The sequence below is a fragment of the Microbacterium sp. Y355 genome (assembly GCF_059445345.1).
Genome location: NZ_JCAIUD010000001.1, coordinates 3,347,923 through 3,541,118, shown reverse-complemented (window position 1 = coordinate 3,541,118; position 193,196 = coordinate 3,347,923). Strand labels below are relative to the sequence as shown.

Sequence of the window (193,196 nt, the reverse complement as noted above, 5' to 3'; positions counted from 1 at the left end):
CAAGTGCACGCTGTTGAGTTCTCAAGGATCGGATGCTCCCACGACCCAGTCATCACAACCAGGCCCGCAGGGCAACTTCTCAATCTTACCTGAGCCACACAGCATGTCAAACCGACACGCCGCAAGACCCAAATTCGAGTAATTGTTCGAAGCTCAGAAAGCTTCAGGACAACTTCTCTAGTTTATCCCTTTCGCAGAGGCTGTCAAATCGGCGCTTCCGGATCTAAGATCCGATGTGTAGCCGATGACTGCTATCCACGAGCTGGGATCCTCATCCTAGTCGCAAGCGACCAGGTCTCTCAAGTGAGAGATTCGAGGTGGTTCTCCGCTTGAGGGGGGATGAGGCTTTTCGGCCTTTCCGCTTCCCTGTGGGGCGAACAAGTAATAACTTACGCGGGATCCAGGGGTCGGGCAAATCGGGCCGGTATCCCTGGCGTGTCGCACCCTCTGGGCCGGCCCTCCTGGCACGCAGAAGGGCCCCTGCCATATCGGCAGAGGCCCTTCTCGAGTCATACTCAGATGGCGTTGACGTCCAGCGGGATGCCGGGGCCGAACGTGGTCGACACTGCACCCTTCTGGATGTAGCGACCCTTTGCACTCGACGGCTTGAGGCGAACGATCTCCTCGAGAGCAGCGCTGATGTTCTCATCAAGCTGCTCAGCGGTGAAGGAAGCCTTGCCGACGACGAAGTGCACGTTGGAGTGCTTGTCGACGCGGAACTCGATCTTTCCGCCCTTGATCTCCTCGACGGCCTTAGCCGTGTTCGGAGTCACGGTACCGGTCTTCGGGTTCGGCATGAGGCCACGAGGACCAAGAACCTTACCCAGTCGACCGACCTGTCCCATGAGCTCCGGTGTGGAGACGGCGGAATCGAAGTCGGTCCAACCTGCGGCGACCTTCTCGATGAGCTCGGCGCCGCCGACCTCATCTGCACCTGCGGCGATGGCTGCCTCGGCCGCGGGGCCGGTGGCGAACACGATGACGCGGGCGGTCTTGCCGGTGCCGTGCGGGAGGATGACGGTGCCGCGCACCATCTGGTCCGCCTTGCGCGGGTCAACAGCGAGCTTCAGCGCGACCTCAACGGTCGAGTTGAACTTCGCCGAGCCGGTCTCCTTCGCGAGAGCAACAGCTTCGCTCGGAGTGTAGAAACGGTCTGCCTCGATCTTCTCGGCGGCAGCCTTGTAAGCCTTGGACTTTGCCATGATTATTCCCCTTAGCCCTCGACCGTGATGCCCATGGAGCGAGCTGTGCCGGAAATAATCAAGATTGCAGCCTCGATGTCATTCGCGTTCAGGTCAGCCTGCTTGGTCTCGGCGATCTGACGGACCTGGTCCTTCGTGATCTTCGCGACCTTGACCGTGTGCGGCGTGGCCGAGCCCTTGGCGACGCCAGCCGCCTTCTTGATGAGCTCTGCAGCCGGCGGGGTCTTCAGGATGAACGTGAAGCTGCGGTCCTCGTAGACGGTGATCTCGACGGGGACGACGTTTCCGCGCTGCGACTCGGTCGCGGCGTTGTACGCCTTGCAGAACTCCATGATGTTCACGCCGTGCTGACCGAGCGCGGGGCCGATCGGCGGCGCTGGGTTGGCTGCACCGGCGTTGATCTGAAGCTTGATCAGGCCGGTCACCTTCTTCTTAGGTGCCATTTCCTCTTCCTCTCATCGAATCGGATGCCGAGGCATCCGTTTCTCCCGCGAATCCGGCGGTTCCGGACTGCGGTGTGTTTCGCGCACGCCGAAACGGCGCACAAACCAGGTCAGTCTACCTCATCCGACAGCTACTCGATCGCAGGCCCGTCGTCTGCATAGGTAGCAGCCATCGCTGCTCCCAGCTCGCGCAGCGCCCGGCGGACCTCAGCCGGCTCGATGACTTCGGCGACATTCGACCATCCGGCCAATTGCTCGGCGAGTGCGCCGACGCTCTGTGCGCGCACTTCAAGTCGAATGCTTCCACGCCCCGCTTCGCTGACGTCGCTGTCGCTGTCGCTGTCGATCACCCTGGCCAGAGTGCCGAACCTATCCTGCATCGCGTTCGCCGCCGGCCGCGCCACTCGCACGACAGCCCGCGCGGCCCCGCGTATCTCCTCCACATGGGACACCATCTCGATCCACGCCCGAGTGCGGTCGAACTCGTCCGGCGCGATTCCTCGGGTACGAAGCACCTGCACGGAGAGGATGCGATCGGCGCGATAGGTACGCATCCGGACTGAATCTGCCACGTCCTGTCCGTCGCGCGTCGGCGCGGCGATCAAGTACCACCGATCCCCTTTGCTCCCGATGATCAATGGCACGACCTCGGCAGTGCGGTCGCCGCGCCGCCCGGAGTATGTGACGGCGACCCGACGGTCTTCCGCAATCGCCCTTTGCAGCACCTCAACGGCATCCGGAGCCTCTCTTGAACCGACAGTCCCCCACGCCGCACCCCGAATCGTGGCTGACACTATCCGTTGCGCGCCCTCTCGGAACGGCTGCGGCATCGCGCGCAGCACCTTGCGCATGGCGGCCTCGCGCTCTGGCGATATTCCGCCGCTCTGCGTGAGACCCGCCAGTAGTGCTGTGACTTCGGATGCGTTGAGCCCGGTGAGATCCGTGCGCGACCCTCCGATCAGGCTCCAGCCGCCGCCCTTTCCACGAGACGGATACACCGGAACACCCGCCATCGACAGTGCCTCGAGGTCTCGGCGCGCGGTCGGAACAGAGACTTCGAGCGCGGCAGCGAGTTCCGCGGCCGTGACCCGAGGTCGTCCCTGGAGCAGCAGCAGTGCCTGGATGAGTCGATCTGCGCGGATTTCCGAACTCTTTTCTGAAGTGATCAATAGGTGATCACTTCACGCAGGAGCATAGAGGAAAAGCTGTTCAACAGGAGAGGATCCACATGTTCCGCGGAATCGCCAACCTCAATCTCGTCGCAGACGACATGCCGGCAGCCATCGACTGGTACTCAACGGTCATGGGGACGCCGCCGTACTTCACCCGGCCGGAAGGCGGGCCAGCCCAATACGCAGAGTGGCGCTTCGGGGATGACGAGGACGAGCTGGCCCTCATGGATGCCCAGTTCCGCCCTGCGCTCGCGCAACCGGGCGGCGCATTGGTCAATCTGCACGTGGACGACGTCGAAAAGTCCTTCGCCCGCCTGATCGAGCTCGGCGCCACCGCCTTCGACCCTGTAACTCAGCGCGGTGAAGGCTGGTGGTCAGCCTCCGTGAGCGACCCATTCGGGAACCTGATCGGTCTGATTCAGAGCCCGCACTGGGCGAGCAAGCACTGAGACCCAAGCACTGAGTCCCAGATCACTGAGCCCAAAGACAAAGACGCCCCGCCGGCCGGAGCCGAGCGGGGCGTCTTTTGACGAGTATGTCTATCAGAGCATCTTCGTGACCTGGTCGAACGACAGCTCAACCGGCGTCTCACGCTCGAACAGGGAGACGAGCACGGTGAGCTTGCCGCTCTCCGGCTTGATCTCGCTGATCGTACCGGGCAGACCCGCGAACGAGCCTTCCTTGATCGTGATGGTCTCGTTGACCTCGAAGTCGACCTCGGCGGGAAGCGGGCGGGCCACAGCCAGGCCACCCTTGGACTGAACGTTCTTCGCGGTCGGAACGTCCTTGACCTCGACGAGTGCCTTCAGCATGTTGAAGGCCTCTTCGAAACGCAGCGGGGTCGGGTTATGCGCGTTGCCCACGAAACCGGTGACGCCAGGCGTGTGACGCACGACTGACCACGTGTCTTCGTTGAGCTCCATGCGCACGAGCACGTAGCCGGGGATCCGGACGCGCGTGACCATCTTGCGCTGGCCGTTCTTGATCTCGACGACGTCCTCCATCGGGACCTCGATCTGGTAGATGTCGTCCTCGACCTCGAGCGTCGACTTGCGCTGCTCGATGTTGGCCTTCACCTTGCGCTCGAAACCGGCGTAGGAGTGGAGGACGTACCACTTGCCCGGCAGCATCCGCAGATCCATGCGGAATGCCTCGTACGGGTCTTCTTCAGCGTCGGCCTCTTCGGAGTCAGCCTCTTCTTCGGCGTCCTCGTCGGTCACGGCATCCTCGTCGCCGTTCACGTCTGGGCCGTCGTAGGGAGTCACTTCGTCAGCGGCTGCGGCCTCGATGTCGGCGGTGTCTTCTGCCACTGCGTCGTTGAGGACCTCAGCGGCAGCTTCAGTTTCTGCAGCCTCGTCCAGGTTGAGAGCGTCGTTCACGATCGCGTCTGCCTCCGGGTCGTTGATGTCGATGTCTTCCGCGCCTTCCACGTCCGTGTCATCCGCGTCGCCCTCGATGTGCAGCGCGGCGTGCTCGGCCGGCTCGACCGATCGCTCCTCTTCGGCGAGCATGTTGCCCTCCTGAGCTTCGTCGTCCTCGCTGGACTGCTCGGCGGCGGTCGCCATGTCGGCGTCGTCGGAATATCGTTCAGCCACGTTATTTCTTTCCATTCATTGCGGTGCAACCGCGGGAGTGACGCTTACTGCGGCACTCCGAAGACCTGGGCCGTCAACCACGAGAAGGCGGCATCCAGGCCGTAGACCAAAGCCATCATGATGGCCACGAAGACCAGCACGACCCCGGTGAACTTGAACAGTTCCTTACGCGTGGGAGTGACGACCTTGCGAAGCTCGCCGATGACCTGACGGAAGAACAGCGCGATACGGCCGAAGAAGCCAAGCTTCTTCACACCGGCGGCGCCGCCTGACGCGACGATATCGCCGCGCGTTTCGTCGTGATCCATCCTGAATGTACCTTTCGTGTGTCAGCGTTGCGCTGACGCGCAGGGCGGACAGGAATCGAACCTGCAACCTGCGGTTTTGGAGACCGCTGCTCTGCCAATTGAGCTACCGCCCTAGAGACCGGGGCCTCTGAATCTGCATCCTTCCCACACCCAAAGGCACGGAAAAAGAATGCAGATAACTGCTCCTCCAGTGTAGGGCATGCCGCGCACCCCGGCGAACAGAGCCCGCTTCACGCGCTGCGGACGTGCCCCGCGTGAGAAGCCCCGCGGCTCAGAACAGCTGCCGCCAGTTGGCCTTGGCAAGATCGACAAGTTCATCGCCGCGGCCAGACATCACCGTGCGAATGGCGAACAGCGCGAAGCCCTTGACCTGTTCGGCCGTGATCGCCGGCGGCATCGAGAGCTCCTGTCGTTCAGTGACGACATCGAGCAGCGCTGGGCCATCGTGAGCGAGCACCTCGCGCACGGCATCCGGCAGATCTTCGCTGCGCTCCACCCTCCTGGCGAAGATGCCGAGCGCCTCAGCCACGGCGGCGAAGTTGGGGTTCTCGAGGTCGGTCGCGTAGGTGACGAACCCGGCCGCCTTCATCTCGAGCTCGACAAAGTTGAGTGAGGAGTTGTTCACCACGATCGTCTTCACCGGCAGCTTGTTCTGCGTCAGCGTGATGAGCTCGCCCAGCATCATCGACAGACCGCCATCCCCCGCCAATGCGACCACCTGACGGTCAGGCTGTGCCGTCTGCGCGCCGATCCCGTGCATGAGCGCGTTCGCCATCGATCCGTGCACGAAGGAGCCGATCAAACGGCGCCGACCGTTCATGGTGAGATATCGCGCCGCCCATACTGTCGGCGAGCCGACATCCGCGGTGAAGATCGCGTCATCGCTCGCTGCTTCATCGAGCAGCCGCGCGAGATACTGCGGATGGATCGGGTTCTTGCCCTTGGAAGGCACAGCCAGCTCATCCAGCTTGGTGCGCGTCTTCCGGTAGTGCGCCACGGAGTCATCGAGGTGTGCGCGATCGCTCTTCTCCGCGATACGCGGGAGCAGAGCCTCCGCGGTCGCCTTCACGTCGCCGACCAGGCCGAGATCGAGCGGATGCCGCCTGCCGAGCTGCGAGCCGCGAATGTCGACCTGAATGGTGGTGGCGTCCTCGGGATAGAACTGCGCATACGGGAAGTCGGTGCCCAGCAGCAGCACGGTGTCGGCGGCCTCCATCGCGCGATAGCCGGAGGCGAAGCCCAAAAGCCCGGTCATCCCGACGTCGAAGGGGTTGTCGTGCTCGATGAACTCCTTCCCACGCAGGGAATGCACGATCGGCGCGCCGAGCCGGTCGGCCAGAGCGATTACCTCGTCGTGCGCGTCTTCGACGCCTGCTCCCGCGAGAATAGTGATCTTCTTCGCCGCGTTCAGCAGCTGAGCGGCCTTCTCGAGCTCTGCGCCGTTGGGCACGATGATGGGATGCGCCCGTTCGATGACGCTGGCACGGTCGACCGGCACCTCAGCGAGGGCCACTTCGCCTGGGATCACGATCACGGCGACGCCACGCTGCTCGATTGCTGCACGCATCGCGATCTCCAGGATGCGCGGCATCTGGATCGGGTCAGATACGAATTCGACGTACACGCTGCATTCGCGGAAGAGTTCCTGCGGGTGGGTCTCCTGGAAGTATCCGGTGCCGATCTCCTGCGTCGGGATGTGCGCGGCGATTGCCAGCACGGGAACGCGGGAGCGATTCGCGTCGAACAGCCCGTTGATCAGATGCAGGTTTCCGGGGCCGCAGGAGCCTGCCACCACGGCAAGCTCGCCGGTGATCGCCGCATCCGCCGCCGCCGCGAATGCGGCTGATTCTTCATGCCGCACGTGCAACCACCGGATGGTGCCATCCCTGCGGAGCGCGTCGGTGAACCCGTTCAGGGAATCACCGGGGATGCCGTAAACCCGATCGATGTGGTTGGCGCGAAGGGTGTGGACGATGTTCTCGGCGACAGTGACCATGCTCCGAGGCTACCGCTCGCCACATCGGCACGGGCCGTCTCAGCGATGTCCCGCATGCTCCGCCGTGAAATAGAGCGAGAGGTCCCGGCATCCGTCTGGGGCGGATGCCGGGACCTCTCGGGTCGGGGTGTCGTCAGCTCATCGGAATGGCCGCGTACAGAATCCAGGTGATGAGGAATCCTGCGACACCGAGCACGGTGGTCAGCGGTGTCCAGGTGCGGAGGCCGTCCTTGACCGACAGGCCGAGGTAGCGGGTGACCACCCAGAAGCCAGAGTCGTTCACGTGGCTGAGGCCGAGCGCGCCATAACCGATGGCGATCGCGACGAGCGCGATGTGGATCGTGTCGAGACCGAGCACCGCAACGGCCGGCAGCAACAGGCCCGCCGTGGTCGTGATGGCCACGGTCGCAGAGCCCTGAGCTGCGCGCATGATGAGCGAGATGAGGAACGCGGCGAGCAGCAGCGGCATCCCACTACCTGCGAGCAGTTCAGCGACAGCGCCGCCGATACCGGTCTCGGTGAGGATCTTGCCGAAGGCGCCACCGGCACCCGTGACGAGGATGATGACGGCAGCTGCGGGCAGCGCCGACTCCATGACCTCGCCGAGCTTCGCAGGCGACCAGCCGCGACGCACACCAAGGAAGAACATCGCCGCGGCGATGGCAACCATGAGAGCGAAGATCGGCTGACCGATCATCGACAGGAAGCTGTTCCAGAAGGTGCCCGACTCGAACGCCGGGGCGACGGCGGTGCCGAGCATGATCAGCACGAGCGGCAGCAGGATGAGCCCGAGCACCGTGAAGGCGCTCGGTGCCTTCTCACCGTCGCGAAGGCCGGCGTTGATGGACGCCTTCTCGGTGCCGAAGTTGTCGAACATCTCCTTCGTCGCCTCGATCATCGCGAACTCTTGGCGGTTGATGAGCTTGCCTGCCCAGAACGCCAGCGCGGCGAGCGGGATCGAGATGAGGAGCGAGAAGATCGTGATCCAGCCGACGTCTGCGCCGAGGATCGTTGCGCCTCCGACGATGCCGGGGTGCGGCGGAACGGCGACGTGCACCGCGAGCATGATGCCGGCGACGGGGAGGCCAAACTTGATCGGGTTGAGGCCGGCGACCTTCGAGAAGGCGAAGATGATCGGCACGAGGATGATGAATCCCGCATCGAAGAAGACCGGGATCGCCAGAATCGCGGCGGCGACAACGAGAGCGATTCCGACCCGCTTCGGGCCCAGCCACTTCGTGAACTTGCCGGCGAGCGAATCCGCACCGCCAGAGAGTTCGATGATCTTGCCGAGCATCGAACCGAGTGCGACGAGCACGGCCACCGAGCCGAGCGTTCCGCCTACACCGGCGATGATCGCCTGGATGATGCCCAGCTGTTCGGGCGTACTTTCCGTCGCGGCGATCGTCGTCATCGGCAGGCCGGCCGCGAGGCCGACCACGATCGAGACGAGGATCAGGGCGTAGAAAGCCTGCATCTTGAAGCGGATGATCAGCAGGAGCAGCAGGGCGAGGCCTGCGATTCCGATCGCGATCAGCGCGGGAAGAGGGAGCGTCACTGGATCTCTTCTTTCAGTTCTCTGGGCGCGAGTGCGCCGAGGGGGTTCGCGGCGCGGTTGCGCCGGGGTCAGTCTGTGGCGCGGTCGCGCCGTGTCCGTCCGTGGCGCGGTCGCGCCAGGGTCAGTTCAGGTTAGGAAAGGCGTGCGGGGGCGATCACGCGGATCACAGCGGAGTCGTCGTGCGCGCCGAGACCCTGTGCCTCACCGAGCAGGAACAGCTGCTCGGCAGCATTCGCAACGGGGGTCGACAGGTGCGCGGCACGTGCCGCGTTGCCAACGATGCCCATGTCCTTGACGAAGATGTCCAGGCGGCTGAGCACCTCGGCACCTTCTTCGTCGTAGGCCTGAAGCGAGCGCGGGCCACGATTGCCGAGCATGAACGAGTTCGCTGCCCCTGCGGTGAGAGCCTCGAGAGTCTTCTCCCGGTCAAGACCGAGAGCATCTGCGAGAGCGAGCGCTTCGGCGGCGGCAGCGATGTGCACACCGCACAGCAGCTGGTTGACGGTCTTCAGCGCCTGGCCGTCGCCCGGCTTCTCGCCGACGATCGACAGTGTCGAGGCGAGCTGGTCGAGCACGGGGCGCGCAATCTGGAGGGCTGCCGGTGTCGCGCCGACGACGATCAGCAGATCGCCTACGCCTGCGCGCACAGGGCCACCGGAAAGCGGAGCATCCACCAGCTGGGCGCCGTGCTCGGCGAGACGGTCTGCGATTTCGACGATGCCGTCGGTGCCGACCGTGCTGGTGAGGATGACGACTGCGCCGTCGGCGAGGTGCGAGGCGAGTGCCGTCTCGCCGAAGAGCAGGTCGTTCAGCTGGGACCCGTTGCGCACAGCGACGAGCACTGCCTGAGCATCCGCGACGGCTTCCGCCGCAGATGCCGCCGGCTTCACGCCTTTCTCAGCGGCGAGAGTGATGCGCTCGGCGGCGATGTCAAAACCGCGCACCTCGAAACGCTCAGCAAGACGGGTGGCCATCGGCAGGCCCATGGCTCCGAGACCGATGACGGCGACAGTGGATGTCATTTCAGTACCTTTCAATTCTCAGTTCGCGATTTCAGTTCGCAGTCTCAGTTCGCATCGGCGAGCGTCGCGACGACGCGGGCCAACGAGTCGGGATCGCCGACGTTTCCGGCGAAAACGATGTACGGGATGCCGACGGCAGGCCCGGTCTGGGGCTGCCAGAGCGAGACGAGGCCGGGGAGCATGGGGCCGAGCACGGTGGCACGGCGAATCTCGAGCGCCTCGCTGGCGACATCGCTCGAGGTGATACCGCCCTTGGCGATTACGAACCGCGGTGGCGCGATCGCCAGCACACGGCGGACCAGTTCGACGACGCCGCTGGAGACCTTGCGGGCGATCTCGAGGCTCTCGTCTCCATTGGCGCCGGTGACGAGTTCGCGCGTGGTGTGCACGATGACCGATCCGTTCGCGAGGGCTGTGGCGACGGCATCCGCCTGGGCATCGAGGTGCGCCTCGCGACGGTCGTCGATGAGGCTGCGCACATCGAGCTCGATGGTCACGGTGTCAGGACGCTGCCTGCGCAGCTCGTCGAGCTGCTGGGTGGTGAGAGGCACGTGGCTGCCGACAACGACAAGTCCGCCGCGCTCGTAGGCGAACGGGATGTCCTCTGCGCGCACCGGTTCGGCGATGTCCTGCCCGATGTGGGCGCGCACATACGGCGGGCCGACGCGCAGCAGTACTTCGCGATCCTGCATCCGGTGCAGCGCGAGGGCGACCACACGCATGTCGGATTCCGCCACGACATCGACCGCGACGACAGAGCCGGAAGGCAGTTCGCGCAGGAAGGATGCCACGGCGTCGACGCCGGAGCGGATGATGTCGATCGTGAGGGCGGCGACCTGGTCGGCGGGCATCCGCCCCTCGGTCTTCTCCTCGACCCAGTCGCGGAGGTTGGACGATGCGAATCCGAAGGTCGCATCCTTGGCGAAGGGCGTCTCCCCTACCGGGGTCGCCTCACCGTCCACGACCCAGTAGTGCACGGAGTTGACCGTGATGCGGCCAGCGTCAGGGAAGGCAGGGACGAGGAGCGTCAACTCGGGGGCGACGCCGCCGTGCGCGACGATCTCGGCGGAGAGCACGTCGGTCTCGAGCGGGAAGTGCCCACGCAGAGTCGAGTCACTGCGCGAGACGAACGTTACGTGCAAGCCTGCTTCGGATGCCGCGGCCAGCGCGACGGCGACGACCTCTCGGTTGCGCTCGATGGCCGTGGACTCATCGAGAGAGCGGGTATTGGTGAGTACGTAAACGGCTGCGGCGCCGGTGGCGAACGCTCCGGCGAGGTCTTCGTGCTCCCAGCGAGTGAGCACCGGAAGGTTCGCGACCGACTGCGTGCCGGTGGGGTCATCGTCCAGGACGACGAGCACACCCTGCGGATCGAGAGAGGCACGCACTTCTGCGGCGTCGATCTCGACGGGTGCCGGCAGCGAGGCGAGAAGCGCATCGACGTGCACAGGAACTCCTTCGTTCAGAGGTGATTCTGATGATTCGGCGGGGCTATCCGATATCAGATAACGAGGTTACGCCTAAATCTGCACTTCGGCAACCGCGTCATCCGTGCCTATCCGCCGAGGACTCGGCTACTCGCCGAGCACGTAGTGCAGCAGGTCGTCCCTGGTCTGGCGCATATGGCTGACCATCGCTTCCCGAGCAGCATCCGCAGAGCCGGTGCGCATCGCATCCAAAACCGACGCATGCTCAGCGATCGCATGCTCGCGGATCTCGAGCACCGAGCTGGTCTCGCTGCGCGAATCCTGCAGCATGGTGGTGAGCGGACGAACGGATGCCACGAGAATGCGGTTGTCAGCGGCAGCGAAGATCACATCGTGGAAGGCAAGGTCCGCGTCGACGAAGCCAGGGACATCGCCGTGCGAATGCGCCGAGCGCATGTTGTCCAGGTGGGTCTCCAACTGCTCGATGTGCGCGGGAGTGCACTTGGGTGCGGCGAGTTCGGCCGCTCCGGTCTCGAACATCACTCGCATGTCGATCAGGTCGAGTGAGGAACGACGGCGCGCTCCCCCGCTGCGCGAGTACCGCACGACGGCTTCGAGCCCCGTCCATTCATCCACCGGAGCCACTCGGTGCCTGCTACCGGGCACCGGCACGATGACGCCCTGCGCCTGCAGCAGCCGCACGCCTTCGCGGAGTGTCAGCCGCGAGACCCCGAGCAGCGTGGCGAGGTCTGCCTCGGCGGGCAGTGTTTCACCCGCTGCAAGGCGTCCGGCGATGATCGCATCGAGCAGGCCGTCCACGACGGACTGCGTGCGGGAGACGCGTTCGGGCTTCATGCATCCAAGGTAGCGCGGCGTCGGGGCCCGGTGCGCCGCACACGGCGAGTCACGGCGACGGGAGGGCGGGCGGGCGGGGAGGGCGGGCGCGGGAGGGGTCGCAGATGGTCGCCTCCCCCGCTCGCAAGCGGCCAAGTGCGACACCCGCCGCTGGCAGCCCGCGCAAGAGGGGTCGCGGATGGCCGCCAACCCCGTCCTCAAGCGGCCATGTGCGACCCCTGCCATTGCTCCCCAGCGCGGGGGTCGCAGATGGCCGCCAACCCCGTCCTCAAGCGGCCAAGTGCGACACCCGCCGCTGGGAGCCCGCGCGGGAGGGGTCGCACATGGCCGCCAAACCTGGTTCCATGCGACCATCTGCGACCCCCAGGCCGGGCCGGCCGGGCTTACGCCGTGCGGATGAGCTTCTTGTTGACGAACTCATCGGCCGCCAGCATCCCCAGCTCGCGCGAAGTGCCGCTGCGCTTGACGCCACCGAAGGGCAACTCAGGGCTGTCTGCGAGCACGAGGTTCACGTAGACCATGCCAGCCTCGATGCGGTCAGCCACGCGCTCGGCCTGTGCCGCATCGATCGTGAAGACGTACGAGCCGAGCCCGAAGGGCGTGTCATTCGCAATCACGACGGCCGCATCCTCATCGGCCGCGCGATATACGACCGCGGCCGGGCCGAACAGTTCTTCGCGATACACATCCATCTCGGGCATCACATCAGCGAGCACCGTTGGGGCGAAGAATGCGCCGTCGTGGGTGCCTCCGGTGAGCAGCGTCGCACCCTGTGCCACAGCATCGTCGATCTGCGCCTGCAGCCGCTCGGCCGCCGCGAGTGAAGACAGCGGACCGAGCACGGTCTCCTCCTGCGTCGGATCTTCGGCGCTGACCGCGGCGAGCGCGGCGACGAACTTCTCCACGAAGGAGTCATACAGCCCATCGATGATGATGAAGCGCTTGGCACCGTTGCAGGACTGACCATTGTTGTCGAGGCGCGCATCCACGGCGGCCTGCACGACGGCATCCATATCGTCGGTGGAGAGCAGGATGAAAGGGTCTGACCCGCCGAGCTCGAGCGCGACCTTCTTCAGGTGGCGCCCTGCGACCTCGGCGACCGCGGCGCCGGCGCGCTCGGATCCGGTGATTGACACCCCTCGCACGCGCTGGTCGGCGATGATCGTCGCCGCCTGCTCGTTGCTCGCGTAGACGTTGATGTATGCGCCGTCGGGCAGACCGGCATCCCGGTAGATCGCCTCGAGCGCGGCGGAAGATTCCGGACACTGCGACGCGTGCTTGAGAATGATCGTGTTGCCGATGGCGAGGTTCGGAGCCGCGAAGCGCGCGACCTGGTAGGCCGGAAAGTTCCACGGCATGATGCCAAGCAGCGCACCCAACGGCGAGCGCCGAATGATCGCCGTGCCGTCGCCAAGGATCTTCAGCGGCTGGTCGGCCGTGATCTGCTCGATGTTGTCGGCGTAGTACTCGATGATGTCGGCGGCGAAGTCAACCTCGCCCTCGGCCGCGGCGATGGGCTTACCCATCTCACGCACGATGATCGCGGAGAGTTCCGCACTGCGTTCGCGGTGCAGCGCGGCGATCCGACGGATCACAGTGGCGCGCTCTTCGGGCGCGGTGGCGCCCCAAACGGATGCCGCGACATGCGCCCGAGCGACGGCATCATCGATCTGGGCATCCGTGAACGTGTCGTATTCGGCGAGGGTCTCCCCCGTTGCGGGGTTGATCACGGCGTAGTCGGTCATGGTGTTCTCCCTCAGCTGTTCGGGACGAGCGTGTATTTCGTGGACAGGTACTCGTGGATGCCCTCGGCACCGCCCTCGCGCCCGACACCCGACTGCTTGACTCCGCCGAAGGGAGCGGCCGCGTTCGAGACGACTCCGATGTTGAGGCCCATCATGCCGGTCTCGAGTGCGTCGATCATGCGGTGCCCGCGGGCGAGATCCTCGGTGAAGACATACGACACCAGGCCGTACTCGGTGTCGTTCGCGAGGCGCACGCCCTCCTCCTCGGTCTCGAAGGTGGCGATCGCGAGCACCGGGCCGAAGATCTCCTCGCGGAGGATGTCGCTGCCCGCCGCGACATCGGTGATCACGGTCGGCTGGAAGAAGCTGCCCTCTCCCTCGATGGCATATCCGCCGGCAAGCAGGCGGGCGCCGCGTCCGACCGCGTCATCGACAAGAGCGGATGCCTTGGCCACAGCATCCGCGTCGATCAGCGGGCCGATCGTGACGCCGTCTTCGGTACCGCGTCCGATCGTCATCGCTTTGACCCGCTCGGAGACTCGATCGGCGAACTCCGAGGCGACGGATGCGTGCACGATGAAGCGGTTCGCAGCTGTGCACGCCTGGCCGATGTTGCGGAACTTCGCTGCCATCGCGCCGTCAACCGCCTTGTCGAGATCGGCGTCTTCGAAGACGACGAACGGGGCGTTGCCGCCGAGTTCCATCGAGACCCGCAGCACGCCCTCCGCTGCCTGCGCGATGAGTTTGCGGCCGACCTCGGTCGATCCGGTGAAGGAGAGTTTGCGCAGCCGTGGGTCGGCGATGATCGGCGCCGATACCTTCGATGACGACGAGGTCTGCACGACGTTGACGACGCCCTTAGGGAGCCCCGCCTCTTCGAGCAGCTTCGTGAAGAAGATCGTCGTCAGTGGCGTGAGCGCCGGGGGCTTGATCACCACGGTGCAGCCGGCGGCGAGCGCGGGGGCGATCTTGCGTGTGGCCATCGCGAACGGGAAGTTCCATGGCGTGATGAAGAACGACGGCCCAACCGGACGCTGCGAGACGATCATCTGCCCCGTGCCCTCAGGGTTGCTGCCGTAGCGGCCGGAGATGCGCACTGCTTCTTCGCTGAACCAGCGCAGGAACTCGCCGCCGTAGACGACCTCTCCGCGTGCCTCGGCGAGCGGCTTGCCCATCTCGAGTGTCATCAGCAGGGCGAGATCTTCCTTGTGCTCCTGCACGAGGTCGAAAGCGCGGCGCAGGATGTTACTACGCTCGCGCGGTGCGGTCGCGGCCCACCCTTCTTGCGCGGCGACGGCAGCGTCAAGTGCACGGATGCCGTCGGCCGGGGTCGCGTCGGCGATCGAGCGGATCACAGCGTTGGTCGCCGGATCGTGCACGTCGAAGGTGCGCCCGCCTTCGGCCTCGACCCACTCCCCGCCGATGAAGAGGCCTGTCGGAATACTGTCGAGCAGTGCGTGCTCGTTCGGTGCGATGGTGCTCATGGTCACTCCTCGGGTGGGTGGTGTGTCTTCAATTTGCAGCGAGGACGCCTTCGAGGACGTCGAGGCCCTCGTTCAGCAGATCGTCACTGATGGCGAGTGGAGGAAGGAAGCGGATGACGTTGCCGAAAGTCCCACAGGTGAGGACGATCACGCCCTCGGCAATGCACGCCTTCGCGATATCGGCGGTGAGTGCGGCATCCGGAGCCTTTGTGGCGGGATCGACAAATTCGATCGCCGTCATCGCCCCGCGTCCGCGGACGTCGCCGATACGCGAGTCCGCTCCCTGAAGCGCGTTCAGACGCAGATGCAGCAGTGTGCCGATCTGCTGTGCGCGCTGCAGCATCCCGTCGTTCTCGAAGACGTCGATCGCGGCGAGCGCGGCCGCGCAGGCGATCGGGTTGCCACCGTAAGTGCCGCCGAGTCCGCCGGCGTGGGCGGCATCCATGATCTCGGCACGCCCGGTGACGGCGGCGAGGGGGAGTCCACCCGCGATGCCCTTCGCAGTGGCGATGAGGTCTGGTTCGATGCCGAACTGCTCGCTGGCGAACATCGTGCCGGTGCGAGCGAAGCCGGTCTGCACCTCGTCGGCGATGAAGACGACGCCGTTCGCTCGACACCATTCGACGATGGCGGGAAGGAACCCGTCTGCGGGGACGATGAATCCCCCCTCCCCCTGGATCGGCTCGATCACTACGGCAGCAGTGCTGTCGGCGCCCACCTGCTTCTCTATCTGCGTGATCGCACGGGCTGCGGCTTCGGTGCCAGAGAGTCCGTCGCGGAACGGGTACGACAGGGGCGCACGGTAGACCTCGGGCGCAAACGGTCCGAAGCCGCTCTTGTACGGCATAGCCTTCGCCGTGAGCGCCATCGTCAGGTTGGTGCGGCCGTGGTATCCGTGCTCGAAGGCGATGACGGCGGGGCGGCCGGTGTTCTTGCGGGCGATCTTGACGGCGTTCTCGACGGCTTCGGCGCCGGAGTTGAACAGCGCGGTCTTCTTCGCGAAGCTTCCCGGCGTGAGGCGATTGAGCGCCTCGGCCACGGCGATGTACTCCTCATACGGGGAGATCATGAAACACGTATGAGTGAAGCGCGCGGCCTGAGCGGCGATCGCCGCTGCAACCTTCGGATGCGCGTTGCCTATCGTCGTGACGGCGATGCCACTACCCAGGTCGATGAGGGAGTTTCCGTCGGCATCGACCACGACTCCCCCGCCTGCTGCGACGGCGGCGATCGGCACGGTGTGTGCGACACCCGTGGGCACCGCTTCAGCCTTGCGCGCGAGGATCTCTGCGGAGCGCGGCCCTGGTAGCGCCGTGATGAGGCGTCGTTCCTGGGCGAGCTCGGGGCCGCCGAGAGGAAGAGCTGTCGTCGCTGCGTCGTGGAGTGCCATATTGCGAGCGTATGCCTGGTCTCATCACGGCGCACTCGCCGCCCTGTACAATCTCGGCTAAGAGATCGCCCGAACGTACAATCTCGGAAACTCGGGAAACTCGGGAATCTCGGGAAATGAAGGATGCCAATGGATCAGCCGACGCTGCGCGGGCTGCTGCGCGATCCAGAGCTCGGGTTGCGATTGGTCTCAGGAGCGCCGGATGCCTTGGACCGCCCGCTGCGCTGGGTGCACTCCACCGACCTCGCCGATCCGACGCCCTTCCTCGCCGACGATCTGGCACTGCTGACGACCGGAAGCCAGCTCGACGGATCGGTCACGGCATCCGCGTATGTCGCGCAGCTGACTGCGCGGGGTGTCATCGGTCTCGGGTTCGGCACTGGTGTTCGGCATCCTGAGCTTCCGTCCGATCTGGTCGCGGCGTGCGACGAGTCGGGGCTGCCGCTGTTCGAGGTGCCATATCGCACACCGTTCATCGCCGTTGCCCGTGCGCACGCCGAAGCGATTGCTGCTCAGGCATACGCCAGGCGCAGTTGGGCGCTGGACACGCAGCGGGCGTTGGCCGTGGCGGCTCTTCGCAGGCACGGGCTGGCTGCGATCATCAGCGAACTCGGTCGCCGGCTCGACGCCTGGGTGGCGATGTTCGATGCGTCCGGCACGCTCACGATCGAGCATCCGCCTGGCGGGATCCCCGCCCCGACGCGAGAGATCCTTGCGGGGCACGTCGCAGAAGTGCTGACGCGAGGAGCGGAGACCGGTCGCTCGATCGTGGTCGACGAGCAGACGATGCAACTGTTCACACTCGGTCGCCCGCGAGGTCTGCGCGGCGTGATCGCGATCGCTACCGCGTCGCTGGATGCCGAGGCACGCGCCGTCGTCACGTCGGTCATCGCGATGGCGGGGCTGGCCCTCGAGCAGACCGATCAGTTCGTCAGCGAACGCCGCCGCCTGCACACGCAGCTACTTCAGTCACTCTTGCTCGACAATGAGACGCTGGCTCGGCGCGTGCTCTCGTCGCTGCCGACAGGGCACGTCATCGTGGCGGTGGCAGTGGGCGCCCTCCCCGAAGCGCTGGAGGAGTGGTGGGAGCGACGCCGAGCGGAGCGCGGATCACGATCGTTCCTCGCGGTGTCGGATGACGGCTCGGGCTCTAACTCGGCTCATGGCTCTGGGAACGGCATCGTGATCTGCCTGCCGGAGGCGGATGCTGTGCTGCTCGACGAGGCCGCGGAGCGCTTCGGCATCCGCATCGGCGTCTCGGAAGCGACCCCGTACTCGGCGTTCTCCCGCGCGCATGCGCAGGCGCTCAGTGCGCTGCGGCGGGGCGGCAGCGGTGGCACGAATCCAGGGGCGACCCGCTTCGCCGAGACGGCGGCATCCGGCATCCTGTCTGCCCTCGCCACCGATGATGCACGCCTGATCGCAGAGTCGCGGCTCGCACCGCTGCGCGAGAATGACGCGGACCTTGAGCAGTCACTGCGGGTCTGGCTCGAGCACGACGCCCGGTTCGAATCCGCCGCCTCAGCTCTCGGCATCCATCGCCACACGCTGCGCTCGCGCGTGGCGAAGGCATCCAAGCTCCTGGATGTGGACCTCGCAACGTTCCCCGCCCGTGCGGAGCTATGGTCGCTACTCCTCGCATCCCATTGACCGTCGGTGCCCCGGGGTGTCGCCGACGCCCCGGGGCACCGACGCTGGCAGCATGGGGCGCGGGCGACAACCAGGGGCGTCGGCAGCGGGCCCGCCCGCTCAGCCCAGGTTGTCGGACACAATCTCCATCGCGTGCGTGCGGGCCTCGCGCGCGTCGGCACCGCGCTCAGCAGCCACAGCAGCCGCGAAGACCTCGGTGAACACCAAATAGGCGACGCGCGAGGTGTGCTCCAACTCATCGCGGAAGCTCACACCGCTCGGTGTGATCACCAGCGACAGCGTTGCAAGCTCGGTCAGCGCCGACGAAGCGAACGACGTCACCGCGATGACCTTCGCCCCGCCGCGAGCTGCCGCCGCAGCAACGCGCAGCGTCGCCTCGTTCGCGCCGGACCCGCTGATGATCAGGCAGACATCGACGGCGGTGAGGTGCCGCGCGGCGATCTGCTGTGCGATCGCGTCGGCAATGAACTCCGCCGGACGCCCCGATGCCGTCAGCCGCATCGCCAGATCACTCGCGATCGGCGACGACAGCCCGTTGGCGAGCACGAGCAATCGCCCCGAGGATGCCGCGAGGCGCACGGCTTCGGCCACATCATCCGGATCCAGCAGACTCGCCAGCGCCGGCAGGGATGCCGCGACCCGATCGATCTCGCTGCGCATCCGCCCGAGCACGCCGGGGCCATGATCTGCGACCGTATCGCCCGCCTGACCAAGTTCGGCGGCGAGCGCCACCCGCAACTGCGGATAGCCCCGATAGCCGAAACTCTGGCACGCGCGCACGACGGTCGCCCGCCCCACGCCTGCGCGGTCGGCGAGCTCCTGCGCGGTCCATTCCACGACGGCATCCGGCTGCTCAGAGATCAGCTCCGCGACGCGACGTTCGCTGGGTCCGAGCGTGTTTCCCACGCTGGCGATGCGCACCGACGGCGGCGTACTAGACGAGAACACGGGCACGGGCTCCCTCCATGATGCGGCGGCGGATCGCGCCGGATGCCCAGTCGATCAGCATCGTGACGATGATGACGACGATGAGCAGAACGCCCACCGTTGACCACTCACGGTACTGCGTGTACGAGGTGAGCATGTCACCGATTCCGCCGACGCCGATCAGGCCGAGCACCGCGGAGGAGCGCACGTTGATCTCGAAGCGGTAGAGCCAGAACGACCAGAAGGTGGGAGCGGCCTGCGGCCACACTCCCCAGCGCAGCACCTGCGAGGTGCTGCCTCCGGCCGCACGGGCGGCTTCGATCGGGCCAGGTGCGACACCTTCGACGGCCTCATAACCCCATTTGCCGAGCGTGCCGATGCCATTGATCGCGAGCGCCAGTGCGCCGGTGAAGGGTGTGAGACCGGTGACCGAGAGAATCACGATCGCGATGATGATCTCTGGTACCGCCCGGATCAGCGAGAAGAAGCCGCGCAGCAGCGCACGCAACCACGCCGGACCGAATCCACGCGCGGCAAACAGGCTCAAAGGAGTGGCGAGCAGGATGCCGAGGACAGTGCCGACCCACGCCATTTCGACACTTCGCCAGGTCTGCCACAGCGCCTCTGGGAGCTTCTCCCAGTTCGGCGAGCCGAACATAAGGAACAGATACCGGATGATCTCGGCCGGCAGATCGGCAAGCCGCACCCAGTTGATGTCGATCGACCAGAACGCGAGCACGACGATACCGGTGACGACGACCCAGCCCGCGACGAGCCAAGGCCTGCGCGGCTTGCGGGGCACGGCGATCTTGTGGGGCACGGTGATAGCGGCGCTCATACCAGCCTCCGTCGAATGGCGGAGCTGACAACGTCGATCACGACGACGACCACGAGTATCTCCAGGATGATCAACGACAGCTGGTCGTAGCGGTAGAAGGTGCGCACTGCGTCGATGAGCAGTCCCATGCCGCCCGCGCCGACGAGGCCGAGAACGGTGGATGCGCGGACGTTGAGTTCGAACACGTACAGCGTCTGGTTCGCGAACGCGGGCCAGGCATCGGGCAGCGCGAGAGTGCGGTTGATCTTCGCCTGGGTGGCCCCGACTGCGCGGCCGGCCTCAAGGGGACCCGCGTCGTTCGTGTCGATTGCCTCGGAAACGAGCTTGACGAGGATGCCGACGTTGAACAGCAGCAGCGCCAGGATGCCCGGCAGCGCCCCGACTCCGACCATCGCGACGAGGACCGCCGCGTAGAGCAGATCCGGCACGCTGCGGACAATGTTCAGGATGCCGCGGACGATGATTCGCGCCGGCGCATTCGGGTTGGTGCTGCGCGCGGCCCAGAAACTCAGCGGCAGCGACACCAGGGCACCGATCGCGGTGGCGATGACTGCCATCTGCAGCGTCTCGATGAGAGGTGCGACCGTGCGTGGGAAGAAGCTCCAGTCCGGCACGAGCAGCTGCAGGATCTTGCCCGCGCCATTTTGCCAGTTACGCGCGATCGCGCCGAAGTCCACATCGATGCCGATGCCGGGCAGACACATCACGACAGTGATCGCCACGATCACGAGAGCGATCGCTGGCGCCTTCCACCGGCCACCCGGCCGCTCGGGCAGCTCGAGCGGCTTCTGCTCGAGCTGGCTCCGATCCACCCCGTTCCGTTCTGGCCCGTTTCGTTCTAGTGGCGTCGCGCTGCTCACGACAGTCGATCTTCCGGGCTGATCGAGCGCCCGTAAATCGCCTCGAAGTCCGCATCCGTGGCGCTTGCGGCAGGTCCGTCGTAGACGACCTCGCCTGCGCGCATCCCGATCATCCGCACGCCGTATTCGCGGGCGAGGTCGAGCAGGTGCAGGTTGACGACCACCGTGATGCCGAGGTCGCGGTTGATGCGGCGAAGGTCTGCCATCACGCCGTGCGCCGTGGGCGGATCAAGGCTCGCGACCGGCTCATCGGCGAGCACGATGCGCGGTTCCTGCGCGAGGGCACGGGCGATCGCGACGCGCTGCTGCTGACCGCCGGACAGGTTCGAGGCACGCTGGTAGAGCTTGGACAGGATGCCGACGCTGTCGAGCGCACGGTAGGCGAGCTGCTTGTCGCTCTCGGAGTACGTGCCGAGCAGGGTGCGCCACAGCGGGGTGTGCGCGAGACGTCCGACCAGGACGTTTTGCAGCACGTTCGCGCGCCCGGCGAGGTTGAAGCCCTGGAACACCATGCCGATATCGCCGCGCAGTCGGCGGAGCGCCCGGGGCTTTGCGCCGCTGACACGATGCTCCCCCACATCCAGCGTTCCGCCGGTGACGGGCACGAGGCCGTTGATCGTGCGGATGAGCGTCGACTTGCCAGAACCGGAGAGTCCGACAACGGCAATCATTGACCCGGCGGGAATGTCGAGCGAAACGTTCTTCAGCCCGACGGTGCCGTTCGGATAGCGCACGGTGACGTCGTCGAGCCGGATGGACCACGGCGTGGACGCCGCAGCCGAAGCTGCGACGTCCACGGTGTGAATCAGGTCGGGCATTTACTGCAGTCCCAGAGCCTGCGCCGCACGAGCGACGACGTCGAGGGAATCCGGGTTGGCCGGTGCGAGCTTGGTGATCGAGTAGACGCTCTCCAGGATCGCGGAGCCCTCTTCGGTGTCAGAGAACTCGGCGAGCGCGGTGGTGATGCGCTCCTGCAGTTCAGGCGAGAGGTCCGCTGACAGCGCGACGCCGTCGTTCGGGATCTCCTCGGTCAGAGCGAAGACGACGACCTTCTCGCCGACATCCGGGGTGTCCTTGACGACAATGGTGCGGGCATCCCAGAAGCTGAAGCCAACCTCGGCGTCGCCGTTGTAGACCGCGAGAACGGATGCGTCGTTCGCCGTCACCGGGATCTGCTGGATGTCGTTGTCGGTGTCGAGGCCCGCCTCCTGCAGCGCGAGGATCGGGTAGATGTAGCCGGCCGGAGAGCCGGGGCCGAGGACGGCGACGTTTGCACCCTCAACCTTGTCGATGCTGTCAAGGCCCGCGGGGCCACTCATCGCGTCGGCGCCGTTGCAGAACAGCATCCCATCGCGCTCGACCGGGGTGTCATCGCAGTACTTGTCGGGGTTGATCGTCATGAACTGCGCGGGGTAGGTGATGTTGCCGTTGCGCTCGGTCTGCAACACAACGGATGCGTCATACATGTCGTTTGCCTGCCACAACTGCAGCGACGGGAGGAAGCCGATCTGCGCCTGGCCCGCGCCCATGGCTTCGACAGCAGCCTGGTAGTCCTTCGAGACCACACCGGTGACCTCGATGCCGAGCTCCTCGGAGAGGTACTCGGTCAGCGGAGCGGCGGTGTCGACGAGGCCGTCCTGGTCCTGCGAGGGGACCAGTGCAAGCACGAGCGATTCGGGGTCAGCGGCCGGAGTGACGGCTTCGCCCTCAGCCGGGCTTGCGGAACAGCCGGCGAGCGCGACAGTCAGCAGTACGCCGACAGCGGCAAGACCGGTTGCAGAGCGACGAAGAGTAGAAGTTCGCATGATCATCCTTCGGTATGGGTATGGGTGTGAGTGGCGGAGTCGGTGAGATCGTGGGTGGCGCCCAGCCATTCCTGCAGCGCAGGCAGCAGCGCGGTGAGGGTCGGGGCGCGAAAGGTGGGTACGGCATCGGGGTCGGCGAAGTCGCCAACAAGGGCGGTCGCCTGGCCGCGACGATGAACGGGCGCGAGATCGTTGTGCCAGATGTCGCCGATGCTGAGCACCCTGGCATCCGTGGGCAAATCCTCAAGAACAGCGTCGAGGCCTGCGGGCTTGCCTGCGCCCGTCACGATGCGGTCGAAGAGGCCGTTCAGACCAAGCGCTTCGAGCGCTTCGGTGAGGCGGATGTCGGGGGCATTGGTGACAAGGATGCGGTCGGCACCGGCGCCGGCGTCTGCGAGGAACTCGGCGAGGCCATCGGGTGCGGTGATCGGCGCGAGCTCGGTGGCGAGTTGACCGCGGCTGGCGAGATAGGCACGGCTGAGCTGTGCGGCATCCGCACCTGCAGCCTCGGCCGCACGACGCACGGTGTCGTAGCCGTCGAGTGAGCCTTCGTCGCCGGCGGCGAGGGCTTCGCGGATGCCGTCGATGAATCCGATCGGATTGCCGAGCTCTGCGGCCACCTGCTGTGCGTAGGCGAACACTGGGCCGTCGCCGAGGGCGATTGTGCCGTCGAAGTCGAAGATGATGGTGGTGCGGTTGTTCACAGGGTGCTTTCTCTCGCGTTCTCTCGTACAGCGTGGACGCTTCGTCCAGTATGGAATGGCTCTATGGACGATCTGACCACATCTCGTGAACAGCGTGTAAACAGTTCTTACTCTCGGCCGCAGTTCTTTTCTCTCGGTCGCTTAGTGTTGTCGCCGTGACCGAACCCGCCGTTCATTTCCTTGATGCCGCCTCCGCCCGCGCTGCGCGCGACACCGCATCGGATGCCGCAGCCGCCGTAGGCGTGCTCGACTGGTTGACGACGAGCATCGCTCGCGACCGCGCCGAGGGCCGCTTCGACGTCTGGGGGCGATCCACCGTGATCGACGAGAAGGTCGGCAAGCCGGTGCTGAAGCGGGCGGTGTTCGAGCATCTCCACGAGCTCGCCGGCGCCGAGGCAACGTGGCCGGTCGGCAACGCCGGGGTGCTGCACTGCTACGGCTATCTGCTCTCGCGAGTGTCGACGCCCTATGGCCTCAAGCGGGAGCGCTGGCTCGGGCCCGACCTCGCCAGCGCGTACGGTCTGGCAGATGACGCGTTCGTGCCGTGGGCAGGTGATTCGACATTGTTGGAGCGGGCGACGGATGCTTCGGCCGCACTGCTGGCGACGCCCACAGCCTCGCGCACCCTCGTCGTCAACGGCCGCGAGACGGTCGTTGCGCTCAGCGCCACGGCCGGGGCTGGCGCGCTGGCGTATGCCGTGGCATCCGCTGCAGAACCCTTGCTCATCACCACGTTCCCCGTAGCCGATGTCGCCGCGCTGCTAGAGGAGTTCGACGCCGAGCCGCGGCTGCGCTGGAACGCCGTGTGACGCCCCGCGAGAATGGCTTTCTCGCATGAGACAGGACTCCCCTGCGCTTGTCTCGTGCTCTAAACCCATTTTCGCCAGCGCATCAACCGGATGTGAGTCCTGCGCGGAAGCGCTCAACGAGCAGGCCGACCAGCACGGCGGCGCAGCCCCCTGCGGCGAGCGCGAGAGCAAGGAAGAATCCGTCGGCCGTCGGATGCCCGTCCGCCCCGAGATGCGCGGCAAGCACGGCACCGGAGAACGCACTGCCGAACGATCCGCCGACGGTGCGCAGCACCTGGTTGAAGCTCACCGCGCTACCCAGTTCTGCGGCGACGACGCTACGCGCAATGAGAGCGGGCATTGCGGCATAGGTCGTGCCGACGCCCATGCCCACCAGGAGCATCCCAACCAGAATTTCCCAGAGCTCATCGTGCGCAAACAACAGCAGCAGTGAAGCGGTGGTAACCAGTGCAGCGCCGATTGGCAGCAGGGTGGCCATCCGGATCTGCTTCGCCAGATGCCGCACGATCCGGTTGGCGGTGAAACTTCCGACGGAGAACGGAAACATCACGAAACCGGCCCAGAACACCGGCAGTGCAATGCCATACCCGGTCTCGGCCGGGGCCTGTGCGATGAGGCTGCCGATAGACAATGCCATGTACATCACCGTGCCGAGCGTGATCGCGGTCAGGTTCGCGATGAGGGCATCTCGGCTGCGCAGCACGCGCAGATTGATCAGCGGATGCTCGACGCGCAGTTCCAGCAGAACCCAGCCAGTGAGCAGCACGAGTGCCACCGCGAAGCAGCCCAGCGTCGGCAGCGTCACCCAACCCCAGACCGCTCCTTCGCTGACGGCGAGCAGCAGCGCGGCAAGCCCGAAGGCGAGCACAGTTGCCCCTGGTACGTCGAACCGCGCCTGCGGCGCCTGACGGTCAGGCCCGGCCGGGACGGCGACGATCACCACGACCATCGCGGTGATGACGAACAGCGCGGCGAACCAGAACGCCCACTGGTAGTCGAGCGCTCCTGCGATGATTCCGGTCAGCGGGTATCCGATGCCGAGCCCCGTTGCCACCGTCACGGACAGGCTGGCGATACCAGGTGTGCTCTTCTCCGGCGGCAGATAGCGTCGAGCGAGCGCGATCGTCACTGGCACGATGCCGTAGCTCAGCCCCTGCAGCGCGCGCCCGATCAGAAAGATCGTGAAGTTCGTCGCTAGTGCGGCGACGACCGAACCGACGAGGATCACGGCAAGCGCAGTGATCAGCAGTCCTTTCTTGTGCCGACCATCGCTCATCCGCCCCATCACAGGGGTTGCGATGGCGCCGACGAGCAGGTTGATCGTCAGCATCCACTGCGCGGTACTCACCGAGACATGAAGCTCCTGCGAGATCGTGGGCACCAGCAGCATGCCCAGCGAGCTGACGATCGCCGTCGACAGCGCCGCATAGACGAGCGCCGGGAGCAGTCGTTTCCCCTGCGCCCCCTCACTCACCCGTGGGCTCCGCCATGAGCTTGCGCAATACGGGAACAGCGGATGCCAGCACCGCACGCTCCGACTCATCGAGCCGCTCGAGCAGTGCCTCGGCGAGCCAACCCGTGCCCGCTTCGCGTTCGCTCTCCAATGCAGAATGGCCCTGCTCAGTGATCGCGACCATCACCTTGCGGCGGTCGGCTTCGTCACGCACTCGCGCAACGAAGGACAACTCTTCCAACTCGCGCAGCGCCGTCGCGACGGCTTGAGGGGAGATCCGCTCTGACACCGCGAGCTCGGATGCCGTCGCAGGACCCTTTTGGACCAGTCGGTGCAGGATGCCGGCCTTTCCCAGTGAGATCGTCCGCTCTGTGTTGAAGCGACGGATCAATGGCCGCAGTGCGCTGCGGAACTGGGAAGCAAGGCGTGCATCAGGCATCCGACTATTGTACAACCAAATTGATCAATCTAGTTGTCTATCTTCGGCTACCGCCTCAGGCGCGCGAGCGCGCCGAGAGCACTCGCGCGCAGCCCCAGCCCATCGTCAGCACGCCGACGACCACGAAGACCACGCCTAACAACCACATCGCCTGGTCCCAGTAGAAGTACCCGTACGAAAGTGCGTTCATTAGGCGCCCGAGGTCCTCGGGGAATTCCGTGATGGAGCCACCATCACCGAAGGCCCACAGCACGATTCCGAGCGTGGTGATGCTGAGGCCGATGAACACGAAGGCTGTGGTCGAGGTGCGCTTGCCCGACTCGACATGCTGGATGTGCGAGTCTGCCCCGACGACCCCCGGACTGCGCACCGAGAGAACCGGCAGCACGATGATGAGTGCGATCCCCAGTGCGACGCACGCACCGATCGCATAGCCGGCAATCGGCAGCAGGTACAGCTGGCTGACCAGACCTTCGCTCCAGAAGTAGTGGAAGCCGCTGTTCTGGTCGGTCGCCTGAATGATCACGTCGCGCACCCCGGGGAATGCCACCGCGATCGCTTGAATGACGGCGATAGGAACCGCCGCGATCGCCGGAGCAATCAGGCACGCCGAAACGAGCCGGAGCAGCAGCGGCGACACTGAATCGACGCGACGCCAGGTCATCTCGAGCATGCACCATCCGGCATAAACACTCGGGGCTGCGATCGCGAGGTTCCCCCAGAACCGGTCACCACCGGCATCCGTCATCGTTTCGAAGACGCCCCAGACTCCCAGAGCGACCGTCACGATCAACGCCACCAGGTTCGCACCGCTGACCAGCGACCGGATTTCCTCACGCAACTGTCGCCCATCCTCCGTCATATCGTCGCTCTGTTGCGCCATATGCCCTCCCCGTCCCGCAGCCAGGCTAGCGGGAATGCATCCGCCATCGCCGAGAATGGGTTTCCCGCACGGGGCAGGTCCACGCTGCACCTGTTTCGTGCGGCAAAGCCATTCTCGGCGCGCGTGAAGCGCCATCCCGGGCGTTGCGCGACATCCGCTGCGTGAGACACCACGCCCGCGATGGTGTTTCACGCACCGAGGTGACAGCCCCGAATGGCGTGGTGTCTCACCGACGCCGTGGGGCCCGCCGGCCTCCCCCGGCGTCGCCGGGCCAAGCCCTGCCCCACCGGGCGTCGCCGGGCCAAGCCCACATCACCGCGGCGCGTGAGCCTCCAAGAACTCGTACACATCCGTCGTATCCACCCCGGGGAAAGACCCGGTCGGCAGAGTCGCAAGCAGCGTCCGCGGAGTCTTCACATTCGGCCAGGAGTGCTCGCGCCAACGTTCCTCGAGATCGGCTGGAGCCCGGCGGCAGCACACCTCGACCGAGTGCTTCGAGACGCCGCGGTTCTGAGTGTCTCGCCCGACGAACCATTTCGTGTCGTCGAAGCGCACGCCGACGCTCACCGAGTGCAGGCCCTCGCTCGACGCCTCCACCCTGGCCGTGCACCAGTAGGTGCCGTTGCCCGTGTCGGTGTACTGGTAGTACGGGTTGAACCGGTCGTCCTCATCGAACACGACGCGACTGGTCCATCGGCGGCAGCACATCTGCCCTTCGATCGATCCGAGCCGATCGGTCGGGAAGTTCACGTCGTCGTTCTCGTACGCCTTGGTGATCGTGCCCGACTCGTGCACCTTGAGGAAGTGCACCGGAATGTCGAGGTGCCGGGTCGCGAGGTTCGTGAACCGGTGCGCCGCGGTCTCATATGACACCGAGTAGGCGTCGCGAAGGTCTTCGATCGAGATCGCCCGGCGCTCCTTCGCGGCCTTCAGCGCCGGCACGACGTGTGCCTCCGGGATGAGCAGCGCGCCGGTCAGATAGTTCGTCTCCACCCGCTGGCGCAGGAACTCGGCATAGCTGCGCGGCTCGGCGTGCCCGAGCATCCGGCTCGATAGTGCCTGGAGAACGGCGGTGCGCGCATCGCCCTTCGCCGGCACGCTGCTCGACAGATACAGCCGGCCGTTCGCGAGATCGGCGACGCTGCGCGTGGTCTGCGGCAGGTCGGGCGCATAGTGCAGCGTGAACCCCAGATAGGCGGCGATCTCGGATGCCGTGCGCTGAGTCAGCGGACCGCCAGGATGCCCGACGGCAGTCAGAATCTCGGATGCTTTCGCTTCGAGATCAGCGAAGTGATTGTCCTGCCTGCGCATGAGGTGGCGCAGTTCGACGTTTGCGCGGCGCGCTTCTTCCGGCGTCGCGGCACGCTCATCCCTCAGCCGGTCGATCTCACCGTGCAGTGAGAGCAAGGCCTTCAATGCATCCGTCGGCACGCTCTTCGCGATGCGGAATGGCTCGATGCCGAGCGCCCGGAACGTCTGCCCCTTCATCGCCCGCTCCAGCGCGATCTCGACGGCGCTGCGCTCATCGAGCGGTTCGCCCTCCATCAGCGCGTCGATGCCGGTACCGAGCGCCCGCGCGATGGCCTGCAGTTGCGTGAGCTTCGGCTCGCGCTTGCCGGTCTCGATCATCGACAGCTGGCTGGGTGCGCGATCGACCGCAGACGCGAGGTCTTCGAGCGTCATTCCTCGGGCCGTGCGGAGCTGTCGGATGCGCCGCCCGATTGTGAGGGCGTCGGTGTCTTCTGCAACGTCTGCGGTGCTCATGCGGCCGATTCTGTCACGAAAGCAGAATTTTGACGATTCTTCACCCCGCGAATGTGCAGTTGGATGCCAGAACTTCACCCAGAGTGGGTGTCAAGCCACTCAGCTCACACCACCGTCTCCTGGGCCATCAAGCCCATGGCACAGAAGATGCGGGTCACCACCGCCCGCACCCGCACCTTCTGACATCCTCCACCTCCGCGTCACAGAAAGTGCGGCTCCGCTCCAGCCGCACCCGCATCTTCTGGGACGCACCTCATGAAAGGACCTCATCATGCACACGTCAGCTGCACCCACCACCGCTCCAACCCAGACAATCCAGCAGGGGCCGGCCCTCCACGTCACCGGGCCCGTGCGCGAACGGTTCGATGAGATCCTCACCCCCGAGGCGATCGCGTTCCTCACCGAGCTGCACCACCGCTTCGCCTCACGCCGTCACGACCGGCTCGCCGACCGCATGCGTCGCCGCTTCGAGATCGGCAGCGGCCACGACCCCAGCTTCCGCGACGACACTCGTCACATCCGCGACGACGCCAACTGGCGCGTTGCCGGCGCCGGCCCCGGGCTCGAAGATCGCCGCGTCGAGATCACCGGCCCGACCGACCCGAAGATGACCATCAACGCGCTGAACTCCGGTGCGAAGGTCTGGCTTGCTGACCAAGAGGATGCCACGAGCCCCACCTGGCAGAACGTGATCGGCGGCCAGCTGTCGCTGCGCGACGCCATTCGCGGCGAGCTGAGCTTCACTTCTCCCGAGGGCAAGCGCTACGAGGTCACGGCCGAGCAGACCCCGACGATCGTGATGCGTCCGCGCGGCTGGCACCTCGTCGAGAAGCACCTGACCTTCATCGATCGCACGGGCCGCAGCATGGCGGCATCCGCGTCATTGGTGGACTTCGGGCTCTACTTCCTGCACAACGCGAAGGCGCTGATCGATTCTGGTCGCGGCCCGTACTTCTACATCGCCAAGATCGAATCCAGCGAAGAGGCGAAGCTGTGGGATGACGTGTTCACCTTCGCCGAGGACTACATCGGCATCGAGCACGGCACGATCCGCGCGACCGTCCTGATCGAGACGCTGCCCGCGGCGTTCGAGATGGACGAGATCCTGTACGAGCTGCGCGACCACTGCGCAGGGCTGAACGCCGGACGCTGGGACTACATCTTCTCGATCATCAAGAACTACCGCGGCCGCGGCGCACGCTTCGTGCTGCCGGACCGCAGCGAGATCACGATGACCGTCCCATTCATGCGGGCCTACACCGAGTTGCTCGTGAAGACGTGCCACAAGCGCGGCGCCTTCGCGATCGGCGGCATGAGCGCATTCATCCCGAGCCGCCGCGATCCAGAGGTGACAGCAGCCGCCATCGAAAAGGTCTCCGCAGACAAGAAGCGCGAAGCCGGAGACGGATTCGACGGCACCTGGGTGGCGCACCCTGACCTGATCCCCACGGCTCAGGCGGAGTTCGACGCAGTGCTGGGCGACCGCCCGAACCAGATCGATCGCCAGCGCGACGACGTGAACGTGCGGGCAAGCGACCTGCTCGACCTGCGCATCGGGCGCCCGATCACTGCGGCCGGCGTCCGCGGCAACGTGTCGGTTGCGATCCGCTACATCGAGGCCTGGCTGCGCGGGCTCGGGGCGGTGGCGATCGACAACCTGATGGAGGATGCCGCGACCGCCGAGATCTCGCGCTCGCAGGTGTGGCAGTGGATCCACCAGGATCGCGCCACCGAGGACGGCACCCGCATCACGGCCGAGTACATCGAGGGCCTGATCGGCGAAGTGCTGGCGCAGGCAACGCGTTCGGCCGGCGACCGCTTCGATGACGCCGCAGAGGTGTTCCGTGAGGTGTCGCTGGGTAAGGAGTTCCCGGCGTTCCTGACTCTGTCGGCATACTCAAAATTCTTTGTTGAGACCGACTGACCCTGGATGCTCGGAGGGCCGGATGCTGAGGCATCCGGCCCTCCGTCGTGTGTGAGACACCATTCCCGACGTTCCGCGACAGGTTCTGCGTGAGACACCATTCCCGACGTTCTGCGACAGGTTCGGCGTGAGACACCATTCCCGACGTTCTGCGACAGGTTCTGCGTGAGACACCATCAATGCCGTGGTGTCTCACGCGGCCGATGTCGCGCACTGCAGCAGATGGTGTCTCATGCAGCCGATGGCGTCTCGCGTCAGGCGATCTCGCCGGCGGTGACCGTCTCTGCCAGTGCGTGCACGCGGGACAGGTGGTGGGCACCGTAGAAGTCGGCGTCGGTGAGGCGCGCGGCATCCGCTTCTGCAGGAGCAGAGTGTGCGGACACCGCAATCACGGCGAGCGCGTGCATCCAGCCGCCGGCGAGCGTGCCGAGCAGCATGAGGTAGGGAACGCTGACGGCATAGGCATCACGCGCCGAATCAGCGAATCCGAGGATGCTGGCGGTCGCACTGCGCGCCGCGGCGAGCGCACGGGTCAGCCGGTCAGCCGTGCGCGCGGCGACGTCGGAGTCCATGGCACCGAGTGCCACCACGGTCTGCTCGATCTGCGTGAACAGTTCGGCGACCGTCGCGCCCTTATCGCGCAGCACCTTGCGTCCGATGAGGTCGTTCGACTGGATCGCCGTCGTTCCCTCATAGATCGGCACGATGCGGGCATCGCGGTAGTGCTGGGCCGCGCCGGTCTCTTCGATGAAGCCCACACCGCCGTACACCTGGATGCCGTCGCTGGTAACGCGCAGCGCCTCTTCACTCGCCCAGCCCTTGAAGATCGGCACGAACAGCTCGGCCATACGCAGGACGTCTTCGTCGTTCTCGGCGCGGTCGAAGAGGTCACCGACGAACACCGACAGCGCCCGCATCGCGAAGACCTGGCTCGACATGGAGCGAAGGATGCGGCGCACATCCGGGTGCTCTGCGATCGAGGCGCCTGCGGGGCGGTCGAGAACGCGTCCTTGCAGGCGGCCAGCGGCGTAGTCAGCAGCGCCCTGGTAGGCGCGATCCGAGATGCCGGTCGACTGGTGCCCCATGCCCACGCGGGCGGAGTTCATCATGACGAACATGCCGGCGAGTCCGCCGTGCAGTTCACCGACGAGGTAGCCGGTCGCGTCCTCATATGACAGCACGCAGGTCGGGCTGGCGTGGATACCGAGCTTGTGCTCGATCGCGACGGTCTCGATCGGGTTGCGCTCCCCCAGCGAACCGTCGGCGCCGACCATGATGCGTGGCGCGACAAACAGCGACAGCCCCTTGGCCCCATCCGGAGCATCCGGAGTGCGCGCGAGCACGAGATGCACGATGTTCTCCGCGACGTCGTGGTCGCCCCAGGTGATGAAGATCTTCTGCCCGCGGATCGCATACGTGCCGTCTTCGCGCGGGGTCGCCATGGTGCGGATTGCGCCGAGGTCGGTGCCGGCCTCCGGCTCGGTGAGGTTCATGGTGCCGGTCCACACGCCGCTGACAAGTTTGGTCAGGTAGGTCTCGCGCAGGTCATCGGACGCCGCGGCATCGAGCGCGTGGATGGCGCCAGATCCCAGCATCCAGCAGAGCGCGAACGCCGCGTTGGAAGCGTTCCAGATCTCGCCGAGTCCTGCGCCGACGGATTCGGGCAGCCCATCGCCGCCGGCGGATTCTGGGGCAGTCGCGCTCACCCAGCCCGCTTCGACGAGCGCCTGGTATGCCTCGGCGAAGCCCTCGGGAAGGTGGACTGTGCCGTCGACGAGCCGCGCTCCGACGTCGTCACCTACTCGGTCGAGAGGTGCCAGTACGGATGCGGCGAACTCTCCGGCGCCGGCGAGAATCTCGACGGCGTCTTCGGCGCTGAGCGCTCCATCGGATGCCGTGGCGACGATGTCGCGGCCGAAAGCCTCTCCATAGAGGAAGGCGTAGTCCGCGACGGGCGGGATGTAGGGGGTGCTGGCGGTCATCGACGACTCCTGACATTGAGAGACTCCGACCCATATTAGCTGAGACTGAGTCCCACGGCCAGAGCCGACGTGCTCGCGCTGTGGATAACTCTGCGCGCCGGGCAGTGAAGCGGGTACCGTGCTCGTCATGGCTTCCCCATCCGCTCGAGTGACGGCATCCGGTCAGGCATCGGCTCAGGTATCCGCGACGGCATCCGCGCAGGCATCCGTTCGAGGCGCCGTGGCGCTTACGATGCTTGCCACCGCCGGAAGCGCGTCGATTCTCGGCGCGCTGTGCACGGTAGCCCTGTTCGTTCTGGAGGAGATCTTGCCCGCCGAAGGACTGCTCCTTCCCACGCTCATCGTCTACGCATTCGCACTGAGCTGGTGGCTGCTCGCCCTGCTATTCGTCGCCGGCATAGTGCTAGGCATCCGTTCATCTGATCGTCTACCGCAGATCATCTGGGCGATGATCACCATCGCCGCATTCACGACCGCGGCGGTGTTGCTTGCCACCGTGAGGATGTTCCCCTGGCCCTTCACGCCGGCCTTCATGTGAGCGCCGGGCTTGATCTGAGCGCCAGCCTTCATCGGAGCGCCAGCCTTCATCGGAGCGCCAACCGTCATGAGCGCCAACCGTCATGAGCACCTGCCATCATCGGAGCGCCAGCCGTCATGAGCGTCGGCCGTCATCGGACCGGGCGTACCCTGAGGGCATGACCGGAGTCTGGGATGACATCGCCGAGCAGTTCTTGCAGCACTACAAGAAGGGCCGCCGCCTGCTGGCGGTCGCCGGAGTGGATGCCGAACGCTCCCGTCAGGCCGCCGACGCGCTCGCGGCTGCACTGGCGGATGCCGGGGAAACCGTCGAACGCGCACACAGCACCGATGGCGATGAGGACGAACTGCGCAGCGCCATCGTCGCACCGTTCCGGGCGGCCGTGGCATCCGAAGCCGTGCTGGTGGTGTCTGGGCCCGCCGAACTGCTCAGCAAGAGCGCCCGAGGGATGTGGCACTTCACCGTGTGGCAGCTCGCTGGCGAGGAGCCACCGCATGCTGCGGCATCCGCTCTGGTGGACGTCACGGATCCCGCGAACCCCACGCAGCGCTTCGCCGACTACTGCGCATTGCCATCGAGTTACGGAGCGTGACGCATCCGAGTAGCATTTGAGGCGTGACCGAACGCGCCCCTCTCTCTCGCAAGTTGTCCGCCATCGCCGAGTCAGCGACCCTCAAGGTCGACGCCAAGGCCAAGGCCCTGAAGGCCGCGGGCAAGCCCGTCATTTCCTATGCTGCGGGCGAGCCTGATTTCCCCACCCCGCAGTTCATCGTGGATGCCGCGGCCGTCGCACTCGCCGACCCAGCCAACTACCGGTACACGCCGGCGGCAGGGCTCCCCGCGCTACGCGAGGCCGTTGCGGCGAAGACGCTTCGCGACTCCGGCCTTGAGGTCGCGCCGAGCCAGGTCATCGTGACCAACGGCGGCAAGCAGGCCGTGTACCAGGCGTTCCAGACTGTGGTGAATCCCGGCGATGAGGTGCTGTTGCCTGCGCCGTATTGGACCACCTATCCCGAGGCGATTGCTCTTGCCGACGGCATCCCTGTCGAGGTGTTCGCCGACGCCGACCAGGACTACAAGGTCACCGTCGAGCAGCTCGAAGCCGCGCGCACGTCTCGCACGACTGTGCTCGTCTTCGTCTCTCCCTCTAACCCGACCGGCTCGGTGTACACGGCTGCGGAGACCAAGGCCATCGGCGAGTGGGCGCTCGAGCACGGAATCTGGGTCATCTCGGATGAGATCTACCAGAACCTGACCTACGAGGGCGTCAAGGCGACCTCGATCGTCGAGGCCGTTCCGGCACTCGCGGGCCAGACGATTCTCGTCAACGGCGTCGCAAAGACCTACGCCATGACCGGCTGGCGCGTGGGCTGGATGGTCGGCCCCGCCGACGCGATCAAGGTCGCCGGCAACCTGCAGTCGCACCTGTCAAGCAACGTGAACAACGTCGCGCAGTACGCAGCGATCGCCGCGCTCACCGGACCGCAGACCGAGTCGGAGCAGTTCCGCGAGGCCTTCGATCGCCGTCGCCGCCTGATCGTGGCGGAGCTGTCGAAGATCGACGGCGTGCGCGTGCCGAACCCGCTCGGCGCCTTCTACGTGTACCCCGACGTGCAGGGTTTGCTCGGTCGCACCTGGGGCGGCGTCACTCCGACGACGTCGCTCGAGCTCGCCGACCTGATCCTTGACCAGGCCGAGGTCGCCGTGGTTCCGGGCGAGGCCTTCGGCCCCTCTGGCTATCTGCGGCTGTCGTACGCGCTGGGCGATGACCAACTACTCGAGGGCGTGCAGCGACTGCAGCGACTGTTCGCGTAGGCGCGCCTGCCGCCGGCGCCCGGATCTCGCTGGCTAGCGCAGATGCCACCGCCGCCCCCCGTTGCCGCCCGCGCCCCCTGTTGCGCGCGTCGGCAGCCAGGAGCGTCGGCGATGCGAGGGGGCGTCGCGCCGCGGCAGCGAGCTACTCCTGATACCCGATCAGCCAGCGGATGCCGTAGCGGTCAGTGACCTGACCGTCGTAGTCACCCCATGGCCGCTGCTGCAGCGGATCGACGGCCGTGCCGCCGACGGTCAATTTCGCGAACCACTCCCGCAGCACGTCCGGCTCTGCCGTGCCGAGCAGCGAGAAGGTCGCACCGACGATGTGGACGGCATCCTGATCTGGACCGGCATCCGCACCGAAAAGCACCACCTCACCCGCAAGCATGCCGTGTGCGATCGCATCGGCTGGCCCGTCGGTGCGATTGAACTGCTGGTATGAGAACAGCGTCAGATCACCGCCGAAGACGCCCTTGTAGAAGGTCAACGCCTCTGCGGCATTGCCGGGGAAGAACAGGTATGGGACGAGTCCACTCATGCGAGCGAGTGTACCCCCGGCGAGGCCTCCTGAAATCAGGAGGACAGCCCCAGATCAGGACGGATGCCGAGATTCCTCCTGCCCTGGGGACAAGTTCCTGATCTCGGGCAGACGGCACGCCGCCCCGACCCTCCCGCCCTACAGCTCGACGCCGACAAGCACCGGTTCTGGTTGCAACAGTAGGCCGAACTCGGCGTGCACGCGGGCCTGGATGTACCGGGCGAGCTCAGCCAGCTCAGCCGCGGTCGACCCTCCCCTGTTCGTGAGGGCAAGGGCGTGCTTGGTCGAGATTGCGGCACGTGACCGCGGCAGCTTGAATCCCTTGGATATCCCGGCGTTCTCGATGAGCCAGCCCGCGCTGACCTTGACCTCGCTGCGCACGGTGCGCGTCGGCGGCACGTAGCCGTCATATGCCTCGAGCGGAATAATTGTCACCGCGTCGAGGTCGGGCGCTACCGGCCACCGCGGGCATTCCGGAGGCAATTGCTTCGCCACAGATTCCGCCACGATCAGGTTCTGGAAGAACGATCCTGCACTCGCTGTGTCTGGATCTGACGGGTCGAGCAGCATGCCTTTGGATGCGCGGATGCGGAGAATCTGCTCACGCACCCAGCTCATCGGCACAGCGTCCTCCCCCGTGAGTGCCAGAGCGCGACGCAACTGCTCGCCGCGCACCACGCGTCCGGCCTCACCGACCTCGGCAAGATCAAGGGTGACCGACAGAATCACGCCGCGTCGCAGCGGGACACCGTCGTAGTGATGCTTGAGCACAGACGTGCGGAAGCCGAGGCCGAGTTCGGCCGCCGGCACCGTGGTGACCTCGCCGGTGGACTCGTCGATCAGCTCGACCTCGACCAGCGTCTCCTGGATCTCCTGCCCGTACGCACCGACGTTCTGCACCGGGGCCGCGCCGACCGTTCCAGGAATCCCGCTCATCGCCTCTATGCCGGCGAGGCCGTGCTCAACTGTGTAGGCGACCAGGTCGTCCCAGTTGTGTCCGGCCTGCACACGCACGCGCGCACGCCCCGGATGCGGTGAAGGGAGCGGCTCGATCCCCGAGGTCAGCACCCGAATGACCGTGCCTTCGAACGGCTCATCGCCGACGAACAGGTTCGACCCGCCGCCGAGCACGAACCACTCGTCTCCTCGTGCCCAGGTCTCGCGCAGTGCGTCGATGAGCTCAGGGGTGGTCGTGGCATCCAGCATCCGCTCTGGCGCGGCGCCGGTGCGCAGCGTCGTCAGCTGCGCGAGCGGGATCGGGGTGATCTCAGTCATGGGTTTCAGAGCGCCGGGATTCAGATTGCGATGCGCAGCTGCGCCTTGACGAGCACGGTCGCGTCGGCGTGCTTGACGGTGAGGTCGATGCGCACGGTGGTCTCATCAACCGCGCCGACCTTCGCGAACACCGACAGATCCGCGCCAGTCGAGGGGTCGACCACAACCGGGCGCGTGAAGCGCACGCCGTAGTCGGTGATCTTCGCGACATCGCCGAGCGCCGAGACGACGACCGACGAGGCGATTCCCATCGTGAGCATGCCGTGCGCGAGAACGCCAGGAAGACCGACGGATGCCGCGACATCATCGCGGTAGTGGATCGGGTTGAAGTCGCCGGAGGCGCCCGCGTAGCGGACCAGCGATTCGCGGGTGAGGTGGACGGTTCGCTCAGCGATCACGTCTCCAACTGCATAGCTCATGCGTCTCCCTCGCCGTCGTTCTCATCAGAGCCGACCAACAGTACGCTCGTCGCCGTGACGACATGGCCGCCCTCAGCATCCGTGATCTCCGCTTCGCTGGTGATCATCGCGTTGCCTGCCATCATGCGGATGCCGGTGACCTTGAGCCGGCCGGTCAGCTCGTCGCCCGCAACGATCGGACGGGTGTACGCGAAGCGCTGCTCGGCGTGGATGGTACGGGCCAGGACGATGCCAGAGTCCGGCTCGCTGAGCAGCTGTTGCAGCGTGAGGTCTTGGACCACCATCGCGAAAGTGGGGGGAGCTACGACATCGGCATGACCGAGCGCGCGAGCCGCCTCGACATCGGTGTGCAGCGGAGCGGCGGCGAAGACGGCGCGCGCGAACTCGCGCACCTTCTCACGGCCGACCAGGTATGGCGGCGTCGGCGGGAATTCTCGGCCGACCAGTTCGGAGTTCACAGGCACTAGATGAGTCTACCGACCGCGCCGATGAGTCCTCAGCGCTTGCGCGTACGCAGCGCCTTGATCGTCATCTGCACAGCGATCACGACGAGATATGCGGCGAACAGCATATTGCCGAGGAATGGATCGATGAGGGTTGCCAGCCATGCTCCAAGCGCTGTCGTTGTGCAGGCCGAGAGACCGATGATGCCAGCGGCGAGCAGATCGACGTTTCGGTGGCGGAGGTTGCCGATCGTGCCGGAGATCGCGGTCGGAATCATCATCAGCAGCGACGTGCCCTTGGCTATGAGGTCGCTGGTGCCGAAGGCGAGCATCAGCACCGGGACGACGATCACTCCGCCGCCGACTCCGATGAGTCCAGCGATGGTGCCGGTGCCGACGCCGACCAGCGCGAGAGCCGCCCCGTTCAGCCATCCGAGGTCAAGTTCTGCTGTACGCGAGGGGACGACGAGGAAAAGCGAGACGATCACGATAAGGAGGAAACCGACGAAACCCCAGCGCAGCGCGCTCTGCGAGATCTTCGGCAGCAGGCGCGTGCCGATCTGCGCGCCGATCACTGCGCCTGCGGCGAGGATGATCGCGGGGATCCAGGCGACTGATCCGGATGCCGCATACGAGATGACGCCGACGCTCGCTGTCGGCACGATCGCCGCGAGCGAGGTTCCAGCGGAGATGCGCTGGTCAAAGCTGAGCATCAGCACGAGCAGCGGCACGATGACCGTTCCTCCGCCGACGCCGAAGAGTCCGGAGAGGAGTCCGGCGAGCAGCCCGATGAAGATAAAAGAGAGGTAGGCCCGTGGGCCGCGGTGCGGTCGAGCGGAGTCAGTCATATTCAAGGCATCGTCCTACGCACGTGACAACCCTACTCCCAGAAAGCGTGGCTACACGACGAAGCCCGCCACCCCCGAGGGGGCGACGGGCTCGTCAGACGCGTGAGGTTACTTGCCAGCCTCGACGAAGCCTGCTGCTTCAGCGGCCTCGGCGGTGCGGAACCAGACCTCAGCAACGGTCTGCTCGTACCACTGACCATCGGGGCGGTGGAACTTCATCGAGTCCTTGTTGCCCTTGATGTCGAAGCCCTCCGGTGCGGAGCCGTCTTCGAGAGCCTCGGCGGAATCCTCACCGAAACCACCGTCGACGAGTGCAGCAACGGCGGCAGCCTCAGCAGCTGCGCCTTCTTCCTGCGACTCGGCACCGGCGTCGGCGGCCTTGTCAGCCTCGGCGGCCGGAGCAGCCTTCTCAGCCTTCGGGGCAGCCGTGGCGGCCTTCTTGACCTTCGGCGTGACGGGCTCGAGAACGAGCTCGATCACTGCCATCGGGGCGTTGTCGCCCTTGCGGTTGCCGACCTTCGTGATGCGGGTGTAGCCACCCTCACGCTCGGCGACCAGCGGAGCGATCTCGGTGAACAAAGTGTGTACGACACTCTTGTCACCGATGACGGCCAGAACGCGACGACGCGCGTGCAGGTCTCCGCGCTTGGCGAAGGTAACCAGTCGCTCGGCGTAGGGACGCAGGCGCTTGGCCTTGGTCTCCGTCGTCTTGATCGACTTGTGGGTGAAGAGCGCGGCTGCCAGGTTGGCAAGCATCAGACGCTCGTGTGCGGGGCCGCCTCCGAGGCGGGGACCCTTAGTGGGCTTAGGCATATTGATCTAACTCCTGGTCAGAATTTCGGGGAGGTCAGAAGGACTCGTCTTCGCCTGCGCCGTAGAAGTGGGCGCCGTCAAAGCCGGGCACCGAATCCTTGAGCGACAGACCGAGCGAGATGAGCTTGTCGCGCACCTCGTCGACCGACTTCTGGCCGAAGTTACGGATGTTCATGAGCTGGGTCTCCGACAGTGCCACGAGCTCAGACACCGAGTTGATGCCCTCACGCTTGAGGCAGTTGTAGGAACGAACCGACAGGTCGAGGTCTTCGATCGGCATCGACAGTTCGCTGGAGAGCACGGGCTCCACAGGTGCCGGGCCGATCTCGATGCCCTCTGCCTCAACGTTCAGCTCGCGAGCGAGGCCGAACAGCTCGGTCAGGGTCTTCGCAGCCGAAGCGACAGCATCGCGCGGGGCGATGTTGTTCTTCGTCTCGACGTCGAGAATGAGCTTGTCGAAGTCGGTACGCTCACCGGCACGAGTTGCCTCGACGCGGTAGCTGACCTTGAGGACCGGCGAGTAGATCGAGTCGACAGGAATCTGACCGGCCTCGGCGTACTCGTTGCGGTTCTGCGTCGCCGACACGTAGCCACGTCCACGCTCAATGGTGAGCTCGAGCTCGAACTTGGCGGTGTCGTTGAGCGTTGCGATGACGAGCTCGGGGTTGTGAACCTCGACACCGGCCGGAGCCGAGATGTCAGCGGCGGTCACTTCGCCTGCACCGGTCTTACGCAGGTAAGCGGTGATGGGCTCGTCGCGCTCGCTCGAGACGACGAGCTGCTTGATGTTGAGGATGATCTCAGTGACATCTTCCTTCACACCGGGAATGGTGCTGAACTCGTGCAGCACGCCGTCGAGGCGGATGCTGGTGACAGCAGCGCCAGGAATCGACGAGAGCAAGCTGCGACGCAGCGAGTTGCCAATGGTGTAACCGAAACCGGGCTCGAGCGGCTCGACGATGAACCGGCTGCGGTTCTCGGCGATCTTTTCCTCGGTCAGCGTGGGACGCTGTGCAATAAGCACTCTGGGTTCCTTTCGATCACATGTCCGCTATATGACACGTGTGGGGTGAGGTTTTGAGTTTTGAAAGTCAGGTGCCCTGGGATGGGCGGAGCGAGGGATGCCGAAGCATCCCTCGCAACAGCCAAATCAAACGCGGCGGCGCTTCGGCGGGCGGCATCCGTTGTGCGCCTGCGGGGTGACGTCCTGGATCGAGCCAACCTCGAGGCCAGCGGCCGTCAGCGAGCGGATCGCAGTCTCGCGGCCCGAACCCGGACCCTTCACGAAGACGTCAACCTTCTTGACACCGTGCTCCTGAGCCTGGCGGGCGGCCGACTCGGCAGCCATACCAGCGGCGTACGGGGTCGACTTGCGCGAGCCCTTAAAGCCCACTCCACCGGACGATGCCCAGCTGATGACAGCGCCAGACGGGTCGGTGATCGAAACGATCGTGTTGTTGAACGTCGACTTGATGTGGGCCTGGCCCAATGCGATGTTCTTCTTTTCCTTGCGGCGCGGCTTGCGCGCGGCGGCCTTAGGTGCAGCCATGAAATTATTCTCCTATTCCCTGGCCGCTACTTAGCGGGCCTTCTTCTTGCCGGCGACGGTGCGCTTCGGGCCCTTGCGGGTACGGGCGTTGGTTTTGGTGCGCTGTCCGTGAACGGGCAGGCCACGACGGTGGCGGATGCCCTGGTAGGAGCCAATCTCGACCTTGCGGCGGATGTCGGCTGCAACCTCGCGGCGCAGGTCACCCTCCACCTTGTAGGTGCCTTCGATGAAGTCACGAAGGATGATCAGCTGCTCGTCGCTGAGGTCCTTGACGCGGATCGACTCGTCGATCTCGGTCGCCTTGAGGATCTCGACTGAGCGGGTACGGCCAACGCCGTAAATGTAGGTAAGGGCGATCACCACGCGCTTATCGCGCGGGATGTCAACGCCGGCAAGACGTGCCATGCGGTATCTCCTGGGATGAGTAGAGGTGTGGGGCAGGATGTGGACCCGGGCCTCTTTCCCGAGGTGTCCCCCACTTGCGTGGGATCTTGATCCTGCCTAGTTGCGTATTGAGTTGTGAGTCAGACCTGAAGAGAGCCTGTCGGCGGAGCCGACGACCCCCACAAGAGACTTAACCCTGGCGCTGCTTGTGGCGCGGGTTGCTCTTGCAGATCACCATGACGTTGCCGTGGCGACGAATCACCTTGCAGTGATCGCACATGGCCTTGACGCTGGGCTTGACCTTCATTGTGTTTCCTGTTCGCTGTCTTCGTGCACGCCGTTGAGGCGTGCCGTTACTTCTCGACCGATCAGCGGTAGCGGTAGACGATACGGCCGCGAGTCAGGTCGTAGGGGCTGAGCTCCACGACCACGCGGTCTTCGGGGATGATACGGATGTAGTTCTGCCGCATCTTTCCGGAGATCGTTGCCAGGACTTTGTGCCCGTTGCTGAGTTCAACGCGGAACATCGCGTTGGGCAAAGCCTCCGAGATCACGCCCTCGATCTCGATGACACCGTCTTTCTTAGCCATAGCCTCGCTGACGCTTCTGCAGATTGGTCGATCTGCGTTGGATGGATGATTATTGGCGCCAACCCGGACGGACACGCCGAAACCGGGCACAAGGCACCAACGCTCTATCCTATCCGTCTGGATGGAATCCGGCAACTTGAGCGTGAAAGACGGGCCGCACCCGGGGGAACGGCCCGTCTTTTCGACGCTGAAGTGCGAGTGTCTCAGCCGAGGATCTCGGCGAAGCGCGTGCCGATGTCAGCGTTCTCGAGCCGCTCGCCGTCGATCTCGACGGTCGGCGTGCCTGCGATGTCGTGCTGCTTTGTCTGGGAGGTGACGAAGCGCTGGTACGTGCCGTCTGCGATGCAGTCAGCTGCATCGCCGGCGCCGACCTGGTCTGCGAGAGCGGCGAGCTCGTCGTCGGTGAGGCCGGTGCTGTTCTCTGCCGGCTGGTTCTCGAACAGCAGGTTGAAGAAGTCCAGCGCGGAGTCGGGTGCTTCGGCCGCGACGCAGTAGACCGCGCCCGCAGCGCGAGTGGAGAACTCGGTGTTCTGCGAGTAGCGGTCAAGAATCGAGATCGGGTGGAGGTTGAGCGTGATCTCGTCGTTGGCTGCAGCGGTCTGCAGCTGCTCGCCGTAGGTGTCTTCGAAGTCGCCGCAGATCGGGCACATGAAGTCGACGAACGTGTCGACTTCGGTTTCGCCCTCACCGAAGCTGATCGCGCCGGTCTCTTCATTGACGATCGCGCTTGCGGGCGCGGTGCCTGGGGCACTCGCCTGGTTGTTCAGGAAAACGACCAGGCCGCCGAGAGCGACGAGGACGACAACAACCGCGATCGAGATTCCGACGGCGAACCAGTTGGTGTTGCTCTTGGCAGCAGCAGCCATTTCTTTCCGATCTTTCGAGGCTCGCGCCATGCGCAAGTCCGGGAGTATGAGGGGGTGCTGTGCGCACCCGTACTTGATCAATCCTGCCGGTATTATCTATGCGCCCGTTGTGAGACACCCGCGTGCCACTGCGCGACCATCTTCTGCGTGAGACACCACGCTTGCGATGGTGTCTCACGCAGAGCGTGTCGCCGGCTGCCGTGAGTGGTGCTTCATCCCTGCCGCGGACTTGTTCTGCACAGCTAAGCCAAACGTGGATGTTGTCCACGGAACGCGTATACACGGGCGAAGATGCGTGAGGATGCTGGGATGCCGTTGCTCCTCAAAGATCGCGCCGTCACCGTTTCACCCCTCGGCCTCGTCACCACCGCCGAAGCTCGAATGCTCCACGTCGCGCTCACGCCGTCAGTGTGGCTTCGCTTGCGTCGAGGCATCTATGTCAAACGCGCTGCGTACGAGAAGCTGCCGCCGTGGAAGAAGTATGCGGTCCGCGTTCACGCCTTCGCTCGACTGCATCCTGACGCCATCCTCTGTCTGGAATCCGCGGCGGTTCTGCACGGGTTGCCGCACTTCGGGGAGACGGAGTACATCCATGTCTTCGATCCCCACCGCACGCGATCTCGCAAGTTCGGCGACGTCTTCGTGCACGTCAGCACCGAGCAGCGAGTGGCCGGACGGATCGACGGGGTTCTGCTCACCAGCATCCTCGATACCGTGGTCGATCTCTGCCGCCAGCTTCCTCCGGCGTATGCGTTGAGTGTTACCGACAGCGCCATCTCCCCAGTGCAGGGCGGATCGCTCACGCTCGACCAGTTGCGCACGCACTCCGAGGCGCAGGAGAACCGACGGGGGCGAACCCTGTTGCGTTGGGTGTGGTCACGCGCAGACGGCCTGTCGGAGTCACCTTCCGAGAGCGTGAGTCGAGCTGTAATCGAGTGGACCGGGTTTGAGCGGCCAGAACTGCAGCGCGAGTTCCACTACGAGGGAACGCTCGATCGGGTCGACTTCTTCTTCCCATCGAGTGGTGCGATCGGTGAGTCGGACGGGTGGGAGAAGTATCGACTCGAGGATCCGCGGAAGGCCGCTCGGTTGCTCGCCGATGAGAAACGGCGAGAGGATCGGCTCCGGCGTAACGGGCATCCATTCGCCAGATGGGAGTTCGCCGGCGCGACAAAGGTGAATCCGCTGGTGGATGCATTGCTCGCGGCGAAGGTTCGACGTGTCGCTCCCCCTCAGTTGCGGATGCTCACGACACTCCGGACCAATCCTCGTGCCATCCAACCGCTAGCTCTCAGGCCCTGAGACACCAGCTCAAGCAAACCGCGACACGTTCGTCGTGAGACACCATGCTGGGCGTGGTGTCTCACGACGAACGTGTCTCACCGAGCGGAGGATGGTGTGTCACCACCCCGGCCGGATGGGCGACGGAGGGGAACCCGACCGAGCTAGGCCAGGGGAACCGGAACCACGCCGAAGGGGGCGAGGCCAGCGGCGCCGCCGTCCGCCGCAGTCAGCACCCAGATGCCACCATCGTGGCGGGCCACGCTGTGCTCCCAGTGCGAGCCATCGGTTCCGTCGACCGTCGAGACGGTCCAGTCGTCGTCTTCGACCAGGGTCTCTTCTCCCCCGGCGGTCACCATCGGCTCGATCGCGAGCACCAGCCCGGGCTTCACCTCGGCCCCTGGATCAGGAGTGCGGTAGTTGAAGACACTGGGGGCCTCGTGCATCTTGCGTCCGATGCCGTGGCCGACGTACTCACGCAGGATGCCGTAGGTCTGCCCGGAAACCTCAGAAGGCCCCTGCGACTCGATGTACTCCTGTATCGCGGCGCCGATATCGCCGAGATGACGAGCGGATGCCATGGCGGCAATTCCCGCCCACATCGAACCTTCGGTCACTCGCGACAGCTCTTCGCGCCGCGCGAGTACGACAGAGTCAGCCGCACCAGGCACGATGAATGTCCTTGCACTGTCGCCGTTCCATCCCTGGAACTGCGCGCCACTGTCAACGGAGACGATGTCTCCCGCCTGCAGAACGCGAGAGCCGGGGATGCCGTGAACGACCTCCTCGTTCACCGAGATGCAGGTGGTGTGGCGATACCCGCGCACGAGCTTGAAGTTCGACTCCGCACCACGTGCGGTGATCGCTTCGGATGCCGCAGCATCCACCTCGGCGGTCGTGACTCCCGGCCGGATAAGGGCGGCCGCAGCATCCAACGACGCCGCGGTGATGAGGCCGGGTTCGACCATCGCCCGCAGCTGCGCCGGCGACTTATACAGAGAGCGGCGGAACATGTCAGGCCGAAGCGTGCAGGCCGCGGGCGTTCAGCGCCGCGGTGATCCGCTCGAAGATCTCGTCGAGCGAGCCGACGCCGTCGATCCGGTCGACGATGCCACGTGCTTCGTAGACGTCGATGATCGGCGCGGTCTCGTTCTCGTAGATGTCGAGGCGGTGCGCGATGGCGGCTTCGGTGTCATCCGCACGCCCCTGCTCCGCGGCACGAAGCGAAAGCCGGGACATGCTCTCCTCGCGTGCCACATCCAGCAGGATGACGGCATCCAGCGCCTCGCCGCGCCCGGAGAGGAACTCGTCGAGGTGGCCGACCTGCACGGTGTTGCGCGGGTAGCCATCCAGCAGGAAGCCCTGAGCCGCGTCATCCTGAGACAGGCGATCCCGCACAATCTCACTCGTCAGCGCATCCGGTACGAGATCTCCGCGCGCAGTGATCTCGCTCACCTTCGCGCCGAGTTCCGTTCCGCCCTTGATGTTCGCGCGGAAGATGTCACCGGTGGAGACCACCGGAACACCGAACGCCTCGGCGACGCGCACACCCTGGGTGCCTTTGCCTGAGCCCTGTGGGCCGACGATGAGGAGTCGTGCGGATGCTGTCAACGGAGAAGCCCTTCGTAATGACGTTGCTGAAGCTGTGCGTCGATCTGCTTGACGGTCTCAAGACCCACGCCGACGATGATGAGGATCGAGGCGCCACCGAACGGGAAGTTCTGGTTGGCTCCGACTGTCGCCAGCGCGATGAGCGGGATGAGTGCGACCAGACCCAAGTAGATGGAGCCGGGGAACGTGACGCGAGTGATCACGAAGTCGAGGTACTCGGCTGTCGGGCGTCCTGCCCGGATGCCGGGAATGAACCCGCCGTACTTCTTCATGTTGTCGGCGACCTCGACAGGGTTGAACGTGATCGCGACGTAGAAGTAAGTGAACCCGACGATCAGCAGGAAGTAGACCGCCATGTAGAGGGGCTGGTCACCGGTGGTGAAGTTCTGCGAGATCCAGACAACCCATGCGGCCGGCTCTGTGCCGTCCTGCGGCGTATTGAACTGCGCGATGAGCATCGGGATGTACAGCAGGGACGAAGCGAAGATGATCGGGATCACACCCGCCATGTTCACCTTGATCGGGATGTACGTGTTCGTGCCACCGTAGGTGCGACGACCGACCATGCGCTTGGCATACTGCACGGGGATTCTTCGCTGCGATTGCTCGACGAACACCACCAGGCCAGTGACCACCACACCGACCGCGAGAACCAGTAGGAAGACTTCCAGGCCGTTCGACTCGAAGATGGCCCACATCGCCGACGGGAACGTCGCAGAGATCGACGTGAAGATCAGCAGGGACATACCGTTGCCGATGCCGCGCTCGGTGACGAGCTCGGCGAACCACATGATGAGGCCGGTGCCGGCGGTCATCGCGATGATGATGAGCAGCTGCGCCCACCACACATCGTTGGTCAACAGCTGCTGACATGCCGCGACGTCGGTCGTGCCGAACAGCTGACCGCTGCGTGCCACGGTGACGAGCGTTGTCGACTGCAGCAGAGCGAGAGCAATGGTGAGGTAACGCGTGTACTGGGTGAGTCGGGCCTGACCTGCCTGACCCTCCTTGTGCAGCGCCTCAAAGTGCGGAATGACCACGCGCAGCAGCTGGGTAATGATCGTCGCCGTAATGTAGGGCATGACGCCCAGGGCGAAGATCGAAAGCTGGAGCAGGGCTCCGCCAGAGAACAGGTTGACGAGGCTCAGTAGTCCTTCAGCGCCCGCGCTGACGCGCAGACACTCCTCGACGTTCGGAAAATGCACGAACGGAGCTGGGACATGCGAACCAAGCCGGTACAGGGCGATGATCGCCAGGGTGAAACCGATCTTCCGACGCAGGTCGGGTGTGCGGAAGATCCGCGCGATAGCGCTAAACAAGGGCGTTCCTCCTGAAAAGGGTTGCCAGTCCACAATGGACGGCCGAAAGACCAGCGTAACGCAGAGAGGGGCCGGAGAATCTCCGACCCCTCTCTGATGTGGTTACTTGACGGTTCCGCCCGCAGCCACGATCTTCTGCTCGGCTGAACCCGAGACCTTATCGACCGTAACGGTGAGCTTCACGGCGATGTCGCCGTCTCCGAGAACCTTGACCTTCTCGTTCTTGCGAACAGCACCCTTGGCGACCAAGTCGACGATGGTGACGTCCCCACCCGAGGGGTACAGTTCCGCGAGCTTTTCCAGGTTCACAACCTGGTATTCGACGCGGAACGGGTTCTTGAACCCACGCAGCTTCGGGGTGCGCATGTGCAGAGGCATCTGCCCACCCTCAAAGCCGACGCGAACTGTGTTGCGAGCCCTGGTGCCCTTGGTGCCACGACCTGCGGTCTTACCCTTGGAGCCCTCACCGCGACCGACACGTGTCTTCGCAGTGTTGGCGCCGGGGACCGGACGCAGGTGGTGGACCTTGAGCACACCGGGGCGGGATGCCGGAGCATCCGCCTTCGGAGCAGCCTTCTTGGCAGCCGGCTTCTTAGCAGCTGTCGAAGTGGCGGCGGACTTGTCCGCTGCCTTGGCCGGAGCCTTCTTCGCGGCAGCAGCCTTGGGAGCGGCAGCCTTCTTCGGGGCCTTCTCAGCCTCGACGGTGTCGTTCTTCTCAGCCATTAGTCGATCTCCTCAACCTGGACGAGGTGTGCGACGGTCTTGACGTAGCCGCGCACCTGCGCGTCGTCGGGGCGGACGGTGCTGTCGCCGATCCGCTTAAGACCGAGGCTGCGCAGCGTGTCACGCTGGTTCTGCTTCTCGCTCACCTTGGACTTGATCTGGGTCACCTTCAGACGGGAGGCCATCAGGCACCTACCTTCGCAGCAGCCGCAGCAGCGGCCTTTGCCTCGTTACGGAGGATGATGTCCGGAACAACATCGTCGTACGCAAGGCCACGGCGAGCCGCGACTGCACGAGGCTCTTCGAGGCTCTTGAGCGCCGCGACGGTCGCGTGCACGATGTTGATCGTGTTCGACGAGCCGAGCGACTTCGAGAGGACATCGTGGATGCCAGCGCACTCGAGTACGGCGCGAACCGGACCACCGGCGATAACACCGGTACCGGCAGCAGCCGGACGCAGCAGAACAACGCCAGCTGCGGCCTCGCCCTGCACCGGGTGCGGAACCGTGGTGCCGACGCGGGGCACGCGGAAGAAGTTCCGCTTGGCGTCGTCGACACCCTTGGAGATAGCCAGGGGCACCTCACGGGCCTTGCCATAACCAACGCCGACCAGACCGTTGCCGTCACCGACGACCACGAGAGCGGTGAAGCTGAAGCGACGACCACCCTTCACGACCTTCGAGACGCGGTTGATGGTGACAACGCGCTCCAGGAACTGGTTGTCGCCACGGTCACGCGAGTTGCGGTCGCGGCCACCCTGGTTGCGGCCATCGCCACGACCGCCGCCACGGCGGCCTTCGCGAGCGGGCTCTGCCTGGGTCGTGCCGGCAGCCGTCTCGGAAACGACAGCGGCCGTCTCGGGAGCGGCAGCAGCCGTTTCGGGAGCGGCAGTAGCCGTTTCGGTCACTTCTTTCTCCTTGTTGTCACTCACAGTGCCAGCCCTCCTTCGCGGGCGCCGTCTGCGATGGCCGCAACGCGACCTGCATAACGGTTGCCACCGCGGTCGAAGACGACCTCGGAGAAGCCAGCAGCCTTCGCGCGGTCAGCGAGAAGCTCGCCGACCTTGCGGGCCTTGGCGGTCTTGTCACCGTCGAACGAGCGCAGCTCGGTCTCGAGCGTGGATGCAGATGCAACCGTGATGCCCTTGCTGTCATCGACCAACTGGACGAAGACGTGGCGGGCTGAACGGTTGACGACCAGACGCGGACGCGCTTCGGTTCCGACGATCTTCTTGCGAAGGCGAAGGTGACGACGCGCGCGGGCGTCAGACTTTGTCTTGAGAGCCATGGTTACTTACCACTCTTTCCGGCCTTGCGACGCACGATCTCGCCGGCGTAGCGCACGCCCTTGCCCTTGTACGGCTCGGGCTTGCGGATCTTGCGGATGTTGGCAGCTGCCTCACCGACAGCCTGCTTGTCGATACCACTCACGACGACCTTGTTGTTGCCTTCGACCGTGAAAGTGATGCCGGCGGGCGGTTCAACCAGGACCGGGTGCGAGAAGCCAAGCGCAAACTCAACCGAGCTGCCCTTCTGCTGCACGCGGTAACCCGTACCAACGACCTCGAGGCCCTTGGTGTATCCCTGTGTCACGCCGATGATGTTGTTGTTGATGAGCGTGCGGGTCAGGCCGTGAAGCGACCGCGACTCGCGCTCGTCGTCGGGACGGGAGACAACCACCTGGTTGTCCTCGACCGCGACCTCGATGGGGCTGGCCAGGCTAAGGGTGAGTTCACCCTTCGGGCCCTTCACCGAAACCGCACGGTGGTCGACCGCAATGGTCACGCCCGCGGGAATCTCGATGGGAAGTCGTCCAATACGCGACATATCGAATTACCACACGTAGGCGAGAACTTCTCCGCCTACGCCCTTCTTGTCAGCCTGACGGTCCGTGAGGAGTCCGGAGGAAGTGGACAGGATGGCCACGCCAAGGCCGCCGAGGACCGTGGGGAGCTCCGTGGACTTCGCGTAAACGCGCAGTCCAGGCTTCGATACGCGCTTGATGCCCACGATCGAACGCTCGCGGTTGGGGCCGTACTTCAGCGTGATGGTCAGGTTTTCGCCGACGCGTGCGTCGGTGACCTCGTAGCTGGCGATGAAGCCTTGCTCCTTGAGGATCTGAGCGATGTGCGTCTTCAGCTTGCTCGACGGCAGGGACACGGAATCGTGGTGTGCCGAGTTCGCGTTGCGCAGACGGGTCAGCATGTCTGCGACCGGGTCTGTCATTGTCATGTTTGTTTTCCTTTGTTCACGAGGTTTCGGCTGTCGTTACACGACAGACGACCTGCTATGAGTGTGCAATCTTCAATTGTAAGCGCACACGAGACCCCCGCCCGACGGGCGGGGGTCAGAGTGTTACGCCTTGGCGTCTTCCGACTTAAACGGGAAGCCGAGGTGACGCAGAAGCGCACGACCCTCGTCATCCGTCTTTGCCGTGGTGACGACGGTGATGTCGAATCCGCGTACGCGATCGATCTTGTCCTGATCGATCTCGTGGAACACGCTCTGCTCCTGGATGCCGAAGGTGTAGTTGCCGTGACCGTCGAACTGCAGACCCGAAAGACCGCGGAAGTCGCGGATACGGGGCAGTGCGAGCGAGACGAGGCGGTCGATGAACTCCCACGCACGGTCTCCACGGAGGGTGACGTGTGCGCCGATGGCCTGACCTTCACGCAGCTTGAACTGCGCGATCGACTTGCGTGCCTTCGTGACGATCGGCTTCTGGCCGGTGATCTTTGTCAGATCCTCGACCGCGCCATCGATCACCTTGCTGTCACGGGCCGCTTCACCGACACCGGTGTTGACGACGACCTTGACGAGACCAGGGATCTGCATCACGTTGGTGTAGCCGAATTCTTCCTGCAGCTTCTGCTGGATTTCGGCCTTGTACTTCTGCTTCAGGCGCGGCTGGATCTTGCCAGCCGGCGCAGCAGTCTCGGTGCTCATCAGAGGTCCTTACCTGACTTCTTCGCATACCGCACACGGACGGTGCGCTTGACGCCATCCTTGGTCTGCTCCTCGACCCGGTGACCGACGCGAGTCGGCTGCTTGGTCGAAGGGTCAACGAGTGCGACGTTCGAGATGTGGATGGGGGCTTCGATGGTCTCGATGCCGCCCGTCTTGGTGCCACGCTGCGTCTGGCCGACGCGGGTGTGCTTGGTGACGTAGTTCACGCCTTCGACGATGACGCGGTTCTTCTCGGAGAAGATCTCGAGGATCTTGCCCTGCTTGCCCCGGTCGCCGCCCTTTTCCTGCTTGCGGCCTGTCATGACCTGAACCAGGTCACCCTTTTTGATGTTCGCCATGATCAAATAACCTCCGGCGCGAGCGAGACGATCTTCATGAACTTCTTGTCACGAAGTTCGCGGCAGACCGGTCCGAAGATGCGGGTGCCGCGGGGCTCCCCGTCAGTCTTCAGAAGGACCGCAGCGTTCTCATCGAACTTGATGTAGGAGCCGTCTGAACGACGAACTTCCTTCTTGGTACGGACGATAACCGCCTTGACGACGTCGCCCTTCTTGACGTTTCCGCCCGGGATCGCGTCCTTGACCGTGGCCACGATGGTGTCACCCAGACCTGCGTAACGGCGGCGTGAGCCACCGAGAACGCGGATCGTGAGGAGTTCCTTCGCACCGGTGTTGTCGGCGACCTTGACGCGGGATTCTTGCTGAATCACTATTGCTCCTTAAGTAAGCCGGAGGCTTACTTGGCCTTCTCGACGATTTCGACCAGACGCCAGCGCTTCGTGGCGCTGAGCGGACGAGTCTCGCTGATGACAACGAGGTCGCCAATGCCCGCCGAGTTGGTCTCGTCGTGCACCTTGCGCTTCTCGGTACGGCGGATGACCTTGCCGTACAGAGGGTGCTTCACGCGGTCTTCGACCTCAACGACGATGGTCTTATCCATCTTGTCGCTGACGACGTACCCACGCTGCGTCTTGCGGTAACCGCGAGCGTTCTCATCGCGCACATCGTGCGAGACGGGAGCTTCCGCTTCCTTCTTGGTGGCCATTACTCAGCCTTCCCTTCGGCGTCAGCCGAGGCATCCTCGGTCTTCTTCGCCTTCGACTTGGACGCCTTCTTGGCCGGCACCTCGACCGGAGCAGGCGTCGCACGGATGCCCAGCTCACGTTCGCGGATCACGGTGTACAGGCGTGCGATGTCGCGCTTTACGGCGCGGATGCGGCCGTGGCTTTCCAGCTGGCCGGTGGCCGACTGGAAACGGAGGTTGAAAAGCTCCTCCTTGGCCTTACGCAGCTCCTCAACGAGGCGCTGGTCTTCAAATGTATCGAGCTCCGTCGGAGCGAGCTCTTTGGTTCCGATCGCCATTACGCGTCGCCCTCCTCGCGCTTGATGATTCGTGCCTTGAGCGGCAGCTTGTGAATTGCTCGGGTCAGGGCCTCGCGAGCGAGTTCCTCAGTGACACCGGCGACCTCGAAGAGGACGCGGCCCGGCTTGACGTTCGAGACCCACCACTCGGGCGAACCCTTACCGGAACCCATGCGGGTTTCAGCAGGCTTCTTCGTGAGCGGACGGTCAGGGTAGATGTTGATCCACACCTTTCCACCACGCTTGATGTGACGGGTAACCGCGATACGAGCTGCCTCGATCTGACGGTTGGTCACATAAGCGGGCGTAAGAGCCTGGATGCCATATTCGCCGAAGGAGACCTTCGTGCCACCAGTAGCCTGACCCGAGCGACCCGGGTGATGCTGCTTGCGGAACTTGACCTTACGGGGGATGAGCATTATGCCGACGCTCCTTCTGAAACAGGTGCGTCGTTACGCGGCGCACGGCGACGATCTCCACCACGGTCATCGCGACCGCGCGGGGACTTCGGTGCGTTGGCCTGCTCGCGAGCAAGTTCCTTCGCGGTGAGGTCACCCTTGTAGATCCAGACCTTCACGCCGATGCGGCCGAAGGTGGTCTTTGCCTCGTAGAAGCCGTAGTCGATGTTCGCGCGCAGGGTGTGCAGCGGCACACGGCCTTCGCGGTAGAACTCCGAACGGCTCATCTCGGCGCCGCCGAGGCGGCCGGAGACCTGGATACGAATACCCTTGACGGTCGAGGTGCGCTGTGCACCCTGAAGACCCTTGCGCATCGCACGACGGAACGCCACGCGAGCAGAAAGCTGCTCGGCGATGCCCTGTGCGACGAGCTGAGCGTCAGCCTCCGGGTTCTTGACCTCGAGGATGTTCAGCTGGATCTGCTTGCCCGAGAGCTTCTCGAGGTCGCCGCGAATGCGCTCGGCCTCGGCGCCACGACGACCGATCACAATGCCCGGACGGGCGGTGTGAATGTCGACGCGGACGCGGTCACGGGTGCGCTCGATCTCGATGTTCGAGACACCGGCACGATCGAGCTGCGTCTTCAGCAGGTTACGGATCTTGATGTCCTCGGCGACGTAGTCGGCGTAACGCTGGCCCGGCTTCGTTGAGTCCGAGAACCAACGTGACACGTGGTCCGTAGTGATTCCGAGGCGGAAGCCGTACGGGTTTACCTTCTGTCCCATTACTTGCTCGCCTTCTTCTTGCTGTCGCCCTCGGCTGCGGTAGCAACCGTCGGGGTCGAGAGCACGACCGTGATGTGGCTCGTGCGCTTCTTGATCTGGAAAGCGCGACCCTGTGCACGGGGGCGGAAACGCTTGAGCGTCGTGCCCTCGTCTACGTACGTGTTAACCACATACAGGTCGGCCGCGTCGAGGTACTCGCCGTCACGATCTGCCTTCACCTGTGCGTTGGCCATGGCCGACGCGACAAGCTTGTAGATCGGCTCGCTGGCGCTCTGCGCCGCGAACTTCAGGATCGCGAGGGCCTCTTCGGCCTGCTTTCCCTTGATGAGCGCGACGACACGACGAGCCTTCTGAGGGGTCACGCGGATGTGTCGCACGCGTGCGATGGACTCCACCATTTCTCTCTCCTCTATCGTCCCCGCGTTAGCGGCGACGGCCCTTCTTGTCGTCCTTCTCGTGGCCGCGGAAGGTGCGGGTGGGCGAGAACTCGCCCAGTTTGTGACCGACCATGGTCTCGGTGACAAACACGGGGATGTGCTTGCGACCGTCGTGGACCGCGATCGTGTGACCCAGCATGGCCGGGATGATCATGGACCGACGTGACCAGGTCTTGATGACGTTCTTGGAACCAGCTTCGTTCTGCACGACAACCTTGCGAAGCAGGTGCTCGTCGACGAAGGGGCCCTTCTTGAGACTCCGTGGCATCTTCTCTACTCCTACTTACGCTTCTTAGACGCGGTGCGACGACGAACGATGTACTTGTCGCTTTCCTTGTTGGCGTGACGGGTACGACCCTCTGCCTGACCCCAAGGGGAGACAGGGTGACGTCCACCGGAGGTCTTACCCTCACCACCACCGTGCGGGTGATCAACCGGGTTCATGGCGACACCACGGACGGTCGGGCGGATGCCCTTCCAGCGGTTACGGCCAGCCTTGCCCCAGTTGATGTTCGACTGCTCGGCGTTGCCGACCTCGCCGATCGTTGCGCGGCAGCGTGCGTCGACGTTGCGGATTTCACCCGACGGCAGACGGAGCTGCGCGTAGATGCCTTCCTTGGCGACGAGACGAACGGATGCACCGGCAGAACGAGCCATCTTGGCACCGCCACCGGGACGAAGTTCGATCCCGTGGATCACCGTTCCGGTCGGGATGTTCTTCAGCGGGAGGTTGTTACCCGGCTTGATGTCAGCGCCCGAGCCCGACTCGAGGATGTCGCCCTGCTTCAGCTTGTTCGGCGCGATGATGTAGCGCTTCTCGCCGTCGAAGTAGTGCAGCAGTGCGATGCGTGCGGTGCGGTTGGGGTCGTACTCGATGTGAGCGACCTTGGCGTTGACGCCGTCCTTGTCATTGCGCTTGAAGTCAATGACACGGTACTGGCGCTTGTGGCCACCACCGATGTGACGGGTCGTGATGCGGCCCTGGTTGTTACGACCACCGGTCTTCGACAGTGGGCGCAGCAGCGACTTCTCAGGCGTCGATCGTGTGATCTCGGCGAAGTCAGCCACCGACGAACCACGGCGACCCGGGGTCGTGGGCTTGTACTTGCGAATAGCCATTATTGTCCTTATCCCCCGGATCAGCCGATTGCCGTGAAGATGTCGATGGTGCCCGCCTTGAGGGTCACGATGGCGCGCTTGGTGTCCTTGCGCTTTCCCGTGCCGAAGCGGGTGCGACGGGTCTTGCCGACGCGGTTGATCGTGTTGACACCCGCAACCTTGACGCCGAAGATCTTCTCGATAGCGAGCTTGATCTCAGTCTTCGTAGCACGCGGGTCGACGAGGAAGGTGTACTTGCCTTCGTCGATCAGCGTGTAGCTCTTCTCAGAGACGACCGGCTTCAGGATGATGTCGCGGGGGTCCTTGTTGAACGCCGGCTGGAGGGCGTTTGCCTGCTCGGTCATGCCGAGACCTCCTCGGTTGTACCGGTCTTCGAGGCGATGAAGCCCTCGAGTGCGGCCTGGATGAAGACGATGTCGTCAGAGACGAGAACGTCATACGCGTTGAGCTGGTCGTACGTGATGACGTGCACGTGGTCAAGGTTGCGAATGCTCTTGATCGTGGTGCTGTCATCGCGGGCGATCACGATGAGGACGCGCTTCGACGTGACGACCGTCGCGAGGAACTTCGCGGCGTTCTTGGTCGAAGGAGCCCCGTCGACGCCGAACGACTCGATGACGTGCAGGCGGTCACCGCGGAAGCGGTCGCTGAGCGAACCCCGGAGGGCTGCGGCGATCATCTTCTTGGGAGTGCGCTGCGAGTAGTCACGAGGCTTCGGGCCGTGGACAATGCCACCACCGGTCATGTGCGGCGCGCGGATAGAACCCTGACGGGCGTTACCCGTGCCCTTCTGCTTGAAGGGCTTGCGGCCTGCACCGGAGACTTCACCGCGACGCTTGGTCGAGTGGGTTCCCTGGCGAGCTGCCGCGAGCTGCGCGACGACGACCTGGTGGATCAGCGGAATGTTCGTCTTGACGTCGAAGATCGAGGCAGGCAGCTCGATGGAGCCAGCCTTCTTGCCGTCGGCCTTGAGAACGTCGAGCGCGAGAGTCGAGTCAGCCATGTTCAGGCACCCTTCACTGCGTTGCGGACGTAGACGAGGCGGCCACGAGCACCGGGGACGGCGCCCTTGACGAGCATGAGTCCCTTCTCGGCGTCGATGGCGTGCACCGTCAGGTTGAGGACGGTCACGCGCTCGCCACCCATACGGCCGGCCATGCGCATGCCCTTGAAAACGCGGCTCGGAGTCGACGATGCGCCGATGGAGCCGGGCTTGCGGTGGTTGCGGTGTGCACCATGGGATGCCGGGGCACCCTTGAAGTTGTGACGCTTCATGACACCGGCGAAGCCCTTGCCCTTGCTGGTGCCGACAACGTCGACCAGCTGGCCTGCTTCGAACACACCGTCAACGGTGAGCTCCTGACCAAGCGAGTAGTCAGCAGCATCCGCAGTGCGGATCTCGGTGACGTGGCGGCGCGGCGTGACGCCGGCAGCCTCGAAGTGAGCCGTAAGGGGCTGGTTTACCTTGCGCGGGTCGATCTGACCAGCCGCGATCTGAACGGCGTTGTAGCCGTCCTTCTCGGGGGTACGGATCTGAGTGACCACGTTGGGTGCCAGCTCGATGACGGTGACGGGGACGAGCTTGCCGTCCGCGTTCCACACCTGGGTCATACCGAGCTTGGTGCCCAGCAGTCCCTTGGAAATCTTTGAGTTGATGTCAACCATGCCGAGCCTCAGAGCTTGATCTCGATGTTGACATCGGCCGGAAGGTCGAGCCGCATCAGCGAGTCGACAGCCTTGGGCGTCGGGTCAACGATGTCGATCAGACGCTTGTGGGTGCGCATCTCGAAGTGCTCGCGGCTGTCCTTGTACTTGTGGGGCGACCGGATAACGCACACGACGTTCTTCTCGGTCGGAAGCGGCACGGGGCCGACGACTGTCGCGCCCGCACGGGTCACGGTGTCGACGATCTTGCGCGCCGACGAGTCGATGACCTCATGGTCATACGACTTCAGGCGAATGCGGATTTTCTGTCCCGCCATTGTCTGTTCACTCTCTATAAGGCGTCTTACCGGCCTGGACCGGGTGATCCAGGGGCATTGGACGCACGACGACGCTGTTCGCGCCTCGGCACCACTGTTCTTCTGTCAGCCCGCGCGTCTTTCGACGCACGGCAGAGCCTCCGTGAGGAGGTGGTTGCAGTTCTGCCACCCGCGGCCTAGAACCCTGCGCCTAATCTCCAAGGAGATGACGCCGCCTATGCACTGCCATGATGGTGATCCGTTGGGCACAAATAGTGCACCAGCAGAATGTGGAACCTGTCTATTCTGCCAGCCATATTTGACTTACGCAAACCCGGGCGTGTCGCGCGGCGATTCCTGTCGCCGCAAGGGGTGGACGGTGGAGCGAGACATCCCCATGCCTCGCCCCACCTTGGGGAGTGTGTTCAGTGCGAGGGGGCACACCGAACACGAGGATGCGAGCGTGAAGGGACGCCCGAATCCTCGTCGAAGGCATGGCGGATCAGTTGCCGCGCAGGCGCGGCAGAGCACGGGTGCCGAGACGGCACACTTCGCACGATGATCCCCAAAATCGTTCCCCAGTATTAAGCACGGCCCCAGCCGTGCAGTGCAGTTCGCCGAACCCCTTCGACGAACCCGGCCGCAAGATCCCCAGGCGGCTCAGGCCATATTACATGGAAGAGGCGACGCACCGAAGTGCATCGCCTCTTCTTGTGGAAAGCTTTTACTCGTTGCCGACGGCCTTGTCGGCGCCGTCGCGAATCTCGTCGATCTTGTCAGCTGCGCCGGGGGCGATCTTCTTGGCGAAGTCGGCGACGCCGTCGAGGACCTTGTCGCTCACGTCCTCGGCCTGCTCGCTCTTGACGACCTCTTCGATCTTGTCCTTGTTCTGCTCGAACACGCTCTTGCCCTTGTTGACGATGTCATCGATACCCATGCGGGTCCCCCTCAGATGGTCGTAACGCCGACAGCCTCTGCCGGCACCCTTATTCTGCCTCTCGCGTCGCCGGAGGGGAAGAGCCGCGACAGAGATTTCAGCGGACGCGTCAGTGCGCAGACGCACCCGGCGCGACAACCGCGCGCACGGTGCGGAACAGAATGATGATGTCTTGAGTAAGCGACCAGTTCTCGACGTAGTAGAGGTCGAGGCGAATCGTCTCTTCCCACGACAGGGTGGAGCGACCGCTCACCTGCCAGAGGCCACTCATGCCGGGCTTCACGAGCAGGCGCCGGTAGGCGATGTCGTCGTAGAGCGCCACTTCGGAGTCGCGCTGCGGGCGCGGACCGACCAGACTCATCTCGCCACGGAGCACGTTGATGAGCTGCGGCAGCTCGTCAATGGAGTGCTTACGCAGGAATCGGCCGACCTTGGTGATGCGAGGATCGTCGGTCACCTTGAACAGCGGCGTGTCACTGTTGCCCTGCAGGTCAAGCAGGCTGGCGAGCTGGTCGTCGGCGTTGGCCACCATCGAGCGGAACTTGCGCATGCCGAACGGGCGACCACCGCGGCCGACGCGCTCTTGGTGGTAGAAGATCTTGCCTGGTCCGTCGATGCGGATCGCGATCGCCGTGGCGAGGAACGCCGGTGACAGCATGAGCAACAACAGAGACGAGCCGACGAGGTCGAATGCGCGCTTGAGGAAGCGCTTGGCGCCTTCCATGCGCGGGAAGTCGACGTGCACGAGCGGGAGACCCGCAACCGGGGTGGCGTGCAAACGCGGCCCGGCAATGTCGGTGAGCGCAGGTGCCATGATCAGTTGGATGTCACGATCTGAGACCGCGTAGCCGAGGCGGCGCATGGTTTCTGGGTCGAGGTCGTCCGAACCGACGATGATGAGTGCATCGATGTTCGCGTCGTCAAGGGCGCGCTCTGCGTGAGCGAAGTCGCCGAGGACGTCCAAATCAGGGATGCCTTCTGAGGGCACCCCGTTGGTAATGACGCCGACGATCGTGTAGCCGCTGCCCGAGGTGCGCCTGATCTGCTTGGCGACGTGCTTGACCTTCGAGGGCTCACCGATGAGCACTGCACGATGAAGGTAGAACCCCTTCTTCTGCCTGCGCCGCAGCCACTGGCGCCAGAGCCAGCGCGAGAGGATGAGCATCAGCAGCCCGACCGGGAAGATCACCGCGACGAGCAAACGGGAGAGATTCATCCCGAGGAAGAATGCGAGAGCGACGGTGATCGCGAAGACGGCAATAGAGGCATCCGCAATGCGGCGGTATTCCATGATGCCCTGGCCGACCATGTGTCGGTCGCGGCTGTCGGTCGCGTCGAGGCCGAGCAGCCAGAGTACGCCGATGATCACCAGCGCCGCCCCGTAGGAGAGCCGCGGCCCACCCGACCACGAGACCGCCGAGTAGATGCCAGGGCTTACCAGCAGCCATCCCCCGACCAGGGTGATGATCAGCACCAGGAGGTCACTGTAGAAGAGTCGGCTCGCGTAGCGTCGAGGCCATGCCCCGCGCCGCGGGCGAACGGCCGGCATCCCTGCCGTGCTTTCCACCTGTTCAGCCCCCGCAGTGTGCGTCTGCACAGTATCTACAACTATGCAGATCACCCCCTCGTCCGATCGCCTCTGATCGCGCTGGGATTTGTTCACCAGCGTCGACACAGAACCGGAGTTATTCTAACCCACTCGGAACCTACCCACAGATGGGCACGTCTGCCCGATTCAGCTGGCGCAGCCGTCGGTGACCTTGGGCGTCGCGCCGTTGATCATCGGGTTCGTCTGCACCGCGAGCGGGCCGAACTCGCCCTGGCCGGTGAACGTCGCGTTCACGCTCACCTGCTGACCGGGGTTGAACCACGCTTCGAACGCCACCACCGGGCGGCCGAGATCGTCGATGTCGCGGGCCATCACTGAGGCTTCCTCGCCGTTTACGGTGGCGTCCGCCAGCGTGGTTCCTGGAGGGCCGTAGACGAAGATCCAGTCGCGGAAAGTCGTGCCGTAGGTCATGCTCTGCACGTAGCGGGGCAAGTCGTCTGCCTGCTGCTGAGAGATCGGCAGCGAGATCGATGCATCCACGGTGAAGGTGCCGTTGTCTGCTTCACAGACTGCACTCGCCGACACAGCTGTCTCGGTGTGGTAATCGATTTTCGAGCCGTTGCTGTTGTTGAAGAACACGCCAATCGTGGTGCTGTCGACGTTGTCTGTCGGCAGGATGCCACTGACCCGCGAGCCCGCGATTGCTTCGGTGATGGCTTCGTCATCGCTCCAGACGAGGATGCTTCCCTTTGAGGCGCTCTCGTTGATCGCCCACACCATGTCTTTGATGTTGAAGCTGCCCGTTGCAACCTTGTCGAAGACGGCGCCGGCCGCCGCCGCGAAGAAACCGTCTACGAGATCGGGGTACTTGTAGCTGTCCCACCGCTCGTAGACCTCACTCAGCAGCAACGACACTGCATTGTCAGAGCTGAGTGTGTCTCCGGTCGGCAGTTCGATCGGGCCGGTCGCCACGAGGATGCGCGACAGCGCGAGCGGGTCGATGGAGATGACACCGTCAATCTGGTCGGGTGCGATGTCGCGCTGCCACCAGGCGCGCATGATCTGCGCTGCCGTCGGGAAGTCAGGGCGACTCATGCTGGTGTTGATGTGGTCAACCAGGTAGCTCGTGTACAGGTCGGTCGCGCTCTGCGGAACCTCGACGTCGACGGCAGTGCCGTTCTTATAGCCGCCGCTGTTGCCTTGTGCGCCCATCGAGATCTGACCGTTGTCGACGTGCACGATCGTCTGGGATGCTGCGCTGCCACCGAGAGCAAGCGACTCGGCGTTGTTCTGGAAGACGAGCAGGTAGTTGCGAGGTCCCTCGGCACCGAGGAGCGTGGGCAACAGTTCCATCGCAGGAGCCGCGGCCGCGGTCACCTCAGCGACCTGGCTGACGCCATCCTTGACCAGGCCGATGAGTGCGGGTGACTTCTGAACAGCGGCCGTCTCGTCTGCCAGTTGGCCGACCCGCTCACCCTGAGCCTGAGCCACCGAAAGTAACTCGGGGATGAGCTGTCCGTCAGCAGAACCGAGAACCGGCTTAGCAACGTCGTTCACGAGCACGTCGAGTGACTGTGCGGCCAGGCGCACGGCGCGCAGGTTGTCGCCGGCGAACGGAACCCATTCGAGCACGGCCCAGACCGGGTCAGAAGCTGCGGATGCCGCGGATTCGGCGTGTCCGCTGAGCGCCTCGATCGTCGCCGAGACGTCAGCGCCATCTTGCAGATCGCTGATGAGTTGCTGACTGTCTTCGAGCTCGTTCTTGACGGTCAGAGCACGGAACCCCACCCAGCATGCGGCAAGCAGTAGCGCGATGAGCACGATGGCGATGATCAGCCATGCCGTGCGGCCTCGCTTGCCTCGAGATTCATGACGAGAAACGTCGGACGCGTCGCTCTGAAGAGCCGCAGCTTTGCGAGCATCTTTTCGGGATTGGTGGGGCATGGATGAATTGTATCGATGGCATCCTGAGCCTCACCTGACGCGGTCCCGGCTATGTCACTCCAATTCGGCGGGCTCACCCAGCTTCTTGATAAACACGGGTTGATCGCTCAGCGGCACCGTGACCTGGCCGTCGACCGGCTCGATGACCTGCGTCGCGCCACTCATCGACACGACGCTCAAAGGCACATCACTGGTCACGACGCGTTCAGCGCCACCCCCAGGAGCCCACGCGACGCGAGTTTCTTCATCCCCGTCGCCGAAAACCTTAACTGTCGAAGCCTCGTCGGACTCATCAGCGGTATAAGCAAGTCCACTGATCTGCGAGATCACTAGTGCCTGGGCGAATGCCGCAGGCTTGGGCGAGCGAGCGAGCACATTCGATCGAGGATTGTGTTCGAACAGACCGAAGTTTGCCTCGCCCGCGGCCGGCTCGTTCTTGTCATTGACGAGGTCATACCAGAAGAACTTCTCGGCACCCGCGGCGATTGAAGTCACCTCAGTCCGGATGAGCCATGGCCCCTGTTCCATGATGCCGACGCCACCGGGGTTGTGCGTGGGGTAGCCGAATTCGGTGATCCACACTGGCTTGTCCGCCCCACCCTGCTCTTGCATGTCGGTGTGGGATTGTTCGATGATCGGGCCGAGGCTGTCGGGCGCACGGTCGCGCCAAGCCTCATAGGGGTGGTAGCTGACCGCATCGGTGTAAGCGAGTCCACCGTTCTGCCACAGGCTGATGAACCAATCGCGGTCGTAGTAGGCGGTGGAACCCGCGACGATCGGGAGATCCGGGAACTCTGCATCGACCTGTCGGTGCACCGACTCCAGCAACGGCAGGTAGCAAGTGGCCGACTGGCCACAGGACGCATCGCTCTTGCGATGGTTGAACTCGTTGAAGACTTCGAGGCCGACCACGTCAAAAGTCCGGGCGATCTCACGCGCATACGCGCCGTAGGCTTCGACGGCCTCCGGAGTCGAAGGGGTCCGCTCACTACCGTAGAGCTTGTTGCCGTACGCGACCAGCGCAAGCAATTTCACACCATTAGCATGTAGTTCGCCGAAGCCATCAATGTACTTCTGACTCCAAACGTACTGTCCGCGCGCCTTCTCGTTCCACGACCATGTTACGTCGTTGCGTGCTTCGCTGAAGCCCAGGCTCGCTGCCATCGCACCCGCACCGTCGAAGCCGACACGTTCGACATGGGTAGCGACACCGAAGCGCTCGTCCTGCGGAACGTAGAACTCTTCGGTATCGAGAACCGCGATGTTCGTGGACATCTCGAAGCCGGAGGCATCCCTGAGCGAGAACGCGTAATGCCCCTGCGGCAGACCATCCAGCGGCACAGCGGAGAGCCCGGCCCCGACGGTTGCTGAGCCGACTATCGGGTCGCCACCCGAGGATGAAGTCGCGGACCAGGTCGCGTCACCTTCTGCCACCGAGACGGCCAACGCGGCCGTGTCAGTCGAGAAAATCAGTGAGTCATTGACGATGCCCTGGGGCGTCTGCACCTGTTCGAAGGAGCTGTTGGGGACGAGGTTCTCGCCGCCAGCAGCTGAAATGACCACGTTGTCGATGCCAAAGCCACGGACGGCCGTAGAGATGATGACCTCGAATGCGGCCTCAGCCTGGTCACTGGGTGTCGTGACCGTGAACTCGACCTGCTCCCATTCGGCGTTCAGCTCAGGGAGATCGAAACGAGTGCCGCCCACAGCAAGCTGCACGCCAGAGGCTGCACGGTATTCATCGAGCAGCCTGACAGACGCCGTCAACGTGTATTCAGTGTCTGGCGCAAGTGCGACTGGCGCGCTCGCGGCAATCACACCCGGGTCTTCCACAGGCGCGTCAATTCGCAATGACACGTTGCCTTCGGCAGCAGTGCCGACCTCGGGAAGCACTGCCGAGACCTGTGTACGGGGTGCCAAGTACCATGCATCCGCCGTTACCCGCGCCGCCGCGGTGCGCGGGAGCTCCACCGGGCGCTCCGGGAAATCGGCGTGCACGCCCTCGCGCGGAATCACCTCGACCGGTTCTGCGACCGGAGCCTCAGGAGCCTGATTCATAACGATGGCTGCCGTCGCAACTCCACCGCCGACCAGCACGACAGCAGCGCTGACGAGAATGATGACTGTTTTCTTCGTGAACCGCAGTGCCATGGTGTTCGCAGGCCCCCCTGTGTTACTTCTCTTGAGAAATGGTCAGTGGTGACTGTTACGGCCGACCCATGCCGAAGTAGGTCCATCCGGCCGCGCGCCAAGCCGCTGCATCCAAGCAGTTCCGTCCGTCGACGACGACCTTCGCGTTGACGAGAGCTGCTGCGTGCTCGGGCGTGAGCTGGCGGCGATATTCGTCCCACTCTGTGACGACGACCACGGTCTCTGCGCCTCGAAGCGCTTCGTCCAGATCGGCCGAGTACTCGAGTTGTGGGTGCACGCGACGAGCATTCTCGATCGCAGCAGGATCAGTCACGACAACGTTCGCTCCCAGCCCATGCAGCCGTACGGCGACGTCCAGCGCGGGCGAGTCACGGATGTCATCCGAGTGAGGCTTGAAGGCTGCGCCGAGCACAGCGATCTTCTTCTCGAAGACTGAGCCGCCAGCAGCAGCGACGACCAGTTCAACGGCACGATCACGACGACGCAGGTTGATCGCGTCTACCTCGCGAAGGAAGCCGACCGCTTCACCCTTGCCGAGTTCCTCAGCGCGAGCGGCGAATGCACGAATGTCCTTCGGAAGGCATCCCCCGCCGAACCCGATGCCGGCCCCGAGGAAGCGCCGTCCGATCCGCGCGTCGTAGCCGATTGCATCCGCAAGCTGGGTGACGTCTGCGCCGACGACCTCAGAAATCTCGGCCATCGCATTGATGAACGAGATCTTGGTCGCCAGGAACGCATTTGCTGCAACCTTAACAAGCTCGGCGGTGGCGTAGTCGGTCACGATGAATGGGGTGCCCGTAGCAACGGCCGGCGCATAGACTTCGCGCAGAATGTCGGCGGCACGCTCTCCCTCTGTGGACGGCGTGCCCTGCACAGAACCGTCCGCACCGTCGGAGACGGGCACTCCTACAACAAGCCGGTCTGGCTCAATCGTGTCTTTGACAGCCCAACCTTCGCGCAGGAACTCAGGGTTCCAGACGAGCGTCGCCCCGCTGCCGTCGATCTTGTCAGCTAGGCGCGCGGCGGTGCCCACTGGAACCGTGGACTTGCCGGCGATAAGATCACCGGGCTTCAGCACGGTGAGCAGTGAGTCAACGGCGGCATCCACGTAGGTCATATCGGCGGCGTTGCCGCCCTTCTGCTGAGGAGTGCCGACACCGATGAAGTGGACGGTAGCGTCGGCCGCGGCAGCGATGTCGGTCGAGAATGTGAGCCGACCAGTCTTCAGTCCATCGACCAGTAAGTCCTGCAGATCTGGCTCGAAGAACGGTGCGACACCGCTCGCCAATTGTGCGACCTTCCGTTCGTCGACATCGATTCCGACAACTTCGTGCCCGATCGACGCCATCGCTGCTGCGTGCACTGCACCCAGGTAACCGCACCCAACAACTGAAAGTCGCATCTTGCGCCTCCGCTTTCTGTACTGACGATCAACTGTACCGATGCAAAGCTGACGAAACCGTCATACGAGCGCCGCGACTATCCTGAAAGAGTGACTCCACCGCTCCCGTCCAAGACGCCACGCGTCGCACATGTCGATCACACCACCGAGCACGGTGGTGCGGAGCTTGCGTTGCGCCGACTTCTCGACGTAGACGACCGTGGCTGGGACGCCACGCTGGTGATCCCCTCCGGGATCGCGCACGGCGTCTTCGCGAACGGCGGCGAGCGTTTTTCAGTCGTCGCCGTCGGACGCGCACAACCGCCAGGGGCTTCGCAGGCTGGACTCGGTGGGGCCATTCGCGTTGCATCGGAGCTGTTCCGACAGGCATGGAGCATCCGTCGTTCGCGGATCTTCAAGAACGTGGATGTCGTGCACGCGAACTCAACCAGATCTGCCGTGTACGCGGCCCTTGCGCTTTTCGGCAGCAAGACTCCGTTCGTGGTCCACCTCCGTGACCTGATCGAACCGGATTCCATCGGCGCCATCGGATACAAGGCGTTCAAATACGTCGTCGCACCACGAGCCACCCGCTACATCGCAAACTCCGCAGCGACCGCAGCGACGGTCTCCGACCTGCTTCGCTCAGGGCAACAGGTTGACGTCATTGCGAGCTCGATCGGGATCGCACGGGCGGATCACCTGGAGTCCCGGCCTACAGATCGTCCCGTCAGGATCGGCATGGTCGCTCGTCTTGACTCATGGAAAGGGCAGGCCGAGGTGCTTCGCGCCTTCCAGAAGGCAGGTCTGGGCAGGTCTGCGGAGCTGATCTTCTTCGGCGATGCATCATTCGGGAAGGAAGACTACGCGGTCGAACTCAAGGACATCGCAGCGCAAGTGCCCGATGCCGCAGTCACATTCGCCGGTTTCGTCGGCGACGTCCAGGCCGCCATCGACAGCGTGGACATCTGCGTTCAGTATTCGGTGCGTCCTGAGCCGCTCGGCCAGAACGTGCTTCAGTACCTCGCTCGAGGAAAGGCAGTGGTCGCGGCACGCGAAGGCGGTCCGCTCGAATGGGTCAATGATGGCGCCAACGGAATCCTCGTCACTCCGCGAGATGAAGATGCTCTTGCTGCCGCTCTAGAGCGACTCACGAATGATGCAGATCTGCGCACCCGGCTGGGCGAAGCCGCGCTGGAGACGAAGAATCTACCTACCGATGAGTCGGTCGCTCACGCGCATGCGACAGTTTTCAACACCGCGACGGAAGGACGCTGAGATGCGCGTGTGCTTCATCGCAGCACCGCTGACTGCACGCAGCGGCGTTTACCGCTCGGGCCGCGAACTCGTTGCTCAGGGCCGCGAGCGCGGCGAAGAGTGGAATCTGCTTTTCGGGGTGTCTGCCAAGGCCGCTGGCACACGCCCAGCTGACGACCCCTCGTGGATCGACGAGTTCACTTTCGAACCTTCAGGGCTCGGCGGCGTTCGCGACCTGCGGGCACGCCTCGCCGCGCATCCGCTGGTCGCCGAGAGTGATGTCATCGTCAGCCTGATCCCACAGACCGACATGGCGGTCGCAGGCATGCATCAGCCCTGGGTCGCATTCCTGCGTGGGCAGCCCTGGCCCGAACCTGGTGAGACTCAGAGCTTGAAGCGACTGGCATGGAAGACACTCGAGAAGTCTGCGCTTCGCCGCGCCGATGAGGTCTGGTCGACGACCGCGATCCTGCGTGAATATGCAGAGCTCCCTGGAATCGAACTGGTGCCCGCGGGCGTCAAGCCAGTGCCGCAGAGTTGGGATGGCCGCGGCGAGCGCGACAGAGCCGTCTGGGCTGCACGATTCAACAAAGACAAGAACCCCTTCCTGTTCCTCGACTCACTTCGCGATTCGAACTTGCATGGGGTGATGCACGGCTCCGGGCCTCTCGAAGAGGCACTCCGTGAGGCCGCGCCAGCCAACGTGGAGGTCGTGGGGTGGATCGCAGCGAGCGACCTTTGGACAGATGCCCTCGCCTACGTGGGCACTTCGCATCGCGAAGCCTTCGGCCGTAGCGCACTGGAGGCCGCGATGAGCGGAGTGCCCGTCGTGCTGGCCGACAGCTTCGGAGTCGCGCCCTTCCTGATCACCGATCCGACTTATCAAGCGCTGTTCGTTCTTCCCACTGACGACACCGACCGCTGGAGGCAGGCACTCCAACACCTTCAGACCGACGAGGCCCTGCGCGTCGCCTATTCCGAGCACCTGCGCGCCAACGCGGCGAAGCTCACGATCGCTGCGTCAGCGGACGTCGTGGCCGCTCGCTTGGCGCAAATCGGCACGACGGCGACGTGACCTCGTGTGGGCGTTCTGAACCACGCTGGTAGCGTGGCACGGGCGTTGTCGAAGAGATTCCGCGACCTGATCATTTCCCCGCTCGAGCAAACTGGAGCATCTTGTGGCCGTTGACCTTTTTCATTGGACGCCCGTTCGGCCCGTGATCAACCTCCCGCTGATTCGACGGTTCAGTCCGAAGCGAGCGCTCAAGAACTTCGGCGACGAGATCGGGCCGATGATCATCCGCTCGATCATCGACGAGCGAGGATTGGTCGCCCCTGAGTCTTCAGACTCGACTGGGCGGTTGTTCTCCGTGGGCTCCGTGCTCCACTTCGCGGCCGCCGGTGATCATGTCTGGGGAACCGGCATCAACGGGAAGATCTCGAAACCTCTCGACATCTCTCCCGGCGACATCTCCATCCACGCGGTCCGGGGTCCTCGCACGAAAGAGCGGCTGGAATCTCTCGGCTTCGACGTGCCCGCCGTGTTCGGTGACCCAGGGCTCCTGCTCCCCCACGTCGACTCTCGCTACGCGGCGTTGCACGATCGCACGAAGCGTCGAAAACTCGCAGTCATCCCCAACCTCAACGAGGTTGGCGACTACAAGCGCCACCCGGACTTCGTCTCGCCTTTGCAAGACCCGCTGACGATCGCTCGGATCATCGCAGATAGTGATTTCGTCACCGGTTCTTCCCTGCATGCCATGGTCTTTGCCGACGCGCTGGGAACGCCCTCGCGCCTGATCGCGTCGAATGCAGAGCATCCGTTCAAATATGAGGACTATTACCTCGGGACGGGCCGACGAGATGTCGTGCCTGCAGACAGTGTCGATGCCGCGCTACGTGCGGGCGAGACCGACGAGATGACGTTCGACGCAGCGAAGCTACTCGCGGCGTTCCCCGCGAAGCTTTTCGGTGAATAGCCTTCAGCGCCCGTCGCTGTTTGATCAGGCAGATCACCCGACCGCGACCGACGAGGTTGCAACAACCCGAGCCTCCTACCCCGCGTCGCAGATTTTACGTTGGGTCCAATTCCTCGAACGAGAACTCCGCCATTCCTACTCGCTGATCATTGATGCCGTAGCTGACACCGATCTGCCCCGCGTCAAACAGGTCTATGCCAGAGAAATAGGTTGCGAACCAGAGATGTTTATTGCGGCGCGGTCTAGTACCGAGAACAGTTCGCCAATCGTGCAAAAGCCGCGTCTTCCCGACCGCCGGCTTTAAGGTTCCGCTGTCGCCGATACGAATCCCCACAGGCCGCCCAAGGTACCCGCGCCAGCTTGTGATCCCCACCCGTTGATGGGCGATGAGTAGTAGCAGATCTCGCACAACTACGGGCTGAGTTCCGATTGTCATTCCCTTGCACGATGTGTTTCGCTGCGACGAGATCACGGTTCCGCGAATCGTTTCAATATCAGTCGAATCGACTACCCCGAAGGACAGCAGTGTAAGGGGGTCCAAAGAGTAGATGGCGCGCAAGTCACCGTCTGGACCTTCAAAGAAGCCCCAGTTCTTCTCGGTGCGCTGTCGTGGCGAAACCTCACATCGGATCGGTGAGCCGACTTCTGGATGCACGGGCATCACGTACACATCGTTTCCCGTCCGGACGAAGCCAGTATTGAAGCACGCCCACACCGAGCCGCGATATGCAAAGAGTTTAGGATCGGCTACGGGCTTTATCCCGTGTTCGGCCCCGATCGCGGTCAGATCTATCCGTGATCCCGGAAGTTCGTTTCGGCCTTCATCGTCAAGCACCACAATCAATGCAGAGACCGGCCCGAGCGCTACTTCACTCGTGCGCACTGCCACGACGATCTCGTCTGTGTGGCGTCGCATACTCAAATTGAATGTGAATGGCGCCAACTTCTGAACCTCGCGCACCACCGAGCGAGTTCGTTCGCTCGTCCGGCCTTGAAGCGTCCTGATCACCATCGTGTTTCTCCTGAACTTGTCTAATCCCCGCTCGTCAGACCGACCTCGAGAATGGCGCGGACTATATGAGGGAATCTCCGACTAATATCCGCCGCGCACGCAGTTCTTCTGTACTCGGTAGCACAATTTGTGAGGCGTCGAATCGTGCCGCAGCAGGCGACGAGGGCTTGGTGGCCCGTAGTGCAACCTGCAGTTCGACGGGCGCGATCCACGGCAAGTTCACCGACGCAATGTAATCCTGGTATTTGATAACCGGCTCAGACTGGATCGGCGCGATCAGCATGACCGGACGACCAATCGCGTGAGCGAAGATCAGCCCATGCAACGATGAGGTCAACACGAGCTCCGCCCGCGCGATCGAGGCCGCGAGCTCGCGTGGCTCGCAGTCAATGTCAATGAGCGAAACTCCGCGAGTTCGCTTGTATTCCTTCCGGTCTCGGTAATGCGGGATGAACACGATACGGTTCGGTTCCGCCGCAAGCCCGCTCTCTATTGGATAGAGCTCCTTGACCAGCAACCCCGGGTCGCCTTGAAACCTGATGCTAGCGACGTCGAACCCTGCCTGTTTCAATGCATCAAAAGTGATCGGGCCTCGCACTCCGCGGATCTCTGCGTCTCCCACTAACTTTGGCGAGGGAAGGGGGACTCCCTTCGTCCCGACGCCGGCCACGAGGTCACCCGGCAACATCCGGTGGATTACCGACCCGACAAGTAAAAGTCTGTTTCCTTGGTCGGAAATGTTCTGAGCATCGGCGCCATAATAATGCGCGATCAAATCACGGTTAAGTAGATCACCTGCGTTTCCGATGCGAAACGCGCGACGACGCAGTCGACCACGCGGCGCGTCGGTAACAGGATCCCAATAGAACGCCCGAATCGGCACTGCACACTCCCTGTCGCGGCCGCCGGACGTCCCTGCAGCGCGCTCAAGTGTAACCGGCTCCTGCCGGCATCGCAGAGTTCCGGCTATATCGGAACCTTGACCTAACACACCATCCGCTACCCGGTCAGACACGGGAGACGCTATATGGGTGAGCGATTCACCTGCGCAGGGCGCGGTTCGGCCTACCATCAGACATCGACGGAATGTGCTCGACCGCGTCCAGGTCGTTTCGGCCGCCGTGATCCTAGGTGACAGTTCGGTCGGGGTGTCGAGCGTACGACTCTTGATCTTCCGCATACCCATGAACCGCGCTCGTGGTCGATACAGATCGTGATGTGTACTGAATCCCAACCGCCGCGTTCTGCGAGGATCCGAAAGCGACCTAGCGGGACCGCATTAGTCATGCGTAACCCTAGTCGCGATGCTTCTCGATGGGACAACCTTTGTCGGGTGAATGCGCCCGGTTTTGGAACGGCGTCGGCAAAGCTCGTTACGAGCGCCTCGACGTCGCTGGCGGACCACCACAGTTTGATGCCGCTTCCCTCCGAGTTGCGAGGATGGCTTGATGCCAATGCCAAGAAGCTTGATCCCGCGCTTCGTGAGCCAGCGGTGCGGTCGGTGCGAGTATCCTTCTGTCGACCGCGAACGCGTTCGTTCCGGTTGCATGTCAGGAATCTTCTGGTGACCGCAATCGACAGACACGTGTTAAGCCCGTTCAGATCAAGCACCTCTAGAGGGTCGACTGGCACGTACCACCGAAGGACCGACGGTAGCCTCAGCCTGGTCAGCCCCAGCGAATACGAGATGACTTACGGTGCGGCCCTCAGCCGAGAGCCGCATCCTGCGTAGGAGCGGCAGAGAACCTGGGTCGGTTCAGACGCGAGAGAATTGGTGTTCGCGCAACACCGTGGCGTCGCCAATGGCCAATACTTGGGTCGGTGCTCGTGGATTTGCGCGGCTCCGGCGTGCCGAGTATCTGTAATCGATGGGCCAGGACCACATATTCGTTGATACGACGCATGCAACCCGCGAGGCAGGGTTTGCCGATTAGTCGCGCAGCGATGAACGATCTGTCGCACGTCGGGCAGCAGATCCCAGATCCCGGGTCACATCATTTCGAACCGCGACCTCGTCTGCGAACTCGCTTCGATATGCTCTGCACGACCGCTCGAGCGTATGGCTTGATCATTTCGCGGTTCTCCGTCCCTGCAATCGCCCAGAGGATGACGCCGTAGATCGCCGTACACGCCACACCCACGGGCACTGCGAAGGAGAGCAACGCCCACGAACTCTGCGCCCATGGCGTCAGCTGAAGCAAGCCGCCTATCACGACGATCGGCACGGCCGCTGCCAAGCACCTCAGAACCTGGAGCAGATAACGGCCAACTGCCAGATCGATGCGGCGCCGAAGCACCCACAGCCGCACAGGCCAAACGAAAACTCTCGACCAGCGGGAAATTAGCACTCCGATGATCCCCAACGGAAGCAACGCAAATACGAGTACAATTCCGACGACATTTTGAAGAAGCGCGAGCCAAAATGCTTGCTTGGGGTTGCCCGTGGCCAGCAGAACCGTCCGGTCGAAGTACATAACGGCGTTCAATGCCCAGGCGGGGGCGAGGACCCAGATCATCCAGGTCGCGGGCAGGAATTTTGCATCGAACACGACGGGAATGATTTGGGCGGCAAAGACTGCGACAAGTGCGAAGCAGAGGATACCGACCGCGCCAGCGACAAATGTCATCTTGCGGAAGATGCGATTCAATCGCGGCAGGTCGTCCTGCACGCGAGAAAAGGTCGACAGCGACACGCGCGCAATCACGGAGGTCACTAGCTCGATCATGATCATGCCGAGCCGTTGGGCGAGATAGTAGTAGCCGAGCACCTCCGCAGAGAAGAAGATGCCAATTACGAGCTTGTCAATGTTGCCCTGTATCGCATCAAGTAACTCGGTGGACATGATACTGATGCCCATCGGCCACAGCCGCTTGAGTGACGCAAAGGAGTACTCGAATTTGGGTCGCCATGGTGTGGTTGCCCAAAGCACAATGACACCAACGATTGAGATCGTGACAGTCTGAATGACGAGGGCCCATACTCCTCCGCCAAGCAGTGCAACTGGTACCGCTACGAGGGCTCCGATCACTGCTGCAATCAACTGCCGAACAGACAAGATCTTGAACTGAAAGCTACGTTCGAGCAAGGCAGCCGGCGCCTGTGACAGAGCAGTAATCGGCAGCGCGATGCCCAGCACCCGTAGGACGAGAGTGAGGTCCGGGAAACCCATCAGCCCCGCGATTAGCGGCGCGGTGAAGAACAGCGCGACGTAAAGCACGACCGCGATACCCATCGAGGTCCAAAATGCTGTCGAGGCATCCTTTGGTCTCAGATCTTTGATCTGGATCAATGCCTTGGTAAAACCCGAATCGACGAAGACCTGGAGCACCGCAGTAACTGCCGTAGCGAGTGAGATCAGACCGAATGCTTCCGGTGCGATCAGCTTCGTGAGGACTGCGAACACGGCGAGAGTCAGGAGCCGTGACCCCCATCGTTCAGCGACGACCCAGCCTATCGAGCGCGTTACTTTGTTCCGCAGTTCGTCGTCGTCACTCACCTTGGCTGCCACACTTTCTGCCCCACAAAAGCAACGAAGAACTCCCCTTCTCGCGATACCTCAGCACCGGCCAAATTCCGGTGTGGTGACTTCTCGCACCCTGAATCTTAGTCGACCAGGCAAAACTTGCCGAAGGAGCGCCCGTCATAGTCAGGAAGAGAATCCGCGTCCCCGGATTTGCTCGTAGGCGTCCAGGTATGTGTCCACTGTCGTCTGCGCGAGAAGATTCCATTCACGAGATCGCATATCCACTCGCGCCTCGCGTATGGACTCTTCGGCATCACGCATCGCGTCCCGAATGATCTGTGCCGTAAGCACACCCTCGAACAAAATCACCCACTGCGCACCGAACTCTTCCTCGAGCAGCCGTGTCGACGGTGAGTCTCGCACCAGGATTGGTCTGTTCAACGAGAGCGAAAGCAGCGCGACCCCCGAGTTGTGCACCTCTTTATAGGGCAGCACGACGAGCGAGGTCTCCGCAATCTGTGTGGCCAGCACGTCATCCGGGACGAACCGGAGGTCGAGCGTGATGCGCTGATCGCCATCCTTCAGGCCCTCGAGAACGGAAATCGTCTCCGCCGTGTCCGGCTTTCCGGCGATCGTCAGCGACACATCATCTCCCCCAATAGAACGGAACGCGCGTACGAGTTCGTCCATCCCCTTATAGGCGCGGATTTGCCCGAACGAGAGGATACGCCCTTGTATCGATGAGTTATCGGCAGGTACTTGATACCAGTCTCGATAGTGGCCATGCCGTACGAGGACGGTCGCGGCGGCGTTGGGAGTTGGTGTGGCCTCGTTGAGAACGATCCATCGATCAGTCACTCGGTCAAGCTGACGCAGAGCAAAACCTTCGATCGTTCCTACCGCTTCGTGAGGAGCCAGGTTGTGGACGGTACGAACGATCGCTTTCTTCTGAAGACGAATCCGCATGAGGAAGACAAGCAGCGCCACGCTCTTCAAGATGCGGACGCTCTTCTTCGGGTGGTTCACGAACACTTCGGGCCAGTGGACGTGCAGGACGTCGAAATTGTCGGTCAGCGCCCCCTTCCACCGGAAGAAGGCAATCCGTACGCGAGAGTCCTCGCGGATACCGCGGACGAGCAGGCTCGTGTAAGGGTTCGAGACTTGCTGTCCCCCATCCGGGTCGCTCAACGCCTGTAGGACCGTCAACGATCGCCTGGTCATGACATTCCTCCGCGAGCGCGCGTTTGTGTCGATCGATAACGCGCGTTGTCGACGTTACCCGGAGGCACAGGGGTTTAGCTGTGAAGCCAGGTATCGTAGAACGGTCACATGTGGGGGGAAGAAATCTAGATGCCGATAGAGATTACGCCAATAGGCCTCGCGTTCGCATTGGCGATCGTCGTCTGTTTGGTCGTCCAACCTCGCGGCCTCGTGTGGGTGCTGAGTGCGGCGATACCGTTCTCGCACACAGCGATGATAGTCGTCGGAGACAGCGGAGTGAGTCCGTTCTGGGTGATCGCGGTCGTTGCTGTCTGTCGGCTCATATACATCTATTTTCAGCGCGGTCGAGCGCGATTCGCACACATCCAACGGGTTCATCTGCGAGGTGCGACCGCGGCTCTCATCCTTTTCGGCGCGTACGGCACGCTTATAACTGCGATCGGTCCTGCGCTCTTCAGCGGCACAGAGGTAATCGCACCTCGAGGCGGCCTAGACAGCCAGATCGACAACTTCACTGCGTTGACGTACACAACATCGAACTTGGCGCAGTTGGCGTATCTACTCACTGGCATCGGTCTCGTCTTGTACTTCATTGTCGAACCGCCGCGCTCAAAACGCGTGCTTGAAGTTGCGATCGTCGTCGGCTTCGCACTCACTTTGTTCAAACATTTCTTTATCGATTTTTGGCCACAAAGCTGGTTCGACTCGAATCCGAGTTACACATACCACTGGATCATCGCGTCCGCTCGGGAACGCGGCCCCTTCGCCGAGCCCTCGCTGCTCGGCATGTTCATCAGCATGAGCCTCGCGTACCTCGCCAGCGCCTTCATTTATGCGACTTGGCGTACGCGCATCCTCTATGGCGCCTTGATCGCTGTGGGGCTCTACGTCTACTTGATCTCTTACACAGGGACCGCGCTTGTCTCTCTCGGAATCGTTGCGGTGTTGGGCGTTATTGTGGCCGCCACGGTCGTCATTCGTCGCGCTTCGAAGAGGATCCGACTGATCTTTGCGGCTGCGTGTGCCCTCGTCGCCCTCACCATCATCATCTTCTGGGATCTCGTCTACCGGTACACGCTCGAGATCGCACTCAACAAGCTCACCACCGACTCATTCTCGAACCGAAACGCCAGCAACGAGAACTCGTTCAAGGTCTTTCTCGAGTCGTTCGGGCTGGGCGTGGGGCTAGGAAGCGACCGCCCTTCGAGTCTGTTCTTCATGCTCCTTTCATGTGTCGGCATCATTGGCACGCTCCTGCTCGTACGAGCCGCCAGCGGATTCGTCACGGTCGGAATGCGAAGCAAATTGGCTCAGCCGCTGGCGTGGGCGCTCTTGGCCCAATTGATTGCGATGGTGGTCGCGAAACCTGATCTCTCCGCGCCCGCCGCATGGTTCTTGATTGCGTCTCTGGCTGTGCCGTACAACGAGTGGTCATCCCAACGACAGCCCGCAACGATACGGCCCCTGTCCGCTACCGTCGCCTCCATCGCTACCTGGATTCCCAGCGAGATCCGCGGCAGCATTCCCGGTCAGGCAGACTCGTCCAGCTCCACGCGCACCCCGAGCACCCGCAAGCTGCGCCGTCGGACACGAGAAGCACCGCAGGACCACAAACAGGACAAAATCCTGAAGATTGTAGGGCTGGTCTCTGTCGTCGTTTTCTTCGCGTTTATCGCTTACGGCGGCCATGCGGAGCGTGCCGGCGCTACAACTACTCTGTCCGATACCGATGCCTCTATCGTCAACCAGCTCCAGGAGCACGAAAACGGTTGGAAGGCTCTTGAAGACGAACGACAAAGGGCAGAAGGGCAAATCGCCCTCTTCAACGGGGTCGCAGCGCTAGTGCCGAATGAGTTTGTGGCGCTTCCGGAAACTCTGACGAGATTCGGTGAAGCGATTGCTGCTTATCAAGCTGCCTCGCATGCGTCGTCGACCGACATCAGCACGCCTGAGCAGCTGGCCGACATCGCAAGCTACGCACCTCCGGCCGCTGGGCTTGACATACGTGAAGAAGCGAAATCACTCACTGACTATGAGCAACGAATGCGACAGGTCATCTCGGCGAATCAAACTGTTGTCGAAAATCTGGACAATATCGAATCTGCCTTCAAGGACACCAAGGACTCATTGTTGCAAGTAGTCACGGCAATGATCGATTCCGCAACTCTCCTCGATCTTGCCAACGTCGAGGCTTCAGCCGCCAATGCCTTCGTAGCATCGGTGGAGGAGGCCCGTACCTTCGATTCAATGACGTCAGTACAGGAACTCCACGATGGTGCGCTCGCTATCTTCCACGCCCGAGTTGCACTCGCGGGTGCAATCGTGGAGGCTCCCAAGCCAGCTCCTGTCCCGGACCCAAAGCCGCAACCTGGTCCTGCGCCCGAACCAGAGTCTTCAAAGCCGACAGAACCGGAACCGGAGATCGCGCCGGAGCCGGAGCCCTCAGCGACACCGGAGCCCGAACCTCCGGCGACACCTGCCCCTGCCCCTGAGCCGTCAGCACCCGCATTGCTTACGCCAACCCCGGAGCCCACGGACGTCAGTCCACCCCTCATGCCTTAATTGCGCCCAGCTGGGAACCTGAACCGTGAACCGTCCCGGGAATCATGCCGCTGTTTTGTCAGCGGCGTTCTCGGTTGAGAGGCCGATTGTTTGAGCGTAGTAGGTCTGCTCGTATTCCTCGGGCAGGACATTCCCGAGCGCGCTGTGGAGGCGCTCGTTGCTATACCAGTGCACCCAGTCGAGGGTGAGTTCCTCGACGTCGGTAATCGTCCTCAACGCTCCGGCGCGGAAGGGCGATCCCTTCGCGACTGCTTCGTTCTTGTAGAGGCCCATCACCGTTTCCGCCGCGGCGTTGTCGTAGGCGTCGCCGACGGATCCGATTGACGCAACGAGGCCTTCGAGAGCGACAGTCTCGGTGAAGCGAATAGACGTGTACTGCGACCCGGCATCGGAGTGGTGAATCATCCCGGCGGGAACGGGCCGGCCTGTGTGATCGCGCAGCCAGGGCGCCATTTTCAGACACTGCTCCACGAACGCGGTGTCTTTGACTGTGGACAGGTCCCAGCCCACGATTGCCCGTGAATGCAGATCGATCGCGAATGCGACGTAGACGAATCCCGACCAGGTCGGCACGTAGGTGAAGTCCGTCACCCACGCATGATTGGGGTGCGGAGAGGAGAAGTCCCGCTTCAAATGATCCGCAGCGCGGCGTGCATCGCGCTCGGCTACGCGGGCTCGGAGTTTGCGACCTCGGATCAGGCCGTTCATGCCCTCGGAGCGCATCAGGCGGTCGACCGTGTGCATGCTGATGCCGGGGAACCCGTTCCGGTCCAGCCAGGCCGTCATCTTCCGCCGCCCGTAGAGGACCTCCGGGCGTTGCCGGCCCTTGCCGTCGCGTTCGCGGAGTCGGTGCAGGACCGTGAGCACCTGGGCATCATCGATGGTGCGATCTGAGGCCGGGCGTGTGCGCCAGGCCCGATACGACCGTAGAGAGACTGCCAGGCCCTGCGCACGCAGGCCCTGGCAGATCTGCTCGACTCCGTGGCCATCCGCCCTCATCTCATCGATGAAGGCGCAGATCAGTGACGGCGAGGGTCGAGCTCCCTCGCGAAGAAAATCGAGGCCTTCCTCAGGATCTCATTCGCCTCTTGGAGATCACGATTCTCCCGCTTGAGCTGTCTGATCTCGTCCAGCTCGGGGCTCGATGGGCCAGCCTTCACACCGGCATCGATCTGGGCATCCAGGACCCACCTGCGCAAGGACTCGACGCCGACGTTGAGCATGGGCGCGAGAGCTTTCGCCGCGGCCGACACCGAGTCGTATTCATCAAGCCGCTCGAGCGTCATCCGGACTGCGCGGTCCCTAACCTCGGGAGGGAACTTCTTGGGCATAGTCGAATCCTTTCACCAGAAAGAAGACGGCACGAAACCCGGGACGGTTCAACCTTGAACGCAAAGGTTATCGTTCAGGTAGTACGTTGAGCGAACGAATTTGTTCGTCAAACCACGGCACGAGGGTACGAGCAAATGTAACCGCTAGGTGGTTAGAGTCGAAGTAGACAACCGTGCCACCGATCACGGTATGCACCGTTTCTCCTTTGGAGAGCTCGGAGGCTATGTCGATGAGAGGAACGCCACTCTCCATAGCTGCCTGAGTCATAAAAGTCGTCGTCGTCGAAACCTCCTGTGGGCAGGGGTCAGAAGTTATGCCCGCCGCGATCTGCTCTTCGACACAAACAGGTGCCTTTACTTCACCGCGCATCCCCTGAGGATCAGAGATGACTGCAACCGAGATACCCGCAATCTCAAATTCCTCGAGCGCCGCGCGTCCTTCAGCGACGGTGACGTGCTTGCTCCGCTCACGTGAAGTCAGCAACGCGAGGTCAATATCACCGCGGGCTAGGACATCTTCTCGCATTTTTGCACCCCAAGCCAAGCAGCCCTCGAACTTGTTCCTCTGCGACGTCACCTGCTCCAGGGCCGTCTCGGATTCGAACCCACTACAACTTGATCGCGCATAGACGAGAACCCTCCACCCATTCAGATTCGCTACTTCACCGATCGTCTGCACGAATTGCTCCGCGTGTGAGTCTCCGATCAACGCGATGGTTGCGGTAGGAGAGTCTGTTTCTCCGACCTCGCAGGGTTCGGCGCTATCAAACATCGTCGTAAAGCATCCGTGGTCCCACAGGGGCGCGGCCGTCCAATACTGGTCTTGTGCGCTGAACGCGGGGTCAACGGTGTCAGTGACGGCGTATGGATCGTCACAGTCATTCTCCAGCGCGTAGAAGCCGAAGCATCCGGCCGAATCCGAGATTGATGCTTCGAGCTTTTCGGCATCGGAGCGGAAGACCCAACCCAGCACAGAAACTGCGCCGACAATCAGAACCATCCCTGCTGCCATGAACGCATAGCTCGTGCGGCGGTGCCGCAGAACACCCTTCGAAGATCGGAAGGGCTCCTCGACGTAACGGCTGGTGAGGAAAGCCAGTGCGATCGTGAGGACGAAAACGGCGACGCCCCATTTCGCGCCGAGAGCTCTGCCGAGCAGCGCCTCGGCTGCGATAATCAGCGGCCAGTGCCATAGATAAATTGAATACGACTTGTCACCCAGGAACTGGACAAAACCGGCACGCGCGAGATATTGAGGAGACCAGGGCGAGTCTCGATCCCCGATCGCAATCAACGCTGCCGTGCCAATCACTGGTATCAAGGCCGTCCACCCGGGAAATGGAGTCTTCGCGGTGTACAGGAATCCGGGGGCGATGATCGCGGCGAGAGCAAGCCAACTCGCGAAAGTCGCAGCGTGGTCGGGCAACCAACGCATCAGCGCTGCAGGCAAGAACGCGATCAGACCACCCGCTGCAAACTCCCATGCACGAGTGTGTGTCACGAAGTAAGCCGATTCTGGTGAGGTCTGGGTCAGCCAAATCGACAGCGTTAGCGAAACAAGAAAAACGACCGCGAACATCACAAAGATGAGCCGCCTCGGACTTTGCCTGCGCGAGCGTGAAGCGACCCAGGCTGCGATGACGACGAGAATCGGCCAGACGATATAGAACTGCTCTTCAACTGAAAGCGACCAGTAGTGCTGGACAATTGACGGCGCGTTGTCTGCAGCCAAATAGTCGACAGCGTTGGCCGACAACAGCCAGTTCAAGAGGTAGATCGTGGCGGCACCGATCTCCTGAAGATTCTGCTTAAGCAGAGTCTCGGGCGCAACCGTTACCGCCAAGACTGTCGAGGCGGCAAGCACCAAGAACCCCGCTGGCAGTAGTCGACGAATCCGCCGTGACCAGAAGTGCGACAGAGATACTGTGCCGTTGCGGGTGACTTCGGACACGAGGTGAGCTGTGATGAGGTAGCCGCTGATGACGAAGAAGACGTCTACACCGATGAAGCCACCTGTCAGCCTCTTGGGCCACAAGTGATAGATGACGACGAGCATCACGGCCAGAGCGCGTAGGCCCTGTATGTCGAGGCGCTTGCGACTTATCGTTGTGGCGGGTTCGCGCACCAAGTTATGTTCCAAGTTCGATTTCTCCTTCTGAGCGCAGACGAAGAGCTCGGTATCAGATCCGAATCCGGGGTCCCGCAGTGATCATTAGCGGGCCGCAACACGGGAAATCGCTCCAACGAGGCTCGGCCGAGCGAAGGCGTTCCGACCTATGATATCCGCACCTCACGACCGCAGCAGTTTGCATGACTTGGAACCGCCGTTTTAACGCGTCAGAACAAGAACCGAGATCTCGTCGTGGAGCCAAGGGACCAGTGTGCGAGCGAAGCTTCGAGTCAGATGGTTGTTGTCGAAGTATACGATCGTGTCACCGATAACGGCATGCGCGAGATCCCCCTCGCTGAGCTGTGCACGCAGATCAATGATTGGCAGGCCTAGCGATTCCGCAGCTTTCGTCACCGCCCCTTCATTGCTGTTCACCTTCTGTGCACATGGGTCGGAAGTGTCGCCTGTTTCGATTGCAAGCTCAACGCAAGCAGGAGCCTTTGTATCACGGGCAGTGATTCCAGGAACGTCGGTGATCACGGCAACGGTCGCGGCCGCGTCTGATAGTTCCTCCAACGCTCCATCGACCGTGCCAGAGTCGATCCGGTTCCATCGTTCCTGGCTGGAAAGCAGTATCAGGTCGATACCGTCTGTCTTTGCGAGTTTCTGCCTCACACTCTCACCCCAGGCGACGCAACCATCGTGCTCCGCCTGAAACTCTTCGCCGTCCATTTCCCTCGGCGTTTCCACACCGCTGCAGCTTGAACGGGTGAACATCAGAAGCCGCCATTGATTCACCTCGGCAACTTCTGCCAACGGTTCGATCAGGTGCAGGGAGTGAGAATCCCCGAAGAGCACGACCGTAGCGCGCGGATCAGCGATCTCGCCGAACACGCACTCATTCCCCAGCGCAGGATCGGTCGCCAGGCACGGGTAGTCCTCACGCAATGGCGTGCGCGCGTAGCGATCCTCAGCGGAGAACGCCGGCGAAAGAGGTGACCCGGTCGCATCATACGGATCGGCGCAATCGTTCTGAAGAGCGTAGAACCCGAAGCACCCTTCAGGATCGGATATCGCGGCCTCAATTCGCTCGACGTCGCTTCGATTCGAGAAACTCACAATCGACATCGATCCGACAACCAGCACCATCCCCGCAGCCATGAAGGCAAAGCTCCGTCTCCTGGAGCCAAGAGGGCCGTTGCTCGACCGGAGGGGGTCTTCGACGTACTTCTTGGTCGCGATCGCAAGAAGGATTGCCATCGCAAGCAACGCCAGACCGGACTTCGCACCGACTGAGTGGCCCAACAAAATGGGGGCCGCGACAATCAACGGCCAGTGCCACAAATACAACGAATAAGACACATCGCCAAGCACCTGGATGTACCCGGCTCGAGCCAGATACTGCGGCGACCATATGGACGAGCGATCTCCCAGCGCGATGAGCAATACGACTCCGGCGACCGGAACCGCAGCTGTCCAGCCAGGGAACGGCGTCTCGTCGGTATACAGAAAAGCGGGCACCAAGACACAGGCCAGCGCACCCCAGCTCAGTGCATCGAGTGCCCAAGACGGCAACCGCTGGGCGGCGACGACCGGCACGGCGGCCAGCAGCCCGCCCGCTGCGAACTCCCACGCACGCGTGTAGGTCGCGAAATACGAGACCTCGGGCATCGTGCGCGTGAACCAGATCGATGCCGCGAGAGAAAGCACAAACACTACAGCGAACAACGCGACCGCAGTGCGTGCTGTGCTCTTCGCTTTCAGTTTGACGCCCAGCCAGATGGCAAGAAGCATCAACAGCGGCCAGATGATGTAGAACTGCTCTTCGACAGACAAGGACCAGTAATGCTGTACCACCGAAGGCGTGTTGCTGGATGCCAGATAGTCCACCGAGTTCCACGCGAGTAGCCAGTTCAATCCGTAGAACGCCGCTGCGCTGATCTCCACGAGATTCTGCTTGAGCATCGCCTGTGGCACGATGAGAGTCGCGATGAGCACGGATGCGATGAGCACGAGGAACGCCGCCGGTAGCAGCCTCCGTGCTCTGCGAGCCCAGAATCTCGTCAGTGAAACTGTGCCCGTACGAGCCACCTCACCAAGGAGGTGGGCCGTGATCAGGTAGCCAGAAATCACGAAGAAGACATCGACACCGATGTAACCACCGGGTAGCTTCGCCGGCGAGATGTGGTAGACCACCACGAGGAGAACTGCTACCGCGCGTAGGCCCTGAATGTCGTATCTCTTGCCGCCAGAGACCGTTCGGGCAAGAGTCAACGTACGTTCTTTTCTACAAACTCGACAATCCGGCGCGTAAACACTTCGACATCGAAGTCTGCCGCTCGCGCTACACATGCGTCCGCGTTAGACCCGACGGCGAGATCAACGGCAACAGCCAACTCAGTGTGAGATTCCCACTCATGCACGTGCGCACCAGTGACACCATCGATGACCGACTCCACCGCTCCCCCGATGCCGTTCGCCACCACCGGAGTGCCCGAGGCCATCGCTTCAACCGGTACGATCCCAAAGTCCTCGATAGGGGCGAATACCAAGGCCGCAGCCTTGCGGTACAGCGCCTTCAGTAGCGGGAACGAAGGGCGGTGCAGGAACCGGACGTCGACACCGCTTGCTTCGGCTTCTGCACGCAGACGTGCCTCGTCGGGCCCCTCCCCTGCGAGCACCACAGGACGCCCAGATGCGAGACCGGCGGCGATCGCCGCGTCCAATCGCTTATACGGAACCCAACGCGATACGGCGAACAGAAAGCCATCAGGGAGAGCGTCCAACAATGCCTGGTCAGCGTCCGACAGCACTGGCGCCTCCGCGAAGTCCTTCACGGCTACGGGCGGATAGATAACTTCAGCTTCACGCTGCCAGGTCGCTTGGATTCGTTCAGCGACGAATCTGCTGTTGGCTGCGATCGCAAGCGGTTCTTGCGCGCGCTTTCGGTCGAGCGGCTTCAGCGCCGAGGACATGAGTTTTGCTGGAATCGATCCGCCGCGGCCGTCCAGCTCCGGCACCCAGATGTAGCGTGCGGGGGTATGCGCGTACACAAGCTTTGGAGCATGCCGCGCGGGCCCGCCGAAACGCGCATGATGCGCAAAGAGGTGGCTGCTCGTCAGGACCCAGTCGGCCTCAGCTGACGGCAACTGCCGCCATGCAAGGGGCATCAGAGGCAGAGACAGCGCCTTACTGCGGCGAAGCGGCGTGCGCGCTAACCAGGTCTCACCGACCCCGTTGAAACGGCCCTCGCTATCATCCCACAGCGCGTATCGCGCGGCGTCCGGAAAAGTCTCGCTGAGCACCTCGAAGACGTTCTCCGACCCTCCGGTGCGAGCGAGCCACTCGTGAACGAGAATGCCGCTCAAAATTCAACCCCCATTGTCAATGACCATTCGATCTTAGTCGCGCGGTCACTGGGCGACTAAACGCCCATCGGGGAGGGTGCTTACGCCCGCGCCTCGAACTGAGCGCGGCGAGCCAGCAACACGACCGCGAGACCGCCGAGCACCAGCACGAGACCGCTGGTAGCGACGCCAGATGCGAACGCGGAGTCGATACCGGTGATGGCCAGGTCGTCGGTGACTGTGATGTCGACGAACACAGACCCGCTGGTCGCACCACGCACCTCGATCTGGTGGTCACCGATGTCCGTGCCGCCAGCGATCCCCACCACCAGCGAAAGTACTCCGTTGGCATCTGCGGTGGCGTTCGTCAGCTTCCACGGATTCGAATGCAGCCAGAGCTCAAGCGACTCGTTTGGTGCGAAGCCGCTCGCGTTGATCGTCACGCTGCCACCGGCCGGAACCGATGTGCTCGAAACGTTGACTGCAGGTGAAACTGGTGCAGGTGCAGGCGGTTCTACAACAGGCGCGGGATCCGGGCTCGGCGCGGGATCCGGGCTCGGCGCAGGAGCCGGAGGCTCAGAGGGCTCTGGAGACTCGGACGGGACCGGCGCCTCGGTCGGCGCGGGGGTCGGCTCCACCGTCGGAGTCGGAGTCGGAGTCGGCTTCTCCGTCGGAGTCGGCGTCGGGGTGGGAGTCGGGGTTGCTTCCACGCAGTCGACAGCAAACTCGTAGGTCTTCTCACCGACGGGCTTCGCCAGACCTGCGCTGTGGCGCTCGACGACGGTGACAACCGTCTTTCCTTCACGCGGGATTGTGTAGTCGATCACCGCTCGGCGGTTCTCGTCCATGTCAGCGGATTCCGTCGCCTGGGTGTCGCCGTTGACCACGGTTACCTCGGCGGTGGCGTCGCTCGGAGCATCTGAACCGAACCGCACTGTCGCCGTGGCCGTGGCATCTCCTTCAGCGGTGCACACCGCGTCACTGAACGTCACTGCAGCAACCGCTGCAGGCGCTGATGCATCTGCGCAGTTCTCAGCGAACGAGAAAAGACCTTCATTCTGCGGGACTTCATTGACGACCCACTCGACCAGGTGCGTTTCAGCATCTTCGAAGACGAGAGTGGTCGCGGCAACGTCCAGGATGAAGCCATCTTCTTCTGACGCGACCGTTTGGACTTCCCCGGAAACTTCATCATCAACCCGAAGGTATGAGGTCGCCGAGTGACCAGCATCCAACGTGATCATCCCGCCGACAGTAACCACGAAGCTATCCGAATAGCACTGTGCCGTGAGCGTCAAATCGCTGTCGACCACGACGGCCGCCTGTGCGGGCGCAGCCACAATCAAGCTGCTGAGCGCAATGGTGACGACACCAACAAGCGACGCAAGGCGCGCGCGAAGCGTGCTGTGCGGACTGCTGTTGTGGAGGCGTCGAGTCATGTCGGCTCTTTCGGTCGATGAGCACCGTAATGGACGGATGCAAAGGGCGTCAGCGTTGACACTTACGCGAATCTTATCGAACTTCTGGGGCAACTGGCGATTCTGCACAGCACTTCAGGATGCGCCGTACGAAAGTAGCCCCTACTTGCCGAGTATCGCGCCCAGCCGTTCAGTCAAGATCGGCACGAGCGTCAGTGCGAAAGTACGCGCAAGGTGGTTGTCGTCGGTATAAACGATGGCACCACCGATCACCGCAGGACACTCTTCGTCGTTGCAGAGGACATCGTTCATCGACACGACCAACGTGTCAGATGACTCGGCACCGATGAGTACGGGATCTGTGCGCTCGCGAATGCTTGTATCGCAGGGCAGGAACGATTCGACGCACTCTGCGCCCGTCGTGCCCTTCGGCATGCCAGGCACGTCCTCTAGAACGATCGGGGTAATCCCGGCCGCCTCAAGTTCGTTGAGCCATTTCGCAACGACCTCAGGATCCAGCGGCCGATGCCAAGAGCGGCTGCTGAAGATTACCGCGTCCGGCTTCTCCGCAAGCACGGTCTGCTGAACGTGCTCAGTCCAGTCCATGCAGCCTTCAGTACGAATGATCGCCTGCGGATCACGAATGCTGTCGATAGTGAACTGATCTTCAAATGTCGAGCAACCGCCAAGCGCGAACACCCGGAGGGTCCAATCGTTGTTCGCAGCGGCAGTCTTCATCGGCTCCAACAGATGACCGGTGTGCGAATCGCCCACGAATGCGACCGTCGTCGCCCCATCGCCGAAAGTGCAATCTCGCGCTGGAGAATCCGGCGAGGGATAGGTCTTGATGCACGCCTTCTCACCTGGGTCGTTTCTGCCCCACGAGTCTTTATCAGTCACGCTGAAGACGGGGCTCGTCAGCGCAGTCGCGGCATACGGATCTTCGCAACCGTTGAGGATCGCATATGCACCGTAACAGCTCTCTGGATTGCTCAGCTCAGCGAAGATCAGTCCCTTGATTCCCTCCTGTGACTTTTCAGCGACATAAGTCCCCCCAACACCGATCGCCACAACGATGACCATCCCCGCGGCCATGAATCCGTAGGCACGTCGGCGCCCGCGCAGGGGCCCACCCGACGAACGGAACGGAGTCTCGACGAAGCGCTGAGTGAGTAGCGCAAGGACAACAGTGACGATGAAGATACCAACCCCCCACTTCAAGTCGATCCTTCCGCCGACCAAATAGGGGAAAGCCATGATGAGTGGCCAATGCCACAGATAGATCGAATACGACGCATCGCCAATCGTCTGGACGGCACCGTGGCCAGCGATGTACTGCGGCGACCAGGCGTCGGTCGAGTCTCCGAGCGCCAGGAGCGCCGCAGTCCCCAGCACCGGGACGAGAGCAGTCCAGCCAGGGAAGGGAGTCGACCCGTCGTAGAAGTAGGCTGCGGCGAGAATCGCAGCCAGGGCAATCCACGACATTAGCGTCTTGCCGACCACGAACCCGCGACGCTGGCTGAAATACGTCATCAGCCCAGTGGGAATGAACGCGACCAGTCCGCCAGCTGCGAACTCCCACGCACGGGTTGGGGTCACGAAGTACGCCGCGCCTGGGTTCGTGGCTGTTAGCCAGATGGAGTAAGCCAACGAGCCGACAAAAACGAGCGCGAGCAGTCCGCCAATCGTCGCCTTCCGATTCTTGATCCGGAGCACCTTCGCGAGGACGATCGCGAGCAGTATCAACAACGGCCAGACGATATAGAACTGCTCTTCGACGGAAAGCGACCAGTAATGCTGGACAAGCGACGGAGCATTCTCCGCGCCGAGGTAGTCCACGGCATTGGCGGCAAGAAGCCAGTTCAAAACGTAGAGAGACGCCGCCCCAATCTCAGAAAGATTCTGAGCCAAAACTGAGCTTGGGAACACCACATACACCAGTAGCAGTGACGCTGCGAGTACGACAAAGGCCGCAGGCAGCAGTCGCCGCACGCGGCGAGCCCAGAACTGGGTGAGCGACACCGTCCCTGTCCGCGAGACTTCTGAGATCAAATGCGCGGTGATCAAGAATCCGCTGATGACGAAGAAGACATCAACGCCGATGAATCCGCCAGTGAGTTTCTTCGGCCATAGGTGGTAAACGACCACCAGAAGCACGGCAAGAGCGCGGAGTCCTTGAATATCGAGGCGCTTTGTCGCACCGTTCAGTTTGACTCCGGACACTATGCTGTTCCTCCTGGCGATCGTCGTGGCGACTGATTGGCCGTCGCGCTCAGCTGAGGACCAGCAGGTCGAAGTACCAGCGGCTATTGTACGACCCCAGGAAGCGCTTCAAAGAGTCAGTCCCAGCGTCGGCGCCTCATGGCTACCTCAAAGTCCGCGTCGAGCACCCGGGTCACTGGGAAGCAGGACGATCGAGACCCACAGGAATGCGTAGCTCGACGGCAGTGGGCCAACGCGGATTCGCTCAGTGGGTGCTCCTCGGCTCTAGCAGCGGGAGTGACATCCACGAGGGCGGTCGAGCGAACGGGCGTAGCCATCGGCCGATACGATCATCTGGTGGATATGCTCAGCGTGGTGAGCGGGGCATGACGGTCCCCGTTAGGACTGTTGTTGCGCCGACGAGCGCACCCAGACTCCGTGGGTTCCGTTCAGATGTACAAGGGCTGCGAGCAATCGCAGTGGGACTCGTACTGCTCTACCACGCCGGTGTTCCCGGCATCACCGGCGGTTACATCGGAGTCGATGTATTCTTCGTCATCTCCGGATTCCTCATTTCTAGCCACCTGCTGGACAGCATCCAGCGCACTGGTCGGATCAACTTCGCTGAGTTCTACGCACGTCGCATCCGCCGAATCTTGCCAGCGTCCTGGACGATTGCCGTCCTGACCGCTATCGCGGCAATCATTGTCTACCCGGCCCTCACACTCGAGAGAGTTCTGAAGGACGCCGTCGCGACGGTGCTCTACGTTCCCAACTTGCGATTCGCTGACGAGGGCACAAATTACCTCGCCGATCATTCACCATCTCCGTACCAGCACTTCTGGTCACTCGGCATCGAAGAACAGTTCTACCTGCTCTGGCCGCTCCTGCTCTTATTGATCAGCCTGATCGTCCGCCGCCGTCGCGTGTGGATCATCATCGCGATCACAACATTTGGTATCGCGAGCTTGACCTACGGGATCATCCTCACCCCCATCGACCAGCCCGCCGCTTTCTTCATGCTCTCCACGCGTGCCTGGGAACTCGTGATCGGGGCAGTAGTCGGGGCACTCTTGTTGTACAGCGCGCCAATTCTGCCGACCTGGATCAGAGCCATCGGCGGCTGGACCGGCATCGCGCTAATCCTTGTTCCTGCAATCGTTTTTGACGACACGACGGCGTTCCCGGGCACTGCGGCCGTTATACCAACAGTCGGCACGGCCTTGGTTATCTACTTCGGCGGAGCAACTGCGAAGCGTGGCCCCACGGCGGTGCTGTCGCTCAGGCCGATGCAGTTCCTCGGACTGATCTCTTACTCGTTGTACCTCGTGCACTGGCCGTTGCTGGTTCTGACGCAGATTGCCGTAGGCGAGCAACACCCACTCAGCCTCGGCGCGAAGGTCTTGGTCGGAATCGTGTTCGCTGTCCCGGCGGCGTGGGTGCTGTTTCGATTCATCGAAACGCCGTTTCGAGCGCCGAATTTCTTAGCGCGGCGGCGACCGAGGATGACCCTGTGGGGCACCCTCGCGGTCACTGCTGTTCTTGCGCTGGCGCTCACAGGCGCGACACGCTGGGCCGGCGATCGGGACGTCCCCACTGGGCCCGCAGTTGCGGCCGCCCCCTCAATGCCGACCGTTCCACCGGCTGCGACCGATCACGTGCCCAGCAACTTGAACCCATCCTTTGGTGAGTTCGCAAACGACCTCGCGCCGATGTACACCGACGGGTGCCATCTCAACTTCACTAGCGAAGACGTCCAGGACTGCGCCTATGGAAATCTCGGCGGGGACGTGCGCATCGCCATCTTCGGAGACTCGCACGCCGCGCAGTGGTTCCCCGCTGTATCTATCTTCGCCGAGCAGCATCCATCCGTCCGGATCGAGAACTATACGAAATCATCTTGTCCTGCCGTCGACTTGACCCTGCTGAACAATGACGTCCCCTACGCTTCTTGCGATCGCTGGCGGGACGCCGTGCTCACCCAGCTCACCAACGAGCCCCCTGAGCTCGTGGTCATCTCCAGCTACACGAGGTCCAACCTGCCAGGCGTCGCGGAAGCCGACAGTGGACGGGTTTGGAGCGAGGCATTGAGCTCAACGGTCGCGCAGCTTGAAGGCGCAGGCAGCCAGGTGCTCGTCCTGGCCGATTCACCTCGTTTCATCGCCGCGCCATCGATCTGCGCGTCGGGGCACACTCATAATTTGAATCCGTGTGCCGGCACGCGAAGCGATGTCGTTGACAGCGTTTTCGCTGCATGGGAGTTGCAGGGAACCGAAGCCGCCGGTGGAACTTTCGTTGATCTCACCGAGTACATCTGTGGCGAGGACAGTTGCCCAGCAGTCGTCCACAACCTGCTGGTCTATCGCGACACGCACCATCTGACTGCGACTTTCGTCGAATATCTGGCGCCGGCCCTCGCACCCGCAATTGAAGAGCTGATACCGCAACTTTAACGGCCAGCGAGGCACCCCTAAGGAGCCAATCGCCGGGCACGCGCCAGTTATTAGCCGTACGGGCCGCGGCCACCCCGAACTCGTCCTCGCAGGCGCGGCTGATGCCAGTCAAAGGCGATGGGGCTCGTGTCGGGACGCGTTCGACCTCGCGGTCACATGTGGCCTGATCGATACGGCCTTGATCGCTCGATACCGCGTCCTACCGAACAGGCAGTCGCAGAGTCGGCGCATCCCCCGTCGCCCAGAAATCCGCGTCCAGCACCCTGGTGACAGGGTCGGGCTCGACCGGCGCATACGGCTGCTGATGCTGATATTGCTCGGCGCGTGCGCGCTGCAACTGAGCCGCCGCATAGCGCCGCTCCCACAGTTCGCGCTCGATCTTGGTGCGATCCCGGGCATAGATCATCGCTCGCATGATCATCGCGAGCAGCAACCCGAGGTAGCCACCGATCGTGTTCGACAACACGTCGTAGAACGTCGAGACGCGCTCATCCAGCGCAAGCCCCTGCGTGAACTCGATCGCGCCGGAGAACGCCGGCAACAGGAAAATCGCCACCCACCACGCCTTACGAGCCAGGGCAAGACCCAGCAAGAAACCGAGCGGCATGAACATGCCGATGTTCGCGGTGAACTCGAGCTTGTCGTATCCGAACGACTCCGGCACCCCGAAGTTGTGGAGCACCCGCAGCAGCCGAGAGGAGATGCTGCCGAACTCCAATTGCTGGGGGTTGGGCCACATCGTGACCAGCAGGACGAACGCGGCGTAGAACGCGAGCAATACTGTCGAAACCCATAGCCGGGCGTAGCTTCGCGGCGGCGGTGGGCCGACGTGGATTTCGCTCAATGGGTGCTCCTTGTTACTAGCGGGCGGATAGCCATCGTAACGAGGGGCGGCTGGGAGAACGGGGGCTTCCCGCTCAGGCCACGATCAGCGTCACCGCTCGCACATGATGCCATCGCGATCTGCGTCACGAGCGATCGACTGCAGGGCATAAAGGGTGTTCGATGCGAACGGCTTTCCCACGAACGGCTTCAACTTGCCGCTCTTCATGTCACCCTTGGTCGTCGACTTGCGAATCCCGTCAGGGTAGTCCTTGTTGAGCAGCGTGCAGGTCGCGTAGTACTTGCCCGTCGCCTTCTTGGTTGCCGAACTGCCAGCCGTCTTCGGCGTGTATCCGGCTTTCGAACCGGTCACCTTGACCGTGACTGCGCGATCCGCGTCCACCGGGCGCACCGTATAGGTCGACCAGATCGCCTTCGACACGGCCGCTCCCCCGACGTACCACTGGTACTTCAGCGCCGTCCCACTCGTCCACGTACCGGGCTTCGCTGAGAGCTTCTGCCCCACCGTCACCTTGCCAGCGATGGTCACCGCACCGGTCTTCAGGGTGAGCGCGGGAACCGCCTTCGTCGCAGCGGAGGCCTTCGACACCGACTTGTAGCCAGACTTCGAACCGGTCACCTTGACCGTGATCTTCTTGCCGACCTGAGCCGTCTTCGGGGTGAACTTGGACGACGTCGCGCCCTTGATAGCCACGCCGGCCGCGTACCACTGGTACTTCAAGGCGACACCGGGGTTCCAGGTGCCGGGCTTCGCCGTGAGGGCGGAGCCGACCTTTGCCGTCCCTGCGATCGTCGGCACCGGCGTCTTCGAGAGCGTCGAAGCCATCGGAGCCACGATATGGACGGTTTCTACACGCTCTGCAGCGTACGCACTCGGCGCAACGGCGAAGAGACTCGCGGCGATGACCGCGGACGCGATCGTGGAAAGGTAAGAACGGCGCTTGCGCGTGCTGCTGTGCACGTGGTCTCCCTGTGATGGCGCGATGACTCCACAGGAGGCGGGCATTCGCATTCAGCTGAATATTAGCAGGGGCATCCGGCATCGGCATCCGGCATCCGGCATCCGCCAACGACAAAGGGGCCGGACCCGAAGGTCCGACCCCTTTGCGAGGAAGCAGATGCTTACTTGATGATCTTCGTGACCGTACCAGCACCCACGGTGCGTCCACCCTCACGGATGGCGAAGCCGAGGCCGTCTTCCATAGCGATCGGCTGGATCAGCGCGACCGTCATGTCAGTGGTGTCACCAGGCATGACCATCTCGGTGCCCTCAGGCAGCGAGATGACGCCGGTGACGTCGGTGGTGCGGAAGTAGAACTGCGGGCGGTAGTTCGTGTAGAACGGGTTGTGACGCCCGCCCTCTTCCTTGGAAAGGATGTACGCAGAGCCCTCGAAGTCGGTGTGCGGCGTAACCGTACCCGGCTGAACGACGACCTGGCCGCGCTCAACGTCTTCACGCTTCAGACCGCGAAGCAGCAGACCACAGTTCTCGCCGGCCCATGCCTCGTCGAGCTGCTTGTGGAACATCTCGATACCAGTGACCGTGGTCTTCTGCGTCGGGCGGATGCCGACGATCTCGACCTCAGAGTTGATCTTGAGGGTTCCACGCTCGGCGCGGCCGGTGACGACGGTTCCACGACCGGTGATCGTGAAGACGTCCTCAACGGGCATCAGGAACGGCTTGTCCTTGTCGCGCACCGGGTCCGGAACGGACTCGTCAACAGCGGTCATGAGGTCAAGAATGGACTGAACCCACTTCTCTTCGCCGTTGAGGGCGCCGAGAGCCGAGACCTGAATGACAGGAGCGTCCTCGTCGAAGCCCTGAGCTGCGAGCAGCTCGCGGACCTCGAGCTCGACGAGCTCCAGGATCTCCTCGTCGTCAACCATGTCGCTCTTGTTCAGCGCGACCATCAGGTACGGCACGCCGACCTGCTTGGCGAGCAGAACGTGCTCACGGGTCTGAGCCATCGGGCCGTCAGTAGCGGCAACCACGAGGATCGCGCCGTCCATCTGAGCAGCACCGGTGATCATGTTCTTGACGTAGTCGGCGTGGCCGGGAGCGTCAACGTGCGCGTAGTGGCGCTTGGGGGTCTCGTACTCAATGTGCGAGATGTTGATCGTAATTCCACGCTGGCGCTCTTCCGGCGCCGAGTCGATGGAAGCGAAGTCGCGCTGCACGTTGGTGTCGGACGGGAACTTGTCAGCGAGCACCTTGGAGATGGCTGCGGACAGCGTCGTCTTGCCGTGGTCAACGTGACCGATCGTTCCGATGTTGACGTGCGGCTTGGTCCGCTCGAACTTGGCCTTGGCCACTGGGTCCTCCTCAGGACGTTCGTGTAGAGATTGCCGGGCACTGGATTGTGACCGGTTCCCTACGGGGTTTGATTCTCAGTTTAGTAGAGAGAGTGCGTGTGAAGTTGTGAGTGTTCGGGATGCTCCGCGCCCATGCCCTTTGACAGGCGCAGGACCGGGAGCGGAGCATCCCGAAAGAACGGGTTATTCGCCCTTGATCTTCTGGACGATCTCGTCGGCCACGGCCCTGGGGACCTCAGCGTAGGAGTGGAACTCCATCGAGTAAACCGCGCGGCCCGAAGTCTTCGAGCGCAGGTCGCCGATGTAGCCGAACATCTCGGACAGCGGAACCTGTGCACGGACGACCTTGACGCCAGCAGCGTCTTCCATCGACTGGATCGCGCCACGACGCGAGTTCAGGTCACCGATGACGTCGCCCATGTACTCCTCAGGAGTACGAACTTCAACAGCCATAAGCGGCTCAAGAAGCACAGGGCTAGCGCGACGAAGGGCTTCCTTGAAGCCCATCGAGCCGGCGATCTTGAACGCCATCTCCGAGGAGTCAACGTCGTGCGCTGCACCATCGGTGAGGGTCGCCTTGACGCCGACAATCGGGAAGCCGGCGAGCACGCCGACGTTCATTGCATCCTGGAAACCAGCATCGATGGAGCCGATGTACTCACGCGGGATGCGACCACCGGTGACGGCGTTCACGAACTCGTAAGTCTTCTCAGCATCCAGATCGAGGGGCTCGATGTTGAACTGGATCTTTGCGAACTGACCCGATCCACCCGTCTGCTTCTTGTGGGTGTAATCGTGCTTCTCGACGGTCTTCTTGATCGTCTCGCGGTAGGCCACCTGGGGCTTGCCGACGTTCGCCTCGACGTTGAACTCGCGCTTCATGCGATCCACGAGGATGTCGAGGTGCAGCTCGCCCATGCCCTTGATGGTCGTCTGACCAGTCTCGGGGTTGAGCTCGGTGCGGAAGGTCGGGTCCTCTTCAGCGAGCTTCTGGATGGCGACACCCAGCTTCTCCTGGTCGGCCTTGGTCTTCGGCTCGATGGCGACCTCGATGACAGGCTCAGGGAACGTCATCGACTCGAGGACGACCGGAGCTGCCGGGTCGGTCAGGGTGTCACCGGTGGTGGTGTCCTTCAGACCGATGACCGCGTAGATGTTACCCGCGGTAACTGCGGGAACCGGGATCTCCTTGTTGGCGTGCATCTGGAAGATCTTCCCGATGCGCTCCTTCTTGCCCTTGGTCGAGTTGATGACCGCAGAGCCAGAGTCAAGGTGACCCGAGTAGACACGGATGTAGGTGAGGCGACCGAAGAACGGGTGCACTGCAACCTTGAACGCCAGAGCCGAGAACGGGTCGTTCGCGTCAGGGTTGCGCTCGATGATCGTGTCGTAGTCCTTCGGGTCGTGTGCCTGAATGGCACCGACGTCGAGGGGGTTCGGCAGGTAATCGATGACAGCGTCAAGCATCGGCTGAACGCCGCGGTTCTTGAACGCAGAGCCACACAGAACCGGGTAGATCGCAGAAGACACGGTCAGCTTGCGGATCGCGCCCTTGATCTCGGGAACAGTGAGCTCTTCGCCACCGAAGAACTTCTCCAGGAGTGCGTCGTCGGTCTCGGCGACGGTCTCGAGCAGAAGCTGACGGTACTCAGCAGCCTTCTCCTTGAGGTCAGCAGGAATCTCCTGAACCTCGTAAGAAGCGCCCATGGTCACGTCACCCTTGGAGTCTCCAGCCCAGACGAGTGCACGCATCTCGACGAGGTCGATGACGCCGACGAAGTCGTTCTCAGCACCGATGGGGAGCTGAATGACGAGCGGCTTCGCGCCAAGGCGGTTGATGATGGTGTCGACGGTGAAGTAGAAGTCAGCGCCGAGCTTGTCCATCTTGTTGACGAAGCAGATACGCGGAACGTTGTACTTGTCAGCCTGACGCCACACGGTCTCGGACTGGGGCTCAACGCCCTCCTTGCCGTCGAAGACGGCGACAGCACCATCGAGGACGCGGAGCGAACGCTCCACCTCGACCGTGAAGTCCACGTGACCGGGGGTGTCGATGATGTTGATCTGGTTCTTGTCCCAGTAGCAGGTCACGGCGGCAGACGTGATCGTGATGCCGCGTTCCTTCTCCTGCTCCATCCAGTCAGTCGTCGAGGCGCCATCGTGCGTCTCGCCCAGCTTGTGGTTGACGCCCGTGTAGAACAGGATGCGCTCGGTCGTGGTGGTCTTGCCAGCATCGATGTGCGCCATGATGCCGATGTTGCGGACCTTGCTCAGGTCGGTGAGCACGTCTTGTGCCACAGGAGTGTCCTTTTCTATCTAGCAGTGCAACTGCGAAAGTTTGAGTGCCCGCCCCCGGCACGTGACCGGGGGCGGGACGATGCTGTTTACCAGCGGTAGTGAGCGAACGCGCGGTTCGACTCAGCCATCTTGTGAGTGTCTTCGCGGCGCTTGACCGCGGCACCCAGACCGTTCGAGGCATCCAGAATTTCGTTCTGGAGACGCTCGGTCATGGTCTTTTCACGACGGCCCTTGGCGTAGCTGACGAGCCAGCGCAGCGCGAGAGTGTTCGCACGGTGCGGCTTGACTTCGATCGGCACCTGGTAGGTCGAGCCACCAACGCGGCGGCTGCGAACCTCAAGGGTGGGGCGCACGTTGTCGAGCGCCTTCTTCAGTGTGGCGACAGCATCCTGGCTGTTCTTCGCCTCGACGCCACGGAGGGCGCCATAGACGATCGACTCAGCGAGCGACTTCTTGCCATCAACAAGAATCTTGTTGACAAGCGAGGTGACGATCGGAGCACCGTATACCGGGTCGTTGACGACGGGACGCTTCGGGGCGGGACCCTTACGAGGCATCTAACTCAACCCTTCTTCGCACCGTAGAGGCTACGAGCCTGCTTACGGTTCTTGACTGCCTGGGTGTCCAGGGCGCCACGGACGATCTTGTAACGCACACCGGGGAGGTCCTTGACACGACCACCGCGGACGAGCACCAAAGAGTGCTCCTGCAGGTTGTGTCCCTCACCGGGGATGTACGCCGTAACTTCAGCGCCGTTACGAAGCTTCACACGAGCGACCTTGCGCATCGCCGAGTTCGGCTTCTTCGGGGTGGTGGTGTAGACGCGGGTGCATACCCCGGCCTGCTGCGGGTTCGACTTCAGGGCGGGCGCCTTGGTCTTAGTGACCTTCGGCGAGCGTCCCTTGCGAACCAACTGCTGAATAGTTGGCACGTTCTCTCCTCATAGTGCTGCACGGTGACAGCGTGATGGGTTTCACCTCATGACCCACCGGCACGACGAAATCGCCGTGCTTTTGGTGTGGTGGGTATGCCGTGGGGGCGAACCGGTATGGACCGGAGCCCGTGTGCAGGCACGCCAAGACGTGCACACACCTGATCAAGTGTAATGCGGGGTAATGGGTGCGGTCAAATGGCGGGCGCGTTGGTGTGGTACGGGGGTGGTCGGGCGGGGGCTTCTCGGTCGTGAGAATTGAGTTGCCGTATGAGAAAGGTCGTGGGAACACCTGTCTCATGCGGCTGGGCCATTCTCGCGGCTGGGTCGGGCGGGGGCGGCTGGGTCGGGCGGGGAGCAGGAGTGCCTCGAGCAGAGTCAGCGCAGGTCGCGGATGCGGGCGCCGACCGTCGAGGCATCCTCACTGCGCCGTTCGTAGGTCACGGCGAGGATGAGGAGAACAGCGCCGATGACGGCGAGGGTGATCCACCACGGCATCGATTCAATGCCACGGCCGATCTGCACCGAGAAGACGAAGACGTTCTCGATCGGCAGCACGAGCATCCCGATGATGAAGGGCGCGGCCAGGCGGCGACCGGCGCCGACCATGATCGCGGCGAGCGCGAGCACCATGACCAGGATCGCCCGCCACGTCAGCGGGTCGGTGAACGTCGCCGCGATCGACGCGCTCATCATCACGATGAGGCCCGGCGCCAGCAGCGCCCATGAACCACTGCGACCGGCGGGCCAGTTGCTGAGCGTGCTGGCGGTGTCCCCCACGTGCCGTCGCATCCCGGAAATCCCGCCCAGCAGCAGGAACGCTCCGAGCAGCAGCGAGAACCACTCCACCCGCAGGTCGCGTGGACTCCACGCCACCACCGCCGTCACGAACGCAACAGCGAACAGGAACCACACCGGCGGCAGCGTCGTGCGCTCCGCCCGGACGGCTGCGGTGAGCATGAGGGCGAGGATGCCGATCATCAGCGCCCACATCATCCAGATCGATCCCCAGTCGCGTTCGATCGCGCACCAGGTTCCGGCGGCGAGCGCGAGCACGGCGGGTGCGAAGATCCAGCGCGTGGTGCGCAGACGCGACGTCGCACGCGCCGACGAGCGGATGCCACGGCCAGCAAAGACGAGAATGATCGCTGCGAGCGCGGACACCCCGAAGCACGCGAGGAACAGCGGCGCCCCGTGCAAGAAGTCAAGATCAGCCCCGACGCCCATCCGAATGCCCTGCACCGGGCCCGCAATCACCGCGAGGCCTGCGGCCGCGAGGGTGGCCGGCACGAGCATCCGCACTCGCGCGGTGCGCAGCCGTCGACCGAGGCGAGCGAACCCTGCCGCGATCGCGAGAAGCAGCGCACCGGCGGCCAGCAACGCGACTGCCCGCCATGGCACGTCCACTGCGGTATGGGCATCCGGCTCGACGAGAGCGAGTAGCGCGAGGCTCGGCAGCACGGCGACGCCGAGGCCCGTGGCGTAGAGGCCGCGCACTTCCACTCCGCGCGCGGCGAGGATGGCGGCGATCACGGCCGCCGCCAGCGCTGGCGGAAGCAGGTAGGCCTCAAGCAGGTCGACGCCGTTCATGGTCCACACGCACCAGAGCGCGCCGGTGAAGGCGGCTCCCGCCACCCACCAGCCGTAGCGACGGCGGGTGAATACAGCGCTGGCCGCGGCCCCGATGCCTAGAATCACGAGCACCAGGAAGGTCGTTCCGAGACCGGCGGCCTCTCGACCGAGCGCGAGCGCGGTGGCGATCACTCCGGTGAGCAGTGCGGATGCCTCGATTGCCACGCGCACGGCGGCCGCGGCATCCGCTCGCAGACCATTGCGACGCAGGGCGTCTCTGATCAGAGTGGTGCTCGGAAGCACGAGCGCGACGATCGCGGCGATGACCGGCAGCGTGACCGGCGAGGCGCTGATCGGGAGCACCTGGGCGCCGAGGCACACCACGACGACCGCGACGGTGGGCACCAGCATCCCGGCTGCGAGCGTGCGCAGGACGATGTTGAGGCCGGGGCGACGAGTGAGCAAAAGCGATAGGGCGAGGGCGAACATCAGGGCGGTCGACAGTGCGGTCCAGCCGCTGCGCTCGAAGATCACCTGCACAATTCCCGCGGCGAACGGCACCACCGTCACGACCAGTACGGCATACCAGTTGCGCGAGCCGACCTGAGGCAAGAAGGTCACCACGATTGCGCCGACGAGCCCAGCGGATGCCACCAGGCACAGCACCGCGATGCTGCCGAGCTCGGTCTGCGCGAGCGCCTGCCCGAGGCACACCAGCGCGTAGGCGAAGCCGACTCCGACATGCAGGAAGCGGATGCCGGCGGGCAACGCCATCGCCGCAAGCGCCAGGGCCGCGAGCACGCCGAGGCCGGAGAGCGGTGCAGACTGCGGGTCAAGCCAAGAGATGAGGACGCCGACCGCGATCGCCGTATGGATGCCGATGATCAGCACGACACGGTTCACCAGCGCGGTGTTGCGGATGCTCGGGATCGCCCTCATCGTGATCGCCGTGGCCGCCGCCGCGCCCAGCACGATGGCGAGGCGGGCGGGGAGCGGAAGGAGGTTGCTGCACGCCAGCGTGAGAATTGCGAGCGCAGCCGCGCCGATCGCGATGACGTCGGTGGCCGCCGCGAATGGGCGGAGTGTTTGGGTATCGCCCGGTCGCGGCTGGGCGTCGCGGTCGCGTGCGAGTCCGCCGAACAGGGCGATTCCGGCGGCGATTCCGACCATTCCGAGCACCGGCGCCCACCCTGACGGCTCGACCGACAGCAGAGGTCCGGTGCCGCGCACGACGTCGGTGAGGGCGTCGAGGGCGGATGTCGCGGCATACGCCAGCGGCATGAGTCCGATCAGCGCGACCACGATGATGCCACCGATCGCGAGGGCGGAACGCGCAATCGCTCGCGGCAGCGGCGACACCGAGATGAGGACGAACGCGAACGCCGCGACTGTCGGGAGAGCTGCGGGCAGCCACTCGCCTGCCACCTGAGCCACGGGCGAAGTGACCGCGAGCACGAGCGACGTGGTTGCTGCGGCCCCGGCGACGAGGCTCCACCAGTGGCGCAGCACGAGACGTGCGGTGACGACCGCGTGAATGGCGATGAGCGCGAGCACCAGGCTGACGCCGAGCATGATCGTGACGGTGCCGGCGAACCCGAAGGATCCGAACACCGCGAGGGGCACGGCGCTCAGCACCGCGGCCACCTGGATCACGCTGAGCGAGCGCTTCGCGATGCGCGGCCAGACTGCGATGAGTGCGGTGGTGAGGAGAGCGGTGCCGAGGTGTCCGAGGGCTGCGACATAGACCGCCCCGGTGGCGTACCCGAGCATCGCAGGAACGACGGCGATGCCGATCAGCGCGGCCCACGACCACACTCTGATCTTCGAGAGCCTGCCCGCGGCGAGCATCAGCCCGCTGGCGACCGACGTTGCGAGTGCCGCCAGCAGCCAGGTGGCGGCGGAGGTGCTGCCCAGTTGAGCGAAGGAGTACACGTCAAGCGCCACGAACACGAGCGCGAGCGCGCCGACCACTTCGGAGGAGAACTGCAGTCCGCGGCGTGCGAGCATCCATGCTCCGCCGAGGAAGACGAGCGTCACCAGCCCGACCACGACACTGCGGATGCCACGGTCAGACAGGTCGGGATTCAGGAAGGTGAAGATGAGCGCGGCGATCGCGAAGAGTCCGGCGCCGGCGATCGCGAGCACGGACTGAACCGTGGCGCTGCTGCGCGGGTGGGCTTGTGATTCGGGGTGCTGGGTGGGGGATGTGGGCGGAGTCGGTGGTGGGGATGTCGGGAGGGGTGCTGCGGTCGGGGGAACTTCCGCCTGCGTGGGCGCATCCGCCGGGGTTGGCGCATCCGCCAGCGCCGGAGCATCCGTCACTCGGGGGACGCGACTCAGCAGCACGTCGCGGGCGCGCAATGCGGCGGCCGCGGATATCGAGGCGTTCCACAGCTGGACGCCGAAGGCACCGCGAAGGTCCGCCCCGCAGTGGGCGCAGCATCCACCATTCAGATTGTCGGATGCACAGATGGGACAGACCGTGCTGTCCAGAAGTCGCTGGGCAACGTGCTCGCCCCAGCTGACCGTGTCGGTCGTTGTGCTCATCACTCCCCCGGTTCTGTGGTGATTTCGGTGTCGCTATCGGCATCTGCCGTCCAGCGCAGGATGTCGCCGGGCTGACACTCCAGCACACGGCAGATGGCCTCGAGTGTCGTGAAGCGCACGGCCTTGGCGCGTCCGTTCTTGAGCACTGCGACGTTCGCGGGTGTGATGCCGATGGCATCCGCAAATTCTTGGACGCTCATCTTCTTGCGCGCCAACTGCACGTCGAGGTCGATGACTATCGGCATCAGACGACCTCGGACAAGTCCTGCTCGAGCTCGAGCGCTTTACGCAGCAGTCCGCGCAGCACCACAACCAGCAGGGCGAGGGCCGCACTGACGACGATGCCGAGGATCGCCAGCAGAGTGAGCGACAGCGAGACTGCGCGGCTGGCGATGATCACGACGTACGAGGCTGCGATGAGCGCGCCAGCCGCGGCCAATGCCCAGAGAATGATGTCTACGTATCGGAAGGCGTCTGGGCTGAAGATCCGTTCGGCGCGCACCAGCGAGAGCAGCTGCCACACGCAGACCAGTGTGAGTTGCACCAGCGCCAGGAAGATGATGGCCGCGATGATGCCGGGGATCTTGAGCTGCGCAACGTCAGGATTGCGGATTGCTGTGATTCGCGCGACCTCGGGGATCACGAGGATCTGGCTCACCAAGAGGAGCCCGATCATCACGGCAATGAGTGTCTTCAGCACAGCGGTCACACGGGGTTGCATCAAACTACCTATCGATAAGCGGCCGGTATCTATCGAAAAACGATAGCCTGGGAGGCTGGGCGGCTCAAGCTGGTCGGCCGCTCTCACAGGGAATGCACGGGGTGCGGGGCGCCGACGATGACCCCGCCTCAACAGCAGCGACAACAACCCCACGCAGTATGCTGACGCACGTGATGTCGCACGCCACCAGGGTCGCCGTGCTCGGCCCGGTCGCGATCACGACGCCGGACGACCTGCACGTGAACCTCCCTGGGTCAACTTCCCGCGCGCTGATCGCTGCCCTCGCTCTCTCAGCCCCCGCGCCGCGCAGCATCGACGCACTCGCCGACGACCTCTGGGGCGACGATCTTCCCGGCAATCCCCGCGGATCCCTCCAGACCCTCGTATCCCGACTTCGCGCATCCGCGGGGGCTGACCTCATCCGCAGCGACACCGGCGGCTACGCGCTCTCGGTCCCCCTGAGTGCCATCGATCTGACCGCTGCCCGCACTCTCGATACCGAAGCCGCCGCACTCGATGAGGCAGACCCAGCCAGACTCGCCCTGCTGGATGAGGCGCTCGCCCTCTGGCGCGGCGAGCCAGGCGCAGACCTCGGACAGAGCCCGGTCGCCGCTGCCCTCGTCGACGCCGCATCCTCCGTGCGCAATCGAATCGAGGCATCCCGCGCGCGCACCCTGCTCGCCCTGGGACGAGCGGATGCCGCCGCGCTCGCGCTGACGGATCGCACGGCCGCACATCCATATGACGAGCCGCTTCACCTGCAGCTCATGACCGCACTCGCCGCCGATGATCGTCCGCAGGAAGCGCTCGCCGTCTTCGCCGCACTGCGCGAACGCCTGCGCGACGACCTCGGCACAGACCCAGGGCCTGCCGCAACGGCGCTGAACACGCAGATCCTGCAGGGCGAACGGACGCCCGGGGCCAGCAGGGTTCGTATCGGGCTGCGCGCTGAGCCGAACGCACTCATCGGTCGCGAGCAGGAACTGCGCGAGATCGCATCCCTGCTCGCCAGGGCGCGATTGGTCACACTGCTCGGCGCCGGAGGGCTCGGCAAGACACGTCTCGCGCAATCCGTCGCCGCAGCATCCGAAGCACCGGTCGTCGCAGTCGTGCAGCTCGCGAGCATCCGCACGGATGACGACCTCGCACCTGCCATCGGGGCCGCCCTCGGCATCAGCGAGGCACGCGCGGGCGGGCGACTGTCGGAGGTGCGCTCGCAGCCTGACCTCCGCTCCCGCGTCATCGCACTGCTGAGCGAGCGGCCCACGCTGCTCGTTCTCGACAACTGCGAACAGATCATCGACGGTGCAGCCGTTTGGGCAACCGACATGCTCGCATCGGTGCCGACACTGCGCATCTTGACCACAAGCCGAACACCCATCGCCATCGCCGGTGAGCTCGTGCATCCGGTCGCTCCTCTGAACACTGCCGCGGGTGCGGAGGGTGACGAGCCGGGACCTGCAGTGCGCCTCTTCTTGGAACGGGCGCGCGCGGTACGGCCGAACGCTGTGCTCGACATTGCTGCCGTGATCCGCCTGTGCGATCGACTGGACGGGCTGCCGCTCGCGATCGAGCTCGCCGCGGCGCGCGTGCGCACCATGACCGCAGAGCAGATCGAGCAGCGTCTGGAGAACCGGTTCGCACTCCTGCGCGGCGGTGATCGTTCTGCACCACAGCGCCACCGCACGCTGGAGGCAGTCATCGAGTGGAGCTGGGATCTGCTCGACCCAGACGCCCGCCACGCCCTCGCCGTGCTGTCGCTGCTGCCCGCAGGTTTCTCCACGGCGACTGCCGTCGGAGTGCTCGGTGCAGCGCAGGTGGACGACCTGCTCGATCGCCTCGTCGCCCAGTCGCTGCTCGTCGTCGTCGATGATTCGCTCACCTCCGGCATCCGCTTCCGCATGCTCGAAACCGTCCGCGAATTCGGCATCGCACGGCTCGCAACACACGACGACGAGGATGCCGCATGGAACGCGGTCCTGGCATGGGCCGCATCGTTCACCCGGATGCCGGGGGCGAGCCTCATCGGAGAACACGCTCCACTTCGGGCCGGGGCGTTCCGCGAAATCCGCGCCGAACACGACAATCTCGTCGCGGCCCTGCGTCACGCCATCGACGCTGAGAAAGGCGTTGACGCGCTTCTCATCGCCGCGACGCTCGCGCAATCCTGGGTCGTCCGCGGCAACTTCACAGAGCTCGGCGGATTCGCCCCACTGATCCTCGCCGCGATCAAGGACGTGCCAGATGACGCGGTACCCGTCGACACACTCGCGATGGTGCTGCTGCCGTGCGCGCTCTTCGCGCTGCTCACCGAGAACGCCGGCGCGTTACGTGCCATTGCGCGCATCCGGCGGTTGCGTCGGCGATCCACGAACCAGCTGAGCCCAGCATGGCGCGTCCTTGCTACGGCCAGCGATCTGTCATCTCGACCCGGTCAACTGCATGCCGCCCTCGAGGAAGCACGCACCGACGCCGACCCGTCGGCGCGTCTGGTGACCGAGATGCTCATCGCACAGTTCTCCGAGAATGACGGCGACGCGGCAACGGCTAACGCTGCGGCGCATCGTGCGTGGGCACTCGCCGTGCAATGCGAGCAGCCCTGGCTCGCTGCGATGGCCGCGAGTTCTGCCGCGCAGCTCGCGAGCCAGGCCGCGGAGCCTGCACGAGCACTGGTCTGGTTCGATCGTGCACGGCAAGGATTCGAAGAGTTCGGTGCTGAAGATGAACTCCGACAGCTCGACTGGACGCTCGGCGGAAGCCTCGTGGCGCTCGGTCGCTTCGACGAGGCCACCGCGCATTTCGAACTCCTGACCTCGCTTCGCGATTACACGCAGGAGGGCCTGGAATTCGCCGCGATCGGATGGTTCGGACTCGCTGAGGTCAGACGAGCCCGGGGAGATATCCCATCGGCAGTGTCGGCATATGAGCTGGCGCTGGAGGGATTCCGGTCGGTGGACCAGCGGGCATCGCCCTGGTTCACCATCGCGATGGCGGCGTACGTCTCGGCCATGTCGATGGACAGGGCCCTCCCCGCTGACGTGATCGCCCGCTGGGCACGCCGTCTGCGCACCAGAGTTCTCGCGATGCAGCGGATGCGCCCTGAACTCGGCGACAAGCCCATTCTCGGCGCCGCGCTCACGGGGTGGTCAGCGTGGGCGATGGACTTCCCGGATTTGCAGGCCGCGGCCGTGGAGGCGCTCGCGTTGGCCGAGGTGATGGGTGCGCGTCAGGATCTGCCGAGCTTGCACCTCTCGGCGCACCGTGATCGCGCCGTCGAGATCATCGGAGCGGATGCCGTGGCGGCCGCCCGTGCCGCAGCATCCGCCCTCCCGCTCGAAGAGCGCATTGACCGCACCGTCGCCATTCTCCAGACGCACTGACGCGCTCGCTGAGTACGGGGCGCCGCGGTGCCACGGTTTCGGGTCAGTTTTCGGAGGTGCGCGGTACGCAAACGAGGCGTGCACCGGCATCCGGGCACGCCTCGTTCATCTCGTTCGCCTGAGCGGTCAGGCCTTGCGCATGTACGCCCGGACGGTCAGCGGCGCGAAGATCGCGACGATGACCGCAGCGCCGAGCAGCGAGAGCCAGGCGTCACCGGTGAACGCACCATTGTTGACGATCTCCCGCACCGCGGTCACCAGGTGCGAGACCGGGTTGATGTTCACGAACCACTGCAGCCAGGTGGGCATCGTGTCGACCGGAACGAAGGCGTTGGAGAGGAACGTCAGCGGGAACAGCACGATCATCGAGATGCCCTGCACGCTGGATGCGGTGCGGGCGATGACGCCGAAGAAGGCGAAGATCCAGCTGATCGCCCAGGCGCACGTGATCACGAGGACACCAGCGCCGATGACGGCTCCGAGACCCGCCTCCGGTCGGAAGCCCATGATGTAACCCATCACGAAGGTGAGCGTGGTGGCGATCGCGTAGCGAATGGTGTCTGCGAGCAGCGCACCGGACAGCGGCGCGATGCGTGCGATCGGCAGAGAGCGGAATCGATCGAAAACACCCTTGTCCATGTCTTCGCGCAACTGCGTTCCGGTAACGACGGATGTCGTGATCACGGTCTGCACGAGGATGCCCGGGATGATCGTCGGCAGATAAGAGGCGACATCTCCTGAGATGGCCCCACCGAAGATGTAGGTGAACATCAGCGTGAAGATGATCGGCTGCAGGGTCACATCGAACAGCTGCTCCGGTGTGCGGCGAATCTTCACGAGTCCGCGATACGCCATCGTGAAGGTGTTCTGTAGCGTCTGCGTGATGCTCGTGTGGTTCTTCAGATTGCGCTCGATGGCGGGGACAATTCTGGTCGTGGCGATGGTGCTCATGCGTGCACCTCTTCTTTCTGTGTGGGCTGGTTCTGATCGCCGGCTTCGTGGCCGGTGATCGTGAGGAACACCTCGTCGAGCGTCGGCTTCTGCACGCTGAGTTCGGTGACGCGGATCCCGTCTTCGCGAAGGGCGATGAGCAGGTCGGCGATGCGATCGGCATCCGCCATCGGTGCGGTGATCCTGGATGCCTCTGGCGAGAGTGTCCCCATCACGCCGAGCACACGCTCAATGGCTTCCAGCGCGGCGCCCGTGTCGGCAGTCTCGGCGAGGCGCAGTTGAAGGCTGGAGGAACCGACGGATGCCTTGAGCTCATCGCTAGTGCCCTCGGCGACCACGCGGCCCTGGTCGATCACCGCGATGCGGTCGGCGAGTTGATCAGCCTCGTCGAGATACTGCGTGGTGAGCAGCACCGTCGAACCGGTCGCGACCAGGTCACGGATCGTGTCCCACATTTGGCCGCGCGTACGCGGGTCAAGGCCGGTGGTCGGCTCGTCGAGGAAGATCAACGGGGGCTGCGCGATGAGGGATGCCGCGAGGTCGAGGCGGCGACGCATCCCTCCGCTGAAGTTCTTCAGCGGTCTGCGCGCGGCTTCGCTCAGTCCGAACCGCTCGAGCAGTTCGACGCTCTTGGTGCGAGCTTCGGTGCGAGAGAGGCCGAGGAGCCGAGCGAAGATCATGAGGTTCTCGTTGGCGGAGAGGGTCTCGTCGACGGAGGCGAACTGTCCGGTCACTCCGATCAGCTGGCGAATGATCTGAGGCTCGCGCACGACGTCATGGCCGAAGACGCGGGCGGTGCCGGAGTCCGGACGCATGAGCGTTGCGAGCATGTTGATGGTGGTGGTCTTGCCGGCGCCGTTGGGCCCGAGCACGCCGTAGACGGTGCCGGTCTTCACGCGGAGATCGACGCCGTCGACCGCCCGGTTCTGGCCGAACGTCTTCACGAGCCCGGTGGCCTCGACGGCCCATTCTGATGTGAAATCTGTCATGTGGAAAGCATCCGCGTGCTCGCTTACACACCGCTGTCGCGGCGCTGACATGGGCTGTCTCGGCGCTGAAGAGGGCGGTCTCGGCGCTGAAGAGGGCGGCCGATCGAGAATTGGGTTGCTGCATGAGAAAGGTCTCAGGAACCCCTGTCCCATGCAACTAGGCCATTCTCGCGACTGGAACGGCGAGCGAGCCTGGGGCCTGGTGCCCGGCGCCCGGCGCCTGGTGCCCGGCGCCTGGTGCCCGGCGCCTGGTGCCCGGGCGGTCCGGCATCCGGGCGTGAGACACCATCCTGGGCGCGGAGCGACATGGAGCGCGTGAGACACCATTCCTACAGTGGTGTCTCACGCTGCGGCTGTCGCGGGATGCGGGAGATGGTGTCTCGACCAGACCCGGGCGCGGCGAACGAGATGCCGCGGCGGCGAGCCATCACGAGAATGGGGTTGCCGCATGAGAAAGGTCCGTGGAACCCCTGTTTCATGCAGCTAGGCCATTCTCGCTGCTGGAGCAACAGGATCGGGCGGCGCTACGAGGCTACGGACCGTCGGGGTCGAACGGGGAGTCGAGGGATTCGGTGAGCTCGGCCAGAAGCGCCTCGATCTGGGGCTCGACGTACTGCGAGATGGCAGCCTGCACATTGAGGCGATGCCGCAACAGGATGCCGCAGATCTCACGTCCGATCATGTTGGCGTACTCGTCGGCGAGGGTGACCTCTTGCCGCAATGCCACCTTCGCCTCGTCGCTCAGCGGCGGAAGCGGCGGCAGCTCGACACCATCGTCATCGGCAAGCCCAGCGATCGTGAAGAGGAAAGGGGCACCCGGCGTCGGATCCGGGTCGAGCGGCATGCCTTCGAACTCCGGCGCGAGACCCTCGGACGGACGATAGCTGCGGGCGCGATTGCGCACGGCCTGCTGGTCGAGCTCCATCTGCAGCATGGGCAGATTGCGCGCGGTGTAAACGGCAACGGCGTGGTCGACGACGCGTTTGATGCGTGTGGACAATCCGTGCTGCACGCCGTGCGGAACGTTGGCGCCGATTCCTGCGGCAGAGAGGATCGGCGAGCCGAGACAGCGCCGACATGGGGCGACGCGTCCGCGGTGGGTGGCCGGCTCCCAGCGCGGCACCCAGCGCAACCAGGCCTCGACAGCCTGGTCGACTTGCGTCTCTATCGACCGCTCCACATTTCCAGAATAGGGCGATCTGCGAGTTCAGACGAGATTTCGCGCCGTTCGATTGTGTGCCGTCCGGCTACGCGTCGTTCGGATCATCGCGTTCCCACGGCCACCGCGGATGCTTCGCCTTGGTGCGGCGCAGCGCGACTCCGGCCCAGGATGTCACGGCAGCCACCACAAAAATCACGAGGCTCGCTCCCCCGGTGATCAGCCCGCCCATGACCGCCAGCCCCGTGACGAACTCGCCGGAGGTGATCGCCACAACCAGACCGACACCCATCAGGTGAGCGAGAGCGGTAGTGATCGAGATGGCCCAGACCGAGCGGAACCGCGGATGCTTGATCCGCACGGCCGCCCACAGGATGCTGGCAAAAACGGCGACGGCGATGATCATGCCCACAGCCCCCGGCGCTTGGCCGAGTCCAGGGATCGCGATGATGTCAGCATCCGTCGCGAAGCTCAACGCGCCCAGACCGAATACAGCGAGCGCGAAGAATCCGATCGTCGTCATGACCACCGCCAAGACGGCCGAAACCCCCGCAGGCACGGGGCCGCGAGGGTCAGGCGTTGAAGTGGTCGTGATTACCTCGGCAGGCTCGGGCCGGCCTCAAGCGTGCGCTCGTACTCACGCTGAGCCTCGGCGTTCAGCTCGGTCTTGCGGGCGCCGCTGCGAGCAACCCACGCGCCGAACCAGATGGTGAGCTCGCGGCCGAACACGAATGCGGCGATGGCGAGCGGAGCCAGCAGCTGCGAGCCAACGAGCTCGCTGCCCTCACTGGCGGTGAGAGTCCAGAACGGTGCCTCGAACAGCTGCCCAAGAATGTGACCGGCATAGGCGAAGATGCCGACGATGATGCCGAAGACCACCCACAGGCCCCAACGGCCACGGTTGACGATCGCGCCCAGCAGCCAGAAGCCGATGAAGAACACGACGACCGGAACCCAGAAGCCCCAGGTGGTCAGCGGAGCGAGTGCGGCTTCGCCGATGTTCTCACCGGTGATGTCGCCGGCAAGGGAGCCCAGGCCCAGAACGGTAGCGAGGTAGAGGATCGCGAAGGAGAGTGTTGCGAGCAGGCCGATGCCAGCCGCGGTGCCACGGTTGCCTCGCTCACGCGGTGCCTCCGGAGCCTGCACGAAGATCGGCTGCTGGTGCGGGAAAGCCGGCGGCGCTGCGACGATCGGCTCTGCCGCGACCGGCTCGGCCGCGACGCCAGGCTCAGACGGAACGACGCGAGTCGCGGTGTCGTCAGCGGCAGGCGGCAGGTACGCGGTGTCGGCGATCGAGGTGTCGGCGATCGAGGTGTCGGCGATCGAGGTGTCGGCGGACTCGGCGGCCGATTTGTCGGCGGACGATCTGTAGGCCGGCCACGTGTCTACGCTGGATGTGTCGGCGGGCGCGGCCGCTTCGGCAGCATCCGCGGCGGCACGCTCGTCGATTGCCTCTGACGACTCGACAGGCTCGCGGAACACATATGGCTCGGGCGTGCCGAACGTACCGGGGTGAGACTTCTCGGCTTCTTCGAATGCTGCGAGATCGGGGTCGACAGCATCCGCGAAACTGTCAATGTTGGCGGGTTCTGCACCGGACGTGGCTGGCTCGTTCGCGGCAGCACCACCTACGGCAGCACCGTCTACTACGGCGCCATCAGTGTCAGCACCGGGTACCTCGGCGGCGGCCGCCTCGGCCTCGGCGAGTCCAGCGTTGGCACTGTCGACAACGTCATTGACGTCTGCCGGCTGCTCGGGCTGGGGAACCTCGGGGTCACTCATGGGGGCGCCTCTCGTCGGATATATGCAATGTCGAGGTTATCTCCGCCTGGCCACGCGGCTGCGCAGGCATGCCGACGTGTCGCTCGACCCGCTGAATCTCAGAGGGAGCCAGCTGTGCCCGGGTCTGCGCCGCGCAAGGTGTCGCCGATGAAGTTGAAGAGCTCCGCCGCCATCGGCGCAGCGAACCAGAACAGCACCACGACGACTCCCACGCAGAAAACTCCGGCGACCCAGCTCATCGCCCGATTGCGTCCAGCTACCCCTGCCATGCGTCCAAGGTACGACCGGTCTGAGTTTTCGCCGAGGTGGACACGCGGATGGCTTGGCTCGGCGCCGCGGGAGCAGCATGGCCGACGCAGGGGTCGCACATGGTCGCCACACGGCATCCGAAGCGGCAACCCGCGACACCTCTGGCGCGGTCGCCCGGGGCTCACGCCCGGCAGGGGTCGCACATGGTCGCCCCGCGGCATCCGAAGCGGCAATCCGCGACACCTCCGGCGCGGCCGCAGACGGCATTCGTCCGATCTGGGATTCGGGACCGCGTCAGCGACGCCGAAGGCGCCAGAGAAGCCAGAGTCCGGATGCCGGAATGAGCAGGATACCGACCACGACGAGTCCGCTCCACATGAAGTCGTACGACGCCGGAAGCAGCGGGTTGTGAACAGGCGCGGAGAACTCACCGCTCCCGGTCGATGCGCTCTCGGTGACTCCGGCAGGATCGGGGACGAAGGCGATAAGCCCGACTCCCGCAATGATGATCAGCGCGACAAACGGCACGACGATCGCAACCACTTTCTCCCACGCCCGCCACAGAGAACTGAAGCAGACCAGCACCGCGCCGACCACCCAACCGGCGAACGGCAGCACAATCCCGCCGAAGCTCAGCGTCAGCGCCGCCGCGATGGCGAAACCGCGCGTGCTCGTGGCCAGCGCCTTCCGCGCTGCGGGGGCGACGACTGCGGGGGCGATCACTGGATGCGCCGGCACTTCTTCTTGCGCCTCACGGGCGACAGCCTCTGGATCACCAAGCTGTGCAATCCGAGCGGCGGTGGCCGCGGCATCCAGGCCCTGCAATTCTTCAAGGATCCCGGCACGAATCTCGGCGGCGACGCCGTGCGGCACATGTCGCATGGCGTCATCCAGGCGCAACAGATAATCTCCGCGCAGGCGATCAGCGTCGGTGATGTTCATGAGGGTTCCTCTCCGATGAGTCCTGTGACGACTCGGGCGAACGGCATCCACTGCTCGCGAAACTGCGCGAGTTGGGTCGTGCCGGCATCCGTCAGTCGGTAGTACTTGCGCACAGGGCCGGATTCGCTTGGCCGATCGAAAGTGCTGACCCAGCCGTTGTCGCGCAGACGCCCGAGCAATGGATACAGCGTGCCGATGCTCGCGATCAGTCCGGCGTCGGTCAGCGCCTCTGCCAATTGCCAGCCGTACATCGGCTCACGCGCGAGGAGTCCGAGTACGCAGTACTCGACTACTCCCTTGCGCATCTGCGCTCCGACATCAGCTGTCATGCATGACAAGGTAGCATGCGTCGCAAGGTAGGCCGCGTGGTGCGGGCGCCCACGGCGGGCGGGGGGTCGCACATGGCCGCCAGACGGCATCCGAAGCGGCAACCCGCGACACCTCCGGCGCGGTCGCCCGGAACTCACACCCCGCAGGGGTCGCACATGGTCGCCCCGCGGCATCCGAAGCGGCAATCCGCGACACCTCCGGCGCGGTCACCCGGCACTCAAAACCCGCGGGTGTCGCACATGGCCGCCCCACGGCATCCGAAGCGGCAATCCGTGACACCTCCGGCGCACTCGCCCGGCACTCAAACCCACGGGGGTCGCACATGGTCGCCAGACGGCATCCGAAGCGGCAACCCGCGACACCTCTGGGCGGTAGCAGCGGAGCCGTCCCCGGCAGGGGTCGCACATGGTCGCCCCGCGGCATCCGAAGCGCCAACCCGCGACACCTCCAGCACGGCCGCGCCCGGCCGGCGCCCGGGCCGGGCCGGAGTCGCGACCACACGCGCCTACTCGCAAGCAAGCAACGAAAGCGGGACTCAGCCCTTCGTCGCCCCGGCCGTCAGCCCGCCCACGATGTACTTCTGCAGGAAGAGGAACAGGATCATCACCGGGATCGCAGCCATCACCGCACCGGCCGAGAACGCCGACCAGTCCGCGTAGCGCGGGTTCGAGACAAGCTTGGTGAGGCCGACCACCAGGGTCTGCTGCTCAGGATCGATCAAAATGACGCTCGCCACGACGTATTCATTCACCGTTCCGATGAACGACAGCAGTCCGACGACGGCGAGGATCGGCGCGACCAGTCGCAGGATGATCGTGAAGAAGATGCGGGTGTGACCGGCGCCGTCGATGCGCGCGGCCTCATCGAGTTCCTTCGGGATCGTGTTGAAGAATCCGTACATCAGATAGGTGTTGACCCCGAGCGCGCCACCGAGGTACACAAGGATCAACCCGGTGTGCGTATTCAGCCCGATCGCCGGGAACCAGTCCCCCAGCGTCGACATCAGTAGGAAGATCGCAACGACGGCGAGCAGCTGCGGGAACATCTGCACGACGACGATCGTGACGAGTCCGACGCGGCGGCCGGCGAAACGCATACGTGAGAAGGCATATGCCGCGCACGCTCCGATGAACACCGTCAGGAATCCGGTGATCACCGCGATCAGAAGCGTGTTCAGGAACCATTTCCCGTACGGATTCTGCGGATCACTGAGGATGCGGACGTAACTGTCGATGCCGATTGCGGAGAACAGCTGGTTCGAGCCAGTCAGCGTTCCGCGCGGGTTCAGCGACGCCGACAGCACGTACAGCAGTGGGAACAGCGCGAAGAGGCTCACGACGATGGCAACCAGGTGGCGCCATCCGGTATCGGCGAACCATGCGCCGAAGGAGCGACGACGCCGGGGAAGGCGGCGCTGTGCAAGACGAGCGGATGCAGAGGTCATCTCAGTTCAACTCCTCGAGGGCCTTGGTCTTTCGGAAACTGACGATCGAGATCAGTGCGACCACGATGAAGATGATGATCGTGAAGGCGGATGCCAGACCGTAGTCGCGGGTCTGCCCGGTGAACGCCACCTTGTAGACCATCGAGATCAGAATGTCGGTATGCCCGACCGGGATCGACACATCATCGAAGCGTGGCCCGCCATTGGTGAGCATGTAGATCAGGTTGAAGTTGTTGAAGTTGAACGCGAACGACGAGATCAGCAACGGAGCGACCGTCACCAGCAACAGCGGCAGTTTGATCTGCTTGAAGATCTGCCACGGGTTCGCGCCGTCCATGACGCCGGCCTCGTTGACCTCTTCTGGGATGCCCTGCAGCGCACCCATGCACACCAGGAACATGTACGGGAAGCCGAGCCACAGGTTCACGATCAGCACCGAGACTTTCGCCAGCACCGGATCAGTGAGCCAGGGAATCTCGGCCCCGCCGAACACCACCTGGTTGAGGAATCCGAAGCTCTCATTCATCATTCCCGCCCAGACCAGCGCCGACAGGAAGGCCGGGAACGCGTAGGGAAGGATCAGCAGGATGCGGTAGCCATTGCGGAAGCGCATCCGAGTGTTGTTGAACACGATCGCAAGCAGCAGACCGAGGAAGAACGTCGTCGCCACCGAAATCAGCGCGAAGGCGAACGTCCAGATCGTGACCGAGATGAGCGGTCCGCGGATCGCACTGTCGGTGACCGCACGGACGAAGTTGTCGAAGCCGACCGTGATCTGCCAGCCGGGCAGCAGTTCGGTGCCGTCCTCTGAGGTGAACGCGCCCGTGCCAATGTCGCTGTAGACCGTTCCGGAGTCGGAGTCGGTCATGGTGCCCGCAGCCTCGTCGTACTCGAGCGTCGAGACGTAGAGGTATCCGCTCTGTCCATCTGGGGTGCGAATCGCACCGTCATTTGGGTCGTCGCTGTAGGCGACGGAGAGCTTCTCGACGTCACTCGAACGCGCGAGCACCTGCGCAAAGCTCAGGGATGTCCAACCGTCGACAGCGACCGCGCGACTGCCGTCCATGGTCGCGCCGGACACCTCTTGCAACGGCTGCTCGTTCGTTCCGACGCTGACGTCTCCGTCATCCGGATCGGTGACCAGCAGGCCGAGCGTGCCGAGCTGTTCGACGACGGTGACCGGGAACGTCGGCGAATCCTCAACGCGCTCCTGCGCGGCCGCCATCAGCGATGAGACCGCCTGATCCTTGCTGCCGTTGTGGCCGGTGCCGTAGTTGGTGAAGCCGATGTAGCCGGTGTAAAGAAGGGTGAAGACCTGGAACACGACCAGGAAGATGATGCCGGGAGTGAGGTATTTGGCCGCAATGCGCTTGCGAGAGAAATAGATGTAGTTGACGAGCACGGTGACGGCGACGACAAGCGCCAGCACCAGCCATTCCCCGTGCATGAAGAGCACGAATGCCGCATAGAGCGCGACGGCGTCGACGATCGCGAGGAGCGCGATCTTCAGCAGCATCCATCGGATCTTCCCGGATGCCGCTTCAGCGATCTGCGCAGCCTGACGCTGCCGTTTCGTCGGCGGTGGCGTCTGTTCTGTGGTCGTGGTGTCTGTCATCTCTCGCCCCATCGTCATGCCGTCGGGGCGGGCGCATGCGCACCCGCCCCGACAGAACGAACAGTGTTACTGAACTGCCGCCGTTACGTCATCGACGAGCTTCTGCCACGTCGTTACCGGGTCTGCGCCGTTGATGATCGCTGCCTGCGCGATGCCCCAGAACTGCCAGACCGAACCCATTGCCGGGATGGCCGGCATCGGCACTGCGTCAGCACCGACGGCCTGGAAACCGGCGATGATCGGGTCGGATGCCGCGGTGTCGGCCGCTGCGGTGAGTGCCGGGAGGATGTTGCCAGCTTCGAACAGAGCGAGCTGAACTTCCTCGGTGCCGAGGTAGTTCACCAGGAAGTCGTTGGCTGCAACCTTGTTCGTCGACTCGGAGCTGACGAAGAATCCCTTGACGCCGGCGAACGGCGATGCGACCTCAGCGGTCGGGCTCGGGACCGAGTCGATGGCGACGTTGATGCCGGCGTCGACGGCTGCGCCGACGTTCCACGGGCCGGTCAGCCAGAAGGCTGCCTTACCGTCGATAAACTGCTGCTTGGCGATTTCGCCGTCGATGTCGGTGTTGAAGGTGCCTGCGGCACCCTGTGCGCCGAGCCATTCGGCAAACGCCGTGCCGCCTGCGCTGCCGAGCTGAAGGTCAGCCGCGTCGTAGGCACCAGTTGCATCGGTGCCGAAGACCGGTGCACCGAACGCCGTCTGGAACGGGTACAGGTGGTACGGGTTGCCCTCGGCGCCCTGCTCGACGACGAAGGGCTGTTCCAGGCCTGCGGCCTTGCCCTTGGCAATCATGTCGTCGAAGTTCGCGGCAGCCTCGGGGATGAGGTCTGCGTTGCGCAGCACGGCGATGTTCTCAACCGCGTACGGAAGCATGTAGACGGTGCCATCGTAGGTCGAAGCCTGGAGGGCGACCGGGAGGTAGCCGTCGGCGCTGTCGCCGAGTTCGATCGGTGCGACGACACCGTTGGTGGACAGCTCGCCCAGCCAGTCGTGCGCGCCCATCGTGATGTCGGGGCCCTTGCCCGTCGGCACCTGCTGGATGAAGTCATCCTTGATCGTGTCGACGTCCTTGCCGACGATGTCGACCTTGACGCCGGTCTTCTCTTCGTATGAGTCGGCTGCGCCCTGAAGGGCGTCAACGCGCTCAGCGTCCACCCACACAGTCAGCGAGGATGCTGCCGCGTCACCGTTGTCGGTGCTGTCGCCCTCAGGGGCTTCCGTTCCGGTGCTGCAACCGGCAAGCACAAGTGTAGAAATTGCGGCAATCGCGCCGAAGGCGACGATGCCTCTCTTGTTCACCTTCATTGGTGGGGCCTCTCTCGATGCTGTTGATCGACCGGCCGGCGACCGATGGATGCATCGACGCAGGACGTTCGGGCCTGCAAGAACTGCAAGCGCTTACAGTATGCCTGGAAATCTCCCGTTCGCGCAATGGTTGGCGTCGTCGATATCAAGCTGTAATAAGCCGTGGCACGGCATCCGCGCTTGTGGAAGCGCTTCCAAGAACTCGTCTCAGAGGCAGAATCGATAGGATGGCGCCATGGCAGACTCATCGTTCGACATTGTCAGCAAGGTCGACCACCAGGAGGCGGAAAACGCCGTCAACCAGGCACGCAAGGAGGTCGAGCAGCGCTACGACTTCAAGGGCACCGGAGCATCCGTCGAGTGGAGTGGTGAATCCATCTTGATCAAGGCGAGCACCGAAGAGCGCGCGAAGGCCGTTCTCGACGTGTTGCAGTCCAAGATCATCAAGCGCGGCATCTCACTGAAGAGCCTCGAGACCGGCGATCCTTTCGCCAGCGGCAAGGAGTACCGCATCGTCTCCGAGCTCAAGGACGGCATCTCCTCGGAGAACGCGAAGAAGATCGGCAAGATCATCCGCGACGAGGGCCCCAAGGGCGTGAAGAGCCAGATCCAGGGTGACGAGCTGCGCGTGCAGTCCAAGAACCGCGACGATCTTCAGGCAGTGATCGCGCTGCTCAAGGGTTCAGACCTCGAGGTCGACCTGCAGTTCATCAACTACCGGTAGAGCAGGCCCCTGACCTGGGGTTTTCCTGTTTTAGTCCGCAGGGAGTCCGCAGAATCCTAGGATGTGGCTCGTACGCTGGCTGTTGGTCGCGCTACGAGTGCCATGAAGTCCGCGGTCGCCACCCTCGTCTTGTCCTCTGCGGATGGCCAGAGGTGGCTGTAGACGTTCAGCGTGATCGATGGCGTTGAGTGCCCGAGCGCACGCTGCACCGTGACCACGTCGCAGCCGGAGGCGATGAGGTTCGAGGCGAACGTGTGCCGCAGGGTATGCAACGTGACGTCTTGCGGAAGCCCGACCTCTTCGCGGATGCGTCGCCACTCCCCCGCTGCGTTATTGCGATTCCAGAGGCGACCGAGCGGAGTCGTGAACAGTTGCTCCTCGGGTTCGGTTACAGCGTTCCGCGCGACATGTGCCGAAAGCGAGGCGGTGAGCTCACCAGGCACATAGACGGTCCGCTCGGAGTGGTACTTCGGCGGCACCAGCTTGGCGGCCTTGATCGTAGAGCCCTGCACCTGGCGGGCCACCCGGATTGAGCGGCCGAGGAAATTGATGTCGGCGAGTTGGAGGCCTGCAGCTTCGCCCAGGCGCATGCCGGCGAAAACGCATACCTCGACGAAGCCTCGGAACTCACCAGCTGTCTCCAGAACGGCGTGGACTTCGTCGGGGCCGAGAACCCGCATGGTCGCTTCGATTTTGCGGGTGCGTGGAGGCTTGACTCCAACTGCGGGATTCGTCGCAATGATGCGATCGGCGACTGCCGCGCGGAACGCCATCTGCACATAGTTGAGACGCGTCTTGATCGTGGACGGCGCGAGCCCGCGCTTCAGTTCTCCCGCGATCCATGTCTGGACGTGTGAGGCGTTCACGGCGCCGATCGGACCGTTCTTCCACGGCACGCTCGACACGGCAACCGTGGCCGCTTCATGCGTTCCTTCGACCCATGTCTGCCGTTGCATCCACGCCCTCGTCCAGTCGGACCATATGATCTTTCCGGCGTTCGGGTCGACATACTGCCCGGTGACCACGGCTGCCGCGACTTCGTTCAGCCACCGCTGGGCGTCGCGCTTCAAGGCGAAGTGTCGGGCGTGCTCTTTGCCTGCCGCGTCTCGATACCGCGCGCGCCAGACGCCGTCGTCTCGCTGCGTGATGGATGCCATCAGTGCTCCTTAGTGGGCCCGATCTCCACGCGAACGCCCCGTCTGCCCTTCGACCAGGTCGCGCACGTGGGCGTCGAAGGCTTCGGTGAACTGCTGAGCGGATCGGTCGACCGAACCATCCGTGAGTTCGTTGACATCGAGAAGTCCGCGATGATGTTCCGCTGCGCGGGCCAACCCTTCGACTGCAGCGTCGACCGCTGTACGCCGTACGACGTCGATGGTGATATCTTCATCCAGCTCACCGGCCGGCACCAGATCGATGGATACCGCGAGCTGTCGCTGTTCAGCGAAGGAGCTGTAGGCAAGTTCGTGGATCTCGTCCAACAGTTCGCCGAACTCGCGAAGGTGCAACGTGAGATCAAGGTGATCGCCCGTCGAAAGCAACATCTGATGATGGATGCCAAAGACCTGGCCAAGCGCCTCAGCCTCGGTCAGCCGGAGCGGCCTTTCGCCCTTCTCGACCGCCCAAACGGTGGCCTGCGACCATCGGAAGCCCTTTTTGCGCATCGCATCAGCGAGATCCTTCTGGCTCCCACCGCCTCTTAGACGCGTCACATTTCGGCCGATTTCTGCATCGTTTGCCATGAGACGACGGTACTACGCAATTCTATTGCGCGCGACTAGATATCATGGTCTACTGGAATATCCAGTTACTTCCAACTATGAACGGAGGTGAGAAGAATGGACAAGATCATGTTCATCGGCGAGGTAGCCGACCGCTTGCGTCGGACACCAGCGCAGCTGCGCTGGATGGTCCACATGGGCACCGCCCCTCAGTCGGCGATTATCGCCGGCCGCCGTTGCTGGCGCGAGTCGGACGTAGAGAAGTACATCGCGGACGCGTTTTCCAGTGCAAAATGACGCGAACCCCTCGAGTCACGATGGCGCGGCTGACAAATGACAGACGGCCGGCCGCAGCGCAGCTGTCAAGTCCCGTTCGATGTGGGCGGCGACGAGTTCTTCGTCGACCTCCTGTTCTTCCACGTCGAACAGCTGCGCTACGTCGTAGTCGAGCTGAAAGTCGGCAAGTTCAAGCCCGAATACGCCGGCCAGCTTGGCTTCTACGTCGAGATTGTTGAGGACCAGTTGCGCCGCCCCGCGCACGGAGCAACCGTTGGCCTCCTGCTGTGCACGGACAAGAATGACAGCGTAGTGAGGTACGCCCTCGCAGGTAGCAACCAGCCCATCGCGATCGCCAGCTACGACCTACTCCCCCCAGCCGAACGAGCGGTACTTCCGTCCGAGGCCGACCTCTCACGCGCCCTCGAAGGCCCGTGACCAATCGCGTAACAACCCGTTGCGCGATTGCCCCGATGAAGCCGACTCGGTACGGATAGTCAGCGAGATATTCCGGCTGTGCTCACGCCGGCCACTCCGAATCCTTGCGGCCTCGTCGCTTCGTCTCGCGCAGCCCGCCGTAGCTCCGCTTCGACTGCGCGAAGCGAGTCGCTGATGGTGACCTCCGTGGTGCCTCGCAACATCGTCGCGGCGAGGGAGCGTTTAGCCGCGGCATCCGTCCTGGCGATTACAACCGCGTGATTCCAGTGACGTCCACGGGTGAGTCCGACGTAGAGGCCTGCGGCATCCACATCAGGACCGACGATCGCTTTGTCGACCGTTTCCCCCTGGATGCCGTGCACTGTCGAGGCGTACGCAAGCTGCATGTGCTCGAGGGCGTAGTCGCGTGTCACCCGACGTCGTTCGCCACTATCGCCGGTCGAGACGAGGGAAACGAAGTCGTCATCGATCCTGTTCACTATCCACCGCGCGCGGTTGTCGACTCCGGTGCGCCGGTCATTGCGGCGGGTCTGCACGGCGTCGCCGACCAGGAGCCGTTGCTCCCCCATCCCGATCGCAACGCGGGTGGGGTCGAGTTCGCCGCACTCAACGCGTCGACCCTGGATCAGTGCGTTGACCGCATCCACCTCGCTGTTCGTTCCGCAAACTATCGCGACGCGTTGACCGCGGCCCTCGGCGTCGAAGTATCCGTCGATCATCGCTTCCCGTGCCGCCTCGACGCTGTCGACTCGTTGCAGGTGTCGGCCAGCATGGAGTCTTTCGGCGATCTCGAGGGCATGCTCGCCGTCGCGCGGGTCGCGGAGCTGCAAAGTGAGCGCGGCGTAGTCCATGTCGTGGAATCGGTGGACCGTGTCCATTTCGATGGATGCCGGTGCGTGACGGATCGCGGATGCCATCGCTCCGGCATGGCCGACGGGAAGCGCTTGGTGCGGGTCGCCGACCATCGCCACGCCTGCACCGGCATCGAGGGCGAGCTCGAATAGCGCGTTCGCCGCGTGCAGGTCCAGGACGCCAGCCTCATCCACCACGATGCGGTCTCCCGGGCGCAAGGAGTGTCTCTGTGAGCCGTCGTAGTTCACCCCGGTGACGCGATCCACTTGGCCGATGTCGAGGCGGCGCCACACCTGCGCTCCCGTTGGATCGGTCGACCACCGGTACCCGTAGTCGTACAGAAGCGCATGGACGCTGGACGCCTCGACTCCTGTCTCACGCGACGCAACCGATGCGGCCTTGCGGGTAGGCGCGACAACGAGCATCCGCCGTCGTTGCAATGTCAACGCGTGCAGTGCCGCACGCAACATCGTGGTCTTACCTGCACCCGCCGGACCGATGACAGCCACCAGCCCGACGGAGCCAGCGATGGCGCACGCGGCCGCCGCTTGGGACGCGTCGAGGCCGTCAGCAGGCTCGACCCATGCAGCTACGCGCCGCAGCTCGTTCGGCAACAGCGATCGACCGCAAGTGGCGATCGCGTCCAATGCTCCGGCGACGCGGATCTTCAGCCGCATTGTCTCGGTCGCCATCAGAGACTTCACGTGCTCGGGAACCGCCGGCTGTGACGACAGGCTTACAGTCAGGCGGCGGGCGCGATCGGTGATGCGGCGCAGGATGGCATCGAGACCGTCACGATCTGCGACCACGCCCGATCGCGACAGCGCCCGGATGGCCCCTGCGCGGAGGTCATAGTGACTGAACCGTCCGCTGGATCCGGTGGATCGGAGATCCGCATCGACTACTGCAGCGGCGGCGAGCATGTCGAGATCCAGATCGTCCACGCAGACGGGGTCGACTGCTCGCGGCATCCGTGGGGTCAGGAGTGCGGCATCGATCGTGGCGAGTTCTTCGCGCACGGTCGCTTCCCACGATTGCTCATCGAGAAGGGAGGGCTTGTTAGGGCGCGCGACTGCCCACGCTCTGCGATCAATCTGCTGCAGGACTTCGACGCTCGGCCTGCTTCCGCTGTGCGTGGCCTCCCACTGTGCAATCAAACGGACTCGATTTGTCTCGATCTGCGCCGATCGCCGAGACATCGGCGCGACTGCGGCGGCGAGCTCCGCGATCTCCCCGTCCGCACCGGTTGTGTAACCGTGGCGGGCGAGTGCGGCGATCCATTGCGGATCGGTGCGTGCGGCGAGCTCACCCTCGGCGTTGATGACGGTGTGGAACTTCATCGCGACTCGTGAATCGACGTTGGTCCACTTGCCGTCGTCACCGCGCACTTTCACGTTCATCCAAAGGTGCCGATGGGCATGCGGGTCCAGAGCGCGCGACCGACGGTGTTGCAACTCGACGACCTCGAGCCGAGCGATGGGCTCTCGGATGAGTCCGCCGTGGCCTCGCCGCGCATTCAGCTCGCGTTGCCAAAGGGTTATGACGCGGTCACGGATGCGGTCCTGGAGCGCCTCGAACTCCACCGCCAATTCCGGATGCAGCAACGCGGCGATGCTGTATGACTTGGGGTGATTCAGCGTGCCGTCCAGGAGCAAGTCTGCGTCGGGTCGCATGAGTGACGTGCCGCGTTGCTCCCCCGTGACCGGATCATGGCCGGTGAGCCACACACGCAGTCCGCCGGTGGAGAGCTCGTCGGAACTGACCACTCCGTCCTCGACGACGAAGCGCGCCACCGTCGAGTCGGTGGTGCCGCTGTAGTTCTCGAGCATCTCGACCACGGGAGGGTGTGGCAAGTGGGCATCGCACGTTCCCTCGAGTGCGTAGGAGATTGCATGGCGAACACCGCGCGAATCGCCGCCTCGCTTCCACCGTTCCAAACCACCTCGCATAACGCGAGGATACTCCGTTTTCAAGTCATATTTAACTAGCAATCACTATTGGTGCCTGCGTGCATTGCGTTGTTCTTGGTCTCTTCGTCTTCGTGATCCTCGGGGTCTTCGGGGCCTTCGGGGTCGCGATCTTCGGCATCATGTTCCACACCCGGTCAGACGTCGGTCGCAGCGGCCCTCTTTCCGACGCGTCCGTCGACACGGCCACGCCCCGAATCTCTCGCGGAGAGTCCGCTTTGTGGTGAAGCGTTTGACGCCCCCGGGACGGGCAGTTTTGCGGGGCAGGTATCACCGTGCATCGGTGCCAATCGATAATCGGAGCCGCCTCGCGGGTTGCGGCGCCGGTCGATCACTTGGCTACTGTCTGCCAGACAGCGTAGGTGTCCGCTTCGCAGTCCTCCGGCATGCGTTCGAGCGCGACGAAACCTCCGCCGCCGGTCAGTTCGTCGCCGATCCAGGCTATCCGAGCGTCCGTCGTCATGATCATGACGCTACGAAGGCGGCCAAGACGGCCGCTTTCGCCGTGGCTGAGATGAGCCAGGTGAGGTCGATCTGGGTGGTGGGTGGAAGCGTGATGTCGGACGGACTGATTGGCTGTGCGCTGAGCTGGTTGTTCACAGACGTACCTTCCGTCACGGGTTACAGGTGGACACGTCGGTCGGCGCTGCATCGACGATCTCGGTCGTGACAGATGTCCACGACACAGTGGCGCCAGCGGTTATGGGGCCGTAGCCTTCTAGCGCTACCGTCCGCTCCCCAATGAACTGTCCGGTCGCGGGGTCGATGATGATCTCCTGCCGAAAGTTGTTGTTCGTTTCATCTCGCCCGATGGCCATGCCGGTACTTCCGTTGAGGGTCGCCTGTTCGTCTGTGATGGTAACGCCCGGGATGAGTGCGGCCGCCTGATACATGGCGGCGCGGTATTCGGCGGGCACTGCGCCCCCCCGTAAGGTGTCCGCGATCCAGACGAGTGCTTCGCCGTCGAGGGAAGGGCCTTTCCCGGCGGTCAGACGATAGATCTCGGTGAGTAGCTCGCCAGGTTCCAATGGAAGCTGCGTGAAGTCGTCGCTCGCTCCACCCGGAACGGAGAGTCCGCCCACCGGGTTGCCGATCTTGATCTCTCCTTCTGGCGATTTGCGCTTGATCCTCCCGCCGGGCATTTCTATGAGGTGCCCGATGGGCCCCTCCGTCATTCCAAGGTCCTGCTGCGCCGCCAGCTCGGATTTCGGGCCGAAGGTCTGGGCCACGCTTGTCCGGCACTGGATCCTCCACCAGGTGTCGTTGCGGTCCGCAGGGCGGAACAGTTCCAGCTGCTCCCGCTGCAGGTAGTACTGAGACTCGACCGTGTTGAGGTCCTCCACGACGCCGTTCACGCGGGCGGCGTCTACGTCCTCGTCGAGCCATGCCTGTGTCATGTACACGGCGTCATTGCGCACGTGCAGAAACTGCCCGGGGCTTAGCGAGGGCTCGGTGACTTGGAGAGTGGCGATGGCTGCGGCGTTCAGTACGTCGGCGGCTGCCGGATCGGCGCCGCCATGCAAGCCTCCGACTCCGAGCACGTTGCCGCCGATGAGCGCCACGGTCAGGGCGCCGGCGCCCAGGGCAGAAAACCCGGTCCACGCGACGGCGCGGCGACGGCGACGGCGCAGCGGCAGAGGGGTAGAGGATGTGCCATCCCCTAGAGCTGCGAACGGCGCGTACGGTGTCTCCGCCTCGATCTGAGCGAATAGCGCCGCCCGTCCGCGAGCAACGCTCGCCGGAGTGCGCTCGGGGATATCAGTCCGCGCTCGGCGCAGGAGCGAGATTTCGTCCATGGCTCTGTTCCTTCTCTTGGTTCAAAATCGGTTCGATAACGGCGCGCAGCTTGCGGCGCACGCGGTTCAGTCGTGAACGGACGGTGCCAACAGGAATGCTCAGCGCTTCGCTGATGCCCTCGTAGTCAAGATCCCCGAACGTGTGCAGCAGAAGGGTGTCGCGGTCTCCGGCAGGTAAGCGGGCGAGTGCTTTGCCGAGGCTGCGGGTGAGGCGATTCGCGTCGAGGCGAGCGTCGGCGGCGTCAATCTGGTCGATATCGGTGCGAGCCAGGTCCGACGCGAGCATGCCCCGCCACGCCTTCGCTTCCGTCCGCGCGTGCTGCCGCATCAGTGTTGTGGCAATCCCGAGCAGCCACGGGCGCGCGTCCTCGCTACCCGTGAAGTCTCGACGGCGAGCGAACGCGACGAGAAACGTCTCCGAAGCGATGTCATCCGCCTCGGACACACCAAGCCGCCGGGCCGTATAGCGGAAGATGACGCGCTCGTGCCGGTCGTACAGCTCAGCAAACGCCGCTGGCTGTTCGAGGGAGCGGCGGATGATCTCGCCGTCTTGAGTGGTCATACTAAGTATTGTCCGATTCGGCCACTCGAGTTCACGGTAAATTTCCGCGGCCGGGGAGAGGTCGCCGAGGAGTTGAGCATCTCGTGGGAGCCCGATTCGCTCGTTCTCTACCCGAGCGGAACTAAGCCTTGGTGTGCGAAACGGTCGAAACCGGACTCGATCTTCCTCCGAATGATGCCCGCCGGACGCCAGTTGCGATCCGGGTCGCTGCCGTTGTGGCGCCGCTTCGTGAGGGAGTTGCCTTCACGGTGGAGTACGCCCCCGGCGACGAGGACACCTTCCTCTCTCCGCAAACACCGCAGTCTTCGCCCGCTCCGTAACAGGGTGGTTCACAGTGACAGTTCCGTCGCAGTAGCGGATCCCCATACGGACAGTTAGCTCGTTGACCCCCGAAGAGCCGGGAGAGCTTGAGTCGCCGCGCCTCAGTCACGACTTCGGGGGACCCTGGCCTGGCCGGAGCGCTACGGCCATGCCCGGATCGACACGGATACAGGATTGATCAACGTCCCGTTGCGTTATAACATCCGAGCCGCTACTGTGAGCGCACTAGTTTCAGGTCTGCAATGATGCGGCAAGGAGATAAATGATGGTGATCGCTCGCTCTCGAAATTGGAAATGGAAAGTTCTTCTAGGCGTTTTCCTGGTTGCCCTTTTGGGCTCGACCGGCACGCAGTTGGCAATCGCTGGAACAGCTACAAGTCCGAACGGGTACTTCACAGCTGGCAGTAAGCAGTACTTGAACTACGCAACGGTGACTACCAAATCTCCTTCCAGCAGCGCAAGGGCTCACACTTACACCAGGACAAGTGACTCCACTACACCGGCGGGTTGGGCGGGGGCAAGAGGGCGGCTGTTCACGGCGAGCGGATCCATGTGGTGCGAAGGAGGGAACCAGTACAACACCACCAACGGTGCTGGCGTCTATGCCTACTCTTGCTTCAGCTATATATCCGATACGTATTACTCCTACGGGGTTTCCTACGGGTGGAACGGAAGCGGCTACTCGGCCAACTACACATTCAAGAGCCCAAACCAGAATTCCTAAGATCGGAGTGAATCAATGTCTAAACGAGTTGCAATGCGGAGAGCACGCTTCACTGTCGGTTTGGTTGCTGTTGCCGGGCTTGGTCTTCTAGGTGGCACAGCAGCCGTGGCAGCCATACAACCGTTGTTTGCGCCTGCAGGCCTGACTTCTGATGAGGGGGTAGAGACCACACCAGCCGCAGCACCGACATACCAGCAGAATAAATCGGGTCTTACCTACGGGTCAGCGGCAGACGCAATCTCACCGGATACTGAACCGGACCTTATCCAGGTTGTGGCAACCAATGGGATGGAAGGTTATGTCTATAAGACAGATCTAGACGATGCGAATGGAAGCTCAGCCGCGTTGACCTTCAAGAGCCCTGAGGAAGCTCTCCGGTGGCAAGAAGACCAAGGGGCCAGCGACCGCTCAATCAGCGTGTATGACGTCAGCGGAACCGAGCAGATCGGCGAGTTCACGATCGCGGGGACACACACGCAGAACGAGGTTGATGGCGGTTAGAGGTCATCAACCTCGACCGTCTAGTCGGAGACTTCATCAACTCCGTCGAGGGCTAATGTCGATGCCCCCTGAGCCTTGAAACGGGCTTAGTGGGCATCGACATCACTTACTCGTCGTTTTCTGACCCTCTCCCTCATCACCGCGGCCGTCGCCAGCCGTCGAGAACCCAGTCGGGTGCTCCGCGTCCCGAAAGCGTCGCCAGGTCGCGGAGCCCAGGGCAGCTGCTGCCTTGGCCATGAGATCCCCTTTCCTCTGCTTCTCCAGCATGCGCCTGGCGAGCGACACGCGGTTTGCGATCGAACAGGAGCTACCGCTCTGACGCGGGGCTTGAGATCTCGGGGACCTCAACATCGAGCGCAACAAGAATGCGCAATAAGGTTGTCAATCTCGGATTCGCGACGCCTCCCGCGGCACTCTGCCCGCGCTCCAGCGAGCTGTATGTGTATACCGCGACTCCCGCGTCGTAGGCAACTTGCTCTTGGGAGAAGCCGCGTGCGCGACGAATCTCGCGAAGCTTGGTGCCCAGCTTCTTCGCGGCGGCACGATGACTGTCACTGTGAGGTCCTTCGAACACGACTGTCACTACTGCACCTCCCGCAGCCCCCGCGTTTGTGGTGCTCGGATGTTATCCGAGCACGCCACCCGAGCACAAGCAAGTTTGTTGGCTGGCTTCATGAGGCGGGGAGCGAGAGTCTCAAGGCAGCGCACCGCGCTTGACCATAACAACGGAGGGAAATGCAATGCGGAACGTATTCAGTTCACGAATGACGGGGATAGCACTCGCATCAGTTGCGCTCATGACGCTGGGACTCATGGGCGGAACAGCAGCGTCTGCGGACGATGTCGTCGAAGACAACGCATCAACGCTTCAGGCCGAGCCCGGGGTGCTCTCGACAGCTGAACTTCTGGTCCTGAGCGAGAGCCAGTCACTTGAAGAAGCGCAAGAGCTCTCGGCCGCCGCTAGTGCCGGCAATGAAGTTCAGGTTCTCCTGAACGCCGAAGGTGAGATCGTAGCCGCGCACCCATACACACCACCGACCCCCGACTTCACCACCATGGCCAATTGCTTTGGGGTCAACGTCAGCTTCACCTACCACAACATCGGCGGTAAGGAGGCCACGCACTGCTATGACGGGAAAGGCACCTGGAACACCAGCCGTGGTGGATTCGTGAGGATGCGGTCCACTACGTACGCAACCGCAGTCACCTATGACGACGGGTACGTCACCTGGAATGCCACGTGCAATATTTACAACACCTGCAACATCATCCCCTCTAACTCACTACTGTTGCAGGTCCGTAAGTAGGCTCAGCGGTCAGCGTCCATGCCGTAGATCAGGACCAATCCGCCTGATCTACGGCGAGGGCGGTGCATACGTTACAAACGGCAAAGCATCCTCGAAGATCATGAGTGTGTAGGTTCCGCGGTCTTCCGGGGATAGCTTGGGATTGTTTGACGTGGCCCCGATACTGCCCACAGTTGCAGTTTCGATACAGGCTCCAGTATTGGCGTCGGGGACCCCGAAGTCGACGTACATGCAGGTGCTCTTGCCCTCATCCTGCGTTCCGATCCAGACGGGCCTGTCGTTAATGACAGTCGAGAGGAACAGCGAACCCGAATCGAAATCGACGTCCGAGGGGGGCTCGATCTCCAATTCACTGGTGAACTGACTGCCGTAAGTGGCCAATATCTCGTCCGGGCTTAGATATGGCGAGGACGAGTTCAGCGCCCCCACGAACCCGCCGACCAGCCCGCCCAGCACGAGACAAGCGGCGGCGGTAGACAGCAGCCCGCGCCACCCAAATCTCATGCCGGACGTCGCTTCTATTGGTTGCTGTTCCGAGTCCACGGCGGATACCACTTCGGATCCGTTCTCGACATCCTCGGAGTCTTCTGGTTCGCCCTCCGTGCGAGCGGCTTGCAACTCTTCCAATCGCTCACGCTCATAGGGCGACAGACCCTCTGCTTTCGCAGAGAACGCACGAGCCAGGAGGCTCTTGAGTTCATCATCAGTGAAACTATCCGGCATACCTACACGCTACGTCAGATCCTCGACAACTCGGATTATCAGGAGTGCCGGATCGAAAGCGGGTTCTCGCCCCTGAACGACCAAACGACGCTCGTAGGCGAGGAAGACCGTCAGAAGAATGAGTCCCGCAGCGACGCGTAGGAATCCGCCAATTACCGCGGAATCCCCGCCACCTCGACCGAGAACCTACAATCAGGACGCTTCTCGCAGCTCGACGTAGGCGGCGAGAGCTTCGCGGACACTGTCAGACTCGTCGCGCTGCTCACGCTGCGCGAGATCGTGCACACGATCTTTGAGCGCCTGGGGTACACGCGCCCGCACGACCGGCGACGGGCCACGCTTCGCGCCGACAGGCGGTCGCCCCATCGCCAGCTGCACCGCCTCCTGCGGAGTCGCAGCATCCGTCGCCGCCATGAGAGCGCTGCGCGCTTCGGCAGCGGCCACCGCGCCACGACGGATAGTACCGGGCTTCACAGTCAGCTGGCCGCGCTCGGCGCGAGCGGCCAGCTCGTCGTACTTGTCAGTAGTCATTGTGCTTCTCCTTCGTGCAGCAAGTAGCGGAACATATCGGTCAGGGGGGATGATCATCTGACCGCGTGACCGGTGTCTCGCATCCCATGGGTGACGAGACACACCGGAGTTGCGAGCCACTCACCGAGAGCGTGCCAGATCCAGTTTTCGGCGTCGCTTCGCACGAACTGAGCGTTACCTCGACAGCTTGATTGTGCAGAAACAAGACGCCATGTTCGCGCAGCTACAGTTGCCCCGTCCCCGTATCCAGAGGCAACCGGCTCCTGAACAGAGCGCTCCATTTCATCGCGGTCACGCGGATGAGTCGCCACACCGGCACCAAGGCCTATCTCGACAAACGCCTCGCCGAAGGACGCACCTGATCCGAAATCCGACGCCGCATCAAGCCCGACACATCTACCGAACCCTCAACGCTCTCTACGAGCACGCACCCGAGAAGGCTCCTGCCTCGAACTGCCCGCTCGCTCCGACAATCGGCTGATCACGCGGGGAGGGGACGACGTAGTGCCCGAGTGAGGCGATTGCTAAGCGGAGCTCGCAGCGCAGCGGAGAGCGGAGTCTGCAAAAAGCGAACGATAGGAACGGAGGCGTCACCTCCCCGCTACACTCTCGCCGTCGGAGTGAGGCGACCCGTTACCAATCTCTTCGACGCCGCCGCGGAACCACCCTTGACAAACTTGTGAAGTGTCGAAAGCGCGGGCATTGAAGCGGGGCGAGCGGGGTACCCTCGAATGGCACCGGCGAAGTCAGCCAAGACTACGCGGCAATGCGAATACGAGTCCGCGTTCAGTCCGCAAAAAGTCCGCAGAATTCTCCGCGCAGGCCTCTCAGCCCCGTTCCGAAACAATCAGAAATCCGCGTAATTTCGCGGATTTCACCCAAGGCCAACCACTGGCAAACACACCGATGCCGTTCATCAACTACCGGTAGGCGCGCTTTCTGCGCCACGCCTCCGGTCTAGCCGATTCCGCGTGACGTGGGAAGGTGCTGGCGCGGAGCATGACAGGGTGCGGTAGCTTCAGCAGCATGAGCTTTGACAATGTTGTGCGGGTACTGGACGAGACTTCGGTCGTCGCCATCGTGACTACGAGAGCCAACGGCGAGCCGATCGCCACACCGATCTGGTCGATGGTCATCGACGGCGTGCCCTATGTGCGGTCGGTGTACGGCCCCAAAGCGTGGTGGTATCAGCACGTGTGCGCCGGCCGGCCGGTGGCATTCGCCCTCGGTGACGGTGCAATCGCGGAGCGTGATCGCGTTGCCGCACTGAACCTCCCGCGCGAGCAGGTCGCAACCGAGTACGTACCGGTCGATGACGAGATTCAGCTGAAGATCGACGACGAACTGCGGCGCAAATACGACGGCCAGACCTCGTCGGTTGACGCGATGCTGACCGACGACGCGCGATCGTGCACCCTGCGGATCGTCGAGGCACGCTGACCAGAGCCGCATCCAGCGCATGGGGGAACGATTTCCCGGCTCCGACGTGAATTGGAGCCGGGAAATCATTCCGGCAACAGGCAAGTGGAAGGCGTTTACGGTCCGGACGGCGCGCGGCGCGCGGGTCGCAGCGCGCGGAGTCACGGCGCGCGCAGGAGCGCGGACCGCAGCGCCCGACTCACGGGCTCGAACGAACCCACCCGGTCACCCAGCGCTCCAGCCGCGCGTAGGCGTCGTCGCGCGCCTGTTTACGTGACAGGAACACGTCATGCAGTGCACCGTCGATACGTTCGACGGTGACGGATGTTCCGAGCTTCAGCGAGCGTTGCGCAATGTCGTCGACGACAAGTACCGAGTCGGCCGAGGTGAGCTCCTCTGACCATCGCGTCGGCAAAGCCGAACGCGTCGACAGCAGCACACATACCGGCACCGGGATCGACAGCCCCTCGGAAACAGTTCGATGGCCGTGCAGGATGGCGTGCAACCAGCCGGCATGCACGGCCATCGCTGGTGTCGGGCGCCAGACCCGATTCGGCTCCATCGGATCTTCCGGATCGGCGACAGCGGCCTGCGCACGCGAGTAGAAGCCGAGGTCGACCTGAGGTGCGGCATCGAATGGGCGCAGCCGGGCCTGCAACTCGACCATCGGCGAGATCGCCGCGCGCAGTGGCGCGAGCTGAAACTCCAGCCACGGCGCGTTCAGGATGACAGCGGATGCCGCTTCCGGATGCCGGGATGCCCACAGGCTCAACACCAGCCCACCAGTCGAGTGCCCCAACAGCACCAGGCGTCGCGGACCGCGCGAAGTGTCGGCATCCTCTGCAATAGCGCCGAGCGCAGCCGCGATGTCCTCGTCGTAGGTGCGCAGGTTGGTGATGTATCCGGGCGTCTGGCCATCGCGCAGACTCCGACCGTACTTGCGCAGATCGAGCGCGAAGAACCGCGCGCCGCGTGACGACCAGAACCTCGCCAGTCGCTTTTGGAAGAAATAGTCCGACCAGCCGTGCACATAGAGCACATCGACTCCGTCAAGCAGCGGCGGTTCCTCCTGCAGCGGCACACCACGAAGACGACGGACGAATCGCTCCCATCCAGAGGGCTGCGGGCCCACCGGCTCAGGCAGCGCTCGCACGAGCGTCGCAACGACCTCGCCCTGGTCGTCTTCACCGAGAGGAAGGGTGCACTGCTCGAACTCGTCTCCGAGGACGTCCGGAACCCAATGCACCATGCTGACCACCCTAGTCAGAGTGGTGTCACTTCAGGGCCCCGACGTTCGCTGCCACAACTTCGGCGACAGCCACGAGATCAGAAGGTGCGCCTTCCCCGACCCCGGTCAATCGGATCCAGTCGTCACCGACGAGGATGTCGACGATGCGGCTCGGCGTCGAAGCCCCATCGCTGCTCGAGTACGCCGCATCGGCTCCGGCCACGGTGATCGCGGTTCGTCCGTCGAGGATGTCGAAGGCCCACACACCACCCGGAAGATCGGTGAGCAGCAAATACTGCTCCCCAGAATCGCCAGAGTCATCTCCGTAGAGACAGAGCGCTCCTCCGTTGACCACGTGGTAGACCTCGGCCGGAACACCCCAACCGCCGAAAGGGTCACCAAGATGCGCCGGCACTCCCCAGAGTGCACCCAACTGCTCCGCAGACAGTAGTTGCTCGCACTCGGCCCCTGCGATCACAGAGGGCGCCACCTCATAGCCTTCCTCCTGCTGGCTCGCCGCCGCCCTGTCTACCCACGACTGGGCGAAGACGCGCGCGCCCATGGTGTCGTCCGGCGTGAGAGCGGGCGTGAACACTTCGCCGACCAACAGCGCATCACCCTCGCGGGCCGTCAGTACGCAGACGCCGTCAAAGCATTCCGACGGCATTTCGTCGTACCCCGCAGCGACCACCCCGTCGACGATCGCCTGGGCCCCGGGAACGATCATGACGCGCCAGCTGTCCTGCGCGCTGTCCCCGCTTGGCACTCCGTCGAACGAGCACACGGCGCCGCCTGCACGTTGCGTCATGAACTCGGCCGGGCCGGCGTACCATCCAGGCGCGGATGCCAGCGCGACGCGCTCCTTCACACCATCCGCCCCGAATCCGACGAATCGTTCCATCGCCGCAGCCACCTGATCGCAGTCAATGTCGAAGGCGCTTACCGGCGTAGAACCCGGCAGCGGATCCTCGGTCGCAGTCGGACTCGGCGAGGGCACGGTGCTGGCCGTCGGCTCCGGCGTCGGCTCCGGCTGGCCGGTGCATCCGGCGAGAAGGGCAACAAGAAGAGTGATGGTCGCGACCACCGCAGGCCTGTTCATGCGATCAGCATAGGGGGCGCGCGGCGGAGTTCACTCCCCGCGGGAGATCCGCACCATCTCGTCCCGGGGGACGACCTTGACCCGCACGCGCTCGTGCGGCGCGCCGAGAGCAAGCTCGTGCTGGTCGAGGCGGTGCCAACCTTCGAGGTCGGTCCACTTCACGCCACGCGATTCGAGAAGCGCAGGGATGGCCGTCTCAGACGGATCTTCCGGATGCCACCACGAGCCCTGGTCGTTAACGAGGTGCTGCACGGTCTCCATGGCATCCGACTTGGTGTGACCGATGAGTCCCACCGGTCCGCGCTTAATCCAGCCGGTGGCGTACACGCCGGGAACACGCTCATTGGAGTCCTTGGCGAGCACCTGACCCTCGTGGTTCGGGATGACGCCGTGACGCTTATCGAAGGGAACATCCTTCAGCGGCGAACCGAAGTACCCCACGGCGCGGTACAGCTGACCGATTGCGATCTCGCGCATCTCGCCGGTGCCTTCAAGCCCGCCGGAGCCGTCTGGACGCGTGCGCTCGTAGACGATCGCCGCGACCTTGCCTTCGGCATCCGTCTTGATCTCAATGGGCTTCGACCAGAAGTGCAGGTGCAGGCGGCGGGAGGCCTCGCCCCCGGCATTGTTCGCCGACGGCAGCTGGCGCCATGACTGCAGCACGCGGTCGATGACCTTGACCTGCTTGTTGCTGGCGACGGCAGCAAGGGATGCCTCGTCGTAGTCGAAGTCCTCGTCGTAGACGACCATGTCGACGTCTCGCAGGTCGCCGAGCTCGCGCAGCTCGAGCGGGGTGAACTTCACCTGCGCTGGGCCACGACGGCCGAACACGTGCACATCGGTGATCTTCGAGGCCTCGAGTCCCGCGTGAATGTTGTCGGGGATCTCGGTCGGCAGCAGGTCTTCTGCGTGCTTGGCCAGCATGCGCGCCACGTCGAGCGCGACGTTGCCATTGCCGAGCACGGCAACAGATTCGGCATCCAGCGGCCACTCACGGGGCACATCGGGGTGACCATCGAACCAGCTGACGAAGTCGGCCGCACCGAACGACCCATCGGCGTCGACCCCGGGAACGTCGAGCCTCGTGTCGCGGATCGCGCCCGTGGAGAAGATCACCGCGTTGTAGTGCTTCTTCAGGTCGCTGAGAGTGATGTCCTCACCGAAGCGCACGTTGCCGAAGATGCGGATGTCGCCGCGGTCAAGCACGTCGCGGAGGGCGTTGATGACGCCCTTGATGCGCGGGTGGTCAGGGGCGACGCCGTAGCGAACGAGACCATAAGGCGCGGGCAGCTGCTCGAACAGGTCGATGGAGACGTCGAAGGACCGTTCGGTCTTCAGCAGGATGTCAGCGGCGTAGATTCCGGCGGGGCCGGCCCCGACGATGGCCAGGCGAAGCTTGGTCATGAGTGTCCTTTCGGATGCTGCGGCGATCGAGGTTCGATCAGCTGCTGCGGTCAGCAAGAGATTCCGCGAAGCGGGTCAGCGCCTCGCGCACCGCACCCTTGGGCAGCGGTGCCAGTGCGTCGATGGCGTCGCGCGTCCAAGTGCGCGCGAGCTCGAGCGTCTTCTGCGTCACCGCGTGGTCGCGGAGCTCGGCCAACGGCACGTCGAGGAGCACGGCATCAGCGCCGTCGGCGATTCGAGCCACACCGTCATCGATGCGCGCGGCAAGCTCAGCGGCCGCGGCATCCGACTCTGCCTTCAACAGCAGATAGGGCATCGTCGGCACGCCGGCGCGAAGATCGGTGCCGGGGACCTTTCCCGTCTCCTCCGGGTTGGCAGACAGGTCGATTACGTCATCCAGCAACTGGAATGCGACGCCGACCTTCTCGCCATACACCCGCAGTGGCTCGACGTACTCGGCTGGGGCGTTCGAGAAGATCGCACCGCCCTGCGTCGCCGCGGCGAGCAACGAGCCCGTCTTGTCGGCGAGCACCTGAATGTAAAACTCGATCGGGTCGTCGCCCGGCTGCACCCCGACAGTTTCATGCAACTGGCCCATGACGAGTCGTTCGAAGGTGTCGGCCTGCAGCTTGATCGCGCGGTCGCCATAGCGCGCCATGAGCTGGCTGGCGCGAGAGAAGAGGATGTCGCCGGTGAGAATGGCGACGTTGTTGCCCCACACGGCGTGCGCTGCGGGAACGCCTCGGCGGCGGTCAGCGCCGTCCATGACGTCATCGTGATAGAGCGAGCCGAGGTGCGTCATCTCCAGCGCCTTGGCGATATCGATCACTGCGGGGATGTTGCCCTCGCCGAGCTGAGCGGTCAGCAGCGTCAGCACCGGGCGGATGCGCTTGCCCCCTGCCTCGTAGAGGTAGCGGGACGCGGCATCCGCGATGGAGTCGGCGACCCGCAGATCTTCGGCCAGCCCGCTCTCGACGAGGTCAAGGCCCGCCTCAATCTCATCGGCGACCCGACGCGCGGCGCGGCCGATGAAAACGCGGTCGCTGAAGCCGAGCCGGCTCGCGAGTCGCGAACCCGGGGCGGCAGGGCTCGAAGTCACGGTTTCCACCCTACCCGTGGCTCACGCGCTCTTCGTCGCCGAAGCGGGCTTCGTGGCCCGATGCAGTGCGACGATGCCGAACGAGAGGTTGCGGAACGCGACATCCGTCCAACCGGCCTCGCGGATCCAGGCGGACAGCTTCTTCTGATCCGGCCAGTCCTTGATTGATTCGTTGAGGTAGTCGTAGGCGTCGCTGTTGGTGCCGGCGACGCGCGCCACCCGCGGCAGAACCTGGGCGTTGTAGAAGCGGTAGAGCCCGCGAAAGGCCTTGCCTGGAGGTGTGGAGAACTCGTTGACAACGAGCCTGCCACCTGGCTTGGTGACCCTGAACAACTCGGCGAGCGCCTTCTTCGGCTGCTGCACGTTGCGCAGGCCATATGACATCGTGACCGCGTCGAACTCGTTGTCGGCGAACGGCAAGTTCATCGCATCGGCTTCGACGAACGAGAGGTTGCTCAGGTGTCCGTGCCGGCGCTTGCCCTCGGCCAGCATCCCCGGCGAGAAATCGGCTGCGACGACCTCGGCTCCGCTGGCGGCAAGCGACGCCGAGGAGGATGCCGTACCTGCGGCAAGATCGAGAATCCGCTCGCCGCGTTTTGGAGCGACAGCACGGGTCGTGGCGGCACGCCAGAACGCATCATTGCCGAACGTCATGACGGTGTTGGTGCGGTCGTAGCCGGCCGCCACCTGGTCGAACATCCCGCTGACGCGCTGGGGGTCCTTGCCGAGGTCGGCGCGATTGTGCTCAGTCACCCGTCTAGTTTAGGTCGCCGCCGCTGCGACTGCTCGGTCACCAGAGCTCGCCTACCAAAGCTCGAGGGAGAACTTCGGGATGTCGTACTCGCCCCACCCCTTCATCTGCGGGTGGACGACGAAGGTGCGGTCCTCACCGTTCATCTTCACCGGGATGCCGCAGGCCAGCGTGATCTCACCCATATCGACGTCGCTACAGGCGATGCCGTCGAGATCGTACTCACCGCCACGCTCGGCAATGCTGCTGATGCCTGCGTACAGGCCGTCTGCAGCGGTGACGTCCGGCGCGGTTGTTCCTGCGAGCGCTGATTCGAAGACCGCACGCACCTGAGTCTCGCCACGCTGAAGCGCCGGCGCAGTGGGGGTGAGCGTCGCTCCGGCGACGTCCACCGTCACGGTGCCGTCGGCCGACAGCTGGAAGCAGCAGGAGGGGTCGTACAGTGTCGGGGCGTACCAGCGGGCGAAGAATCCGTTCTCTGCGGTTCCGAGCTCGACGATGACCTCCCGGTCGCCGCCGGTGAGGACGGCCGGTTCGAACACTCCGACCAGTGCGAGGTCGGCATCCCACACCACGACCTGGTTCGGCCACGCGACGCCGCCACGGTCGCAGTAGACGGATGCCGCCAGGAACTGCTCGCCCTCGGCATCCGTTCCGGTCAGCGCGAATGCGCTCTCCGTCGCACCGGACTGCATTTCGCCGATCAGTTCCGCCCCCAACATCACCCGGCCGTCGAACTCGGCGATGCCGGGCAGTACGCCGTCTACAAGCGTTCCTGCTGGATGCTCGCAGAGAGAAGGGACATCGATCGTGAGCAGGGAATCCAGCGCGATGGCGGGTGCTGCCGACGCGGTCGGCGTGGGGGTGGAGTCGGCCGCAGGCTCGTCGTCGCCGCACGCCGTCAGCGTCAGGGCCGCGGTCAGGACGACGGCAGCGGCAAGGATGCTTCGGGCAAGGCTGTGAACACGCATGTTCTCATCCTGTCAGCGGCGGTCAGGCCGCCCTGACCACCCGCAATCAGCGGTTCAGCGGTTCAGGCCGAGGGCTTCCAGGCGGTCGAGCCAGAGATCGGCGGTCGCCTCGTCAAACGGGGCGACCTGGTTTCGAACTCTGGTCTCAAGATCGAGAGTGAGGGACTCGAGGCGCGTCATGACCTCGGCCGGATAGCCGTATTGGATGCTGTGCTCAGCCCACTCGTCGCGGTCATCGACCCAGGTGCCGCGCTCACCCTCGACCCGGATGACGTCGAGGTCCATATCGATGCCGGTGGCAAGGAACGGATCGTCATCACTCCAGCGGATGTCCCAGCCGAGATCGATGTAGACGCGCATCTGGTGCGGGTGGTTGCGGTAGACCGTGATGGAGTGGTCTCCCTCCGGCGCGAGAAGCGTGGCCTTGTCGCGCCGGCCGGCATAGTCGACCGCCGGAATCAGCGTCACATTCAAGCCGTCGGCGTCGAACTGCGCGCCGGGACGCGCGCTGCGCCATCCGATCGGCTGGCCGATCCAATCGCCCCACTCGTCCGCCCCGAGGTAGACGGATTCGTGACGCCAGTGCGGGGAGCCGTCCCACTTCCGCCACTGAAGGATCATCTCGGTTCCTGGTGCTGGCCGTGCATCCGTCGTCATTCCCCCACCCTAAATTGCGAGTGGTGGTTGTGGCTCGAAATCGTCCAGGATCCGAGCCACGCGCGACCACTCGCTATTCTGGAAGGGTGAGCATGCGCCTGATCGTAGAGACCCGTGAGATCGATCCGGTCGACGATCTGCTGGCCTATGCACACCCCACCACTCCCCTCGCCTGGCTGCGCCGTGGCGACGGAATCGTCGCGGTCGGCGACGGGATGCCGGTGTTCATCCGTGTCCCGGCGGGAACGACCACCATGCGCAGCACGCTTATTGCGGATTCGTGGCGAAAGCTGGCGGATGCCGCTGAGATCGACGATGCGGTGAACCTTCCCGGTTCCGGCCTCGTCGGATTCGGTGCGCTGACGTTTGACGAGGATTCGGCCGCCGACAGCGTGCTGATCGTGCCGTCGGTGATTCTCGGCAAGCATCAGGGGCGCGGCTGGATCACCCGCATCGCGCCGGCAGGCGAAGATCTGCCCCAAGACCAGCCGGATGCCACGATCGAGCCATGCGCGTACGGACCGCACTGGGCGGGCACGCTCGGCCCTGGCGCGCAGACCCCAGAGGGATATCAGGCGTCGGTGCGCCGCGCGCTCGACCGCATCGGCGATGGAGAGATGAGCAAGGTCGTGCTGGCGCGTGACCTTTCCGGCACGATTCCGGTGGGCTCCGACCTGCGCCGACTCGTGCGCGCCCTGTCGACCGGATACCCCGACACGTGGGCATTCTCCGTCGACGGTCTGATCGGCGCGAGCCCGGAGACTCTCGTCACGGTGCAGAACGGCACCGTGACCGCTCGGGTGCTGGCTGGCACGATCGGCCGTGGCGCTGATGCCGACGAGGATGCCTTGGCCTCGGCTCATCTCGCCTCGAGCACCAAGGATCTCGACGAGCACCAGTATGCGGTGCAGAGCCTGCTGACATCGTTGCGTCCGCACGTGCGCGCCATGGCGTCGAGTGAGCAGCCGTTCCTGCTCAAGCTGCCGAACCTGTTCCACCTCGCCACTGATGTGGAGGGCGAACTGTCGGACGGAGAATCGGCGCTGGATCTGGTGGGGGCGTTGCATCCCACCGCTGCGGTGGCGGGGACGCCGACAGATGTCGCGGTCGCCGCGATCCGCGAACTCGAGCCGTTCGACCGGGGGCGTTACGCGGGACCTGTCGGCTGGATCGACGGCAACGGCAACGGTGAATGGGCGATCGCCCTGCGCTGTGCGCAGTTCGAGATCGGGCCGGTGCGGCGCTTCGCCGAATACTCGAACACGATCGGAGTCACCGCCTACGCGGGCGCCGGCATCGTCGCCGCGAGCGATCCGGAAACCGAGCTGCTCGAGACGCGGGTGAAGTTCCGCCCGATAGTCGACGCGCTGGCGTGAGATGCCGCGCGCCTGACCTGGTGCGACGGCGGCTCTGGTTCGGCGGGTGTCGCAGATTGCCGCCATCCGGTCGGTGAAGCGGCCAAGTGGGACACCTCCCGAAAGGGGCCACGCACGCGGGTGTCGCAGATTGCCGAATCGAGCGTCACGAAGCGGCCAAGTGCGACACCTCCCGGCGCGCGAGCCGAGCGAATGAGCCGCAGCGCTGAGGCTCAGCTCGCCGCGAGCCGTTTCTTCTCGGCCTCGACGTCGTAATCGGCGGCCGGCCACTGCGGGTCAATGTCTTCCAACGCCTTCAGCAGCAACTCCTGGACTGCGAGGCGCGCGTACCACTTGCTGTTCGCCGGAATCACATGCCACGGCGCCACATCGGTCGAGGTCCGCTCGAACACGGTCTGATACGCAGCCATATACTCCGGCCAGAGAAGTCGTGCATCGACGTCGCCGGGGTTGTACTTCCAGTGCTTGTCTGGACGCTCCAGGCGCTCCATAAGCCGGGCTTTCTGCTCCTCCGGTGAGATGTGCAGCATGACCTTGATGACGCGAACTCCGGATGCCGTGATTTGAGCCTCGAAGTCGTTGATCGCGCTGTAGCGCCGTTCGATCTCTTTCTCGTCGGCGAGAGCGGCGACCTTGCCGACCAGGACATCCTCGTAGTGCGAGCGATCGAAGACCCCGATGAACCCGGCCTCCGGCAGCCGCTTCTTGATGCGCCAGAGGAAGTCGTGCTCGAGTTCCTCTGGCGTCGGCGCTTTGAACGCCGCGAGTGTGATCCCCTGCGGGTCCACACCGCCGACCACATGCCTGACAATGCCACCCTTGCCGGCGGAGTCCATCGCCTGCAGCACAAGCAGCACGGAGTCCTTCGCGACTCCCGCACGGCTGGCCGCGAACAGTCGCTCCTGCAACTCGCTGAGCGACTGAATCCCCGCCGCGAGCTCCTTCGCACCGCTCTTCTTGTCGCCGTCATAGCCGGGATGGCTGTCCGGCTCGACAGCGGAAAGCTGGAACCCCTCCCCAACTCGCAGGATCTCGGATGCTTCGCCTGTCCAGCCTCGTGTGCTCATGCGTACATCCTGCCGCGAGACTTCACCAATGTCCCGAAAATCATCCGAACCTGTGTCACAGCTGAAGTCTCGCGGGAGGAGAAAGGGGTTTCAGCGCGCGAGCGGGACCTCGATCAGCTGGCGACCGGCGGCGGGCGTGGTGAGCACCTGGTCGAGTGCCGAGCGCGTCGTGATGCGCTGATACTCCCAGCCGTAGGCGAGCGCGAGATGCTCGAGCCGGGTCGTGTGCGGGGTGTAGAAGGCGCGATCGAGGTCTTCCCTCGGCGCCGACGATGCCACCTCGAGCGAATCAAAGATGGTGCCGCCGCCGTCGTTGCCGACGATGACTTGGATGCGTGGCTCCTGCTCGTCCGGCGGCAGCAGCAGCGCCCCGACGTCGTGCAGAAGAGCGAGGTCGCCGAGCAGCACTCGTGTCACTCCGGCCGAGCCTTCCGCCTGGCTCGCGACGGCGATGCCCATCGCCGTCGAGATCGTGCCGTCGATGCCGGCGAGCCCACGGTTGGCGTGCACCGGCACCTTCTTGCCTGCGAGCACGGCATCGGCAACGCGAACGATGCGGGATGAGCCAAACATGAGCCGGTCGTGCGGCCACGTCGCCCGCCAGACAGCATCGACGAGCAGCTCACGATCGAGCGGCCGGCGTACGGCCTCGAGCTCTGCGCGCACGGCGTCGCGCCTGGTGGCGGAGTCCTTGGAGTTCAGGCCATCCTGGTCGGGCGCATGCTCACTCAGGTCGATGACGGATGCTGCGGATGCCTGCATCCACGCCCCCATCCAAGCGCGGTCTGCGTCGCCTTGGGCGACGGTAACGGATGCCGCAGCAACGGTGCGCCCGTTCAAGTTCAGCGATTCGCCGCCCGAGCGTACGGCGACGACCTCGAGATCATCCCGGCGCAGCAGCGCTGTGACCTCACGGCTGAGAGTCGGGTGGCCGAGCACAATCGCGCGTTCGATCTGTCCGCCGAGCGCGTCTTCTCGCAGCAGTTCGCGATATCCGTGAACGACGTGGCGACCGAATCGCGACCCGCTGACGATCTCGGCGATAAGTGGCCACGTGCCGGCGTGCGAGACTTCTTCGGCCGCGGGCCCGGCATCCGCACCGGCGATTACGACAGTGCGCGGCCCACGCTCAAGAACGAGCGGCGCAACGGCATCGGGTGTCTTGGCCTGGCCGGGCGTTGCGGTGTATCCGTCTGGCAGCGCGCCGGACAGCGGCTCGCGCGACGACAGATTCAGGTGCACCGGACCGGCGATACCGGCCAGCCCAGAATAGTTAGCCTCCGCTCCCATCGCCGCAGTGATCGCCTTTTCGGCAAGTCCTTCCCATGAGCCGTCACCTGGCACCGGCGCATCCACAGCAAAGCGCACCCACGGATCGAAGATTCCCGGCTGCACCGTCGCCTGGTTTGCACCGATGCCGCGCAGCTCGGGTGGCCGATCGGCGGTGAGTAGCAGCAGCGGGACGCCGGAGTGGAAGGCCTCCATCGCGGCGGGAAGCAAATTCGCGGCAGCCGTGCCGGAAGTGCAGATGACAGCGGCCGGCACACGGCTCTCGCGTGCGAGGCCAAGGGCTGTGAAGCCGGCGACGCGCTCGTCGATGCGAACATGCACGCGCAGCACGCCTTCGCGGGCGAGATGGGTGGCCGCGAGCGCCAGTGCCTGCGAGCGCGAACCGGGAGAGATCACCACGTCGCGGATGCCGTGCTCCACAAGCTCCGCGAGGAGGGTTGTCGCGGCATCCATTGCCGGCGATGCCGTCATGGACGTGCGTCCGGTGCGGGGCCGTCCGTCTCGTCGTCCAGGCGTGCGAGCTCTTCTTCGAGTCGGCGGATGCGCTCATCCTGCTCGGACTTGCCGATGGTGCGCAGGAACTCGGGGTTATCGTCGGGTGCGACGAGGTGCATACCCTCCTGATCGCTGCGGCGCTTGCGTCCAAGAGCGAACCAGAGGATGCCGCCGAGCACTGGAATGAGAACCACAATCGCGATCCAGGCTCCCTTGGGCACGCCACGGTGCCGCGCCGCCGGCTGCACTGCGCAGTCGACGATGCTGAAGACCCAGAAGATGAGGGCCAGGAAGCCGCCTACTATCAGTACTCTCGCCACCGCTCCAGTCTAGGCGGGTTACCTGAACGTGGATCGCCCACCCCAGCTCTGCCATCAACTGCTCAATACGCGCGCGAATGCCACGACTCGCAATCCGGGAGTAGCAAGAAAACGCCACCCTTCGACATACTGTGCCAATGGATGCTGTGAACGAGTGGCTGCTGACGTGGGGCGACAATCTGTGGACGTGGATCGTCCTGCCGATCGTCGTCCTCCTTGGCTTGTACTTCACCGTGCGCTCCGGAGTGGTGCAGTTCCGGTTGATTCCGGAGATGTTCCGCACGCTGAAGGACCGGACGCCACGCACCGCGACCGGCGAGCCGCAGTCCGTCTCCGCCTTTCAAGCTTTCACGATTTCTGCTGCGTCTCGAGTAGGCGTCGGCAATATCGCGGGCGTCGGTACTGCAATCGCCATCGGCGGGCCAGGCGCGATCTTCTGGATGTGGCTGATGGCCTTCATCGGCGGTGCGGCCTCGTTCATCGAGTCGTCACTGGCGCAGCTGTACAAGACGCGTGACAGCGACGGATTCCGTGGAGGCCCTGCGTACTACATGCAGCGAGGGCTCGGAGCGCGATGGATGGGCATCCTCTTCGCGGTCATCCTCATCGTCTGCTTCCCGATCGCGTTCAGCTCACTACAGGCGAACACCATTCAGGCGACCATTGCAGGAAGCTTCGGGGGCGAGGCGGCGGGGTGGCTCCCATGGGTGACTGGCGCAGCACTTGCCGTGCTCATGGGGCTCGTCATCTTCGGTGGCGTCCGGCGTATCGCTTCGGTCACCCAGACTCTCGTTCCGCTGATGGCGTTGCTGTATCTACTCCTCGGCCTCGTGATCGTCGCCATCAACATCGAGCGTCTCCCCGAGGTCTTCTCGCAGATCTTCACCCAGGCCTTCGGACCCAACGAGGTCGTCGGAGCCACCCTCGGCTACATCATCCTCACCGGCGTCAAGCGCGGCATGTTCTCGAACGAGGCCGGGCTTGGTTCCGCCCCCAATGCGGGCGCGAGCGCCGCGGTCACGCATCCGGTCAAGCAGGGGCTCGTGCAAACGCTGGGCGTCTACTTCGACACGTTCCTCGTCTGCTCCATCACCGCATTCATCATCCTCGTGTCGGTTCCTGATCTCGCGAACGCGGAACGAGGGATCAGCCTGACACAGGGTGCCGTCGTCGGCGCGCTTGGCAGCTGGTCAAACATCATCCTCATTGTGATCATTTTCCTTCTTGCCTTCAGCTCGATCCTCGGCAACTACTACTACGGCCAGTCGAACATCGAGTTCATCACGTCGAAGCCGGGAGTCCTTCTCGGATACCGCATCTTCGCCATCGCGGCCGTCTTCGTCGGTGCCCTCGTGTCGGCGGACGTCGTCTGGAACTTCGCTGACGGGGCGATGGGATTCATGGCGATCGTGAACTTGGTCGCCATCGCTTTGCTCTCCGGCATCGCCTTCCGGCTTCTTAAGGACTACACGCAGCAACGCCGCGCCGGACTCGACCCGGTGTTCACCCAGGCCAGGCTTCCTGGAGTGAGAGGGATCGAAGTCTGGGAGGACGAACTCTCCGTCACCGGTCCGATCGATCTTCCCAAGCAGCGCCGCCGCTGAGCTGCAAGGGCTGCGCAGCCACTGTCAGTAGTCAGCGCGCTGCCGGTACTGCCGGTTGCGGATGCCGAGGACGATCGATGCGAGGATCGCCGCGACGACGGAGGCAGTGAGGATCGCCACCTTCGCGTGATCGTGATGCGCGCTACCGGTGTCGAAACTGAGCTCGGCGACCAGGAGCGACACCGTGAATCCGATTCCGGCGAGGAGTCCCACCCCTGCGATGTCGATCCAGCGCAGAGACGGGTCGAGGTTGACGCGTCGTATTCGCGTCACGAGCCAGGTCGCGAGAGTGATGCCGACAGGCTTGCCGACGATAAGCCCGAGCATGATCCCGATCACCACCGGATCGTCGAAGGCGGAGACGAATCCCTCGGCGCCACCGATCGCCACACCGGCGGAGAAGAAGGCGAACACCGGCACCGCCACCCCGGAAGAGATCGGCCGGAATCGGTGCTCGAAGACCTCAGCGAGGCCCGGCCCCGCATCCACGCCACGAGCCGCCTTCTTGTGGAGAACGGGGATGGTGAACGCGAGGAGCACGCCGGCGACGGTCGCATGGATGCCGGATGCATGCAGCAGCGCCCACGCGGTGACACCGATCGGCAGCAGCACCAGCCACGCAGCCCCTGGTCGCAGGTGGAAGAACTCTCGACCTCGTTGAGCGATCACGCCATAGACGGCGATGGCGAGCAGTGAAAACACGAGAGGGACGACATTGATCGTCTCGGTGTAGAAGATCGCAATGATGCCGATCGCGATCAGATCGTCGACGACCGCCAGTGTGAGCAGGAAGATCCGCAGTGCGCTGGGCAGGTGCGAGCCGATGATCGCGAGCACCGCAACCGCGAACGCGATATCGGTGGCGGTCGGAATCGCCCATCCCTGGGCCATACCCGCCGAGCCGGCGACGATGACGTAGAAGACCGCGGGAACCGCGACACCTCCGATCGCGGCGACGATCGGCACGATCGCCGTGCTGGGCTTTCGAAGGTCACCCGCGACGAACTCTCTTTTGAGTTCGAGTCCGACGAGGAAGAAGAAGATGGCGAGCAGCCCGTCGGCCGCCCATGCACCGAGCGAGAGCCGGAGGTGCCACGGCTCGTAGCCGATCTCGAAGTCGCGCAGGGCGAAGTACGAATCCGCCCACGGCGAGTTCGCCCAGACTATGGCGATAGCGGCGAGCGCGACCAGAAGGATGCCACCAACGGTCTCCTTGCGGAGGATCTCGCCTACGCGCAGCGATTCCGCGCTCGAAGAAGAGGGGAACAGGTTACGGACACGAGCGATGCGGGAGGGCTTGGGAGACATGAGCGCCTTTCGGGTCGACGATAATGACGTCGACCAGGCTTCCCGACACTCCGGTAATCACACTACCGGAGGACGCCTGCTCGGGCAGCGCGGTCCGCGCGCTGCCCGAGCAGGCACGAACCGCTAGACGAGTTCGGCCACCAGCTGCTCGATCCGCGCGCGAATGTCGTCGCGGATCGGCCGCACCGAATCGATGCCCTGGCCGGCAGGGTCGTCGAGCTTCCAGTCCTCGTAACGCTTGCCGGGGAAGAACGGGCAGGCGTCGCCGCAGCCCATCGTGATCACGACATCGGATGCCTGGACGGCCTCGGTGGTGAGGATCTTGGGGGCTTCGGCGGTGATGTCGATGCCGAGTTCCGACATCGCTTCCACCGCGATGGGGTTGATCTGGTCGGCGGGCATCGATCCGGCGGAGCGGACTTCGATGCGGTCGCCGGCTATGTCGCGGAGAAATCCGGCGGCCATCTGGGAGCGGCCGGCGTTGTGAACGCAGACGAAGAGGACGGAGGGCTTGGCGGTGGTTTCAGTCATGGTTCTTTCCGATGCGAGAACGGGTGGTCAGTTGAGAAGGTCGTTGACGAGGATGCGAACGCGGCCGGCGATGTCGTCGCGTATGGCTTCGACGCCATCTACGGAGGCAAGTGCCGGGTCGCCGACGGCCCAGTCGGCGTAGCGGACGCCGGGAATGATGGGGCAGACGTCGCCGCAGCCCATCGTGATCACGACATCGGCGGCACGGACCGCGTCGTCGGTGAGTGGTTTCGGGAAACGTTCGGCCGCTGCCTCTCCTTCGATCTCTGCGAGCAGTGACCGAACGTGCGGGTGGATGACGTCGGCGGGGGCCGACCCGGCGGAGCGAGCGACCACCTTCCCTCCCGCCAGCTGATTCACCAGTGCCGCCGCGAGCTGCGAGCGTCCGGCATTGGCAACGCACACGAACAGCACCTGCGGGACGCCTGTCGCTCGATCGCGGGTGAGGTCGCTCAGACGTTGCCGAGCGAAGCGCTCGGCAAGTGGGATCAGGGCGGAAGTGACACGCGCGGTTCGCGCGAGCGCAGTGTAGGACTCGCGCACGATTGCGAACACGGTGCTCGTCTCGACTTCCGGAACCTCCGCTGCGAGCTCCTCGGCGAGCCGCGTGACGCGGTCATCAAAGTCCGGGCGCAGACCCACATCCTCCGAGTCGTTTCGCCAGGGCGCAGCAAGCGTGGAGGTCGCAAAGGAATCAAGGAGCGCTGTGACAGCGCCGCGACGGGCTGGATTGATGCGGTACCAGACCCACGTGCCGCGGCGCTCAGATTTCAGCACGTCGACGTCCTTGAGGACCTTCAGGTGGTGGGAGACGGTCGGCTGCGACACGTCCGCCAGTTCGGCGAGATCGCACACGCACGACTCACCGCGCGGGTCGGAGGCGATGGCCGACAGCATCCGCAGACGCAGCGGGTCGGAGAGCGCCTTCAATGTCGAGGCGACGGATGCCGCGGCATCCTGCCCGATGGCATGCGAGGCCACGGTATGTGTCGCGGCAGGGGCACACGAGTCGTCGGTCAGCGTGACGTTCATGATGACAGCCTTTCTCCTGTATACGGGTCGGTGTGGAACCATTTGCGAGCCGCCCAGAGCGAGACGTAGACGAGCCCGACGAGAACGGGGACCTCGATGAGGGGTCCGACGACACCTGCGAGCGCCTGCCCGGATGCGGCCCCGAACGTGCCGATCGCAACGGCGATAGCGAGCTCGAAGTTGTTGCCAGCCGCTGTGAACGCCAGCGTCGATGAGCGCGCGTAACCGAGACCGAGCGCCTTGCCGGTGAAGAGTCCGACAAACCACATCACCGCGAAGTACACCAGCAGCGGCAGCGCGATCCTGGCGACGTCGAGGGGCCGGGAGGTGACCTGCTCACCCTGCAGGGCGAACAGAAGAACGATCGTGAACAGCAGGCCGTAGAGTGCCCACGGCCCGATCTTCGGCAGGAACTTCTCCTCGTACCATTCGCGCCCCTTGCGGCGTTCGCCGATGAAACGGGATGCGAATCCGGCGAGCAGCGGGATGCCGAGGAAGATCAGTACGTTCAGGGCGATCGCCCCGACGGAGAAGTCCAGCCCCTCAGTGTCCAGCCCGAGCCATCCAGGGAGCACAGTGAGGTAGAACCAGCCAAGCAGAGAGAACGCCACCACCTGGAACACGGAGTTGACTGCCACGAGTACGGCAGCGGCCTCTCGGTCGCCGCACGCCAGGTCGTTCCAGATGACGACCATCGCGATACAGCGGGCGAGGCCGACGATGATGAGCCCTGTGCGGTACTCGGGAAGGTCTGGGAGGAACATCCACGCAAGCGCGAACATGAGCGCGGGGCCCACCAGCCAGTTCAGCACCAGCGAGGAGATGAGCAGCTTCTTGTCGCCGGTGACGGCAGCGACCTTGTCGTAGCGGACCTTCGCCAACACGGGGTACATCATCACCAGCAACCCGAGCGCGATCGGAACGGAGATTCCGCCGACCTCGAGGCTTGCGAGCAGCGGGGAGACGCCGGGGATGAATCGGCCGAGCAGGATGCCGACGACCATGGCAAGCCCGATCCACAGCGGCAGCCAGCGGTCCAGAGTGGACAGGCGGCGCGACGTCGGAGCCTGTGCGGGAGCAGTCACGGCGCTCATGCGAAAACTTCCTCGAGTTCGATGGTGGCGTTTTCGTCGAGAGCAGACAGGTAGTGCTGAGCATCCTGTGCGGCCGCGCATCCGGTGCCGGCGGCGGTGATCGCCTGCCGGTAGGTGTGGTCGACCAGGTCGCCGGCGGCGAAGACACCGGCGAGGTTCGTACGGGTGGATGGGTGCTCGACCAGGACGTATCCGTCAGCGTCGGTGTCAACGACACCGGTGACGAGCTCGGAGCGCGGATCATGCCCGACGGCGATGAACACGCCTGTTGCTGACAGCTCGCGTTCTGTCCCGGTGACGGTGTCGCGGAGCGTGACCGCTTCAACCTTCTCGGCTCCAATGAGGCCAGCAACTTCACTGTTCCAGGCGACCTCAATCTTGGGGTGGTCGAGCACACGCTGCGCCATGATCTTCGACGCCCGGAATTCCTCGCGACGATGCACGACGGTCACCTTCGATGCGAAGCGGGTGAGGAACAGTGCCTCCTCCATCGCGGAATCTCCGCCACCGACGACGACGATCTCCTGCTCACGGAAGAAGAACCCATCGCACGTCGCACACCATGAAACGCCGTGCCCGGTGAGGCGTTCCTCATCGGAGATGCCGAGCTTGCGATAGGCAGACCCCATGGTGAGGATGACGGCACGCGCGTGGAATGTCTCGCCCGCTCCGGTCTCGACGATCTTGATCGGGCCTTCGAGGTCGACGCGGACGGCGTCGTCGAGCTGGATGCGGGCGCCGAAGCGCTCGGCCTGCGCGCGCATCGACTCCATCAACTCAGGGCCCTGGACGCCATCGACGAACCCGGGGAAGTTCTCTACCTCGGTTGTCGTCATCAAAGCGCCACCCGCAGTGACGGAACCGGCGAGGACAACGGGCGTAAGCCCGGCGCGTGCGGCGTAGACCGCAGCGGTGTACCCGGCAGGGCCTGAACCGATGATGACTAGCTCAACTTCTTGAATCGACATGCGTCTATATTGACATCTATCGATACCGAGTGCAAACATGCATCGGCCAACGCGCTCTGCGGGCAGTAGGACCACAGCAGAGTAGACTCTCCCGTAACGGTAAAGTTAGAGGTTGCGTGAGTTCACAAATTAAAAAGGAAGCAGCGAGACGGCGAACGATTGCGGTGATCTCTCACCCAGACGCCGGTAAGTCAACGCTGACCGAGTCGCTCCTGCTCCATGCCAGTGCCGTCACCCAAGCAGGTGCCGTCCACGGAAAGTCAACCCGAACCTCCACCGTCTCCGATTGGATGGAGATCGAGAAGGACCGCGGGATCTCGATTTCATCCGCGGCGATCCAGTTCACCGTCGATGACGTCGTATTCAATCTGGTGGACACCCCCGGGCACGCAGACTTCTCAGAGGACACCTATCGCGTACTTGCCGCCGTAGATGCGGCAATCATGCTCATCGACGCTTCAAAGGGCATGGAAGCGCAAACGATTCGCCTGTTCGAGGTCTGCGCTCAACGCAACCTGCCGATCATCGTCATGATCAACAAGTGGGATCGTCCCGGCCGCGCCGTGCTTGATCTGCTCGACGAGCTCACCACGCTCACCGGCCGCCAGCCGATGCCAGTGAACTGGCCCGTCGGCGACGCCGGATATTTTCAAGGACTCATGGATGTCGCCACGAGGGACCTTCTTGTGTTCGACAGCGATGGCAGCGGCGCGCATGTGCCCCTCGTTCAGCGTGTCCCCGAACACGACGCTGCCGACGTCGGAGATGCGTGGCATGCCGCGGTCGAGGAGGCCGACCTCGTGGCACTCGATGGCGGCGAGTACAACCGGGAGAGCTTTCTCGAGCTTTCAGGAATGCCGGTATTTTTTGGTGCCGCGGTGCGACACATCGGAGTCGGCGAGCTTCTCCGTTTCATCCATGACCACGCGCCGTCAGCAGCGCCACGGACGTCCACCGAGGGCCTCCTGCACCCGGTCGATGGTGGCTTCTCAGCCCAGGTGTTCAAGGTGCAGGCCAGTATGGACCGCGCGCACCGCGACCGTGTCGCATTCGTGCGGATCTGCTCGGGACAGTTCACACGCGGGATGGTCACCTCTCACGCGCAGAGCGGCCGCACGTTCGCCACGAAGTATGCCCAGCAGATGTTCGGCCGCGAGCGCGAAACGGTCGACACCGCATGGCCCGGCGACATCGTCGGACTCGTCAACGCCACCCTGCTCCATCCCGGTGACACTCTCTACTCGACCGACCGTGTGGAGTACGTCGGGATGTCAACATTCACCCCTGAACTGTTTGCTCTCGTCACCCCCGCTGACACCAGCGCGGTCAAAAAATTCCGCAAGGGGCTGACGCAACTCGCAGAGGAAGGGGTGGTCCAACTCCTCGTATCTGACCGACGCGGACCGCAGACACCGGTGGTCGGCGCCGTAGGGCAGATGCAGTTCGAAGTCCTCACCTCAAGGATGCTCAGCGACTTCGGCGTCGAGATCCGAGTTTCTCCCCTCCCCTATACGCTCGCGTGTCCCACCGACTCCGCGACCGCTGCTGTGTTGCAAGATCGCCGGGACTGCGAGGTGGTCGCCCGCAGAGACGACCACCTGATCCTGTTCGGCGATGAATGGCGGCTTCGCGCCCTCCTGCGCGAACTTCCCGACCTAAACCTCGAAACGCCCAGACAGCGCGCGGCGACACATCGCGTCTCGGGGGCCCGTGGATAGCGGAATCGTGGACATGTCGGACGCGACGATGCACATCGGCGAGCTGGCTGAACGGACCGGCCTGTCGTTACGTACCATCCGCCATTACGACGAGATCGGGTTGCTCAAGCCGTCCGGCCGCACCGAGGGCGGCTTCCGCCTCTTCACCCAGCCAGATCTTGAGCGCCTGCTGCTGATTCGCCGGATGAAGCCGCTCGGTTTCACTCTGCAGGACATGGCCGATCTGCTTCGAATCATGGATGCCAGGACCACAGCGAACGACAATGACCCGGACGTCGCAGACAAGCTCGCTGAGTATCTAACAGAGGCCCACGAGCGACGAGAAACGCTGCGAGGAAAACTAGAGATGGCAGACGATTTCGTCGCCAGGCTCGAACGCCTCTAGTTTCCTGCGAGTGACGTCAGTGAGTGAGAACTGGCGAGTTCCTCGCGCCGGTCAGCCGACGGCGACCGGACGGGCTCCGATCTGGAGGACGGCAGGGGCGGCGCAGCAGCTTCCACTGGCGCTGTCGTCGAAGTCACCTGAACCACCGCACACTCCGGTGTCGGGGAGGACGAGTTCATTGCGCCCGGCGGCTTCATGGTCGCCGGCGAGGTGGGCTGTGACGCTGCGCACCTGCTCGAAACCCGTCAACGCAAGGAAGGTCGGGGCTCGACCGTAACTCTTCACGCCAACGATGAAGAAGCCATGTTCGGGCTGGGCAAGCTGACGCGCGCCTGTCGCCGAGACTGAACCGCAGGAATGAATGTTCGGGTCGATATCCGCCGCAATACCGGCGACGGCATCCAGAGCGGGATCGAGATCGATCCGCAGTTCCCGCAGCATCTCCGTGTCTGGCCGGAATCCGGTCAGAGCGAAGACGTGAGCGACGTCGGCGACCTTTCGACCATCCTCAGAGAGGACGGTGACTGCCTCGCCGTCTCGCTGAGACTCGGCCACACGGAACTCGGCCACACGGAACCCGGTAACGAGATCTACGAGGCCCTCGTCGATCACCTTGCGCGCACGCGATCCGAGAGCGGCGCGTTCAGGAAGATCATCCCCGACTCCCCCGCCGAAGACATTCGTCGCGCTCCCACGGCGCAGCATCCACGTGACACGCGTACCGGGTGCGCGGCGAACCAGTTCGCTCAGTCGCAGCACGGCATGGATGGCGGAGTGACCGGCGCCCACGACAGCGACGTGCGAGCCCGCGAACTCCGACACGTCATCAGGGATGCGGTAGGAGACGACATCCGCGGCCGCAGCTTCACCGATCGCGGGGAGGCCATCGGCGCCCGCCGGGTTCGGCAGCGTCCAGGTGCCGCTTGCATCGATGACCGCTCGCGCGTTGATCCGCGACTCATTGCCCCTCTGATCCACCGTGTGCACGACGAAAGGCTGGTCCTTCCTGCCACCATCGACGACCTTGTCGCGCCCCTGCCGAGATACCCCGGTCACGGTCGTGGCGTAGGTCACCCGCTCACCGAGCGCATCGGCGAGAGGTGCGAGGTAGTCGCTGACCCATTCCGTCCCGGTCGGATAGCCAGAGGTCGGCGCGGTCCAGCCGGTTGGTTCGAGCAGACGCCGCGCGGCCGCATCGGTCAGCTCTGACCACGCCGAGAAGAGCCGAACATGCCCCCAGTCCGACACCGCAGCCGCTGGGCCGTCCCCGCGTTCGACAACGACCACGTGCACATCGCGTTCAGCAAGGTGCGCCGCTGCAGCAAGCCCCTGCGGGCCCGCACCGATGACGACAACAGGTAGTTCGGACATGACTTCTCCTCGAATTGAAAGACTTCAATACGAATAGACTCGACCACCTATCGAAGAATGTCAATACGTGCGAGGATGTACGCGTGAGCCTGCCAACGACCATCGAAGCGACCGCCTGCTGCGTGCCGCGCATCACTTCCTCGCTCACTGCCGAGGAGGCGGAGCGCACCGCACAGGTCTTCAAAGCACTCGGCGATCCGACGCGCGTGCGGCTGCTGTCACTGATTTCCGCCGGCGCCGGCGGCGAGGCGTGCATCTGCGATCTCACCGAGCCGGTCGGCCTCTCACAGGGCACGGTTTCACATCACATGAAGCTTCTCACCGATGCCGGCCTCGTCACTCGAGAGCAGCGCGGCAAGTGGGCGTACTTCGCCCTCAACGACGGCGCGCTGGACGCGGCCGCCGACGCCCTTCGCGCGGTATGACCGTGATCGATGCCCCACCCCGTCAGGGTGGACGATTGGCCGCGCTCTCCGTGGGTCAGGTCATCAGCTGGGGCATCCTGTTCTACGCGCTCATCGTCGCTTCCCCTGCCATCGCAGATGACACCGGTTGGTCGGTCATCTTCGTCACTCTGTCGTTCTCTGCAGGCCTCATCGTCTCCGCCGGAGCCGGAGTGTTCGTCGGGCGATGGCTCGACGAGCGAGGTCCGCGCCTGATCATGACCGTGGGCAGTGTCGTCGGCCCGGTGGGCCTTGTCGTCGTCGCACTCGCCCCGAACCTGTTCGTCTTCACAGTTGGGTGGATGATCGCAGGCGCCGCCCAGGCGGCAGTGCTCTACCAGGCCGCGTTCACGGTGATCGCCCGTCGATACCGTGCGCGCCGACGGGGAGCCATGACGATCCTGACTCTGGCCGGCGGACTCGCATCCACCGTATTCGCGCCCGTTGTCGCCGGCCTGTTGAGCATCACCGACTGGCGCTCGATGTTCCTGATCCTCGCCGCATTCCTACTTGTCACCACTGTGCCGCTGCACTGGTTCAGTCTCGAGCGCACCTGGGTGTCGGCTGCGCACGACAACGTCGCGCAACCACACACGGTGAGCACCGTCATCCGCACCCGACAATTCTGGATGCTGGAAATCTCGATGCTCGCCCTGACCGCAGCCCTCCTCAGCGTCACCCTCGCGCTCATCCCCTTGTTCACGGAGAAGGGCCTGACCTACGAACTCGCTGCCTGGGCGCTCGGCCTGCTCGGTGCAGGCCAGGTCATCGGACGGCTGCTCTACGTCGCGATTCCGCACACTGCCGCGCCCTGGATACCGCTGGCTGCCACCGCAGCCCTCAGCATGGTCTTTCTCGGATTACTCGCGCTCGTCCCGGGACCGCCCTGGCTCCTCATCGTCATCGGTGTCGCTGCGGGCGCGGTGAGGGGCGCACAAACACTCGTGCAAGGCTCCGCTGTTGCAGATCGCTGGGGCACGCAAAACTACGGGGCCATCAACGGTGTGTTTGCCGCCCCCATCACCCTCATGGGAGCGTTCGGTCCTGCCCTCGGTCCACTCCTTGCGGCCGCAACGGGCTCGTACTCGGCGATGGCTCTGATTGCCGTCGCGCTGGCAGCCCTCTCGCTCGCCTTCGCACGATCCTCTTGAGGCCCCGTTAGGCTGGCCCGCATGCATCGTGCCTCGTTTCTCACGGTGTTGAGGAGCAGGTAATGGCCCAGAATCCACGCGACGAGTCGCCCCAGCGCCGAATCGGCGCGTTCCGACGCCGCAGCGCCTCCGCATCGAATGGCGATGCGGAGACGACCAGACGCATCCGCTACCTCGAGGACGGCCAGCTGATTCCCGCGCCGCGCGACACGACAGTCGACGCAGCCGTGGAGTTCGCCCAGGGTGCAACGGACCGAACCGCACTTCTCCTCTACCCCCATCCGACACCAGACGACATCACCGAACTCGCGGAATCTTGGCAGTTGCACCCACTGCTGGTGGAGGATCTCCTGCACGCCGGCCAGCGTCCCAAGCTGGAACGCTTCGGCGATGCGCTCTTCTTCGTCGTGCGCTCCGCCTGGTACATCGATGCCGAAGAGGATGTGGACTTCGCGGAGTTCCACATTCTGGTGCGCCCGCAGACCGTCGCGATCTTCTGCCAGGACGGCCGCTGGATCGACGGTACTGATGCCGACGCCGTCTCAGGCGCAGTCGATCGGGGCGAACAGGCCTTCCTTGGCAACCAGCAGTTCCTGCACCTCGGTCCTGAGGCCGTGGTCTATCGCCTGCTGGACGCGATCGTCGATGGCTACGGGCCGGTGCTGCGGGGCCTCGAGATCGACATGGAGCAGATCGAGCGACAGGTCTTCAGCGGCGATGCCAGCGTCACCGAGCGCATCTACCGGTTGAGTCAAGAGGTCATCGATCTTCGCCAGGCGACCTCCGGAATGACCGAAGTGCTGCACTCCCTGCGGGACGGATTCGATCGCTACCGGATCCCGGAGACCCTGCAGACCTACCTCCAGGACGTTGCGGATCATCTGAGCCGAGTCGACACCAGGGTCAGTGAGGTGCGCGAATCGCTGGCACAGATCCTGACCGTGAACTCGACGCTGGTCGCACAGCGACAGAACGAAGACATGAAGAAGATCTCCGGATGGGCCGCGATTCTGTTCGCGCCCACCCTGATCGGCGCGATCTATGGCATGAACTTTGATTTCATGCCGGAACTGCACTGGACGTTCGGCTACCCGCTCGCGGTCGGCGCGATGCTCGCCCTCGCGCTGGTGCTGTACGTCATCTTCAAGCGCCAGAAGTGGATGTGACCGCCGAACGTGCGCTGTATCGAGTCACAGCGGCGAGCGCGTTGTCGAGGTCGGCGATGAGGTCATCGACGCTTTCGATCCCCACGGAGAATCGGATGAGACCGTCGGCGATGCCGAGCCTCTCGCGCATCTCCGGCGTGAAGGATACATGGGTGGTGGATGCCGGATGCAGCGCCATCGAGCGCACATCGCCGATGTTCGTCATCCGGCTGAACACCCGCAAGCTATCGATGAACACCTCAGCAGCCGCAGCGCCACCACGAACGGTCGCCGCGAACACTGACCCGGACCTGCCGTTGAGAGTGCGCTGCGCGATCTCGTGCTGCGGGTGACCAGGTAGACCCGCGTAATCGACGCTCTCGACAGCCGGATGCTCGGCAAGCCATCGGGCGATCGCCTCGGAGTTTGACACGTGCCGTTCCATGCGCAGCGACAGCGTCTCGATCCCCTGCTGCAGCAGGAATCCGTGCAGCGGAGACAGGGCGGGACCCAGGTCATTCACGATCCCGCCGCGGAGGTACAGCTCGTAGGCGTGACGCCCGTACGTCTCCAGCAGAGACGGCATGCCCGGCGCCACTGGGTCGGTGATCCCTGGGTACGACCGACCGGATCCGGCCCAGTCGAAGGTGCCGCCGTCGACAATGATCCCGGAGACTGCAGCGCCGTGGCCGGAGAGAAACTTCGTTCCGGAGTGCACGACGATGTGCGCACCCTGTTCCAGCGGGCGCACGAGATAGGGCGTGCCGATGGTGTTGTCCACGATGAGCGGGATTCCGTGGCGAGCAGCCACCCTCGCCACGGCCGCGATGTCGATCACATCGTTCCTCGGATTCGGGATCGTCTCGGTGAAGATCGCCTTCGTGTCCGGGCCGATCGCGGCATCCCATTCCGCCTCGTCTGTGGGATCCCAGACGTAGTCCACCTCAACGCCGAATCGGGCGAATGTGCGAGCGAACAGGATGCGGGTGCCGCTGTAGATGCTCGCGGTGGAGACGAACCGCTCACCCTGTGCGGCAATCCCGAGAATCGCCGCACAGATGGCTGCCTGCCCTGACGCGACGGTGATGGCCCCCGCACCGCCCTCGAGCGAGGCGATCCTTCGCTCGGCGACGGCGTTGGTCGGATTCTGATTTCGCGAGTAGATCAGACCGAGATCCTCGCCACTGAATCGGCTGGTGCTCTCGTCGAACGAGTCGAAGCGGAAGGCTGCGCTGAGGTAGATCGGGGCGATGCGTGCACCATGGTTCGCCTCGTCAGTTTCACCGGCATGCACCTGACGAGTGTCAAAACCGAACCCGTCCCACTCGTACACGGGTGCAAGCACCTCGTGCGTCGGGGAATCAGAAGGGGTGCGATCGCTCATTGCTCAGACGCTAGACATCTTCTCGCTCCCGCGCCTCTTTACTGTCATGAGACGTCACAGAATCCGTCTGCGCTCGGCAGGGACGGGCGGTTTCATGCCCGCGTCAGGATGCAACCAGTGCGTCCTGCTCTGCCAGCAGTGCACCCAGTCGACGCGCAATGGCGCCGGGGCCGGATGCTGTCGCTGACGCTTCAACGTCGGGGTTGTAGTTCGTGTTCGTGTTGACGTCGTAGGTGACGAGGCGTCCGTCGGTGGATTCGATGAACTCGATACCGGCGATCTCGATCCCGGCATCCTGAAGGAAGGCGCGATACTGCTGGACGAGCGGATGCTGCGCGTCGACGTCCTCGCGGATGCGGAAGAGCGGCTCCGGCAGGACGCCATCCGCTCCGGGGATCGCGCAGGCCTCCGCCGGGCACAGCTCGAAGCTGCCGGCGCTGGTATCGACGCGGACGGCGTAGACGAACTCACCGGCGGCGAACTCAACCCGTGTGATGAACGGTTCCCGTGCGTCGAGGTACTCCTGCAGCAGGGTGATACCGTCCGGCGACGGCTCGAACTGCGCACCATCCACCCACGCGTCGAACTCATCGTGGCTTTCGAAGCGGCGCACTCCGAGACCCTTGCCGCCCTGGTTGTGCTTGCTGATGAAGGGCACCGGCAACTCGCGCGCACGGCTCTTCAAGTCCGCTGTGCCGAACACGGCGATCGTGCGGGGAACCTCGATGCCAGCCCTGCGCAGGGCCGCATGCTGGGCCACCTTGCTGACCTCGAGCTCCAGCACCCGGCTCCCGTTGACGACCGTGCGCCCCGAGGCTTCCAGCCACCGAAGCACGGCGCGACCATACTCCTTCGAGTCGGCGTGATCGCGTGTGTGCGCAGAAGCACTGAGCCTCGACCAGAACACACCGTGAGGTGGTTCGGCAGACAGATCAATGGAGCCGTCCGTGAGCAGCCATTCCTGCGCAGGGACGCCTTCCGCCTCGAAGGCGGCGGCGAACGGAGGGAACCATTCGGCGTTCTCGTGGATCACGTAGACACGGGGCGCATTGCTCATAGCGCCAACGTATGCCAGCGCACGGGCGCGAGGGCTGCTGGCGTGACACGACGTCACACAAGACGATGAACGGTCGTTGCCTCTGCGGCATCAGAATGGCCTGTGATCCCCGTGATCCCTGGGATCACAGGCCATTCCTCATAGACGCGACGGCGGGAGTCGAACCCGCAACGCCCTCAGGTATGAACTGAAGCCCGGGACCACCCCGGAGTCGCCGCGATGACTTCGACGTTACCCGAGCGTGACATTTCTGGCCAGGGTCGCACCCTGAGATTTACCTATGTGTCACTCAATGACGACATGTTTCGCGAAGGGCTTGCGGATGCCACTCAACTCGGTTGCCGCGATGCCGCTGCCGGGGCGTCCAACGCTCGCAGCACCCGCTGGAGCGATTCACGCAGCTCTGCACGCTCCGGTTCCGGAAGATCGGTGGTGTAATCGACGCCCGCCGGAATCCACAGCATCCCGTACAGCGCTTCCCTCCAGTCCGATCCGCCGATGGGCCATCGAGTGTGCGTCACATCCTCGGCGGTCGCGCCCCGCGCCCAGATACCGAAGTGTTCATCCATCTCAGCGAGCGACAGATCCAAAACGACGTCGGCCTCAACTTTCTGCGGAGACCACGACGAGGCGATCTGGATTCGCTCGGCGACTTCCTCCTCGGAGATCTCACGAGGGCTGAACAGCACCCTGGTGTGCTCGGCGGCGCCGATCCGGTCAACCCGGAACGTTCGCCAGTCGTCTCGGTCAAGGTCCCAGCACAACAGATACCAGTTGCGGCCCGCCGAGGAGAGGGCATGGGGTTCCACGCGCCGGACGCTCTCGGTTCCGGCGCGATCGACATAATTCATTCGCACTCGTTCAGCATCCCGCGATGCGAGAGCGAGCTCCCCGAGCACGGTCGGCGACACCACCGGAGCGTCTCCGATGCGTGCCGGCCGCACGGATGCAGCGAGCGCGTTGACTCTCCTGCGCAGCGCGGAAGGAAGCACCTGCTCCAGCTTCGCGAGGGCCGTGAGGGTGACCTCCGGTCCGCCCACCAATTGCTGCGTCGCTGCCACGCGCAATCCGATCGCCATGAGGACGGCCTCGTCGTCGGTGAGCAGGAGTGGAGGCACGGCACTGCCCGCCTCCAGGCGATACCCACCAGCCACGCCCGGGGTGGATTCAACGCGGTAGCCGAGGTCTCTGAGTCGGTCGACGTCGCGACGGACGGTGCGCTCAGTCACGCCGAGACGCGCGGCGAGTTCGGTACCAGGCCAGTGCCGATGCGTCTGCAGCAGGTTGAGCAGAGAGAGTGCGCGGGAGGTGGTGTCCGACATGTCCCCAGATTGCCAGAGAATGCGGACAGGATCTGTCCGCATCGATTCTCTCGCAGCAGCGAGCACAGCAGGTGCGGCGTCCGGGCGTATGCCGGGGCCGCACCCGCGTGCCTAGACTGGAGGGATGAAGTTGCCGCCCATCCTCGTGTATTCCGTGCTGCGACTGCTGGCGTTCCTCGTGCCGCTGGCGATCATGTGGTTATTCCCGATCATGCGCGAGCTCTGGTGGCTCACCGCCATCTTCGCCGCGCTGATCGGCATGAGCATCTCGATCTTGTTCCTGCGCAAGCCGCTTTCAGGCGCGTCGGCGGGGATGCATGAGCGCCGCGAGGCACGCGAGGCGGCAGGCAAGCGGAGCGCTGCCGCACAGGATGCTGACGCCGAGGATGCCGTGCTCGACAACACCACGGACGGCGCTGCGAATGACTCCACAGACGGAACGCCGATCCAGGATCAGAACCGGAGCTGAGACTCAGCCGGCAAATGCCCAGTACAGCGCGCCAGCGTAGATCAGCGCGGTGAGCGACGTGAGGCCGAGAGCGACGACGAGCTCACGCGCCTGCCGGTATGACCACACGATGATGATCGCGGGGATGCCTGCAAGCAGAGCCATCAGCGCGAGCCACGCGATCGGGTACAGCAGCGCGATGAAGCTCGACAGTACGAACGGCACAACCATGAACACGGTATAGACGACCTGCGTCGCGCGGCGGCCGATCAGCACAGTCAACGTGCGTTTTCCGACCTCACGGTCCTGGTCGATGTCGCGCAGGTTATTGGCGAGCAGCACACCGCAGGCGAAGAGCCCCATGGCGATCGCGCCGAGCCAGGCCTCATCGGGCAGATGGAACGCCTGCACCCACGTGGTGCCGAGCGTTGCGACGAGTCCGAAGAAAACGAACACGAAGACTTCGCCGAGGCCGAAGTATCCGTAGGGGCGCTTGCCGCCGGTGTAGAACCACGCCGCGACGATGCATGCGGCGCCGACCGCCAGCATCCACCACTGGCCGGTGCGGATCACGATCGTGAGCCCCACAATGGCGGCGAGCGCGAAGAACACCAGGCCGATGATGAGTACTGAGCGCGGCTTGACGCGGCCGGAAGCGGTCAGGCGGGCCGGGCCCACCCGGTGCGCATCAGTCCCGCGGATGCCGTCGCTGTAGTCGTTCGTGAAGTTCACGCCGATTTGCAGCAGCACAGCAACGGCGAGGCAGGCCAGCGCGATGACCCAGTGCAACTCGCGTTCGACCAGTTGGGCAGCGCCGGTGCCGACGACGACCGGAGCGATCGCAAGAGGCAGTGTGCGCAGGCGCGCAGCGCCGATCCAGTCGCGTGCAGTGATCGGAGGAGCCTCGACGATGGGCCGCCTGGCGGGGTTTCCGCTGGTACGAACCGGCTTCCGGCTGGGTGCTGACGTCTTGCGCTTCGAGGATGCTGCCACGATACGAAATCTTAGTTCGGGTTGCTGTCCTTGCCGTCCAGCCACAGTACGTCTGTCGCATCCGCGTGCGTGCCACCTGATCCGACATGCTTGGCGCTGATCTGCGGCCCTTTCGTGATGACATGGACGAGCGCCATCGCATGACCTTGGCCGAGCGCGTAGTCCTCTTTCAGCCAGGCAACGATCGGCGTCGCCTTGGTGGTCGCGTCGAAACCCTTCTCGCTCGCGAGGGCGATGAACTGACGAGGTGTGAGCCCGGTCTTGGTCTCGATGTTGTCGAGGTAGGACTGGAATGACATTGTGCTCCTTCAGGGGTTGAGTGGTCAGTCGACGAATGTCTGAATCATGGTGGCAGACGCATGGATGCAGAGGATGCGCAGCATCCCCGTGCCGCTGTTTGTGAAGCCGTGCACGACGAACGGTGCGACCGTCGCTGTGTCACCGGCGACTGCAGTGAGCGTCTCGCCTGCGCGCGTGATCTGCGCCTCGCCCTCAAGGACGATCCACGTCTCCGAGTAAGGATGCCAATGAAGCGCCGCGCCCTCGCCGGGCTGGTTCTCCACGAAGAAGTAGGAGATGTCCGCGTCGTGTTCGGCGCCGACGAACTTCCGAGTCTTTCCGGCGCCCACACGCAGCGCATCGGCGGTGACGACGCCGGCGCGGGGCGAGTTGCTGTTCATGCCTCCACTCTCGACGGATCGCGCCGGGTCTCCTAGAGTTTCGATGTGAGTCGAAACTTCGTGGATTTCCACCTCAGTCCCGGCGACATCCAAGCGGTGCGCTTTGGCGTCTCCCCCGGCCACGAACTCGCGCACGCTGTGCGCATCCTGCTGCGGCCAGAGCAGCATCCGCTGATGTGGGGATGGCTGCGCGATGCGCGTGGGCGACTCCCCCGCGACGCCTTCACCCTGCTCACCCAGGTGATCGGCAGCGAGGGCTACCTCCCAGACTTCCTCACCACAACACCGCGGTGGGATCTGACACCGACCGACGAAGTGGCCGCCATGCGTGTGGCAGACCTCGGCCCGATGCGCGTCGACCTCGACAAGATGATCCTGCGTTCGTCCGGCGAGCGGCAGCAGCTTTTGCGTGCCATGAGCGCCGACCCCCGGCGTGCGCGTGAGCAGATCGCGGATGCCTGGGAAGAAGTATGGGCCGCGTCTCTCGAGCCAGTATGGACGCAGTTGGAGCGGATGCTGCGCGCAGACATCGCGGTCCGCTCCCGCACGATCGCCACTGACGGACTGGCCTCGATGGCGGCCGGATTGGATCCGAAGGTGAGCTGGGGCGACGGCGCGGTGCGCGTCGAGATGCGCGTGCACAGGGAGCAAGTCGACTGCCGCGGAAGCGGACTCGTACTGGTGCCGTCTGTGATGTCGTCATGGGGATGCATGGTGCTCACCGAGCCGCCGGCGCAGCCCACGCTGTTCTACCCCGCACGCGGTGTCACCGCCGAATGGGCGCGCGATCCTGCGTCCACAGCAGATGCACTCAGCGCGCTGATCGGCCCTGCCCGCGCCGACATCCTGCTCGCCGCGCACGCTGCGCGCACCACTTCACAGGTCGCCGTGGACACCGGTGTCGCAGTGTCGACGGCATCCCATCACCTCACGGTGCTGCGCGAGTGCGGACTCATCGCAAGCGAACGCGAGGGCAATCGGATGCTGCACACCCGAACGCCGCTCGGCGAAGCGATGATCGGCGCGGTGCTCTGATCCTCGTTCTACTCGCTCACGGCGATCGGCCGGTGCTCGTAGTAGGTCTGCAACACGACGGTGGTTCGCGTACTGACGTTGGCGATCAGGCGCACCTCGCCGACCAATTGCTCCAGTGCACGCGGCGACGCCACCCGCACGAACAGCATGTAGCTCGCGTTGCCCGCGATCGAATGGCACGCTTCGATCTCGGCGATGGGCTCCAGCAGTTCGGGTGCGTTGTCCGGCTGGGCAGGGTCCAGAGGCGTGATCTCGATGAATGCCGCCAGCGGTTTGCCCAGCGCCTCCGGGTCGAGAATCGGCCGGTAGCCAGTGATGACGCCACGGGATTCGAGCCTGCGCAGGCGTGACTGCACGGCGGAACTCGAAAGTCCGACGGCCTCCGAGAGCTGCGCCAGCGTGGCCCGCGCATCATGCGAGATCTCGGTGATGATCCGACGGTCGACAGCATCTTCCATAAGTGGAAGAATATCGGTGAAACATGTCTTTCACCGTAAACATTCCGTCTATCTCGCGATCGGAGGTCCCGATGTCTACAACTCCCGCCCAGCTCAACGCCATCATCGGCGAACCCGAGGTCGTCGAGGATGCCCGCGCCGCCGACACTTCTGCGGCTTGGCTGCAGCTGAAGGATGCCGCAATCGCGCTTCGCGAACTGCAGGTGAAGGACGGATCTGTTCCGGTTTCTCAGGAGGCCGCCCACGCGCACGTCGGGGCGATCACCTCCGGCATCCGGGCGCTGGCACCTGCATTCCCGCACGATGCGGATTACCTTGCCGCATCCCTCTCCGACTTCGAGCGGTGGGCAGCCGAGGGATTCGGCGTGCCTGACTTCCTCGACTCGCTCGTGGCGTTCCAGCCGCAGCAGCACCGCGTCGACGGCATCCGCCACCTCGTCATCTTCCCGATGTACACGCAGAACGGGTCGCCGGATCGCCTAGTGGAGGCGCTGATCGTCGAGACCATCTGGCCCGAGTTCATCGCCGAACTCGAGGCCGGCGACTACGGCAACAAGCTGTTCGTCTCGTTGCGGCTGATCGATTTCACCCCCGGCTACGACACGAACTCGGCCGTGCTGTTCCCCGAGACCGTTGCGATGCGGGAGATTCCCACCTTCACTTGGGGCGCGATCTTCCAAGACCGCGAGGCTGCGCGTTACCGGCGTGTGGTGCGCGCGGCATCCGAGATCACCAAGCTCGACCTGCCTGAGGACGCGGCGCGGATGCTGGATGACCAGGATCTCGCTGAGAAGACCTTCGTGATGTGGGACCTCATTCACGACCGCACGCACATGCGCGGCGACCTGCCGTTCGACCCGTTCATGATCAAGCAGCGGATGCCGTACTTCCTGTACTCGTTGGAAGAGCTGCGCTGCGACCTGACCGCGTTTCGGGAGTCGGTGGCGATTCAGAAGCGACTCTCCTCGAGAGATGACTTGTCATCGGTCGAGCAGCAGATGCGCGAGCACGCTTCTCTCGTGCAGTATGCCGTGATCTTCGACCGAATCTTCCGCTTCGCGATCACGGGTTCGCGCGTGCGCAACTACGACGGGCTCGGCGGACAGTTGTTATTCGCGTGGCTGCATCAGCGTGGCGTGCTGCACTGGACCGACACGCAACTCACCTTCGACTGGCCCGGGGTACCGGATGCCGTGATCGCGCTCGGCGATGCGATCGACGAGTTGTACTGGCGTTCGATCGACAGGCCGAAGTCCGCGCACTGGCTGGCGGCGTACGAGCTGGTTCGTTCGACATTGACTCCGCATCCGGCATCCGTCTGGGCTCGCGGGCTGCCTGACGAAGTGCTCTCCGGGCTGCCTCGGGGGTACACGGATGCCGTGCTGGACGACGAGTTCCCGCTGTCGATGTTCTTCGAAGCCCTGGAGAAGAAGATGCGGCCTGTGATCGAGTCGACGGCGGGGATCCGTGGGTCTGATGGCTGAATACGGCGTACGGCTTCTTCGGAGAAGTGCAGCATCCACGGACGTTTCGCCTCAATTCGTCCGAACTACGCGTACATCTCCGAGGTTCGCGCTCGGTGGTGAGCGGTGACTGCGGCAGGTCGCGCGGTTCTGCTCGCCGGCGCGACGAGCACGGCCGGCCTTGCGGTGACCAGGGCTCTGGTCTCAGCCGGCGCCCGAGTCATCGCGACCGGGCGTTCGGACGAACGGCTGGCACCACTTCGGGATGCCGGCGCTGAGGTCGAGGTCTCCGATGCGACGTCACTTACCTCAATGACCGAGCTTGCCGCGCGCCTCGGACCGATCGACGGCGTCATCCCCCTCGTCGGCGGGTGGCGCGGCGGCGGGGGCCTTGCGGGGCAGACCGATGAGGACTTCGAGGCGCTGCTCCCCGCGCTCCAGGCCGTGCGGGCGACGAGTCGCGCATTCGACGAGGCGCTGCGGGTGTCCTCGGCCGGGCGCTTCGCGATCGTGTCATCCACAGCGGTCGCGCGGCCTCTGGCAGGGGGAGCGAACTACGCCGCGGTGAAGGCCGCGAGCGAGGCGTGGACCAGGGCTGTCGCCCAGGGATTCGCGAAGGCCGCTCGGGATGCCGGCGAGGCGCTGCGCGCGGCATCCGTCGTGTTCCGAGCCAAAGCACTCGACCCCGAAACGCTTGCGCCGGCAATCGTCGGGCTGTGGGACGCCGACGCCGCCGAGCTCAACGACCTGGTGATCGATCTGGGCTGAGGCACCCGACGTGCGGCCACGCGGGCGTCGGCGGCACACGTGTTGCGGGTGTCGGAGTTACGGGCGTCGGAGGGTGTTACGGATGTCGGATGAAATCGGCTAATTCCTCCGACATTCGCAACAGGCTCCGACGGATGTCGCAGTCCAAGCCTGTGGGCGGGGCTCACTGACGCGGCTCGGGAATTACCGGCGGGATGCCGCGCACGGGCGGCCCCGCATCGGCGATGCCGCCCTCGGCACCTTCCCCCGCAGCATCCTCATCGATGACCTGCGGCGGGGCCTCCTCGTAGAGCAGCGTGAGCTTGCGATACGAGCGGGTGAGAAACGCAAGCAGGGCGGCGACGACCATGATGAGACCTGCGAAGAGGCAGATGAGGGCGATGCCGCGTGCTTCGCCCTCGCCGAGGAGCCAGCCCCACTGCGCCTGGCCTGCGGGCGTCTTCATATACGGGATGATGAGGAACTCCGCGATCGGAGCAATTAGGAACGCGGTGATCGGAGCGGCTGCCGCTTCCATGGCCGCGGCAACGCCGAACACTCGACCCTGTCGCTTGAACGGAACCACCTTCTGGATCACGGTCTGCTCGGCGGCCTCGACCGGCGGCACCAGCGCCATGTACAGCCAGATGCCGACGACATACAGCGGCCACCACTCGCGCAGCATGAAGACGGCGCCGAGCAGACCCATGGCAATGACGACGAGCAGCATCGTGCGCACAGGCCGCTTCCCCAACCCGAACTTCGCCACCAGCGCGCCGCCGATGAGGAAGCCGGTCGAGGCGAATGCCAGCGCGAAGCCCCATTCCTGCGCGGAGAACAGGGTGAGCCCGTACGGGTCCATCAGCGCCATGTATACGCCGCCGATGAAGTTGTTGAACATCGAGAAGATGATCAGGGCGAACAAGCCCGGCGCGAGCCGGATCGCCTGCACGCTACCCCGGAAGTCCAAGGCACTGGAGGCGTTCGGATCGGGCTGCGGCTTGCCCTCGGGAATTCGGATGAACAGCAGATGCACGAACGTGATCGCCATCGCAACGATCGCGATCACGAGCGTCCACCCCATACCGAGGAATCCGATCGAGAGGCCGGAGAAGACACTCGTCACCAGGAATGCGATGCCCTGCACCGTGCCCACGAGCCCGTTCGCGTTCACCCGCCTCTCCTCGACCACGAGCAGAGTCACCGTCGTCGACAGGGCGATGTTGCGCAGCTGCTCGATCACGCCACCGAACAGGATGATCCCCGAGAACAGCCAGAACCAGGGCCCGCCGAGGTCAAGCAGAGCGCTCTCGGGCTGCCAGAGATAAAGCATGCCTGCGAGGAGGAAGGCGATCGCCGAGATGACGCTGGAGAGCACCATCACGGTGTGCTTGCGATTGCGGTCGACGATCGTGCCGAAGACCATCGCGAAGAACGCGACGAACAGCATGTAGGCGCCGCCGATGATGCCTGTCGCCAGCACCGACTGCGTCTCGATGTACACCCAGAAGGTCAGCGCGAACCATAGGAAGCTCGTCGTCACGTTGGCGATGAGGGTGTTCACAAGCACGTTGATGAACGCGCGCTTCGCGCCGGGGCTCCCGGGGCTCGCGTGCTGGACACTCTCGCGGACCCCCGCAGAATCTGCAGTCTCGCTCACGAGAAAAGCGTAGCGAGGACGACCGACATCCGACATAGGCTTATGCGGTGAGCACACTGCATGACCCCGCGATCCGGGGATTCGCGTCGGACAACTACTCCGGCATCCACCCCGAGATCCTCGCGGCGATCGCCGCGGCGAACGACGGCCACCAGGTCGCCTATGGCGAGGACGTCTACAGCGAGCGCCTGCAAGAGGTCTTCCGCAGCCACCTCGGCGACGGCATCCAGGCCTTCCCGGTGTTCAACGGCACCGGCGCGAACGTCGTCGGCTTGCAGTCGATGCTTCCCCGCTGGGGCGCTGTGATCACGGCATCCACCGCGCACATCAATGTCGACGAGGGCGGAGCACCAGAGCGCATCGGCGGGATGAAGCTGCTCACTGTTCCCACCGACAACGGCAAGCTCACCCCTGAACTTGTGGATCGCGAGGCCTGGGGCTGGGGTGATGAGCACCGCGCACAGCCGCTGGTCGTCTCGATCACCCAGTCGACCGAGCTCGGCACGCTTTACACGACCGATGAGATCCGGGCGCTCGCCGATCATGCCCACAGCCACGGTATGCACCTGCACATGGACGGCGCACGCATCGCCAACGCCGCCGCCGCCCTCGACCTTCCGCTTCGCGCCTTCACCCGCGACGCCGGCGTCGACGTGCTCAGCTTCGGCGGCACCAAGAACGGCGCGATGCTGGGTGAGGCGATCGTGGTGCTGAACGCCGAGGCATCCACCGGGCTCATCTATGGCCGCAAGTACAACATGCAGCTGTCCTCGAAGATGCGCTTCGTGTCGGCGCAGCTCATCGCACTGCTCGAAGGCGACCTGTGGCTGCGCAACGCCCGACACTCGAACTCGATGGCCGCCAGGTTGCGGGCTGGCGTCGAAGCCGGAATCGCCGAAGGATCGATCCGGGGTGTCCAGTTCACGCAGGAGACCCAGGTGAACGGCGTCTTCGCGACGCTTCCGGATGGCGTCGCCGACCGCCTGCGCGAATCATTCCGCTTCTACGACTGGGATGCCGCGAAGAACGAGGTGCGCTGGATGTGCAGCTTTGACACCCAGGAAGCGGATGTTGATGCCTTCATCGCGGAGATCGCTCGGCTGACAGCCGTCTGAGGTATGAGAGAGGTGCACACCCGCTCGGGTATGCACCTCTCTCAGTTCTCCGGTCGACTCCCGCAGGTCAGGCGACGGGTGCCCCCACGTCGACCCACCGCTCATGTTCGAGCGCCCGCGGGTTGAGCACGCGCGGTGGCAGTCCCCCGCGCGAGACCGCGATGAGCGCCTCATTCGCACGCGACACTACGGCCTGGGTGTAGTCCGCCGTCCAGCACAGTGCGTGCGGCGACAGCGTGACGTTGTCCAGAAACAACAGCGGGTCATCCGGAGCTGGCGGTTCCTGCTCGAACACGTCGAGGCCTGCAGCGCGGATGGTTCCGTCGATGAGCGCCGCGGTGAGGGCCTTCTGGTCGACCAACCCTCCTCGTCCGACGTTGACGAGCGCGGCGGTCGACTTCATCTGCGAGAGCTCTGCTGCCCCGATCATGCCGCGCGTGGAGGGAGTCAGCGAGGCGCACAACACAACGACGTCCGCCGTTGTGAGCGCGGCGGCGAGCGGCAGCATGAGTACGCCGAGCGCGTCAGCCTCCGGGCTGCTCCCCCGCCGGTTCACGCCGACGACCCGGTGCCCGATGGCCAGCAGCATCCGGGCGGCCTCCGCGCCGACGCTGCCAAAACCGACGATCGCGACGGTCGCATTGTCGGTGTCGATCCCGCGCCAGCGGCCGCGATCCTCCCAGCGGTCCTCCACCGTGATCCGGTGCTTCTGCACCAAATTGTGGGTCACAGCAAGCACGAGGGTGACAGCTGCCAAGGCAAGCGGCCGTCGGATCGCATCCGGCGTATTCGTGACGATCACACCAGCGTCGCTGCACGCGTCCAAGTCGATGGTGTCGTATCCCGCGCCGAAGCGGGCGATGTGTTTCAGGCGCGGCGCTGCCGCCAGCACCTTCGCGTCAAACGTCCGGTGACCAAGCGCATAGACAGCGTCGAGATCTGCAAGATCATTGTCGTCGTGCGGGTGCGCGTCGATCACCTCCCAGGCGATTCCGGCGGCCTCGAGCTCATCGAGCCCGAGATCTCCGTGGATGCTGGATCCGTCCGGCTCGATCGCCTCGTTCGTTATTCCGATTCGATAAGTCACAGTCACGCCACCTTCTCCGTCGCCATGGGTGTGCGAACGAGCACCGTGTAGGCCACTGCGGCGAGTGCCGCAATGATGCCACCGATGATGAACGACGGGGCGTAAGAGCCGGTCGCATCAGCGATGATGCCGGTCAGCAGCGGCGCGAACGCACCGCCGAAATAGCCGCCGAAGTTCTGGATGGCGCCGACCGACGCCACCTGCGACGAGTTGACGATGTCACCGGGCATTGCCCAAGCAGCAGCCTGCATCGTCGCGACGAACCCGAGAGCGACGGTCATCACGATCATGGCCAGTGCGAGATCTGCAACCAGCGGGATGAGGCAGATCAGAATGCCAGCGACGATCGCCGCGACAGACATGACGCGGCGCTTCGCGGTGAGCGGGTCGACACCGGAGGACTTCGTGTACTTCGTCATCACCCAGCCGCCGGTGATACCGAGGATGGCCGCACCGAGGTACGGAATCGCCGCGAGCCATCCCGAACCGGCGATGCTCACGCCCCGCTCCTCCTGCAGGTACAGCGGAAGGAAAACAATGAAAATGTTCCAGATCCAGATGACACAGAAGAAGCCGGCCATCATTCCCCAGATCTGACGGTGCGCGAACAGCTTCAGCCACGGCACCTTGGCGGATCCGGTGTCCTGCTTCTCAGCCTCGGACTTGATGTGCTCCAGCTCCTCGTCGGAGATAGCCGGGTGCAATTCGGGGCGACGATAGAAGATGAAGAAAGCGACGGCGAGCACGATACCGAGCAGGCCGAGGAAGACGAAGATCGCCTGCCAGCCGAAGGTGATCATGATGCCGGTGAGGATGGGCGGTGCGATGGCCGGGCCCCACTTCGATCCGGAGTCCCAGATTGCAGTCGCCTGGCCGCGCTCGGAACGGGGGAACCAGTCAGCGGTGAGGCGAGCGCTAGCCGGGCCGTTCGGCGCCTCGGTGACGCCTAGCAAGAAGCGGAACGTCACAAAGTGCCACAGCGTCGATCCCACCGACATCAGTGCGGTTGCGATCGACCAACCCGCAATGGCGAGGAAGTACATCTTGCGCGCGCCGAGCTTGTCGACGAGCCAGCCAGCGGGCAGCTGCGCAAACGCGTACGTCCAGCTGAAGACAGTGCCCAACAGACCGATATCGGTGCGCGTCAGCCCAAGCTCTTCGATCAAGACGGGAGCCGCGATGGAGATCGCACTGCGATCCATGTAGTTGACGATGCCGGCCACGAGCGCCCAGGCCAGGATCCACCAGCGCAGGTTCTTGATGGTACGCCGCCCCACGGATTCTCGGTTCTTAGTCGCGGTCTCTGTTCCAGCCTGATTCATGACACTCCTTCGTGTTCATCGTTAATCTGCGCGGGCGCTGGCGCGCCGCGAAGGGTCTTCACACCGCCCCGTCCCGAGGTGGCACGGGGTCTAGATACAACGGGGCCTGGATATGTGGCGTCTGTCTCGCAGGAGGGGGCGCCGGTGTCACGCGGGAAGCCGGGTCCGGCTGAGCACCGACCAACCCGACGACGTGGCACGCGCACCCCCCGATGCGCGTCCCACGTCAGCTCAATGGCCCGGGACCGCGGTGGCCGCGTCCTCGTCCAGCAGCACGTCGGCCTTGGCGCTGAAGAAGCGCGTGGCCCACATCATGATGGCTGCGAGAAAGGCGAAGACGCCGAGCGAGACGACGCCCCACGCACCGCTCTCGGTTGGCACCGACTCGTTGATGCCGGTGCGCATGATCGGCGCGACGAAGCCGCCGAGGTTGCCCAGCGAGTTGATCAGGCCGATACCGGCTGCGGCAGCGGCTCCGGTGAGGAACGAGGTCGGGAACGACCAGGTGATCGGCCCAACCGACAGGAAAGCCGCGACCGCAATCGTGATCGCCAGGATGCCGAGCAGAGCCTGTCCGTTCGCACCGGCCCACGCCGAGAGGAGGATCGCGACGCCGGTCAAGAGGAAGAACAGCGCACCCCAGACGCGACGACGCCGGATACTGGTCGCGTGCTTGCCCACGTAGTAGCAGGCGAACAGGCCAACCGCCCACGGGATCGCCGACACCAGACCGACCTGCCAACCGACGTCCTGACCGATGAGGCCAGCCACCTGCTGCGGCAGGTAGAAGGTCGTGCCGTAGACCGCGATCTGCAGGCAGAAGTAGATGATCGTGAAGTACCAGACCTTCCAGTTCACCAGCGCTGCGCCGATGCCCCGTGGTCCGTCAGACTCCTTCACTGAGTTCTCATGCTCCATGATCTGCCGCAACGCGGTCTTCTCGTCATCGTTCAAGAACTTCGCCTTCTGCGGCGAGTCGACGAGGAAGAAGAACGCGGCGATACCCGCGACGACAGCCATCATGCCCTCGACAAAGAACATCACCTGCCACCCAGCCCACGGCGTGACCTGCTCGCCGAAGCTGATGAGCCCGCCGGACAGCGGGGCGCCAAGCATCTGCGAGAAGGGCTGCGCGAGGTAGAACAGCGCGAACATCTGCACGCGGCGCTTGTTCGGGAACCACTGCGACAGGAACATGATCACACCGGGGAAGAGCCCGGCCTCGGTCACGCCGAGCAGGAACCGCAGCACGATGAACATCGTCTCGCCGTTCACGAACGCGAACATCGAGGCCACAATTCCCCAGGTGACCGCGATCCGCGCGAGCCAGAACCGTGCGCCGAATCTGACCAGCAGCAGGTTCGAGGGGATTTCGAAGATCGCGTAGCCGATGAAGAAGATACCGGCCCCGAGCGCATACGCCCCCGCCGTGATCCCCCGATCGATTTCGAGCGCCTGCTCAGCGAAACCGACATTTGTGCGGTCGAGGAAGGCGACGAAGTACAAGATGATGAGCATCGGCATCAGGCGGTAGGTCGCCTTCTTGATGCCGCTGGCCAGGTGCGGACTAGTAAGCAGCGTCCGCGTGGTCGGGCCGGGTGATGAATCTGACACGGTTACTCTCCTTTGAGTGGTGAGGTTTGCACGAGGAAGCGGGCTCAGCTGCCCAGAGCCGGGATGATCATGACGAGGCCAATGACCACGCAGATCACACCGATCACAAGGAAGGCGATGCGCCCTTTGGACCAGGACTGGGACACGGGATATCTCTCCTTCAGCGCAGGTGGAATCAGAGCAGGTGGGATCAGTGCATGTAGAGGCCACCGTCGACGTTCAGGGTCTGACCCGTCACGAATCCGGCATCCTCGCTGATCAAATAGGCGACGGCGGCGGCGATGTCCGTCGGCGTCCCGATGCGGGGCAGAACCCCGTCTGCGGCCATGGCAGTCTTGCGCTCATCGGACAGAGTGCCGCCCATGATGTCGGTATCGATCGGTCCTGGCGAGATCACGTTCGCGGTGACACCGAGCGGGCCGAGCTCGCGGGCGAGAGATCGCATGAGTCCGATGACGCCGGCCTTCGAGGCGGAGTACGGCGTCTTTGAGAACGTGCCGCCACCACGCTGAGCGGAGACCGACGAGATCCCGACCACACGCCCGATACCGTTGCCTGCCAGGATATGCGCGACCCGCTGGGTCACCCAGTGCACACCGTCGAGGTTGATCGACTGCACACGGCGCCACTCCTCCGGTGTGACCTCGAGGTACGGCACGGGCGAGGAGACACCTGCGAAGTTCACCAGCGCGACCACCTGCGGAAGAGCATTCTCCAGGGCGTCCACCGCAGCAATAGCCTGGTCGCGGTCCGCGACGTTTGCGCCGACACCGACGGCGCGAACACCGTGTGCCTCTGCGACCTCGGCAGCGGTGCGTGCGGCGGCTTCGCCGTCGACGTCGATGATGCCGATGTTCCACCCGCGTTCGGCGAGGTAGAAGGCGGTCGTGCGGCCGATGCCGCGGGGGCTCGCCGCTCCGGTGAGGATCGCGGTGCGCTCAGCGGGGAAATCTGATGCCATGATCTGCTCCGTTCAGCTCTGGGCGGGGTGGATGGGTGCGGGGCCGAGCTCGTCCATCAGCTTCTTGACGGCGACGTAGGCCTTGTTCCGGTACGCGATCAGTTCGGCCGTGCGATCGGCCGGCACGTCGAGGTAGCCTGCGCCGGACTTGGTGCCGAACTTGCCGGCGTCGACGAGCGCCTTCAGCGACGCCGGGGTCGCGAAACGCTCGGGGAACTCTGTCTGCAACGAGGCGTAGCAGAACGAGTACACGTCGAGCCCTGCCATGTCGGCGATGGCAAACGGTCCGAACACCGGAAGGCGGAAACCGAAGGTGGTGCGGACGATCGTGTCGATGTCCTCAGGCGTCGCGACGCCCTCTTCTACGAGCTGAGTCGCCTCGTGGAAGAGCGCGTACTGCAGGCGGTTCAGCACGAAGCCGGTCGCATCCTTGACGCGCGCGGTCTCCTTGCCGGTGGCCGCGACAATCTGCTCGACCACGGGAAGGATCGCCGCATCCGTTGTCGCGTGCGGGATCAGCTCGACGCCAGGAATGAACGGCGCGGGGTTGGAGAAGTGCACACCGAGGAAGCGTTCGGGATTCACCACGGCCTCGGCCAGCTTCTCGATCAGGATCGTCGAGGTGTTACTGCCGATGATCGCGTCGGGGGCAGCCGCCTCCGAGATGCGACGCAGCGTTGCGTGCTTGATCTCGATCTTCTCGGGGACGGCCTCCTCGATAAAGGATGCCCCGTCGACGGCATCCTCGATCGTCGTCGCGGTGACCCGCTCTGCGATGATCGAGGCGGCGTCGGCAGGGAAGAGGTCGTCGGCCGCGAACTGCTCGGCCTCGGCAATGAGGCGGTCACGGTTGCTGCGGGCGATTTCGATGTCGACGTCGGCGATGCGTACGTCGGCACCGGACAGAGCGAGCACCTGGGCGATACCGCCGCCCATGTAGCCACTGCCGATCACCGCGTAGACGGGGCGTTCCTGCTGAGTCATGTCTTCGTCTCCTTGAGAATTTCGATCAGGTGTGAAGGTCGATCAGGCGCCCGCAGGCTCCGGGAGGAGCGTGCGGAGGTAGTCGCGGTTCGTGGCGCAGACGCCGAGACTGTCGCCGCCATACTGCTCCATGAGGAATGGTCCGTTGAACCCGAGTTCAACGGCGCGGGCGACCATGTCGCGGTAGTTGATGAGTCCGAGCTCGAGGCTGGTGGGGACCGAGGTCGCCCAACTGCCGTCGGCGGACTCGTCGCGAATGTAGTTCTTCACATGCCAGTAGTTCGCGTACGGCAGCGTCTTCTCGTGCATCTCGCGCCAGTTCTCGATGGGCCGGTGGAGGCGGATGAGGTTGGCGATGTCGGGGTTGAGGCCGACATTGTCCAGCCCGATCTCCTCGATCAGGCGCACAGCACTGTCGGCGGTGCCGAGGTAGGTGTCCTCGTACATCTCCAGCGACATCGGGAGGCCGACGGATGCCGCGTGCTCACCGAGTTCGCGGAGGCGACGGACCGCCAGCGCGCGCGTCTCAGCGTCGTCCGGGTCGACCGGTCCCTGCGCGGTCCAGAACCACAGCGCCTTGCGCTGAGCCTCGGTGAACGGCTGGTGCAGCCCGGTCGAGAACACCTGCATGCCGAGTTCGGCTGCGGCGTCGATGGCACGGTGCGCGTATGCGAGGTTCTCTTCGCCCTTACCAGGTTCGATCACGCTCTGACGCTGGACGTGCACGGAGATCAGCTTCACGCCGTGGTCGGCGGCGATCGAGGCGAGCTCCTGACGGCGGGCCGGTTCGAGCTCGGAGGGGCGAATGTGGCTGTCTGCGATCTCGATGGCCGTGAAGCCGAGCCGCTCGACCTGGCGGAAGAGACCATCCCAGGTCTCTGAGGACGCGTCATGCAGACGCGTTCCATCCGGGGCGACAGGCGAGAACCCGTGCATGCAGACGGCGATGGGCCAGCTCTCGCTGGTGAGGGGGTGCGACGTTGCGGTCATGACGACTCCGTTGACGTGAGGGACCCGACTATTCTCGAGTCTTCATAGATCCTATAGGAAATAGTGCGAAGGTCAAGCGTCGGCCGTGATGACGGCTCCCGGCGCTATCGTGCCGGGTCAGCCCCGCTCGAGATCGAGAGAGCGAGCCCTGACCTGCTCGACGTGTCGGCGCATGAGTGCCTCCGGCGCGTCGGGGTCATCCCCCGCGAAGGCGTCGGCAATCGCCTCATGCTCTGCGATCGCCTCACGAACGTCGGTGACACCGTGCAGCACCGACTGGCGCATCCGGTGCAGTTGCGCTCCAAGCGACTCGGACATCTCGGTCAGGTAGCGGTTGCCGCAGTGCAGGAAAATGACTCGGTGAAACGCAGCATCCGCGGCGAAGTAGGCGGTCGTCAACGTGACGTCCGTCGTTCCGGCACGGAGGGCCGTGATCACCTTCCCACCGATCTGGCGATGGTCATCCTCCGCAGCGCGAAGCTCTGCGAGCATCGCCGGCGACGCGGGGGTGGCCAGGCGTGCAGCGTGCGATTCGAGCATGATGCGCGCGTCGAACAGCTCCTGCAACTGCGCGGCGCCGAGCGGAGGAGCGACCCGGTAGCCCTTGAGGGCCTCCCTCGTCACTAATCCGGTCCGTTCGAGCTGGACCATCGCTTCGCGCACCGGAGTCTGCGAGACATCAAGCTGGCGGGCGATCGTGTCGATGGACAGGCGCGCGCCAGGAGCCGCGTCACCGCTCAGCAGGAGCTGCAGGATGCGATCGTAGACGCGGTCGCGCAAGCCTCTGCGCTCGATCGTGCTTTCCAACCCGCGTAGGCCGCCGTCGATTTCCGTGACCATCGTGCTTCTCCCTCTCATTCTGCGGCCGGTCAGGCCGTCAGAAAACCCACTTCGTCGAGGATGTCACGGAACGCGGAGGGTTCGTGCGCGAAGCGACCGAGGAACAGCCCATCCACGCTGTCCGCGATCTGCGTCAGCAGCCCAGGTCCCGCGCTGCCGCCGTAGATGACAAACGCCCCTCCAGCCCAATGCGCCAGGTATGTTCGGAGCCGACCGCACACGTCCCGGATGTGCTCTGGATGAGCGGGCTCTGGCGCACCGATCGCCCAGACGGGTTCATATGCGACCACGATCGGACCCGCGACACCCGCTTGTTCCGCGACGGCGAGGGCCGAGCGGATCTGGCCGATACAAACCTCTGCCGCGTCCGCGGGGTCAAGGAGTTCAGACTCGCCGATACAGAGAATAGGGGTGAGGGCGTTCCGCAGCACCGCATGCACCTTCGCAGCGACGACGTCGTCCGTCTCGCCGAACATCCGGCGCCGCTCGGCGTGGCCGACCTCCACGAATCGGCATCCCAGTTCCGCGAGAACTGCGGCCGACACCTCACCGGTGAATGCACCGACATCCTCGGTCGCGGCATCCTGTGCCCCCACCTCGAGCACACCACCATGAGCTTCAGATGCCTCAAGGCAGGCAGGGATCGACGGATACTGCGGGATCACGAACGCCGTCAGCGACGCGCGCGCTGGGTGCGCCTCAACGATCGACGCCACCTCTGATGCCCACGCCACAGTCTCCGCGAGGGAGAAGTACATCTTCAGGCTGGCGCCGATGAGCATCTCTGCGCCTCAGCTGCCCTCGTAGGCGCAGATTTCGCGCACCTTTTCGGCCGAAGCACTCTGCGGATCGAAGGTGTACGTGAGCCACTCCGCCGCGAGACGGCGGGCGAGCTCAATGCCGATCACTCGCTGTCCCATGCAGAGCACCTGGGCGTCATTGGAGAGCACCGAACGCTCCACGCTGAACGAGTCGTGCGCGGTGACGGCGCGGATGCCGGACACCTTATTCGCCGCGATCGCCACGCCGAGCCCCGTACCGCAGAGCAGGATGGCGCGGTCCGCATCTCCTGCGGCGACCCGTTCGGCCGCAGTCGTCGCGATCTTGGGGTAGTTCGTGTGCCCGTCCGCGTCGACGCCGACATCGACGACCTCCGCGACGAGCGGGTTGGCCAGGAGGTCAGCCTTGATGCGTTCCTTGTACTCGAATCCTGCGTCGTCCGAGCCGATTACCAATCGAAGTGCCATTTCAGTCATCCCCTTTCAGGATGTGGAGAACCGTGTGTGAGATGAGTGCGAAGGAGACCGCCCCGGGGTCGCGCGTGCCCAGGCTCTTGTCTCCGTGCGCGCGTGAGCGTCCGAGTTTCGCGGTCAGCTGGGCGGTAGCTTCAGCGGCCGAGGTGGCGGCATCCGCCGCATCCGACCACGCTTCGGCGAGGGCAGCGCCCTCGTTCAGGCGATCGACCAGCCGGTCGGCGAAGGGGACGATCGCATCGATCATCGTCTTGTCCCCCGGCTTCGCCTTGCCGAAGGACATGACAGCATCCTTCATGCCGGTCACTCCGGAGCCGACGGCGTGCTTGTCTACGGCCTCGTCGTCGCCGAGCACCGCACCCAGCGCGACCAGCATCTCGCCCCAGATCGCGCCGGATGTGCCACCGCCCTTGTCGGCCCATGCATCGCCAGCGTGCTGCAGTGCGGTGCGCGCGCCAGCACCAGCCTCGATCGCCTGCGCAGCCGCGGCGGCTGCCGCACGGCTGCCGCGCTGCATCCCGATTCCGTGATCGCCATCACCGGCGATGCGGTCAAGCCGACCGAGCTCTTCTGCCTCAGCATCCAACATCAGTGCCATAGCGGTGAGGGAGCGACCGACCGTGCGGGCGGCATCCTGCGATGCTTCGCTCGCTGGTGCAATGACGACTTCCTCAGCCTCGCTCTGCGTCACTTCGACGGCGATGCGACCCTCGACCGCACCCCGGCGGAACGCGGGGGTGTCGCACGGCGCGTTCCAGAGTTCTTCCAATTCGGCGTCAAGCCAGAGCAGCGTGAGCGAGACGCCTGCCATGTCGAAGCTCGTGCAGAACTCCCCCACTTCCGGCGAGACCACCACGACTCCTGCCTCGGCGAGGAGGCGATCGACGGCGCCGTAGACGACGAAGAGCTCCTCGTACTTCACGCTGCCGAGTCCGTTCAGAATCGGCACGACTCTGGCACCCTCGAGGGCGACCCCATCCGGGATCTCTGCGAGCAGGGACGAGACGAACAAAGCGGCGAGTTCTGCTGCGGTCGGAATGTCGACCTCGTCGATTCCAGGCTCCCCATGGATGCCGAGGCCGACGGCCATGCGCCCCTCCGGCACAGTGAACAGCGGCTCCTGCGCACCGGGAAGAGTGCAGCCGCTGAAGGCGACGCCCAGAGAACGGGTGCGCTCGTTCGAGAGCTGCGCGGCACGCTCGACACCGTCGAGGTCGTACCCGGCTTCGGCCGCGGCGCCGGCGATCTTGAAGACGACGAGATCCCCCGCGATGCCGCGGCGCTTCTCGCGCTCGGAGGCCGGGGCGCTGGAGATGTCATCGGTCACGGTGACGGTGCGGCAGTCGATTCCCGCCGTTCGCATCCGCTCCTGTGCCTGCGTGAAATGCAGGACGTCGCCGGCGTAGTTCCCGTAGCTCAGCAGCACACCTCTGCCCTCGTGTGCAGCCGTGGCCACCGAGTGCACCTGGTGCGCAGAAGGCGAGGCGAAGAGGTTACCCATGGCGGCCCCATGTGCGAGGCCTGGGCCCACGAGACCGGCGAATGCCGGGTAATGCCCACTGCCACCGCCGATAACCACCGAGACGGTGGGTTCTGCACCGCGGGTGGAGCGGACGACGCCGCCTGTCACCGGGCGGACCCACCGCGACGAGGCCGCGACGAAGCCAGCCACCGAATCGTCGGCAAAGTCGTCCGGGTCGTTGAACAAGCGCGTCATTGCGGTCTCCTCTGAGCGAAAAAGGGTGCACGTGGGCATTCCACCGACGTAATCCTATAGGAAATGGGATAGCTCTGCCGAGAATGCGCTGAAACCGATCCCCCTCTGAGTCATTTGTATGCATAGGAATAGAAATGCCTGATATGTGTTGTACTGGATATACGGCCACAGCACCGTGCTGGCGGCTGTTCACTGAGGAAAGAGGACATCATGACTCGTTTCGAAGGTCGCGTCGCACTGGTCACAGGCGGCGCCAGCGGAATCGGCAAGGCGACAGCGCTTCGCATCGCATCCGAGGGCGGAACGGTCGTGGTCGCCGACGTGCAGGATGAGCTCGGCGGACAGGTCGTCGCAGAAATCGAGAAGAACGGCGGCACTGGCCTGTTCGTCCATCTCGACGTCACCAGCGAAGACGGCTGGACCGAAGCCGTGGCAAAGACTGTCGATGCATTCGGCGGATTGAACATCCTCGTGAACAACGCCGGCATCGGTGACACCGAGCCGATCGAAGTCACCACGCTCGCAACCTGGGACAAGGTCGTCGCGGTCACGCAGACCAGCGTCTTCCTCGGTATGAAGGCCGCAGCCGACGCTCTCAAGAAGAGCGGCAACGGTGCCGTGGTGAACATCAGCTCGATGTACGGCATCGTCGGTTCTGGCGTGAGTCCCGCCTACCACGCAGCCAAGGGTGCGGTCCGTCTGCTCACCAAGACCACGGCTCTGGGTTGGGCGAAGGAGGGCGTGCGTGTGAACTCCGTGCACCCCGGATTCATCGACACCCCGATCCTCGGCGACGCCGACCGCGACATGCTGATCGCAGGTACGCCGATGGGCAGGCTCGGTAAGCCGGAGGAAATGGCCGCACTGATCGCCTTCGTCGCCAGCGACGACGCCAGCTTCGCCACCGGTGCAGAGTTCGTCGCAGATGGCGGCGTGACCGCCGGCTAGGTTCTCTGCCCGACCCGCAGCATCGGCGTCGCGCCCTACCGCCGGCGCCCCTAGCCGCGGCGCCCTACATCGGCGCCCCCTGCTGGCGTCGAGGCCCCTCGGTACCTACGTCGCTATCCGGAGGCGTCGGCGAGAACAAGGGGCGTCGGCGTCAGTGGGCGGGGCGCCGGGGCGGCCAGCGGCCGAGTTAGCGCAGCAGGCCCAGGCTCGCGAGAGCGAGGCGGATGAGCGTGCCTCGGCCGCCCTCCATCTCCGCGGCGACGGCATCGGATGCCGCCTCCTCCGGTGAGAACCAGGTCACTTCGAGCGCATCCTGACGCGGCTCGCAGGTGCCTGTCACCGGCACCACGAACGCCAGCGACACCGCATGCTGGCGGTCGTCGTGAAAGGCGCTGACCCCCGGCATAGGGAAGTACTCGGCGACTGTGAATGGCAACGGCTGCGGCGGCAGCAGGGGGAAGGCCATCGGCCCGAGATCGTTCTCGATGTGCCGGAACAGCGCATCGCGCACCGGTTCGCCGTAGCGCACTCGCCCCGAAACAATGGTGCGGGTCATCTCGCCCAGCGGCGTGGACCGCAACAGGATGCCGATCTCGCTCACTTGGCCTGACCCGTCGGTGCGCACCGGAATCGCTTCGACGTACAGCATGGGTATGCGTCGTCGCGCCTCAGCCAGCTCGACCTCGCTCAGCCAGCCTGGGTTGCTCGCGTCCGCGGGCAGCTCACTGAACTGAGAGAGATCGTCATCGGAGTCCTCAGGGTCCGGATCAGGTGTACGCACAGACATGTCTCCTTTCTACCAGTGTCAGCGCCTGCTGGCAGGATGGTGTGTGTGAGCGAGAACCTGACACTCGACGCGGATGCTACGCGCTGGGCCCCCGACAACCGTGAAGGCCTGCCGTTGCTCGTGCTTTTGCACGGCTATGGCGCAGACGAGCACGACCTGTTCGGACTCGTCCCCTACTTGCCTGAGCGCATCGCGGTGGCGTCCGTCGCGGCGCCTCTGACGCCGCCATGGCCGGCGCCCGGACGCTCGTGGTATCCGATCGACGGTCTGAACGGCCGAGATTCGGATGCTGTGACCCACGCCGCGCGTGCCGTGCTCAGCTGGCTGGATGCCCACGCCGGCGATGCACCGACTGCCAAGGCCGGCGAGTCGCCGAGGATCGCGTTGCTCGGCTTCTCACAGGGCGCCGCCGTGTCGCTACAGGCGCTGCGACTGGATGCCGCGCGCTTCGGCGCTGTCGTCGCACTCAGCGGCTACGCCTCCCCCGGTGAGTTGCCCGACGATGAGGCGCTGCGCGAATCACGTCCACCGGTGTTCTGGGGTCGAGGCACGAATGACGATGTGATTCCCGCGCCACTGATCGACCACACTTCTCAGTGGCTGCCTGATCACTCCGAACTCACCGGACGCGTCTACCCCGGCCTCACCCACAGCATCTCCGAGGGCGAACTGCTCGACGTGAAGATCTTCCTGGAGAAGTGGCGGGACGGCTCAGCGGACTGAGCCGGGGTCATCCTCGTCAGGAAGGCCTTCTGGGTCGTCTGCTGAATCATCGTCAGCCGTCCTGCGTCCCCGCCCCACCGAACCGATCGCAATCGCGACCACCACACCACTGGCGATCCCGATCCCGATTCCCACACCCATGTTGTCCAGCGCCGACCCCGTGGCGACGCCGACCCCCATGCCGATGGCGATGCCCGCACCCCAGCTCATGCGCTGGCGCATCTCGCTGCCGCTCATCTCGTTATCAGCCATGACTCCACCGTACGAGCTTGGCGATGCCGCGGCATCCTCCGAGCGACGGATCTGGTGATGCGGCAGCTCAGCGACTCTTTCCACCACCTGGCACGTCGACGTCAGCCCAGACAAGCCGGTGATCGCTGGAGGGGAACGGGTAGACGCCGGTCAGGCGCGAGAGGGAGTCGTCGGACTCCGGCCAGAAGACCCCCGAGGCGACGATGCGGATCTGGCGACTGGGCAGCACGTAGTCCACGCGGATGTTTCCCGGCGGCTCGGAGAAGTCCGCCGTGTCCTGTGCCGAGTCGCCGACATGCTCGAGGTTGATTCCCCCCTGCAGTTCGGACGCCTCGACCGCGCCCGGGCTGGTCGGTACGGTGGCGGTGTTCACGCGGGGATTCTCGAGGAGTTGCTGGATAGCGCCGTCCGTGGAGTCGCCGTCGTTCGGGTCGGCGTTCTGATCGCCGGCGATCACGAAGAGCTCATTGCGCCCGAGTCCACCGCTGCGGCCCTGATCGTCGACGATGTACGACCCCGCCTTGCCCCCGGCGACATAGTCGGCCCAGAGGCGGATCTCATCGTGGTTGCGTCGGCCGTTGCGGTCCTCCGCGCCGTCGAAGGTCGGCGGGGTCGGATGTGAGACGAGCAAGTGCACGGTCTTGTTCTTCGACACCTGGATCGGCACGTCCCAATGCGACTTGCTCGACAGGGGGAACTGCGCGAGCTCCTCAGGTGAATAGAAATCCGCGGGCTCCGGTGTCGAGGGATCGTCCGGGAGAAGGGCGCCGGGCATATCCGACCAGAGCAAGTTCTGGAACGTGCGGATCGCGTCCTGCTCGATCGGGTACTTCGAGTAGACGGCCATGCCGTACTGACCAGGGAAGAGACCGAAGCCCCAGGCGTCGTCGCCCCCGGAGATCGCGCCATCGTTGTTCAGATCGAACCCACTGGGCACTCCGGTGTTGACCGGGGCAGAGTATCGGTACGCGTATTCGACGGGCTCCGCGTCGCCATGCGGCACCGACAGGTAGTTCTCCTGGAACAACCGCAGGGCGTCGCCCTCGGCGGCGTAGTCGAACTCGTTGATCAGGAGCACATCGGGGTTCGAATGCTGGATGATCTCGGCAATGACATCTGCCTGCGCGTTACCAGGAACAGAGAGATCGGCGACGAGCGCACCTTCGGTGCCTCGATTGAGCGAGGCGTTGAAGGTGGCGAAGCGCAACTCAGCATCTCCGTGCGCTGCGTGAGGAGGTTTCGAGTGCGGAGGTGCGGCCACGGCCGGGGCGGCGGCCACTACGGCGGCACTGACGACCAGGAGGCTTGCGAGAGCAGCCGCGCGGACGCGGAGATGCGTGATCATGCGGGCCACGCTAACTCGAAACTGTGACATTCAGAAGACCGCTCGGTGAACGGATGACGATCGCGACACGCCCGAGGGTTGTGATGCGCGACACGCCCGGGTAGCATCGAAAAGTCCTGTCCGCCGTGTTTGGAAGTTCATTGATCTGATCTGTCGCCCCCGCGCTCCTCTTTCCGCGCGCTGACACGACGATCCTTCCCACCGGTTTCGCCTCCGCCTTCTCGGCGTCGAGCGGCGACCCGTGTCAGTGCATCCGCACATCTTCGGGAGACACCCATGTCAACACCCACCATTCACGCATCGGTCACCCTTGACCGCCTCACCTTCACCTGGCCGGACGGCTCCACCGTGCTCGACCGGCTCACCGGCTCATTCGGCAGCGGACGCACCGGCCTGGTCGGACGCAACGGTTCAGGCAAGTCCACCCTGCTGCGCCTGATCGCTGGCGACCTGTCCCCGACATCGGGGTTCATCACCGCCACCGGCGATGTCGCATATCTGCCGCAGCGTCTCACGCTCGACACCGATCGACGAGTCGCCGAGCTTCTCGGCGTCGCGGATGCCCTCGACGCCGTACGTGCCATCACCGCCGGCGACGTCGCACCCGAGCACTTCGACGCCGTCGGCGACGACTGGGACATCGAGGCACGCGCGGAGGTGTCATTGGCAGAGGCAGGTCTTGATCCGTCGTTCCTCGAGCGCAACGTCGGCGAACTCTCCGGTGGCGAAGCGGTACTCGTCGCGATTGCCGGCATCCGTCCTCGGCGAGCGCCGATCACGCTACTGGACGAGCCGACCAATAACCTCGACCGTGACGCCAGAGCGAAGCTCGCCGACATGGTGCGCTCTTGGAAGGGAACCCTGATCGTCGTCAGCCACGACGTGTCATTGCTCGAGCTGATGGAGGACACCGCCGAGCTGTACGCACACACGCTGAGTGTGTTCGGTGGCCCGTACTCCGCGTGGCGCGCGTGGCTGGATGGCGAGCAGAACGCCGCACGTCAGGCCGAACGCGATGCCAAGCAGACATTTAAAAAGGAAAAGCGTCAGCGGATCGAGGCCGAGACAAAGCTCGCAGGCCGCGCACGTATGGCGAACAAGGCGTTCGTTGAGAAGCGCGTGCCGAAGATCGTCGCTAACGGCCGAAAGATGGCCGCCCAGGTGTCAGCAGGAAAGCTGCGCACCGAGGTCGCGGAGAAAGAGGATGACGCGCGCGCAGCGCTCGACGAGGCCGGTCGGCGGGTGCGCGGTGATGCATCGATGAAGATCGAGCTGCCCGATCCAGGAGTCTCACGTTCTCGCCGCATCGCCACGATCAGCGACGGAGAGATGTCGTGGGTGATCCAGGGGCCCGAGCGGGTGGCACTGATCGGCCGGAACGGCGTCGGCAAGACGACGCTGCTCCAGCGACTGGTGGCTGATGCCGTTCACAACTCCTCAGAAATGCCGCGGATCGACCTAGATCGGCCGAATCCCCTCCAGACTGGCGATTCTTTGAGGAGTTATGAACCGAAAGTGCGGGCGACCTCCCACACCGACCGCATCGGGTACCTGCCGCAGCGGATCGATGGGCTCGACGAATCCCGTTCGGTGGTCGAGAACATCGCCGAGGCTGCGCCGAACATTCCCGAGAAGGAACTACGCAATCGCCTGGCCCGCTTCCTCATTCGAGGCGACACGAGCGATCGCCCGGTAGCCACGCTGTCCGGCGGCGAGCGCTTCCGTGTGGCCCTGGCGAAGTTGCTGTTGGCTGACCCTGCGCCACACCTCGTGGTCTTGGATGAACCGACAAACAATCTCGACCTCGACACGGTCGATCAGCTCGTCGATGCTCTGCGCGCGTACCGCGGTGCGGTGCTGGTCGTGAGCCACGACGACGCCTTCCTCGCGCGGCTCGAGCTTGACCTCACACTGGAGATCGACGGGCAGGGGTTTTGTCGAACGGTCACGCAAGGCAGGATGGGAGCATGAATCCTCTCGTACGACCCCGGCAGGGTCGCGTCATCGCAGGAGTGTGCGCCGCGCTCGCCACACGGTTCGGCGTCACCCCGACGACGGTTCGCGTGATCACGGTGCTTGCCGTGCTGTTCGCCGGATTGTCGCTCTGGGCATACATCCTGCTCTGGGTCATCGTTCCAAGCGAACCCTGATCCGTGGGCGATCTCCCAGCAAATCCGTGATCGAGCGTTGAGGACCGCTGGCGATCACAGCTCTCGGAGCCAGGTGTGCCCCGGAATCGTCCGCTCGAGCGTGCGTCGCAGCCAGTCACGACGTGCGGCGTCGAGGAACGGCAGGGTGGCGGCGAAGTCGACCTCATCCTTGGGGCGTTGCCCCTTAGCCTTGTAAAGAAGCTGGATCTCTGGTTGCAGATAGCGGATGCCATCGCGCGCCCAGAGCGCGTCGGCCATCGGTAGTCGGATTGTCGAGTCGCGCCTGTAGACCCATTCCTCAGTTCTGCCAGGGCTCAGGAGAATGTCATATTCCCAGGGGTGCGCGGCATCAGGACGGGTCCAGAGCTGCCCGCATCCTTCTGGCAGGAGATCATCGGCGGACGCATTCGGGCGCTCGTCGGCGGCCAGAGGTTTCAACGCGCCCGAGAAGGCGGCCCACACATGCAGGCGTCCGGCGAGATGGCTGCGGAGAAGGGCGAGATCTGCGCGCAACGCTGACGGATCGAGATCCTCATGATGACGACTCACCCCGCTGAAGGCCTCGAGTGCCCAGCCTCCGGCGATCCACCAGACGCCTGGATACCCCTCGAACAGACGGGCCGCGTCCGCTGGTGTGCGCGGCGCCCACGTTCCGTAGAGACTCTCGAACGCGGAATCATCCATGAAGCCACGCTACTGGGAATCCAGTGCGCCATCGCGGACGGTCAGAACGGATCCTGCACCGACGAGCCGGATGTCAGTCCCACCCTGGATGATGGAGGGATGGGTGACGCTTCGACAGGCTCGGCGCAACATGTGCTCGACCGTTTTACCCCGGCGACCCAAGACTGGTTCCGGGGTGCGTTCGCTGCGCCGACGAACGCTCAGGTCGGCGCGTGGGAGGCAATTTCGGCTGGAAAGCACGCACTCGTCGTCGCACCGACCGGATCAGGCAAGACCCTGTCGGCGTTCCTCTGGGCCATCGACAGCGTGTTTCGGGAGAAAGCGGATGCCACCGGTCTCGCCGAGTCTGGCCCTGCCAAGCCCGACGCTGCGCGCACGCGCATCCTCTACATCTCGCCCCTGAAGGCGCTCGGCGTCGACGTCGAACGCAACCTGCGCTCCCCGCTCGTCGGTATCGGCCAGTCCGCGCGCCGACTCGGAATCGCGGCCCCGACCGTGACCGTTGGCGTGCGCTCCGGCGACACCACATCCAGCGATCGCCGCAAGCTCGTCACGAACCCGCCCGACATCCTCATCACCACGCCGGAATCGCTCTATCTGATGCTCACCAGCCGCGCTGGCGAGACGCTGCGCGATGTGCACACGGTGATCATCGACGAGGTGCACGCCGTTGCGGCCACAAAACGTGGCGCGCACCTCGCGGTGAGCCTCGAGAGACTCGATTCCCTGCGTCGAGCGGCGCGATCGGATGCCGTGCCCGCACAGCGCATCGGCCTCTCAGCGACCGTGCGCCCCATCGACGAAGTGGCACGCTTCCTCGGTGGATCGGCGCCCGTCGAGATCGTGGCACCGCGAGCGTCGAAGACGTTCGAACTGAGCGTGGTCGTTCCGATGGACGACATGTCCAATCCGCCGCCTCCACCCGGCGCAGCATCCACGAATGATGACCCGGCCGAATACACAGAGGTGACCGGGTCGGTCTGGCCGCACGTCGAAGAGGCGATCGTCGACCGCATCCTCGAGAACAACTCCACAATCGTGTTCGCGAACTCGCGGCGTCTTGCCGAGCGACTCACCGGCAGGCTCAATGAGATCTACTCAGAGCGCATCGGAGCCCCACTCCCGGTGTCGACAGCCCCACCCGCTCAGATGATGGCTCAGGCAGGCGCAACCGCCGGCGCCGATCCTGTGCTCGCCAAAGCCCACCACGGCTCCGTTTCCAAGGAGCAGCGCGCGCTCGTCGAGGAAGAACTGAAATCCGGCATCCTGCGCTGCGTCGTCGCGACCAGCAGTCTCGAACTCGGCATCGACATGGGAGCGGTCGACCTCGTCATCCAGGTCGAGGCGCCTCCGTCCGCGGCATCCGGTCTGCAACGCGTCGGCCGGGCGGGGCACCAGGTCGGCGAAATCAGTCGGGCGGCGCTCTTCCCGAAGCATCGCGGCGACGTGCTGCACACCGCGATCGTGACCGAGCGGATGCTGGCAGGCAAGATCGAAGCAATCGCCGTGCCGCGCAATCCGCTCGATATCCTTGCGCAGCAGACCGTCGCGGCCTGCGCGCTCGCGCCGATCAGTGTCGAGGAATGGTTCGACACGGTCAGGCGGTCGGCGCCGTTCCAGGCGTTGCCCCGCTCGGCCTATGAAGCCACGCTCGATCTGCTGGCCGGACGATTCCCCTCTGACGAGTTCGCCGAGTTGCGTCCGCGCCTGGTCTGGGACCGGGATGCCGGAACGCTGACCGGCAGGCCAGGCGCTCAGCGGATCGCCGTGACCAGTGGCGGCACGATCCCCGACCGCGGGCTGTTCGCTGTTTTCGTCGCCGGCGAGGGTGCAGGACGGCGCGTCGGCGAACTCGATGAGGAGATGGTCTACGAGTCGCGCGTCGGCGACGTCTTCACGCTCGGCACAACGAGTTGGCGCATCGCCGAGATCACACACGACCGCGTGAACGTGCTCCCCGCGTACGGGCAGCCGGGAAAAGTGCCGTTCTGGCACGGCGACGGCATCGGCCGGCCCTACGAACTCGGCGAGGCGCTCGGTGCGTTCTCCCGGGAGGTGTCTGCCGCCACTCCGGAGAAAGCGGCGCAGCGACTGATTGAAGCCGGTCTCGACGAGCAGGCACGCATGAACCTTCTCGCGCATCTGCACGAACAACGAGAAGCCACCGGCACCCTCCCGACCGACCGCACGCTCACCGTCGAGCGTGGTCGTGACGAGGTCGGTGACTGGCGAGTCATCTTGCATTCCCCATATGGCATGAAGGTGCACGCGCCCTGGGCGCTAGCGGTCAACGCACGAGTCCGCGAGCGCCTCGGCGTCGAAGGATCGGCGGTCGCAAGCGACGACGGCATCATCGTTCGGATTCCGGATGCTGACGCCGAACCGCCGGGTGCTGAACTGTTCGTGTTCGACGCTGACGAGATCGAGCATCTCGTCACAGAAGAGGTCGGCGGGTCAGCGCTGTTCGCCTCGCGCTTCCGCGAGTGCGCAGCGCGCGCACTGCTGATGCCGCGAATGAATCCGAACAAGCGCACACCGCTCTGGCAGCAGCGACAGCGCTCGGCGCAGCTGCTGGAAGTGGCGCGCCGGCATCCAACTTTCCCTGTGATCCTCGAGACGCTACGCGAAGTACTGCAGGACGTTTACGATCTCCCGTCGCTGCGCCGTCTCACGACCGCGATCGCCGAGCGCAAGGTCAGGCTCGTCGAGACAGAACCAGCGCAGCCCTCGCCGTACGCGCGCGATCTGCTCTTCGGATACGTCGGCGCCTTCATGTACGAGGGCGACTCGCCGCTGGCCGAACGCCGGGCCGCGGCCCTGTCGGTGGATCCAGCCCTGCTCGGCGAGTTGCTGGGCACGGTCGAGCTGCGCGAACTGCTCGACCCCGATGTGCTTGCGCAGTTCGAGCGCGAAGCCCAACGCCTCGACCCGGAGCGCCGAGTGCGCGGCCTCGAGGGCGTTGCCGACCTGATCCGAATGCTGGGGCCGATGGATGCGGGCGAGGTCGCCGCGCGGCTGGAAGTGCCCGCCGACGCTTCGGCGCACCTCGACGCCCTGGTCGCTGCACGCCGGGCGATCCCGGTGACGATCGCCGGCGCTCCACGTGTCGCCGCGATCGAAGATGCCGGCCGCCTGCGCGACGCCCTCGGGGTGGCGCTGCCCACCGGCATACCCGTTGCATTCCTTGAGCCCCTCACTGATCCGCTCGGCGACCTGGTCGCTCGCCATGCCCGCACGCACGGACCGTTCACGACGGATGCCGTCGCCACCCGGTTCGGAATCGGCGCCGCCGTCGCGCGTCACACTCTGCAGCGACTGGAGCACGCCGGACGCGTAACGAGCGGGTTCTTCCTGCCGGAGGCATCCGGCAGCGGGGCAGAGAACGAGTGGTGCGACACCGAAGTCCTGCGCCGTCTGCGGATGCGGTCGCTCGCCGCCATCCGCGGCAGCGTCGAACCCGTCGCCCCCGAGGCATACGCCCGATTCTTGCCCGACTGGCAGCACCTGACCCGTCCACTCGAGGGCGTCGACGGTGTACTTGCGGTGATCGAGCAGTTCGCCGGCGTGCCGATCCCGGCGAGCGCCTGGGAGTCGCTGGTGTTGCCCTCCCGCGTACGCGACTACTCCCCCGCGCTGTTGGACGAACTCACCGCAAGCGGCGAGGTGGTGTGGGCGGGACAAGGGACTCTGCCCGGCCGCGACGGATGGGTGTCACTGCATCCGGTGGATCTCGCGCCGTTCACCCTGCCAGAGCCCAGCACTCTCGGTGATGCGATCGCCGACGACTCACTCGAAGGACGCCTGTTGGAGGCTCTCAGCACAGGCGGCGCCTCGTTTGCCGCTCACCTGCGCGAGCGCGTTGGTGCCGAGAACGAGCAATCAGTGCTCGACGCACTGTGGACACTCACCTGGTCGGGACGCGTCACGAACGACACGTTCTCACCGGTACGCCAGCTGCTTGCCGGAGGATCGCAGGCACACAAGTCCGTACGGCGCGCACCACGCACTCGCACGTTCCGTGGCGTGTCGTTCACCGGGCAGACCCCACCGCGGCCGACGATCACCGGCGGGCGGTGGTCGGTGCTCCCTTCCACAGGCTCGGTGAGCGATCCCGCGGATGCCGCGCGGCGCGCGACCGTCACTGCCGGCCTTCTGCTGGATCGCTACGGCGTCGTCACGCGCGGCGCTGTGCAGGCGGAGGGTGTGCCTGGCGGTTTCGCTCAGGCGTACCGGATCCTCGCCGGTTTCGAGCAGGCGGGCCACTGCCGCCGCGGCTACGTGATCGAGAAGCTCGGTGCGGCACAGTTCGCGGCATCCGCCACTGTCGATCGGCTGCGTACGTTCGCGAACCTTGCCGATCCGGCACCGCTGCGTGCCATCACGCTCGCAGCGACCGACCCCGCGAACCCCTACGGTGCTGCCCTCGGCTGGCCACGCCGCGAGGGCGTCTCGCACCGACCCGGTCGCAAAGCCGGCGGGCTCGTCGTGCTCGTCGACGGCGCACTCGTGCTCTACCTCGAACGCGGCGGCCGCACCGTGTTGGCATTCGACGATGATCCAGAGGTGCTGCGTGCCGCGGCATCCGACCTTGCCGCCACGTCTCGTGCGCGCAGGCTCGAGACGCTCACCGTGGAAAAGGTCAACGGCGAGCCGATCTATGGCACCCTGTTCGCCAGCGTGCTGCAGGAAGCGGGTTTCGTACCGACTCCCCGCGGCTTCACGCTGCGCAAAGTGATCTAGACGAATGGATACGCTGTAGCCATGTTGCGTGAGTTCGGGATCGGCGTCGGCACCCTGTTGAAGGGCTTCCAGATGTGGAAGACCCACACCAAGCTCATGCTGCTGGGGCTCATCCCCGCATTCATCGCGTGGGCCGTGCTGCTGGCTGCACTCATTCCGCTGGGGTTCACCCTCGGACCGATCACCGACTGGGCGACGCCCTTTGCCGACGGCTGGGTCAGCCCCTGGCGTGAAACACTGCGCGTCGGGCTCGGCATCGTCATCTTCATCGCGGCGCTCGCACTCGCCGGCGCAGTGTTCACCGCCCTCACCCTCACGATCGGCGACCCGTTCTACCAACGCATCTGGCGCGGCGTCGAGCGGTCGCTCGGCGGTGATGAACCCACCGGAAAGACCGGGTTCTGGACCACCATCGGCGAGGGCATTCGGCTGGTAGTGCTCGGCATCCTGGTGGCGCTGCTCATCCTCGTGATCGGCTTCTTCCCGCTCGTCGGCGGTGTGCTCGCATCAGTCACCGGCGTTGTCCTCTCCGGCCGCCTCCTCGCCAGGGAACTCACCAGTCGCGCCTTCGACGCCCGAGGAATCACGACCTATACCCGCTCCGAATTGCTCGGCGCCGGACGCGCCAGGGTCATCGGCTTCGGCGTCGCAACCCAGCTGTGCTTCCTGATCCCCCTCGGCGCGATCGTGACGATGCCTGCGGCGGTCGCTGGGTCGACCATCCTCGCGCGAGCACTCACCGAGCGGGCCGCCGCTGAAGCAGTAGCGACCGGCCCGTCTCCCCATGCGTGAGACGACCAGCTATGCCTGAGACGACGACCACCCATGCCTGAGGGCGACACCGTCTATCGCACCGCGCGACGCCTTCATGACGCGCTCGCGGGGCACGAGGTCACCCGATTCGATCTGCGCGTCCCCGAGTTCGCAATCGCCGATCTGACCGGCGCCACCATTCTTGGCTGCGCTCCCCGCGGCAAACATCTGCTGCTGCGCATCGGCGATCACACTCTTCATTCTCATCTGCGCATGGACGGCGCCTGGCACCTCTATCGCCAGGGCGAGAAGTGGCGGCATCCGGCATTCAAAGTCCGCGCGATCGTCGGAATCGCAGAGCGTGACGCCGTCGGCGTCGACATCGCCGAGATCGAACTCCTTCCTACTCGCGACGAAGGCCGCCTGGTCGACTATCTGGGCCCCGATCCCCTCTCCGAGGATTGGGATGCCGCGGAAGCTGCCCGTCGCGTGAGCGCCGATTCGCGCAGCATCCATGTCGCCCTGCTTGACCAGCGCAATGTCGCCGGCTTCGGCAACGTGTATGCCGCCGAACTCCTCTTCCTGCGCGGAATCCTGCCGACGACGCCCGCCGCCGAGGTCGACACGCCAGCGCTCGTCGATCTCGGCGCACGCACGATCCGCGCCAACCGCGATCGACCGGAACGTACCTTCACCGGCCTCGCACGCCCCGGTCAGAACACCTGGGTGTACGGGCGCGTGAACCGCGCGTGCCGCCGGTGTGGCGCACGGATCCGGCGCGGTGAACAGGGTGCAGATCCCACCCGAGAACGCATCACCTTCTGGTGCCCGTCGTGTCAGAGCTGAGCAGCATCCCCATTCGGGAATGAAACGGGCCTTCCCGCGGTTGTTCATATATCCGGAGGTGTCCGGGAACGGAGGAATCTTGGGTAAGAACTACATCGACATCGAGAACGACCAGGGTACGACGTTGCGTTACCGCAAGCACGTCAATGGTCGCGGCCTAGTAGCGCACGGCGCGAAGGTGCATCCAAAGGCTGTCGTAGAAACCGGCGCCTATGTCGAACCTGGAGCGCGCATCGGCGCGGGAGCAATACTCGCACGCGGCGCATGGATCGAACCGGATGCCACGATCGGCGAAAACGCGTACATTGACGCGCACGCGCACATCGGTCAGGGTGCAGCCGTCGGCGACGGCGCTCACATCGGCGTCCGCACCGAGATCGGCGCTGGCGCACTCATCGCTCGCGGCGCACGCATCGGTGATGACGAGATCGTCGCCGCCGGGCTCCGCATCACCACCGACTTCAAGGGCCTCTGGTTGGCCGCCTGACACGGCGCCACCCAACCAACAACGACCCACCAACTAAAAGACCACGCCGAGACGACAGCAATGCGTCTCGGCGTGGTTTTGTATTGTCGGGTTACTTGAGCGCGCGGCGAATCAAGATCGAGGCGCTCTCGACGACCACAACCATCCCGATGATGACGAGGACATACGCGAGCACCTCGTCGAAATGACGCCCCTGCAGAGCGTTCATCAGAAGGAAACCGATACCGCCGGCACCGACGATGCCGAGCAGCGTCGCGGACCGGATGTTCTGCTCGAGCAAGTACATCAGGTGACTCACCAGCGCAGGCACAGACATCGGAACAGTGGATGCAAAAAACACCTGAGCCCGCGTCCCTCCGGCAGCCGCAAGCGCACGCTCCGGGCCGTTCGGCACTTCCTCCATCGAGTCGCCGATCAGCTTCGCGAGCAGACCGACGCCACCGATTCCGAGCGCGAGCGCACCGGCCTGAGGACCGATGCCAGCGGCAATGATGAACAGGATCGCGACGACGAGGTCGGGGATCGCGCGGATGAAAAGCGTGATGCCGCGGAATGTGTTGCGCACCCAGCTGTTCGGCGCGACGTTACGTGCAGACAGCGGGCCGACGACAGCCGAGATGATCGTGGCCATCAGGGTCGCTGCGAACGCGATCTGAATCGTCGTCATGACGGCGGCGAGCACATCCGCCCAGCTCTTGCTGCCGAAGTGCGGCGGCCAGATGGCACGGTCGCGCTCCGGGTTCACAATCTCGTCCCATGCAGGGGTGAACATCTTCGACACGTCGGGCGCCGCATAGACGAAAGCCCCGACGACGACCAGGATGCCGATCCACACCCACATGGTGTTGCCGACCCGCTCGCGATTCCAGGGGCGATGCATCGCCGCTTCGATCCGAGCGTTGCGGTCCTGCGTCTTGGCTTCGATGGCCGTCGCCGATCGGACGTCGCCGGAGCCCCTGCGAGAGACGGCGCGGGCTACCGTGTCGCCAATGCCCTTGCCCGTCGGACGAACGCCCAGCAGACGCGTGCGCAGCAGCGACGAGACAATCTCGAAGACCACACACAGCGCAATGATGATGACCACGATGGGGATGACGCGACGCATGCCTGCGGGCCCACCGTGCAGAGCGCCATCGAGCTCATAGCCGATGCCGATGACACCGACAACGCCGAGGATCACGGTTCCACGCAGGTTGATGTCGGCGCGGTGCAGCGTCACGGCCACCCATGCCGGCAGCACCTGCGGCACGACTCCTGACCAGAACTCCTGCGACTTCGATCCGCCGGCAGAGCGGATTGCGAGCCGCGGGCCCTCGTCGACTTGCTCGATCGCGTCGGCGAACATCTTCGAGATCATTCCGACCGAATGGAGTCCGATCGCGATGATCGCGGGGAGCGTCCCTGAGTTGAACCAGAGAAACGCGAAGATGACGACGAACACGACGTCCGGAATCGCGCGCGCAATGACGCCCACGCCGCGGCACAGCGCCAGAACAGCGATGTGGGGCGTGGTGTTGCGTGCGGCGCCATATGCGACCGGGATCGAAAGCACCGCGGCGAGCGCGGTACCCGCGATGACCAGGGCGAGAGTGATGACGATCGTGAGGAACATCTGCCAGATCGGCTCGAAACCGACCCAGGTGGTCGTGAAGACGGTCGTACCGTCTGACTGGCGCTCACCGGTGACGTCCCAACCCGGCCACTGCATAGGTGTGGCCATCGCCAGGAAGCGATTGATGTTGCCCCTGGTGATCTCCATGCTCTTGATGCTGTAGTCGAGCGCGACGAAAGACCACACGCCGATACCGAGAATCGCGATGATCGTGCCATAGGAGACGATCGTCGAGAGCCGAGGAGCCGGGCGTTGTACCAGCGTTATGCGGGGAGCAAGCGCGGTCATGCAGGTTCCTCGTTAGCGAAGTCCTCGGCGAGACGCTCGCGGGCGGCGCGCTGCTCTTCCCGAATTCGGATCTGCTCACGCGCTTCGGCGAGCTCGTCTTCCAGCGCATCCATCTCGCTCGTGGTAGTGGCAACCCTGCCGTAGATCTCCATGACTTCTTCGCGTGTGAGGTCGTCTGTACGAGTATCGAGCACTACCGTGCCGCCACGCAGTCCGATGATGCGGTCGCCCCAGCTCAGCGCGAGGTCGACCTGGTGGAGCGAGCAGAGGACGGTCAGCGAACGTTCGGCCGCGATCTCTCGAATAAGTGCCATGACCTGGCCGCTCGACTCGGGGTCGAGGGAGGCGACAGGTTCGTCGGCGAGCAGAATCTCGGGGTCCTGCATCAGCGCGCGGGCGATCGCGACGCGCTGCTGCTGACCGCCGGAGAGGGTGTCTGCGCGCTGGTAGGCGAGGTCAAGAAGCCCGACCCGCTCGAGATGACCGAGCGCTTTTTCGCGCATCGTGCGCGGGTACGTCAAGATGCCGACGCGAGGGCCGCGCAACGACGAGAGCCCGCCGGTCAGCACGTTCTCCAGCACGCTCAGTGCACCGACGAGCTCGAACTGCTGAAAGATGAATCCGATACGGCCGCGCAGCGCGCGAAGCGCAGGCCCGCGCAGCTGTGGAACTGCCTCCCCCAGGGAGACAACCGATCCCGCTGTGGGAGTTTCCAGCCCATTGACGTGGCGCAGCAGCGTCGACTTTCCTGAGCCGGAGAGCCCGAGCAGCACCACGATCTCTCCAGGATTGACGGCCAGCGACACCCCCGAAAGTGCCGGCTGCGCGGCTCCGGGGTATGTCTTTCCCAAATCCGTGATCTGGACGGCGGGGGTGTCGCTGGTCGTCATTTCAAATACTCCTGAATTTTCCGTGCGTGAGGTGGACGAGGATCAGACCTGGCAGGCCTCGACCTCGTCTGCGATCTCGTCGCACAGCGTGCGGATGAGGTCGTAGTACTCGTCATCGACGGCACCGAAGCCGAACCAGCCATCGGTCAGGAACTCGTTGAGCTCAACGCCAGCGTCAGTCAGCGAGGACTGGGTGCTGTCGGCGAGTGCCTCGAAGAGCTGGTCCTTGACGTCCTGCGGCAGTGCCGCCTGGAGAACGATCGGAGCGGCCGGCACCTGCACGCGCTCGACCTCGACGAGCTCGCCGGACTCGATCAGCGGGTCAGCGTCGATGTCCTGGGCGAAGCCGACCTGGCAGTCAACACCCTCGGCGACCTTCTTCGCGTTGAGGTCATGCTCCTCGCCGAAGAGGCGGTTGTCCTCTGCGACGGTGACGCCGGCACCCAGCAGGCCGCCCATGGGCACGGCGAAGCCGGAGGTGGACGTCGGGTTGACGAAGCAGACCGGCTGGTCGGCGAAGTCCTCGAGCGACGTCGCGTCAGATGCGGGGTTCTTCACTGCAACCGAGAAGTAACCGGGCTCTGCGCCCTCCTGCGTGATCTGCGCGCCGATGGGCTCGATCTCTGCGCCGGCGTTCTGTGCCTGGTAGTAGGTGAACGCCGAGATCTGCGCGATGTCGATCTGGTCAGCAGCGAGGCCCTGCACCACTGCGGTGTAGTCGGTCGCCTGGAAGAGCTCGACCTCCTTGCCGGTGATCTCGGCGATCCAGTCCGCGATGGGCTGGGCGTCCTGGTCGGCACCCTCGTGGTCGGGGAGAACGGCGAAGACAAGCTTGTCCGCGCTGCCGGAGGCGAACGTGCCTTCCGTCGTCGCGGCATCAGTGCTACCGGTGTCTCCATCGGTCGCGGAGTCTGCAGGCTCTGCAGCGCAGGCTGCGAGCCCGAAGGCGAGGGTGAGGCCGGCGACGATCGCGAGACCGCGCTTGACTGGTGACTGCATTGGGAGGAACCTTTCGAAGGTGCTGGTGCAGGTATCTGATCGGCGGGACAGCCGACGAAGAGAGCTAAGACCGAGCCGACGACGTGTGCGGGGCGAACTCCTGACGCCTCCGTGAACGAAAAGTGAATTCCCGAAGCGCGAGTACCCTGAATCCATGGCACATTCCGGCAAATCTCGACAACGCGCATCGATGGGTGGGCCTGTCCGAGCGAAGAAGTACCAGCAGA

At 64.2% G+C, this 193,196-nt stretch carries 187 protein-coding genes and 1 tRNA gene (1 of these 188 running past the window's edge); 41 read left to right on the top strand and 147 right to left on the bottom strand.

The features are described 5' to 3' along the window. Window positions 1-515: 515 nt before the first annotated feature. The 3 genes from rplA to AC1C2O_RS17005 form a co-directional block, all read right to left on the bottom strand. Window positions 516-1,205 (bottom strand): 50S ribosomal protein L1, encoded by a 690-nt coding sequence (rplA, locus tag AC1C2O_RS17015; protein ID WP_495431764.1) that lies wholly within the window; start codon window positions 1,203-1,205, stop codon window positions 516-518. 8 nt (window positions 1,206-1,213) lie between these two features. After that, window positions 1,214-1,645, bottom strand: a complete 432-nt coding sequence (gene rplK / locus AC1C2O_RS17010) for a 50S ribosomal protein L11 (RefSeq protein WP_495431627.1) — start codon at window positions 1,643-1,645, stop codon at window positions 1,214-1,216. 131 nt (window positions 1,646-1,776) lie between these two features. Continuing rightward, window positions 1,777-2,814 carry a helix-turn-helix transcriptional regulator gene (locus AC1C2O_RS17005; protein ID WP_495431626.1) on the bottom strand — a complete coding sequence of 346 codons (1,038 nt, stop codon included), beginning with the start codon at window positions 2,812-2,814 and terminating at the stop codon, window positions 1,777-1,779. 59 nt (window positions 2,815-2,873) lie between these two features. Between AC1C2O_RS17005 and AC1C2O_RS17000 the strand changes: the two genes are divergently transcribed. Next, window positions 2,874-3,266: a VOC family protein gene (locus tag AC1C2O_RS17000; protein ID WP_495431625.1), complete on the top strand. Its 393-nt coding sequence runs from the start codon at window positions 2,874-2,876 to the stop codon at window positions 3,264-3,266. A gap of 93 nt (window positions 3,267-3,359) precedes the next feature. Here AC1C2O_RS17000 and nusG read toward each other — a convergent pair whose 3' ends face one another. The 11 genes from nusG to gabT form a co-directional block, all read right to left on the bottom strand. Then, a complete protein-coding gene (gene nusG / locus AC1C2O_RS16995) occupies window positions 3,360-4,412 on the bottom strand; it encodes a transcription termination/antitermination protein NusG (protein ID WP_495431624.1) in 1,053 nt (350 codons plus the stop codon). A gap of 44 nt (window positions 4,413-4,456) precedes the next feature. Then, the gene (gene secE, locus AC1C2O_RS16990) at window positions 4,457-4,720 is read right to left on the bottom strand and encodes a preprotein translocase subunit SecE (protein ID WP_495431623.1); all 264 of its coding nucleotides are present in this window, start codon (window positions 4,718-4,720) and stop codon (window positions 4,457-4,459) included. Between the two features lie 40 nt (window positions 4,721-4,760). Further along, window positions 4,761-4,833 (bottom strand) — tRNA-Trp (locus AC1C2O_RS16985). 158 nt (window positions 4,834-4,991) lie between these two features. Continuing rightward, window positions 4,992-6,716 (bottom strand): ubiquinone-dependent pyruvate dehydrogenase, encoded by a 1,725-nt coding sequence (gene poxB, locus AC1C2O_RS16980; RefSeq protein ID WP_495431622.1) that lies wholly within the window; start codon window positions 6,714-6,716, stop codon window positions 4,992-4,994. Window positions 6,717-6,849: 133 nt separating this feature from the next. Continuing rightward, window positions 6,850-8,274: a GntP family transporter gene (locus AC1C2O_RS16975; protein WP_495431621.1), complete on the bottom strand. Its 1,425-nt coding sequence runs from the start codon at window positions 8,272-8,274 to the stop codon at window positions 6,850-6,852. A 131-nt stretch (window positions 8,275-8,405) separates the two neighbouring features. After that, complete coding sequence (locus AC1C2O_RS16970) at window positions 8,406-9,296, bottom strand: NAD(P)-dependent oxidoreductase (RefSeq protein WP_495431620.1); 891 nt, start codon at window positions 9,294-9,296, stop codon at window positions 8,406-8,408. Window positions 9,297-9,340: 44 nt separating this feature from the next. After that, a complete protein-coding gene (locus AC1C2O_RS16965) occupies window positions 9,341-10,744 on the bottom strand; it encodes a four-carbon acid sugar kinase family protein (protein WP_495431619.1) in 1,404 nt (467 codons plus the stop codon). 126 nt (window positions 10,745-10,870) lie between these two features. Continuing rightward, the gene (locus tag AC1C2O_RS16960; RefSeq protein ID WP_495431618.1) at window positions 10,871-11,578 is read right to left on the bottom strand and encodes a FadR/GntR family transcriptional regulator; all 708 of its coding nucleotides are present in this window, start codon (window positions 11,576-11,578) and stop codon (window positions 10,871-10,873) included. A 383-nt stretch (window positions 11,579-11,961) separates the two neighbouring features. Continuing rightward, window positions 11,962-13,323 (bottom strand): NAD-dependent succinate-semialdehyde dehydrogenase, encoded by a 1,362-nt coding sequence (locus AC1C2O_RS16955; protein ID WP_495431617.1) that lies wholly within the window; start codon window positions 13,321-13,323, stop codon window positions 11,962-11,964. A gap of 11 nt (window positions 13,324-13,334) precedes the next feature. Continuing rightward, on the bottom strand, window positions 13,335-14,807 hold the full coding sequence (locus AC1C2O_RS16950; protein WP_495431616.1) for an NAD-dependent succinate-semialdehyde dehydrogenase: 1,473 nt from the start codon (window positions 14,805-14,807) through the stop codon (window positions 13,335-13,337). A 28-nt stretch (window positions 14,808-14,835) separates the two neighbouring features. Further along, window positions 14,836-16,197 (bottom strand): 4-aminobutyrate--2-oxoglutarate transaminase, encoded by a 1,362-nt coding sequence (gabT, locus tag AC1C2O_RS16945; protein ID WP_495431615.1) that lies wholly within the window; start codon window positions 16,195-16,197, stop codon window positions 14,836-14,838. 129 nt (window positions 16,198-16,326) lie between these two features. On the opposite strand from gabT, the gene AC1C2O_RS16940 reads away from it, so the two are divergent. Next, a complete protein-coding gene (locus AC1C2O_RS16940; RefSeq protein ID WP_495431614.1) occupies window positions 16,327-17,847 on the top strand; it encodes a PucR family transcriptional regulator in 1,521 nt (506 codons plus the stop codon). Window positions 17,848-17,946: 99 nt separating this feature from the next. Here AC1C2O_RS16940 and AC1C2O_RS16935 read toward each other — a convergent pair whose 3' ends face one another. The 6 genes from AC1C2O_RS16935 to AC1C2O_RS16910 are packed head-to-tail and all read right to left on the bottom strand — an operon-like array spanning window position 17,947 to window position 22,981. Further along, a complete protein-coding gene (locus tag AC1C2O_RS16935) occupies window positions 17,947-18,801 on the bottom strand; it encodes a MurR/RpiR family transcriptional regulator (protein ID WP_495431613.1) in 855 nt (284 codons plus the stop codon). After that, entirely contained in the window at window positions 18,782-19,612 is an 831-nt protein-coding gene (gene phnE / locus AC1C2O_RS16930; RefSeq protein WP_495431612.1) for a phosphonate ABC transporter, permease protein PhnE, read from the bottom strand. Before phnE (AC1C2O_RS16930) ends, AC1C2O_RS16935 begins: the two co-directional genes overlap by 20 nt. After that, the gene (phnE, locus tag AC1C2O_RS16925; protein ID WP_495431611.1) at window positions 19,609-20,424 is read right to left on the bottom strand and encodes a phosphonate ABC transporter, permease protein PhnE; all 816 of its coding nucleotides are present in this window, start codon (window positions 20,422-20,424) and stop codon (window positions 19,609-19,611) included. The genes phnE (AC1C2O_RS16930) and phnE (AC1C2O_RS16925) overlap by 4 nt, the downstream gene beginning before the upstream one ends. A gap of 44 nt (window positions 20,425-20,468) precedes the next feature. Next, window positions 20,469-21,290, bottom strand: a complete 822-nt coding sequence (gene phnC, locus AC1C2O_RS16920; RefSeq protein ID WP_495431610.1) for a phosphonate ABC transporter ATP-binding protein — start codon at window positions 21,288-21,290, stop codon at window positions 20,469-20,471. Further along, window positions 21,291-22,277: a phosphate/phosphite/phosphonate ABC transporter substrate-binding protein gene (locus AC1C2O_RS16915; protein ID WP_495431609.1), complete on the bottom strand. Its 987-nt coding sequence runs from the start codon at window positions 22,275-22,277 to the stop codon at window positions 21,291-21,293. Window positions 22,278-22,279: 2 nt separating this feature from the next. Beyond that, window positions 22,280-22,981 carry an HAD family hydrolase gene (locus AC1C2O_RS16910; protein WP_495431608.1) on the bottom strand — a complete coding sequence of 234 codons (702 nt, stop codon included), beginning with the start codon at window positions 22,979-22,981 and terminating at the stop codon, window positions 22,280-22,282. A gap of 155 nt (window positions 22,982-23,136) precedes the next feature. Here AC1C2O_RS16910 and AC1C2O_RS16905 point away from each other — a divergent pair, with 155 nt between their 5' ends. Then, window positions 23,137-23,790: an amino acid deaminase gene (locus tag AC1C2O_RS16905; protein WP_495431607.1), complete on the top strand. Its 654-nt coding sequence runs from the start codon at window positions 23,137-23,139 to the stop codon at window positions 23,788-23,790. A gap of 82 nt (window positions 23,791-23,872) precedes the next feature. Here AC1C2O_RS16905 and AC1C2O_RS16900 read toward each other — a convergent pair whose 3' ends face one another. The 4 genes from AC1C2O_RS16900 to AC1C2O_RS16885 form a co-directional block, all read right to left on the bottom strand. Continuing rightward, window positions 23,873-25,264: an MFS transporter gene (locus AC1C2O_RS16900; protein WP_495431606.1), complete on the bottom strand. Its 1,392-nt coding sequence runs from the start codon at window positions 25,262-25,264 to the stop codon at window positions 23,873-23,875. Beyond that, window positions 25,257-25,682, bottom strand: coding sequence for a MarR family winged helix-turn-helix transcriptional regulator (locus AC1C2O_RS16895; RefSeq protein WP_495431605.1), 426 nt, complete (start codon window positions 25,680-25,682; stop codon window positions 25,257-25,259). Before AC1C2O_RS16895 ends, AC1C2O_RS16900 begins: the two co-directional genes overlap by 8 nt. Window positions 25,683-25,737: 55 nt before the next feature. After that, window positions 25,738-26,565 carry a hypothetical protein gene (locus AC1C2O_RS16890; RefSeq protein ID WP_495431604.1) on the bottom strand — a complete coding sequence of 276 codons (828 nt, stop codon included), beginning with the start codon at window positions 26,563-26,565 and terminating at the stop codon, window positions 25,738-25,740. A gap of 312 nt (window positions 26,566-26,877) precedes the next feature. Then, window positions 26,878-28,329 carry a helix-turn-helix domain-containing protein gene (locus tag AC1C2O_RS16885; RefSeq protein WP_495431603.1) on the bottom strand — a complete coding sequence of 484 codons (1,452 nt, stop codon included), beginning with the start codon at window positions 28,327-28,329 and terminating at the stop codon, window positions 26,878-26,880. A 271-nt stretch (window positions 28,330-28,600) separates the two neighbouring features. On the opposite strand from AC1C2O_RS16885, the gene aceB reads away from it, so the two are divergent. Next, on the top strand, window positions 28,601-30,253 hold the full coding sequence (gene aceB, locus AC1C2O_RS16880) for a malate synthase A (protein WP_495431602.1): 1,653 nt from the start codon (window positions 28,601-28,603) through the stop codon (window positions 30,251-30,253). 254 nt (window positions 30,254-30,507) lie between these two features. Here aceB and AC1C2O_RS16875 read toward each other — a convergent pair whose 3' ends face one another. Then, on the bottom strand, window positions 30,508-32,235 hold the full coding sequence (locus tag AC1C2O_RS16875) for an acyl-CoA dehydrogenase family protein (protein ID WP_495431601.1): 1,728 nt from the start codon (window positions 32,233-32,235) through the stop codon (window positions 30,508-30,510). 127 nt (window positions 32,236-32,362) lie between these two features. Here AC1C2O_RS16875 and AC1C2O_RS16870 point away from each other — a divergent pair, with 127 nt between their 5' ends. The 3 genes from AC1C2O_RS16870 (at window position 32,363) to AC1C2O_RS16860 (ending at window position 34,588) form a co-directional block, all read left to right on the top strand. Further along, window positions 32,363-32,773 carry a hypothetical protein gene (locus AC1C2O_RS16870; RefSeq protein ID WP_495431600.1) on the top strand — a complete coding sequence of 137 codons (411 nt, stop codon included), beginning with the start codon at window positions 32,363-32,365 and terminating at the stop codon, window positions 32,771-32,773. A gap of 157 nt (window positions 32,774-32,930) precedes the next feature. Next, window positions 32,931-33,365 (top strand): hypothetical protein, encoded by a 435-nt coding sequence (locus tag AC1C2O_RS16865; protein WP_495431598.1) that lies wholly within the window; start codon window positions 32,931-32,933, stop codon window positions 33,363-33,365. Window positions 33,366-33,388: 23 nt separating this feature from the next. Continuing rightward, window positions 33,389-34,588: a pyridoxal phosphate-dependent aminotransferase gene (locus AC1C2O_RS16860; RefSeq protein ID WP_495431596.1), complete on the top strand. Its 1,200-nt coding sequence runs from the start codon at window positions 33,389-33,391 to the stop codon at window positions 34,586-34,588. Window positions 34,589-34,730: 142 nt separating this feature from the next. Here AC1C2O_RS16860 and AC1C2O_RS16855 read toward each other — a convergent pair whose 3' ends face one another. From AC1C2O_RS16855 to AC1C2O_RS16800, 12 genes are all read right to left on the bottom strand, one after another. Further along, window positions 34,731-35,126 (bottom strand): VOC family protein, encoded by a 396-nt coding sequence (locus AC1C2O_RS16855; protein ID WP_495431595.1) that lies wholly within the window; start codon window positions 35,124-35,126, stop codon window positions 34,731-34,733. 138 nt (window positions 35,127-35,264) lie between these two features. Further along, the gene (locus AC1C2O_RS16850; protein ID WP_495431594.1) at window positions 35,265-36,401 is read right to left on the bottom strand and encodes a UDP-N-acetylmuramate dehydrogenase; all 1,137 of its coding nucleotides are present in this window, start codon (window positions 36,399-36,401) and stop codon (window positions 35,265-35,267) included. 20 nt (window positions 36,402-36,421) lie between these two features. Continuing rightward, a complete protein-coding gene (locus tag AC1C2O_RS16845) occupies window positions 36,422-36,820 on the bottom strand; it encodes a MaoC/PaaZ C-terminal domain-containing protein (protein WP_495431593.1) in 399 nt (132 codons plus the stop codon). Continuing rightward, window positions 36,817-37,284 (bottom strand): FAS1-like dehydratase domain-containing protein, encoded by a 468-nt coding sequence (locus AC1C2O_RS16840; RefSeq protein ID WP_495431591.1) that lies wholly within the window; start codon window positions 37,282-37,284, stop codon window positions 36,817-36,819. The genes AC1C2O_RS16845 and AC1C2O_RS16840 overlap by 4 nt, the downstream gene beginning before the upstream one ends. Window positions 37,285-37,316: 32 nt before the next feature. After that, window positions 37,317-38,111 (bottom strand): sulfite exporter TauE/SafE family protein, encoded by a 795-nt coding sequence (locus AC1C2O_RS16835; protein ID WP_495431589.1) that lies wholly within the window; start codon window positions 38,109-38,111, stop codon window positions 37,317-37,319. Window positions 38,112-38,219: 108 nt separating this feature from the next. After that, window positions 38,220-38,924 (bottom strand): 50S ribosomal protein L17, sunset domain variant, encoded by a 705-nt coding sequence (rplQ, locus tag AC1C2O_RS16830; protein WP_495431587.1) that lies wholly within the window; start codon window positions 38,922-38,924, stop codon window positions 38,220-38,222. A gap of 34 nt (window positions 38,925-38,958) precedes the next feature. Continuing rightward, the gene (locus AC1C2O_RS16825; protein ID WP_495431585.1) at window positions 38,959-39,948 is read right to left on the bottom strand and encodes a DNA-directed RNA polymerase subunit alpha; all 990 of its coding nucleotides are present in this window, start codon (window positions 39,946-39,948) and stop codon (window positions 38,959-38,961) included. A gap of 126 nt (window positions 39,949-40,074) precedes the next feature. Next, window positions 40,075-40,473, bottom strand: a complete 399-nt coding sequence (gene rpsK, locus AC1C2O_RS16820) for a 30S ribosomal protein S11 (protein ID WP_033106075.1) — start codon at window positions 40,471-40,473, stop codon at window positions 40,075-40,077. A gap of 30 nt (window positions 40,474-40,503) precedes the next feature. Beyond that, on the bottom strand, window positions 40,504-40,878 hold the full coding sequence (rpsM, locus tag AC1C2O_RS16815; protein ID WP_495431584.1) for a 30S ribosomal protein S13: 375 nt from the start codon (window positions 40,876-40,878) through the stop codon (window positions 40,504-40,506). A gap of 169 nt (window positions 40,879-41,047) precedes the next feature. Next, a complete protein-coding gene (rpmJ, locus tag AC1C2O_RS16810; RefSeq protein ID WP_495431583.1) occupies window positions 41,048-41,164 on the bottom strand; it encodes a 50S ribosomal protein L36 in 117 nt (38 codons plus the stop codon). A 61-nt stretch (window positions 41,165-41,225) separates the two neighbouring features. Further along, window positions 41,226-41,447 carry a translation initiation factor IF-1 gene (gene infA, locus AC1C2O_RS16805; protein ID WP_017201569.1) on the bottom strand — a complete coding sequence of 74 codons (222 nt, stop codon included), beginning with the start codon at window positions 41,445-41,447 and terminating at the stop codon, window positions 41,226-41,228. A gap of 203 nt (window positions 41,448-41,650) precedes the next feature. Next, entirely contained in the window at window positions 41,651-42,313 is a 663-nt protein-coding gene (locus AC1C2O_RS16800) for a DsbA family protein (RefSeq protein WP_495431582.1), read from the bottom strand. A 309-nt stretch (window positions 42,314-42,622) separates the two neighbouring features. Here AC1C2O_RS16800 and AC1C2O_RS16795 point away from each other — a divergent pair, with 309 nt between their 5' ends. Then, on the top strand, window positions 42,623-43,615 hold the full coding sequence (locus AC1C2O_RS16795; RefSeq protein WP_495431581.1) for a hypothetical protein: 993 nt from the start codon (window positions 42,623-42,625) through the stop codon (window positions 43,613-43,615). 143 nt (window positions 43,616-43,758) lie between these two features. Here AC1C2O_RS16795 and map read toward each other — a convergent pair whose 3' ends face one another. The 28 genes from map to AC1C2O_RS16655 form a co-directional block, all read right to left on the bottom strand. Further along, complete coding sequence (gene map, locus AC1C2O_RS16790; protein ID WP_495431580.1) at window positions 43,759-44,607, bottom strand: type I methionyl aminopeptidase; 849 nt, start codon at window positions 44,605-44,607, stop codon at window positions 43,759-43,761. Window position 44,608: 1 nt separating this feature from the next. Continuing rightward, window positions 44,609-45,205 (bottom strand): adenylate kinase, encoded by a 597-nt coding sequence (locus AC1C2O_RS16785; protein WP_495431579.1) that lies wholly within the window; start codon window positions 45,203-45,205, stop codon window positions 44,609-44,611. Then, a complete protein-coding gene (gene secY, locus AC1C2O_RS16780; RefSeq protein WP_495431578.1) occupies window positions 45,202-46,524 on the bottom strand; it encodes a preprotein translocase subunit SecY in 1,323 nt (440 codons plus the stop codon). The genes AC1C2O_RS16785 and secY overlap by 4 nt, the downstream gene beginning before the upstream one ends. A gap of 102 nt (window positions 46,525-46,626) precedes the next feature. Beyond that, window positions 46,627-47,247 carry a 50S ribosomal protein L15 gene (rplO, locus tag AC1C2O_RS16775; protein WP_495431577.1) on the bottom strand — a complete coding sequence of 207 codons (621 nt, stop codon included), beginning with the start codon at window positions 47,245-47,247 and terminating at the stop codon, window positions 46,627-46,629. Next, window positions 47,247-47,432, bottom strand: coding sequence for a 50S ribosomal protein L30 (gene rpmD / locus AC1C2O_RS16770; protein WP_495431576.1), 186 nt, complete (start codon window positions 47,430-47,432; stop codon window positions 47,247-47,249). Before rpmD ends, rplO begins: the two co-directional genes overlap by 1 nt. Next, a complete protein-coding gene (rpsE, locus tag AC1C2O_RS16765; protein WP_495431575.1) occupies window positions 47,432-48,178 on the bottom strand; it encodes a 30S ribosomal protein S5 in 747 nt (248 codons plus the stop codon). Before rpsE ends, rpmD begins: the two co-directional genes overlap by 1 nt. Continuing rightward, window positions 48,175-48,534: a 50S ribosomal protein L18 gene (gene rplR, locus AC1C2O_RS16760; RefSeq protein WP_495431574.1), complete on the bottom strand. Its 360-nt coding sequence runs from the start codon at window positions 48,532-48,534 to the stop codon at window positions 48,175-48,177. Before rplR ends, rpsE begins: the two co-directional genes overlap by 4 nt. Window positions 48,535-48,536: 2 nt before the next feature. Further along, window positions 48,537-49,073, bottom strand: a complete 537-nt coding sequence (rplF, locus tag AC1C2O_RS16755; protein ID WP_495431573.1) for a 50S ribosomal protein L6 — start codon at window positions 49,071-49,073, stop codon at window positions 48,537-48,539. 6 nt (window positions 49,074-49,079) lie between these two features. Next, complete coding sequence (gene rpsH, locus AC1C2O_RS16750; RefSeq protein WP_495431572.1) at window positions 49,080-49,478, bottom strand: 30S ribosomal protein S8; 399 nt, start codon at window positions 49,476-49,478, stop codon at window positions 49,080-49,082. A gap of 123 nt (window positions 49,479-49,601) precedes the next feature. Beyond that, window positions 49,602-50,192, bottom strand: a complete 591-nt coding sequence (gene rplE / locus AC1C2O_RS16745) for a 50S ribosomal protein L5 (RefSeq protein WP_495431571.1) — start codon at window positions 50,190-50,192, stop codon at window positions 49,602-49,604. Then, window positions 50,192-50,551, bottom strand: coding sequence for a 50S ribosomal protein L24 (gene rplX, locus AC1C2O_RS16740; protein ID WP_495431570.1), 360 nt, complete (start codon window positions 50,549-50,551; stop codon window positions 50,192-50,194). The genes rplE and rplX overlap by 1 nt, the downstream gene beginning before the upstream one ends. 2 nt (window positions 50,552-50,553) lie before the next feature. Next, window positions 50,554-50,922 carry a 50S ribosomal protein L14 gene (gene rplN, locus AC1C2O_RS16735; protein WP_495431569.1) on the bottom strand — a complete coding sequence of 123 codons (369 nt, stop codon included), beginning with the start codon at window positions 50,920-50,922 and terminating at the stop codon, window positions 50,554-50,556. 26 nt (window positions 50,923-50,948) lie between these two features. Continuing rightward, window positions 50,949-51,257, bottom strand: a complete 309-nt coding sequence (rpsQ, locus tag AC1C2O_RS16730) for a 30S ribosomal protein S17 (RefSeq protein WP_036324786.1) — start codon at window positions 51,255-51,257, stop codon at window positions 50,949-50,951. Beyond that, window positions 51,257-51,574 carry a 50S ribosomal protein L29 gene (rpmC, locus tag AC1C2O_RS16725; protein ID WP_495431568.1) on the bottom strand — a complete coding sequence of 106 codons (318 nt, stop codon included), beginning with the start codon at window positions 51,572-51,574 and terminating at the stop codon, window positions 51,257-51,259. The genes rpsQ and rpmC overlap by 1 nt, the downstream gene beginning before the upstream one ends. Next, entirely contained in the window at window positions 51,574-51,993 is a 420-nt protein-coding gene (gene rplP, locus AC1C2O_RS16720; RefSeq protein ID WP_495431567.1) for a 50S ribosomal protein L16, read from the bottom strand. Before rplP ends, rpmC begins: the two co-directional genes overlap by 1 nt. Then, a complete protein-coding gene (gene rpsC / locus AC1C2O_RS16715) occupies window positions 51,993-52,757 on the bottom strand; it encodes a 30S ribosomal protein S3 (protein WP_495431566.1) in 765 nt (254 codons plus the stop codon). The genes rplP and rpsC overlap by 1 nt, the downstream gene beginning before the upstream one ends. Continuing rightward, window positions 52,757-53,155 (bottom strand): 50S ribosomal protein L22, encoded by a 399-nt coding sequence (gene rplV / locus AC1C2O_RS16710; RefSeq protein ID WP_495431565.1) that lies wholly within the window; start codon window positions 53,153-53,155, stop codon window positions 52,757-52,759. The genes rpsC and rplV overlap by 1 nt, the downstream gene beginning before the upstream one ends. A 25-nt stretch (window positions 53,156-53,180) precedes the next feature. Beyond that, window positions 53,181-53,462 carry a 30S ribosomal protein S19 gene (gene rpsS, locus AC1C2O_RS16705; protein WP_439285984.1) on the bottom strand — a complete coding sequence of 94 codons (282 nt, stop codon included), beginning with the start codon at window positions 53,460-53,462 and terminating at the stop codon, window positions 53,181-53,183. A gap of 11 nt (window positions 53,463-53,473) precedes the next feature. Beyond that, window positions 53,474-54,313 carry a 50S ribosomal protein L2 gene (rplB, locus tag AC1C2O_RS16700; protein ID WP_495431564.1) on the bottom strand — a complete coding sequence of 280 codons (840 nt, stop codon included), beginning with the start codon at window positions 54,311-54,313 and terminating at the stop codon, window positions 53,474-53,476. Window positions 54,314-54,333: 20 nt separating this feature from the next. Further along, window positions 54,334-54,657, bottom strand: coding sequence for a 50S ribosomal protein L23 (rplW, locus tag AC1C2O_RS16695; protein WP_495431563.1), 324 nt, complete (start codon window positions 54,655-54,657; stop codon window positions 54,334-54,336). Continuing rightward, on the bottom strand, window positions 54,654-55,316 hold the full coding sequence (rplD, locus tag AC1C2O_RS16690; protein ID WP_495431562.1) for a 50S ribosomal protein L4: 663 nt from the start codon (window positions 55,314-55,316) through the stop codon (window positions 54,654-54,656). Before rplD ends, rplW begins: the two co-directional genes overlap by 4 nt. A gap of 2 nt (window positions 55,317-55,318) precedes the next feature. Continuing rightward, complete coding sequence (gene rplC / locus AC1C2O_RS16685) at window positions 55,319-55,978, bottom strand: 50S ribosomal protein L3 (protein WP_495431561.1); 660 nt, start codon at window positions 55,976-55,978, stop codon at window positions 55,319-55,321. Window positions 55,979-55,986: 8 nt separating this feature from the next. Further along, window positions 55,987-56,295 (bottom strand): 30S ribosomal protein S10, encoded by a 309-nt coding sequence (gene rpsJ / locus AC1C2O_RS16680; protein WP_030147986.1) that lies wholly within the window; start codon window positions 56,293-56,295, stop codon window positions 55,987-55,989. A gap of 703 nt (window positions 56,296-56,998) precedes the next feature. Continuing rightward, window positions 56,999-57,211: a hypothetical protein gene (locus AC1C2O_RS16675; RefSeq protein ID WP_495431560.1), complete on the bottom strand. Its 213-nt coding sequence runs from the start codon at window positions 57,209-57,211 to the stop codon at window positions 56,999-57,001. 109 nt (window positions 57,212-57,320) lie between these two features. Further along, entirely contained in the window at window positions 57,321-58,685 is a 1,365-nt protein-coding gene (locus AC1C2O_RS16670; RefSeq protein WP_495431559.1) for a sugar transferase, read from the bottom strand. 261 nt (window positions 58,686-58,946) lie between these two features. Continuing rightward, window positions 58,947-60,704, bottom strand: coding sequence for a DUF4012 domain-containing protein (locus AC1C2O_RS16665; protein ID WP_495431558.1), 1,758 nt, complete (start codon window positions 60,702-60,704; stop codon window positions 58,947-58,949). A 54-nt stretch (window positions 60,705-60,758) separates the two neighbouring features. Beyond that, on the bottom strand, window positions 60,759-62,855 hold the full coding sequence (locus tag AC1C2O_RS16660) for a glycoside hydrolase 5 family protein (RefSeq protein ID WP_495431557.1): 2,097 nt from the start codon (window positions 62,853-62,855) through the stop codon (window positions 60,759-60,761). 55 nt (window positions 62,856-62,910) lie between these two features. Next, entirely contained in the window at window positions 62,911-64,257 is a 1,347-nt protein-coding gene (locus AC1C2O_RS16655; RefSeq protein ID WP_495431556.1) for a UDP-glucose dehydrogenase family protein, read from the bottom strand. Window positions 64,258-64,347: 90 nt separating this feature from the next. On the opposite strand from AC1C2O_RS16655, the gene AC1C2O_RS16650 reads away from it, so the two are divergent. From AC1C2O_RS16650 to AC1C2O_RS16640, 3 genes are all read left to right on the top strand, one after another. Next, a complete protein-coding gene (locus AC1C2O_RS16650; RefSeq protein ID WP_495431555.1) occupies window positions 64,348-65,514 on the top strand; it encodes a glycosyltransferase family 4 protein in 1,167 nt (388 codons plus the stop codon). 1 nt (window position 65,515) lies between these two features. Then, window positions 65,516-66,568, top strand: a complete 1,053-nt coding sequence (locus AC1C2O_RS16645) for a glycosyltransferase family 4 protein (protein WP_495431554.1) — start codon at window positions 65,516-65,518, stop codon at window positions 66,566-66,568. Between the two features lie 103 nt (window positions 66,569-66,671). Further along, a complete protein-coding gene (locus AC1C2O_RS16640) occupies window positions 66,672-67,472 on the top strand; it encodes a polysaccharide pyruvyl transferase family protein (RefSeq protein ID WP_495431553.1) in 801 nt (266 codons plus the stop codon). A gap of 94 nt (window positions 67,473-67,566) precedes the next feature. Here the strand turns inward: AC1C2O_RS16640 and AC1C2O_RS16635 are convergent, their stop codons facing one another. From AC1C2O_RS16635 to AC1C2O_RS16620, 4 genes are all read right to left on the bottom strand, one after another. Continuing rightward, the gene (locus tag AC1C2O_RS16635; RefSeq protein WP_495431552.1) at window positions 67,567-68,484 is read right to left on the bottom strand and encodes a hypothetical protein; all 918 of its coding nucleotides are present in this window, start codon (window positions 68,482-68,484) and stop codon (window positions 67,567-67,569) included. A gap of 61 nt (window positions 68,485-68,545) precedes the next feature. Continuing rightward, window positions 68,546-69,367 carry a polysaccharide pyruvyl transferase family protein gene (locus AC1C2O_RS16630; protein WP_495431551.1) on the bottom strand — a complete coding sequence of 274 codons (822 nt, stop codon included), beginning with the start codon at window positions 69,365-69,367 and terminating at the stop codon, window positions 68,546-68,548. 1,111 nt (window positions 69,368-70,478) lie between these two features. Beyond that, window positions 70,479-71,981, bottom strand: coding sequence for a lipopolysaccharide biosynthesis protein (locus tag AC1C2O_RS16625; RefSeq protein WP_495431550.1), 1,503 nt, complete (start codon window positions 71,979-71,981; stop codon window positions 70,479-70,481). 150 nt (window positions 71,982-72,131) lie between these two features. Beyond that, window positions 72,132-73,169 (bottom strand): glycosyltransferase family protein, encoded by a 1,038-nt coding sequence (locus tag AC1C2O_RS16620; protein WP_495431549.1) that lies wholly within the window; start codon window positions 73,167-73,169, stop codon window positions 72,132-72,134. Window positions 73,170-73,298: 129 nt separating this feature from the next. On the opposite strand from AC1C2O_RS16620, the gene AC1C2O_RS16615 reads away from it, so the two are divergent. Continuing rightward, complete coding sequence (locus tag AC1C2O_RS16615; protein WP_495431548.1) at window positions 73,299-75,731, top strand: O-antigen ligase family protein; 2,433 nt, start codon at window positions 73,299-73,301, stop codon at window positions 75,729-75,731. Between the two features lie 42 nt (window positions 75,732-75,773). Here the strand turns inward: AC1C2O_RS16615 and AC1C2O_RS16610 are convergent, their stop codons facing one another. The 7 genes from AC1C2O_RS16610 to AC1C2O_RS16580 form a co-directional block, all read right to left on the bottom strand. Then, window positions 75,774-76,730 (bottom strand): IS3 family transposase, encoded by a 957-nt coding sequence (locus AC1C2O_RS16610; protein WP_495431547.1) that lies wholly within the window; start codon window positions 76,728-76,730, stop codon window positions 75,774-75,776. A 20-nt stretch (window positions 76,731-76,750) separates the two neighbouring features. Beyond that, window positions 76,751-77,062, bottom strand: coding sequence for a transposase (locus tag AC1C2O_RS16605; protein ID WP_495431546.1), 312 nt, complete (start codon window positions 77,060-77,062; stop codon window positions 76,751-76,753). A gap of 67 nt (window positions 77,063-77,129) precedes the next feature. Continuing rightward, window positions 77,130-79,187 (bottom strand): acyltransferase family protein, encoded by a 2,058-nt coding sequence (locus tag AC1C2O_RS16600; RefSeq protein WP_495431763.1) that lies wholly within the window; start codon window positions 79,185-79,187, stop codon window positions 77,130-77,132. Window positions 79,188-79,391: 204 nt separating this feature from the next. Beyond that, window positions 79,392-81,446: an acyltransferase family protein gene (locus AC1C2O_RS16595; RefSeq protein WP_495431545.1), complete on the bottom strand. Its 2,055-nt coding sequence runs from the start codon at window positions 81,444-81,446 to the stop codon at window positions 79,392-79,394. Continuing rightward, complete coding sequence (locus AC1C2O_RS16590; RefSeq protein WP_495431544.1) at window positions 81,443-82,540, bottom strand: glycosyltransferase; 1,098 nt, start codon at window positions 82,538-82,540, stop codon at window positions 81,443-81,445. Before AC1C2O_RS16590 ends, AC1C2O_RS16595 begins: the two co-directional genes overlap by 4 nt. A gap of 80 nt (window positions 82,541-82,620) precedes the next feature. Then, window positions 82,621-83,958 (bottom strand): hypothetical protein, encoded by a 1,338-nt coding sequence (locus AC1C2O_RS16585; protein ID WP_495431543.1) that lies wholly within the window; start codon window positions 83,956-83,958, stop codon window positions 82,621-82,623. A 141-nt stretch (window positions 83,959-84,099) separates the two neighbouring features. Then, window positions 84,100-86,160 (bottom strand): acyltransferase family protein, encoded by a 2,061-nt coding sequence (locus AC1C2O_RS16580; RefSeq protein WP_495431542.1) that lies wholly within the window; start codon window positions 86,158-86,160, stop codon window positions 84,100-84,102. A gap of 206 nt (window positions 86,161-86,366) precedes the next feature. Between AC1C2O_RS16580 and AC1C2O_RS16575 the strand changes: the two genes are divergently transcribed. Continuing rightward, window positions 86,367-88,592, top strand: a complete 2,226-nt coding sequence (locus tag AC1C2O_RS16575) for an acyltransferase family protein (RefSeq protein ID WP_495431541.1) — start codon at window positions 86,367-86,369, stop codon at window positions 88,590-88,592. Between the two features lie 199 nt (window positions 88,593-88,791). On the opposite strand, the gene AC1C2O_RS16570 is transcribed toward AC1C2O_RS16575, so the two are convergent. The 9 genes from AC1C2O_RS16570 to AC1C2O_RS16530 form a co-directional block, all read right to left on the bottom strand. Beyond that, complete coding sequence (locus tag AC1C2O_RS16570; RefSeq protein WP_495431540.1) at window positions 88,792-89,436, bottom strand: VanZ family protein; 645 nt, start codon at window positions 89,434-89,436, stop codon at window positions 88,792-88,794. 90 nt (window positions 89,437-89,526) lie between these two features. Beyond that, window positions 89,527-90,396, bottom strand: a complete 870-nt coding sequence (locus AC1C2O_RS16565; protein ID WP_495431539.1) for a hypothetical protein — start codon at window positions 90,394-90,396, stop codon at window positions 89,527-89,529. 161 nt (window positions 90,397-90,557) lie between these two features. Then, window positions 90,558-91,748, bottom strand: coding sequence for an elongation factor Tu (tuf, locus tag AC1C2O_RS16560; protein WP_495431538.1), 1,191 nt, complete (start codon window positions 91,746-91,748; stop codon window positions 90,558-90,560). Window positions 91,749-91,931: 183 nt separating this feature from the next. After that, window positions 91,932-94,046, bottom strand: a complete 2,115-nt coding sequence (fusA, locus tag AC1C2O_RS16555) for an elongation factor G (protein ID WP_495431537.1) — start codon at window positions 94,044-94,046, stop codon at window positions 91,932-91,934. A gap of 86 nt (window positions 94,047-94,132) precedes the next feature. Further along, window positions 94,133-94,603 carry a 30S ribosomal protein S7 gene (gene rpsG, locus AC1C2O_RS16550; RefSeq protein ID WP_495431536.1) on the bottom strand — a complete coding sequence of 157 codons (471 nt, stop codon included), beginning with the start codon at window positions 94,601-94,603 and terminating at the stop codon, window positions 94,133-94,135. A gap of 5 nt (window positions 94,604-94,608) precedes the next feature. Beyond that, complete coding sequence (rpsL, locus tag AC1C2O_RS16545; protein ID WP_439284754.1) at window positions 94,609-94,977, bottom strand: 30S ribosomal protein S12; 369 nt, start codon at window positions 94,975-94,977, stop codon at window positions 94,609-94,611. Between the two features lie 378 nt (window positions 94,978-95,355). After that, on the bottom strand, window positions 95,356-99,096 hold the full coding sequence (locus tag AC1C2O_RS16540; RefSeq protein ID WP_495431535.1) for an SCO7613 C-terminal domain-containing membrane protein: 3,741 nt from the start codon (window positions 99,094-99,096) through the stop codon (window positions 95,356-95,358). After that, the gene (locus AC1C2O_RS16535; protein ID WP_495431534.1) at window positions 99,096-99,341 is read right to left on the bottom strand and encodes a helix-turn-helix domain-containing protein; all 246 of its coding nucleotides are present in this window, start codon (window positions 99,339-99,341) and stop codon (window positions 99,096-99,098) included. The genes AC1C2O_RS16540 and AC1C2O_RS16535 overlap by 1 nt, the downstream gene beginning before the upstream one ends. Further along, entirely contained in the window at window positions 99,341-99,805 is a 465-nt protein-coding gene (locus AC1C2O_RS16530) for a DUF2975 domain-containing protein (protein ID WP_495431533.1), read from the bottom strand. The genes AC1C2O_RS16535 and AC1C2O_RS16530 overlap by 1 nt, the downstream gene beginning before the upstream one ends. Before the next feature lie 185 nt (window positions 99,806-99,990). Between AC1C2O_RS16530 and AC1C2O_RS16525 the strand changes: the two genes are divergently transcribed. Beyond that, window positions 99,991-103,197, top strand: a complete 3,207-nt coding sequence (locus AC1C2O_RS16525) for an ATP-binding protein (protein ID WP_495431762.1) — start codon at window positions 99,991-99,993, stop codon at window positions 103,195-103,197. A gap of 126 nt (window positions 103,198-103,323) precedes the next feature. Here AC1C2O_RS16525 and AC1C2O_RS16520 read toward each other — a convergent pair whose 3' ends face one another. The 11 genes from AC1C2O_RS16520 to AC1C2O_RS16470 all read right to left on the bottom strand — a co-directional run bounded on the left by AC1C2O_RS16520 (window position 103,324) and on the right by AC1C2O_RS16470 (window position 113,966). Further along, the gene (locus tag AC1C2O_RS16520; RefSeq protein ID WP_495431532.1) at window positions 103,324-104,148 is read right to left on the bottom strand and encodes an ABC transporter permease; all 825 of its coding nucleotides are present in this window, start codon (window positions 104,146-104,148) and stop codon (window positions 103,324-103,326) included. Further along, window positions 104,145-105,137, bottom strand: a complete 993-nt coding sequence (locus AC1C2O_RS16515; protein WP_495431531.1) for an ATP-binding cassette domain-containing protein — start codon at window positions 105,135-105,137, stop codon at window positions 104,145-104,147. The genes AC1C2O_RS16520 and AC1C2O_RS16515 overlap by 4 nt, the downstream gene beginning before the upstream one ends. Window positions 105,138-105,669: 532 nt before the next feature. Further along, complete coding sequence (locus tag AC1C2O_RS16510) at window positions 105,670-106,317, bottom strand: spermidine/putrescine ABC transporter substrate-binding protein (protein WP_495431530.1); 648 nt, start codon at window positions 106,315-106,317, stop codon at window positions 105,670-105,672. Between the two features lie 67 nt (window positions 106,318-106,384). Continuing rightward, window positions 106,385-106,855, bottom strand: a complete 471-nt coding sequence (locus AC1C2O_RS16505) for a DUF6121 family protein (protein WP_495431529.1) — start codon at window positions 106,853-106,855, stop codon at window positions 106,385-106,387. A 35-nt stretch (window positions 106,856-106,890) separates the two neighbouring features. Next, window positions 106,891-108,078 (bottom strand): ABC transporter, encoded by a 1,188-nt coding sequence (locus tag AC1C2O_RS16500; RefSeq protein ID WP_495431528.1) that lies wholly within the window; start codon window positions 108,076-108,078, stop codon window positions 106,891-106,893. 98 nt (window positions 108,079-108,176) lie between these two features. Then, window positions 108,177-108,347 carry a hypothetical protein gene (locus tag AC1C2O_RS16495; protein WP_495431527.1) on the bottom strand — a complete coding sequence of 57 codons (171 nt, stop codon included), beginning with the start codon at window positions 108,345-108,347 and terminating at the stop codon, window positions 108,177-108,179. A 274-nt stretch (window positions 108,348-108,621) separates the two neighbouring features. Then, entirely contained in the window at window positions 108,622-109,269 is a 648-nt protein-coding gene (locus AC1C2O_RS16490) for a hypothetical protein (RefSeq protein ID WP_495431526.1), read from the bottom strand. After that, window positions 109,266-109,598 carry a PadR family transcriptional regulator gene (locus tag AC1C2O_RS16485; RefSeq protein ID WP_495431525.1) on the bottom strand — a complete coding sequence of 111 codons (333 nt, stop codon included), beginning with the start codon at window positions 109,596-109,598 and terminating at the stop codon, window positions 109,266-109,268. Before AC1C2O_RS16485 ends, AC1C2O_RS16490 begins: the two co-directional genes overlap by 4 nt. Window positions 109,599-110,134: 536 nt before the next feature. After that, entirely contained in the window at window positions 110,135-111,043 is a 909-nt protein-coding gene (locus AC1C2O_RS16480) for a sugar ABC transporter permease (RefSeq protein ID WP_495431524.1), read from the bottom strand. A 1-nt stretch (window position 111,044) separates the two neighbouring features. Further along, window positions 111,045-112,658, bottom strand: a complete 1,614-nt coding sequence (locus tag AC1C2O_RS16475; RefSeq protein WP_495431523.1) for an ABC transporter permease subunit — start codon at window positions 112,656-112,658, stop codon at window positions 111,045-111,047. Between the two features lie 66 nt (window positions 112,659-112,724). After that, complete coding sequence (locus tag AC1C2O_RS16470) at window positions 112,725-113,966, bottom strand: sugar ABC transporter substrate-binding protein (protein ID WP_495431522.1); 1,242 nt, start codon at window positions 113,964-113,966, stop codon at window positions 112,725-112,727. Between the two features lie 235 nt (window positions 113,967-114,201). On the opposite strand from AC1C2O_RS16470, the gene AC1C2O_RS16465 reads away from it, so the two are divergent. Further along, a complete protein-coding gene (locus AC1C2O_RS16465) occupies window positions 114,202-114,690 on the top strand; it encodes a YajQ family cyclic di-GMP-binding protein (protein WP_495431521.1) in 489 nt (162 codons plus the stop codon). 56 nt (window positions 114,691-114,746) lie between these two features. On the opposite strand, the gene AC1C2O_RS16460 is transcribed toward AC1C2O_RS16465, so the two are convergent. Further along, entirely contained in the window at window positions 114,747-115,847 is a 1,101-nt protein-coding gene (locus AC1C2O_RS16460; RefSeq protein ID WP_495431520.1) for a tyrosine-type recombinase/integrase, read from the bottom strand. Between the two features lie 9 nt (window positions 115,848-115,856). Then, on the bottom strand, window positions 115,857-116,432 hold the full coding sequence (locus AC1C2O_RS16455; protein WP_495431519.1) for a helix-turn-helix domain-containing protein: 576 nt from the start codon (window positions 116,430-116,432) through the stop codon (window positions 115,857-115,859). A gap of 96 nt (window positions 116,433-116,528) precedes the next feature. Between AC1C2O_RS16455 and AC1C2O_RS16450 the strand changes: the two genes are divergently transcribed. Together AC1C2O_RS16450 and AC1C2O_RS16445 are read left to right on the top strand one after the other, a co-directional pair. Next, on the top strand, window positions 116,529-116,708 hold the full coding sequence (locus tag AC1C2O_RS16450; protein WP_495431518.1) for a helix-turn-helix transcriptional regulator: 180 nt from the start codon (window positions 116,529-116,531) through the stop codon (window positions 116,706-116,708). 36 nt (window positions 116,709-116,744) lie between these two features. Further along, window positions 116,745-117,125: a PDDEXK nuclease domain-containing protein gene (locus tag AC1C2O_RS16445; RefSeq protein WP_495431517.1), complete on the top strand. Its 381-nt coding sequence runs from the start codon at window positions 116,745-116,747 to the stop codon at window positions 117,123-117,125. A gap of 59 nt (window positions 117,126-117,184) precedes the next feature. On the opposite strand, the gene AC1C2O_RS16440 is transcribed toward AC1C2O_RS16445, so the two are convergent. From AC1C2O_RS16440 to AC1C2O_RS16420, 5 genes are all read right to left on the bottom strand, one after another. Beyond that, window positions 117,185-119,830 (bottom strand): AAA family ATPase, encoded by a 2,646-nt coding sequence (locus AC1C2O_RS16440; protein ID WP_495431516.1) that lies wholly within the window; start codon window positions 119,828-119,830, stop codon window positions 117,185-117,187. A gap of 445 nt (window positions 119,831-120,275) precedes the next feature. After that, entirely contained in the window at window positions 120,276-120,407 is a 132-nt protein-coding gene (locus tag AC1C2O_RS16435) for a hypothetical protein (RefSeq protein WP_495431515.1), read from the bottom strand. 2 nt (window positions 120,408-120,409) lie between these two features. Continuing rightward, the gene (locus AC1C2O_RS16430; RefSeq protein ID WP_495431514.1) at window positions 120,410-120,544 is read right to left on the bottom strand and encodes a hypothetical protein; all 135 of its coding nucleotides are present in this window, start codon (window positions 120,542-120,544) and stop codon (window positions 120,410-120,412) included. A gap of 14 nt (window positions 120,545-120,558) precedes the next feature. Continuing rightward, window positions 120,559-121,740, bottom strand: a complete 1,182-nt coding sequence (locus AC1C2O_RS16425; protein ID WP_495431513.1) for a CU044_5270 family protein — start codon at window positions 121,738-121,740, stop codon at window positions 120,559-120,561. Beyond that, on the bottom strand, window positions 121,703-122,302 hold the full coding sequence (locus tag AC1C2O_RS16420) for an RNA polymerase sigma factor (protein WP_495431512.1): 600 nt from the start codon (window positions 122,300-122,302) through the stop codon (window positions 121,703-121,705). Before AC1C2O_RS16420 ends, AC1C2O_RS16425 begins: the two co-directional genes overlap by 38 nt. Before the next feature lie 1,060 nt (window positions 122,303-123,362). Between AC1C2O_RS16420 and AC1C2O_RS16415 the strand changes: the two genes are divergently transcribed. Next, window positions 123,363-123,848: a hypothetical protein gene (locus AC1C2O_RS16415; RefSeq protein ID WP_495431511.1), complete on the top strand. Its 486-nt coding sequence runs from the start codon at window positions 123,363-123,365 to the stop codon at window positions 123,846-123,848. 307 nt (window positions 123,849-124,155) lie between these two features. On the opposite strand, the gene AC1C2O_RS16410 is transcribed toward AC1C2O_RS16415, so the two are convergent. Further along, complete coding sequence (locus AC1C2O_RS16410) at window positions 124,156-124,422, bottom strand: helix-turn-helix domain-containing protein (RefSeq protein ID WP_495431761.1); 267 nt, start codon at window positions 124,420-124,422, stop codon at window positions 124,156-124,158. Between the two features lie 238 nt (window positions 124,423-124,660). Between AC1C2O_RS16410 and AC1C2O_RS16405 the strand changes: the two genes are divergently transcribed. After that, window positions 124,661-125,155, top strand: a complete 495-nt coding sequence (locus AC1C2O_RS16405) for a hypothetical protein (RefSeq protein WP_495431510.1) — start codon at window positions 124,661-124,663, stop codon at window positions 125,153-125,155. Between the two features lie 48 nt (window positions 125,156-125,203). Here the strand turns inward: AC1C2O_RS16405 and AC1C2O_RS16400 are convergent, their stop codons facing one another. Continuing rightward, window positions 125,204-125,878 (bottom strand): hypothetical protein, encoded by a 675-nt coding sequence (locus AC1C2O_RS16400; protein WP_495431509.1) that lies wholly within the window; start codon window positions 125,876-125,878, stop codon window positions 125,204-125,206. Window positions 125,879-126,070: 192 nt separating this feature from the next. Then, window positions 126,071-126,409 carry a ribbon-helix-helix domain-containing protein gene (locus AC1C2O_RS16395; protein WP_495431508.1) on the bottom strand — a complete coding sequence of 113 codons (339 nt, stop codon included), beginning with the start codon at window positions 126,407-126,409 and terminating at the stop codon, window positions 126,071-126,073. 1,026 nt (window positions 126,410-127,435) lie between these two features. On the opposite strand from AC1C2O_RS16395, the gene AC1C2O_RS16390 reads away from it, so the two are divergent. Continuing rightward, the gene (locus AC1C2O_RS16390) at window positions 127,436-127,849 is read left to right on the top strand and encodes a DUF2255 family protein (protein ID WP_495431507.1); all 414 of its coding nucleotides are present in this window, start codon (window positions 127,436-127,438) and stop codon (window positions 127,847-127,849) included. Between the two features lie 178 nt (window positions 127,850-128,027). Here the strand turns inward: AC1C2O_RS16390 and AC1C2O_RS16385 are convergent, their stop codons facing one another. The 7 genes from AC1C2O_RS16385 to AC1C2O_RS16355 are packed head-to-tail and all read right to left on the bottom strand — an operon-like array spanning window position 128,028 to window position 135,037. Beyond that, window positions 128,028-129,077, bottom strand: a complete 1,050-nt coding sequence (locus AC1C2O_RS16385; RefSeq protein ID WP_495431506.1) for an alpha/beta hydrolase — start codon at window positions 129,075-129,077, stop codon at window positions 128,028-128,030. 25 nt (window positions 129,078-129,102) lie between these two features. Continuing rightward, on the bottom strand, window positions 129,103-130,155 hold the full coding sequence (locus AC1C2O_RS16380) for a hypothetical protein (RefSeq protein ID WP_495431505.1): 1,053 nt from the start codon (window positions 130,153-130,155) through the stop codon (window positions 129,103-129,105). A 30-nt stretch (window positions 130,156-130,185) separates the two neighbouring features. After that, the gene (locus tag AC1C2O_RS16375) at window positions 130,186-131,559 is read right to left on the bottom strand and encodes an FAD-dependent oxidoreductase (RefSeq protein ID WP_495431504.1); all 1,374 of its coding nucleotides are present in this window, start codon (window positions 131,557-131,559) and stop codon (window positions 130,186-130,188) included. 37 nt (window positions 131,560-131,596) lie between these two features. Beyond that, complete coding sequence (locus AC1C2O_RS16370; RefSeq protein WP_495431503.1) at window positions 131,597-132,658, bottom strand: polyprenyl synthetase family protein; 1,062 nt, start codon at window positions 132,656-132,658, stop codon at window positions 131,597-131,599. 21 nt (window positions 132,659-132,679) lie between these two features. Then, the gene (ubiE, locus tag AC1C2O_RS16365; RefSeq protein ID WP_495431502.1) at window positions 132,680-133,411 is read right to left on the bottom strand and encodes a bifunctional demethylmenaquinone methyltransferase/2-methoxy-6-polyprenyl-1,4-benzoquinol methylase UbiE; all 732 of its coding nucleotides are present in this window, start codon (window positions 133,409-133,411) and stop codon (window positions 132,680-132,682) included. 51 nt (window positions 133,412-133,462) lie between these two features. Further along, window positions 133,463-134,380, bottom strand: a complete 918-nt coding sequence (locus tag AC1C2O_RS16360; RefSeq protein WP_495431501.1) for a hypothetical protein — start codon at window positions 134,378-134,380, stop codon at window positions 133,463-133,465. Between the two features lie 54 nt (window positions 134,381-134,434). Then, window positions 134,435-135,037, bottom strand: a complete 603-nt coding sequence (locus AC1C2O_RS16355) for a DUF402 domain-containing protein (protein WP_495431500.1) — start codon at window positions 135,035-135,037, stop codon at window positions 134,435-134,437. A gap of 92 nt (window positions 135,038-135,129) precedes the next feature. Between AC1C2O_RS16355 and AC1C2O_RS16350 the strand changes: the two genes are divergently transcribed. Beyond that, complete coding sequence (locus AC1C2O_RS16350) at window positions 135,130-136,413, top strand: isochorismate synthase (RefSeq protein WP_495431760.1); 1,284 nt, start codon at window positions 135,130-135,132, stop codon at window positions 136,411-136,413. A gap of 212 nt (window positions 136,414-136,625) precedes the next feature. Here the strand turns inward: AC1C2O_RS16350 and AC1C2O_RS16345 are convergent, their stop codons facing one another. The 3 genes from AC1C2O_RS16345 to AC1C2O_RS16335 all read right to left on the bottom strand — a co-directional run bounded on the left by AC1C2O_RS16345 (window position 136,626) and on the right by AC1C2O_RS16335 (window position 139,585). Next, window positions 136,626-137,480 (bottom strand): PPK2 family polyphosphate kinase, encoded by an 855-nt coding sequence (locus AC1C2O_RS16345; protein ID WP_495431499.1) that lies wholly within the window; start codon window positions 137,478-137,480, stop codon window positions 136,626-136,628. 90 nt (window positions 137,481-137,570) lie between these two features. Continuing rightward, the gene (gene menD / locus AC1C2O_RS16340; RefSeq protein WP_495431498.1) at window positions 137,571-139,241 is read right to left on the bottom strand and encodes a 2-succinyl-5-enolpyruvyl-6-hydroxy-3-cyclohexene-1-carboxylic-acid synthase; all 1,671 of its coding nucleotides are present in this window, start codon (window positions 139,239-139,241) and stop codon (window positions 137,571-137,573) included. After that, entirely contained in the window at window positions 139,238-139,585 is a 348-nt protein-coding gene (locus tag AC1C2O_RS16335; protein WP_495431497.1) for a PLD nuclease N-terminal domain-containing protein, read from the bottom strand. Before AC1C2O_RS16335 ends, menD begins: the two co-directional genes overlap by 4 nt. A 137-nt stretch (window positions 139,586-139,722) precedes the next feature. Between AC1C2O_RS16335 and AC1C2O_RS16330 the strand changes: the two genes are divergently transcribed. Then, the gene (locus tag AC1C2O_RS16330) at window positions 139,723-141,189 is read left to right on the top strand and encodes an alanine/glycine:cation symporter family protein (protein ID WP_495431496.1); all 1,467 of its coding nucleotides are present in this window, start codon (window positions 139,723-139,725) and stop codon (window positions 141,187-141,189) included. A 24-nt stretch (window positions 141,190-141,213) separates the two neighbouring features. Here the strand turns inward: AC1C2O_RS16330 and nhaA are convergent, their stop codons facing one another. The 5 genes from nhaA to trxB form a co-directional block, all read right to left on the bottom strand. After that, complete coding sequence (gene nhaA / locus AC1C2O_RS16325) at window positions 141,214-142,497, bottom strand: Na+/H+ antiporter NhaA (RefSeq protein WP_495431495.1); 1,284 nt, start codon at window positions 142,495-142,497, stop codon at window positions 141,214-141,216. Between the two features lie 123 nt (window positions 142,498-142,620). After that, window positions 142,621-143,028 carry an arsenate reductase ArsC gene (locus tag AC1C2O_RS16320; RefSeq protein ID WP_495431494.1) on the bottom strand — a complete coding sequence of 136 codons (408 nt, stop codon included), beginning with the start codon at window positions 143,026-143,028 and terminating at the stop codon, window positions 142,621-142,623. Between the two features lie 27 nt (window positions 143,029-143,055). After that, entirely contained in the window at window positions 143,056-144,060 is a 1,005-nt protein-coding gene (locus AC1C2O_RS16315) for a metalloregulator ArsR/SmtB family transcription factor (RefSeq protein ID WP_495431493.1), read from the bottom strand. Continuing rightward, window positions 144,057-145,154: an ACR3 family arsenite efflux transporter gene (arsB, locus tag AC1C2O_RS16310; protein ID WP_495431492.1), complete on the bottom strand. Its 1,098-nt coding sequence runs from the start codon at window positions 145,152-145,154 to the stop codon at window positions 144,057-144,059. The genes AC1C2O_RS16315 and arsB overlap by 4 nt, the downstream gene beginning before the upstream one ends. Further along, window positions 145,151-146,122, bottom strand: coding sequence for a thioredoxin-disulfide reductase (gene trxB, locus AC1C2O_RS16305; RefSeq protein ID WP_495431491.1), 972 nt, complete (start codon window positions 146,120-146,122; stop codon window positions 145,151-145,153). Before trxB ends, arsB begins: the two co-directional genes overlap by 4 nt. Window positions 146,123-146,238: 116 nt before the next feature. Between trxB and AC1C2O_RS16300 the strand changes: the two genes are divergently transcribed. Then, the gene (locus tag AC1C2O_RS16300; protein WP_495431490.1) at window positions 146,239-147,840 is read left to right on the top strand and encodes a peptide chain release factor 3; all 1,602 of its coding nucleotides are present in this window, start codon (window positions 146,239-146,241) and stop codon (window positions 147,838-147,840) included. Window positions 147,841-147,853: 13 nt separating this feature from the next. Then, complete coding sequence (locus AC1C2O_RS16295; protein ID WP_495431759.1) at window positions 147,854-148,225, top strand: MerR family transcriptional regulator; 372 nt, start codon at window positions 147,854-147,856, stop codon at window positions 148,223-148,225. Between the two features lie 51 nt (window positions 148,226-148,276). Here AC1C2O_RS16295 and AC1C2O_RS16290 read toward each other — a convergent pair whose 3' ends face one another. Beyond that, entirely contained in the window at window positions 148,277-149,596 is a 1,320-nt protein-coding gene (locus AC1C2O_RS16290) for an FAD-dependent oxidoreductase (RefSeq protein ID WP_495431489.1), read from the bottom strand. A gap of 83 nt (window positions 149,597-149,679) precedes the next feature. Between AC1C2O_RS16290 and AC1C2O_RS16285 the strand changes: the two genes are divergently transcribed. The 3 genes from AC1C2O_RS16285 (at window position 149,680) to AC1C2O_RS16275 (ending at window position 152,356) form a co-directional block, all read left to right on the top strand. Next, entirely contained in the window at window positions 149,680-150,021 is a 342-nt protein-coding gene (locus tag AC1C2O_RS16285; protein ID WP_495431488.1) for an ArsR/SmtB family transcription factor, read from the top strand. Continuing rightward, complete coding sequence (locus tag AC1C2O_RS16280) at window positions 150,018-151,190, top strand: MFS transporter (protein WP_495431487.1); 1,173 nt, start codon at window positions 150,018-150,020, stop codon at window positions 151,188-151,190. The genes AC1C2O_RS16285 and AC1C2O_RS16280 overlap by 4 nt, the downstream gene beginning before the upstream one ends. A 62-nt stretch (window positions 151,191-151,252) precedes the next feature. After that, on the top strand, window positions 151,253-152,356 hold the full coding sequence (locus AC1C2O_RS16275; RefSeq protein ID WP_495431486.1) for a magnesium and cobalt transport protein CorA: 1,104 nt from the start codon (window positions 151,253-151,255) through the stop codon (window positions 152,354-152,356). Here the strand turns inward: AC1C2O_RS16275 and AC1C2O_RS16270 are convergent. From AC1C2O_RS16270 to AC1C2O_RS16260, 3 genes are all read right to left on the bottom strand, one after another. After that, complete coding sequence (locus tag AC1C2O_RS16270; RefSeq protein ID WP_495431485.1) at window positions 152,334-153,719, bottom strand: O-acetylhomoserine aminocarboxypropyltransferase/cysteine synthase family protein; 1,386 nt, start codon at window positions 153,717-153,719, stop codon at window positions 152,334-152,336. The two genes, AC1C2O_RS16275 and AC1C2O_RS16270, sit on opposite strands and share 23 nt — an antisense overlap. A gap of 103 nt (window positions 153,720-153,822) precedes the next feature. Next, window positions 153,823-154,776, bottom strand: a complete 954-nt coding sequence (locus tag AC1C2O_RS16265; protein ID WP_495431484.1) for an ATP-grasp domain-containing protein — start codon at window positions 154,774-154,776, stop codon at window positions 153,823-153,825. A 329-nt stretch (window positions 154,777-155,105) separates the two neighbouring features. After that, window positions 155,106-156,098: a helix-turn-helix transcriptional regulator gene (locus AC1C2O_RS16260; protein ID WP_495431483.1), complete on the bottom strand. Its 993-nt coding sequence runs from the start codon at window positions 156,096-156,098 to the stop codon at window positions 155,106-155,108. 124 nt (window positions 156,099-156,222) lie between these two features. On the opposite strand from AC1C2O_RS16260, the gene AC1C2O_RS16255 reads away from it, so the two are divergent. After that, the gene (locus AC1C2O_RS16255; RefSeq protein ID WP_495431482.1) at window positions 156,223-156,567 is read left to right on the top strand and encodes a DUF4229 domain-containing protein; all 345 of its coding nucleotides are present in this window, start codon (window positions 156,223-156,225) and stop codon (window positions 156,565-156,567) included. 3 nt (window positions 156,568-156,570) lie between these two features. Here the strand turns inward: AC1C2O_RS16255 and AC1C2O_RS16250 are convergent, their stop codons facing one another. From AC1C2O_RS16250 to AC1C2O_RS16240, 3 genes are read right to left on the bottom strand one after another with little or no spacing between them, the layout of a single operon-like run. Then, entirely contained in the window at window positions 156,571-157,539 is a 969-nt protein-coding gene (locus AC1C2O_RS16250) for a 1,4-dihydroxy-2-naphthoate polyprenyltransferase (RefSeq protein ID WP_495431481.1), read from the bottom strand. An 11-nt stretch (window positions 157,540-157,550) separates the two neighbouring features. After that, window positions 157,551-157,838, bottom strand: a complete 288-nt coding sequence (locus AC1C2O_RS16245; protein WP_495431480.1) for a DUF4287 domain-containing protein — start codon at window positions 157,836-157,838, stop codon at window positions 157,551-157,553. 24 nt (window positions 157,839-157,862) lie between these two features. After that, window positions 157,863-158,219 (bottom strand): cupin domain-containing protein, encoded by a 357-nt coding sequence (locus AC1C2O_RS16240; RefSeq protein ID WP_495431479.1) that lies wholly within the window; start codon window positions 158,217-158,219, stop codon window positions 157,863-157,865. Between the two features lie 45 nt (window positions 158,220-158,264). Here AC1C2O_RS16240 and AC1C2O_RS16235 point away from each other — a divergent pair, with 45 nt between their 5' ends. Beyond that, window positions 158,265-159,254 (top strand): ArsR/SmtB family transcription factor, encoded by a 990-nt coding sequence (locus AC1C2O_RS16235; protein WP_495431478.1) that lies wholly within the window; start codon window positions 158,265-158,267, stop codon window positions 159,252-159,254. 8 nt (window positions 159,255-159,262) lie between these two features. Here the strand turns inward: AC1C2O_RS16235 and AC1C2O_RS16230 are convergent, their stop codons facing one another. Continuing rightward, window positions 159,263-159,712, bottom strand: coding sequence for an Lrp/AsnC family transcriptional regulator (locus tag AC1C2O_RS16230; protein ID WP_495431477.1), 450 nt, complete (start codon window positions 159,710-159,712; stop codon window positions 159,263-159,265). Between the two features lie 71 nt (window positions 159,713-159,783). Between AC1C2O_RS16230 and AC1C2O_RS16225 the strand changes: the two genes are divergently transcribed. Both AC1C2O_RS16225 and AC1C2O_RS16220 read left to right on the top strand, forming a co-directional pair. Next, window positions 159,784-161,196 carry a DUF6421 family protein gene (locus AC1C2O_RS16225; protein ID WP_495431476.1) on the top strand — a complete coding sequence of 471 codons (1,413 nt, stop codon included), beginning with the start codon at window positions 159,784-159,786 and terminating at the stop codon, window positions 161,194-161,196. Between the two features lie 105 nt (window positions 161,197-161,301). Then, entirely contained in the window at window positions 161,302-161,943 is a 642-nt protein-coding gene (locus AC1C2O_RS16220) for an SDR family oxidoreductase (RefSeq protein ID WP_495431475.1), read from the top strand. Window positions 161,944-162,106: 163 nt separating this feature from the next. On the opposite strand, the gene AC1C2O_RS16215 is transcribed toward AC1C2O_RS16220, so the two are convergent. After that, window positions 162,107-163,582, bottom strand: a complete 1,476-nt coding sequence (locus AC1C2O_RS16215; protein ID WP_495431474.1) for an MFS transporter — start codon at window positions 163,580-163,582, stop codon at window positions 162,107-162,109. A gap of 47 nt (window positions 163,583-163,629) precedes the next feature. On the opposite strand from AC1C2O_RS16215, the gene AC1C2O_RS16210 reads away from it, so the two are divergent. Next, window positions 163,630-164,697 (top strand): threonine aldolase family protein, encoded by a 1,068-nt coding sequence (locus AC1C2O_RS16210; protein ID WP_495431473.1) that lies wholly within the window; start codon window positions 163,630-163,632, stop codon window positions 164,695-164,697. 67 nt (window positions 164,698-164,764) lie between these two features. On the opposite strand, the gene AC1C2O_RS16205 is transcribed toward AC1C2O_RS16210, so the two are convergent. The 10 genes from AC1C2O_RS16205 to AC1C2O_RS16160 form a co-directional block, all read right to left on the bottom strand. Further along, window positions 164,765-165,790: a 2-hydroxyacid dehydrogenase gene (locus AC1C2O_RS16205; protein WP_495431472.1), complete on the bottom strand. Its 1,026-nt coding sequence runs from the start codon at window positions 165,788-165,790 to the stop codon at window positions 164,765-164,767. Then, window positions 165,787-167,106: an MFS transporter gene (locus AC1C2O_RS16200; RefSeq protein WP_495431471.1), complete on the bottom strand. Its 1,320-nt coding sequence runs from the start codon at window positions 167,104-167,106 to the stop codon at window positions 165,787-165,789. The genes AC1C2O_RS16205 and AC1C2O_RS16200 overlap by 4 nt, the downstream gene beginning before the upstream one ends. A gap of 231 nt (window positions 167,107-167,337) precedes the next feature. After that, a complete protein-coding gene (locus AC1C2O_RS16195) occupies window positions 167,338-168,720 on the bottom strand; it encodes an MFS transporter (protein ID WP_495431470.1) in 1,383 nt (460 codons plus the stop codon). A 190-nt stretch (window positions 168,721-168,910) separates the two neighbouring features. Then, window positions 168,911-169,681, bottom strand: a complete 771-nt coding sequence (locus tag AC1C2O_RS16190; RefSeq protein WP_495431469.1) for an SDR family NAD(P)-dependent oxidoreductase — start codon at window positions 169,679-169,681, stop codon at window positions 168,911-168,913. 12 nt (window positions 169,682-169,693) lie between these two features. Continuing rightward, on the bottom strand, window positions 169,694-170,665 hold the full coding sequence (locus AC1C2O_RS16185) for a 3-hydroxyacyl-CoA dehydrogenase family protein (RefSeq protein WP_495431467.1): 972 nt from the start codon (window positions 170,663-170,665) through the stop codon (window positions 169,694-169,696). 42 nt (window positions 170,666-170,707) lie between these two features. Further along, entirely contained in the window at window positions 170,708-171,655 is a 948-nt protein-coding gene (locus tag AC1C2O_RS16180) for a sugar phosphate isomerase/epimerase family protein (RefSeq protein ID WP_495431466.1), read from the bottom strand. Between the two features lie 117 nt (window positions 171,656-171,772). Beyond that, complete coding sequence (locus AC1C2O_RS16175) at window positions 171,773-172,495, bottom strand: GntR family transcriptional regulator (RefSeq protein WP_495431464.1); 723 nt, start codon at window positions 172,493-172,495, stop codon at window positions 171,773-171,775. Between the two features lie 29 nt (window positions 172,496-172,524). Further along, the gene (locus AC1C2O_RS16170; RefSeq protein WP_495431463.1) at window positions 172,525-173,277 is read right to left on the bottom strand and encodes a triose-phosphate isomerase family protein; all 753 of its coding nucleotides are present in this window, start codon (window positions 173,275-173,277) and stop codon (window positions 172,525-172,527) included. A gap of 9 nt (window positions 173,278-173,286) precedes the next feature. After that, complete coding sequence (locus tag AC1C2O_RS16165) at window positions 173,287-173,742, bottom strand: ribose-5-phosphate isomerase (protein WP_495431462.1); 456 nt, start codon at window positions 173,740-173,742, stop codon at window positions 173,287-173,289. Window position 173,743: 1 nt separating this feature from the next. Beyond that, window positions 173,744-175,465 carry a dihydroxyacetone kinase family protein gene (locus AC1C2O_RS16160; RefSeq protein ID WP_495431461.1) on the bottom strand — a complete coding sequence of 574 codons (1,722 nt, stop codon included), beginning with the start codon at window positions 175,463-175,465 and terminating at the stop codon, window positions 173,744-173,746. Between the two features lie 210 nt (window positions 175,466-175,675). Here AC1C2O_RS16160 and AC1C2O_RS16155 point away from each other — a divergent pair, with 210 nt between their 5' ends. Continuing rightward, a complete protein-coding gene (locus AC1C2O_RS16155; RefSeq protein WP_495431460.1) occupies window positions 175,676-176,413 on the top strand; it encodes an SDR family NAD(P)-dependent oxidoreductase in 738 nt (245 codons plus the stop codon). A gap of 187 nt (window positions 176,414-176,600) precedes the next feature. On the opposite strand, the gene AC1C2O_RS16150 is transcribed toward AC1C2O_RS16155, so the two are convergent. After that, the gene (locus AC1C2O_RS16150) at window positions 176,601-177,200 is read right to left on the bottom strand and encodes a DUF4916 domain-containing protein (protein ID WP_495431459.1); all 600 of its coding nucleotides are present in this window, start codon (window positions 177,198-177,200) and stop codon (window positions 176,601-176,603) included. A 36-nt stretch (window positions 177,201-177,236) separates the two neighbouring features. On the opposite strand from AC1C2O_RS16150, the gene AC1C2O_RS16145 reads away from it, so the two are divergent. Then, window positions 177,237-177,923, top strand: a complete 687-nt coding sequence (locus AC1C2O_RS16145; RefSeq protein WP_495431758.1) for an alpha/beta hydrolase — start codon at window positions 177,237-177,239, stop codon at window positions 177,921-177,923. On the opposite strand, the gene AC1C2O_RS16140 is transcribed toward AC1C2O_RS16145, so the two are convergent. Both AC1C2O_RS16140 and AC1C2O_RS16135 read right to left on the bottom strand, forming a co-directional pair. Continuing rightward, window positions 177,912-178,175 (bottom strand): hypothetical protein, encoded by a 264-nt coding sequence (locus AC1C2O_RS16140; RefSeq protein ID WP_495431458.1) that lies wholly within the window; start codon window positions 178,173-178,175, stop codon window positions 177,912-177,914. The two genes, AC1C2O_RS16145 and AC1C2O_RS16140, sit on opposite strands and share 12 nt — an antisense overlap. Before the next feature lie 67 nt (window positions 178,176-178,242). After that, on the bottom strand, window positions 178,243-179,520 hold the full coding sequence (locus AC1C2O_RS16135; RefSeq protein ID WP_495431457.1) for an endonuclease/exonuclease/phosphatase family protein: 1,278 nt from the start codon (window positions 179,518-179,520) through the stop codon (window positions 178,243-178,245). Between the two features lie 276 nt (window positions 179,521-179,796). On the opposite strand from AC1C2O_RS16135, the gene AC1C2O_RS16130 reads away from it, so the two are divergent. Together AC1C2O_RS16130 and AC1C2O_RS16125 are read left to right on the top strand one after the other, a co-directional pair. Further along, entirely contained in the window at window positions 179,797-181,491 is a 1,695-nt protein-coding gene (locus AC1C2O_RS16130; RefSeq protein WP_495431456.1) for an ABC-F family ATP-binding cassette domain-containing protein, read from the top strand. Next, window positions 181,488-181,670: a PspC domain-containing protein gene (locus tag AC1C2O_RS16125; RefSeq protein WP_495431455.1), complete on the top strand. Its 183-nt coding sequence runs from the start codon at window positions 181,488-181,490 to the stop codon at window positions 181,668-181,670. Before AC1C2O_RS16130 ends, AC1C2O_RS16125 begins: the two co-directional genes overlap by 4 nt. 54 nt (window positions 181,671-181,724) lie before the next feature. On the opposite strand, the gene AC1C2O_RS16120 is transcribed toward AC1C2O_RS16125, so the two are convergent. After that, window positions 181,725-182,354: a hypothetical protein gene (locus AC1C2O_RS16120; protein ID WP_495431454.1), complete on the bottom strand. Its 630-nt coding sequence runs from the start codon at window positions 182,352-182,354 to the stop codon at window positions 181,725-181,727. Window positions 182,355-182,453: 99 nt separating this feature from the next. On the opposite strand from AC1C2O_RS16120, the gene AC1C2O_RS16115 reads away from it, so the two are divergent. From AC1C2O_RS16115 to AC1C2O_RS16100, 4 genes are all read left to right on the top strand, one after another. Continuing rightward, window positions 182,454-187,094 (top strand): ATP-dependent helicase, encoded by a 4,641-nt coding sequence (locus AC1C2O_RS16115; protein ID WP_495431453.1) that lies wholly within the window; start codon window positions 182,454-182,456, stop codon window positions 187,092-187,094. A 21-nt stretch (window positions 187,095-187,115) separates the two neighbouring features. After that, entirely contained in the window at window positions 187,116-187,886 is a 771-nt protein-coding gene (locus tag AC1C2O_RS16110) for an EI24 domain-containing protein (protein ID WP_495431452.1), read from the top strand. 33 nt (window positions 187,887-187,919) lie between these two features. Next, window positions 187,920-188,693 carry a DNA-formamidopyrimidine glycosylase family protein gene (locus AC1C2O_RS16105; protein ID WP_495431451.1) on the top strand — a complete coding sequence of 258 codons (774 nt, stop codon included), beginning with the start codon at window positions 187,920-187,922 and terminating at the stop codon, window positions 188,691-188,693. Between the two features lie 79 nt (window positions 188,694-188,772). After that, complete coding sequence (locus tag AC1C2O_RS16100; protein WP_495431450.1) at window positions 188,773-189,180, top strand: DapH/DapD/GlmU-related protein; 408 nt, start codon at window positions 188,773-188,775, stop codon at window positions 189,178-189,180. Between the two features lie 91 nt (window positions 189,181-189,271). Here AC1C2O_RS16100 and AC1C2O_RS16095 read toward each other — a convergent pair whose 3' ends face one another. From AC1C2O_RS16095 to AC1C2O_RS16085, 3 genes are read right to left on the bottom strand one after another with little or no spacing between them, the layout of a single operon-like run. Further along, on the bottom strand, window positions 189,272-191,080 hold the full coding sequence (locus tag AC1C2O_RS16095; RefSeq protein WP_495431449.1) for a PhnE/PtxC family ABC transporter permease: 1,809 nt from the start codon (window positions 191,078-191,080) through the stop codon (window positions 189,272-189,274). After that, complete coding sequence (gene phnC, locus AC1C2O_RS16090) at window positions 191,077-191,970, bottom strand: phosphonate ABC transporter ATP-binding protein (RefSeq protein WP_495431448.1); 894 nt, start codon at window positions 191,968-191,970, stop codon at window positions 191,077-191,079. Before phnC (AC1C2O_RS16090) ends, AC1C2O_RS16095 begins: the two co-directional genes overlap by 4 nt. Window positions 191,971-192,012: 42 nt before the next feature. Continuing rightward, on the bottom strand, window positions 192,013-192,969 hold the full coding sequence (locus tag AC1C2O_RS16085; RefSeq protein ID WP_495431447.1) for a PhnD/SsuA/transferrin family substrate-binding protein: 957 nt from the start codon (window positions 192,967-192,969) through the stop codon (window positions 192,013-192,015). A gap of 154 nt (window positions 192,970-193,123) precedes the next feature. Between AC1C2O_RS16085 and AC1C2O_RS16080 the strand changes: the two genes are divergently transcribed. Then, window positions 193,124-193,196, top strand: the start of a protein-coding gene (locus AC1C2O_RS16080; protein ID WP_495431446.1) for a LysR substrate-binding domain-containing protein. 656 nt of this gene lie beyond the right edge of the window; only the first 73 of its 729 coding nucleotides appear in the window; its start codon is at window positions 193,124-193,126; its stop codon lies beyond the right edge, outside the window.

Bases quoted from the DNA above. Each gene is read 5' to 3' on its own strand.
- AC1C2O_RS16845 (WP_495431593.1), bottom strand. From the start codon at position 36,820: ATGAGCTATGCAGTTGGAGACGTGATCGCTGAGCGAACCGTCCACCTC.
- AC1C2O_RS16290 (WP_495431489.1), bottom strand. From the start codon at position 149,596: ATGTCCGAACTACCTGTTGTCGTCATCGGTGCGGGCCCGCAGGGGCTT.
- AC1C2O_RS16950 (WP_495431616.1), bottom strand. From the start codon at position 14,807: ATGAGCACCATCGCACCGAACGAGCACGCACTGCTCGACAGTATTCCG.
- AC1C2O_RS16970 (WP_495431620.1), bottom strand. From the start codon at position 9,296: ATGACATCCACTGTCGCCGTCATCGGTCTCGGAGCCATGGGCCTGCCG.
- AC1C2O_RS16450 (WP_495431518.1), top strand. From the start codon at position 116,529: ATGGACAAGATCATGTTCATCGGCGAGGTAGCCGACCGCTTGCGTCGG.
- rpsC (WP_495431566.1), bottom strand. From the start codon at position 52,757: ATGGGACAGAAGGTAAACCCGTACGGCTTCCGCCTCGGAATCACTACG.
- rplP (WP_495431567.1), bottom strand. From the start codon at position 51,993: ATGCTCATCCCCCGTAAGGTCAAGTTCCGCAAGCAGCATCACCCGGGT.
- rplX (WP_495431570.1), bottom strand. From the start codon at position 50,551: ATGGCGAACATCAAAAAGGGTGACCTGGTTCAGGTCATGACAGGCCGC.
- AC1C2O_RS16445 (WP_495431517.1), top strand. From the start codon at position 116,745: ATGACAGACGGCCGGCCGCAGCGCAGCTGTCAAGTCCCGTTCGATGTG.
- AC1C2O_RS16655 (WP_495431556.1), bottom strand. From the start codon at position 64,257: ATGCGACTTTCAGTTGTTGGGTGCGGTTACCTGGGTGCAGTGCACGCA.
- AC1C2O_RS16240 (WP_495431479.1), bottom strand. From the start codon at position 158,219: ATGAACAGCAACTCGCCCCGCGCCGGCGTCGTCACCGCCGATGCGCTG.
- AC1C2O_RS16875 (WP_495431601.1), bottom strand. From the start codon at position 32,235: ATGACCGCCAGCACCCCCTACATCCCGCCCGTCGCGGACTACGCCTTC.
- AC1C2O_RS16105 (WP_495431451.1), top strand. From the start codon at position 187,920: ATGCCTGAGGGCGACACCGTCTATCGCACCGCGCGACGCCTTCATGAC.
- AC1C2O_RS16915 (WP_495431609.1), bottom strand. From the start codon at position 22,277: ATGCGAACTTCTACTCTTCGTCGCTCTGCAACCGGTCTTGCCGCTGTC.
- AC1C2O_RS16460 (WP_495431520.1), bottom strand. From the start codon at position 115,847: ATGGCATCCATCACGCAGCGAGACGACGGCGTCTGGCGCGCGCGGTAT.
- AC1C2O_RS16395 (WP_495431508.1), bottom strand. From the start codon at position 126,409: ATGACTACTGACAAGTACGACGAGCTGGCCGCTCGCGCCGAGCGCGGC.
- AC1C2O_RS16955 (WP_495431617.1), bottom strand. From the start codon at position 13,323: ATGACCGACTACGCCGTGATCAACCCCGCAACGGGGGAGACCCTCGCC.
- AC1C2O_RS16110 (WP_495431452.1), top strand. From the start codon at position 187,116: ATGTTGCGTGAGTTCGGGATCGGCGTCGGCACCCTGTTGAAGGGCTTC.
- AC1C2O_RS16345 (WP_495431499.1), bottom strand. From the start codon at position 137,480: ATGAGCACACGAGGCTGGACAGGCGAAGCATCCGAGATCCTGCGAGTT.
- rplR (WP_495431574.1), bottom strand. From the start codon at position 48,534: ATGGCTCTCAAGACAAAGTCTGACGCCCGCGCGCGTCGTCACCTTCGC.
- AC1C2O_RS16675 (WP_495431560.1), bottom strand. From the start codon at position 57,211: ATGGGTATCGATGACATCGTCAACAAGGGCAAGAGCGTGTTCGAGCAG.
- AC1C2O_RS16260 (WP_495431483.1), bottom strand. From the start codon at position 156,098: ATGTCGGACACCACCTCCCGCGCACTCTCTCTGCTCAACCTGCTGCAG.
- AC1C2O_RS16320 (WP_495431494.1), bottom strand. From the start codon at position 143,028: ATGACTGAAACCACCGCCAAGCCCTCCGTCCTCTTCGTCTGCGTTCAC.
- rpsH (WP_495431572.1), bottom strand. From the start codon at position 49,478: ATGACAATGACAGACCCGGTCGCAGACATGCTGACCCGTCTGCGCAAC.
- AC1C2O_RS16390 (WP_495431507.1), top strand. From the start codon at position 127,436: ATGAGCTTTGACAATGTTGTGCGGGTACTGGACGAGACTTCGGTCGTC.
- AC1C2O_RS16500 (WP_495431528.1), bottom strand. From the start codon at position 108,078: ATGAGTGACCCCGAGGTTCCCCAGCCCGAGCAGCCGGCAGACGTCAAT.
- AC1C2O_RS16115 (WP_495431453.1), top strand. From the start codon at position 182,454: ATGGGTGACGCTTCGACAGGCTCGGCGCAACATGTGCTCGACCGTTTT.
- AC1C2O_RS16130 (WP_495431456.1), top strand. From the start codon at position 179,797: ATGTCAACACCCACCATTCACGCATCGGTCACCCTTGACCGCCTCACC.
- AC1C2O_RS16360 (WP_495431501.1), bottom strand. From the start codon at position 134,380: ATGCGTGTTCACAGCCTTGCCCGAAGCATCCTTGCCGCTGCCGTCGTC.
- AC1C2O_RS16330 (WP_495431496.1), top strand. From the start codon at position 139,723: ATGGATGCTGTGAACGAGTGGCTGCTGACGTGGGGCGACAATCTGTGG.
- AC1C2O_RS16620 (WP_495431549.1), bottom strand. From the start codon at position 73,169: ATGACCAGGCGATCGTTGACGGTCCTACAGGCGTTGAGCGACCCGGAT.
- AC1C2O_RS16255 (WP_495431482.1), top strand. From the start codon at position 156,223: ATGAAGTTGCCGCCCATCCTCGTGTATTCCGTGCTGCGACTGCTGGCG.
- arsB (WP_495431492.1), bottom strand. From the start codon at position 145,154: ATGAGCGCCGTGACTGCTCCCGCACAGGCTCCGACGTCGCGCCGCCTG.
- AC1C2O_RS16940 (WP_495431614.1), top strand. From the start codon at position 16,327: ATGGATCAGCCGACGCTGCGCGGGCTGCTGCGCGATCCAGAGCTCGGG.
- AC1C2O_RS16585 (WP_495431543.1), bottom strand. From the start codon at position 83,958: ATGACTCGACGCCTCCACAACAGCAGTCCGCACAGCACGCTTCGCGCG.
- AC1C2O_RS16635 (WP_495431552.1), bottom strand. From the start codon at position 68,484: ATGGTGATCAGGACGCTTCAAGGCCGGACGAGCGAACGAACTCGCTCG.
- AC1C2O_RS16610 (WP_495431547.1), bottom strand. From the start codon at position 76,730: ATGAGGGCGGATGGCCACGGAGTCGAGCAGATCTGCCAGGGCCTGCGT.
- map (WP_495431580.1), bottom strand. From the start codon at position 44,607: ATGTTCCGCCGCTCTCTGTATAAGTCGCCGGCGCAGCTGCGGGCGATG.
- AC1C2O_RS16870 (WP_495431600.1), top strand. From the start codon at position 32,363: ATGGCTTCCCCATCCGCTCGAGTGACGGCATCCGGTCAGGCATCGGCT.
- AC1C2O_RS16615 (WP_495431548.1), top strand. From the start codon at position 73,299: ATGCCGATAGAGATTACGCCAATAGGCCTCGCGTTCGCATTGGCGATC.
- AC1C2O_RS16350 (WP_495431760.1), top strand. From the start codon at position 135,130: ATGCGCCTGATCGTAGAGACCCGTGAGATCGATCCGGTCGACGATCTG.
- AC1C2O_RS16175 (WP_495431464.1), bottom strand. From the start codon at position 172,495: ATGGTCACGGAAATCGACGGCGGCCTACGCGGGTTGGAAAGCACGATC.
- AC1C2O_RS16385 (WP_495431506.1), bottom strand. From the start codon at position 129,077: ATGGTGCATTGGGTTCCGGACGTCCTCGGAGACGAGTTCGAGCAGTGC.
- AC1C2O_RS16850 (WP_495431594.1), bottom strand. From the start codon at position 36,401: ATGACTGAGATCACCCCGATCCCGCTCGCGCAGCTGACGACGCTGCGC.
- rpmC (WP_495431568.1), bottom strand. From the start codon at position 51,574: ATGGCGATCGGAACCAAAGAGCTCGCTCCGACGGAGCTCGATACATTT.
- infA (WP_017201569.1), bottom strand. From the start codon at position 41,447: ATGGCTAAGAAAGACGGTGTCATCGAGATCGAGGGCGTGATCTCGGAG.
- rpsK (WP_033106075.1), bottom strand. From the start codon at position 40,473: ATGGCTGCACCTAAGGCCGCCGCGCGCAAGCCGCGCCGCAAGGAAAAG.
- AC1C2O_RS16420 (WP_495431512.1), bottom strand. From the start codon at position 122,302: ATGACCACTCAAGACGGCGAGATCATCCGCCGCTCCCTCGAACAGCCA.
- AC1C2O_RS16400 (WP_495431509.1), bottom strand. From the start codon at position 125,878: ATGCCGGATAGTTTCACTGATGATGAACTCAAGAGCCTCCTGGCTCGT.
- AC1C2O_RS16455 (WP_495431519.1), bottom strand. From the start codon at position 116,432: ATGGCAAACGATGCAGAAATCGGCCGAAATGTGACGCGTCTAAGAGGC.
- nhaA (WP_495431495.1), bottom strand. From the start codon at position 142,497: ATGTCTCCCAAGCCCTCCCGCATCGCTCGTGTCCGTAACCTGTTCCCC.
- rpsG (WP_495431536.1), bottom strand. From the start codon at position 94,603: ATGCCTCGTAAGGGTCCCGCCCCGAAGCGTCCCGTCGTCAACGACCCG.
- AC1C2O_RS16165 (WP_495431462.1), bottom strand. From the start codon at position 173,742: ATGGCACTTCGATTGGTAATCGGCTCGGACGACGCAGGATTCGAGTAC.
- rpsM (WP_495431584.1), bottom strand. From the start codon at position 40,878: ATGGCACGTCTTGCCGGCGTTGACATCCCGCGCGATAAGCGCGTGGTG.
- AC1C2O_RS16660 (WP_495431557.1), bottom strand. From the start codon at position 62,855: ATGGCACTGCGGTTCACGAAGAAAACAGTCATCATTCTCGTCAGCGCT.
- AC1C2O_RS16475 (WP_495431523.1), bottom strand. From the start codon at position 112,658: ATGACAGACACCACGACCACAGAACAGACGCCACCGCCGACGAAACGG.
- menD (WP_495431498.1), bottom strand. From the start codon at position 139,241: ATGACGGCATCGCCGGCAATGGATGCCGCGACAACCCTCCTCGCGGAG.
- AC1C2O_RS16170 (WP_495431463.1), bottom strand. From the start codon at position 173,277: ATGCTCATCGGCGCCAGCCTGAAGATGTACTTCTCCCTCGCGGAGACT.
- AC1C2O_RS16125 (WP_495431455.1), top strand. From the start codon at position 181,488: ATGAATCCTCTCGTACGACCCCGGCAGGGTCGCGTCATCGCAGGAGTG.
- rplO (WP_495431577.1), bottom strand. From the start codon at position 47,247: ATGGCTGAGAAGAACGACACCGTCGAGGCTGAGAAGGCCCCGAAGAAG.
- secE (WP_495431623.1), bottom strand. From the start codon at position 4,720: ATGGATCACGACGAAACGCGCGGCGATATCGTCGCGTCAGGCGGCGCC.
- AC1C2O_RS16245 (WP_495431480.1), bottom strand. From the start codon at position 157,838: ATGTCATTCCAGTCCTACCTCGACAACATCGAGACCAAGACCGGGCTC.
- rplC (WP_495431561.1), bottom strand. From the start codon at position 55,978: ATGGTTGACATCAACTCAAAGATTTCCAAGGGACTGCTGGGCACCAAG.
- AC1C2O_RS16160 (WP_495431461.1), bottom strand. From the start codon at position 175,465: ATGACGCGCTTGTTCAACGACCCGGACGACTTTGCCGACGATTCGGTG.
- AC1C2O_RS16495 (WP_495431527.1), bottom strand. From the start codon at position 108,347: ATGGCAGGGGTAGCTGGACGCAATCGGGCGATGAGCTGGGTCGCCGGA.
- AC1C2O_RS16960 (WP_495431618.1), bottom strand. From the start codon at position 11,578: ATGAAGCCCGAACGCGTCTCCCGCACGCAGTCCGTCGTGGACGGCCTG.
- rpsQ (WP_036324786.1), bottom strand. From the start codon at position 51,257: ATGGCCACCAAGAAGGAAGCGGAAGCTCCCGTCTCGCACGATGTGCGC.
- rplK (WP_495431627.1), bottom strand. From the start codon at position 1,645: ATGGCACCTAAGAAGAAGGTGACCGGCCTGATCAAGCTTCAGATCAAC.
- AC1C2O_RS16525 (WP_495431762.1), top strand. From the start codon at position 99,991: ATGTCGCACGCCACCAGGGTCGCCGTGCTCGGCCCGGTCGCGATCACG.
- AC1C2O_RS16415 (WP_495431511.1), top strand. From the start codon at position 123,363: ATGTCTAAACGAGTTGCAATGCGGAGAGCACGCTTCACTGTCGGTTTG.
- phnC (WP_495431610.1), bottom strand. From the start codon at position 21,290: ATGCCCGACCTGATTCACACCGTGGACGTCGCAGCTTCGGCTGCGGCG.
- rplV (WP_495431565.1), bottom strand. From the start codon at position 53,155: ATGGTGGAGTCCATCGCACGCGTGCGACACATCCGCGTGACCCCTCAG.
- AC1C2O_RS16295 (WP_495431759.1), top strand. From the start codon at position 147,854: ATGTCGGACGCGACGATGCACATCGGCGAGCTGGCTGAACGGACCGGC.
- AC1C2O_RS16280 (WP_495431487.1), top strand. From the start codon at position 150,018: ATGACCGTGATCGATGCCCCACCCCGTCAGGGTGGACGATTGGCCGCG.
- AC1C2O_RS16470 (WP_495431522.1), bottom strand. From the start codon at position 113,966: ATGAAGGTGAACAAGAGAGGCATCGTCGCCTTCGGCGCGATTGCCGCA.
- AC1C2O_RS16405 (WP_495431510.1), top strand. From the start codon at position 124,661: ATGGGCGGAACAGCAGCGTCTGCGGACGATGTCGTCGAAGACAACGCA.
- AC1C2O_RS16275 (WP_495431486.1), top strand. From the start codon at position 151,253: ATGGCCCAGAATCCACGCGACGAGTCGCCCCAGCGCCGAATCGGCGCG.
- AC1C2O_RS16265 (WP_495431484.1), bottom strand. From the start codon at position 154,776: ATGAGCAATGCGCCCCGTGTCTACGTGATCCACGAGAACGCCGAATGG.
- rplW (WP_495431563.1), bottom strand. From the start codon at position 54,657: ATGACCGAGCAGGCAAACGCCCTCCAGCCGGCGTTCAACAAGGACCCC.
- AC1C2O_RS16180 (WP_495431466.1), bottom strand. From the start codon at position 171,655: ATGACCGCAACGTCGCACCCCCTCACCAGCGAGAGCTGGCCCATCGCC.
- AC1C2O_RS16225 (WP_495431476.1), top strand. From the start codon at position 159,784: ATGTCTACAACTCCCGCCCAGCTCAACGCCATCATCGGCGAACCCGAG.
- AC1C2O_RS16140 (WP_495431458.1), bottom strand. From the start codon at position 178,175: ATGGCTGATAACGAGATGAGCGGCAGCGAGATGCGCCAGCGCATGAGC.
- AC1C2O_RS16185 (WP_495431467.1), bottom strand. From the start codon at position 170,665: ATGACTCAGCAGGAACGCCCCGTCTACGCGGTGATCGGCAGTGGCTAC.
- rplF (WP_495431573.1), bottom strand. From the start codon at position 49,073: ATGTCGCGTATTGGACGACTTCCCATCGAGATTCCCGCGGGCGTGACC.
- phnE (WP_495431612.1), bottom strand. From the start codon at position 19,612: ATGAGCGCCGCTATCACCGTGCCCCACAAGATCGCCGTGCCCCGCAAG.
- AC1C2O_RS16135 (WP_495431457.1), bottom strand. From the start codon at position 179,520: ATGATCACGCATCTCCGCGTCCGCGCGGCTGCTCTCGCAAGCCTCCTG.
- AC1C2O_RS16800 (WP_495431582.1), bottom strand. From the start codon at position 42,313: ATGGCTGCTGCTGCCAAGAGCAACACCAACTGGTTCGCCGTCGGAATC.
- AC1C2O_RS16515 (WP_495431531.1), bottom strand. From the start codon at position 105,137: ATGACAGATTTCACATCAGAATGGGCCGTCGAGGCCACCGGGCTCGTG.
- AC1C2O_RS16835 (WP_495431589.1), bottom strand. From the start codon at position 38,111: ATGACTGACTCCGCTCGACCGCACCGCGGCCCACGGGCCTACCTCTCT.
- AC1C2O_RS16520 (WP_495431532.1), bottom strand. From the start codon at position 104,148: ATGAGCACCATCGCCACGACCAGAATTGTCCCCGCCATCGAGCGCAAT.
- phnC (WP_495431448.1), bottom strand. From the start codon at position 191,970: ATGACGACCAGCGACACCCCCGCCGTCCAGATCACGGATTTGGGAAAG.
- AC1C2O_RS16425 (WP_495431513.1), bottom strand. From the start codon at position 121,740: ATGGACGAAATCTCGCTCCTGCGCCGAGCGCGGACTGATATCCCCGAG.
- AC1C2O_RS16230 (WP_495431477.1), bottom strand. From the start codon at position 159,712: ATGGAAGATGCTGTCGACCGTCGGATCATCACCGAGATCTCGCATGAT.
- AC1C2O_RS16190 (WP_495431469.1), bottom strand. From the start codon at position 169,681: ATGGCATCAGATTTCCCCGCTGAGCGCACCGCGATCCTCACCGGAGCG.
- AC1C2O_RS16200 (WP_495431471.1), bottom strand. From the start codon at position 167,106: ATGAATCAGGCTGGAACAGAGACCGCGACTAAGAACCGAGAATCCGTG.
- aceB (WP_495431602.1), top strand. From the start codon at position 28,601: ATGCACACGTCAGCTGCACCCACCACCGCTCCAACCCAGACAATCCAG.
- AC1C2O_RS16270 (WP_495431485.1), bottom strand. From the start codon at position 153,719: ATGAGCGATCGCACCCCTTCTGATTCCCCGACGCACGAGGTGCTTGCA.
- AC1C2O_RS16665 (WP_495431558.1), bottom strand. From the start codon at position 60,704: ATGCCCCACCAATCCCGAAAAGATGCTCGCAAAGCTGCGGCTCTTCAG.
- AC1C2O_RS16480 (WP_495431524.1), bottom strand. From the start codon at position 111,043: ATGACCTCTGCATCCGCTCGTCTTGCACAGCGCCGCCTTCCCCGGCGT.
- AC1C2O_RS16575 (WP_495431541.1), top strand. From the start codon at position 86,367: ATGCGTAGCTCGACGGCAGTGGGCCAACGCGGATTCGCTCAGTGGGTG.
- AC1C2O_RS16085 (WP_495431447.1), bottom strand. From the start codon at position 192,969: ATGCAGTCACCAGTCAAGCGCGGTCTCGCGATCGTCGCCGGCCTCACC.
- AC1C2O_RS16885 (WP_495431603.1), bottom strand. From the start codon at position 28,329: ATGAGCACCGCAGACGTTGCAGAAGACACCGACGCCCTCACAATCGGG.
- AC1C2O_RS16315 (WP_495431493.1), bottom strand. From the start codon at position 144,060: ATGAACGTCACGCTGACCGACGACTCGTGTGCCCCTGCCGCGACACAT.
- AC1C2O_RS16895 (WP_495431605.1), bottom strand. From the start codon at position 25,682: ATGCCTGATGCACGCCTTGCTTCCCAGTTCCGCAGCGCACTGCGGCCA.
- AC1C2O_RS16855 (WP_495431595.1), bottom strand. From the start codon at position 35,126: ATGAGTGGACTCGTCCCATACCTGTTCTTCCCCGGCAATGCCGCAGAG.
- AC1C2O_RS16355 (WP_495431500.1), bottom strand. From the start codon at position 135,037: ATGACGACGGATGCACGGCCAGCACCAGGAACCGAGATGATCCTTCAG.
- AC1C2O_RS16535 (WP_495431534.1), bottom strand. From the start codon at position 99,341: ATGCCGATAGTCATCGACCTCGACGTGCAGTTGGCGCGCAAGAAGATG.
- AC1C2O_RS16490 (WP_495431526.1), bottom strand. From the start codon at position 109,269: ATGAACATCACCGACGCTGATCGCCTGCGCGGAGATTATCTGTTGCGC.
- rpsJ (WP_030147986.1), bottom strand. From the start codon at position 56,295: ATGGCGGGACAGAAAATCCGCATTCGCCTGAAGTCGTATGACCATGAG.
- trxB (WP_495431491.1), bottom strand. From the start codon at position 146,122: ATGTCGATTCAAGAAGTTGAGCTAGTCATCATCGGTTCAGGCCCTGCC.
- AC1C2O_RS16485 (WP_495431525.1), bottom strand. From the start codon at position 109,598: ATGACAGCTGATGTCGGAGCGCAGATGCGCAAGGGAGTAGTCGAGTAC.
- AC1C2O_RS17000 (WP_495431625.1), top strand. From the start codon at position 2,874: ATGTTCCGCGGAATCGCCAACCTCAATCTCGTCGCAGACGACATGCCG.
- rpsS (WP_439285984.1), bottom strand. From the start codon at position 53,462: ATGCCACGGAGTCTCAAGAAGGGCCCCTTCGTCGACGAGCACCTGCTT.
- AC1C2O_RS16865 (WP_495431598.1), top strand. From the start codon at position 32,931: ATGACCGGAGTCTGGGATGACATCGCCGAGCAGTTCTTGCAGCACTAC.
- AC1C2O_RS16380 (WP_495431505.1), bottom strand. From the start codon at position 130,155: ATGAACAGGCCTGCGGTGGTCGCGACCATCACTCTTCTTGTTGCCCTT.
- rpmD (WP_495431576.1), bottom strand. From the start codon at position 47,432: ATGGCCTCCCGTCTGAAGGTGACCCAGATCAAGTCCAAGGTGAGCGAG.
- AC1C2O_RS16120 (WP_495431454.1), bottom strand. From the start codon at position 182,354: ATGGATGATTCCGCGTTCGAGAGTCTCTACGGAACGTGGGCGCCGCGC.
- rplE (WP_495431571.1), bottom strand. From the start codon at position 50,192: ATGAGCACCGAGACTGCTGCGCCGGCTGGCAAGATCCAGCCGCGCCTG.
- AC1C2O_RS16155 (WP_495431460.1), top strand. From the start codon at position 175,676: ATGACTCGTTTCGAAGGTCGCGTCGCACTGGTCACAGGCGGCGCCAGC.
- AC1C2O_RS16145 (WP_495431758.1), top strand. From the start codon at position 177,237: ATGGTGTGTGTGAGCGAGAACCTGACACTCGACGCGGATGCTACGCGC.
- AC1C2O_RS16795 (WP_495431581.1), top strand. From the start codon at position 42,623: ATGCCGTTGCTCCTCAAAGATCGCGCCGTCACCGTTTCACCCCTCGGC.
- AC1C2O_RS16645 (WP_495431554.1), top strand. From the start codon at position 65,516: ATGCGCGTGTGCTTCATCGCAGCACCGCTGACTGCACGCAGCGGCGTT.
- AC1C2O_RS16095 (WP_495431449.1), bottom strand. From the start codon at position 191,080: ATGACCGCGCTTGCTCCCCGCATAACGCTGGTACAACGCCCGGCTCCT.
- AC1C2O_RS16605 (WP_495431546.1), bottom strand. From the start codon at position 77,062: ATGCCCAAGAAGTTCCCTCCCGAGGTTAGGGACCGCGCAGTCCGGATG.
- AC1C2O_RS16465 (WP_495431521.1), top strand. From the start codon at position 114,202: ATGGCAGACTCATCGTTCGACATTGTCAGCAAGGTCGACCACCAGGAG.
- rplB (WP_495431564.1), bottom strand. From the start codon at position 54,313: ATGGCTATTCGCAAGTACAAGCCCACGACCCCGGGTCGCCGTGGTTCG.
- rpmJ (WP_495431583.1), bottom strand. From the start codon at position 41,164: ATGAAGGTCAAGCCCAGCGTCAAGGCCATGTGCGATCACTGCAAGGTG.
- gabT (WP_495431615.1), bottom strand. From the start codon at position 16,197: ATGGCACTCCACGACGCAGCGACGACAGCTCTTCCTCTCGGCGGCCCC.
- rplD (WP_495431562.1), bottom strand. From the start codon at position 55,316: ATGGCTGACTCGACTCTCGCGCTCGACGTTCTCAAGGCCGACGGCAAG.
- AC1C2O_RS16540 (WP_495431535.1), bottom strand. From the start codon at position 99,096: ATGAGCACAACGACCGACACGGTCAGCTGGGGCGAGCACGTTGCCCAG.
- rplQ (WP_495431587.1), bottom strand. From the start codon at position 38,924: ATGCCTAAGCCCACTAAGGGTCCCCGCCTCGGAGGCGGCCCCGCACAC.
- AC1C2O_RS16150 (WP_495431459.1), bottom strand. From the start codon at position 177,200: ATGTCTGTGCGTACACCTGATCCGGACCCTGAGGACTCCGATGACGAT.
- poxB (WP_495431622.1), bottom strand. From the start codon at position 6,716: ATGGTCACTGTCGCCGAGAACATCGTCCACACCCTTCGCGCCAACCAC.
- AC1C2O_RS16435 (WP_495431515.1), bottom strand. From the start codon at position 120,407: ATGACGACGGACGCTCGGATAGCCTGGATCGGCGACGAACTGACCGGC.
- AC1C2O_RS16375 (WP_495431504.1), bottom strand. From the start codon at position 131,559: ATGACCAAGCTTCGCCTGGCCATCGTCGGGGCCGGCCCCGCCGGAATC.
- AC1C2O_RS16890 (WP_495431604.1), bottom strand. From the start codon at position 26,565: ATGGCGCAACAGAGCGACGATATGACGGAGGATGGGCGACAGTTGCGT.